Source organism: Pseudozobellia sp. WGM2 (assembly GCF_017810075.1).
Classification (GTDB): domain Bacteria; phylum Bacteroidota; class Bacteroidia; order Flavobacteriales; family Flavobacteriaceae; genus JADNYK01.
Map to the genome: position 1 here is coordinate 1 of NZ_JADNYK010000003.1, position 230,686 is coordinate 230,686.

The window sequence follows — 230,686 nt, forward strand, 5'->3', positions numbered from 1 at the left end:
ATAGGACAGTTTAAAATTCAGATTTTCTAACTTTAAATTTTAACTGTCACATGAAAAAAAGCAAGTTTACCGAGAGCCAGATCATCAAGGCACTGAAAGAGAACGAACAGGGCCGCAAGGTGGGTGATATATCCCGTGAGATGGGCATTGACGCCAGCACTTTTTATTATTGGAGGAAGAAGTACGGGGGGATGGAAGTGGCCCATATGAAGCGCTTGAAGGAACTCGAGGAGGAGAACCGCAAGCTCAAGCAGATGTACGCCGATGCCAGTCTTGACATCCGTATGCTCAAGGACGTACTGTCAAAAAAGTTCTAGGGCCTTCCGACAAGAAGCAGCGCGCCAAATATCTCCAAGAGGCCTATTCGGTATGTGTATCGCGTTCCTGTGGGGTACTGGACCTTGCCCGGTCGATGTGGTACTACCATAGTAAAAGGGACGACACCGAGGTGATCGACGCCCTTTCCAGGCTCGCCGAAGAGCTGCCGACAAGGGGATTCGAGGTGTATTACAAGCGTTTGCGTCGCGAAGGCCGCAACTGGAACAGGAAACGGGTGTTGAGGGTCTACAGGGCCATGAACCTAAAACTAAGGAGGAAGCACAAGAAGAGGCTCCCCGCAAGGGTCAAGAACCCATTGGAGGCACCGACCAATCTCAATGACACATGGAGCATGGATTTTATGGCCGATGTACTGTCCGATGGAAGGAAGATAAGGGTGTTCAATGTCATGGACGATTGCAACCGGGAGGCACTGGCCATGGACGTGGGACTTAACTATCCGGCGATAAAGGTGGTGGAGACCTTATCACAATTGGGGGAAGAAATAGGTCTGCCCAAGACCATAGCTGCGACAACGGTCCGGAGTTCATATCCAAGGCCCTATCGCAATGGTGCAAGGGCAAACGGGTGGAGCTGCAGTTCATCCAGCCCGGCAAGCCCATGCAGAACGGATATATGGAACGACTCAACAGGTTCTACAGGGAAGATGTGCTCGATGCCTATTGGTTCAACGACCTGCACCAAGTCAGGACGCTGACCCAAAAATGGATGGAGGATTACAATACAAGGCACCCCCATTCATCCATCGGGGATATGCCGCCCAGGGAATACAAGAACCGTTTCGGGGAAGAATTCTTCCCCGAAACGAACAACATTAATGATAATTTTATGAATTTAGCGATGTCCTAAAAAGGGTAAGGCTACATTTTTAGGGAAGGCTACATTTTTAGGGAAGGCTACAGGTCAAGGGTATTTTTCGAAGTTCTTTCTTTACTATTTCTAATACTAACTCTACGTATTTTGAGACAATCTTCTAACAAAGTTAAATCTGACAATTAAAAAACATCACGACTATGAGATTCTTATGCACCTTATTTTGTGCAACTACCTTAAGTTTTGTTAGCTACGGACAATCAATACTCGGACAATGGCAAACTTTTGATGATAAGACCAACAAAAAAAAGGCAGTTGTAGAAATCTACAAAATAAACAACCTCTATTTCGCCAAAATTGTTGATAGCTATGTAAGTGAAAAAAACGCTATTTGCGAATCTTGTAATGGAGAAAAAAAGGGTCAACCCATTATTGGTCTCGTAATTATTGAGAACCTAAAAAAAGATGATAGCGAATATAATGGTGGTACGATTTTAGACCCTGAAAATGGAAAAACCTATAACTGCTATTTAGAGTTGGTAGGTAATAACAAATTAAAAATACGAGGTTACCTTGGCGTTTCTCTTTTCGGCAGAACCCAGTATTGGACTAAAAAGCAATGAAAACGGATTAAAAAACTATGTTCACAATCATACCTAAAGAGTGGGTATAGGCCTATGGTTACCCGAAGCATCATTGCATAAAACGTAATCAAAAAGAAACTGAGCATCTATTTCTTTTCAGTAAGAAGAATTTGGATTAGGCTTTTTTTCATCTCCTGTTCTAATCTATAATGTCAATTCTATCCACTACTCATACGGTTTTCGTTGCTATTTTTTACAGTTTGTACCGCTCATATTTCCCAAAAAATATAGGAGCATTTACTCTGTGAACATCCGTAATCTCTTAAATATTCAAGTCATAAAAAATGCTGCACATTGGCAGCATTTTTTGGCATTCAAGTTGAGAATGTTCACTTGCGAACATCAATTCTTTCTATGTTGATTTCATCATCTGAACCCTTAGATTCATTCGTTTTATCTTCAAACTCTTGAAGTTGCTTTTTCACTTCTTCGGTAGTTCCTTTAAAGGTTTTCTCCTCAACCACTTTTTTACCGTTGATTACGGTGGTATAAGCGATGGTAGCCTCCGCTAAATCTTCTATATCAGCTGTCATTTCTACCTTGATCTCTTTCTTGACATCGGTATCGGCCATACCGGTAGCATTCATTGCAATACTTGGTGCGATGACCAAAGCTACTACCGACATTAACTTCAACAGAATATTCAAAGAAGGTCCAGAAGTATCTTTAAATGGATCGCCAACGGTATCACCTACCACTGCAGCTTTATGGGCATCGGAACCCTTACGCCCATCAGATTCAATCATTTTTTTGGCATTATCCCAAGCACCACCGGCGTTGGATTGAAAGATGGCCATCAGCACACCTGCAGAAGTAACACCGGCAAGCAAGCCACCTAACATTTCAGCACCTCCAATAAACCCTACAGCTACGGGAACGGCTATTGCCAAAAGACCCGGTAAAACCATTTCTTTTATCGAGGCCTTTGTTGAAATATCGACGCACTTATCGTATTCGGCATATCCATCCGCAGCATCAAATATCGCACGTTGATCCGCAGTGGCTTTCGACATATCTGAATCGACCGCCCTCATAACTTCTAGAGCTGCTTTTAATTGCGGAATATCTCTAAACTGTCGTCGTACCTCTTCGATCATTGCCATGGCCGCACGACCGACCGCGTTCATTGAAAGTGCAGAGAATACGAAGGGTAACATTGCACCAACAAGTAGACCGGCCATTACTGTAGGTTTAGAAACATCGATCGATGTTACGTTTGCCACTTTCATAAAGGCCGAGAACAATGCCAAGGCGGTTAGAGCCGCTGAAGCAATCGCAAAACCTTTACCGATAGCGGCAGTCGTATTACCTACAGCATCTAATTTATCGGTGCGTTCACGTACTTCAGGGTCTAATTCAGCCATTTCAGCTATACCACCGGCATTATCGGAAATAGGCCCATAAGCATCAACGGCCAACTGAATTCCCGTATTGGCCAACATACCCACTGCGGCTATGGCGATACCGTAGAGTCCGGCAAAATGGTGCGAAACCAAAATAGCGGCCGCAATAAATAGAATAGGAATCATAGTAGACATCATACCTACGCCCAAACCTGCAATAATATTTGTAGCAGCGCCTGTTTCTGACTGTTCAACAATAGAGTTTACAGGTTTGGTGCCTGTTCCCGTATAGTATTCGGTAATCTTACCAACCCCCAAACCGGCAACAAGTCCGGCCAAGGTGGCAAAGAAAATTCCATTTGCACCGGCAGGTAAGCCTTCAACGCTTTCAGGAATCAAGGCGTGAATAATAAACCAAGAGGCCACTACCATAAGACCGGCAGACCCAAATTCACCAATGTTCAATGCCGTTTGCGGATTTCCACCATCTTTTACTTTTACAAAAAAGGTTCCGATAATAGACATCAAAATACCGACCGCAGCCAATACCAACGGAAGATAAACAGCACCAAGACCTGCAAAATCAGGAGTGATTATAAATGCACCCAAAACCATTGTACCGATAATAGAACCTACATATGATTCGAACAAGTCAGCGCCCATACCGGCAACATCACCCACATTATCCCCAACATTATCGGCAATAGTGGCAGGGTTCAATGGGTGGTCCTCAGGAATTCCCGCTTCGACCTTACCCACCAAATCGGCGCCCACATCGGCGGCCTTCGTATAAATACCTCCCCCAACACGGGCGAAAAGTGCAATTGAAGACGCACCTAAAGAAAAGCCGGAAAGAACATTTAATACCAACCCTAAGTTATCGGCTCCGGGCCATATAGATTGATAAATTATAAAAAGTCCGCTAAGGCCTAAAACACCCAAACCAACAACGCCAAGACCCATTACGGCTCCACCAGCAAAGGCAACTTCAAGGGCTCTACCTAACGAAGTTTTTGCTGCTTGGGTGGTTCTTACATTCGCTTTGGTAGCTACCTTCATTCCGATAAAACCAGCTAAAGCAGAGCAAATGGCACCCACAATAAATGATACCGCCACCATGCCGTTCGAACCTTCTTCACTACTGCCCTTAAAGAATAGCAATACGGCTACAGCCACCACAAAAATGGATAAGATTTTATACTCGGCCTTTAGAAAAGACATAGCACCATCAGCAATGTTTTTGGCAATTCGCGCCATTTTATCATCACCTACTTCTTGCTTGCCTACCCAAGCATTTTTCCAAGCTACATAGAGCAAGGCCAGAACACCGAATGCCGGCAGAAACTTTACGATAAATTCCATTCTAACTGATTTAAGGTTTTTTTAACGGCACCTAATGTAGTAAAATAGAATTAAATAAAAAAAGCCCTATTATATCAATAATAAGGCTATATTTTAAGTCGATTGTTGACTATATCGTAAAAGTACGTTTCTTTTTCAGATCACTTTCTTCATACCGCTGAACACATTCATGATAAATTTTTACCGCTTCTTCGGCATTGCCCCATCCACCGGTATCAACTTTCTTCTCTTCCAAATCTTTGTATACTTGAAAGAAGTGTTCAATTTCTTTTAATCTATGCGGATTCAAATCACTAATATCATTGTTATTACTCCATATCGGATCCGACACCGGTACACAGATAATTTTTTCATCAGGACCTTTTTCATCGGTCATATGAAAGACACCAATAGGTTTAACCTCCATCACCACCATGGGATAAGTGGGCTCTGTACCCATAACCAAAACATCTAGAGGATCTTTATCAAGTGCCAAAGTTTCTGGAATGAAACCATAATCACCAGGGTACATCATTGAAGAAAAAAGCATTCGGTCAAAACGGATTTTGTGCAATGCAAAATCGTACTCGTATTTATTTCGGCTCCCTTTCGGAATTTCTATTAGAACATCAAAAGTTAAATTCGTCTTCTTTCCCATTTTTGTGGTTTTATATAAAGCGGCGAAGTTACGAAAAATGGTAGGTAGGATGTGTGCCCTATGTAAAAAAACAAGGCTTTTTACGCAACAAATCCAAGGCTTTTAAAATAAAAAGAGATTTATTAAATATACCTTAGAAATCAGGCGATAATGTCACTAAAACTGTAGAAATTCAAACGGAAATATTATGATTTTTATATAAAATCAAAAATCAAAACCAAAAGTACCTGTTATACTGAACGGCCGGGCATCGGGTGCGTCTAGATAATTACCTCTAAAATTAAAATCGATACGCAGCACCTTAAAGATATTACCGACACCAAACGAATATTCGTAGTAAATCTTATCTGATGGAGCCTGCAAAGGGGTATTGATCGAAGCAGGGGCACTTAAGGCAATATTTTCATCGGAAAGCTGCCCCCAAACCCCACGGAGACCGACTACCTCTCTTAAATTCAACTTTCTCAATAGCGGAATTCTCGAAAATAGCCTCCCGTTAAAATTATGCTGCAGATGCAGAGCCATGTAGGTATCGGTAACGAATTCATAAAAGTCGAGATTCGGAAAAGTACCGTAATTAGAAAAGAAGGTCTGATTACCGGGTATTACGTTCAATAGCCCCAGGGGAACCTCGCCAAAGGTCTTACCTATTTCCAAGGTACTGAAAAGCCTACCAAAACCACCTATTTGCCATGGTTGGCTATATGAAAACTGCAACTTGCTATAATCAAAATCACTATCTAATACCCCTTCGGTACCTTTTGTATAATTCAGCAGCAGGGTACTGTAATTATCATTGATCACCCTTCTTTCAACCCCATAACCGATGGTTCGCTTGCCTGGGGTATAAATCAACAAAGCATTAAAATCAAATTGCCGAATGGTCGACGCCAAGCCCGAAGGTTGTTCGAGGTCGATATAGTCTAGGCTAAACTCATCAGGTAATGCAGAACTCAAGGTACGAAAGGTCGCCCCTACCCCGACGCGCAGGTTGGTTACCGGCTCCATCTCAAAACCGAGCTTGCTAAGATTGATATTTGTCAGCCGATTGTTCGCACCTACTGTAACTAAAGAAGACGAAGCGATACTACGCCCCAAAACATCGTTGGTGGCAGTTAGGCTTACACCCAATTGTTCAATATCGCGCCGGTTACCTCCCGAAACGATAAGTCGCGATTTTTGATCGAGCAAAATCTTGCCCGAAGCACCATACTTCATTTTATGATCGGTAAAACCGTAGGCCGTATACCCTTCTAATCGCCACAGGTCATTTTCGCCAAAATAGGTACGGGCGCCTAATCGAACACGGGGGCCTTCAGCCTGATTGTACCCAAAGAGGTCATAGACCGAACCAATATCCATGTTCCACTTGTCAATTTCTACATAACCCGACCCCAATATACTGACCAGATTGTAATAAGATTTAAACTTGGGTACGGTCTTTAAAGTATCTAAAAGCTGATAAATTCCCTTTTCATCTTTATTTAGGTCTTCCAGCCTATTGTTCGTCCAAAAAGCGCTATCGCGATTCTGTACGATGGGATCATAAGGGTTGCTTTCCGTTTTGTAAAAATCTCTTTGTTTCTTTTCATCAAAGACATAATTGTCATAGACCGTGGTTCGTTTACCGTATACTCCACGAGATTTCTCTTTTTTACTAAAGCTGAAATCGCTCATCATATAATCGCGCTTTAGTAGAAAAACACTGTCATTGACGACTTCGAAATCTTGTTCAATGTAGATTTCTTTTACCCAGTTGATGTTCGCGCTTTTTGTGACTTCAAGATTAATATTCTTGATGGCGTAGGTAGTGTCGTTCACCCAAAAGTCTCCCTTAAAAGTCAATTCGTTTTTACGACGTGGGTAATAAACAATGTTGTAGCACCACTTATTGTCGACATAGGCACTATCGCGCAATGCATAATTGTAGGTATCGACACCGGTTCTAGAAAGCGGACTCGTAAAACTCTTATCAAAAAACTTCAAATAGTTGTCATAGATATCATAATCTTGATAAAGATCGGCCACAAAACTGATTATTGCCTGATTGTTGTCGAAGCCCGAATTTTTGTTACCAAGCACATCTTCTTTTTCTTCACCTAAAAGGTTATCACCGTAAATTTTTGAAAAGTTTTCATTTAAGAAAATAGGCAGATAGGTTTTTCCGGTGATACGTGAGGTGTCCAAATCTTGAAAAACAAATTCGAGACCTTTGAAAATTTTACGTTTCATCAAGGCACTGTCGATGGTATTCAAATCAAATTCGACCTTTTCGTATTTGTCGTAGGCGTATTGTTTGAATTTCCGTAGTCCGTTTTCCCTTTTTTTAGCCCAAATCTTCTTTAAAATTTCAACTGCCGGATTATTCTTTTTCGATTGTTTTCCGGCGAAGATGATTACTTCATTGAGCTGTTCAGAAGACTCCTTCAACTGCACCTTCATATCGTAATTCACCTTTACGTCCAAGGGTATTTCTAAATCTTCATATCCTATAAAAGAAATCACCAAGGTGTCGTGGGTCGTTTCTGATTCCATATAAAAACGCCCATTATCATTGGTGATGGTGCCTTCGTATGAATTTTTAAAAATAATATTGGCAAAGGCCACCGGATTATCAAATTCATCGGTAACGATACCGCTCACCTTGCTCTGCGCACAGACCATGTAAGCAAAAAGAAAAAGGAAGGGAAAGAGAAAGTTCTTCATTAAATATTGGTTCTCGCATTGGTGCAAGCAAATAGTATACCATAAAAAAAGCTTCGCCGACCCATGGTAGACGAAGCAAAAGTACTTTTACAATTCGGTATACCTTATTTATATAACACTTTCTTAACAGCGTTTATAACATCTTCGTGATTGGGCAACCATTCGGCCAACAATACCGGCGAATATGGTGCCGGTGTATCTGCCGTGTTTATTTTTTGAATAGGTGCGTCTAAATAATCGAATGCATTCGCTTGTACGTGAAAAGTAATCTCAGTGGCTACGTTACCGAAAGGCCAAGCTTCTTCAAGAATGACCAATCTGTTCGTTTTCTTAACCGATTTGAGTATTGCATCGTAATCCATTGGTTTTACGGTGCGTAAATCTATAATCTCGCAGCTAACACCCTCTTTTTCCAATTCATCGGCAGCCTTAACAGCTTCTTTTATAATTTTTCCGAAGGAGACAATGGTTACATCGCTACCCTCTCTACGAATATCGGCTACCCCCAATGGAATGGTGTATTCACCTTCTGGCACTTCACCCTTATCACCGTACATCTGTTCCGACTCCATAAAAATAACCGGGTCGTCATCACGAATTGCAGATTTCAACAGACCTTTGGCATCTGCCGGGTTAGAGGGCACTACGACTTTTAGCCCCGGGCAATTCGCATACCAGCTTTCAAAAGCTTGGGAGTGCGTCGCGGCCAATTGACCTGCAGATGCGGTCGGCCCACGAAAAACAATAGGGCACGGAAACTGACCACCGGACATCTGACGGATCTTCGCGGCATTATTAATAATCTGATCGATACCTACCAAAGCAAAGTTGAAGGTCATGAATTCAATGATCGGGCGGTTACCTGTCATAGTAGAACCCACACCGATACCTGCAAAACCGAGCTCAGCGATCGGAGTATCGATTACACGTTTTGCACCGAATTCATCGAGCATACCCTTAGAGGCCTTGTAAGCACCATTATATTCAGCCACTTCTTCTCCCATAAGGTAAACGGACTCGTCTCTTCTCATTTCTTCGGTCATGGCCTCAGCAATGGCTTGCCTAAATTGTAACGTCTTCATATGCTATGTGATGTGTCTTTTTATTAATTAGCTAAAATGGCAAGCAAAAATAGGAAAATATATATCAATTCATTTACCCTAGACCCCAAAAAAGAAACAAAAAAATACTATGCATGCATAGTATTTTAGTAAAAGAATACTTATCTTCGTAAGGTCAATTTAAAAGAGTAGTATAGATGAAAATATTAGTTTGTATAAGTAATGTTCCCGATACCACGTCAAAAATCAATTTTACCGACGGGGATACTAAATTTGACACCAATGGTGTGCAGTTCGTCATCAACCCTAACGATGAGTTCGGTCTTACCCGTGCCATGTGGTTCAAAGAGAAACAAGGTGCTACGGTGCACATTGCCACAGTTGGCGATGCATCGGTAGAACCTACGATGAGAAAAGCTCTGGCTATTGGCGCAGACGAGGGCATTCGTATCAACGCAGTACCTACCGACGGTTTCTTCGTAGCGGAACAATTGGCTAGTGTTGTTAAGGATGGTGCGTACGATTTAGTTATTGCCGGAAGAGAATCTATCGATTACAACGGTGGTATGGTGCCCGGTATTTTGGCCACCCTCACAGGCATGAACTTTATTAACACTTGTATCAATCTCGAAGTTGAAGGTGATACCGCTACTGCTATGCGTGAAATAGATGGGGGCAAAGAAAAAGTGCAGACCCAATTGCCATTGGTCATTGGCGGCCAAAAAGGATTGGTTGAAGAAAGCGACCTTAAAATACCGAACATGAGGGGCATCATGATGGCCCGTAAAAAAGCTCTGAATGTAGTGGAGCCCATTGGTGCGGTTAAAGCTACGGTCGACAATAAGTTCGAAAAACCTGCCCCGAAAGGCACCGTAAAACTTGTCGATTCTGCCGACGAATTGATAGCATTGCTTCACAATGAAGCCAAGGTTATCTAGAGTGATTTTTCGACTTTAACTCAATTTGAAAATTTAAATAATAAAAAATGTCAGTTCTCGTATATACAGAATCAGAAAACGGAAAGTTTAAAAAGAACGCTTTCGAAGTGGCCTCATATGCCAAAGCGGTTGCAGAGCAACTGGGCACCTCAGCGGTTGCCATTTCTTTCAATGCAGATGCCAATAATGATTTGGGCACTTACGGTATTTCAAAAGTATTGAACGTGACCAGCAATCAGTTACAAACTTTTAACGCCGAGGCGTATGCCAAAGCAATTGCAGAAGCTGCAAATAAAGAAGAAGCAAATGTTGTTATCGTCAGTTCTAGTGCGAACAGCAAATATTTGGCTCCTATCTTGGCTGGTAAGTTAAAGGCTGGCTATGCCCCTAACGTAGTAGAAGCACCTAGTAATACGACTCCATTTACTGTTAAGCGCACCGCTTTCAGTAATAAAGGGTTTGCCCATACAGAAATTACTACCGATAATAAAATCGTTGGGGTTTCTAATAATGCCTTCGGAATCGTCGAAAATAACGCAGATGTCGCAGTCGAAGATTTTAGTCCATCATTAGATGATACCGATTTTGCGGTAAAATCTGTCGAAGTCGATAAAGTGGCCGGTAAAGTAACCATTGCCGATGCGGAAATCGTAGTTTCTGGAGGTCGCGGACTTAAAGGACCTGAAAATTGGGGAATGATCGAAGAGCTGGCCGAAGTTTTAGGTGCGGCCACCGCTTGCTCGAAGCCTGTTTCCGATATGGGCTGGAGGCCACATGGCGAGCACGTAGGCCAGACAGGTAAGCCGGTAGCGGCCAATTTATACATTGCCGTTGGTATTTCAGGAGCCATTCAACACTTGGCAGGTGTTAGTGCCAGTAAAACGAAAGTGGTGATCAATAACGATGCCGAGGCACCGTTTTTCAAAGCGGCCGATTATGGTATTGTAGGAGATGCCTTTGAAGTAGTACCGCAGCTGGTCGAAAAATTAAAAGAATTTAAAGCCCAAAACGCTTAATTTTTGTTAATTTGCGCCCTCTAAAGGGCTGTTTAAATTTCGGGTATGCCCATATTTAAACAGCCTTTTTGTATTTTTAAAATTCTATGAGCTTAGTCAGGTTAAAAATAAAGGGAATTTCATACAGTCAAACGCAAAACGGTGCTTACGCCCTCATTTTGAATGAGGTAGACGGTGATCGCAAGTTGCCTATCGTCATCGGTGCATTCGAGGCACAGTCCATCGCCATTGCTTTGGAAAAGGAGATTAAACCCCCTCGCCCATTGACCCATGACCTTTTTAAAAATTTTTCCGACCGCTTCGACATCGTCATCAAGCAAGTGATTATTCACAAACTGGTAGACGGTGTTTTTTATTCCAGTATCATCTGTGAGCGTGACAAGATCGAAGAAATTATCGATGCGCGTACTAGTGATGCCATTGCATTGGCATTGCGTTTTGATGCCCCCATCTTCACCTACAAAACCATTTTGGACAAGGCAGGTATCTACCTGAAATTCTCATCTAAAGACACCGACAAAGAAGAAACCGACGAAAGTATCGTGGTCGATGAAATTCTTCAAGAAGGCGAAACCGTTGAGATTGAAACCGGTGCCACTGATGGTTATACCGAACTTACCGTAGACGAACTCAACAAAGAACTTGATAAGGCTGTAGCCAATGAAGACTATGAGAAGGCGGCCAAACTGCGTGACGAAATTTCGAAACGTAACTAATCAATACGAACCACTAAATACGCAGGCGACTATATGAATACCAAACTTTGGATCCTTCTGCTTGCCTTGTGTACCTTTTTCCCTTCTCTGGCCCAAGATTCTTTAGCTGTAGACATTGTAGACTCCGTTACGTATAACGATGTTCGAGAAAATACGGCAGATATAGTGCCCAATGGCGGATTTAGCATCAATAGTTTTTGGCGGGGCATGCTGGGCATGGCCGTGCTCATTCTTATTGCATTTCTATTCAGTTCAAATCGCAAGGCCATCAACTGGAAAACCGTAGGCATCGGGCTTTCATTACAACTATTGATTGCTGTCGGCGTATTAAAAGTTACATGGGTACAAATGGCATTCGAAGCTATTGGTGCCGTTTTCATCAGTATTTTAGGCTTTACCCGGGCGGGTAGTAAATTTCTCTTTGAAGGGCTTGTGGTCGACACCAATACCTTTGGTTATATTTTTGCCTTTCAGGTATTGCCGACCATTATTTTCTTCTCGGCACTGACCTCCCTTCTATTCTATTTGGGAGTGATTCAAAAGGTCGTTCGCGGATTGGCCTGGTTGCTTTCAAAGAGTTTGGGTATTTCGGGTCCGGAGAGTCTTTCGGTAGCCGGAAATATTTTCTTGGGTCAGACCGAAGCCCCATTGTTGATCAAGGCTTATTTGGAAAAAATGAACCGATCAGAAATTTTATTGGTGATGATTGGGGGGATGGCCACCGTTGCCGGTGCCGTACTTGCCGCATATATCGGATTTTTAGGGGGGGAGGATGAAGCTCTACAGCTCGTTTTTGCGAAACATTTATTGGCAGCTTCGGTTATGGCAGCACCCGGTGCCATTGTTATTTCAAAAATTCTGCATCCACAGACGGAAGTCGTAAACACCGACATCGAGGTTTCTACCGAAAAAATAGGTTCGAATATGCTCGACGCCATCGCCAACGGAACGACCGAGGGTCTTAAATTGGCCGTTAATGTAGGTGCAATGTTATTGGTATTTGTAGCACTTATTGCCATGATCAATGGTATTCTAGGCTATGCAGGAGATTTGACCAACTTCAACCAATGGATGGCCGAAAATACGGCCTATAGCGAATTCTCGCTCGAAGCTATTTTAGGTACTGTTTTTGCACCCCTAATGTGGTTGATCGGGGTTGCGAATGAAGACGTGATGTTGATGGGCCAATTGCTCGGAATAAAACTGGCCGCCAGTGAATTTGTCGGCTATATTCAATTGGCCGAGTTAAAAGATTTGACCCAAGGTGCCAATCTCTCTTACAATAAATCGGTAATCATGGCGACCTATATGTTGTGTGGTTTTGCCAACTTTGCTTCCATTGGCATTCAAATCGGTGGCATTGGCTCTTTGGCTCCCGGCCAACGCAAAACCCTTTCCGAATTCGGAATGAAAGCCGTATTGGGCGGTTCTATCGCTTCCCTTCTTTCCGCTACCATTGCCGGAATGATTTTGGGGTAATTAATTGAAAATCGGTAAATCTCAACTTTACGGTTTTAATATTGTAGCCCTTCTTTCCCTAAACCTTATTATTTCAGTACTGCATTCGTTCTTCATACATTACCTATAATTCTTAACAAGTACCTCCCTCCCTCTTAACCCAAAAAATACTTTTCTTTCAACAAAAAATCTTATTTTTAAAAGCTCCTCACTTCGGTCCGTTCCCCAAACGCCGATGAAGATTTAATTTAGAACTTGACGTAAACTTTAATTAAAAGACTATGGTAGACCCGTGGCAAAAGAGATGGGATGATAGATACAGTGCCCCAGAATATGCTTTCGGCCTTGAGCCCAATGTGTATTTCAAAGAACAATTAGAAAAACTCGAACCGGGCAAAATACTCTTTGCCGCAGAAGGCGAAGGGCGTAATGCGGTATTTGCCGCAAATTTGGGTTGGCAGGTATCTGCCTTTGACATTAGCGCCGAAGGAAGAAAAAAAGCGCTAAAACTTGCCGAGGAAAATGATGTAACCATTGAGTACCAAGTGGGCCAACTACCCCATTTAAAATACAGTGAAAATCAATTCGACGCCATTGCCTTGGTCTATGCCCATTTTCCGTCGGAAATCAAGTCGCAATACCATAAAATGTTAAGTAGCTATTTACGCAGTGGCGGAATCGTCATCTTCGAGGCGTTTGGCAAAAACCATTTAGCCTACAAAACCAAAAACCCAAGCGTTGGCGGACCAGGTAATCTTGAGAGTTTATTTTCTTTGGGAGAATTACGAACAGATTTTGCCGACTACGAGATTATCGAAGCCGAAGAAAAAGTGGTTGAACTTCAAGAAGGCTTGTACCATAATGGGGAAGGCTCAGTGATTCGTTTCGTGGCCCAGAAGAAGTAAAATATACTATCGAGACCACCGAAACCCATACCGTACCTGATATTGTCGAACCGATTCGGTTACAAGAATATGGTGTAGGTATTTTTAATGGCGCCATAACCAAGTCGGCCCTAAAAAAAGTACTGAAGAAAAAATACATCACGGTCAACGACGCTATCGCAACGACTGCAACCCTGATAAAGGGTGGTGAACGTATACAGTTATGCATACCGGAAAAGGTACGGTCTTCTAAAAAATTGGTATTCCCATTACAGGTATTATTCGAAGATGAACATTTGACAGCAATCCATAAGCCGGCGGGAATTTTGGTCAGTGGCAATAGTTTTAAAACCATCGCCCATGCCCTGCCTCAAAACCTACAGCCCAGTAATTTGCCCGATGCCACCATACCACAACCTGTACATCGGTTAGATTACGCCACCACAGGTATCTTGTTAATCGGAAAAACAAGTAGTAGTATTCGTGCCCTGAACCGCTTGTTCGAAGCAAAAGCGATTGAAAAGACCTATTTTGCGGTTACTATTGGAGAAATGCAGCATAATGGCCAAGTCACTTCCGATATTGACGGTAAACCATCGCATTCGAATTACACTGTTGTCGATTCTGTACCCTCCGAACGATTCGACCGACTTAACTTGGTGAAGTTAGACCCTAGAACAGGTAGAAGACATCAGCTGCGCAAACACCTTTCAACTATTGGCAACCCTATATTGGGCGATAAAACATACGGACAAGAAGATTTAATTTTAATGGGCAAAGGCCTATATCTTCATGCTTTTTCTATAAAGTTCACCCACCCTTTTACTCATAAAGAAGTGTATTTAAAAGATAAATTGCCAGAACGTTTTCAGAAGTTATTTGCCACCTCTAAGCTCTAAAAACATTGATCATACTATTGTCTTTCGCAGTCATACCGATAAATTATGCAATATCAACGAAACACATATAAGAGTGTCACAATCCTCCCTTTTCCTTTCTCTAAATCCACAGATAACAATTCCTTTTTTTCTTTTATTCGCAAATTAAATGGAGGTGCCAAGAGGTCTAGTCCGCTCTGCTTTTTAAGGCGTATTCCTTGTCCCGAAATAATATCTTTGTTAGGTAGAAAATCTCCAACCGGTAGATGTTCGGTAAGAATCAAATATTTATAATTGGGGAGTTTATCGACCACAAGCTGCACCTCTGCATTCGATAAATGTTGCAGTACTTGCCGAAGTAGCACACAATCGGCAATGGGCAATTCATCTGCAGCGATATCCAAGCATTGAAATTCTAAATTATCGGCCTTGAATTTTTCTTGGTTATATGCTATAAGTTCCGGTACAATATCCATGGCTACATAGCTTTGTGCATGCGTTACCAAATCTTTTCCCACATTAAAATCACCACAACCCAAATCACAAACTGAAATCCGTTCCTGAAAAGAATTTAAAAAAGTGGTTACCGCATCAATATAGGGTTGCACGAGTTCAGGTCGGTGTGAGCCCTCCCCAGAATAATAGGTATCAGGCTTTCCGCCCCAAAGATTTTTTTTATACACTTGCTCCATAGCCGCTTTGGTAGGCCATGGCTTCTTTATTCTTTTATTGGCCTTTTCATTCTCTTTCATAAGCTAAACCGTACAATCGCTACAGGTACCCGTCACCATACAATTAAGGCCACTGACCTGATAGCCTTCAGGGGGCGAAAAATCAACAGGTACCGGCAAACATTCGATGGTCTCACAACTCAAACAACGAAAATGAAAATGATGACCGGCCAATACCTTATCTTCACAATTGGTACAAATGGCAAAGTACTGCTTTCCGTTATCGGCAACTACCTTATGCAACACCCCATCTTCACAAAACCGGTTCAACACACGATATACCGTAGCCCGATTAATACCTGTCGTGATTTTCTTTTCAATGGCCTCTCTGCTCAGAGCCTTACCCGATTGGGACAAGACTTCTAATACCGCCTCCTTAGTCTGTGTGTTTCTACGCTCCATATTAATGCGATAGTTTCGCTATTTTATTGCGACTAGTTTGCAATAATAATATTTTTAATACATTTGTGCAAGTTCAACCTTCTAAGCCCAATCGTATGACAACACCCTATTGTTTTGATGTAATCATTGTCGGAGGAAGTTATTCCGGTCTTTCCGCTGCCATGGCCCTTGGCCGTTCTTTGCGCAAGGTACTGATAATCGACAGTGGACAGCCCTGTAATCGGCAGACGCCATATTCACATAACTTTATCACCCAAGATGGAGTACCACCTGCAGAAATAGCCGAAAAGGCCAAAGCACAAGTCTTGCAGTACGATAGCATACAATTTACCGAAGATCGGGTCGTAAGCGGTCACAATGTAGAAGATAATTTCTTCATTACCACCTCATCAGGTAAGGAGTACCAAGCTAAAAAGTTGATTTTTGCAACGGGAGTCAAGGACCTGATGCCGAATATCAAGGGCTTCGCTGAATGCTGGGGAATTTCGGTCATTCATTGCCCCTATTGCCACGGCTATGAATTCAAGCATAAAAAAACTGCTATTATGGCACCTAGTGAACATGGTTATCACTTGGCATCTTTAGTGCATAACCTAACAGACCACCTTACCCTGCTCACATCGGGAAAAAATGATTATAGTATCGAACAAGTGGAAGCTCTTGCACATAATAGCATACAAATTATCGAGATACCGGTCGATGAGATCCAACATAAAGATGGCCATATAGAACGAGTGATTTTTATAGATGGTAGTTCCATCAAACTTGATGCCCTGTATGCGGGTATACCCTTCAAGCAACATTGCGATGTGCCCATAACCCTCGGTTGTGAACTTGATGAAATGGGCTACTTGAACGTTGACCAATTTCAAAAAACAACGGTCAAAGGAATTTATGCCTGCGGAGATAGCACCACCAGGCTACGCTCTGTAGCTACCGCTGTGAATAGCGGACTCGTAGCCGGAGCCATGGTCAATAAAGAACTAGCAGAAGAACAATTTCCAATATCAGTTATATGATTGAGGTATTTATCACCGATATTAAAGATGAATGTGAAATCAAAAGCGTTTTGAAGTCACTTGGTATTCACTTTCCGAATTTGAAGGTAAGTTATGATTTGAACGAAACCAACATGCCCTTCCCTTGTGGTCACACCATTCTAAGAGTTAAATCGGCAACCATTTACCCTGAGAAAATCATTTCCTTAGTCCAAAAGAGTGGGTTTCAATGTGAGGTTTTAGAAGACAAAATTTGTATTAAATGAATTAAGTCATGGCCGAATTCTGGGAAGACAATTTTAAAGAGAAACAAGAAATGTGGGGTATGAAGCCCGCAAATTCTGCAATCCTAACAAAAGACCTGTTTCTAGCAAAAGGAATAAAAAACATACTGGTACCCGGTTTCGGGTATGGGAGAAATGCTCAAGTTTTTCAAGATAACGGTATCGAAGTTACGGGAATTGAAATCTCTCGAACGGCTATTGAGCTTTACCATAAGCATTTCGGAGATGCAATGACGGTACACCACGGTTCGGTCACCAACATGCCTGTTGAAACCGACAAATATGACGGCATTTATTGTTTTGCACTGATTCATTTGCTAAATCAAAAAGAACGGAAGAAACTGATTCGAGATTGTTATAATCAGTTGAAGAGCGGTGGCATTATGGTATTTACAGCAATTACCAAAGAAGCTAAGACTTATGGGAAAGGTTCGCCTCTTGGCAAAGATCGTTTTGAAATTTTTGATGGCCTACAGTTATTTTTTTATGACCAAGAATCCGTTAATGCCGAGTTTGACCAAGTCGGTCTTTACGAAGTGTTAGAAATTGAAGAAGACCAACCTATGTATTTAATAAAATGCCATAAGTAGTTATGCAAACGTAACAATTCTATAAAGAATTCGATATTGATACTGAACGCAATTGGCATATGATATTTGTACTTCTTGAAAAAGAAGAGAAACTATCTACTACAGAAATAGCCGATTCACTACAGATTAGCCACCCTGGGGTTATCAAACTGGTAAAGAAAATGAAGAAAAATGGGTACTTGCAATCTGAGCAAGACCCGAATGACGGTAGAAAACATCTTTTATGGTTATCTCAGAAAGCGATAGATAACTTACCCCAGCTTCACTACTATTGGAATATTGCCACCACAGCTTTAGAAGCAATGATGAACCATTAAACAGCGCTTTTAGAAGAACTTCGAGTGGTAGAACAACACTTGATAGATTCAGACTTTAAAAAAAGAATCGTACTAAAGTTGAACGAGAAAAAAGAGTGGGACTATGATGCTAAAAATATTATTGGATATCTCAGGATGGGCGGTATCGATAATGGTACTGGCCTCCTACTCCCTTACCTCATTTAAAACAAATGACTTTTCAAAAATTTTCAGCCACCTCAACCTAATAGGCAGCATGCTCATCGTTTTAAATTGTCTATATTACAATGCCATACCTTCATTTTTTACAAACATAGTTTTAACGTGTATTGCCCTTTTCTTTATTTACTGTAGAAGAAAGCACTTGGTAAAATCGTCTTTTGGCCTGGAAAAAAAATAAATACACCCCCCCAAATAAAAACGAAATTACATTATTTTCTTTCATCACCATTTTGAATTTCTACATCAATAAATGCAATGGAATGTCATAATATTCACCTTGCTTATGCTCACAATTCACTAATTTTGAGCCATTCATTTATTATAAACAAAAGTTGTAATACCGAGAGAAACACTGAAATACTGCTAATAGTTATTTAAAATTAACCAGATATGGAAGGAATACCATTAATTGAGAATGAGATTAAAAGCCTAAGGCAACAACTTACCGACCACCGTGTATATGGCCTCTTAAGTGAAATGGACGATGTTCGTCTGTTCATGCAAAAGCATGTCTACCCTGTTTGGGATTTTATGTCGCTTTTGAAAGCGCTTCAAAACCATTTGACCTGTACCAGTGTACCTTGGAAACCGGCAAATAATGCAAAAACAGCTCGCTTTATCAACGAAATCGTACATGGTGAAGAAACCGATGTGAATGAAAATGGTGTTCCGAAAAGTCATTTTGAAATGTATTTGGATGCTATGGAAGAGGTAAACGCCGACACTTCAAAGGTGTTGAACTTTGTTGATTCTCTTGGCGGTCTTGAAGATATCGAGGAAAAAATAAACACCTCTGACTTAAAGAAAGCGGAAAAAGATTTTCTGCTGTTCACATTTGAGACTATCAAAGAAAATAAAGTTCACAAAATAGCTTCCGCATTTACCTTTGGAAGGGAGGACCTGATTCCTGATATGTTCTTGGAAATTATTCAACAATCTTCTAAAGAACACAAAGAGAGCTTTCCGAAGCTTACCTATTACCTAGAGCGTCATATTGAATTGGATGGCGACGAACACGGCCCGTTATCATTAGAAATGATTAAAGAGCTATGTGGCACCAGTGAATTAAATTGGTTCGAAGCTTTGGATGCCGCTAAAAATGCGCTTAAGTTTAGAATTAGGCTCTGGGACGAAATCGCTACCGAAATCGAAGACAAAAAGAAAGAAGTACAAATGGCATAGACCATGAATAATAGCAATCTTTTCTGGGTATTTATTCTCGCGCTCTGGCCTTGGGCCTCGTGTTTTTCGCAACAAGAAACTATTGAGACCGTTAGAGGCCCAATAGAAGTTTCTGCACTCGGCTTTTCGTTGACCCACGAGCACGTGATGTCTAACTTTGGCAAACCTCAAGGTTCAACTTCAGTTTATGATGAAGAGTCACTGTTCAAACAGGTTCTACCCTATTTAAAGCGATTGAAGTCTTTAGGTGTCGATGCCATTTTTGATTGCACTACCGCTTATTTTGGTCGTCGAATTGACCTTCTTAAGAAAATTTCCGAACAAACCGATATCAATATTATAACCAATACCGGTTTTTACGGAGGTGCAAATGATAAATATATACCTCAACTGGCCTACAGGAAACAGGCTGCAGAAATTGCCGAGATATGGATCAATGAGTTTGAAAACGGAATCGAAGGCACATCTGTCAGGCCTGGCTTTATTAAGTTAGCTTTTGATAGTGGCACTCCTTCAGAAATCGACTTAAAGTTGTTTGAGGCGGGAGTACTTACACACCTAAAAACAGGACTTACCCTAGCCGTACATACCGGTGAAAATATCGAAGCCGCTAAGTCGGAAATGCATTTGTTAGAAAAAAATAATGTACACCCTAGTGCTTGGGTATGGGTACACGCCAATAAAGTCACAGAAGACAAACCGTTATTAGATGCCGCTAAAAAAGGAGTTTGGATATCTCTGGATGGTGTTAATGAAACCAATTATAAGAATTACGCCCAACGTATTCAAAATTTCAAGAAAAAACAGCTACTTAATCAACTGTTGCTTTCTCACGATGGTAACGGATTTCCTGCAGGTGGTACCATTCGAAGTTTTGATGCCATCGTAAAATTTCTGATTCCTGAACTTATAGCTCTTGGTTTCACTCCAAAAGAGATCGATTTGCTTACCAAAGAAAATCCGCAAAAGGCATTTCTCCCCTCCATTAAATTGATTCGAGATAAGAATTAGAACAACTCACGTTTAGTATTCACTAGTACTTGAAAATCATCGGTATGTCTTGGATTTCTAAAGCAATTTTGCCTAAACACTACCCAATTGAAGGGGCATTTCTCTTAGCCGCCTACCTGTTAACCTAAACACGGCGTTTGCTATCGCGGCACCTATCGGCCCCATAGGTGGCTCTCCCACTGCACCAGGTGCATCGGCACCCTCCAATAATATCACGTCTATTTCCTTTGGGGCATGTTTCATCAAGGCCATTTGGTAAGGGCCATAAATGGTTGGGGTAAGCTCCCCGTTTTCAACTTCCATTTTCTCAAATAAAGTTGCACTCATTCCCATAATAATAGCTCCCTCACATTGTGCTCGAACCTGATCGGGGTTGACCACTAAACCGGGATCCATAGCGCAGGTCACTTTGTGCAACCTGATGTTCTTTTTATCTATGGATACTTCCACCACATGTGCACAAGGTGTATTGGCATCTGTCGAAGCCGCAACACCCATAGCCCTACCTTCTACAATCTCATCGGAGTATTTCGCTTTATCCGCTGCCGTTCGAATAACAGAGGCCAAGCGCTTACCCCTTTCATCATCCTGTAGGTGCGCCAAGCGAAATTCCACAGGATTCTTTTTAGCCTTCACAGCTAATTCATCAATAAAACTTTCAATAGCGAAGGTATTCGCCAACAAACCTAGACTACGCCACCAACTGGTAGCAAACGGTAATTTTACCCGCCACGAAACAGCCCGAAAATTTGGTATTGCGCCGTATTGAACCATACCCCCGCGCCACGCGCCCAAATCAGCACCCAAAATAGGCTCAGCAATGCCCGGCACCATTGGCGAACCAAAAGCTACATCGCCACTTGACACATTATGCTCAATGGCTTCGATAAGTCCCTCTTTATTCAGTTTGGCTTTAAGCACATGATGAGTTGGCGGCCTAAACGTATCATTTTGAAATTCTTCCTTTCGGGTAAAAAAACATTTTACAGGTTTGCCAACAGCTTTTGAAAGTAGTGCTGCCTGAATTCCGTTAGGGGTATGTAATCGCCTACCAAAACCTCCCCCTAAAAAAGTAGGGATTATATTCACTTGATCCGCATCTAAGTCCAATCGTTCAGCAATCTCATCACGCGAAATCTTGACCACTTGGGTAGACATTATAATAGTAGCACTTTCCTCTTCAACATGGGCCAAGGCCCCATTCGGTTCAAGTTGTGCATGCGCCCCGATCGGGCTCCAATATACTGATACTATCTTAGTATCATCATTTTCAATCATAGACTTCGGATTACCTTCTTTTTGAATAACAAAAGGTTCTCCCTTACCTACTTCAATCATTGATTTGATATCAGAGGTCTGCCAATTTTTATCCGTTTGCCAATCGACTTCAATAGCGGCTTTCGCATTCTCGGCCTCAATGAATGAGCGAGCGACAACACCGACAAAATCTTTCTCTTTCACGACTTTGACCACTCCCGGCATTTTTTCGGCCTTTGAAATATCTGCATCTTTATATTTAGCCCCAATTTTTGAAGGCCGAACCACTGACCCGTAGAGCATTTCAGGCATTGACGCATCCATACCAAAAATAGGAGCACCGAATACCTTATCTTGCAAATCTACTCGGGCCACAGGCTTACCGATAAGCTTAAAATCTTTTATCGGCTTTAGCTCCGGCACATCAGGAATTTCCCATTCGGTCTCTCCTTCGGCCACTTCGGCATAGGTCATCGAATTACCACCGCCGGTAACAAACCCATCGGAAACCTCGAGACCATCAGTGTTGACCCCCCATTTCTCAGCGGCCTTTATTTTCAGCATTTCACGCATAGTCGCAGCCAACTCTCGTATAGGCACCCAAAGCGCCGATAAAGAAGTACTTCCTCCGGTTGCAAAGCCATCCATATTCCCGGAAACCGACTGCGCATGAACCACGCTAATCTGTTCCATAGATATTTCCAACTCTTCCGCCACCAGTTGTGCCAGCCCTGTAAACGTTCCCTGCCCCATTTCAACCTTTGGGCTGTGCAGTACGATCGTATTATTTTCTAAAATCTCAAACCACATAATCGGAGAAGAGGTGTCTCCCATGTATGGAGTGTCAGCCGTATTGATGGCACCGGCTATACCACGTCTGATAACGCCTCTAAACAAGTAAGTGCCCACCGCTAAGACTCCAACCGTGCCCAAACCTCCTCTGACCAAAAACTTACGCCTCGATATTTTCTTCTCTGCCATCTTAGCTACTTGTAGTTTCATTCGTTAAATTCTCACGAGTAAGTTCACCGGCCCGATGTATAGCCTTTCGCATGCGGTAGTAAGTAGCACAACGGCATACATTAATAATATTCTTATCAATCTCTTCATCTGAAGGATTTGGATTTTTAGACAATAAAGCGGCAGTAGCCATCATAAAACCGGGCTGACAATAGCCACATTGGGGCACCACATGTTCGACCCAAGCTTTTTGCACCGGATGCGGATTTTGCTCATTACCCAAACCTTCAATTGTCGTGATTTTCTTGTTCATTGCGAACTTAACCGCATACGAACAGGAGCGCACTGCCTCACCATCTACATGTAGGGTGCATGCACCGCAGGCCGCCTTACCACAGCCAAATTTTGTACCTTTTAAATTCAATATATCTCGAACCACCCACAGCAAGGGCATGTTCTCGTCAGCAATCTCAAGGGCGTGGTCAACACCATTTACTTGTAATAAAATTGTCATAGCTTTTTATTTCGATGGAATTACCGCGCCGTTTTCAAACCATATTTCAACAGCCTTTTTAAATTCTTCTTCAGAAACGGGTGGAAGTTCTCTAAGATTCCCATCAACACCTATACCAGGTTCCCAGGCCCACAGCACGAGCTCATCTTCGGTCATATGCTTCACCAACTCTTCGTTAGATTTACCTCCATTAGTTTCTGGATCCAATACTATTCTGGCAATTTCGGTGCGTGATAGCCCCTGCCAACCCATAGATTTCGGTGCTAAGGACCAATGTGGAGCCCCTGGGGCACCAGAGTAGTCGTTATTTTCTTCTTGATGGCAGGTTGCGCATTTCGTAGCTTGAAAACCCTTATCAGCTTTACCTCTAGCCATATCAAAATAATGGGGATGCCTGTCTTCCCCTTGCTTCGGCACATTATCATTAGGGTGACAGTTCATGCACCGTTGATGAGTGAGAACATCCATCATTTTATCGAAAGCCTCTTCAGTTTCAGTTTGTTGAACATTTGCATCGAGTACACTATATTCATCGACTTCGGGGGCACCAGAGATTAAAATAAGTATCACACCAATAACAAGAACGTGAATGAAAATTAATGCATAAGATTTCATAGGGGTAGCCTTAAAAAATTAGGTGGACCTTCTTAAGTTAAAACTTTTAGAAGAACCCACCTAATAAAATGTTCGAGCAATTGCCTACCAGAAAATATAGCTTACTATAACCGATTCTGAATTTATGAAAACTGCAAAATTCTTTCTCTCATTTTTTTGGCCGAACCGACCAGATTGACCAAAGCGGCCTTCGTTTCTGGCCAATCTCTTGTCTTAAGTCCGCAATCAGGATTCACCCAAAGATTTTCAACTGGAATCAACTCTGAGGCCCTTAACAACAATTTTTCCATTTCACTTTCAGAAGGCACTCGTGGCGAATGAATATCGTACACCCCGGGGCCAATTTCATTTGGGTATTTGAAATCAACAAAAGCTTGTAATAATTCCATTTTAGAACGTGAAGTTTCGATAGTGATTACATCGGCATCCATTTCTGCTATTTTCTGTAGTATATCATTAAATTCGGAATAGCACATGTGTGTATGAATCTGAGTATCATCAGCTACCGAGCTCGCTGAAATTCTGAAAGCACGTATGGCCCAATCCAGATATACTTCCCAATCCATTCTTCTTAAGGGTAAACCTTCCCTAATAGCGGGCTCATCGATTTGGATTACTTTTATGCCCGCTTCTTCCAGGTCGTTCACTTCATCTCTTATTGCCAAAGCTATCTGGTTACAAGTTACTGAACGGGGCTGGTCATTACGTACAAATGACCATTGCAGAATAGTCACTGGGCCGGTCAGCATACCTTTAACAGGTTTATCGGTCAGCGATTGCGCAATGGCCGACCATTTGACAGTCATGGGTTCGGGCCTGGCAACATCTCCAAATATTATTGGAGGTTTAACACAACGGGTTCCATAACTCTGTACCCATCCGAATTGGGTAAAAGCGAAACCGTTGAGGCGTTCACCGAAATACTCTACCATATCGTTTCTCTCAAACTCGCCGTGGACCAAAACATCAAGACCTACATCTTCTTGAAACTTGATAGCCTCTTTGGTCTCATTCAATAAAAATGCATCGTACTCTTCTTGAGATATCTCGTTATTTTTAAATTTTCTTCGAAAGATGCGTACTTCTTTAGTTTGCGGAAAAGATCCAATTGTAGTTGTGGGTAATATTGGAAGATTCAACGTCTTCCGATGTTCTTTTTGGCGTTTTATGAAAGGTGATTTTCTTTGACTATCGTTATCTGTCAAAGCACGAACACGTTGTTTTACATTTTGGTCATGTATGAGCTCAGAGTCTTGCTTGTTTTGCAGATCTCTTTTGTTTTGCTCAAGTATACTGTACAACCTATCATCAAAACTACCACTTGCCAAATCTCGTAATTGCACCACCTCCTGCAATTTTTGTACTGCAAAAGCAAGCCATCTCTCAATTTGCGGATTTAAACGATCACTTCCTATTTCCGACTCTAAATTAATAGGGCTATGAAGCAAAGAACACGATGTACCCACCCAAATTCTATCTTTAGAAAGTTTTTTCTTAGCCTTTTCAATTAGTCTTAAAGACCTTTTGAAATCATTCTTCCAAACATTTCTTCCATCAACAACACCCAAAGAGAGAATCTTGTTGCCATTGAACAACGGATGTGACAAAATATCATCTAACTGTAACTGACAACGTATTAGATCGAGATGCAAAACTTCGACCGGCAATTCAAGCGCAAGACTTAAATTCTCACCAAAACAATCAAAATAATTGGCTAAAATGATTTTCAGCCGAGATTTATTCTCGGCAAAATATCCATAAGTTTTTTTAACGGCTGCCTGCTGTTCTGAGGTTAGGTCAGTAGCCAAAATCGGCTCATCAATTTGTACGTACTCAACACCCTCCTCAGCAATAAGGTTAAATAATTCTTGGTAAATGGGCAATAAGAATGGCAGCAATTCTAACCTATTAAACCCATCGCCTTTTTTTTTGCCTAACAGTAAAAAGGTAATCGGCCCAATAAGTACGGGTTTGGCTTCAACACCTACGCTTTTGGCCTCTCTTATTTCTTGTAAGATTTTTTCCGCATTAAGATTAAATGATTGGTCTTTGATAAATTCTGGAACGATATAGTGATAATTGGTATCGAACCATTTGGTCATTTCCATTGCGGTGGCGTCTATATTTTCGTTTTGCAGTCCTCTGGCCATGGCAAAATATTGATCAAGCCCTTCGATACCGCTAAACCTTTCCGGAATGCAACCTAAGGTTATGCACATGTCAAGCATTTGATCATACAAAGAAAAATCGTTCGACGATATCAAATCAATTCCATAATCGGACTGTAACATCCAATTTTTCATTCGCAACTGCTTTGCTGTTTCAAGTAATTCTTCTGAAGAAATGCTTTTTTTCCAATAGTTCTCAATAGCCCTTTTCAACTCTCTTTTTTCCCCAATTCGAGGATAGCCCAATACAATAGATTTCATAATTTTTATTTTAAAAACTCTACCAAATGTATAAATAGCAGTTATTTAAACTATCATTGAAAAATAATAAAGAATATAAAACCATATTAGTATATTTAAATAGTTTAATTAACTACACAACAACATCTCACGCCTACTACAATAGATATATTTTCTATGATAGCACTTGACGAAATCGATCTTAAACTTTTAGATATACTTCAAAACAATGGTAAGCTTACCACCAAAGAGATAGCCGAACAGGTTCATTTATCTTCGACACCGGTCTATGAACGAATAAAACGGATGGAGAGAGAGGGGATTATCGATAAATATGTTGCTATATTGGAGGCTGAAAAAGTCGGTAAGTCTTTTATCGTATTCTGCCACGTCACCTTAAAACAACATACCAAAAAAATTGGAAACCAGTTCGTTCAAGATATTATTTCTTTAAGAGAAGTGACCGAATGCTATAATGTCTCCGGTGATTATGATTTTCTATTAAAAATAGTGGTAAGAGACATGAAACACTACCAGTCATTCGTCATCAATGATTTAGGGTCAATCAAAAATATCGGCAGTGTTCACAGTACTTTTGTAATGGGCGTCATCAAACATTCGTACGCAATACCTTTATAACAAAAAGTCTTATCTATTTTGGCAAGAATACCTCGGCCATCATGCATCGGGCACTTCCCCCACCGCAGGTTTCTATGGTTTCAAGATTACTATGTAAAATTTTACAGTCTTGTTCAATTTTATCGATTTGGTCTTTTGTCAAACTCCCATAAGCCGCCGAACTCATTATCAAAAAGCGTTTTTCGTTGGCACCTATCACCTGAAGCATATTACCCGCAAAATGATGCATTTGTTTTTCACTGATGGCAATAACCGCTTTACCATCTTGCTTCAGATGATTAAGTACATTTTTCTTCTCTTTTTTATCGTCGATCGCATCAAGACAAATAACCGCAAATGTTTCTGCGAGACACATCATAACATTGGTATGATAGATTGGTTTTCTTTTACCATCTACAGGTTGATTTGCCGAAAAAACTATAGGAGTAAATTCAAAATCTTCACAAAATTCAATAAACAATTCTTCGCTAGCGCGCTCGGATAAAGCACAATATGCCTTCTCACTAACGCGGTCTAAAATCATACTGCCCGTAGATTCAAGAAAAACTTCTTCTTCTTCCGCCGAAGTATAGTCTACAATATTTTCAATCTGAAATCCTTTTTCTTCAAGAATATCAAGAATATCTCCGCGTCGTTCGTTTCGCCTATTTTCAGCGAACATCGGGTACAAGGCTACCGTGCCATCCGCATGAAAGGAAATCCAGTTATTGGGGAATATAGAGTCGGGCGTATTCGGTTCTGGAGTATCATCTACCACGATAACATTTACACCATTATCTCGAAGTACTTTTACAAATGCATCGAACTCTTGTTGAGCCTTTTGGTTTATTGTTGCATTTTTTAAATCTAGGTCTTCTTGAAAATAGTTATTCACTGCCGTTTGCTCATTCATTCGAAAATTAACGGGGCGAATCATTAAAATAGTATCGGTAATCTGCATTAGTCTCTCAAAATTTAGATTGCAAAATTAGTGCTTTTCATATCGTAAAACCTTCTGGCGACAAAACTTATTCGTAGTTTAACCTAGCCAAATTAAAAATCTATGACAGGAGAAACCGACTTAACAAAACTAGTTCGCTCACTACATCCGCAACTTAACGAGGGCGAGTACATTTTCACTAAAATCGACGCCAATAAGCAAATACCAACTCAAGATATTATCGGTTTTTTTAGGGAACAGGAAGGTGTAACCCTCATATTAGAAAAAGAAAAAGCAGACGCGATGCATATAACTTACGGCTTTATCGCTTCATGGATAAGTTTACAAGTACATTCTTCTCTCGAAGCAGTAGGTCTTACAGCTGTTTTCGCTACAGAACTGGCCAAGCACGCTATCAGCTGCAACGTTGTGGCCGGTTTTCATCACGACCATATATTTGTCAGTCACAATTTAGGTGAAAAGGCCATAAAAATTTTAACCGAATTATCTGAAAATTATACAGGTGACTAATCTCTTACCAACGGTAAAGTACTACAGCGCAACAAGCCCTCTTGCTTAGCAATTTCGGAGTAGGGTATCTCTTCGACCGTAAACCCACATTCTCTTAACCAGGTATTCAATCGGCCGAAACCCTGTTCGGAAACAACGACTTCCGGTGAAATGGAAAATACATTGCTGAACATACGATACATTTCATCAGAAGTTATCTCAAAAATATTTTCCTGCCCAAAGAAATCAACCAACCAGTGGTACTCCTCCTCTACCAGAAAACCGTTTTTATGAAGTATAGCCTTTCCTTTACCGAGAGGTTGAAAACAACAATCGAGATGTAAGGCATTTTCAATGGCATTCGTCGATTTTCGTAATTCAAAAGATTTTACTTTTTTATCAGGAAATTGCTGAGAAATATATTCAACCGCAGCTTTATTTGTGCGAGCCGTAATTTGATTCGGGTAATCTTCGGCGGTATAAGTTCCCACAAAAATATAATCGTTCCAAGGCATTACGTCTCCACCCTCAACATGCACTTCAAAAGGCGGACGGAGAATATTATTTTCATCAATTTCTTCCAATACATGAAGTATGGCTTCCACCTCTTTCTCCCTATCCGGTAAAATGTTAGCTAATATCAACTTGTCTTTAATTACAAATGCAATATCGCGTGAAAAAATCTGGTTGCAGTTTTCAATCACTTCCGGCCGATAGACCTTAACGCCATATTTTTCAAAAATCTTGGCAAAGGCATCCATTTCTTTCACCATATCCTCTTCTTTTGGATAGGTGCCTGCCAAAATATGCTCTAAAGATTTAGGATCATAGGCTTCATCGGGTTTTGGAACCGGCCCATTGCTTTCGGCAGTACCTAGCACAACAGATTGTAAACGAGAAATTTCATCATTGACATTCAATCGAAGCATACTCTTAGGTTTTAAAGAACAAAGGTAGTATTTGGCGGAAAAAAAAGGTCCTTTCAAAAAATGAAAGGACCATTAAAATTTTGTTTGTGAAACTTATCGTTTATCAACCTCAACGAAAGATCTTTCCGGTTCACCGATATAAACCTGTCTCGGTCTACCTATCGGCTCACCTCTAAGTCTCATTTCCCTCCATTGCGCAATCCAACCCGGTAAGCGACCTAATGCGAACATTACGGTAAACATTTCCGTTGGTATGCCTAAGGCACGATAAATTATACCTGAATAAAAATCTACGTTCGGATAGAGTTTTCTGTCAACGAAATATTGATCTTCAAGAGCTTCTTTCTCAAGTCCTTTAGCGATATCTAAAATAGGGTCATCTATACCCAAATCTCCTAACACCTCATCTGCGGCCTTTTTAATTATCTTGGCACGTGGATCAAAGTTTTTATAAACTCTGTGACCAAAGCCCATGAGTCTAAACGGGTCTTGTTTATCTTTAGCCTTGGCCATATATTTTTTAGTGTCGCCTCCATCGGCCTCAATTGCTTCAAGCATTTCTAGCACCGCCTGATTGGCACCACCGTGCAAAGGCCCCCAAAGTGCCGATATACCAGCAGAAAGCGACGCAAAAAGACCGGCATGTGAAGAACCAACGATGCGAACGGTCGATGTTGAACAGTTTTGCTCGTGATCCCCATGAAGAATTAAAAGCTTATCTAAGGCATTGATTACAACATCATTTTTCTGATACGTTTGGTTCGGTTTCTTAAACATCATTTTATGTATGTTCTCAACATAACCAAGGCTATCATCACCATAATCTAGAGGAAGTCCCTTTTTCTTGCGAAGCGTCCAAGCTACAAGTACCGGGAATTTTGCTAAAATTCGAACAATGGCCTCGTACATATCTTTCTCTGAAGATACGTCTACGGTCGACGAATTAAAAGCGATCAAAGCACTTGTCAGCGAAGACAAAACCCCCATTGGATGAGCAGATTTCGGAAAACTATCCAAAATTTTCTTCATTTCTTCATCTACATGAGACTCCTCCTTAATATCCTTATGAAACTTTTCAAGTTCTTCTTTGTTCGGTAACTCTCCAAAAATCAAAAGATACGCCACTTCAAGAAAATCGGCCTTTTCCGCTAATTCTTCAATGGAGTAGCCTCGGTACCGTAAAATGCCCTTCTCACCATCTAAAAAAGTTATTGCACTCTCACATGAACCGGTGTTTTTATAACCAGGATCAATAGTTATCATTCCTCCGGTAACAGCACGTAAAGATTTGATATCTATAGCATGTTCGTTTTCAGAACCTGTTATTACAGGAAATTCATATTTCTGGCCGTTGTACTCTAAAGTAGCTTTATCTGACATTTGTAGTATTTACTTGATTTTAAGTGGGCGATAAAATTAAGAAAAAAGGGTAACCATTACAATTATAGATAGACCTTTCACCCTTTATTAACAACACTTTTTAGGTGTAAATTGTAAATATTACAACAAGTAGAGTTTTTTATAATATTCATCTAACGATTTTTCCCAAGTGAATCGCATTTTTTTAGCGTTGGACTTTATTTTTTTCCATTTCGCCTGGTCATGTTCCCACACGTTAAGAGCCTCATCGAATTTGTTGACCATATCATCTAATTTCGCATTAAATGTACTGCCATCAAAAGCAAAACCGGTTTTCATATGCTCGACCGTATCTTTTAAGCCACCCGTATGGTGTACTAGGCAAGGGTTGCCGTTTCTCATAGCCAACATCTGGCTTATACCGCAAGGTTCGAAAAGACTGGGCATAAAATAAAGGTCCGTTTCAAGATACATACTGTCTATCAAGTCTTCGGATTGACCGTTGGTAAAAATAAAGTTTTTATGCTTGTAACTCATCTCACGAAAGAGTTGCTCGTAATCAGGGTCTCCTGTACCCAATAGCATAAAAATTCCGTTTACTTCTTGAAGCCTATACAAGATTTTCTCAAAGGATTCAGGAGATCTCATGAAAAAATAGAATTTTTGCTCCGTTAGGCGAGCGACACTTGACACTATAAATCTTGGTCTATTATTGACAAACTCCATAATTTTCTCGCCTGTATGCGCCAAGAAATCAGCTTTGTATTTTTTCGATTCGTCTTGCAACCATCTGAACAAAGCTTTAACCGTGTTTCGATATAACAGCCCCTTCTCAGCCTGACGTACGTTCGTATAGTTGGAAGCATTGAGAATACCGAACAACCTTCCCTCATTTTCAGCATTACGAAGATCGTTTTCAAGACTTTCACCACCAACGAATTCAGGTCGTGCACTAGGCAACAACACATCTTCTTTGTAAGCCTGGGAAACCGTATGAACAGCATCTGCCAAACGAATACCCACCGCCATTAAATTTATACAGTCTTGATATCTCGGATCCTTTAAAGTTTCATGATCCAGCTGAATTTCAGGAAAATAATTGTGTACCGAGGCGTAGTTATCATAAAACGGTCGTATACCCTGAATTGCCAAATTGTGAATACTATACACATATCGCATTTTTTTCAATATAGTATACTCAGGATGATACGTTTTCAAAAACAACATAGCACTAGAATGCCAATCGTGCATATGAACAATATCTAAATCACCAAAAGCGCCCATTTTGACCGCCTCTGCAACCGCCGTATTGAATATGATAAATTTTATAAAATCATTAAAAAAGGGCTCGGTAGGATCGTCGTGATATATATGTGCAATACCCCCCTCTTTAATCTCAGGGTGATGAATTACATAATGAATGATATTTTCGAATTCTTTTTTTGGAGCTACGGCATAAAGTTCTGCAGTATAGTCAATACCACGCATTCTAAAATGCAAGTTGGTACGAAAGGTACCGTTCAGATGTAATCGGGAATAAGCTGGAACCACTACATGCACCTTATCGCCTCGCTTAGCAATTTCGCGGGGTACATCACGAACCACATCACCCATTCCCCCTGCCTTGCAATCGGCTATGGCATCATTTTCAGCAGCAACAAAAAGAAAATTATTCATCCAAATATTATGTTAACGATTACCCGAAAAAGGTAAGTAAACTTTATGATTAGACCAAAAAAAAGCCTTTCTCATCACCGAAATTTGAAGAGAAAGGCATTTTTTTTAGTAAAACAGCAAAAATCTACTTTATCTTAAAAGCTTTTTCTTTTGGATAGTAAGCCGTGTCACCCAACTCTTCCTCTATTCGAAGCAATTGGTTGTACTTAGCCATTCTGTCTGAACGAGAGGCAGAACCTGTCTTTATCTGACCTGTATTTAATGCAACTGCCAAATCTGCAATTGTATTATCTTCAGTCTCCCCTGAACGGTGACTCATAACTGAGGTATACCCCGCGTTTTTCGCCATGTTTACTGCAGCAATCGTTTCTGTAAGGGTTCCTATTTGGTTTACCTTGATCAAAATTGAATTTGCAATTCCGTTTTCAATACCTCTTGATAATCTTTCTACATTGGTAACAAAAAGGTCATCACCGACCAATTGTACTTTATCACCAACTTTATCGGTCAAGGCTTTCCAACCATCCCAGTCATTTTCATCCATTCCATCTTCGATAGAGATAATCGGGTACTTCGCACAAAGCTCTGCAAGGTATTCAGCTTGCTCTTCAGAAGATCTAACTACGCCTTTGTCACCTTCGAATTTTGTATAATCATACTTGCCATCTACGTAAAATTCTGCAGAAGCACAGTCTAAGGCAATCATAACATCATCACCTAAATCGTAACCTGCTTTGGCAACTGCTTTGGCAATTGTATCTAGGGCATCTTCAGTACCACCAGCCAAATTAGGTGCAAAACCACCTTCATCACCAACGGCAGTGCTCAAACCTCTATCGTGCAAGACTTTCTTCAAGTTGTGAAAAATCTCGGTTCCCATTTGCATCGCATGGGTAAAACTCTTCGCCTTTACCGGCATTACCATAAATTCTTGAAAAGCAATAGGTGCATCGGAATGAGAACCTCCATTGATGATATTCATCATAGGAACCGGTAAGGTGTTGGCGCTAACCCCACCAACATACCTATACAAAGGCAAACCTAATTCATTCGCTGCGGCTTTAGCCACTGCCAAAGAAACACCTAAAATTGCATTGGCCCCTAATTTAGATTTATTAGGCGTACCATCAAGGTCGATCATTACTTGGTCAATCAAATTCTGTTCAAAAACCGACATCCCTAGAATTTCTTCTGAAATAGATGTGTTTACGTTTTCTACGGCCTTACTTACACCTTTACCCATAAAGGCATCTCCTCCGTCACGTAATTCGACCGCTTCATGCTCACCTGTAGATGCCCCGGATGGAACGGCAGCACGGCCCATTATTCCATTTTCTGTTACTACATCGACTTCTACGGTAGGGTTGCCCCTAGAATCTAAAATCTGTCTTGCGTGTACGCTTAATATAATACTCATAAAATTTTTTTTAGTTGGAAAAAGTATTGTTTTTCAAGGTTAACAAATATACAAAACCATACCCGCACAAAGCCTAGTGCTGGCTGTAATTTTGCTCGAAAATAACAATCACTTAACCTTATACCGTTTGTGCTGATTTATTTTTAATAAGGTCAAAAAATTGATCAAAAAGGTAATCGGCATCATGTGGCCCAGGGCTAGCCTCTGGGTGATATTGAACAGAAAACACATCTTTATCGATCATACGAATACCGGCAACCGTTTTATCATTCAAATGCACATGAGTTATTTCAACATTTTTATTAGCCTCGGTCTCTTCTCGATTAATCGCAAAACCGTGATTCTGTGAAGTAATCTCACCTTTACCACTAATTAGGTTTAAAATTGGGTGATTAATTCCCCGATGACCATTATGCATTTTATAAGTTGAAATGCCGTTTGCCAACGCTATTATCTGATGACCAAGGCAAATACCGAAAACCGGTTTACCACTTGCAATCATACTCTTAGCAGCTTTAATTGCATCAACCAATGGCTCGGGATCTCCAGGACCGTTAGATATAAAATAAGCATCAGCACCCCAAGATTCCATTTCATCAAAAGTGGCGTTATATGGGAAGACCTTGACATAAGCACCCCTTTTTACCAAATTTCTAAGAATGTTCTTTTTAATTCCGATGTCTAAAGCAGCAATCTTGAAATTGGAAGTTTCACCACCAACAAAATAAGGTTTTTTAGTAGATACCTTTGATGAAAGCTCTAGACCCTCCATACTCGGAACTTCGGCCAACCGTCTTTTTAAATCTTCAATGTTATTAACATCAGTAGAAATCACAGCATTCATCGCCCCATTGTCGCGTATATAACTAACCAGAGCCCGAGTATCAACATCTGACACAGCGAACAATTGGTTATCATCTAGAAACTGTTGTAAACTTTTATCGGCAAGTTCTCTGGAATACTCATAACTGAAATTTCTACAGATCAATCCGGAAATTTTTACAGAATCCGATTCAACCTCTTCTTCATTGGTACCGTAATTTCCAATATGGGCATTGGTAGTCACCATTAATTGACCAAAGTATGATGGATCGGTAAAAATTTCTTGGTAACCGGTCATTCCCGTATTAAAACAGACCTCACCAAAAGCAGTACCTTCTTTATCACCTACAGCTTTACCGTAGAAAATGGTACCATCCGCTAATAATACTAGTGCCTTTCTTTTAGATCGATATTTCATATGTGTTCCTATTTCTTAATTTTCAAAATTAAACATAAAAAAAGGACAAACTATAAGGCTTATCCTTGGAAGAGTTCATTCTTTGGTTTTTATGGGAAAAAATTTAAATAGACTCATAGTAATTAAAAATTTTACTTAAATCTTTATCATCTTTTACCGACAAATGATTTTCTTTGATGTATTCGCTTACCCTGGTTGCCTTTTCGTCAAATAACTTAAGTATTCTCTTTCTTTTTAGCTTAAGCTCGTTAACCTTGCCTTCATCTAAAACAAAATACTTTTCTTGCAGTATATAACTATCTCGAGTTTGCTTCTTTTGGGTCATAGGGTTTACCATACCCTCTTTAATGACTTTGGTAAATCTTTTTAATAATTTAGTATTCTCAGCAGCTGCAATTACCTCGTAATAACTATTTCTCTCCAATTCTGGATCCAAATAACGTTCAAAAACCCTGTTATTGATTAGTACTTGCTCAATACCTGCAGGATTAAAATAGAAAATCGAATCGTTAGAAATTTTAGCTACTATTTGATCAAGCTTGGCATCGTAATTGACTTTCGAAAGTTTAAATTTCTTATTGTTCTTAGCAACAAGAATACTTTTTGTTTTCCAATCCTCAAAAAGAAATGGTGAGCCCATTACTTGGTAGACCGCATCACTATTACTAGTTTGAGACCAAATACCTGAGGTATAGGAAGAAATTTCAGTGAAATTGTTCACTCCATTGCCTGATGCTACTATTTGACCAGCTTGCGCGTAAGCAACTGCATTAAGCACAATTGAAAAATATAAAAATAATAAGAGTTTTGAGTTCATAATTTCAATATTCAAAAAAAGGATAAACTATACAGCTTATCCTTTTTATATTATAATGAGTTAAAACATATTATTCTTCAGAATCGTCTGTTACATTTTCAACATCAGCTTGAGCTTCCGCTGTTTCAGCTGGTGCTACTGGAGGGGTTTCGGTCTTAGCCTCATCCTCTTTTTTACCACCTCTTCTACTTCTTCGAGTAGATTTCTTCTTAGGCTTACCTGCGTTGTAGAGTTCATTAAAATCAACCAACTCAATCATAGCCATATCGGCATTATCACCCAATCGGTTACCTAACTTAATTATTCTAGTATAACCGCCAGGCCTATCAGCAACTTTCTCAGCTACTGCGCTGAATAATTCAGTTACAGCATATTTGTCACGTAAGTTTTTGAATACGATACGACGATTGTGCGTACCTTTTTCAGCAGTAACATTGTTCTCTGCTTTTGCCTTAGTAATCAACGGTTCTACAAATTGCTTAAGCGCTTTTGCCTTAGCTACAGTAGTATTGATTCTTTTGTGTTCAATCAAGGAGCAGGCCATGTTGGCCAACATAGCTTTTCTATGTGCTGTTTTTCTTCCTAAATGATTGACCTTTTTACCGTGTCTCATTTTTTATTTCTATTGTATTTCTCCAACTGAGGGCGTTTCCCTAACCTGTAAGAAATAGCGATTAATCTTTATCTAATTTGTATTTTGAAAGGTCCATTCCAAAACTAAGACCTTTATTGATGACCAACTCTTCCAATTCAGTCAATGATTTTTTACCGAAGTTTCTGAACTTCATCAAATCGTTCTTGTTGAAAGAAACCAAATCACCTAACGTATCTACCTCAGCGGCTTTCAAACAATTCAAAGCACGAACGGAAAGATCCATATCGACCAACTTTGTTTTCAAAAGCTGACGCATGTGCAAAGACTCTTCGTCATAAGTTTCTGTCTGAGCGATTTCATCTGCCTCTAGCGTTATACGCTCATCAGAGAACAACATGAAGTGATGTATCAAAACCTTAGCACCTTCGGTCAAAGCATCTTTAGGATGAATAGATCCGTCAGTCTCAATTTCGAAAACTAACTTTTCGTAATCGGTCTTTTGCTCAACACGAAAGTTTTCAATGCTGTACTTTACATTCTTAATAGGTGTAAAAATAGAATCGATAGCTATGCTGCCTAAAGCCGCATTAGATTTTTTATTCTCTTCAGCAGGAACATAGCCACGACCTTTATCGATAACTATTTCCATATTAATGCTAACCTTGGGATCCATGTTACAGATAACCAAATCAGGATTCAGTACTTGATATCCGGAAATAAATTTCTGAAAATCGCCAGCTGTCAATTGTTCTTTCCCACTGACTGAAATAGAAACCACTTCAGCCTCAGAATCATCAATTTGTTTTTTAAAGCGTACTTGCTTTAAGTTTAATATTATTTCGGTAACATCTTCAACAACACCCGAAATAACTGAAAACTCGTGCTCAACACCGTCAATTCTGACCGAAGTAATAGCGTGGCCCTCCAAAGAAGATAGCAATACTCTTCTTAGTGCGTTCCCAACAGTTAATCCATAACCGGGTTCCAAAGGACGGAATTCGAACTTTCCTTCGAAATCCGAAGAATCGATCATTATTACTTTATCGGGTTTCTGAAAATTAAATAATGCCATATGAATTAGTGTTCTATGTTATTTAGAGTAAAGCTCAACAATTAATTGTTCTTTGATATTCTCCGGAATCTGTAATCTTTCAGGCACGGAAACAAAAGTTCCTTCTTTCTTTTCAGAGTTCCAAGTCATCCACTCATAAACATTACTATTGGCATCAAGAGAATCTTTTACCACTTGAAGTGATTTAGATTTCTCACGAACACCTACAACGTCTCCTGCTTTCAAAGTGTATGAAGGTATGTTAACCAACTCGCCGTTAACAGTAATGTGTCTGTGCGAAACCAATTGTCTTGCACCTCGTCTAGAAGGAGCGATTCCCATGCGGTAAACTACATTGTCGAGTCGACATTCGCACAATTGTAACAATATTTCACCGGTAACACCTTCTTTTCTCTTGGCGTTGGCGAATATGTTTCTAAATTGCTTTTCTAAAATACCGTAGGTATATTTCGCTTTTTGTTTTTCCATCAACTGAACAGCATACTCCGATTTTTTTCCTCGGCGTCTGTTGTTACCATGTTGTCCTGGAGGGTAATTCTTTTTTTCGAAAGACTTATCGTCTCCGAAGATAGCTTCGCCAAACTTACGGGCGATTTTACTTTTTGGTCCTGTATATCTTGCCATTTTCTAATTATTTGGAAATGTGATTATGAATTAAGGCTTATCCTTCGATAATCGTAAACTACATTTCCTATGAAATATATAGTGAATAAAATTATACTCTTCTTCTTTTCGGAGGCCTACAACCGTTATGCGGCATTGGGGTAACATCAATAATTTCAGTTACCTCGATTCCAGAATTGTGAACGGCTCTTATAGCAGATTCTCTACCATTACCTGGCCCTTTTACATAGACCTTTACCTTTCTAAGACCTGCCTCATGTGCAGTTTTAGCACATTCTTCAGCTGCTACCTGTGCAGCATAGGGTGTGTTCTTTTTAGAACCTCTAAAACCCATTTTGCCTGCAGAAGACCAAGAGATGACATCTCCTTTTTTGTTCGTAAGGGAAATAATGATATTGTTGAAAGATGCAGTAACGTGAGCCTCACCCACTGAGTCAACGATAACTTTACGTTTCTTCGCCGCTTTTGCACCTGCCTTTGAAGTTGACTTTGCCATAATAACCTACTATTATTTAGTTGCCTTTTTCTTGTTGGCGACCGTTTTTCTTTTTCCTTTTCTAGTCCTAGAATTGTTCTTTGTACGTTGACCACGTAATGGAAGACCTGATCTATGACGAATTCCTCGGTAGCATCCAATATCCATCAAACGCTTGATGTTCAATTGGGTTTCTGATCGAAGCTCACCTTCAATAGTATAAGAAGATACCGCTTCCCTGATGCGACCAATTTCATCATCGTTCCAATCAGACACTTTAGTATCTTCACTAACATTGGCCTTCTCCAAAATCTCTTGGGACCTACTTCTCCCGATTCCGAAAATGTAGGTTAAGGCAATAACACCTCTCTTTTGTTTTGGTATATCTATACCTGCAATTCTTGCCATAATTATCCTTGTCTTTGTTTAAATCTAGGATTCTTTTTGTTGATTACGTACAACCTGCCCTTTCTGCGCACAATCTTGCAGTCGGCACTTCTTTTTTTAACTGATGCTCTTACTTTCATCTCGCTATCTTTCTCTACTATTAATATCTATAAGTAATTCTAGCTTTGGTAAGGTCGTAGGGACTCATTTCCAATTTAACCTTATCACCTGGAAGCAATTTGATGTAATGCATACGCATTTTACCTGAAATGTGCGCGGTAACTACGTGCCCATTCTCAAGTTCTACGCGGAACATTGCATTCGACAATGCTTCGATTATAGATCCATCTTGTTCTATTGCTGCTTGCTTAGCCATACTTATGCTACTTTTCTATTTTTACCGGTTTTCATCAAACCGTCATAATGTCTATTCAACAGATAAGCGTTTACCTGCTGTACCGTATCGATAGCCACACCTACCATAATCAATAGCGATGTACCACCATAAAACAAGGCCCAACCTGCTTGAATATCCATCAACTTTACAACGATTGCCGGCAATACCGCTAAAACGGCCAAAAATACAGAACCTGGCAATGTTATCAAAGACATTACCTTATCTAAAAAATCACCGGTTTCCTTTCCTGGTCGAATACCTGGTATAAAACCTCCACTTCTTTTTAAATCATCGGCCATTTTATTCGTCGGAACGGTAATCGCCGTGTAGAAATATGTGAATATAATAATCAATACTGCGAACAATATATTATAGGCCAATCCGAAGATATCTTGAAACTGAACTTCCATCCACTGCCCGGCTGCCGTATCATTAAATGTCTTACCGATCAAACTCGGAGCGAACATAATTGCCTGAGCAAAGATAATAGGCATAACACCAGATGCATTTAGTTTCAATGGAATATACTGACGTGACCCCATTACATTTTTCTCATATCCACCAGATGCCGTTCTTCTTGCATATTGTACCGGTATTTGACGCGTTGCCATAACTAGTAAAACACTTGCAAGAATTACCAAGAACCAAAGGATGACTTCGATCAACATAAACATTAAACCACCCGTGTTATTCGTCGTTCTTGAAATGAACTCTTGAACGAAAGACTGAGGCATCGTAGCGATAATTCCGATCATTATCAAAAGTGAGATACCATTACCAATACCCTTATCGGTAATTTTCTCTCCGAGCCACATGGCAAAAACACAGCCGGTAACCAAGATAACCACAGCTGGAATCATGAAATCAAGACCTTTACCTAATAAAAAGGCACTATCTTGAACACCGAAGGCTTCAAGCCCGTATAAATAGGCCGGCGCTTGAACTACACAAATTCCTATAGTCAACCAACGTGTAATCTGATTTTTTGTCTTTCTTCCACTCTCACCCTCTTTGTCTAGTTTTTGTAAATAAGGTATAGCAATACTCATCAATTGCACCACAATTGATGCAGATATGTACGGCATGATACCTAACGCAAAAACCGAAGCGTTAGCAAAAGCACCACCAGTAAAAGCATTTAAAAGACCGAAGATACCTTGATCGGTACCCGAAGCCAATGCTGCTAATTGTGTTGAATCGATACCCGGAAGAACGATTTGGCAACCAAAACGGTAAACCAACAATAACCCTAGAGTCACCAATATGCGGTTTCTCAGTTCTTCTATCTTCCAAATGTTGGATATGGTCTCGAAAAATTTCTTCATAGTAGGGTATGCTTATAAATTTATTGCTTCTCCACCAGCAGCTTCAATTGCCGCTTTGGCACTAGCCGTAAATTTATGCACGGATACTTTAAGGGAAGCCTTAAGTTCCCCACCGCCCAATATTTTAATTAAATCTTTTCTTTTAGCCAACCCGTTATCAACAAGTGTTTCAACCGTAATTGTGTCTTTAACAATTTTGTTGTCGACCAACTCTTGTAATTTATTCAAGTTCACTCCCTTGTACGCAACACGGTTTATGTTCGTAAAACCGAATTTGGGCACTCTACGCTGAAGTGGCATCTGACCACCTTCGAAACCAATTTTCTTAGAATATCCAGATCTAGACTTAGCTCCTTTGTGACCTCGAGTCGCTGTTCCGCCTTTTCCGGAACCTTGACCTCTACCCACTCTTTTTCCTGCTCTGTTTACTGAACCTTCTGCCGGTTTAAGATTGCTTAAATTCATTAGTATCTTGTATATTAAGCTTCCTGTGTGGAAACCAAATGTTTAACTTTATCTATCATACCAAGTATGTTGGCAGTGGCTTCATGCTTTACCACCTGACCGATTCTCTTTAAACCTAAAGCCTCTAAAGTTCGCTTTTGGTTCTTTGGTTTCTTGATACTGCTCTTTAGTTGTTTAACCTGTATTTTCTTAGCCATAATTTAACTCGCTTATCCTTTAAACACCTTTTCTAAAGAAACTCCTCTTTGTTTTGCTACAGTACCTGCATCCCTAAGTTGTAATAAAGCATCAAAAGTAGCTTTTACAACATTATGAGGGTTAGATGAACCTTGTGATTTAGAAAGTACATCTTGAACCCCTACAGATTCCAATACCGCACGAACGGCACCACCGGCAATTACCCCGGTACCATGAGATGCCGGTTGAATGTAAACCCTGGCACCACCATATTTACCTTTTTGTTCATGAGGCACAGTGCCCTTGTTCAAAGGAATACGGATAAGGTTTTTCTTAGCGTCTTCTATAGCCTTTGCAATTGCGGTTGCAACCTCTTTAGATTTACCTAAACCGCTACCCACGACACCATTCTCATCACCTACGACCACTATGGCAGAAAAGCCAAAAGCTCTACCACCTTTGGTCACTTTGGTAACTCGCTGTATACCTACCAATCTATCTTTTAAATCTAAACCTCCAGGTTTAACAGTTTCTACGTTCTTGTATTTCTGGTACATAGTATTATTTAAAAATTAAGTCCTGCTTCACGTGCGCCTTCGGCCAATGCCTTTACTCTACCGTGATAAAGATTACCTCCTCGATCGAAAGCAACCTTTTCAATACCGGCTTCTTTACATTTTTCGGCAACAGCTTTACCAACCGCAGTTGCTATTTCTGACTTAGTGCCTTCTTGCTTAGCAAAATTCTCGTCTCTAGACGATACCGACAAAAGTGTTTTTCCTTCAGTATCATCAATTACTTGTGCATAAATCGCACTATTACTTCTAAACACAGACAATCTTGGTCTCTCTGTTGTACCTGAAGAAACCTTTCTGATTCTTCTGCGTATTCTTTGTTTTCTTTCGCTCTTTGATAATGCCATGATATACTATTAAGCTGATTTACCTGCTTTTCTTCGCAATTGTTCACCCACAAACTTGATCCCTTTTCCTTTGTAAGGCTCAGGCTTACGGAAAGAACGTATTTTGGCAGCTATCTGACCTACCAATTGCTTGTCATAGGATGTTAACTTCACAATAGGGTTTTTACCTTTTTCAGAAGTAGTCTCAACCTTAACTTCAGGAGCAAGATCCAAAACTATATTATGTGAAAAACCTAAAGCCAAATCTAATTTCTGACCTTGATTGCTGGCACGATAACCTACACCTACCAACTCAAGTTCTTTTGTCCAACCTTTAGAAACACCTTCTATCATGTTTTCTACAAGGGAACGGTACAAACCATGCTTCGCTTTGTGCTCTTTTAAGTTAGAAGGTCTCGTAACCCAAACTTGGCCATCTTCTACCTTAACTTCGACAGCGGAATACTCCTGGGTCAACTCACCCAACTTGCCTTTAACGACAATATTGTTATCCTTTATCTCTACGGTCACTCCCTCGGGGATCGCTACCGGATTATTACCTATTCTTGACATTTCTTAATCCTTTATTCCTTATTAATATACGTAGCAAAGAACTTCACCACCTACATTTTCGTTCTTGGCCTGCTTACTTGTCATTACCCCATGAGAGGTAGATACAATAGCAATTCCTAAACCGTTCAAAACTCTTGGTAAGCTCTCAGAACCGGCGTACTTACGAAGACCAGGCTTACTTACTCTTTGAATTTTTCTAATAACCGGCTCTTTTGTAGCCCTATCATATTTCAAAGCGATTTTAATCATACCTTGAAATTTATCCTCTTCAAATTTATAACTCAAAATATATCCCTGATCGAACAATATTTTTGTTATCTCTCTTTTCACTTTAGAGGAGGGTATCTCTACCACTCTGTGTCCAGCTCTGCTGGCGTTTCTAACTCTCGTTAGATAATCTGCAATAGTATCTGTAACCATTCTTATATAATTTGGTAACGGTTTTCGTTATTCACGAACCTGAAACCAGTTAAACTCTTATATTACCAACTTGCCTTTTTAACCCCAGGAATCAAACCTTTATTGGCCATTTCTCGGAACATAACCCTTGAAATACCGAAAGTTCTCATGTAACCCTTAGGTCTACCTGTAAGTTTACAACGATTGTGCATACGAACAGGAGAGGCATTTCTTGGCAATTTCTGCAAAGCCTCGTAATCACCAGCTTCTTTCAAAGCTTTTCTTTTCTCGGCATATTTCTCTACTGTCTTTGCCCTTTTGCGCTCTCGGGCTTTCATTGATTCTTTAGCCATTCTAGTTCTTTTTAAATGGTAATCCTAATTCAGTTAAAAGCGACTTAGCTTCCTTATCGGTTTGTGCCGTGGTCACGAAGGTAATATCCATACCATTAATCCTGTTGATTTTATCGATATTGATTTCAGGAAAAATAATTTGCTCGGTTACCCCTAAGCTATAATTTCCTCTTCCATCAAAACCAGTAGCACGAATTCCTTGAAAATCACGTACACGTGGTAACGCCGATGTAATCAAGCGATCTAAGAATTCATACATTCTCTCACCACGCAATGTTACTTTGGCACCGATTGGCATACCTTTTCTCAATTTGAAGGCCGCGACATCTTTCTTAGACATTGTCGGCACAGCTCTTTGACCAGTAATATTCGAAAGCTCTTCTACAGCATGATCAATCAACTTCTTATCCGCCACAGCAGCTCCAATGCCTCTACTCACTACAATCTTTTGCAGTTTTGGCACCTCCATGATGTTCTTATAACCGAACTCATCTTTAAGAGCACTGATAACACGCTCTCTATATTCTTTCTTTAACCTTGAAACGTAAGCCATAACTATATTACTTCATTGGATTTCTTAGAAAACCGGACTTTCTTTCCGTCTCTCATTTCATAACCAACTCTAGTTACTTCATTCGACTTTGGGTCGATAAGCGCTAGATTTGAAATATGAAGAGGAGCTTCTTTCTTTACGATGCCACCTTGAGGGTTCTGCGCACTTGGCTTCTCATGTTTCGATACCATGTTAGCACCTTCAACGATCGCTTTGTTCTTTTCTCGATCTACAGTCATCACCTTACCCTCGGTACCTTTATGGTCACCAGCGATAATTCGAACCGTATCTCCTGTTTTTATCTTTAACTTATTCATGATCTACTATATTAAAGTACCTCAGGGGCTAATGAAACGATTTTCATAAACTGCTTGTCACGAAGCTCACGAGCAACAGGACCGAATACACGAGTACCTCTCATTTCACCGGTAGGGTTCAACAACACACATGCATTGTCATCGAAACGGATATAAGAACCATCTGGCCTTCTTACCTCTTTCTTAGTTCTTACCACTACTGCCGTTGATACAGCACCTTTTTTAATACCACCATTTGGTGTAGCCTCTTTAACGGTAACAACGATCTTATCGCCAATCGATGCATATCTACGCTTTGTACCACCTAAAACTCTAATGGTCAAAACCTCTTTAGCACCAGTATTGTCAGCTACCTTTAATCTTGATTCTTGCTGTAACATAATTATTTAGCTCTTTCTAAGATTTCTACTAATCTCCAACATTTGGTCTTGCTCAAAGGACGCGTCTCCATAATCTTCACGGTATCTCCTTCTTTACAATCGTTCTTCTCGTCGTGAGCAACGTATTTTTTCGTTTTTAAAACGAATTTTCCGTACATAGGGTGTTTTACTCTTTTAACCTCTGCAACAACGATAGACTTCTCCATCTTGTTACTGGTTACAACCCCTACTCTCTCTTTTCTTAAGTTTCTTTTTTCTTCCATAAAGCAGAACCAATTATTGGTTTTCCCTATTAGTTAATTCCGTTGCCAATCTAGCCACCGTTCTTCTAGCCGTTCTTATCTGAAGAGGATTTTCTAACGGTGTAACAAAATGTGCCATTTTAAGGTCTGCATGTTGTTTCTTATACTCGGCAAGCCTTTGCTTAAGCTCTTCGACAGATAATTCTTTAATTTCTTTATTCTTCATGATACACCTTAAATTGTTTCTTCAACATAATCACGGGCGACGATAAACTTAGTACGCACCGGTAATTTTTGAGCTGCAAGACGCAAGGCCTCTTTAGCAACATCCATAGGCACACCTGCGACTTCAAAGAGAACTCTACCAGGCTTAACAACGGCCACAAAATACTCGGGAGCACCTTTACCTTTACCCATACGAACCTCAAGAGGTTTCTTGGTGATAGGCTTATCCGGAAAAATCTTAATCCAAAGTTGCCCTTGTCTTTTCATATAACGGGTAGCTGCAATACGCGCTGCCTCTATCTGACGTGACGTTATAAATTTAGAATCCAAAGTCTTGATTCCGAACATACCGTTCGATAATTGAAAACCTCTGCCCGCAATACCTTTCATGCGGCCTTTCTGCATCTTTCGAAACTTGGTTCTTTTTGGCTGTAACATTGCTTACTCTTTTAAAATTACTTTCTACGACGTGGTCTTTTACCACCATCTCGTTTATCTCCTCCTTTACCAGACTGCCCTTTGGTCATACCAACCAACGGTGAAAGATCTCGTTTCCCATAAACTTCACCCTTCATAATCCATACTTTGATACCCAACTTGCCATAAGTCGTCTGCGCTTCTTGTAAAGCATAATCGATATCTGCACGGAACGTAGAAAGAGGAATTCTACCATCTTTATATGATTCTGAACGCGCCATTTCAGCACCGTTCAATCGTCCGGAAATCTGAACTTTAATACCTTCAGCATTCATTCTCATCGCCGCAGCGATAGCCATTTTAATAGCTCTTCTAAAAGAAATTCTACTTTCTATCTGACGAGCGATACTCGCAGCTACCAAATTTGCATCAAGCTCAGGTCTTTTAATTTCGTAAATATTGATCTGAACTTCCTTATTAGTGATTTTCTTAAGCTCCTCTTTAAGTTTATCGACCTCTTGACCGCCTTTACCGATAATAATACCAGGTCTTGCAGTAGTCACCGTAATGGTAATCAACTTTAAAGTACGTTCGATAATAACTCTTGACACACTCGCTTTTGCCAGACGTGCATGAATGTATTTACGAATTTTGTTATCTTCAGCTAGCTTATCACCATAATCGTTTCCACCATACCAGTTAGACTCCCAACCTCTGATGATTCCTAGACGATTTCCTATCGGATTTGTTTTCTGTCCCATTTCTAGCTTTGTGTATTATTGTTAGATCCCAAAACCAATGTCACATGGTTTGAACGCTTTCTAATTCTATGAGCTCTTCCCTGCGGAGCTGGTCGTAATCTCTTCAACATAGTACCACCATCAACTCGAATTTCACTAACGAAAAGAGAAGCCTCTTCAACACTTGCATCTTCATTCTTTGCCTGCCAGTTCGCTAGAGCTGAAAGCAATAACTTTTCCAACTTACGAGACGCCTCTTTCGGATTGAACCTAAGAATAGCCAAAGCCTTCTCAACCTCTACACCTCTAATCAAATCAGCAACCAATCTCATTTTTCTCGGTGAGGTTGGACAGTTGTTCAATTTGGCAAATGCCAACTGCTTCTTTTCAGCCTTAATTCTTTCGGCCATTTGTTTTTTTCGAACTCCCATAGCTTACTTCTTTCCTTTATTCTTAGCTCCCGCATGACCCCTAAAAGATCTCGTCGGAGAAAATTCGCCTAATTTGTGACCTACCATGTTTTCAGTGATAAAAACAGGAACAAATTGCCTCCCGTTATGAACTGCAATGGTAAGACCTACAAAATCAGGTGTAATCATTGATGCTCTCGACCACGTCTTAATCACACTCTTCTTGCCTGAAGATACATTTTGTTGGATTTTCTTCTCCAAACTATAGTGAACGTAAGGTCCTTTTTTTAATGAACGTGCCATTTGTTTCTACTTTTTATTTCTTTCTACGTTCTAAAATATATCTATTCGTCTTCTTGGTTCTAACACGGGTTCTGTAACCTTTTGCAGGTATACCGTTTCTAGATCTTGGGTGACCACCAGAAGCTCTACCTTCACCACCACCCATTGGGTGATCGACAGGGTTCATCGCTACCGGTCTTGTTCTAGGTCTTCTACCCAACCAACGACTTCTACCAGCCTTACCGGACACCAATAACTGGTGATCTGAATTTGAAACAGCTCCGATAGTCGCCATACATGTAGACAATATCAACCTTGTTTCACCAGAAGGCATTTTAACGGTCACAAACTTACCGTCTTTCGCCATTAACTGAGCAAAAGTACCTGCACTACGAGCCATAATAGCACCTTGACCAGGCCTCAACTCGATACAAGATATTATAGTACCTAAAGGAATATTGCTCAAAGGCAATGCATTTCCTATTTCAGGAGCAACAGAAGCACCAGCAGTAATTTCTTGACCTACTTGCAATCCGTTTTGCGCAATAACATATCTCTTTTCACCATCAGCATACTCAACCAATGCGATAAAGGCAGTTCTATTTGGATCGTACTGAATCGATTTTACGGTTGCAGCAACATCTTGCTTATCCCTTTTAAAATCGATAACACGATACCTTCTTTTATGACCTCCACCTCTATGGCGCATGGTCATTTTTCCTTGACTGTTTCTACCTCCTGACTTTTTTAACGGAGCGAGTAAACTCTTCTCCGGCTTATCAGTAGTAATCGCGTCAAATCCGTTTACTACTCTAAAACGCTGTCCTGGAGTGATAGGTTTTAATTTTCTAACTGACATTTCGTGTCTTTATAGATTACTGTAAAAATCGATGATGTCACCTTCAACGACATCGACAATCGCTTTCTTGACCGAATTGGTCTTACCATGCTGAATACCAGTTTTGGTATATCGCGTTTTCCTAGTCGGACCATAATTCATAGTCCTAACCTTTTTGACCCCAACTCCGTAAGTAGCTTCAACGGCATCCTTAATTTGAATCTTGTTCGCCTTAGGATCCACTATGAAACCATACCGGTTGTACAACTCGCTTTCAGCGGTCATTTTTTCGGTTATAATTGGTTTTATCAACACGCTCATGGCTTAATTTTTATTTAGATTCGACTCCAACCCTTCCAAAGCACCTTCCAACAACACAATACTATTTGCGTTCATTATTTTATAAGTGCTTATTTCTGAGGAAGTTACGACTTCTGAGCCCTTCAAATTTCGCGAAGACAAATATACGCTATTATTTGAATCACCCAAGACAATCAGAGACTTTTTATTTTCAATGCCTAAGGACTTCAAAATATCCTTAAATTCTTTAGTTTTCGGAGTATCAAAACTGAAGTCTTCAACTACGACAATGGCATTCTCTTTAGACTTTATACTTAAAGCAGATTTACGAGCCAATCGTTTCACATTTTTGTTCAGCTTCTGGCCATAATCTTTAGGTCTAGGACCAAAAATTCTACCACCACCTCTAAAAATAGGAGACTTAATGCTACCAGCACGTGCCGTACCAGTACCTTTTTGCTTCTTGATCTTACGTGTACTACCAGCAATCTCTGCACGCTCTTTTGCTTTGTGTGTACCTTGTCTCTGATGAGCCAAGTATTGCTTAACATCTAAATATACAGCATGCTCATTTGGCTCTACTGCGAAAACTGAATCAGAAAGGTCTGCCTTTCTACCCGTTTCTTTTCCTTTGATATCTAAAACTGCTACCTTCATTACTCCCACCTTTGTATAGTTACGTAAGAATTTTTATGACCTGGTACCGCACCTTTTACAACTAAAAGGTTTTGCTCCGGAACCACCTTAAGCACTCGAAGGTTTTGAACAGTAACACGTTCACCACCCATTCTACCTGCCATTTTCATACCCTTGAATACTCTTGCAGGGTAAGAAGCCGCACCAATAGAACCTGGAGCCCTTAATCTGTTGTGCTGACCGTGAGTCGCTTGACCCACACCACCAAAACCGTGACGTTTAACAACACCTTGAAAGCCTTTTCCTTTCGACGTTCCAACAACATCAACAAACTCTCCTTCGGTAAACATGTCTACACCGACCGTATCACCTAATTTGAACTCTCCCTCAAAACCTTTGAACTCAACGACTTTTTTCTTCGGAGAGGTACCTGCTTTCTTAAAATGACCTGTTTCAGCCTTGTTAGCACGTTTCTCTGCCTTGTCATCGAAACCAAGTTGAAGACCTGTATAACCATCAACTTCATCGGTTCTGACTTGGGTAACCACACATGGCCCCGCTTCGATAACGGTACACGGAACATTCTTTCCGTTCTCGTCAAAGATGCTGGTCATGCCTACTTTTTTTCCTATTAACCCAGACATAATTGATTTAAAATTTTGGAATTGAGATTATGATTTTCATAACCCACCATCCGTTTATATTAATTTAATTTACACTCTTAACTTTCAGACAAAAAAACAGGGTCAAAAATTATTCGACCCCGAATTAATTTTTTCTCCGTTTTTCCCTCGCACGCAGCTCAGGACATGTCAATTACCCTATCGGATAATTTATAATCAGTAATTAAACCTTGATCTCAACCTCAACACCACTCGGAAGCTCAAGCTTCATAAGCGCATCGATAGTTTTCGATGAAGAGCTATAAATATCCAGAAGTCTCTTATAAGAACTTAACTGAAATTGCTCTCTAGATTTTTTATTTACGTGCGGAGAGCGCAATACCGTAAATATCTTTTTATGGGTTGGTAAAGGAATAGGCCCAGTAACCACTGCTCCTGTCGTCTTCACCGTTTTTACGATTTTTTCAGCAGATTTATCTACCAAGTTATGATCGTAAGATTTTAGTTTTATCCTAATTTTTTGGCTCATTTTTCTAACAATTAAGCGGTTACACCTTTAGCTGCCTTAATAACTTCTTCTGCAATATTGGATGGAGTCTCAGCATAATGAGAGAATTCCATTGTTGACGTTGCCCTACCAGACGATAGAGTTCTCAATGAAGTAACATATCCAAACATTTCAGATAATGGCACAGTACCTTTTACAACCTTCGACCCAGCTCTATCACTCATATTAGAGATAGTACCTCTTCTTCGGTTCAAATCGCCTACGATATCACCCATATTTTCTTCAGGGGTAAGAACCTCGATCTTCATAATCGGCTCCATAAGTACCGCACCTGCAGCTTTAGCCGCAGCTTTGTAACCCAATTTCGCTGCCAATTCGAAAGATAATGAATCGGAATCCACCGCGTGAAAACTACCGTCCTTAAGAACGACCTTCATACTATCCATCTCGAAACCAGCCAAAGGACCATTCTTCATAGCATCTTTAAACCCTTTCTCAACAGCAGGAATAAACTCTTTAGGAACATTACCACCCTTGATTTGGTTTACAAACTCAAGACCTTCAGCTTCCTCATCTTCAACAGGACCCATAGTAAATACGATATCCGCAAATTTACCACGACCACCTGATTGTTTCTTATAAGTCTCTCTGTGATCAGCATCCCTAGTAAGAGATTCTTTATATTCAACCTGAGGCTGACCTTGGTTAACCTCAACTTTGAATTCACGTCTTAAACGGTCTACAATAATATCTAAGTGAAGTTCGCCCATACCAGAAATAATGGTCTGGCCAGAAGCCTCATCTGTTTTCACCTGAAAAGTAGGATCTTCTTCAGCCAACTTAGCCAAAGCCATACCTAACTTATCTACATCAGCCTTAGTTTTAGGCTCAACTGCAATACCGATTACAGGATCAGGAAAATCCATACTCTCCAAAATAATAGGAGCCTTCTCAGAAGACATGGTATCACCAGTCTTAATATCTTTAAAACCTACAGCTGCACCAATATCACCAGCTTCGATAAAATCGATAGCATTTTGTTTATTGGAGTGCATCTGGTAGATTCGAGAAATTCGTTCTTTTTTACCCGAACGGTTGTTCAATATGTAAGAACCAGCATCTAAACGGCCAGAATATGTTCTAAAGAAAGCCAATCGACCTACGAAAGGGTCAGTAGCAATTTTGAACGCCAATGCCGAAAATGGCTCCTTAACGTTAGGACTCCTAGTAATAGATTCACCAGTCTCAGGATCAGTACCTACTATATCATCTTTATCGATTGGCGAAGGCAAATACCTACAAACACAATCCAATAAAAACTGTACCCCTTTATTTTTAAAGGACGAACCACAAACCATAGGAATGATAGCCCTATCCATAACCGCAGCTCTTAAAGCCGCATGAACTTCTTCTTCGGTGATAGAATCTTCATCTTCGAAGAATTTCTCCATCAACTCCTCATCATATTCAGCAACAGCTTCAATTAAAGCAGCTCTATATTCTTTAACTTCAGCTTTCATTTCTTCAGGAATATCGACAACATCAAATGTTGAACCGAAATTCTCATCATGCCAAACAATAGCTCTGTTCTTAGCCAAATCAATGATGCCTCTAAAGTCAGCCTCATCACCAATAGGCAATACGATTGGAACTGCATTTGAACCCAACATTTCTTTAACCTGCTTACACACATTCAAGAAGTTGGCCCCTTGGCGGTCCATTTTGTTCACAAAACCAATACGTGGCACTTTATAATTATCAGCCAATCGCCAGTTCGTTTCCGACTGTGGCTCAACACCATCAACGGCACTAAACAAAAACACCAAACCATCTAACACACGTAAAGAACGGTTAACTTCTACCGTAAAATCAACGTGACCAGGGGTGTCAATAATATTAAAGTGATAATCTTTCGTATCAGGTAATGCCTGTGCATTTTCCATAGGAAACTTCCATGTACATGTAGTAGCCGCAGAAGTAATGGTTATACCACGTTCTTGCTCTTGCTCCATCCAGTCCATAGTCGCCGCACCGTCATGCACCTCCCCTATCTTATGGCTCACACCAGTATAAAAAAGGATTCTTTCGGTAGTCGTCGTCTTACCGGCATCAATATGCGCAGCAATACCTATATTTCTTGTATATTTTAAATCTCTTGCCATTTCTGATTAAAATCTAAAGTGGGAAAATGCTTTGTTCGCCTCTGCCATTTTATGAGTATCAACCCTCTTCTTAACCGCAGCACCCTCTTCTTTCGAAGCAGCCAAAACCTCGGCAGCTAATTTTTGAGCCATACCTTTTTCATTACGCTTTCTCGCAAAACTGATCAACCACTTCATAGCCGTTGAAATCTTGCGATCCGGACGAATTTGCATAGGAATTTGAAATGTAGCACCACCAACCCTTCTACTTCTTACCTCAACATGGGGCATTACATTGGAAAGAGCATCTTTCCATAATTCTAAAGCTGATTTCTCATCATCAGTCTTTTTTTCTTCTACGATATCCATTGCATCGTAAAAAACACTAAAGGCCACGGATTTTTTACCATCCCACATCATCATGTTCACAAAACGCGTTACCAATTGATCACCGAATCTAGGATCCGGCAAGAGCGGTCTCTTTTTTGCCTGTCTTTTTCTCATTTTGTTAATTTTCGGATGTCAATATCAGCTCAAAGAAGCCAATCGACCCTCCTTTTAAATCATTTACTTCTTAGGTCGTTTTGCACCGTATTTTGATCTTCGCTGAGTTCGACCCGCAACACCTGCGGTATCAAGAGCCCCTCTCACGATATGATATCTAACACCAGGCAAATCCTTAACCCTTCCGCCCCTTACTAATACTATCGAGTGCTCTTGGAGGTTGTGACCTTCTCCGGGTATATAAGCGTTAACCTCTTTACCGTTCGTCAATCTAACCCTAGCTACTTTTCGCATAGCTGAGTTAGGCTTCTTAGGCGTAGTGGTGTAAACACGCGTACAAACCCCTCTTCTCTGAGGACACGAATCCAAAGCCGCCGATTTACTCTTCTTAGTAATCGTGGACCTTCCTTTTCGTACTAACTGTGAAATTGTTGGCATACTATATTATATATGTAAAAATAACCCCTTGTTTAAGGGTCGGCAAATGTAAGACTATTTCGTAAAAATTCAAATTCTTAAACATTAATTTTCAAAGATTTATTTCAATAGCCAAAAAGAACAGCCGCCACACCGCTTTCATAACCCTATCTACACAACTCAATATCTACGAAACATAATTGATTATTGATTGCAAAAAACCAACCAACCAACGTAGAACCTTAAAAACTAAATGAATGAATCAATGAGACAAACGAGTATACTATATGACCTAGAAGACAACCTAACGAAACCAAAATATCAACAAATGCATTTTTATACACAAAACCACCAATATATAAGATAATACATTTAACTAAATCAAATATAACTTTGGTATATGTAGTATAAATCTTGTTAATTAATGGAGATAATGTTCATTACCTAATAATTGAAGATTCCAAAATAATTTAACACAATCGACTATTGATTTCTATAAAAAAGCTCATTTACTCCATGCTTTCGTAACAGTATAGCAATATTCTGTGTAATTATCACAAAAAAAGCAGCAAAAAGCTAGTATTCTAACATCCATATTGCTATGCACGCATAATTTATAGTTAAAAATAATTGCATTATTAACGTTAAATTAAGACTTTTGCCAACAGCTAATTCAAATAATTATAAAATGAGAGCAAAACACAAAGGATTGTTGACGCTGTTCTTGGCGTTATTCGTGCAGATTTCTTTTGCACAAAACAAAACCATTTCGGGTACGGTCTCTGATCAAGACGGTTTACCTTTACCCGGGGTAAACATAGTCGTTCAGGGAACTACCAATGGTACTCAAACCGATTTTGATGGAAATTATTCTATTCAAGCGGAACAGGGTGATGTATTACTTTTCACCTATATCGGTCAAAAAGAACAAAGACAAACAGTAGGTTCAAGTAATACTGTAAACGTTCAAATGACCGAAGACGCTGAAGCCCTTGAAGAAGTAGTAGTTACGGCTTTAGGCATTAAAAGGGAAGAAAAGTCGGTCGGTTATGCCGTTCAAAATGTGAAAGGCGACGATATAGCGCAAGCCAGAGAGTCTAACTTGGTCAATGCCTTGAGCGGAAAAGTCTCAGGTGTGCAAATCACCAATAGTAGTGGTGCGGCCGGTTCGTCTGCTAGAATCGTTTTACGTGGTGCCACTTCGATTACAGGTAACAATCAACCTTTATTTGTTGTTGATGGAATACCTATTGATAACAGTAATCAGGGAAACGCCGATGCTTTCGGTGGAATTGACCTACCGAATGGCGCGGCAGATATTAACCCTGACGACATAGCTTCGGTCTCTGTTCTTAAAGGACCTAACGCCGCGGCATTATATGGATTACGTGCTGCTAATGGTGTTATAGTAATCACAACTAAAAGAGGTTCTAAGAATTCCACTCTTGGAGTGAGCATAAGTAGCTCAGTTAGTTTTGAAAACCCATTATTACTTCCTTCTTTTCAAAACTCTTATGGCCAAGGTAATGTCTCAAACTTTTTTGAGTGGGTAGACGGTACATCAGGCAATGGTGGAGTTGATGAAAGCTGGGGTCCACCAACGGATGTAGGCCTAGAATTTGTTCAATGGAATTCTTATCAAGTAGGTGGCAGACCATTACCATGGGTTTCTCAGCCAGATAATATTAAAGATTTTTACAATACAGGTATAACCACTAATAATAACGTTTCACTTAGTGGTGGTGGTGAAAAATCATCGGTAAGATTATCTTTCGCTAATTTTGATCAAAAAGGTATGGTCCCCTTCACTGGGTTTGAGAGATACACTGTGAGTGGTAACGCTGACCACCAGTTTTCAGATTTCTTGAGTGCCGGTATAAATGCAAGATATATCAAATCTTATAGTGACAATGTAGTTCAACAAGGTTACACCAACGATAACCCTACTCAGCAAATCAATGGATTTTCAGGAAGAAACGTTGATTTTCAAGCGTTACGTGATTGGAGAAATTTACCACTATCCCCCGCAGGAACTGCTGCCGAAGGAACTCCTTTAAACTGGAATACAGTTTATCAAAACAACCCATATTGGCAATTGGAAACCAACACTAATGCGTTCAATAAAGATCGTATTATTGGAGGTGCCAATGTAACTTTGAACCTAACCCCCGAACTTTCTCTTACCGGTAAGACGGGTATTGATTCATGGTCTGCCGTAACCAACAGAAGAAGGGCTAAAGGTTCGAACAGTGCCCCAGAAGGTTCATTTAGCCTTGAAACGGAAAGAAGGTTTGAAATCAATACCGAAGCCCTGCTATCATATACTACTTCATTGAGCGAAGATTTTGACTTTTCATTGAATCTTGGTGCCAATACGTTGCAAAGAACTTATGATAGAATCTATCAAGAAGCAGAACAATTAGAGTTACCAGAAGTTTACAATATTTCAAATGTAAAATCGGGTACAACAGCAATCAATACTAACTACGAAAGCGAACAAAGAATTAATAGTGTTTTTGGTTTCGGCCAAATTGCTTTTAGAAACTACCTCTTTCTTGATTTTACCGCTAGAAATGATTGGGCAAGTATTCTTCCTGTAGAAAACAATTCATTTTTCTACCCATCAGCCACTTTAAGTGCAGCCCTTAGTGATATCTTTTCAATGAACAGAGATATCGTTTCTCTATTCAAATTAAGGGGTGGTTGGTCAAAAGTTGGTAGCACAGGTACATTAGACCCTTATCAATTGCAACCGGTTTATCAGTTTAGTGATACTCCGTTCGGCAGTACCTCATTAGCGTTTTTCCCTAACTTACTGAATAACCCTAACATAGGCCCTGAAACCACAACAGGTTATGAATTTGGTGTCGATTTACGTTTATTCAAAAATAGATTGAGATTTGATGCTACTTATTATGATTCTACTAGTGAAGACCTAATTGTACAGGTTGATGTGTCATCTGCCAGTGGTATTGGTCAAACACTTCAAAACATTGGTGAAATGAGAAACAAGGGGGTTGAAATACAATTGGGCGGTACTTTAGTAAGAACCGAAGACCTAACTGTAGATTTAGACCTTAATTTTGCTGCTAATGAAAACGAAGTTGTTTCCCTGGGTGACAACCTAGAAACTTTAAGATTGGGAGGACAATGGAATGTTGACACTGAAGCCCGTGTCGGCCAGCCATATGGTGTAATTTTCGGACCTGGTTTCGAAAGAAGCCCAAGCGGCGAGGTCGTTTATAGAAATGGTTTGCCTCAGATCGATCCTAATAGTAAAGTACTAGGTGATATTGCTCCTGATTGGACAGGTGGTGCAAATCTTTCCGTAAGCTATAAAAACTGGAACTTCAGTGGTCTCGTAGATGCTAAAATCGGTGGAGACATTTACTCAATCACAAATACTTGGGGTCGATACGGTGGTATACTTGAAGAAACCCTAGTTGGGCGTGAAACCGGTATAGTCGGAGATGGTGTTAAATTAGCAGACGACGGAACCTATGTTCCTAATGACGTAGTCGTCCCGGCCAAGCAGTTTAATCAAACCGCATTTAGTAATGCCATTGCAGAAAGCTCTGTTTTTGATGCTTCTTACGTAAAACTAAGACAACTTTCACTTGGCTACAGTATCCCAAGAAATCTATTTAAGAACACACCATTACAATCGTTCGTGATTTCGGTTGTTGGACGTAACTTGGCAATATTGCACAAGAATGCTCCGCATATCGATCCAGAAAGTGCATTTAGTGATTCAAACGGGAATCAGGGTCTAGAATCAGGCCAGATACCTTCAGCTAGAAGTGTAGGAGTCAACATTAACGTAAAATTCTAAGGACAGATGAAACAGAAAATTTATAAAAATTCCATTTTTATCGCGCTTGCGGCCTTTTTCGTGATAGGTTGCGACAATGATTTTGAGGAATTAAACCAAAACCCTAACGACCCAACTGCGGTTCCAGCTGAATTGCTTCTGGGAAGTACATTGTTCAACACTGCAAATACCGTATATAACGTGTTTGGCTCTTTAGATCAAGGAGCCGGGTGGGCACAACATATGGCTAAGGTTCAGTATAACGATGAAATGAGATATATTCCAAGAGAAGGTACAATTTCGGCTATCTGGGATAATTTCTATCGCATAACCACATCCGATTCACAAAAGATGTATGAATTGGGTGCAGATCAAGAAAACACCGCCATTCAAGGTGTTGCCAGAATTTTGCAAGCCTACGGTTTTCTTATGCTAACCGATATTTATGGTGATGTACCTTTCTCTGAAGCGCTTCAGGCCGAAGCAGGTAATACAACTCCGGTCTATGATACGCAAGAAGATGTATATACCGGTTCCATTGCCTATTTAGACGAAGCTATATCATTAATATCAGCTGGCGGATCGATTGATGCCAGTCAAGACCTATTATATGCCGGAGACGCGAATAAATGGATAAAATTTGCAACCTCTTTAAAGTTTAGAGCTTTAATGCGTATTTCTGGTAGCACAAACGTTGCTTCACAGCTTCAGGCAACAGTTAATAGCGGTAATCTATTTTCTTCCACTGATGAGGAAGCCAAATTTTCCTATTTAGAATCCGATCCAAATGCCAATCCAATTTTTGAAACAGTAGTTTTTGGCACAAGAGGGGAATACAAAATCAATGAAACATTAGTTGAATATATGGACGGGACCAACGGCATGGATGACCCTAGGTTACCCGTTTATGCTCAGGAAAATGAAGATGGTATCATAAGAGGTAAGCCTTCAGGTTTTAGAGACCTTCCAAGCCCAGACTACAACTACACTAATGTATCTGCCCTTGGAGAGAGATTCTTATCGCCTACTTTACCTGGTTATTTTCTTTCTTATACCGAGCTACAATTTTTATTGGCTGAAGCCGCTAGTAAAGGTTTTATATCAGGTGGGGATAGCGCCGCAGAGGCCTTTTATTTAGAAGGTATAAGTTCATCTATGACCGAAAACGGAGTAGCCGACTCTTTCGATGCTTATGTAGGTCAGTCCGCTGTCGCATATGATGCAGCGGGTGCTCTTAACAAAATTGCATTACAAAAGTGGATTGCCCTATACAGTCAAGGTATGGAAACTTGGATTGAATGGAGGAGAACAGATTTCCCTGTGCTGACTCCAGCAGCTGAAAATGATTTGGGATCAATTCCAATCAGATTTACCTATCCTAGAGATGAGCAGTCATTGAACAGAGTCAATTATGAAGCTGCGGTGTCTGGTCAGGGAGAAGATAGACTGACCACACCAGTAAGTTGGGATAACTAATCTTAAAAAAAATTACAATGAAAAGAATATATTATTTTACAATAGCTTTATCGGCTTTATTCATTTTGCAGTCATGCGATCAAGATTTGCCGGAAAACGAAGCGATAACTATAGCCTCTGAGGGAGGTGCTCTTTCTGTTGGGTCAAGTTTGGGTTACGTAGTAGGTAGCGAAGGCCCGACTACTTCTAGGGCAAGTTTTATTCAAGGAGATGTAAAAACTACCAAAGTAGAAGTTTATAAATCTTTTGAGTCTCCTACGGATACGACAAAAAGTGATGAAATTTTGTTCAGAACTTTTGATATTAGCGAACAGGGCGAAGGAGCTCAAGTCGTGATTGATCTACCTTTTGATTACCAAGATTTAGCAGAAGGCCTAACTTTAGATAAAGGTAGTTTACCTGATGAAGATAGTGGTTTAAATATTGGTGACTTCTGGACACTGCGCTATGTATCCACGACATCGAATGGGACAATAGTTGAAAATTCGGTAAGTACGAAAGTTTCTGTCAGCACTAGATTTGCAGGTAAATACGCTGTAAACACAGGTGTTTATTATCGTATCGGTGTTTTGAGAGATGATGTTGCCTTTCCTGATGAGATGACCATAGAATCAGTTGATGCTACTACGTATAGAATAGTTGATTATTTTGGTGCTTTCGAAGGAAATGAACTTTTTTTCCAAATCGATGCAGACGGTATAATTACCTATCCTGAAAACAAGCCGAACGGTGATGCTCAAGTAGGTAATGGAGAACCATTGATTACGTGTACTTCAAGTCCGAATAACATGACCAATGTACCTTGTGGCGCAAGTGAATCTAACTTTGTACAACAAGACGATGTTAACGGTGAAGACGTTTTATTTATGACTTTTGGTTACTTAACTGCTGGTTCAGGACCTAGGGAGTTTTATCAAGTACTCGAAAAGATTGTCGATTAACCATATATCCAAAATAAAAAAAGATGAAAAATAATTTAATAATACCTATGAGTTTTCTCTTCGGCCTTTTTTTGTTGGTCGGTTGTGAAAATCAAGATGACAACGTAGGGGCAAGTACATTAGTACCCTCTGCAGGTGCTAGTCTTTCAGTAGACATTCCTTTCGGCACCAATAACACTCTTGTCGAGCAGAATGCCAGTTACGATTTCACGGTAACTATCAGCGAACCACAAATTGTCGATGTTAAAATTTCAATAGCACAAACTGCAGGTAATGCAACTTCTGGTGATGACTTCACCATTCCTTCATCCATCATTATACCAGCTTTTGCGACCTCTGCAACAGGCAGCTTTGCAATTCTTGAAGATGAAATAGCTGAAGGTCCGGAAAGCGTTACTATAACTGTGGGTAATGAAAGAACCGCCAATGCAAACCTTAGCCCTGCTTCCTTTACATTTAATATTGGAAACCTGACCGCTGGAGAACTTGAAGTTGGGCTTTCTTGGGCTGCATCAGAAACGGTAACCGACAATGGTGGTACTGAAATTAGTGCAACAGATTTAGCTGATTTGGTTTTACAGATTCAAGATGCCTCCGGTGCGGTAATCCACGAGGCTGATGGAGCAGCTTTTGAAGCTTCTACTATTACCGCTGAGGATCCTGACGGAGAATATTTTATAGTAGCAAAATTCTTTGATGCAATGGACATACCTGCAGATTTAAATCTCTCTACTTCATTTGATCAAGTTGGTGTTCTTAACGCCGATTCTTATGATTTTGAAGCCGCGCTTAATACTCAGTTCGTTTGTGACAACAACTTTTACACTTTAAATAAAGTGACTAAAAGTGGAGACAGCTTTACTATTGAAAGTGTTGGCGAAGCGAGTAGTTACCCACAAGACATTACTGGTACTTATGAGGTGATAAGTAATGGTGAATCTACTGATGACGGACCTGAGAACAATCCATTGGTGGCATTTATGTCAACTGTTGAAATCACCGATAACGGTGATGGTACCTATACAACATCTGACGGTTGGGCTGGAGTTTATATTGAATGGTATTCTATTTATGGAAATACAGAACCAGAACCTCAAGTATTGGCCCTAGATATCTGTGAAGGCACGCTTTCTAGTTCTTGGACGGATATATTTGGCGGAACCCATGAACTTACAGGTACAGTCAATGCAGATGGTACGATTGCTGTAAGAATTGACAATTCTTTCGGAGATTTTGTAGATGCAATTTATACACCACAGTAAAGTAAAATAATACATATACTTGAAATAAAGAAACCACCCTTATAAGGGTGGTTTTTTAGTTATATTTACCCCATGCAAAAAACTACACAGGTATATGGCATTCGTGCCGTTATTGAGGCTATTAGCTCTAATGAACCCATTGACAAGGTCTTTATTCAAAAAGGGCTTAAAGGCGACCTGTCCAGGGAATTAGAAGGTTTACTTAGAAAGAATGGGATAAAAGCTTCGTATGTGCCAATTGAAAAACTAAATCATTTAACCAAAAATAACCATCAAGGTGTAGTTGCAAATATCTCCCCTATTACATTCTTCAACTTAGAAGAATTGGTCGAAACGGTTACTCAAAAGAAAGAAAGCCCATTATTTCTGTTACTCGACCAACTTTCCGATGTACGCAACTTTGGTGCTATTATACGAACTGCCGAATGCACTGGTGTTGATGGAATTATCATTCAAAAAAAGGGAGCAGCCCCTGTAACGGCTGACACGATTAAGACTTCGGCCGGTGCCGTTTTCAAAATACCTATTGCGAAGGTAGACCACATAAAAGATGCTGTATACTATTTACAAGCTAGTAATATTTCTGTGGTTGCCGCAACCGAAAAAACAGATGATTTCATTTATAATATTGATTTCAAAGTACCAACTGCCATTGTCATGGGTTCTGAAGATCGAGGTATATCACCTTCAACATTAAAAGCAGTCGACCATTTAGCCAAAATACCCTTGCTGGGTAAAATAGGCTCTTTAAATGTTTCCGTGGCCTGTGCGGTTTTTCTATACGAGGCGGTTAGACAGAGAACTTAATTGTGGCTTTACCTTTATAACGGATTAAAATTTTTCATCTTTTTCTTTATCTTTCCATTGATAAACGATTTTAATTTTTTCTCCTGTCACTTCTTCCTTTTGGTCTCCAATAAAATTGCCATCTTCATCAAACTGTCGTAAAAACTCATCGGCTTCCTCATTGTAATCTTCATGTTCCCAATCGTACTTTTTAACTGGCGGTACGGGACTTTTTATGGTGAACGCCAATAGCAATCCGGAAAGAAAGCCTCCCAAGTGCCCTTCCCAAGATATACCCTCTTCAATCGGAAAAATATACCATAACATGCTTCCGTAAATAAATACTATAATAAGTGATAGGGCCACTAGTCTGTAGTGCTTGGTTTTTATCCCTTTAAAAAAAATAAAACTGGCCAAGAGATAAATCACTCCACTAGCTCCTATATGAAAAGACGGGCGGCCCACCGCCCAAATGAAAAATCCGGATATTAAAACTCCCAGAATCAATACTCTCCAAGCAATCTTGCGATAAAAGTAAAACAGTGATGCCGTTAGAACTGCCAACGGAATGGTGTTATTATACAAATGTTCGACCGAACCATGAATAAACGGGCTGAAAACCACACCTCTTAATCCTGAAAGCTTTTGGGGATAGATTCCATATTCATTTAAGTTCATTTTGAATTGCAATTCCATCCAAAATACCGTCCATATCGCTAATATGGCCATTAAGGGAGCTACAACGACAGAATTCGTAAACTTAAAATAGTGGTTATCGACCATACTGTGAATCTAGCAATAAGTCAGCCATTCATCAAATTACTGAAAGATTGTCATTTCACCACTTAACGGCTTACTCTGCTATTGTAAAGAAGACCAACATTCTTATATATTCTTGAATTCTGAATTAACTTATTATACTTTTGCAAGATGAACGAACCTTTAGCAGAACGGATCAGGCCAAAAAGTCTCGATGAATACATAAGCCAAAATCATTTGGTCGGCGAGAAAGGTTCTTTGACTCAACAAATAAAAAAAGGCGTAATTCCTTCGTTGATATTTTGGGGACCACCTGGCACAGGAAAGACAACTTTGGCAAATATAATAGCCCGTGAAAGTGAAAGACCCTTCTATACTTTAAGTGCCATAAACAGTGGTGTGAAAGATATTAGGGAAGTAATCGACAAGGCGAAACAAAGTGGTGGACTGTTTACCGCTAAAAACCCCATTTTATTTATTGATGAAATACACCGTTTTAGTAAATCACAACAAGATTCATTGCTTGCGGCCGTAGAAAAAGGTTGGGTCACCTTGATCGGTGCTACTACGGAGAACCCAAGTTTTGAAGTTATTCCCGCTTTACTATCGCGATGTCAAGTCTATGTTTTGAATGCCTTCGGAAAAGAAGATCTCGAAAATCTTATCAAAAGAGCAATGAAGGAAGATTCAATTCTGAAAACCAAGAGTATAACCCTCAAAGAAACAGAGGCCTTACTTCGTTTATCAGGGGGCGATGGTAGAAAGTTATTGAATATTTTCGAATTGATTATCAATTCGGTCGAAGGCGATAAAATTATAATTACCGATGAACTGGTAATGGGTAGGGTTCAAAAAAACACCGTACTCTATGATAAAACCGGCGAGCAACATTACGACATCATTTCGGCCTTTATAAAATCGATACGCGGTAGCGACCCTAACGGGGCGGTATACTGGCTAGCACGAATGATAGAAGGTGGGGAAGATGTGAAGTTCATCGCCCGCAGATTACTTATTTCCGCTTCAGAAGATATTGGCCTTGCCAACCCTACTGCTTTGGTCATTGCCAACAATGCCTTTCAGGCAGTTACTACGATTGGTTATCCCGAAGCGAGAATTATTCTCAGCCAGTGTGCTATATATTTAGCAACTTCACCTAAGAGCAATGCCAGCTATTCAGCTATCAAAAAGGCGCAGCAAAAAGTTAGGGAGACGGGAGACCTTTCGGTACCGTTACCACTAAGAAATGCCCCTACCAAACTGATGAAAGACTTAGGCTATGGTAGTGAATACCAATACGCCCATGATTATGATAACAACTTTGTTGATATGGAGTTCCTTCCCGAAGAAATTTCCGGAACTTCATTCTATTCTCCGGGCAATAACTCTCGAGAGAATAGTATAAAAGAGTTTCTTAAAAATAGATGGAAAGGTAAATACGAGGCTTAGAATTTAATATCAAGTTCTTCGGTTACCAATTCCCCCTCTAAATAATATTCGAAATACCATTTTCCTTCGTTCATGAATACCGTGCCTGACCTATCATCACCTTGTGCCAAATAATAATCAGGCACAGAGGTTTTCTTTAATTTAAGCACTATTTGAGGAGTACTATCTACCAACTGATAACCATTCTCCAGCTCTTGGGCATATAACACGCCACTACTTGGTTTGGCATTAGAAATCTTAAGCTGATTTTTAGAAGAACTTTTAATATCTGAAGGCTTAGGGGTTTTATCTACATAGCTTTGCTGTTCACGAGTAGCCATCTGCTCAACCATTTCCCGTTTTTCTTCGCCCTTAGTAAAATCAGAATCTTTTGGGGAATGGTCTTTGAAACTTTGATTCTCGACAGTAGCCTGCTGTTCAACCATGCTTTTTGCATTTTTAGGCTTTTTCGCATCCTTAACATCATTGGCAAAACTTACGGTAATAGGTGCAGAATTTTCAGCCTTACCTGAATATACATAGTTCAAGGTTTGAACAGATTTAAATGCCTCTCTGATAGCTTCATTATACGAGTCTTTGAAATCTTTTTCCTTGCTTTTACCTTCTTGCGTAGCCAAAATCTCCTTCCCTTGGCAATCTTTCAACATCAAAGCAGTTTTGGTAGTAAACATCGAAGAGTCATCAACTAGACTTACCGTTAGACCCAAACAGCGATTGGCATTCAACTCCATTGGCAAATCGTCTTCATAAGCAGTTTCAAATCCTTTTTCAGTAAATAAATGTTTGACCAAAGTACTGGTTTGATACTGGTTTTGTTTTTTGAAACCATCAAACTTTTTGGGTACAATAATATACTTAAAGTCGTTAAGTTGTTTTTGAGCCATACTCGTAACACTTGCCATTAAAAATAGGGCTAGAAATAAATGCTTCACAATCAGTTCAATTTAACTATTTACAAAAGAAGAGATGAAAAAAGCGTGCCAAATATCGCCTTAAAAGAAATTCGGTTAGACAAACATCATCTTGCCCCCCAAGATATGATATTTAATCCTAATTGAAAAGAAGCATATTGACTGGCAGCTACGTTGCGGTAAGCCAAAAGATTGTCGGCCATAACGTAGAAATTCATTGGGCCGGCTTGAAGACTCATACCCAAACCAATGTTGGTATATGAAAATTTGTCTACCGTATAGGCCGCCTTCATGCTGAGAATATTACCAAAACGTCTTTGGTAAAAAGCACTCAATGCTGCCTGCGGCCCTCTCGGCCTGTTAATCACATAAAGCTGGGCACCTACACTGTTAACGTATTTTGCTCGATTGGCAGGAGACCGTACGGCATTGACTCCACAATCACAACTGGCTCTACCCTCTACAGGTTCACCAAAATTATAACGTAATGAAGCGTAAAGTTTAGTGGGTCGAAAAGACACATAACTATTTGTATTATCGTCAAACGGAACAAAATTCTCTACGTCATCTACCAAATCTTCCCAAAAATCGGTATTCGGGTCATCAAATGCATCTGGCAAAACTACCTCAACCCCTTCTATCGTGGCCGTACCATTTAGCGTAAAATTCTTTACATCATTGGTGTGATAAATAAACCCTAAGTCTAAAAGACTAGCGGTCAAAACCACCTGTTCATTGAGGTGATAGGTAAAACCAAGGTCAAAGCCTAATCCTAGATTACCACCGAATAAGGCGCGTTTTATAACAGTACCGGCCGTATTCTCTTCATCGAAAGAATCTTTTAGCGAGTTGAGACCCGATGTACGTAATTGCATATCGGCCTCTAGAGTGCTGACGAAAATATTACTTTCTCCAGGACGGGTAACAAAATACCCACGGTTTTTGGTAGAATTAAAGTCAAATATACTAGAGTAAATTTTAGCCCTACCTCCTACGGTCAAACCATCTCTTACCTGTTTGTTCATGCCAAAATGAAAAACGTTCACCAACTCGCCTCGTGTCTTCAAATGGCCCAAGTCAAAACGTTGGTTCAGTCTGTCGGCATTTCCCTCAAAGGCCAGCACCGCATAATCTTTAAACCAATACCCGATGGCATCACCCTCTAAGTACATTCCTCCGGTGAAAAAATGATCAGGATTTCGACCTCGAAACCCGAAGATCAAAAATTCAACTTGAAAAGTCCCGCTCAGCTCATCTCGTGGAGTCATTCCATTTATAGCGCGATCACGTATTTTATCATTGATGCGCTGCCCATCATTGGCAAAGATATCATTCACAGATATGCCACTGGAGCCTGCCTGAAATGAAATTCCAGAAAGTGCAGGAATACCCGTATACCATTGAAAATCTGCTTCTACACCGGGGTTGACCATTGCTGCCTGCGGAATTTCAACAAAATCGTAGAGCAATTGCTTATTTTGACCCTGCACAACAAAGCCGGCCCATAACAAGACAAGGAATAAAATTTTGTGAAGACTCATTTTATTCTGACTCGAAATTTAGCACTTGATTTGATAATTATTTTTGGATCGTCTTCAGTTGAAACGCTAACATTATCACCGCGATTAGTGGTGGTTACCCGAATACTTGAAGTATTTTTAATGATTTCTATACTGCGTCCAGAATCGCCATATGCAACAATAATTTGTTGTTCAGCGGTCGGTGTGGGCTGAATGGTAAAAGTATCTACAGGGCCCAGTACATTACCTTGCTCGTCAAGAAACTCAATAGTTATATCTAATTGCTTACTTGTCGTATTTTCAATTATATAGGTAACCGCCCCTTCTAAGACTCTTTCTGAAAAGGCGTCATAACTAAATGCATCGAAATTGAAATTTTGGGAAAAAACTACATTTGCAGGTGCTTGATTGATCATCGTTTCAGGTGCCTCTACATAAAGCATACTTGCTTCTATAGTAGGCGTTACCTCAATCTCGTCATATTGACCAAAATCTTGATCTTCAATACAAGATGATAATGTACCGATGATAACAACGCAAAATATAAAACACTTGGAAAGCAATCTCATTGTATAACCGATTTATAAAGTCACAGAGACTTTCTTGGCCATACCTATATAACTCTATAAAAATGATTTTATTTCAATTAAATCATGAATCATTTTGCAGTATTCGTGCTCTGGTTCTTGGTGGGCATTAAAGTGTAGCGCATGATAACCCGAAGACAGAGCGCCTTGTATATCTGCCTCTAAATTATCGCCGATCATTAAAGATTTATCGGCAGTAGTACCAGCCTTCTCCAGAGCTAATTCAAAAATAATAGGATTGGGTTTTTTGACACCTGCCATTTCAGAGTCGATAATTTGGTCAAAATAACCGTGTATGCCCGAATTTCTCAGCTTTTTGCCCTGAACTTCTTGAAAACCATTGGTGATAATATGAAGCTTATAAGAAGGACGAAGATACTCTAGCGTATTAATCGCATTCGGAAATAGATGATTGTAACCAGAAAGTTTCGAAATATAATCATCAGACATTTTATGGATAACCGCATCTGGCACCGGATAGTTCAAATCGTCAAAAACTGTTTTGAGGCGTTGATAACGAAGGTCTTCCTTGGTGATTTTCTCTTCTCGATACAACTTCCAAAAGGCAAGGTTGGCAGGCACATACACCTTTAAAAAATCATTCAGGTCAACGTTAATACTATGCTCAAAAAGAATTTTTTCAAAGGTCAGTGCTGAATTCTTCTCAAAATCCCATAAAGTATGATCTAAATCGAAAAATATATCGGTAACGGTATTCTTAAACATTAAAACGCTTTAAAATATTTAGGTACAACTCCTTCCAATCGACCTTATGTGATGTATCACCCAACAACTCATTTGAAAAGACGGTTAAAAAGTGTCCGTTCACATTTTTTATCTCTGTGTGCAGCGCACCCACTTTTTCCAAAATCTTTTCTTGTTCTTTCAAATTGACCAAAGCATAGTCATGAATCGCAAAGGGGTGAATTCTTATAGGTTGCTGAATTTCAAGATTGATATCATAAAAATAAAACGGTGTACAGCTGCCTGCCCGAAAACCAATTTCATGAGTGTAGCCCATTGTATAGTCATCAGTAAACTCAGCCTCTATCAAGTTTCTATACGTTTGCGGAATATGAATTCTATTATAGCGCATACGAGAGGCTTCAACCGACCTGTTGATGACTCCGGCAAGATTCTTACGTTCCTTTTTCAGCAACTCATTGTCTTCAAAAGAACTATACGATCCAGCTAAAGCTATTGTACTGTAATCTGAAATTGATTTTATGAGATGCCTGAATTTATTATGGTTGGGCGAAACATTCTTATCGTAGGTCGAATAGGTGGCGAACTGAAAAAAGAAAATACTTCTAATACTTAATTGCTTGTGCTGATCGACAAGAAAATCAAAATTATTGTACGGATCGTTTTCAGGGTAGAACCACACTTTGACACGTTCTGCTACCCGCCTGAATTTGAAACTGCCCAAATCATAGAACAAACCTGCTAAGCTTCTCACAAAACCTCGATGGGCATAACTATGGGAAGCAGTTACATCTATTAAAGAAGTAAACTGGTAGTCTCTGGTCTTGCGCTCTAATTCAGGAAATCGTTCTTGAAGTAGGCCTAAAAGTTTATAAGCCCACATATCGACTACGGGCAAATGAAGAAAACTATTCATGTAGGCCAAACTATCTTTTGGTGAAAACCTACCATGAATATCTTTCATGTGAGGCAAATATTCTTCATAACGACTCAACAGATAAAAGCTTGCCGAGAATATATCGAAAGGAACATTGCTTCGTTCATCGGCACTGAAGAAACAGGGCACCCCCTCCCAATTGCGAACCGTAATCTGTAAATCGTTGATGCCCTGCTCGAACAACAGGTCGTTACTTCGCACAAAAAACTCATTTTGAAGAGCCTGTTTGGTGTATGTGATCTTAGCCCCGGTATGCTTAATAAAATCTTCGACCTTGGTAGTAAAAGATATATCTATACCCAAAATTCGCGTAAACAAATGCCTCATCACATAGGTGAGGCGCGGTGTAATTTTATGGCTGTAGATTAATAACATCTAAAATTCTATCTTAAAAAGGTATTGAGAACGGCACTTTAGAGTATACCTTTATCAGCAAAACTATAATAATCATTTTGGGTTATGATCAAATGATCTAAAACTTTCACGTCTAGTGCTTCCGCACCGCGTTTTAGTTTCTGCGTAATTTTGCGGTCTTGCTCACTAGGTCTCAGAGTACCCGATGGGTGATTATGGGCAAGAATAATAGCTACCGACCCTAATTCCAAAGCTTGTTTCATAACAATTCGAACATCCACTAGGGTACCGGTAAGACCGCCCTTACTAAGTTGAGCCCTGTGTAATACCTTATTGGCATTGTTCAAATAAAGAATCCAAAATTCTTCATGCTCCAGTTCGCCAATAATCGGCTGCAGAAGCTCATAGGCGTCTTTACTACTTCCTATTTTAGCCACTTTCCTCGCCTCTTCTCCCCTTCTTCTACGTCCAATTTCGAGGGCTGCGGCAATCGTAACCGCTTTGGCCTCTCCTATCCCCTTAAATTGCATCAACTGTTTGATCGAAAGCTTCCCAAGCTCATTCAAGTTATTTTCTACGGATGCCAAGATGCGTTTAGACAATTCCACTGCACTTTCATTTCTGCTACCAGAGCCGATTAGAATAGCAATCAACTCTGCATCCGAAAGTACAGACCTTCCTTTTTGTACTAGTTTTTCTCGGGGCTTATCGTCGTCTGACCAATGCTTAATAGAGAATGAGGTTTGCTTTTCCTGCATTTGATAAAGATAATGAACAAAAATTTTAACGTTTTTGATTGCCGAATAACGAATGAACACAATCAACCAAAATAAAGTGGCCTTTAAAAAACGTGAAAACAATCTACATCAAAATCATAAGAAATGATAGAGATCCGTATGAAAAAACTCTAGCTGATAAAAGACATTAAATTTCAATCTTAGATTTTACCTCCTTTAAATCTAGCCCTCCATAATTACCGGAACTCATAAGAAGTAAAATGGAGTTACTATACTCTTGATCAAAAATATACTTATGAAAAGCATCGGCCTTCGTAAAAATTCGAAGGTCTTCTCTTTTGAATGCTTCCGATATCTGCTCGGGTGAAACCGGCGCCAATTTCTTTATGGCTACCGATTCGGGCAAATAGAAAACTACCGCTTCATCAGCGGCATCTAGAGCATTTTGGTATTCTTTTAGAAATTCGGGGTTAAAACTACTGTAAGTGTGAAGTTCAAGACAAGCTATCAACTTTCGATTGGGGTACTGTTCTTTAACTGCCCTAGTGGTAGCCGACACCTTGCTTGGGGAATGGGCAAAGTCTTTATAAGCAACACTTGACTTACCCTCTGCGATTTTCTCCAATCGTTTTGAAGCCCCTTTAAAAGTGGCAATTGCCTCATAAAAATCATCTTCATCGACGCCCATATTTTGGCAAATCCATTTGGCACCCGCTAAATTACTTAAGTTGTGCTTTCCAAAGACCTCAATAGGCATAGGGCCTTCCGAGGTTTCCAATAAGGTCTGACCATCTTCTACACTATATTCGGGTGTGGTATACGGTAATTTTCGAATTGCATTTTCCGACGCCTCGACGACCTTCTTCACCTCAACATCTTCATCATTATAAGTGATGCTTCCACCCTTTACGATGCTATCGACGAAAATTTGAAACTGCTCAACATAGTTCTCGAATGTAGGAAATACATTAATGTGATCCCAAGCGATTCCGCTCAACAAGGCAATATTAGGTCGGTATAGATGAAATTTGGGTCTTCTGTCTATAGGTGAAGATAAATATTCATCACCCTCGAGCACTATAAAATCATTTTCTTCGGTAAGGTGAACCATTCGTTCAAATCCGTCAAGTTGTGCCCCGACCATATAATCGACTTGAATATCATGATAGTTCAGCACATGTAAGATCATTGAAGTAATCGAAGTCTTTCCATGACTTCCTCCAATAACTACCCTTGTTTTGTGTTTAGATTGTTCGTAGAGAAATTCAGGGTATGAATAAATTGTTAACCCTAACTCTTGGGCTCTTAATAACTCTGGGTTATCAGGTTTGGCATGCATTCCCAAAATTACCGCATCGAGACCTTCGTGAATTTTCTCAGGAAACCATCCGAAGCTATCTGGCAACAACCCCTTTTCGGCCAAACGGCTTTTTGAGGGTTCAAAAATCACGTCATCACTTCCAGAAATGAAATAACCTTTATGTTCTAAAGCTAGGGCCAAATTGTGCATGGCACTTCCGCCGATAGCTATGAAATGAATTTGCATGTAGTATGTATTTCCGACAAATATAGAGATAGATAATCGGAAAAACGGACCAAATTAAGGGTTGATGTTTAGAAAAAGGGTTGGTTTTCTATCTTAAAAAATCGATGAAATGCACGGTCTTTAAGTTTGCTGTCTACTCATTTCGTAAGATTCACCCTTCAAAACTCTTCATTGACAACATTTATTCGTGCTTAGCCATAGGCCAAATTACATTTGTTTTATCGAGTCTGGGGCAATCGGACTATAAATAACCAAGCATGACATACCCGAATCTCATGAGCCATTGCTTTAAATGGCTTTTCTTTCTCATCATATTTCTTCTATCTAATCAAGCTTTTTCGCAATGCGCGGGGTCAAACGGCATGGTTACTATTTGTAATAAAGATGCGGATGACACGAACAAGACCTTTGACCTATTTGCACAATTGAACGGCACCCCTCTACCTGGTGGTGTGTGGTCTACCAATGATCCGGCCAATTTTTTTGCCTTAGATCGCGATACGGGAATTGTCAACCTCTGGGAAGTAAAAAATTCTGGCCTACATGAATTCACTTATACCAATAATAACTGCGGTGATTCGGCCACCGTAACCGTTAGTCTGGGCGGTTACCCTGGTGAAGACAATATAGATGGTACGGCCGATGCCTGCGGAGATGACCCATCGGTTAACCTTCATGCCTATATTGGAGATGAGACGGAAGGAAAATTTCAAGATTTTAATGGTATCTGGGATGCAGTTACCCCCTCTGCGGCACCTTACCTCGAAAACAATTTCTTTAATGCTCAGGAAGCGGGTACCGGAGTTTACGAATTTACCCATACCGTACCGGCTGTAGGCACCTGTGCGAGTCGGCAAGTACGCTTAATATTAGAAGTACAACGTCCCGCAAATTCAGGAATCGGTACAAGCCTTACCGTTTGTACCACCGACGACCTTTCAGGCTTAACTAATTTTGATTTAGATAGTTTACTTGAAGATGAAGACGAAAACGGAACATGGTCTGAAGGAGCTTCTACAAATCAATTAGATGACCTGACCGACCATACTATCGATATTCAGGCTATAAGAGACAATAATATTTCAGGAACTTTCTCATTTACTTATACAGTTTACCCCTCACATGCGGTCTGTACCATTCATCGTACTTCGGTCGACATCATTATTCTACCGACGTTGCGAGGAACCATGCAAGCTGATAATTTCTGTGCAGGCCCCACCAACTACACTATTGAGATTACCGATTATGACAACACCTTGATTCATATGGGTACTTATGAAGGCAGCTATACGCTTACATCGACAAGCGGAATCAGTGGAGGCACCACATCTATCAGCTTGAACAATGATAGAACGGGTTCATTTACCATAGATGCAAGTAATGTGGTCTTGAATGAAGATACCACCTTGGAAATCACCTCTATGGGTGAAGGGGTCTGCCCCAATATTCAAGTGCCTCCTGTTTCATTCATTGTTACCGACCCAAATGCATCCGTTTCCGACACTTGTCTTAACTTAGAAATTCCAGTTTCGCTGAACAATATCTTCGATGCATCATTAAACCAAGCAAACGGCAACTATGATGTAAATTATACATTGACAGCACCTGATGGCGACGAAACCACATTCTTAGCAAGTTCAGTGGCTTTTAGTTCGGGCACTGCATCTTTTAACATACCTAGTGATCAAGCTACCGAGAGTGGAGCTTATGATATCAGCTTCGTTGTCGACAGTGGCTTTGAACTTGGGTGTGAAATAACAACGAGTTTTAGTATTATACCTCCCCCTGAATCTATTGACCTCAATCTGGTAGTGAACAATTCGTGCAATGCCACCCAAATAGATGTTTTGGTCAACGCCCCTAGTTTAGCTGATGGCGATTACGACATTACCTACGATGTTATTAGCCAAAGTTCAGGGCAGGTGGTTTTAGAAAACACCATCAATTTCAGTGGTGGAACTGCATCTTATGACCTTGACGTAGCCTCACTAGACCCTGGCAACTATACAGTAAGCGTAAGAAGCTCACAAGACGACACAACCCTCTGTAGAACTATATTTGATTTTGAGGAAAGTGAAAACTTTGCCATCGAGGGCGTTCCCGCACTTCCGGTAGCAGAAACAAATCAGACTTTTTGTCTAAGTCTGTTTAGTGAAAACGAACCAAGTCTTGCCGATATCAATGTAACCGCCAATGGTGAAATACTTTTCTATGCTACTGCTACGGATATGGATATTCTTTCTATGGATACCATACTTGTCGATGGAGAAGACTATTTTATTTCCAATACCGACCCCAATAACAATTGTGAAGGTTCAGATAGAATACAGGTAACGGTAACCCTTTCAGACCCGGAAGCACCAACAGCCCTAAACACCAACCCTACGTTCTGTGCATCTGAAGAACCGAATGTTCAGAGTTTAGATACCCATGTCAATGCAAACGGAAATAATATCATTTGGTTCGATACCGCTACCGGTGGAAGTCCGTTAGACCCAACAACTTTAATAGTTGACAATGTCAGCTATTTTGCGGCCTCTGAAGGTACCGACCAATGTTCTAGCTCTGAAAGAATAGAAATAACACCTACGGTTTATGGACTGGAACCAGCATCGTTGGAATTTTCAAATTTGGCACTTTGCGGACTGGACAACCCCACCATTTATGACCTACGGCAAGTAGAAAGCAACAACCCTTTCGAGGTTTTATGGTACGACACCCCTGAAGAAGGAACTCCGTTAAACGAAGAAACTTTACTGCAAACCCAGACAACCTACTATGCGGTAAGTTTTAATCCAAATACAGGTTGTATGAATACGGAGCGCATGGCGGTTACCGTCGATTTGACAAACTGTGACCCTGAAGATTACGGATTTTTTATACCTGATGGATTTTCACCCAATGGCGACGGTAGAAACGATACTTTCTTCGTGCCTAACATTGAAATCATATTTCCGGAATATACCCTAGAAATTCTGAACAGATATGGCGCTACTTTATTCAAAGGCAATCAATCTAAACCTGCTTGGAACGGTTCCGATGGTGGGCAAGTGGCTCCCAATGGCGTTTATTTCTATGTAATAAACTATAACAAAGACGGCCACGAACCAATTCAAGGTCGACTATACCTCAACCGTTAACCCACCAACTAACGTATAAAACGAAAAAGTGAAGCATCTCTACATCATCATATGGATACTGTTATTCGGGCAGTCAATGCTGTTAGCGCAACAAGACCCGCAGTATACGCAGTACATGTACAACATGAGCGTAATCAACCCCGCCTATACTACTAACGACGTTGGTAGGCTGAATTTTGGCGCACTCTATCGCTCTCAATGGAAAAATACGGTCGGCGCCCCAGAAACCTTAACGTTCTACGCCCATGCCCCTATGAGCCCGTCCATTGAAATGGGGCTATCACTTGTTTCTGATAAAATAGGTGATGGAGCATTGAAAGAAAATAACATCTATGCTGATTTCGCTTATATCTTGAAGTTAGATGAAAAAAGCAATATTTCTCTGGGACTCAAAGGAGGATTCACCACGTTTGAAACCAATTTCAACGGTTTCGTGCTACCAGAATTTCAAGATGACGAGGCTTTCAACGAAAATCTGAACAACACTTTTCCAAATATTGGTGTGGGCGCATTTTACCATCGAAACCATTTTTACGCCGGCATATCGGCCCCAAACCTACTCACCTCTAAGCATTTAGAGAACAGAGACGGTATCAATCGAATTGGTTCTGAGAAAATACATTTTTTTCTAACCACAGGCTATGTGTACGAGCTCAATCAAGACATTAAACTAAAGCCCTCACTTCTAGCAAAAATAGTAGAAGGGGCACCCTTGACCGTCGACCTTTCTATGAACGCTCTTTTCTATAACCGAATCGAGGGTGGACTTTCTTATCGTCTCGAAGATTCGGTTAGCGCAATGTTCAATATTGCTGTTTTACCAGCACTAAGAATAGGGTATGCGTATGATTACACCCTATCAAACTTGAGCGACTACAGTGCCGGTTCACATGAAATATTCGTGCTCTTCGACCTTGACCTACTTGGTTTGGGTAAAGGCTATGATAAATCCCCAAGATTTTATTAATATGAAAAAACTATTGTTCATACTATTCGCTTTGGGGTCAATTGCTTCGATAAAAGCACAAGACGACCTAGAACGTGCAGACTTATATTTTAGTAGGGCCTATTATAGCGATGCTATTCCGTTATACGAAGAATTGCTGCCCAGAAACAAGAGCTCAAAGCTTCTTAAAAATTTAGCTGATAGTTATTACCACACCTTTAACATGAAAGCAGCTGCTCGATGGTATGCATACTTAGTCTCGAACTACGGTGAAAACATTGACGAGAACTTTTATTTTAAGCTCAATCAATCTTTAAAGGCTATCGGTGAATATGAAAAGGCAGACCAGGTTTTAATCGATTATTATACCGATCAAGACCTTTCCGACAGAACCGAGCAAGTTAAAGCAGGCAGTACTTACCTTGAAAATATAAAAGCTATCGGCGAGCGGTTCGATATTGAAAATTTAGCACTAAATACAAGTACCTCAGAATTTGGTGCAGCTATCGTCGATTCCGTATTAGTCTACAGTGCTTCAAAAAAAGAAGCTAAGGCGTTAGGTAAATTGTACCGTTGGAACAATCAAAACTATCTTGATTTTTATACCCATCCGAAAGAAAAACTTCAAGCAGGTGACTCGTTGAGTACGTCGTTTTCAAAAAACATCAATACCAACTTGCACGAAGGTACTTTTGCCATCACTAAAGACCGAAGCACCATTTATTTCACCAGAAATAGTAAAAAGAAAACTGACGATAAAATCAGCAATCTTAAACTTTATAAAGCAGAATGGATAGATAAAGAGTGGCAAAACATTACGGAATTACCCTTTAATGGTCACAACTTTTCTACTGAGCACCCCGTATTGAGCCCTGATGAAACAAAACTCTATTTTGCCTCGGACAGAGCAGGTGGCTATGGAGGATTCGACCTCTACTACGTTTCCATTCAAAAAGATGGATTTTTCAGCAGCCCGGTAAACTTAGGCGCTAAAATCAATACCGACAAAAAAGAACAGTTTCCATTTATTGATGGAGACGGTAATCTTTATTTCTCATCGAACGGGCATCCTGGGTTTGGGCTACTAGATATCTTTATTTCTAGAAATGATAAAGGAGATTTCTCAAAACCTGATAACCTCGGCTTACCGATGAACAGTGGATATGATGATTTTTCGGTCTCAATGGAAAAAAATGGCAAAGCAGGTTTCTTCGCCTCGAATCGCCCTGGAGGAAAAGGTAGTGATGATATTTATTCTTTCACGGAAACTAGACCCCTGATCATTGAAGATTGCCTACAATATATTGCCGGTACGATAACCGACAAGACGACTAGAAAGCCACTTATAGGCGCGAGCGTTGAAATGGTACAACTTGAAGGAGCAACTATAGAAAAGCTCTTCACAGGTCAAGATGGTTCATTCAAATTTAGGGTAGATTGTAATTCTTCATACCGAGTTACGGCACAAAAAGAGGGATATGAAAATGGTCTAAAAACTGTTATAACCGATGGTGTTCGTAAGGCAACCAAAAATGCTTCCCTAGAGCTTCTATCCCAAAAAGTGATAGAAGAACAGAAAGCCCTAGCGCTACAAAAAGAGCGTAAAGCGGCTGAAGAAAAAGCCATCGCCTTAGCCCAGCGTAAAAAAGCACAAGAAGTAAAGGCAGAGCAAGAGCGTATCAAAAAAGAAAAGGAAAGCATTAAAAAGCAGGCTCTAGCCCAAGAACAAAAGAAGAAAAAGCGCCAAAAAGAGATTGAAGAAGTAATTGCTAAAGAAGATGCAATTATTAAAAAAGAGAACCGTACAATAGTTGAAATAGGTGAAATTCATTTTGATTACAGTCTATGGTACGTACGCAGAGAAGCTAGACAACGTCTAGATAAGTTAGTCGAAATCATGAAGAACAACCCCGGTATGGTCATCGAAATCGGCACACATACCGATATTAGGGGCAATAGCGCCTACAACAAAGAGCTATCTCAAAAAAGAGCTGATGCGGCCAAAGAATATTTGGTTAAAAACGGTATTAATAAGAGTAATGTAATTGCCAAAGGGTATGGCGAATCGCAGCCTATTGTGAAATGTGAAACAGTTGACAGCTGTTCTGAAGAAGATCATGAGTGGAACCGTCGTTGTGAGCTTGTGGTCGTAAAGTGGGAATAGTAAGTAGCATAGTGGTTTTTTCAAGGCCCTGAAGGTTTAAAACCTTCAGGGCTTTTTCTTTTGTAATCTATTCACTTATCTTAGTTCTACAAAATAAATTGAAATGCATTTGAACCTCTCTACCATACCTTCTAAAGAACTGATTCCCGGCTATCACGCGAAAATGGTTCATGGCGACAAAATGTCAATTGCCTATTGGACGGTCAAAAAAGGTGCTGAAGTGCCCGAGCATTCGCACATGCACGAACAGGTCATGCAAGTTTTAGAGGGCAGTTTTGAATTTACTTTAGATGGAGAGACGAAAACCTATCTACCAAACGATATTGTAGTAATTCCCAGTTATTCAGTACATAGCGGAAAAGCTTTGACCGATTGTAGATTGATGGATATATTTAGTCCTGTGCGCGAAGAGTACTTATAGCATTAATACCTAATTCGACGTCGATATGAATATTTCTTTAGAGAATAAAAAAGCCTTAGTCGGCGGAAGTAGTGGTGGAATCGGAAAAGCGATAGCACAACAGCTCGCAGAAAGCGGGGCTAGCGTAACCTTGATGTCACGCAATGATAATAAACTTCGCCAAATCGTTTCCGATTTACCGACCGAGCAAGGTCAAGAGCATCAATATTTAGTAGTTGATTTTTCTGATTTTGAAGGATATAAGTCTCTCATCTCTAAATTCTTCGAAAGCAATTCCGTAGACATTCTCGTAAATAATACGCAGGGGCCATCAGCAGGAAATGCGCTGGAAAAGCAAACAGCCGATTATCAAGAAGCCTTCGAGTTGCTCTTTAAAACAGTGGTCTTCACCACTGAACTTGCGCTTAAGAACATGAGAGAAAACAGGTGGGGAAGAATCATAAACGTAGCCTCGGTCTCGGTAAAAGAACCGTTATCTTATCTAGCGCTATCGAACACGATACGCGCGGCGGTAGTCACTTGGGCCAAATCTTTATCTACAGATGTAGGTCAAGACAAAATTACCGTGAACAGCGTACTCACGGGTTATTTTGATACCGAACGTATTGAACAATTGAATACCAAAAAGGCGGAACAACTGGGAATTGAAAAAAGCGAAGTAAGAGCTGATATGGAGTCAAAAGTGCCGGTAAAGAGAATCGGAGATCCCAAAGAATATGGATACCTAGTTGCTTTTCTAGCCTCAGATAATGCCGCATATATTACCGGGACACAAATACCGATAGATGGTGGACTATTAAAAAGTCTGTAAGCCTAAGACGCTAGAATCAGTAGGGCGATAAGAAGAAACAGCAGTACAAAAGTTGACTTTAATGAAGAAGACCAAGTGCTTAAAAAGTGATTGTCCATTTTACGGGGGTTAAAATTCTATTCAAAAGTAAGTGCTTACCAAGGGTGTCAAGTGTTTAAAAAACTCTATTCTTGACTCTTTCGACCTTCGATACAATTTCGCCTGCCGTACTCCAAACTAGATATTCCCTAACCAAATCGCCACGTTTACTCATTTTATATTTTGATTGGCATCGATTTTGAGCAGTTTTATCCCGTAATTTTATTCTTATGAAGCAACTATCACTGATATTAACCCTATTTCTTTTCTCACAGATGGCCATAGCACAAAACAACAGTTCTTACGAAACTCTCTGGAAGAATGTGCAAAAGCTAGAAAGTCAAGCCTTAACGCAATCTGCACTCGAGGCGGTAAAAGTCATTTCTGAAAAGGCCATTAAAGAGGATAATTCAAATCAAATAGTCAAAACCTTACTCTACCGTTCGAAGTATGCAATGGTACTTGAAGAAGAGTCTCAACTTGGTATAATAAATAGTTTTAAAAGTGAAATAGAAAAGGTACCATCTCCTACAAAAAATATACTTGAAAGTTATTTAGCAAACCTTTACTGGCAATATTTTCAGCAAAACCGCTACCGCTTTTATAACCGAACGGAGACCCAGAACAAGGTAGACTCCACCGATTTCAGAACGTGGGACCTATCTACTCTGTTCAAAGAAATCGATACGCAGTTCAATGCTTCCCTTTTAAATAAAGAAGCGCTTCAAGGTTTAGATATTATGGAATTTGATTACATCTTAAATAATCAGAATAACTCAGAAGATTATCGCCCCACCCTATTTGACCTGTTGGCCCATACAGCACTTGATTTCTACAAGAGTAGTGAAAACAACGTAACCCGACCAGCGGACAAGTTTGAAATAGACCGTCAACAAATACTTTGCGAAGCCTATGAATTTACGCAAATAGACTTACTAAGTAAAGATGAGACTTCATTGCAGCTCAAGGCCCTAGAGACCTATCAAGAACTTTTGCAATTCCATTTTCCCGACCCTGAGCTAAAAGCATTGGTTTATGTCGACCTTGAAAGATTACGTTTTATTCATCAACATGCGGTATTCGAAAATAAAAACGACATATATCTTGAAGTACTCAAGAACTCTGCAGAAAACCTAAAACAGCATGAATTATCGGGTCAATATCTGCATGAAATTGCCCAGCAGTACCACAATCAGGGAAATACATATGCTCAGACTCAGAACGAAAACTCTCGATGGAAACAGCAAGAAGCCCTTGCTATTTGTGACGAGGTAATTTCTAAATTTCCTGAAAGTAGTGCAGCCGAGAAATGCAAGGCACTAAAATCAAGAATCCTGGCAAAAAGCGTGCAAATCGTCACGGAAAAATTTATCCCAATAGATAAACCTGCCCGTCTATTGGTAAAATATAAAAACATTGAAGGTCTACAACTCGCCGCCTACAAAATCTCCCGAACAGAAATTAAAGAACTGAACAAGCTCTATGAAGAAAAAAAGCAATTAGCTTTCATTAAAAAGCTTGAGGTTCAAAAGAGGTGGCAAGCCAATCTGAAAAATGAAGATGACCATCAACAACATGGCATGGAAGTTCTCTTTCCGCCTATGCCAAACGGACAGTATTTAATTTTAGTTAACCCTAAAGATGATACTTCATCATTCGCCTTTAGTCCGGTACAAGTCACCGACTTGGCTTTAATAGAAACCAAAATCAACAACTCTAGTTCTAGGTTTCAAGTTATAAATAGAAATAATGGCGAACCCATCAAAAAAGCAAAATTAGAGGTCTCCTACCTTGAAAACTATAACAAACCTCGTAAAAAGGAAAATTTCGTTTCCGATGATATGGGTGCCATACATATAAATCTGTCCGATGAAAATTGGAGCAATGTCTCCATAACTGTATCACACAATTCTGAAAAGGCTATTTTTGGCGAATACTATATTAATAAGCAGCAAGAACCTTCTGAAAACCTCAAAAGTTACTCTTGTTTTTTATTCTCCGATCGAAGTATTTACCGCCCTGGGCAGCCTCTTTATTTTAAGGGTATTGCGATTGAGAATAGAAAAAAAGGCGCTTCGATTCTTAGCGAAGCCATTGTTACTGTAGATTTAATCGATGTTAACGGACAAACGGTAAGCAGCAGTAAATTTAAAACCAATGAATACGGATCTTTCTCTGGAGAATTCATTATTCCAAATTCTGGGCTGACCGGAAACTTTTCATTGGAGGCGCACAGTGACGACATTTTATTGAACGGCTATGCTTCTATTTCTGTCGAAGAATATAAAAGACCGAAATTCGAAACAGCATTCGAACCCGTTACCGAGACTTACAAAGTTAACGATACCGTCATGATAAAAGGAAAAGCGAATGCCTTTGCCGGTAGCAAAATAACCGATGCTAAAGTAACATACAGGGTCAAGCGTTCTGTTTATTTTCCAAGATGGTACTATTGGTCGCGCCCTTACTCTAACATATCTCCCCAAGAAATTGCTTACGGAGAAACGTTAACGGATAGTAATGGTGAATATGAGATTAAATTTGAGGCCATACCTGATAATAGTCTTTCAAAGGAAAACCTGCCTACATTTCAATATGTAGTTTCAGCGGATGTCACCGACATTAATGGAGAAACCAGAAGCACCTCGACAATAGTAACGGTAGGTTATCACACTTTAAATGCCACAATACAGATACCAGAGTACCTAGACAAAGAAAATGACGATCATCAATTAACTGTATCGACCCAGAACCTTAATGGCCAGTCTGTACCTGCTCAAGGCACTATTAAAATCTATAAGTTGGTCGCACCCGATTATGTGCTTCGCCCAAGACCGTGGTCGGCCCCGGATTACAACAACTGGAAGAAAGAGGAATTTAAAACTCTTTTTCCTCACGATGCCTTTACGAATGAGCATAACACCAAGAATTGGGAAAAAGGAAAGATGGTGTGGGAAACTCAATTCCATACAGACCAATCAGAAAAGATTGAGCTCGAAAACCTTAAAAAATGGTCCTCGGGCAAATACCTCATTGAACTAGAGACCAAAGATAAATTCGGCCAAGTAGTAAAAGATGTTACCCAAACTACTGTAGTAAGTAAAAGAGATAAAAAATTGGCCGACAATCAATTATTTGATATCAAAACCGATAAGGAAACCTATACCATCGGAGATAAAGTCGATGTAACACTATCATCAAATGCCCAAGATTTGAACATCTCTGTATTCATTGAAAAACATGGCGTAATCGTTGACTCCTATTTGATTTCATTAAGTGATAATTCAAAGTCTTTCTCGGTTCCGGTAAACGAAGATGATTTGGGCGGCTTTGCTATCAATTACAGTTTTTCCGCATTTAATTCATTTGAATCGGGTTCACTCCAGATATCGGTACCATATCCTTCTACGGACCTCGAAATTGAGACCAACACCTTTCGGGACAAAATTCACCCAGGCATCGATGAAACCTGGTCGTTTAAAATAAAAGGACCAGAAGGAGAAAAAGTTTCAGCTGAATTATTGGCCAGTATGTACGATACTTCGTTAGACGCCTTTCGCCCTAATTCATGGAACTTTAACCCTTTAGGCAGGTCTACCTATTATTCCCGAAACTATAGTAACGCAAACACAAGCTATGGCACCAGCAATTTTAGAGCGTACGTAAAAAATGACCTCTATAGTTTCACACAGCAACGGTATGATTCATTCCAATGGTTTGGGTTCTATCTCGGCCAAAATATCAGTCGTTTCCGCACCGGCAACGCTATGAAAAAGTCGGCACCCATGGCTTCGGCAGTAATGGAAATCGAGTCATCAGATGCCAGTTTGGATGAAGTTGTAACCGGTGGCTATGAGGAACAAAATGGAGAAAATGAAGTTAACACTGCACCTCAACAACAACTAGGGCAAGAAACCAAGTTTGAAGATGTACCTATTCGTAAAAATCTTCAAGAAACGGCTTTTTTCTTACCCCAACTCAACACCGACAGCGAAGGTAATGTTTCGTTCAGTTTCAGCAGTCCCGAAGCAATGACCGAATGGAAACTACAGCTTTTGGCACATACCAAAAACCTAGAGAGCAAGATAACGAGTCTTCGTACGGTTACTCAGAAAGAATTGATGGTAATACCTAACACGCCCAGGTTTTTGCGAGAAGGTGATGAAATTACAATTAGCAGTAAAATTGCAAATCTGACGAATGAAAATCTTTCCGGCAATGCTAGGATCGAGCTTGTTGATGCAGTATCTAACAAAGAAATTACTTCTAAATTAATAAATCTTTCATCCGAAGAACAGATACAATCTTTTAAGTTCGATTCTTTAGGCAACACCCAAGTTGTATGGAGATTGAAAATACCTAAAGGCTTACAGGCGGTTCAATATAAAATTATTGCCAAAGCGGGTGATTTTAGTGATGGCGAACAGAATTTATTACCGGTTCTGACCAATCGTATGCTTGTTACCGAAACCCTACCTATGTGGGTCAAGGGCAATGAGACTAAAAAGTTTGTGCTTCAAAAATTAAGAAATAACACATCGACGAGTTTACAACATCACAAACTAAGTTTAGAGATTACATCTAACCCGGCCTGGTACGCCGTACAGGCACTACCCTATTTGATGGAATACCCCTTCGAATGCAACGAACAGATATTTGCACGCTACTATGCCAACAGCTTGGCGACTTATATCGCCAATTCAAATAAAAGAATACAAGAGGTTTTCAATCAGTGGGCCAGTTCAGAAACGCTCATTAGCAATTTGGAAAAGAACGAAGAACTAAAGTCATTATTGATTCAAGAAACCCCCTGGTTGAGAGACGCACAGTCGGAAACAGAACAAAAAAAACGCATAGGACTGTTGTTCAATCTCAATAAAATGAAAAATGAGCAGGCCGCTTCATTGAATAAATTAAAGAATAACCAAAAAACATCAGGAGCCTGGGCCTGGTTTAGTGGAGGGCCCGATAACCGAACTATAACTCAGCATATAGTTACAGGAATCGGCCATCTTAAAAAACTGAATGTATTATCTGAAATTGAAGAAATAAAATCGATGCTCGAAATGTCTATAGGTTATTCAGATTCAGCGTTTGTTGAAGAATATCAACAGATGAAAAAACACGCCAAAAATTTAAATGATGATCATTTAAGCCAAACGCAAATTCACTATCTATACATGCGCAGCTTTTTTGACGAAATTCCGCTCTCGGAAAAAGTGCTTGAGATTAAGAATTATTATCAGAAACAGGCTAAAAAATACTGGACTAAAAAAAATCTTTCTGCCAAGGGAATGCTAGCCCTGACTCTATATAGAAACAATGATTCAGATACTGCCCAAAAAATTCTGAGAAGTCTGAAAGAAAATAGTATCACCTCTGATGAATTAGGCATGTACTGGAAGGAAAACACGACTTCATGGCATTGGTACCAAGCACCAATTGAGACTCAAGCCTTGATGATTGAAGCCTTTGAAGAAGTTCAGAATGATATTGAAATCGCAGACCAACTGAAAATATGGCTGCTAAAAAATAAACAGACCAATCAATGGAGCACCACGAAAGCTACCACCGAAGCCGTCTATGCCCTACTCTTACAAGGTTCAGATTGGCTTTCGGTAAACGATGCCGTAAATGTATCTATTGGAGGCCAAAAAATTTCACCTGAAAAATTAGAAGCGGTTCAAGTTGAAGCAGGTACTGGCTACTTTAAAACTTCTTGGAGCGGTTCAGAAATAGCTTCAGATATGGCAGAAGTACAAATGAGTAAAACTACCGATGGAATCGCTTGGGGGGCTCTATATTGGCAGTATTTTGAAGATTTAGACAAAATAACTTCCGCCGAAACGCCCTTAAAATTAAGAAAAGACATATTCTTAAAAAGGAATACCGAGACCGGTGAAAAACTATTTAAAATAGATACCCAAACCGAATTAAAAGTAGGAGACCTTGTCAGGGTACGAATTGAATTAAGAGCTGATCGTGATATGGAGTTTGTTCAAATGAAAGATATGCGGGCAGCAGGCTCCGAACCCATAAATGTAATTTCCGCCTATAAATGGCAAGATGGTCTAGGGTATTATGAAAGTACCAAAGATGCGAGCACCAATTTCTTTTTCGATTATCTACCTAAAGGGGTATTTGTATTTGAATATGACGTTCGGGTCAATAACTCAGGTAACTTCAGTAACGGAATCACCACGATACAAAGTATGTATGCTCCTGAATTCTCTAGTCATTCAGAAGGTACTCGGGTGTCTGTAAAAAATATGGATTAGTTGCTATTTTAACATTCCGATTCTCAACTTATGATATCGATGGGCCTACGAACAATTGATACACAAAAGCTCCAAAGAGATAACCGCATCCAATACCAACGATGATAATGAGAATAAGAATATGATTGGCCTTGTTCTGCTCGACATTAATAAGTGCTACGGGCACTTCATCTTTATGAATCTCATAGGTATTCATACTACCTACTTTTGACTGGTGACGTCTTACAATACGAAACTTATTCTTATTTAATATAAAAACATGCTGCACCCCGTTCATTGACTTTTTCTCCGATATTTTAGCACCGTTCACTAGCACTTTTTCCTTTCCGAGAAAAGTCTTGACTATCTCAATCTTATGGTTTTCAACATAGTAAAGGGCAAGCCTAGGCATTTCAAAATTCTATTTAGAGCGCATGGTCGGGAACGATAAAATAAGGATATATAAAGGTTTCAAACCTTAACCGGTCTGCCGGGGTCTTCTTAAATATACCATTCAATTATGAATCGCTTTATTAAAAAGAATACCTAAAAATATAGAATTTGATGTGTTGTAAATGTGAAAAATATCAACAGCTGAAGTATTCTCACTCCAACTGTCGTTTAATATTGAATCATTATAAGATTTAACTTACTTGATTTGTTTTCTAGGAGGGTATTTGGAAAAGACCTTGGCTGTTATTTCCTTAATTCGAGCTTCCCTTTTTTCGGGAGTCAGATTTTCTTTGAATGAACTTTCACTGACCGCATTCCAGAACAGTTCGTCCTTTTTACTATCGACCAGATCAAAACGAATCTCTCGTTGTTGATCGGGTTGCCCTACCGGTATTCCTATAGAAAGTCCCCCACCGATAGAACGGCCTGTTCCACCAACTCCCACACCAACGGTATTGCTTTGGGCCTGTCTAAAAAAACGGGTCTTAATATTGATATAGAAATCAGGGTCTTCGGAAAAACGAATTCCCTTCACTTGAAGTTCTGCATCGATTGCATCGAACAACCTATTTTCATCTAACTGGCTCAGGCCCGTCTCCATATCAGGATAATAGTTGTACGTACTATAATTCGAAAAATCGGTCTCTTTATCATAGTCGTAATACACCTGAACGGTTTTGCAAGATGATATCAGGGCAACGAGTAATAAAAGAATCAATTTTCGCATATCATGTATTTTGCATCAACTAACTACTCGACCACTTTTTCATTGTTCAACATAGCCCAAAGTCTGTCTTTAAGCTCGGTTATGTTTTGCTGGGCAACTGAGGATATGAATAGATAGGGAACATTCCCTAATTCCTTATCAAGCTCTACCCTTATCTCGGCCTTTAATTCATCATCTAACATGTCACTTTTAGAGATGGCTATAAGACGTTCTTTATCCAATAATTCAGGATTATACCTTCGTAGTTCATCTAAAAGTATATGATACTCTTTTCCGATGTCTTTACTATCTGCAGGTATCAAAAATAACAAGGTCGCATTTCGCTCAATGTGCCTTAGAAAATAATGACCTAATCCCTTACCCTCGGCAGCGCCTTCAATAATACCGGGTATATCGGCCATCACAAAACTTTGATAATCTCGATGCTCAACTATACCCAAATTGGGTTTAAGCGTCGTAAATTCATAATCGGCAATTTTAGGTTTAGCGGAAGTAATTACCGAAAGCAATGTAGATTTTCCGGCATTAGGAAAACCCACAAGCCCCACATCTGCCAAGACTTTCAATTCAAATATAACATCGATTTCTTGGCCTGGTATACCTGGCTGGGCATATCTTGGGGTCTGGTTGGTACTGCTCTTAAAGTGCCAATTGCCACGACCGCCCATACCACCTTCGACAAGAATTTTTTCTTCACCATGTTCGGTGATTTCAAAAAGAACCTCTTGCGTTTCTGCATGTTTCACCACAGTGCCTAGCGGTACATCTAAATATACATCGTCACCATCGGCGCCAGTACTTCGTTGCTTACTGCCGTGCCCACCATGACCGGCCCTAAAATGTTTTTTGAATTTAAAGTTTACGAGTGTCCATAAATTTTCATTCCCGCGCATAATAACATGACCACCTCGACCGCCATCACCCCCATCTGGCCCACCTTTAGTTATGTATTTTTCGCGATGTAAATGCACCGAACCCTTACCACCATTACCTGATTGGGCATAAATCTTCACATAATCTACAAAATTGCCTTCGGTCATCTTACTGTTTAAAAATTAGGATTCTACGAGCTACAAAAGTACGCAATTCGTTTGACCCTTTTTAAAAAGGGACGTTTAGGTATCTAAGAATATTATGCGGAGTTTCTTAAAGACTAATCTTTCAACTGAAAGTCTATGGTATTGACCACTCTTACTATTTTAATTTGGGGCGTGTTCTGATCTCGGTCACTTATGGAGAAAAGCCCTTGTCTGGCAACCCGTATCTCGCCCACACTTGCCTGCGAATCACGGGCGAATTTTTCCGCTACCTCACGTGCATTCTTAGTGGCCTCTTCGACCATTTCGGGCTTGATATCGTTCAAACCGGTAAAAATATACTCAATGGGCCTCCAAGTGTTTTTAGAACCTAACAATACTCCATCAGAAATAAGTTCGGTCGATTCGGCCAACGCTTTTTGCAATCGAGAAATATCTGAAGTACGCACCGTAATCTCAGAATTGGCCAAATACCGATATTGACTCTGCTGAGCATTGTTATTATAAATATTGGCCCTGGCATCGGTAACGTTTATAGTACCGCGGGTAAGTTCATCGTCGGTAAAACCTTGCTCCTTAAAAAAACGTGAAACTTGTAGGTTCTGCTCTTCGATATCTTTTCGCAAGGTTACCAAATCATTTCCCGTCAACGATATGGTCATAGGCCAAACGGCCAAATCGGCATTCACCTCACGTTCTGAAAGCCCCTTTACCTGAACGTAGCGGTCGTATTGCTTGCCTATACGGTGCATGTTACCCACAAAGTAACCTGCAATGATAATTGCAATCGCTATGACTACAGTTTTAAGCCAGTCCAGATTTTTCATTTTTAAATGAATTATAACTCTTCGATTACCTTACCTAGGCGATGGGTAACCTCATCGATTTCCCCAATACCGTTGACACTATGAAACTTGCCCTGTTCTTCGTAATAGTCTTTAAGGGGGGCCGTTTTCTCATTGTATTCATCAAATCGATTACGGATCTTATCTTCGTCTTGGTCATCACTTCTACCACTAACTTTACCCCGTTCAAGCAATCTCTGTATCAAGATTTCGTCTTTTGCTTCAAGAGCGATAGTGGCATCCACTTTCATATCTTTTCCCGCTAAAAACTTATCTAAAGCATTTGCTTGTGCAGCAGTTCGTGGAAAGCCGTCAAAAATAAATCCACTTGCATCGGGGTTCTTATCGACCGCATCCTCCAACATTTTGATGGTAACCTCATCGGGTACCAAATCACCCTTATCGATATAAGATTTGGCCAATTTGCCCAAATCGGTATCATTTTTCATGTTGTACCGAAAAAGGTCTCCGGTAGAGATGTGTTTTAAATTGTATTTTTCCTTTAAAAATTCTGCCTGGGTACCTTTACCGGCACCCGGTTTCCCGAACAGTACGAGATTGATCATATGTTTTTGGTTTAGTTGGTAAACTTGTTTGAGGTTACGGCCAAGTTCTTTATAATCGAGACCATAGCCCACTATAAATTTATCCGGTATTTCAATTCCCCAATAGTCAATGGCATACTCCCCGTTATACACATCCGATTTGTAAAAAAGGCTAGCAATCTTAAACTCCTTGACGTTGGCGTTCGAAAAAAGATGAACCAATTCTTTAAGGGTTCTTCCCGTATCGATAATATCCTCTAAAATCACCACACTTCTACCTTCTATATCTTCAGAAACATCTAAAAGAGTTTCAACAATACCTGTGGAGGTCAAGCCTTGATACGAACTTAGTTTTACGAAAGACACCTCACAATCGTAAGGGTAATGCTTCAGAAAATCGGAAACGAACATAAAGGCTCCATTGAGAACACCCACAAATATGGGTACCTCATCTTTGTAATCGGCAGCAACTTTTTCAGCCACGTTCTTTACCGCAGCCTCTATTTGCGCTTCGCTCAAAAATGCTTTAAAGTGTTTGTCGTGCAGTTTTATCAATGCCAAAACTTTTGGGAATTGCCAAATATAGCATTTTGATTTCTCTTTTTTAACACCCTGACCTCGGTTTTGGGAATTCGATGTATTTTTGTGCCAACAAGCGATGAACATGGCAGTAAAAAACAATAAAAATTATTTTTCTTCTAGCTTCAACCTCGGCATTCTTGGGGGTGGTCAATTAGGGAAGATGTTACTCTACGAAACACGAAAATTTGATATCAAAACCAAGGTGCTCGATGCTTCGAACGAAGCGCCTTGCAAAATTGCCTGTAACGAATTTGTACAAGGTAGTTTGATGGATTATGATACCGTAGTTAATTTCGGCAAAGATGTAGATGTACTTACCATTGAAATCGAGAACGTAAACCTTGATGCCCTTGAGAAATTAGAGGAGGAAGGTAAAACGGTCTACCCACCGACCAAAGCTCTTCGTATTATACAGAACAAGGCAAAGCAAAAATTGTTTTATGTAGATAACGGTATACCTACCGCAGAATTTAGCAGATTTGCCTACAAAAGCGAAATCGAGGACAGTATCGAAAATGGTGGAATAAAATTTCCTTTTATCTGGAAAGCCGCTCAATTTGGCTATGATGGTCAAGGGGTCAAGGTCGTACGAAAGTTAGAAGACTTAGATACCTTACCTTCTGGGGAATGTATCGCCGAAGAAATGATCGATTTCAAAAACGAACTTGCGATTATCGTATGCCGCAGTGCCAACGGTGAAGTGAAAACGTATCCGGTCGTAGAAATGGAGTTTCATCCCGAAGCCAATCAGGTCGAATATGTTATTTGCCCTGCCCGTATCAATGAGGATGTTGCACGCAAAGCTCAAGAAGTAGCATTACAGGTTTCAGAGAAAATAGAACATGTAGGCTTATTGGCGGTCGAACTTTTTCAGACACAAAACGATAAGATTTTGGTAAACGAAGTAGCTCCAAGGCCCCATAATAGTGGCCATTACAGCATTGAAGCGAGTTACACCAACCAATTCGAGCAGCACATTCGAGCAATTCTTAACTTACCTTTAGGAAACACAAAAAGCAAGGTTGCCGGTATAATGGTAAATTTGGTCGGTGCAGAGAACCACACGGGTGATGTGCACTATGATAATATGGAAGAAATTCTTGGTCTTGAGGGCGTGACCCCACATATTTATGGTAAAAAACAAACAAGACCATTTAGAAAAATGGGGCATGTGACCATTGTGAACCAAGACATTGCAAAAGCACGCGAAATAGCACAACAGGTAAAAGAAACTATTAAAGTGATTAGTAAATAATTATGAGTAAAGTAGCCGTAGTAATGGGCAGCACCAGTGATCTGCCCGTAATGCAAGACGCAATAGATATTTTAAAAAGCTTTGAAATCGAAGTGGATGTAGATATCGTTTCCGCCCATCGTACTCCTGAAAAATTATACGACTTCAGTAAAAGTGCACACAAAAACGGTTATTCCGTAATTATAGCCGGTGCGGGTGGCGCAGCTCATCTACCGGGCATGGTAGCATCAATGTCTCCGCTACCGGTAATCGGGGTACCCGTAAAAAGCAGTAATTCTATTGATGGATGGGACTCTGTGCTATCTATTCTTCAAATGCCAGGTGGTGTGCCTGTAGCTACCGTGGCTCTCAACGGCGCAAAGAATGCAGGTATTCTTGCAGCACAGATTATCGGAAGCAACGATATTACGGTTCTCGAAAAAATCATCTCTTACAAAGAGAGTCTTAAAACTAAGGTAATCGAAGGAGCCAAAAGCTTGAAAGCATAAACTTCTAATGTAATGAACACCCCAGCATTTATAGGATTTGTAATCGGTATTATCGGAATCGCCTTTCTTCTATATTTGAGAAAAAATGTTTCGAATACCTATTGGAGGTGCCTCTGGCGAAGCGGAATTTTATTTTTCTCGATGTATGTGCTCATATTAATCGTAATGGCGGTTAAAGCCCAATATTTAAGTTTTAAATTAGAAGCTTTTGACCTTAACCATAACGGACTAATAGATATTAATGAATACACCGCCGAGTATAGAAGTTTAAGAGATCGGTTACTTAAAGACCCGGATAGAAACAACGCCTTTTTAAATGGGGCGCTGTTATCTTTCGTAATGGCGGCAATAGCATTCGCAATAGATTTATTCACCACGTACTTTCAGTCAAAGACCGATCGTATAAAAATATAATATGACAAATCCATTACTGACATCATTCGATACAGCTCCATTCAGCAAAATTAAGAACGAGCATTTTAAACCGGCCTTTATGCAGGCTATGAAAGATGCCCGACATGAAATCGACGCGATTACTGATAATGAAGAAACGCCCACGTTTGCGAACACCATCGAAGCCTTAGAGTTTTCGGGTCAGCAATTGGATCGAATTTCGAGTATTTTTTTTAATTTAAATTCAGCGGAGACCAACGAAGAGATACAAAAAATAGCGCAAGAGATTTCACCTCTGCTATCGGAGTTCAGTAATGACATCACCTTAAACGAACAATTGTTCAAGAGAATCAAAAATGTTTATGAACAAAGAGAGGCTCTGAATCTGACTATCGAACAGACAACCCTTCTTGAAAAAAAATACAAGAGTTTTAGCAGAAATGGCGCTAATTTACCTGAAGAAAAGAAAAAACGTTTAAGGCAAATTGACGCAGAACTCTCAAAATTGAAGTTGAAATTCGGTGAAAATGTATTGGCCGAAACCAACAGATATGAGCTGCACCTTACTGATGAAAACGATTTAAAGGGTTTACCGGAAGGCGAAAAGGAGGCTGCGGCGCAATTGGCCCGATCTAAAGACAAAGACGGTTGGCTAGTAACCCTAGATTACCCGAGTTACATACCTTTTATGAAGTATGCCGATAACCGTAAACTACGTCAAGAACTTGCATTGGCCTTTGGCAGCAAAGGTTTTCATGGTGATGAACTCGACAATAGAGAAACGGTATTGAAAATTGTCAACCTACGCTTTGAAAGGGCTAATTTACTAGGGTACAAAACGCATGCAGACTTTGTACTTGAAGAAAGAATGGCCGAAACGCCGCAAAAGGTTCACCTCTTTTTGAACGAACTATTAGAGAAGGCCAAACCTGCTGCTGAAAAAGAATTTACACAGCTAGAAGATTTTGCTAAAGAAATTGACGACATTGACCGGTTACAGAAATGGGACGGCAGCTATTACTCAGAAAAACTCAAGCAAAAACTGTTCAACTTAGACGATGAGAAACTAAAACCTTATTTCAAATTAGAGAACGTAATAAAGGGTGTTTTTCAAGTTGCCGAAAAGTTGTTCGGTCTTCAGTTTGTTGAAGTCGATAATATCGACAAATACCACGATGAAGTCAAAACCTTCGAAGTTTATGATCAACATAAAAACTTCATCTCACTTTTCTATGCCGATTTTCACCCGAGAAAGGGTAAACGTGGTGGTGCTTGGATGACTTCGTATAAGTCACAATATGTGAAGTCGGGTGAGAACATCCGTCCGCATATTTCCAACGTCTGTAATTTTACGAGGTCTACACCGAGTAGACCCTCTTTATTGACCTTTAATGAGGTGACTACACTATTTCATGAATTCGGTCACGGGCTTCACGGTATGTTGGCCGACACCACCTACCCGAGCCTTTCGGGAACTTCGGTGTATTGGGATTTTGTTGAACTGCCCAGCCAGATTATGGAAAATTGGTGCTACGAGAAAGAAGCATTGGAGCTTTTTGCACATCACTACGATACGGGCGAACTAATTCCGATGGAGTATGTTGAAAAAATTAAAGAGTCGGCCACCTTTCAAGAAGGCATGCAAACCTTACGTCAACTTAGTTTTGGGCTGCTAGACATGTCTTGGCACGGTATCGACCCTTCTGCTATCGACGATGTGAAGCAGCACGAACAAAAAGCATTTGAAAATACTTCTTTGTACCCTGAAACGCCCGAAACCTGTATGAGCACAGCCTTTTCACATATATTTCAAGGGGGCTATTCCTCTGGGTATTACAGCTACAAATGGGCAGAGGTCTTAGACGCCGACGCCTTTGCATATTTCAAACAAAATGGCATCTTCAACAAAGACATTGCCACAAAGTTCAAAGACCATGTATTATCTAAAGGCGGCACCGAAAACCCAATGGAACTCTACAAAAGATTTAGAGGGGCCGAACCTAGGGTCGAGGCACTATTAGAAAGGGCGGGGCTTCTAGAACTTAAAAGCTAAACATTTGCCTTATAAGAGGGCCTAGGCAATTTTTATTTTTGTTTGTAGTTATTTACTCACAATTTTTTTAAATTCGTTCTAATCTATAGCTGTAACCAGTTTCCCCATGGCTAAGCTCAATATGCCCTCTTAGAAGAATGGATACTAGTAATTTTAAGGAAAAAGATTTATTAGAACTACTTAGTACCGTTGTAGGGATTTCGAAAATTGGCGTATACAAAATTGATGTAAAGTCGAACGAAGTATATTGGAACGACGTTCTAAGACAAATTCTTGAAGTACCCGATGATTTTCAACCAGATATAGAAAACTCCTTCCATTTTGTTGAAAACGATTTTATTCGTCAAAAAATATACAATATCTATGAAAAGATATGCAAAACAGCTAAACCTTACGAACTAGATTATGAAGCAGTTACTGCGAAAGGTAAAAAGGTTTTTGTCTGGTCTTTTTGCAAACCCATTGTTGAGAACGGCGAAGTAACATCTATTATTGGCGGGTTAATTGATATCACCCATCGCAAGAAAACCGAGAACGACCTTCATCAGTTCAAAGAAAAATGGGATTTGGCCGAGGGTATGATAAAAATCGGTTATTGGCAATGGAATGTGGTTCAAAATCAGTTTATCTGTTCAGATAATTTAAGAAGCATCTACCAAATCGATATAGGCATCCCTATCGATTTTGAGCTCATTTTAAGTATTGTTCACCCTGATGATCAAGAGATGATGTCATCAAAAACAAAGCACTTTCTTAAAACTAAATCATTTGAAAAATTCACCTATAGAATTAAACCTCAAGACGGAAAACTAAAATTTTTACAAGCTAACGGAATAGTCAGATGCAATGAACAGGGTGAAGTTATTGAAATAGTAGGTACCACTCAGGATATTACAGAAACCATAAGCAGAGAACAAGAGTTAAAGCAAAAAAATGCCTTTTTAAATTTTGCCGGAGAACTTTCTAATTTAGGATATTGGACAATCAATCTTGAAGATGATAAGATTGAGTGGTCTGATACGATGTATAGACTTTACGATATAGAAGAAGGTACTAAACTATCATACGAAAACTTTCTAGATATTATAATTTCTGAAGATAGGCAATTGGTAATCGACAAGGCCAAAGAGACCTTCAAAACTGGAAAGAAGCAGCAATTTACCCACCGTTCGGTACATCAAGATGGAAGCATTCACCACTTAAGAGCGATTGCCGAGGCCGTAGTCGATCAAGAAGGTCGTACCATAAAGTTAATGGGTTCTACACAAGATATCACCAATGATATTCTTAGTGCAAATGATCTTGAGCAAAAAAACGAACAACTTTCTTTTGCAGAGCAGCTCGCCAATTTTGGTTTCTTTCAATGGAATGTGGTTACTGGTGAAGCATCTTGGTCAGACAATACTTATCGAGTATATGGTGTTGATCTTGGTGAAGAAGTCAACTTTCAAAAGTTCATTGAGCAAGTACATGAAGATGACGTCGAAGCTGTAAAGTCACAATTAGACGACATTGTTAAGTCAGGAACTTTTACCAAAATCGTTCATCGCACCGTACCAATTGAAGGCACGGTAAAGACCGTAGAAATTTTAGGAAAAGTGCTTAAAGATAATGAAGGCCATACTCTTGAGTTAAAGGGGTCGATTAATGACATTACCGTAAAAGCGGCCAAAGAGAAAGAACTAATCGACAAGAATCAGCAATTAAACACTGCTGAAAAAATGGCAAAAATCGGTAACTGGAAATGGAAACTCAAGACCAATGAACTCATTTGGTCAGACCATCTCTATGAAATGTATGGTCATGATAAGAATGAGGCTTTATCTTTTAAAAAATATCTAAGTTATGTTCATAAAGAGGATAGGCCCCGAATTAGATTGAAAATTGAACAGGCAATTGAGAATAAAGCTTTTAACGAAATTGTATATCGTGCTCAACTTAAAGATGGCAGTATCAAAACAATTAAATCCATAGGATCGGTATTGACCGATAAAGAAGGTCAAACAGTAGAAATGCTTGGCACCTGTCAAGATATTTCAGATCAAGTGGCCAAAGAGCAAGAGCTCATCCAAAAAAATCAAATGATGACATTTGCCGAAGAACTTTCGGGCATCGGGTATTGGAAATGGGATATCACTTTGGATACTATGGAGTATTCAGATAACCTGCTGCGCATATTAGATTTTGAACCTGAGACCTCATTAACCTTCCCCCTTTATCAAACACGCGTACACCCAAAAGATAGTGCAATCGTAAAGTCAAAGCTATATGATTTTCTCAAGAAAAAACAGTTCGATAAATTCGAACATAGAATATTGAGGCGAGATGGTACCGTACGAACGCTTGAGATTTTGGGCGAAGTACTGTTAGATGATTCGGGAACAGTAACGGCCTTGATGGGCTCAACAAAAGACATTACCGAAAACATTCGACAACAGCAAGATATCTTACAGCAGAACCAGTTGCTTAATTTGGCCGAAGAACTAAGCGGCATCGGCCACTGGAAATGGAGTCAACTTCGTGAAAACTTTGAGCTTTCAGATAACTTTTATCGCATATTAGACCTAGAATTAGGCAAAGAGTTGACTTATGATGGTTTTATGCAGTGTGTTCACCCAGAGGATCGAGAATCGATAACGAAAACGATATATAACATACTTCAAACCAAAAAATTCAAAAAATTCAGCCATCGAATTATCAGAAAAGATGGTACGATAAAAATTTTAGAAGTTGTCGGCGACCTAATTACCGATAAAAATGATATGGTAGAGATTGTTGGCTCGGCGCAAGATGTAACCGACAGGCGCATGGCCGAGACGAAGTTTCGTGGACTCTTAGAATCGGCACCAGACGCCATGGTTATTACTGATCGCACCGGCAATATACAAATCATTAACAAGCAGACCGAAATCTTGCTAGGTTATGGCTCAGATGAGCTAATTGGCAAACATATCACCACAATTTATCCCAAAAATTTCTGGGGGCTTTATGATATGTACGCCAAAGAGTTTCTAAAAAACACTTCTAAAGTAACTAAAATTCAAAACCAAGAGCTTTATGTTTTCACGAAGAATGGTGAAAAAGTACCGATAATATTAAGTTTCGGACCTGTTGAAACTTCTGAGGGCATACTAATATCGATCGCAATAAAAGATATAACCCAAAGAAAAAATGCAGAAGACCGTATATTGGAAACGAACAAAAAGCTTCGTGAAAATTCAAGAAAGCTAAAAATTCAGAACAAACAACTTTCAGACTTCAATCACATTACCTCCCATAACCTTCGGGCCCCCGTAAGCAACCTTGACGCACTTCTAGATTTATATCATAAAGAAAATGATAATGATAAAAAAGCTCTTCTGTTTCAGAAATTTGAAAAAGTAATTGAGCATTTATCCTCTACTTTAGATACGCTAGTCGAAACTTTAAGAATTAAGAGCGAAACGGCAAAAAATAAAAAAAGCATTCCATTTGAAGATATACTTGAGAAAACGAAGGAAATTTTAGCTGCAGAAATTTTAAATACTGGTTCGACCATCATATCTGATTTCGGCCAAGCCCCAGAAATCGTTTATAATAATGTCTATTTAGAAAGTATTTTTCTAAATTTAATAAGTAACGCCATCAAATATAGAGCTAAAGACAGGTCGCCCGTTATAAATATAAAAACATGGCAAGAAGAGGGCAAGACCAACCTTAGGGTGCGTGACAATGGTCTTGGTATTGACTTAAAGCGATACGGTAAAAAAATGTTCGGCTTGAACAAAGTGTTTCACCGGCACCCACAGGCGAAAGGGGTCGGGCTGTTTTTGACCAAGGCTCAAATTGAAGCCATGGGCGGCTCTATTTCTGTCGAAAGTGAAGTAAATAGGGGCACTACATTTAATATTGTTTTAGATTAAAATTGCTATATGAAAGAAAATGTGAATATCTGCATTATAGATGACGATGATATCTACCAATTTACCATGACGGCTGCTCTAAACAACCTAAAAAAAATTGATAAGATCACGACTTTTTTAGATGGTGCCCAGGCTTTAGATTTTATAACAGACAACCTGAAGAACAAAGAAGAACTGCCAGATGTGGTTTTTCTTGATATAAATATGCCCATTATGGATGGCTTTCAATTTATGGAAGAATATGTAAAAATAAAGCCTAATGTAGACAAGGAAATTTCTATCTATATGGTTTCGTCTTCCGTAGACCCTAAGGATATTGCCCGATGCCGAAAAATAGAGGGGATATCTGACTATATTGTAAAACCGATTAAAGAGCACAAATTAAAAGCGTTGATTTCAAGTTCGGAAAACGGTGAAAATCTGTAATTTGAATAAAATAATCAACTGACTAAAAAAGTTATTTACGTCTTTAATAAGAAGAGGTTGCGTGGGGCATCCTCTTTTTTATTTATAGCCATGATAGTAATAATTGACTCCTATAAAATCTCATTTGGCATGAAATGAGTTAATTTTAATCATTCTACACCACCTTAAAAATCAAATAATTAACATATATTTGTAGTTCAATACTCACAATTAATTGGTTCTTCACGCCCTTGGCTTTATAAATTTCTTTTATGTTCAACAGATTCAAACCTTTTGGAAAAGATAAAAGGGGCAAAAAAGCGCATAAAGTTCCACGAAATCTAATCGAAAAGACCAATAAAATTGCAAAGATTGGCATCTACGAGTTTAACAGCAATACAGGAGAGACTTATTGGAATGCCGTATTAAAAGAGATTTTAGAAGTTTCAGATGATTACAAACCCTCATTTGATTCAGTTCTTGGTTTTTGTAAAGATGATCAAACCCGCACACAACTTTCTCGATTAAATGCAAATGCCATTGAAACAGGAGAAACCTTCGAGTTCGAATATTCTGTAATAAGCGCTAAAGGCAACCTGAGACATATTTGGGCATTCAATCAACCCGAGTTCAACGATGATGATAGCTATAGGCTGTATGGTACATTAATCGATATCACAGAACTTAAAAAAAATGAGCAAGCCCTAATACGCAACAAGCATCAATGGAATTTTGTCGAACAAATGGCCATGATCGGCTACTGGTCGTGGGATGTGGTTATCGATGATTTCAAATGGTCTGATAACGTTTATCGCATCTATGATTTTGAAATTGGCATACCGATGAACTTTGAACGTTTTCTCAGTAAAGTACACCCAGAAGACCGAGAAATGGTCACAGGCTACGCCGAAGAGTTTAAGCGAACGAAGGTGTTTCGCAAATTCAACCATCGATCTCTACATGAAGACGGCAGCGTTCATACTATTGAAATAATGGGGCAAATTATCACATCTTCTACCGGCGAAGTGGTAGAAATGGTAGGCACGACCCAAGATATAACTGAGCGAAATCAATATGAAAAAGAAGTATTAAAAAACATCCAGCTCTTGAATTTCACTACCCAAATGACTAAAGTAGGTTACTGGGAGTGGGATTCCGTATCTGATGCAAATACATGGTCAGATACCCTCTATCAGATTTGTGAACGTGAAAAGGGTGATAAATTAACCCATGAGACTTATCTCGAGTATACGCACCCTGATGATAGAGACTTTGTAATAGACCAAATCAAAAAGGCTCTTTTAGCAAAGAAGTTACCGGTATTTGAACATCGCCTTGTGGTACCGAGTGGCAACATCAAAATAATTCAAGTAACGGGTCAGGTCAATTGCAATGAAGAAGGTGAGGTAATCGGTTTGCTCGGCACCTGCCAAGACGTTACTGAGATCAATAAATCACAAGATGAATTAATCGAGAAAAACAGATTACTGAATATTGCGGAAGAAATGGCGATGTTGGGATACTGGACATGGAACCCCCATAAGGATGAATTTCGTTGGTCAGACAATTTATATCGAATTTTTGGTTTTGAAACGGGTATAGAAATGAGCCTTAAATTGCTTTCTACCCGTGTTCACCCCGATGACCAAGAAAAAATTAAGAACATAACCCTTGAATTTCTTGATACAAAGGTTTTTCGCAAATTCACCTACCGTATTATACGTGAAAATGAAATTCGAACTCTAGAGGTTACTGGTGATATAATTAAGAACAAAGACAACCAAGAACTTGAGATTTTCGGTACCACACAAGATATTACGGATAGAATCAAGAACGAATTAGAAATTTTAGATAAGAACAAGTTTCTCAATATGGCAGAACAAATGGCCATGAGCGGCCATTGGCGCTGGAAGCCTAATACGGACGAATTTGAATGGTCTGATAACATGTACCGTATCAACGATTTTGAGCTAGGCACAAAAATGAGTATGGAACTTTTTACAACACGATTTCACCCAGACGACATAGAGCCTGTAAAGATTTTTGGCGCCAAGACTATAGAAACCAATACTTTTAATGATTTCACCCATCGTATCATTCGCACCAATGGCGAGGTTAGAACGCTAAAAGTTATTGGCGAGATCTTAAATGGTGAAAATGATGACGAAGTTGAATTTGTAGGTGTAACACGGGATATCACCGAACAAATAGCCTCTGAAAAACGACTCTTAGAATCGAACATACGTCTTGATAAAGCTGCGAAAATATTAACCGCCAAAAATAGAAAGCTGGCCGAGTTCAACCAGATAACGTCACACAATTTAAGGGCACCGGTAAGCAACTTAAACACATTGCTTCATCTATACAAAGACGAAGCAATGGAGAATAACAAAGAGATTCTCTTTGAAAAGTTCGACAAGGTTATCGGTCATTTGACCCTGACCCTAAATACATTAATAGAATCTTTGAATACCGAAAAGCTAAGTTTTGAAGATTTAGAAAGTCTTTCATTTGAAGATATATTAGTGAAAACGGAAGAAATGTTATCTGCTCAGATCATGAACTCAGGGGCCGTAATCAAATCAGATTTTTCATCGGCGAAAAAAATAACTTATAATAGAATTTACCTTGAAAGTATATTTCTTAATTTAGTCGGTAATGCCATTAAATATAGTTCTCCAGAACGGGCCCCAATGATTGAAGTTCGCTCGAGTGTAGAAGATGACAATAGAATCAAACTTGAATTTAAAGATAATGGTCTCGGTATCGATTTAAAAAAGCACGGCCATAAACTGTTCGGCTTGAACAAGGTATTTCATCGGCACCCAGAGGCCAAGGGCATCGGTCTATTTTTGACCAAAGCGCAAATAGAGGCCATGGGGGGTTCTATATATGCCGAAAGCGAAGTAGATGTTGGAACAACATTTTTTATAAATTTTAGCTAACTCAAATGAACGAAAATCTTAACGTCTGTATAGTTGATGATGATGACATCTATCAATTTACCATGACACTCACTCTAGAGTCTTTTAAAGACATTGATAAAATCATAGTTTTTAATGACGGTGCCGAAGCCTTGGATTTTATGTTGAGCAACCTCAACAATGAAGAAGAACTGCCAGACGTTATCTTTTTAGATATTGATATGCCCATCATGGATGGGTTTCAATTCATGGAAGAATACGTCAAGATCAAGCCGAAAGTTGGTAAGAAAATCATCATTTATATGGTATCTTCATCTGTAGATCCATCCGATATTCGAAGGGCTAAAAACATAAGTGCCATTTCAGATTATATAGTAAAGCCTATTGAAGAAGGGCAGTTGAAGTCTATACTTGCCGAATTGAGAGATAATGGTAAAATTTAGATGAACGCATATCGCTTACCTATAGTTGATCTTCAAAGCTAAAGGTTAAGATAAAGGTAAGATTGGCTGATTTGCTTTTCCTTTAAGGCCATATTCACGAACTTCGTGAAAAAGCATATACATGGTTATATTTGTTGATATGGATGAGGTAATGGCAGACACCTACGGAGCCCATATAGAAATTTACAATAAAGAATTTAAAGAATGTCTAACGCTCGAAACCTGTATGGGTCACGAAGTTTGGCATACCGTACCGAAAGACAGACAATTGAGTGTAAAGAACCACGCTCGAAACAAAGGTTTTTTTAGAGGTTTAAAACCTATTGCCGATAGCAAGGCAGTTTTAAGAGAGTTGAGCTTAAGCCACGAAGTTTATATTGCCTCTGCGGCGATGCAGTTTCCTAATTCTCTAGAAGAGAAATCAGAATGGCTCGATGAGCATTTTCCCTTTATACCTTGGCAGCAAAGAATTTTGTGTGGGCACAAGCATATTTTAAAAGGTGATGTTCTAATTGATGACCGCAGTTATAATCTTGAAAGTTTCGAAGGTAGGTCTCTTATGTTCACCTCACCGCACAATGTAAATATTTCTGGCTTCGAACGCGCAGATAATTGGCAAGAAATTGCAGAGAAACTACTTTAATCCTTTTTTCTTAGAAACGTAAGCGTCGTACCCACCTTTGAGGTCGATTACTCTTTCGAACCCGAGAGAATCAAGAAATTTTGCCGCCTTTGCACTGCGCCCCCCTTTTTTGCAATACACATAAACAGGCTTGTTCTTGTTTAAATCTTTGGCCGTTTCTAGAAATTCGTTGCCCAACCAGTCGATATTAATCGATTGCTCGATATGACCTTTGTTGTATTCTTGAGGTGTTCTCACATCTAGCAATATGCCTGTTTCGACATCTTCGAATGTGAGTTCTGTTATAGACTTCGAATCGGTTTCGTCACACCCGAACAAAATTGACGCAAACAACAATACTAAAATAATCTTTCTCATATGAGCAGAGATTTTACCAATAGCATTCAACTCTACGGTAGTTTTACAAATTTACTAGAGCTAAGTATTGATTACAACTAACATTCAACAAACTTAGACTTTCGCTAGACAACCTGTCTAAAATTTAAATAAAAAAGAGATGCACCTCTAGTAATCTATCATCTCTTTAATATTAAAAAAATAAGTGGCTAAAATAAATCGGCAGAACTAATTCGGTCAGTGGGTATAATCATCTTTGACAAATAAGTAGTGATCATACTACCATCCCTTATCATTTCTTCGCCCTTAAAAATGGTCTCACCTAATTCATTCTTAATCTCGACCCTTATTTTTTGTGCTTCTTTGCTAATAATGAAGTATGATTCATCGTTTTGATATGAATACCCTTTAACGTACACTGTACCTTTTTCGAAAACACCATCTTTGAATATCGCCCTACTCGTCTCTTTACCTTCTTCATTAAATCGAACGACCTCACCATCTACCAAACCAGTATCGCTCACCGAATACAATAATCTTTTTTTATTGGTTTCACCGTGATAGAAAACAGTTTCTTTTTCATAGCCATTTTCGAACGAAGTTATGATTTTACCCAGTTTATCAGATTTGACTCGCTTAGTCAAATGTCCGTTTTTATAGGTCTCCCTTTCAGCCGGTCTGCCTGAAATCGACTCTCTAATCAATGTACCCTCAATAGGTCTGCCATTTTCATAGCTAAGGGTAGAAATTATATTTCCATCCCCATCAAAATAAGTGCTTAGACCATTTAATTTGTCATTTTTGTAATTTGCAGTTCGCGTTAAGCCTCCCTGATAATCATAATAGTTGAAAAGCCCTTCTGCACTATCGTTTACGTATTGACCCTCTTCAAGTATATTTTTTGCGTCGTAGCCCAATTTTGAGTACGAGCCATTTCGTTGCCCGTTCTTTATCTCGTATAAACTACGTTGTGAACGGTCATACAAGGCACCCTCCCATGGTTTTTGATTTTTAAAGGTTAGCTTCGCCAGTTGTTTCCCATAAATATCGTAGAAAGTTGCGCAGCAGTCAATATCAAAATCTTCTATTAGAACTGCATTGACTTCTCCTCCCCTTCTATTAGGACCATAGGTATACTCCTTTGATTTTATTTCATGTCCGTTTTTCCTAATCTTCATCAATCGCAAAGCATCAGATTCAGAAAAGAATTCATACATAGCGCCTTCCTTTTTTACATAATCGTACTCCCCCAGACTACTACCATCTTTATCGAAAAATTTACCATATGATTTATCGTAGCCCAAATAATCTATTTCACTTTGCTTATTTCCGTTACTATAAAACAAAATTTCTTTTTCCTTTTTAAAACCATCTTCGCCAAATATTTCAATACGTTTAAACGTGGAATGCCCCCCTTTAGCTATCATTCTTTTTCTGAAAGTAATACGTTTATGCATTAGGCCCTTTTGATATGTTTCTATTGAAGTGATATCATGATCATAATTAACAGTGAACCTTTCTCCCTCAAATGGTTTCGGATAGTTATCATCTGAAGTGTATGTCAACTTGCCCAAAATGTTTCCTTCTTTGTCATAAAAAGTTTCAACACCCCTATCGTTTTCACTAAACCGAATTCTGGTATCATGATAGTAAACCACTGTTGAAATCACTTTTCCATCTTTATAGGTAGCCTGACGATCGTCAATTATTTCGGTGCCGGCCACTGGCAAGTAGCCTTCATAGGTTACACGGGCAATTTCTTCACCATTTTTATTGAAGTTGATCTGTGCTTTTTTAAGACCAGACTCATATTCTGTCTTGGTCTTTACCGATTGATCTTTATAACGTAATTCTTCAGATACGACTTGACCATTTTTATATGCAGTAAGCCCTTTTATCAATTCGTTATCAGGTTCATTATAACTCCCGAAGAAAAAATATTGTGTTCCGTCTATGGGTTTCAGATAGCCACCTTCAACCTTAAATTCAACAGTACCCAACTTTTTGCCATTGGTCGAAAAAAATGTTTTTTCAAGATCTGGTTCGTTAAATTTTTCACGTATTTGACCGTTGCGATAATAAAAGTCTTTATTAAATACATACCCTTTATTTGTATAGTATCTAATTTCACGAACTTGCATCGGGTTTCTGTAATAATCGACTTCGGTGCCTTTTACAACACCCTCTCTAGTAATTTGTCGTTTACCAATATACTTACCGTTCTGCCCATAGTATTTTGTAAAATAAGTATCCTTTTTAAAATCGGTCGACCTGTAAGTCTCATAGCGAAGGCCCTCGATATCATCACGATGCATTACTTCTACAATGGTGTCTCCTTTTTTCTTAGTGTATAAATACATGCCACCGCCGCAACTTATATTTTTTTCACCGCTCACATAACGATTGTTCTTGAATTTGGCATTCAATTTCTTATCATCAAGAACAGAAATAAACTCGCCATTCAAACTGCCATGGGTATAGTTACCTTGCTGAAGAATACTGCCATCTTCATTATACCACGTTACCTGCCCTTCCCAAATTTCTTTGGTCTCGCTTTTCGAGAAGCCGTTCATCTGTAATTTGCCAGATATAAAATAGTCTCGCAAATGAAAAAGCTCTCCCTTTTTCTCAATGGGAAGCCGGTAGTAGGCCGCACTATCTTTAACCGTCAATTGCCAGTTAGCATCGAAATATTGGGTTACTTGTGCGCTTGACCCAAATACACAGAGAAAGAAAAAAAGAAAAACAAATAAAAATTTATTGAACATATTATATGCCTTTATTGTTATGAAGAACGAAGTTACAATAGGTGAATTGTGTTCTTATCACTGAATTCAGTGAAATGCATCGAACTGCATCGGCATTATTGCAGTCTTATAGCTTTAAGGGTAACCATGTTCCTATTCTTTACCTTTTCGTGAAATTTCTGTGATATGTATTTACTTATTTTGAAAGAGGCTCATTGTACATTTATAAAAAATAGATGTCATTTTATTAAAAGCAAAGGTTTAATCTTAACTAAGAGGTATGGCAGCAATCAAGTATCAAGGCAGTGAAGAACAAAATATGCACGTTGTTAAATCAAATTCTCGTAATTTTGATCAGGATCAAACAACAATGGCAGAAAACCGTTTACAACCCCATACTTGGGTAGATGCATATGCCGACTATCTGTTCAATTATGCGATAGCACGAATTAGTGATGCCGAAATGGCCAAAGATTTGGTTCAAGAAACCTTTTTGGCAGGTTTAAAATCTGCGAAAAATTATAAAGGTGATGCTGCTGAACGCACATGGTTGATCGCCATACTCAAACGTAAGGTTATCGACCATTACCGCAAAATCAACTCAAAAAAAGGAAAGGCAGAAGTGCGGGTCAACTACAGTGCACAGACCGATGCGGAAGGTGATTGGTTAGAAGAACAAGTATCAGATCCCTTCAGTAACTTTGAACACAGTGAACTAGAGAACGAAGAATTAGGTATGGCGATCCAGTCTTGTATTGGCAAATTACCTAAAAAGCAAGCTCAAGTTTTTACCATGAAAACGGTACAAGGTATTAGTACCGAAGATATTTGTAATGAACTTGATATCAATCCGTCTAATTTGTGGGTAATGATTCACAGGGCGAGAACATCTCTTATGGGATGCTTGAACCAGAATTGGTTTTAGGTGATAACGATAATTGACTCAGGTAATTATAAGTATTCTGTTCTAGTGACGAGATGAGCAATATAATCAGGCCTACGACAACGAACATACTAAACGGAATAAAGAATAGAACTATGATGATATCTTGCGAAAAAGCCGCTATCATTTGTAATAAAACACAATATCGAGAGGCTACCTTCTTCGAAAAGATGAAGCTCAAATTTCATTTGCTCGTATGCCGCACTTGTTCTAAATTCAGTAAAAAGAACACACATTTCACTTCACTATGTAATCAAGCCAATCTACAAAGCTTATCGAATAAAGATAAAGAACTAATGAAAGACAAACTTAAAACTAGAGAGCCATAATACCTTGAGCCGATAAATGAAACCCCCACAGCACAATCGGTATTGATTCTACCCAAAATGAAGAAAAATAACGCTTTTGTTTACGCCTTGTAAAAAACATCAAGAAACCGAGAGCTAAGAAGAGTATACCGGCAACCACTAATTCACCCGTTGTTACCGAGTCTTTTAAGAGTACCAAGAAATAAAGTGGCATGTTGATGAGTGCCCCGATAATTTTAGTCTGACCCACACCATATCTTTGCGGTAATGTTTGTAGTTCAATATCGTCATATACCAAATCTCGAATTTCAAACGGTATAATTAAAATAAACACGAACAAAAACCGCCTGAAAGCTTCGACTCCTGTATCCCACCAGGCCACCTCACCCGCATCAAGTGCCGGAAGCACTACAGTAGTACCTGACCACACCAAGGCCACAACGAACATCTTGATACCGCCCCAACTTCTGAGTTTTCGTGAATGGGGCAATACCGGTAAAGTATAGATAAAAGTCAAAATAGAAAGAAAAACTAGGGCAAACCAAATTTTTCGAGGAAGAAAATAAGCATGATACATTGCAAAACCGAAAGCAATGAAACTCGCACCTTGAATATTTTTATGGTATCTATTGGCTACTAGAATATACTTTTTGGCCTCGACACCATATTTCATAAAGTTATAGCAAACGATAGTGCCAAAAAACAAGAACCAAGCAAGATGTTGGTCTATCGTTATTTTAAGAAGGATGCCGGTTACATTGACCAATGCAAATACCGAAAATGCCACATGAATGCTAGCATCGATATAAAAGTCGAAAACACGCTGTAACCACTTCATTAAACAAATGTAACTAAAGTGTTTATAAGGTTTATTTATGGTTAAAAACTTTCTTGCCGTTAATCGACAAATGGCACAATTTATCTCAATTTATGCCTAATTTTGCACATCTTTTTATTTGAATCTTTATGAAGACAGATGTATTTGCATTACGCCATATCGGTATTAAAGGTGAAAATCTTGAACAAATGCTCGAAACCGTGGGCACCGAAAGCTTAGAGCAGTTGATTTATGAGACTTTGCCAAACGACATTCGTTTAAAGAAGCCTTTGCAATTAGATGAGCCGATGAGTGAGCATAAGTTCTTGGCACACATTCAAGAATTATCTGAAAAAAATCAACTCTTTAGAACGTATATCGGTCTGGGCTATCATGATACTCTGACGCCTTCAGTAATAAAAAGAAATATTTTAGAAAACCCTGGCTGGTATACCGCATACACTCCTTATCAAGCAGAAATTGCCCAAGGTAGACTTGAGGCCCTATTAAATTTTCAGACCGTTATCAGTGACCTAACGGGTATGGAGCTTGCCAATGCTTCCTTATTAGATGAAAGTACGGCCGCGGCAGAGGCGATGACTATGCTCTTCGAAGTTCGAAGTCGAGATCAAAAGAAAAATAAGGTTACTAAGTTTTTCGTATCTGAAGATATTTTACCACAAACGCTATCCCTATTAAAGACGAGAGCAACGCCCATCGGTATTGAATTGGTTATCGGCAATCATGCTGATTTTGACTTTAGCGATGAGTTTTATGGGGCCATTTTACAATATCCTGGAAAATATGGGGAAGTTTATGACTATGGCGAATTTGTTTCTAAAGCTAAAGCCTCGGATATTAAGGTTGCCGTTGCTGCCGATATACTGAGTTTGGTTCTTTTAACTCCTCCAGGTGAATTAGGTGTAGATGTAGTTGTAGGTACGACACAACGCTTCGGAATTCCGTTGGGGTATGGTGGGCCGCACGCAGCCTACTTTGCTACGAAAGAGGCCTATAAAAGAAATATACCCGGTCGTATTATTGGGGTTACCAAAGATTTAGATGGTAAACCCGCCCTTAGAATGGCGTTACAGACCCGCGAACAACATATAAAAAGAGATAGGGCTACCTCTAACATTTGCACAGCTCAGGTTCTTTTGGCCGTAATGGCAGGTATGTATGCCGTGTACCATGGCCCAAAGGGATTAGAGTATATTGCTAAAAAAGTTCATAATACAGCGGCGACATTATCAAGCGCTTTAGAAGAATTAGGTCTGGTACAGACCAATAGCGCATACTTTGATACTATCTGCATTAAAGCAGATTCTTCGATTATAAGACCTATTGCCGAAAAACATGCAGTGAACTTCTTGTACATTGATGAAAAAACCATATCAATCGCGGTAAATGAGGCCACTTCTTTAAAAGATATACGTCAGATTATTACTGTTTTCGCTGAAGCCCTAAATCAAGAAGAAATTGAATTATCAAGCCTTCTAGAAGCATCGATTCTACCTCATAATCTTCAGCGGTCTTCAAGTTATCTAGAAAATAAAGTATTCAATTCGTACCATTCAGAAACAGAATTGATGCGCTACATCAAAAGGTTAGAGCGCAAAGACCTCTCTTTGAACCATTCTATGATTTCTTTGGGTAGTTGCACCATGAAATTGAATGCAGCTTCAGAAATGCTGCCTTTAAGCATGCCACGTTGGGGAAATATTCATCCTTTTGTACCTGTTGAGCAAGCGGAAGGGTATCAAATCATTTTGAAAGAACTGGAAAAAGATCTTTCAACAATTACTGGTTTTGCGGCTACTTCACTTCAACCGAATTCTGGCGCTCAAGGCGAATATGCAGGTCTAATGGCCATTCGTGCCTATCATGAGTCTATCGGTGAAGGTCATAGAAACATTTGTTTGATACCAGCCTCCGCCCATGGCACCAATCCGGCATCCGCAGTAATGGCAGGCATGAAAGTGGTTGTTACGAAAACCGATCAGAAGGGCAATATCGATGTCGACGATCTAGAAGAAAAAGTAGTTAAGTACAGCGAAAATCTTGCGGCGCTTATGGTGACCTACCCTTCTACGCACGGAGTGTTCGAATCATCGATAAAACATATCACTCAACTGATTCACGACCATGGCGGACAAGTTTATATGGATGGTGCCAACATGAATGCTCAAGTAGGTTTGACCAATCCGGCGACCATAGGAGCCGATGTATGTCACCTAAATCTTCACAAGACCTTCGCCATACCTCACGGTGGTGGCGGACCAGGTGTTGGTCCCATTTGTGTAGCCGAACAATTGGTTCCTTTTTTACCGGGCAACCCTGTAATCAAAACTGGTGGCAGTAAAGCCATAACTGCCATTTCCGGGGCACCTTGGGGCAGTTCTCTAGTCTGTCTGATTTCTTATGGTTATATTAAAATGCTTGGGGAGAAAGGTTTAAGACACTCTACCGAAGTGGCCATACTGAACGCCAACTATATCAAAAATCGACTAAGTGGAAGATTCGATGTACTTTATACCGGTGAACAAGGTCGAGCAGCGCATGAAATGATTATCGATTGCAGACCTTTTAAAAAGAATGGTGTAGAAGTTACAGATATCGCAAAACGTCTTATCGATTATGGTTTTCATGCCCCAACGGTTTCCTTTCCGGTAGCGGGTACTATCATGATAGAACCTACGGAAAGCGAGAGTCTGGCCGAATTAGACAGATTCTGTGATGCCTTGCTTTCCATTCGCGAAGAAATCGATTTGGTTTCAGCGGAGAATCCAAATAATGTATTGCGGAATGCGCCACACACTTTAGAAATGATTACAAGCGATAGTTGGGAGCTTCCCTACTCAAGACAAAAAGCAGCTTATCCCCTAGCGTATTTACAAGAAAATAAATTTTGGCCGTCGGTTCGAAGAGTAGATGATGCCTATGGAGACCGTAATTTAATGTGTACTTGCGCGCCCATAGAAACATATATAGAAGCATAGAAACCTTTATTTTAAAGGGCATACAAGCCTTTCCTTTTCTGAGGAAAGGCTTTTTTAATGAAATATATCTATTCTAAATACCTGTTGAGCATCGTATTAATTATTATGCATGCATAATATTGGACTTGATTTAGATTACCTTCTAAAAATAAGTTAAACTACGATCATGTCCATAGCCATTACCGGTACCGGAAGCTACATTCCATCAACAGTCATTACCAATCGAGATTTTGAACAACATCATTTTCTCAATTCCGACGGTTCACCCTTCGCTCATAGCAACGAAGTAATCATCAATAAATTCAAGGCCATTACCGGTATTAAAGAGCGGCGATATGCGCATAGCAAACTCAACACCTCAGACTTAGCTTTTTTAGCTGCGGAAAAGGCAATTTCAGATGCCAACATCGATAAAGAAACCATCGATTATATAATTTTTGCCCATAATTTTGGTGATGTTGCGCATGGTCAGAACCAAAGTGATACACTACCTAGTTTGGCAACTAGAGTAAAACATCACCTTAGAATTCAAAACCCAACTTGTGTGGCTTATGATATTTTGTTCGGCTGCCCGGGGTGGATTCAAGGTGTTATACAGGCCGAAGCATTTATCAAAGCGGGTATTGCGAAAACCTGCCTTGTTATCGGCGGCGAAACTTTATCTAGAATAGTCGACCCTAGTGACCGAGACAGTATGATCTACGCCGACGGGGCGGGCGCGACCATTGTACAGAATATTGATAATGAAGGTGAGCTGCTGTCGCATGCCACTGCCACGCACACCTATGAAGAAGCGTACTACTTATTTTTTGGCAAATCGTACAATGAAAAAAAAGATGATACCAAATACATCAAAATGTACGGCAGAAAAATTTATGAATTTGCCGTAACGCATGTGCCTTCGGCAATGAAAGATTGTCTAACAAAAAGCGGTGTCGATATAGAAGAAGTCAAAAAAATATTTATTCATCAAGCGAATGAAAAAATGGATGAGGCCATCATCGCTAGATTCTATGCATTATACGATAAAGAGCCTCCTAAAGGTATTATGCCGATGAATATAGGTGAACTTGGCAACAGCTCAGTCGCCACGATACCTACACTTTTTGATATGGTTCGAAAAGGAAAAGTAGAAAACCAACAAATTCAAAAGGGAGATGTTATTATATTTGCCAGCGTCGGCGCTGGTATGAACGTAAACGCCATTGTCTACAAAGTTTAACTTCTAAGGTGATTAGGCCAAACGTTTCGGGCTTAACGCCTGAAACATTTGAAAACTAAAATGTACGAAAACACCTATCCGAATAAACGCTTTCAACATACGCTATCATTTCTTAGAAAACACATAACAAAAGAGGAAGATATTTTAGATTTGGGGGTTACCAATCCATTTTCAAAAATAATGGATCAAGAGGGCTATCGAGTAGAAAATACGAAAGGTGAAGACCTGGATCTAGATTTCTCTACCGTACAAAACTCAAATGCTGATGTTGTGACTGCATTTGAAATATTCGAACATTTGCTAGCTCCCTTTAATGTTCTTAGAGAGTTGAAGTCAAACAAATTGGTAGCGAGTATTCCCTTAAAATTATGGTTTTCCCCTGCCTATCAAAGTAAGACCGACCCCTGGGACCGTCATTATCATGAATTCGAAGATTGGCAGTTCGATTGGCTATTAGAAAAGGCCGGATGGGAAATAAAGGACTTCGAGAAATGGACCAACCCTGTTAAAAAAATAGGCATTCGACCTTTACTGCGAAGCTTTACACCTCGGTACTATATTGTATATGCCGAGCGGAAATAATATTTAAATTGGCCAACAATGCCCATGAGATACTATATTGTTGTACCTGCACATAACGAAGAAGAGTTTCTTGCCGACACGTTAAATTCGGTTTTGAGACAGACTTTACAGCCTACAAGAGTAATACTAGTCAATGACAACTCTACCGACAGAACCGATAGTGTCATGAATCAATTCTTGGGCTTGAGTCCCATTTTCACTAAATTGAATACGAATTCTTCCGATGAACATATGCCCGGAAGCAAGGTGGTAAATGCTTTCAAAAAGGGATTGGAATTGCTTGACGAGAATTTTGATTTTTTGGTCAAGTTGGATGCCGACCTCATTTTACCCGACAACTACTTCGAAAAAATAGCGTATATCTTTAGAGGGCAGCCCAATGTTGGCATCGCCGGAGGTTTTGTATATGAACAGGATAGTGAAGGCCTTTGGAAACTAAACCACCCCATGGACAAAAACCATGTTCGCGGGGCATTTAAAGCCTACTCCAGACGATGTTTTAAAGATATTGGAGGTTTAAAAAGTGCCATGGGTTGGGACACGGTAGATGAACTACTGGCAGCTTATCATGATTATGATACTTATACAGATGACAACCTTAAAGTAAAACACCTACGACCTACCGGAAATGCATATAACCAAAAAGCGAAACTTTTGCAGGGCAAAGCCATGTATACCATGCGATATGGGTTAGTGATAACCCTGATTGCTTCTTTAAAAATGGCTTTCAAACAAGGTAAACCTCAAGCCCTAATTGATAATATGTACGGATTTTTTGAAGCAAAAAAATATAAAACATCTTTCTTGGTAACCACCGAAGAAGGCAAATTTATCAGAAATTTACGGTGGCGAAATATAAAGAACAAACTACTTTGAGCTTATCAATTATATCAAACAAAAAATGCCCGCTTGTTAGCGGGCATTTTTTGTTTATAATGGTTGAGCACTTATTAAATACCTAACTCTTTCTTTACATCTATCAATAGGTCTTTGCCCTTTGCTACGATTAGACCACTACCTTGTTGAGCATCGATTACATAATCGAACCCTTGGGCCGCAGCCACCTTCTCGATAGCTGCCTTGGCCTTATCTGAAATCGGTGAGAATAGCTCTTGTTGTTTCTTTTGCAACTCTCTTTGTGCAGCCTGCTGTGCTTCGCCAATGTTCTTTTGAACACCTTGTAATTCAGCAGCTCTTTTTTCGTTTTCTTCTTTAGATTTTGAAGTAGCTTCGTTCTCATACTGCGTATACTTATTTCTAAGTTCCGTCATAGAACTTTCGATATCCGCGTTGTACGTTTCTGATAGTTTCTTCAATTCAGCCTCAGCAGCCTTCATCTCCGGCATTGCGCTCAACAACTGGGTAACATCAATATGGGCTACTTTGCTCTGAGCGTTAACGAACCCGGTAAATGCTACAAACAATACAATAGCTGCGGCGATTTTCTTTACGTTTTTCATGATACTGATTCTAGTTAAATATTTGAATGTTAATATATGGTTATTTTACTTTATTCAGACAAACATACTTAACCATTTAGTAAGTTTACCCTTCTGTATTATTACTTTCCTCGTTTTGCTCTCGCTCCTCTAACTTGGCTTTTCTCTTAGCCTCACGCTCTTCTAACAATTTTTTTCTTCTGGCCTCATAGGCTTTCTTGCGCTCTTCCCTTAATTTCAACTGCTCCGCTCTCTTCTCATCTGCAGTTTTCGTTCTGGCCTCTTCAGCCTGCTGAGCCCTTTCTTGTCGTTCTTTAAGCGCTTCACTTACTTCTTCTTCGACCGGCGCATCTTCAAAATCTTCCAGCTTGCTTCTTGCCTCTTTTTGCTTCGGTTTGCTTACCCTTCTAGTTCGTGCGATACCCCTCAATACTAAGTCGCTGATATCGTGCCGATTTTCGGAGTACAACATTACAACATCCGCAGATTTATCAAAAATAAAATCATACTTTTTATTGGCACCTATTTTTTGAACTTCGTTAAAAACTTGATCCTGTATCGGCTGAATCAATTGTCTTTTTTGCAAAACCAAGTCACCTTGCGGTCCAAATCGATTTTGTTGGTACTCTACAGTTTCTTTTTCAAGAATCTGAATCTCTTCTTCACGTTCGGCAATCAGCTCGTCGGTCAAAAGAACGCGTTCTGCCATAAGGTCTTTTTTCATCTGCTCGACCTCGGCCTGTTTTTGTTCGACCTCGACTTTCCATTTACCCACTTTGTTGGCCAATTGTTCGTTGGCCTCTCGATATTCCTCTACATTTTCTAAGATATACTCCATATCAACGTAGGCAATTCTTACCCCTCTTTGGGCATAGGTATAAGCGGCACATAGTGCAAACGCCAATACTAAAAGAACGTTCGATTTAGTTTTCATTTCTTTAATCGTTTTATCCAATAGAAAATATCGTGCCAAAATTACTAAAACTTTTAAAATGAAGCTTTTAGCGTTGCCACGATTCTTTTGTTAAAACTGCTGGCCGATAATGAAGTGTGTTTGCCATCCACTTGGTCCGTTGCCGATTGAGCTCGGTAAGAGGTCTTCATCGAACCCATAACCGAAATCAATACCCAATAAACCAAATGCTGGCATAAAAATACGTAGCCCCACTCCAGCCGATCGTTTTATTTGAAACGGATTAAATTCCTGAAAATTGTTGAAAGCATTACCTCCTTCTAAAAAAGCAAGGCCATAAATGGAAGCTGAAGGTTTTAAAGTCAATGGATATCTAAGTTCCAATGAAAATTTATTGTAGACCAAACCACCGCTATTGTTATTCTGCGCCAGTGGGTCGAAAGGTGTTATAGATTGATTCTCGTAACCACGAAGCTGAACGATATCTCGGCCATCCAAAGTAAAATTACCTAGACCATCACCTCCAACAAAGAAACGCTCAAAAGGGGTATCACCAACATCATTGTTGTAATTACCCAAGAAACCAAATTCGGTGTTTGTACGAAGTACCAATTTGTCGACCAAGGTCGTATACCAATCTCCCTTAAATTTAACTTTGTAGTATTCTAACCATCTGAAACGCTCTTGGTCTATTTCTTCTAATTCATTGGTTTGGCTTTGATTCAAACCACCTTGTTCAATTCTAGCTTCCTGCAATTCAGTACTTCTGTCACGTAAAGATTCAAAATCCTTATTTCCGAAGAGAGAATATGGTGGTGTAAACTTAGCAGTAATTTCGAAGTTAGATCCTCCCCTAGGGAATATTCGACCACCAGAAATTGCATTTCTTGTTATACCCAAAGTATAAGCTATAGAATTCGCCTTACCATTACCAAAATTAAATAGGCCAATATTGTAATCGTTGAACTCATACAACTGATAACTTAACGCATGGGATATCGTAAAGTAATCATCGGGCCATTGAACACGTTTCGCTAAACCAGCAGTAAGGCCTGTAATGGCAAAGCCCTGGTCTTTATTCACCTCTATTCTATTACTGGTAGAGTTGTTATAATCGACTCCAAATTGTTGGGTTCTCGAAAGGTTCAAACTGAAACGAACCGGTTTTTTTCCGCCGAACCAAGGTTCTGCAAAGTTCAAGCTATATACCCTAAAAGTTCTACTTGCCTGCACGCGCATGGCAAAGGTTTGCCCGTCACCCATAGGCACTGGCTTATAGGCCTCGCCATTAAGAATATCTTTAATAGAAAAGTTATTGAAAGAAAGACCTAAAGTACCAATAAAGCCACCGCCACCATAGCCTCCTTGCAATTCAATCTGGCTGGCACCAGACTCTACCAAGTTCCATTTTACATCAACTGTACCCTCATTTGGGTTGGCATTTTGAATGTCAGGACTAATCTGCTCAGCATCAAAATAACCCAGTTGTTGAAGCTCTTGAATGGTTCTAATAATATCGCTCTTATTATACTTATTACCAGGTCTTGTTCTTAGTTCACGATAAATAACATGATCATTGGTACGGTCGTTGCCCACCACTTCAACATGGTTCAAGAATGTTTCTTTACCCTCTATTATTCGTATTTCGAAATTGATAGTATCGTTCTGTGCAGAAATTTCAACAGGGTTTATAGTAGAAAAAAGATACCCATTGTTTTGATAGAGATTCGTTAAATCTTCAGCATCCGGTTTTGAATTATCAGCGATACGCTTACGCAAAAGAACTCCATTATACGTGTCACCTTTTTTAATACCTAGAACAGAAGCCAATTGACGGTCTGTGTAAACGCTATTCCCTACAAAATCGACCTCACCGAAGTAATACTTATTACCTTCTTCTAGATCAAACTTTATATTAATATTGTTTTCGTCTACTTTAATAATAGAATCTGAAATGATTCGGGCATCGCGATAACCGTTTTCAGCATATTTATCGATTAAAAGCGATAAATCATTTTCATAATCTTCTTCAATGAACTTAGATTTTTTCCAAAAACGCCAAAATCTCTTTTCTTTTGTCTTTTTCATGGCATTTCGCAGCTTTCTATCGGAAAGTTGTTCGTTACCTTCAAAAATCATCTTTTTAATCTTGACCTTATCTCCCTTATCGATATTGATAATCATTTTTTGGGCGTTGGTCTGAGAAGTATCGTTTGCAACAGCAATAGAAGCCTTGGCATTAAGATAACCCTGCTTCTTATATTTATTCTCAAGATAGTTTTTGGTGTTCGCAATAAGGCTTTCGGTAATTTTCTTACCTTTTTTAAGGTCAGTATCCTTAATTATATCATCTACCTTTCTTGGTTTGATACCATTGACCTTAACATCTGAAAGGGTTGGCCTTTCGGTTATGTGAAGTTCTAGAAAAACCTTGTCATCTTGTATATCGACCAAGTCGAAACGAATATCTCTAAAGAGTTCAAGACCCCATAGCTTTTTGATAATCTCGCTAAGTTCGTCACCAGGTACCGTAATCGGTTGCCCCACCCTTAGCCCTGTATAAGTCTTTACAGTCTGTTCGTTATAACTTTGCAGGCCGGTAACCTCAAGCCCCCCTAAAATATACTTTTTACCATCGTCAAAAGATAACTCTTGAGCGAAATTAAATGTTGTTATAAAAAGTAAAAGGAGTGTGATTAAAGGTTCACGAGATATGAACCTTTTCATATCTTTATTCAATGAGTTGTTCGCTGGTCTTTCCAAATCTTCGTTCTCTGTTCTGATAACTTTTAATGGCTTCTGCCAAATGCTCTCTGCTAAAATCGGGCCAATATACGTCAACAAAATATAATTCCGCATATGCTATTTGCCAAAGCAAAAAATTGCTGATTCGATGCTCTCCGCTGGTACGGATCAGCAAGTCTACATCAGGCAAATCATGCGTGTAAAGATGAGTATTAATAATGGTTTCGTCAATGTTTTCAATTGAAATTATATTATTTTTAACTTTGGAGCTTATCTCTTTTACAGCATTTTTTAACTCTTCGCGAGCTCCGTAGCTAAGGGCCAAGGTAAGGGTCATTCCTGTATTTGCCCTTGTCTTTTCCATAACTTCGTTCAACTCTTTAAAGGCTCTTTTCGGTAATGAAGCGATATCGCCTATGGTATTTAAGCGAATGTCATTATTCATAAAAGTCTTTAACTCCTTTTTCAATGAAGAAACCAATAACCTCATTAAAGTGTCGACTTCGATTTTAGGCCTTTTCCAGTTTTCGGTAGAAAAGGTATATAAGGTAAGATATTTGATTCCTATTTTTGCACAGCTTTCGACCGTTTCTCTAACCGTACGCACCCCATTTTCATGGCCAAACACCCTACGCTTCCCCTTTTGCTTGGCCCAACGGCCGTTACCATCCATAATAATGGCAAGATGAATAGGTAAATTCTGCTTATCTATCTCGTCGAGAACATCCATAATAATTCTATAAAAACAAAACTGAAGAAAAGAACGCCTTTACTCTTTGAACTTATTCAAAACAATCCATACAAGGCTTTCTACCAAAGGTGTAAGTTAAGGTTAATCCTGAAAAAACGTACCAATCATCGCTAAAAATATTACCGAAATGTAGGTCGCCAAGTTGTTGGCTAACATTAAGTTTAGTCGGGTTGCTACCATCTAGATTATCGGTGAATGTATAGCGCGCACCTATCTCAGCGCCTAAAATCAAAAACTGGTTCAATCTATATTTTGCCCCTAAAATCATAGGTATGGCAAAGGAACCATCTTTTTGTGAAACACTCAACATTTCGCCTCCATCAAAATAATCATAGTCGTACCTGAAGTAAGTTAGGCCAGTATATAAATAAGGGGTAAAAGCCGGGCCGAGTCTATGAAGGTTATATTCTACAAAATTAAATTCAAGACCTGCAGAAGCTTCAAGTATGGAATTATTGGCCACATAACCGCGCTGTTGCCTTGAGGGATCGCTAGATTTCGTATCATCGGCAGTGAATTTACCGTAGATAACACTTGCACGCCAAGCATAGCGCTTGGCCTTGTTCCATTTAAATAACCCCCCAAAAGCAATATCGGAAGGCAGAACATATGTAGTGCGCCCTACATCTCCAATATTATTGGCTCCACCCGCAAACAACCCTACTTCATAAGTCTGTGCGCTTAACTGCCCTATTGAACAGAACAGTAAGACGATAATGAATCGCTTCATAAATAAAATTAGTTTGCGAATATAACAATTGCAGACAACTGTTATATTGAACCCTTTGAACTTTTACATATAAAAAGTTCTACCAAGTTCATTAATGCTCTCACAAGATAAACAGCATTTGCAGTATTTTATTGCCTGTCTATTTATCAATTACGGCGATCTTCGCCCCAAAGCAATTTGTTACGTAAGGTTTTTAGAAAACTCTCTGAAGCGAACTCAATCATTTTTACGGTAAAGCCTGCCTTTCTCACCAAAATTTCTTTGCCATTTTCTACGGAGGCTATTCTAGAATCAAGTGAAATAAGATGATTTTCTTCTCTACCGGAAACCCTAAGTCGAATTTCAGTATCATCGGAAATCACCAAAGGTCTAGCATTTAGATTATGTGGAGCAATAGGGGTCAACACTAACGATTTTGCGGTCGGCTCTATAACAGGGCCACCACAACTTAAAGAATAACCCGTTGACCCGGTAGGTGTCGATATGATGAGGCCGTCTGCCCAATAAGAAGTCAGGTACTCTTTATTAAGATAAGTCTCAACGGTAATCATCGAGGTGGTATCTTTTCTACTTATCGTAATTTCGTTCAGTGCAAAGTTCAATTCGGTCAACTCTGGAATACTCGATTCTGCGCTCACCTCTACCAGACTTCGCTCTACAATAGAATAATTGCCTTCTACAAACTGCTGAACGACGTTCTGAACTTCTTCTTTATTAAATGTAGATAAAAAACCAAGGCGCCCTGTATTTACACCGACCATTGGCACACCAGAATCTTTAACGAAAGTAGTGGCTCTTAAAATAGTTCCATCTCCACCAAAACTGACCAATATATCAAACGAAGCATCAAGACCTGAATGCTGATTGAAAGTAGCATATTCTTGAGCTATGGTGTTTTCGGTAAAGAATGAATAAAACTCTTCTTCGATTGCAACCTCTGCCTCATGCTTATGAAGTTCGTTCAACAGCCGCGAAACATATTCACAAGTATCTTCTTGATACATTTGACTATAAATGGCAACTTTCATACACTATTTTCATCTTTGATAGTCAGGAGAAAATCCTCCAACTACAACAAAAATAACTAAAGCGAATCTGTAAATAGAAGTTTTACAAAGTAATTACCACAAAAAACTTAGACATTAAGATACTTGTCTAAATAGTCTGACCGTTCTTTTAAATCTTGCAAGAATTGATCATCGCTATTTCCGAAAATAACATTGTAATTATACCTTCGGAAGGTTTGAAGAATATCATTTAAATCAGATGAAGAAACCTTTATGGTTATCTGAATAACATCGTTTCTTGAATCCGTTATAAACGCTCCGATCAATTTAGTGTTATTACTTTCTACGATTTGGGCAATTTCACTAAAGGAGTAATCTTTTATGCCCTTTGCTACCACAATTATGCCACCAGGCTCGGTGAAAAACGGAGTATCTATAAAAACACCCACAATGTCAGTAAGATCGTAATACCCCTCTACCCTACCGTGATCATCGATAACCGGAACTATGTTCGCCTCGTTTCTCGCAAATGCCTCCAATACATCTAACCAACCGGTCTCTTTTCTTACGAAAAACGTATCTAACTCGTATCGGTATTGATCGACTTGCTCAGAAACATCGAAATTCTCTATGTCATCTTCAGCAAGTAGACCTAAGAAAACATCATTTTCTACCACCGCCACATGAGAAAAAGTATTCTCTTTAAAAAAATCGATAACTGGGGAAAGAGAATCTTCAACTTCAAAAGCAGGAATATTCGTCAATATGTGTGATTGGATCTGCATAGCTCTATCTATTAAACGCAAAATACTAATTTAAAGTCTCAAAAGGTATGCCTAATTCGTATTTTTGTGCCGAACGGCAAAAACCATCGGTAAATGACAAAACTCAGTGTCAACATCAATAAAATCGCAACCCTAAGAAATGCACGTGGCGGCAATATGCCCGATTTACTAAAGGCCGCAAAGGATATTGAATCTTTTGGTGGTCAAGGAATCACTATTCATCCTCGACCCGATGAGCGACACATCAAGTACCAAGATGCGCGAGATTTAAAAAAAATCGTTACTACAGAATTGAACATAGAGGGCAACCCGGTCTCTCAATTTATTGATTTGGTCTTAGAAGTAAAACCGGCGCAAGTTACTTTAGTTCCCGATGCGGTCGATGCCATCACCTCCAATGCTGGTTGGGACACCGTAGAACACAAAAATTTCTTAAAAGATATCATATCAACCTTTAAAAACGAAGGTATTCGCACTTCTATTTTTGTCGACCCAACGGTGAAAATGGTCGAAGGCGCTGCCGAAACCGGAACCGATAGAATCGAACTTTACACAGAAAGTTATGCGGTAGCCTACGGTCAAAACAAACATCAGGAAGCTGTCGCCCCCTTTACCGAAGCTGCTATTGCGGCACATGCATTGGGCCTAGGTATAAATGCAGGGCATGACCTGAGTCTTGATAACACAAAATATTTCAAAGAAAATGTACCAAACCTTCTAGAAGTTTCAATTGGGCATGCGCTCATATGCGAATCACTCTATCTAGGCCTGGACAATGTAGTAAACATGTATCTAAATCGATTAAAATGAGCGAGACACTCCATTCGAAAATAATTGGCGAAGGGCAACCTCTATTAATTTTACATGGTTTTCTTGGGATGTTGGACAATTGGAAAACTTTGGGCGGTCAATATGCCGAAAAAGGCTTTGAGGTTCATCTAATCGATCAACGAAATCATGGCAAAAGTTTTTGGTCTTCCGATTTTAATTATGATTTACTCTCCAGCGACCTAAAAGATTACATGCGAGAACACCACATTTCAAAAGCCTCCATTATTGGCCACTCTATGGGGGGTAAAACAGCAATGCAATTCGCCTGCACATATCCTGAATCAGTAGACAAACTCATCATTGCCGATATCGCCCCTAAATTTTACCCACCTCATCATCAACCCATAATTGACGGATTGAACAAGTTGGAAATCGAAAACATTTCTTCGCGAGGTGAAGCCGAAAACCAACTTTTTGAGTATATTTCAGATTTCGGTACCCGTCAATTTTTGCTTAAAAGCCTTTATTGGGTTGAAAAAGGAAAGCTTGGGTTTCGGTTCAACCTAGAAGTGCTGAGCCAAAAAATGGAAGAAGTGGGCGAAAATATAGGTTCTACGGAGACTTATGTCGGCCCCACCCTATTTTTACGGGGCGACCGTTCTGAATATATTATGGAAAGCGATATGCCCGATATTAAAAAACATTTTCCTGCAGCACAGACGGAAACTATCAGTAATTCTGGGCATTGGCTGCATGCCGAAAATCCCAAAGAGTTTTTCGAAAAATCGATAGTATTTCTTGTCGACTAATTAGAGACTTTAAAATATATCTTACTTTTAGAAGTATCACAAACTCGCAGATTATAATTTTAAATCATTAATTATGAAACTCATACTAAGAATTCTTCTGAGCGCCCTAGCCGTCGTTATTTTATCGAAAGTGCTTCCGAACGTATCAGTCGACAGTTATATTACGGCTATTATTGTGGCTGTCGTACTTAGCCTTTTGAATTTTATCGTCAAGCCTATTCTGGTTATTCTCACTCTACCGGTCACCATTTTAACCTTGGGGCTTTTTCTTCTCATTATTAATGCAATTATTATTTTATTGGCCGACAACCTCATCGATGGTTTTGCCGTTGACGGCATTTGGTGGGCACTTTTATTCAGTCTCTTATTATCTCTCTTACAATCAATACTTTTCTCGGTTTTAAAAGAGGATTGAACATCTTAGCGACAGATTGAATTTCAATAACTTAAAAAACTTGGTAGGCTTCATTAATTATAGTATTTTTGCATCCCATTTTCCGGAAACAAAAAGAAGATTTAGATGAACATCACAAAAGAACAGATCGACGATTTGAACGCCGTCGTAAAAGTAGCCATCACTAAAGAAGATTATCAAGATAAAGTAGATGGTATATTAAAAGATTACCGCAAGTCTGCGAACATCCCTGGTTTTAGAAAAGGCAATGTGCCCATGGGCTTGATAAAAAAGCAATACGGTAAAGCCGTTTTGGTAGATGAGGTGAACAAATTGCTACAAGACAATTTGAACAAATACCTTACGGAAGAAAAATTAGATGTTCTAGGCAACCCCCTTCCGAAACAACAAGATAATTTCGATTGGGACAAAGAAGAACTTAACTTCGAATTCGAACTAGGTCTAGCTCCTGATTTTGAAGTACCCCTTAAGACTAAGAAACCCCTCACTCAATATAAAATTGTTGCCGACAAGAAAATGGTCGATGAACAGGTTGAGCGTATTCTAAAACAATACGGCAAGTTGGTCAGTAAAGATGAAGTGGGCAAAGATTACGAGGTTACCGGAACCTTCAAGAACGAAGAGGAAGAAATCGACAACAAATCGACCCTTGAACTAGACAAAGTAAAGAGCAAAAAAGCTCTTGATGCCCTAAAAGGCAAAAAAGTCGGTGATTCAGTAACCTTAAAGACAAAAGGACTTTTCAAAGAAGATTACCTTCTTTCTAGTGTTTTAGGTATTTCTCAAGAAAAGGCAGATGGTATTGACATCGAGGTTACTTTCACCATCGAAGAGATAAACGAGCGTGAATTGGCCGCTTTGGACCAAGAATTGTTCGATAAACTTTTCGGGAAAGATGAGGTCAAGTCAGAAAAAGAACTTAAAGAACGTATCAAAGAAGATTCTGAAAAGCAGTTTGAGCAGCAGGCAGATCAAAAACTGCTTAACGACATCACTGAATACTTCATCGAAAACACAAAATTTGAATTGCCTACTGATTTTTTGACCAAATGGATTCAGATGACAGGTGAAGAGCCTCTTTCTGAAGAGCAAGCCAACGAAGAGTACGAAAAATCGGAAAAAGGACTTCGTTATCAATTGATCGAAGGAAAAATCATCAAGGATAACGACCTCAATATCGAATTCGACGAATTAAAAGAATTTGCCAAAGGCTTCATTAAGTCTCAAATGGCACAGTTTGGTCAATTGAATCCGCAAGAAGAGGAATTGGACAATATCGCCGCAAGGGTGTTGGGCAACCAAGATGAAGTGAAGCGTTTGTCTGAACAATTAATGAGCCAAAAACTGCTTACGCTTTACAAAGAAAAAGTAAATCTAAAGGAAAAGGAGATTACTTACGAAGACTTTGTGAAGGAGGTCTACGGTTAATTTTCCGGAAAATAATAAGTATCTTTACAGTGCCGGAAATTGATTTTCGGCACTTTTTTTTATCTTTTACCTTCGGGTATTTAAACATTGAACGAAAACATGGATTACTCTAAAGAATTCAAGAAATACGCTATAAAAGACCAAGGTATTAGCAGTACTTATTACGACACTATTTTAAGTAGTATGTATCCAGTAGGCTTAACACCGAATATTATCGAAGAAAGACAAATGAACGCTGTCGCAATGGATGTCTTTTCTCGATTGATGATGGACCGAATCATCTTTTTAGGAACCGGCATCAATGATCAGGTAGCAAATATTGTTCAAGCACAGTTGCTGTTCTTGGCCAGTACCGATTCTGCTAAAGACATTCAAATATATATCAACTCCCCTGGTGGCAGTGTATATGCTGGTCTTGGTATCTACGATACCATGCAATTTATCGCTCCTGATGTTGCTACGATTTGTACTGGTATGGCAGCTTCAATGGGCGCAGTCTTACTATGTGCAGGTGCCAAAGATAAGAGAAGTGGACTGCCACATTCTCGGGTCATGATCCACCAACCTATGGGCGGGGCGCAAGGTCAAGCGAGTGATATTGAAATAACAGCTCGCGAGATTCTCAAGCTCAAGCAAGAGCTTTATGAAATAATCGCTAAGCACTCTGGCCAAGCCATCGACAAAGTTAATGATGACAGTGATCGTGATTACTGGATGAAAGCCGAAGAAGCCAAGGCCTATGGCATGATCGATGAGATTTTAGTAAGGGGCAAAGAGTAATTTCGACCAAACATCGAATAACAAAGGTTTTCACCTGAAAGAGAAAACCAAATCGAAAAGAAATTCGTTTCTTTTTGAATGAAAGCACACATATATGGCAAAGGAAAATTTAGAATGTTCGTTTTGTGGAAGAAAGAAACCTGAAACCAATTTATTGATTGCAGGTTTAGATGCGCATATCTGTGATCGTTGTATCGAACAGGCTCATGGCATAGTTGCGGAAGAATCTAGACAGACCAAGACCAACGATCTTTCATCAGAACTTACGCTCAAGAAACCACTTGATATAAAAGATTTTTTGGATACTTACATAATTGGGCAAGAACGAACCAAGAAAGTAATGTCGGTCGCGGTCTACAATCACTATAAAAGACTTCTACAGCCCAAATCTAAAGAAGACGATATAGAAATTCAGAAAAGTAATATTATAATGGTCGGTCAAACAGGCACGGGTAAAACCCTCATGGCCAAAACCATTGCAAGAATGCTCAACGTACCCTTGGCTATCGTAGATGCCACGGTATTAACTGAAGCAGGTTATGTAGGTGAAGATGTAGAAAGTATCTTAACACGTCTATTACAGGCTGCAGATTACAACCTCGAGAAAGCGGAACGCGGTATCGTTTTTATTGATGAAATAGATAAGATTGCCCGTAAGAGCGACAACCCATCGATTACTAGAGATGTGTCTGGCGAGGGTGTTCAACAAGGGTTGTTGAAATTGCTCGAGGGTACCGTAGTAAATGTTCCGCCAAAAGGAGGTAGAAAACATCCCGATCAAAAGTTCATTGAAGTAAATACGGAAAACATATTGTTTATCGCTGGTGGAGCTTTTGACGGCATTGAGCGAGCAATTACCAAACGCTTGAATATGCAGGCTATTGGTTATAGTGCCGCTAAAACAGATGACGGTCTTGATCAAGAGAACATACTTCAGTATATTATTCCGAAGGATTTAAAAGAATTCGGACTCATACCGGAAATAATCGGGCGACTTCCTGTTCTGACGCATATGAACCCTCTTGATGCCAAAACGTTGAGAGCCATTCTAACGGAACCAAAGAACGCCATCATAAAACAGTATGAGAAACTCTTCGGAATGGATGATATCACATTCACTATTACCGATCAAGCTTTAGACTATATTGTTGAAAAGGCTATTGAATACAAATTGGGTGCGAGAGGTTTACGTTCGCTATGCGAGGCAATCTTCACCGATGCAATGTTCGAGATGCCAAGCAACGGTGATACCGAATTTAAGGTGACCAAACCGTATGCCGAAGACAAATTATCTCGAGAAACGATCAAGAAGTTAAAGGCAGTTTCCTAAAACAGGGACACCTTGTTTACGTAAAATTTACGAATAGAAAACTAAAAAAGAAAAAGCGGTTTAATTAAACCGCTTTTTCTTTTTTAGTTTTCTTTACTTTCTGTGTAACCTTATCGAGAAGATCTAAGCACACTTTCTGAATAATTTTATCATCGGTGTACATATTATGACCAAAGCCTGAAATCAATTCCGGTTTAATAGCTAATTTTTCATACCAACTGGCCTTAGGCCTATACATATCATTATCACCGAAGATAACATCGATAGGGCAATCAGGTTTTGCTTCTTCTGACCTTATACGTGTTGAAGAAACCGTGTACAACGACTTCATGGGCAAACCTTGAACACCTGCTTTCCAAGCAATGGCACCTCCCATACTAAAGCACAAATAATGAGCGGGCTGTTTTTCTTTAAGAAGTAAATGAGCTACCGCAGTATCAATTCCACCATTCACAAACGCATTGTGAATGTTCTCTTCAGAATTCACGGTAAGCTTTAAATTGGCCAATTGTTGACTATCGTAAAAAGTAATGTCGAAATATTGTTGAAGATAGCCTAAGTACGATGTTATCCAAAGGGCTTTTTTTGCACCCCACATATCGGATACTATTACAAGTCTTTCAGCCATAATTTTATAGTTTAAGGTAGTCGAAGTTAATGTTTAGCAATTCAATTTCATTATTAAACGACAAATCTCACTATTTAATTGTTCATCTGAAGTAATTCTTCGATATAGTCCCTTTTATTCGATAATCTTGGAATCTTGTGCTGCCCCCCCAATTTATCCTTAGCTTTTAGCCAGTCATAAAAAAGGTTTTGTCTTGCAACATGAACTTTTGGTCTGTTCAGGGTAATATTGTTATAACGCTTGGCCTCATAATCTGAATTAAGCGATTTTAGAGCATTATCTAAAAATTCAGTAAAATAATCAAGGTCTTCAGGCGGAGTTCTGAATTCAATAATCCACTCATGTGCACCCTTTTCCTTACCCTCCATAAATACTGGGCCTGCGGTATAATCTTTAATTTCACTACCGGTTTTCTTGCATACACTCTTTAAAGCCTCCTCGGCATTTTCAATGATCAACTCTTCACCAAATACGTTAATATGGTGTTTGGTACGACCGGTAACCTTGATCCGATAAGGGTCTGTTGAAGTAAACCTAATGGTGTCACCAATTTTATACCGCCAAAGTCCTGCATTGGTCGTAATGACTATGGCATAATTCACCCCTACCCTAACCTCCCAAAGAGGCATAGCTTGCTGGTGTTCGGTGCCATATGCATCCATCGGAATAAACTCATAAAAAATACCATAATCCAACATCAATAAAAGGTCGTCGGCACCATTGCGGTCTTGAATCGCAAAAAAACCTTCCGAAGCATTATAAATTTCATAATACTTAAAACTCTTTCTTGGAAACAATTTTTTGTATTGGTCTTTATATGGGTTGAAGCTAACCCCACCATGAAAGTATACTTCTAAATTTTCCCAAACCTGAAATAGGTTTTCCTTACCAGTTTCCTCGATTACATTATTGAGCAATACCAACATCCATGAAGGTACACCGGCCAAACTTGTAACATTTTCGTGTCTACTCTCTTCAATAATTGCCTTCAGCTTACTTTCCCATTCGCTCATCAAAGAGACTTTGCTGCTAGGGGTACTGCTAAATTCTGCCCAAAGTGGCATATTGTCGATTAGTATAGCCGAGAGATCGCCAAAAAAGGAACCATTATCTTGGTACAATTCTTTACTCCCTCCGAGACGTAGACTTTTACCGGTAAACAATTGAGAATTTTCATTATTGTTTAAATACAGGCAGAGTAAATCTTTACCTGACTTATAATGACAATCTTCAAGAGCCTCTGAACTTACCGGTATAAATTTACTTTTTGCGTTAGTGGTGCCACTGCTCTTGGCGAACCATTTGATAGAGGTTGGCCAAAAAAGATTTTGCTCCCCTCTTCTCGTACGTTCGATAACCGGTTCTATTTCTTCATAACTAACAATGGGTACACGTTCTCGAAAGATTTTGTAATTTTCTATAGATTCGAAATCATATTTTTGACCGATTTCAGTGTCTTCAGCAAAATCAAGTAACTGTTGCAATAACTCTTCTTGAACCTCTTCTGGGTATTTTAGAAAAAGTTCGATTTGATGAAAGCGCTTTTTGAGCAACCAAGAAGCAATAGAATTAAAGAGCGGAATCGCCATTTTTGGGTATATTTAACCCGCTAAAAATAGCTTTAATACTTATCATTTTCAAATCAAAAATCTTTTATGCAATACGAAGGGGTATTACGAAAAATGCAAACTGAGATTGGCAATCCTATTCAATATTATATGGTTTTTGAGAATGATTTCTTGAATGTCAATCAAGTATTGGATAAAGACCTTCAGATCAGTTTTATAAAGTTTCAGTGCCTCAATTGCGGACAAGACCGACCCATTTACCGGCAAGGCTTTTGCAAAAACTGCTTTTTCGAAATTCCTTCGGCAGGTGATTGGATTATGCGACCTGAGCTCAGCACCGCACATTTAGACAAAGAAGATCGTGATTTAGAATATGAGAAAAAGGTTCAGTTACAACCTCATATTGTTTATCTGGCGAACTCGAGCAATATAAAGGTTGGGGTAACCAGAAAAGGTCAAGTACCCACGCGGTGGATCGACCAGGGTGCTCATGAAGCTATTGAAATTGTAGAGGTTCCGAATCGCTATTTAGCAGGTATTACCGAGGTCGCATTAAAAAAGCATGTAGGTGATAAGACGAATTGGCGCAAAATGCTCACGAACGATGTGCAAGATGAAAATTTGGTCACTTGGCGTAATAAGCTCAAGGCTTATATACCTAAAGAAGCTGAAGAATATTTTATTGCATCAAATACAGAAACCAATCTTGACTTTCCTGTATTGCAGTATCCAGCAAAAGTCAAAAGTCTAAATTTAAGTAAGACCCCCACCTATTCTGGAAAGTTAAAGGGCATCAAAGGACAATATTTTATTTTTGAAGACAACACAGTTTTCAACGTTCGGGGCAATGAAGGGATTTATGTATCCTTGAACATAGAGTAATCAACAGCTTTACGTGTTTACCTTCTCAAGCGATACGGGCAAAAAGAGAGCGTATCGAATTAAGGTAAATTTAGAGCAGCTATTATCTTGCCGATCAATGATTTTAACCCAAAAACTACTGCAATGAACAACGTTATAAAACTAGCAAACAGGCCTGAAGGAAAACCTCAACTGAACGATTTTAAATTTAGTGAAGAAGAACGGCCAGAACCGAAAGAAGGTGAAATTCTTCTTGAAGCAAAATACATATCTGTCGACCCTTACCTAAGAGGGCGTATGAGAGATGTAGAATCTTATATAGCCCCTTTTGAATTGAACGAACCTATGGAGTCTACAGTGGTTGCAGAGGTTATAGAATCAAACAATACAAATTTTGATAAAGGTGAATTTGTTTTCGGAATGCTTAAATGGAAGGAGCTTCAAACCTCGACCGGTAACGGATTGAACAAAGTAGATCCTGAACAAGCACCGCTTTCGGCTTATTTGGGTATTTTAGGATTGACGGGGCTCACAGCTTATATAAGTCTGGATAAAATCGCCAACCTCAAATCGGGAGAAACTTTATTAGTATCAGGCGCATCTGGAGCAGTGGGTAGTACGGTTGGTCAGATAGGAAAAATTAAAGGGTGTCGTGTAGTAGGTATTGCAGGTAGCGATGAAAAATTAAGTTTGATGAAAGACAAATTCGGATTTGACGAGGGCATCAACTATAAGAGTACCGAGAACATGCAAGAAGCAGTAGCTAAAGCCTGCCCTGATGGTGTAGATGTTTATTATGATAATGTGGGAGGAGAAATACTTGACGCGGCCCTAAATAACATTAATAAAAACGGAAGGGTAATCAACTGTGGCGCCATCTCTTTGTATAATGAAAAGGAAACTCCGCAAGGCCCTCGCCACGAAGGTATCTTAGTAAAGAAAACAGTGCTTATGCAAGGCTTTCTCGTAAGGGACCACGCAAAGGAATTCGGCCCTGCAATTCAGCAATTGGCACAATGGCTTCAAGAAGGTAAAATTACCTATGAAGAAACGGTTGTAGAAGGCTTTAAGAATATTCCACAAGCATTTTTAGACCTGTTCGAAGGGAAGAACAAGGGCAAAATGGTTGTTAAAATATAGCTTATCGATATATGGGCGATAATGATGCACAAAAGAGTAGATGGCCGCTAATAATTTCAATAGTATTACTTGCATCGCTTGTGCTCTCTTATTTTTTGATTCCATCTGTGGAAAACTTTTTTAACGACGCTTGGTCTGTTTTAACGAGCGGCGAACAAGAAAAAACCAAGAATTGGGTTAAACAGTTCGGGGCATGGGGGCCAATAGTACTCATCGTGGCAATGATTGCACAAATGTTTTTGATCATTGTACCGACTATTATGCTGATGGTAGTTTCGATAGTCGCTTATGGGCCTGTTTGGGGCAGTTTCATAGTACTTGCTTCTGTGTTTTGTGCATCTAGTGTTGGGTATATAATCGGTAAATTTTTAGGTCAAGGTCGTGTTGAAAAGATTATCGGCCGTAAAACAGAAAAGAAAGTAGAAGGTTTTCTTGATGATTATGGTTTTTGGGCCGTGATTATAACCCGTCTTAACCCTTTCCTATCGAACGATGCCATCAGTTTCGTTGGTGGTATTTTAAACATGGGCTACTGGAAATTTATCGGGGCTACCTTGGTCGGGATAACTCCCCTTACACTATTCATCGCTATTCTAGGGAAAAGCACCGACAACCTCAAAACCGGATTACTTTGGGGTTCCCTTATCAGTCTAGCCATTTTTCTTGGTTATATCTGGTGGGACAAAAAGCGAAAGCAAAAATAACTTCCTACTGAAGCTTCCCTACAATTTTTAAGCTTTTGTTTACTCGTAAGGTCATTTTTTGCCAAATCTGATATTGTACTCCTCTATTTTAAGAAATAGCTAAAAGACATTGAGTACGGTACTATTTAGAGATATATGCAATAACTTCAAGGTGCAAAATCATCTATCATGCAAAAACGCACCTTCATCAAAAGACTGGGACAATTAGCTCTGGCATCACCATTTACACCTCACTTGAGCTATAGTCAATCTAGATTGACTATAAATGGCAAACAACCATATATTGAAACGGATGATTTTTGGCTGAAGATTAGAGCTGATTACGATATAAAGCCTGATTACATAAACCTTGAAAGCGGTTATTACAATATAATTCCAATACCTACCAGACAAAAGCTCGAAGAACATATTAAAATGGTAAACTTTGAAGGCACTTACTACATGCGTACAGTACAATGGGACAACAAAAAAGCTGCAGCTGCCCGATTAGCGAAATTGGTGAATTGTTCCCCAGAAGAACTAATCATTACAAGAAATGCCACAGAATCTTTAGATATGGTGATTACCGGCTACCCTTGGCAAGAGGGTGACGAAGCCATTATGGCAGAACAAGATTATGGCTCTATGTTAGACCAGTTCAAATTGGCCGCTAGAAGATATCACATCGTCAATAAAGTGGTATCAGTACCCAATCACCCCGAATCAGACGAGGAGATTGTTCAACTTTACGAAAACCAAATTACCCCAAAGACCAAACTTCTTTTCATAAGTCATATGATTAATATCACGGGTCATATCCTACCAATTAAAAAAATATGTGAGATGGCCCACCGGTATGGTGTTGAAGTTCTTGTAGATGGTGCCCACTGTATAGGTCATTTTGATGTTAATATTGAAGAACTTGACTGTGATTATTATGGCACCAGCCTTCACAAGTGGCTTGCGACCCCACTAGGAGCAGGATTTCTATATGTATCTAAGAAAAAGATTCCGAAAATCTGGCCATTGCTAGCCGAACATCGCAGAGAACCCTACGATATCGCTCGGCTGAACCATACCGGAACGCATCCGGTATATACAGATTTAACCATTAATGATGCTATCGACTATCATGAAAAAATTGGTGTCGAACGTAAAGAAAATCGATTACGCTTCCTTCAACACTATTGGACCGATACCGTTCGCAATATTAGCGGTGTAATCGTAAACACGCCAATCGATAAAACAAGAAGTTGTGGTATTGCCAACGTAGGCATGGCACACTTAGAACCGCAAGAATTGGCAGATACTCTCATGAACGAATTTAAAATTTTTACTGTTGCCATTGATGGGGCCAACGTACACGGTTGTCGAGTGAGCCCTAATGTCTTTACCACGACCGAAGAACTTGACGAATTTATAAAAGCCTTGAAAACAATTGCCGCCAGGGCTTAATTGCCCGAGTCGTCATCACTAGACTTCTTCTTGCCGCCCAACAGACCTCCAAGAATATTCTTGGCTTTCTCTTTTACGACATCTTGATCTTTTTTAGGAGCAACGCTATCGGCGTTGGTTTGAGTCGTATCTTTTTGTTTTCCACCTAAAAGTCCACCAATAACATTTTTCACATTTTCTTTAGTAGCATCGGTTTTCGTCGAATCGGATGCATCTTTATTCTTGTTCAGTACATCACCGATTAAATCTTTGGCCTTGTCCTTACCCTTATTTATAAGTTTCTGTTTTTGAATCTCTATCAACTGACTGGTCAGCGATTTTATACCTGCGGTCAAATCTGTAGTCACATTAGGGCTGGTATAATTGCCCCCAATGTTCGCTGCGACCGGTATGGTGAGATTCTCAAGACTGTTATCATCAATTTGCGCAATCAATTTGTTCACCTCTGCACCCAAATATTTGGCAGGCACTTGCATTGTAGCCTTATAATTCAATTTCTTATCAAAAGTATGGTTACCGTCTACATTGATGGCTATGTCTTTATAGTTGAGTGTAAAAGGCTTCACACTTACCAAACCATTCTCAAAAGACAATTTGGTTTTCAGGTCGTCTAAATTCAATTTTTGCAAATCTATAAAGTCTAATTTTCCATCTAAAGCGGAAAGTAGAGGGGCTTCCTCGGCATTAATTTCGCGAGTCATTACATTCGCCAATATATCACCGCTTAACGTTAGCAAATCAGGTAATAGATTATCGGTTAAATTTCCTGAAAGGGCAATGTCGGAATCTAGTTTTCCTTTCAAGATGTTAGCGATGGGCGCAATTGACTTAAACAGATCAAGTGACTGAAAGGTTTCTCCGATTTCAAGCTTATCCATATCAAGCTTCATGGCGAAAGTAGGAGTTTCATTTTTAGTGGAAACCTCACCATTAAATGCCATTTTTCCATCGAATATAGATGATGTCATATTTGACAGGGTGGCCTTTTCATCTTTTATGCGAAGGGTACCCTTTACATCTTTTAGAGTAAGGTTGTCGTATAAAACAGTATTGGCAGATACATTAATAGTTGCATCTAAGAAAGACGGAATCTTGATTTTTTCTTCCGTAGTCGATGTGGTAGCACTCTCTTTTTCCTTTGCAGAATTGTTGGTCTTAACTTCCGCTTCTTCTACCATAAAATCACTTAGAGCGAAGGTGTTAGAATACAAATCAAAATTACCCTCTACCTCTTCATCGTTGAACATAAAGCCTAAAAGGTTATTTATAGTACCCTTGGCATTGAAATCGGTTTGACCTGTGGTTCCGCTCAGTTCGTTTAAGCTTACTGTTTTTGGATTAAAGGTCAAACTCGTAGTTTTCAACTTCACCGGATTCGGAATTTCCTCTGAACTATACTCAAAATCGGTAACACTTAATTTACCATTAGTTGTGGTATTGGTATATTGCTCCTTTTCGATGGATGCCATATCAAACGATGTACTTACATCTGCTATCAACAGACCTTTTAAATCTAAATCGGCCGGCACAGGATATGCTTTTTCAATATTCGCCAGATTCATTTTACCGTCTATGTGGGCATTGACCTTTGTATTACCCATTAATTCGGTAATTTTTGCATTCATATTGAACTTGTCTTCATCGATCATAAAAGACAGCCGATCTATGTTTATCTGAGTATCTTCAACGATACCCGATGTATTGTTGATTTCCGTATCTATAAATACATTTCTTACTGATTTTGGCAAGTCGGGGTATTTGAAGGAAGCATTCTCTGAGTTTATTTTAATATTGAATTTCGGAATATGCTCTTCGTCTACAATACCGTTAAATTTACCTTCGACCACAAAATTTCCTGTGGTTTTTACGTCTTCAATATTTTTAGAATAGGTTTCAGGTATTACCGCTAAGAAATTCTTGAAATCGGAAGAAGGGGTTTTAAAGCTTATATCAATTTCTTGATTGGTTTCATTCACTTTGATGAATCCGTCAAAAACCAAAGGAAGCTGGTTTACAAAAGCCGCGTTTTTCAAAAAAGAATATTTGTTCTCATTCAAGTCGATACCTATAAGCGCATCAAGTTTAATCTTGTTTTTATTCAGGTAGTTGGTACTATCCATCTCAAAAGAAACCATGGCATCGGTCTGGGTCTGCAGTTCTGATTTCGATAGAGAAAGGTCACCGGCACCTCTATGTTGCATATCGATAATCTCAAGTCGCATACCGGTCGAACGGTCGTCATAGATTATTCTTGCATTGGTAATTTCATAAGATTCCAGGTCAAAACTAAAGCCGTCTGTCGCATCACTGGTCGTAGTTGTCTCTGTAGCCGATGCATCTTCTTTGGCAATATCAAAGCTGGCATTCTCTTCTTCGTCAATAGTCATGTTCAATAAAGCACCATCAACAATAAGACTTTTGATCGCTATTGGCTCTCCTGCCCCTTTAAACAGTTCACCCAGACCCATCTTCAGCGCCAGCTTATCTGAAGCGAACAAAGTATCACCTTCAAAAGGCGCTTTGTTCACCAAAGAAACTTTTTTCAAACTAACCTCAGCATTTGGAAAACTTGCGATAAGACTTAAATCCGCCTCGGCAAAATCAAGGGTTCCGTTTACATTGTTGTTCACATTATTTTTGATAATGTCACCAATCTTGGCCTCTAAAAAAAAGGGGGCCGCAATCAATATGCCGACGATGAGCAAAACAACAATTCCTATAATCTTGAGTATTCTCTTTTTCATATCAATAACAGATTCGAATTTCAATAAATCCCTTTAGTAAGAAAGGGCAACATATTGAAATTTCGTTTTACTAATTGCCTCTTTTCTAGAGTTTCTTGGTCGTATCGATACAACTCTAAAATCTAGGCGATATTATACATCGAGCTCAATTTCTTGGCCAATGTCTAATTTGAACCGTTTTCTTAATAGATATACGAAGAAATAGAGAAAAGGAGTGTCTATAAATGCTATAAAAATCTTAAAAATAAATCCGCTTACCACGAGTCCGAAAAACAAATCCCAAGGCAGCACCTTAAAAATACAGAGCAACCCCACTACGGTAAAGGTATCTATGAACTGTGATAGAAATGTCGAAAAATTATTACGTACCCATAGATACTTGCCATGGGTCAGCCTTTTCCAAAAATGATAAATAGCAATATCGATGTACTGGGCGAAAAGATAGGCTATCATCGAAGCAAGTACCGCAATTGGCGATAATGCGAAAACCTTGGTGAAGATTTCATCGTTCACCGGTGATGATTCGATGGCCGGAGCCATTTCGGCCAATAAAATGATGCCCATGGAAAAGAAAGAAGCAAAAATACCCGCTGTTACAATCTGATTTGCCTTTTGTCTACCATATATCTCTGAAATCAAATCGGTAATCAAAAAAGTAATCGGGTAAGGCAATATTCCCACGCTTATTTCAAAGAGCGAAACACCATATATGGTAAACTCTCCGAACGGATTCCAATAAAAAAACTTTTGAAAAATAAGGTTTGAAACCACTAAAGACGTAATGAACAAGGCACCCAGGTATAAGTAGATTTTGTAAGCAAGCCGCTTATCATTTATTGTCATAGGCCTTTTTCTGTATCAATATCTATGAAATGAACAATTAAACCGATGAACGGTCGTTATTGCAAAACAACAAAAATAACCTAAAAATTACCAAGCATGAAAAAAACAATAATTACCGGGGGATTGCTCTTACTAGCAATAAGCGGTATTAAGGCCCAATCTTACATTGGATATCTTTCAGATAATTACAGTGGGGTACATGGCGTTATAAGCAACCCTGCAAATATTGTAGACTCACGGTTCAAGACCGATTTCAACATTGCGGGAGCAAGCGCTTTTTTCGGAAATGATTATTACGGAGTAAAATTGGGAGATGTTCTTGATGCGGACTTCGATTTTGACGAAAACGGAAATAAATCTGCAAAGAACGAGAACAATCTATTGGGTAATGCCGATGTTCTCGGGCCTTCGTTTATGTTCAACATAAACCCGACCAATTCTATCGCCTTGTTTTCGAGAGGTAGAATAGGATATGGCATTAATAAAATAAATGGTCAAACCTATGAGAGCGTTGCCAACGGTTTTGATGAAAGTGAAGATTTTTTGGTGAACGAAGATGATTTTTATTTAACCGCCAATGCTTGGGCAGAAATCGGTCTTTCTTATGCCACGGTATTAGTGAACAAAGACCAACACTTTTTAAAAGGCGGGCTTTCATTAAAATACCTACAAGGCCTCGGTAATGCCTATGCCAGCGGTAGCGATGTAAATGTTGCCTACGATGCAGATGGCTCTGATCTTGGTGGCGGTAACACTACAGGCAGTATTGCATCTCAAGGTGAGGTTAGTTATGGCCATAGTCAAAACATCAGCGAAGATTTTGATGATTTTGAACTTGAAATCGTAGATGGAGCCACAGGTTTTGGTGCCGACCTCGGCTTTATTTACGAATGGAGACCCGATTACGCATCTTACAACTCAGCCAACGGTAAAACCTTTAAGCACCTGAATAAATACAAGTTAAAAGTTGGACTTTCTCTGACCGACATCGGTAGTATAAACTATAAGAATGGCACTGAAAATATTTATAATATCACAGGTACTGTCAATGAAGATGATTTTGAGAACCAAGAAACGATTGAAGAACTTCTTGAAAACCTCTATACCCAAACAGGTTCTGGTGCCTCTTCAAAATGGATGCTGCCCACAGCCCTACATTTAAATGTAGACTATAATTTAAGTAAAAGATTTTATCTGAACCTTAACGGAGACCTTTCCTTAAGTTCTGCAACCAAAACAAATGTAAGCCGAATGGCCAATACGGTATCGCTTACCCCTCGTTTTGAAAGCAAATGGTTCAGTTTTTATATGCCCGTAGGCATAGTGCAGGGCTCAGGTGCCCAATGGGGAGCCGGTTTAAGAGCAGGTCCGTTATATATCGGTTCAGGTTCGGTACTTTCATTATTGGTTAGCGATAACTCAAAAGCCGCCGATATCTATGCCGGTTTGAAAATACCGGTTTATCAGGGAAAACCTAAAGATAAAGATGGAGACGGAATCGTAAACAAAGAAGATGCATGCCCAGAAACTTTCGGACCGATTGAAAACAATGGATGCCCATGGCCCGATACCGATGGGGATACTGTTTTAGATAATGAGGACCAATGTCCAGAAGAAGCCGGGGAGGTTTCGAACAACGGTTGCCCTTGGATAGATTCTGATGGCGACGAGGTTTTAGACAAAGATGATAACTGCCCAGAAGAAGCAGGGCCTATCGAAAACAATGGTTGCCCTTGGCCTGACACCGACGGTGATGGAATACTTGACAAAGACGATGAATGCATAGATAAAGTAGGTACGGTCGCCAATAAAGGTTGCCCAGAGGTTACCGAAGAAGTGCAGAAGTCATTGAACGAATATGCAAAGACCATTTTGTTCAATTCCGGGAAGGCCACAATTAAAGTGGAATCTACAGAGGCCCTAATAGATATCATGGAGATTTTAAATGAATACCCCGATGCCAAATTCACTGTTGAAGGGCATACCGATAGCATTGGTAGTGCAACGACCAATCAAAAATTATCGGAAGCCAGAGCACTTTCGGTAAAAGATTTCTTAGTTGAAAAAGGTGTTGACGCCTTTAGACTTTCAGCTGTTGGTTACGGTGAGACCAAACCTATCGCTACTAACATGTACAAAGATGGCAGAGCGAAGAACAGGCGTGTAGAGATTAATTTGGTCAAGTAAGATTTATTATAAAGTGTAAGATGCAAACGTCCCGAAATATCGGGGCGTTTTTTATATAAATCAAAGTTTGTTACTATTTAATATCTAAAACAAAAGGCATTCTCGCTTGCACTCCTTTTTGATCCATAGCGCGTTTTACTTCCTTTAAGATAGTATGGGCCTCTACCCCGATTTCATCTTCAATAAGATTATTTTTGATTTTGGCACTAGCTCCACCCAAATCCTCCATAAATCGCTCCAATCCTGATTTGTATTTCGGGAATTTTTTAATACCATATTCTTCAAGCTCTGCCATTTTTGCCGCTTCTTCAATAGCATCCTCTAAATTGCCCAATTCATCGACCAAGCCTAAACGCTGAGCATCTACCCCACTCCACACCCTGCCTTGGGCCAGACTATCGGCCTGAGCCATTGAAATGTTTCGCCCCTGCGAAACTCGCTGTAAAAATGTATCGTAAGTACTTTCTATACCTTCTTGAACCACCGTTCGAAAGCCATCGTTCATGGGTTCGTACAAAGAGTATTCTACCGAATTCTTATTGGTACCGACCTGTTCGGCATTAACACCTATATCTTCAGCAAGCTCCGCCATATTGGGCACCATACCGAAAACCCCAATAGAACCGGTCACCGTGGTCGGTTCTGCAAAAATTTTATCGGCTCCAACAGCGATGTAATAACCACCGGAAGCGGCCACATTGCCCATAGACACCACCACTGGTTTCACTTCTTTGGTCAACTCTACTTCGCGCCAAATAATATCAGAGGTCAATGCACTGCCCCCAGGCGAATTCACCCTTAAGACAATAGCCTTTACATCGTCATCTTCCCTTGCTTTGATGATCGCTTCGTTTATGATACCTTGCCCTATAACATCTGGGCCACCTTCACCATATAGTATTTCTCCTTGGGCAAACACTACAGCGACTTTGCCCTCGCCTTTCTTGATTTTCTTTTTATTGGAACGAATAACATAGTCTTCTAGCTGAACTATATGCAAATCTTTGTCGTCTTCAAGATTAAGAGCTCTTCTCAACTTTTGTTCATACTCGTCAAAGAAAATGACATCATCAATTAAACCTGAAGCCAAGGCATACTCCGGAGATCGGCCACCTAGGGTGTCGGCAATTATATTTAGATTTTCTGCGCTGATGTCTCTACCTCTTGAAATATCATCGACCATCGAATTCCACAAAGAACCGATCAGTTCTTTTATTTGAGAACGATTGGCTTCACTCATTTCATTGGCTATAAAAGGTTCTACGGCACTTTTGTATTTACCATGGCGAATAACTTCCATCTTCACTCCCGTTTTCTCCTGTAAATCTTTAAAGAAAAGCACTTCCGAAGAAAGTCCTCTAAAATCAAGCGCCCCAACAGGGTTCAAGAAAACCGAATCGGCCACACTGGCGAGGTAATAATCTTTCTGTATGTAGAAATCGCCATAGGTGTAGATAAACTTACCGCTCTCTTTAAAATCTTCGAGTGCCCTGCGAATAGTTTGAGTTTGTGCCAAACCGGCAATGATAAAATTATTATTGATGCTGATTCCTTTAATATCCTTATCATCCTTAGCTACTAAAATCGCATGAAGAATTTCATCAAGTCCCTGATTTTGCTCAAATAGACCACCGGCAAACGGGTCAAGCGAATTATCACCCACATAATCGCTGATCGGTTGTTTTAATTGAAGTTCAAGAACCGAATTATTTTTTATTGAAACGGTGTCTTCCGCATTGCCCACTATGCTAGCGAAAATAATAAACATCATAAAAATTAAGCCAAAGGCTATAATACAGCCCAAAATCGCTGCAAGTAGGTTTCTTAAAAACTTCATATGCTAAAAATCTGTTGTCAATTTAATTGGACGTATCAATAGATCAAATGTTACATCAAGTACAACGCGGCTACCCCTAGTTCAACAAAATTCACGTGTCAAGTGGTAAGCACGACTTGATTCGGGCCAAAGATAATGAACTGTGCCGTTTATTTTTGCTCAATTAACCGAGTTCACATATACGCCATCGGGGTATCTAGACCCCAATACGAAAGATAGTCACAATTCGAACCCTGAAATTATTGCGATATCGGCATTTGGTGAATAACTATTAATAAGACTTAGATGAACTTACCCACTTCTTTTTGTTATTTTGTCTTACAATTATGGCCGATCAGAAATTAGCATATTTATCGCTTGGGAGTAACTTGGGAGACACTCTGAACAACCTACAGACCGCAGTGTTTGAAATTCAGAAGACTGCCGGAGATATTCAGCGCATATCACCTATCTATCAAAGTAGTGCTTGGGGTTTTGAGTCAGATGATTTTTTGAACATTTGCCTTTCGGTGAATACTATCTTACCGCCCCAAAAATTGCTCGACACGCTCTTGTCTATTGAAAACAAGCTTGGCCGAATTCGTTTTAAAGAGGATGGCTACCAAGCCCGCAGTATCGATATCGATATTTTATATTATGAGAGGGAAACCTTTATTTCAGATACACTGGTCATACCCCACCCCGAAATGTGTTATCGGAAATTTGTCTTGAAGCCATTGGCCGATATTGCACCTCAGTTTTACCACCCGATAGTAAATAAAGACACGAGAAACCTGATTCAGGAGTGCAGGGACAAGGGGAAACTTGAAAAAACGACTTTCAGACTTTATAAAGACAGAACAGAACTTTTCGCAAATACCAACTTTATTGCCATAGAAGGAAATATCGGCGCAGGCAAGACAACCTTAGCCAATAAAATTTCTGAAGATTTCAACGGAAAATTAGTTTTAGAACGGTTCGCCGACAACCCCTTTTTACCTAAATTCTATGAAGAACAGTCTCGATATGCCTTTCCGCTAGAAATGTCATTTTTGGCCGACCGCTATCAGCAATTTACCGATGACACCTCTCAGTACGATCTCTTTAAAAGTTTTATGGTAAGCGATTATGACATTTACAAGTCGCTGATTTTTGCACGTATTACGTTGCAGCAAGATGAATTCGAGCTTTATCGAAAGTTGTTTCATTTAATGTACAAAGAGGTAAGAAAGCCAAAGATATATGTGTACCTCTACCAGTCTACCGATAGACTTATTCAAAACATTAAGAAGAGAGGCCGCGAATACGAACAAAGTATTGATGTGGGGTATCTGGAACAAATCAATAAGGGCTATTTTGACTTTATTAAAAGTTACCCAGAGCAGAACAATTTAGTCATCGATTTAGAAGATCTCGACTTTGTGAACAATAATAAGGACTATGAAACCATCGTCGATAAAATATTGAAATTCGCGGTACACCTGCCGGCGGTAAAAGCTTAGGTCTTAAGGGTTCAGCTTTGACCAAAAATCCCAAATTACTATCCCGACACTGACCGAGATATTTAAAGAATGTTTTGTACCGTATTGAGGTATTTCAATCACCCCGTCACTTTGACTGACCACTTCTTGAGAAACACCTTTTACTTCATTACCGAAAATCAAAGCATATTTTTTTGAACTACTCGCTTCAAAAGAATTTAAAAGCTGGGCATTCTCGGCTTGTTCAATGGCCAGCACATCATATCCCTCGGTCTTTAATTCGTTGATGAGATCAATGGTTTTCTCTTTGTACTCCCATGCAACACTTTCCGTAGCGCCAAGTGCTGTTTTGCGAATGTCTTTGTGCGGTGGGGTAGCGGTAATTCCGCATAAGAAAATCTTCTCTATCAGAAAGGCATCCGCAGTTCTAAAAACTGACCCGATGTTATTAAGGCTTCGAATGTTATCTAAAACTATGACCAAGGGTGTTTTGGTAGCCTGTTTAAATTCCTCTACATCTAACCTTTCAAGCTCTTCGTTCTTTAGTTTTCTCATTTATCTTGTTTCCTGCATTCTTTTGGTTGTCGGTTCTTATAAAAGTTATTCCTAAATATCAACAAATGTGGAGTTTCGCTAACAAAATCGATACATTCGTTCTTTTAATTCTACGGGCAAAAATAGGTTAAATTAATCGCTTAAGGCAACTATGAGAAAAGCAAAAAAGGTCACCCCTTTAATGAAACAATACAACAGCATCAAGACTAAATATCCTGATGCGCTGTTACTTTTTCGCGTGGGAGATTTTTATGAGACATTCGGGGAAGATGCCGTAAAAGCCTCAAAAATTCTGGGCATTATACTTACCCATAGAAACAATGGGGGTGACCGTACCGAATTGGCCGGTTTTCCGCACCATTCGCTAAACACCTACTTACCGAAGTTGGTCAAAGCAGGGCAGCGAGTTGCCATTTGCGACCAGTTAGAAGACCCGAAAATGACCAAGACCATCGTTAAACGTGGGGTAACCGAACTGGTGACGCCTGGGGTGGCCATGAACGATGACATCTTAAATGCCAAGGCCAACAACTTTTTATGTGCCGTTCATTTTGGAAGAAAATTATTGGGTGTTTCCTTTGTCGACATTTCTACCGGAGAGTTTTTAACTTCTGAAGGTACCGAAGAGCAAATCGACAAGCTATTACAGAACTTCTCCCCCAATGAGGTTTTGGTGCCTAAAACGCATAAAAAAGAATTTGCCGAACTTTTTGGCAACCAGTTTCACACTTTTCATATGGAAGATTGGGTGTTTCAAGAAGATTACGCCCTAGAAACCCTCACTAATCATTTTAAGACCAATACCTTGAAAGGTTTTGGTGTCGACCATCTCAATCACGGTGTAATCGCATCGGGCGTAGTATTACATTACCTATCGGAAACCCAGCACAGGCAACTTCAACATATAAGTACGTTAAAACGTATTGCCGAAGAAGAATATATCTGGATGGACCGTTTTACAATTCGAAATTTAGAATTGTACCATTCTCCACATCAAAATGCGGTTACCCTTTTGGATATTTTAGACAAGACCATTTCACCTATGGGAGGCAGAATGCTAAAGCGTTGGCTGGCCCTCCCATTAAAAAAAATTGAAAAAGTAAAACGTCGGCACCAAGTTGTTTCCCATTTACTGGAAGAGGAAAGCGTATTGCTCAAACTACAACAGGCCATTAAACAAATGGGAGATCTAGAGCGCTTGATCTCTAAGGTGGCCACCGGAAAAATCAACCCCAAAGAAGTTGTGCAGCTAAAAAATTCATTAGAGGCCATCGTTCCCATTAAGCAGTTGACCGCAAAAAGTTCTTCTGAAGCCCTGCAACTCATTTCAGACCAGTTGCATACCTGTGATATGCTACGCGAACGCATAAAAGAAATGTTAGACGAAGAGGCACCCGTAAACATGTTGAAAGGCAAGACCATTGCCGATGGCTATTCTCAAGAACTTGACGAACTGAGAGAGCTAGCTTTCTCGGGCAAAGATTATTTAGATAAGATGTTGCAAAGGGAGTGTGAACGCACGGGCATCACCTCGCTAAAAATAGCATCGAACAACGTCTTCGGATACTATATAGAAGTAAGAAATACGCACAAGGATAAAGTTCCGCCAGAATGGACACGCAAGCAGACCTTGGTCAATGCCGAGCGCTACATCAACGAAGAATTAAAAGAATACGAAGCGAAAATTTTAGGTGCAGAAGAACGTATTCAAAGTTTGGAACAACAATTATTCTCTCAATTGGTTGTCTGGATGCAGGAATATATTAATCCCGTTCAGAATAACGCCCAACAGATAGCGCAACTCGACTGTCTATGTGGTTTTGCGCAATTGGCCAAGGAAAACAACTATGTGCGACCCCTTGTCGATGAGTCTACCGATATTGAAATTACCAATGGTAGACACCCTGTTATTGAAAAGCAGCTGCCTTTGGGGGAAGAGTATATAGCCAATAATGTGCTGCTCAATCGAGAAGACCAGCAGATTATCATGATTACAGGCCCTAATATGAGTGGTAAGTCGGCCATTCTCCGACAAACGGCCTTAATCGTACTTATGGCGCAAATGGGATCGTTCGTACCTGCAGAAGCCGCTAAAATCGGTTACGTAGACAAAATATTTACACGTGTGGGCGCCAGTGATAATATTTCTATGGGCGAATCTACATTTATGGTAGAAATGAACGAAACGGCATCTATTTTGAACAACCTCAGCGAACGTAGTTTGGTTCTACTCGATGAAATTGGCCGTGGCACCAGTACTTACGATGGTATTTCTATTGCATGGGCCATTAGCGAATACTTGCACGAGCATCCGGCGCGCGCAAAGACTTTATTTGCCACCCATTATCACGAAATCAATGAGATGGCCAATACCTTCGAGCGTATTAAAAATTACAATGTTTCGGTGAAAGAACTTAAAGACAATGTATTGTTTCTTCGAAAATTAACCCCGGGGGGCAGTGAACACAGCTTTGGTATCCATGTTGCCAAAATGGCCGGCATGCCCCAACAGGTAATTCACAAGGCGAACAAAATTTTAAAGAAATTAGAGAAATCGCATAGCAGCGATGAACTAACCGATAAGCTTCAATCTGCCCAAGATGAGATGCAGCTCAGCTTCTTTAACCTAGACGACCCGCTTTTGGAACAGATTAAAGAAGAAATTGTGCATTTAGACATCAACACCCTCACACCGGTCGAAGCCTTGATGAAATTGAACGAAATAAAGCGAATGCTTTCCAAGAAGCAAAAAGCGACCTCTTAAAATCATCAATTTCAATACTTAAGGTTGCCTACTTAAGTTTTAAGCAAATTTTTCTTTGCAATTTATAGAATTGTATTAAATTTGCCTCCGCTAACAAACCAAGTTAGTTTGTTCTTTTAAATGCGAAAATAGCTCAGCTGGTAGAGCGCCACCTTGCCAAGGTGGAGGTCGCGGGTTCGAATCCCGTTTTTCGCTCAAAACTAACGCCGCTTGCCGGCGTTTTTTTATGGTATGCGTTACCAATGCAGGCTCGAGTGGTGGAATTGGTAGACACGTTGGACTTAAAATCCAATGGCCATTATGGCCGTATGGGTTCAAGTCCCATCTCGAGTACAAAAAAACCCTCTTAATCATTAGATTTTGAGGGTTTTTTATTGATATCAATTTATGGTTACCCCAACGGCTTCTGTCCCGGTTTTAAGGGAATACAGCCCGTAAATCCTCCTGGAACGGGATTATAGATCCTGGCCTTGGTCGAACCTATTTCCGAACTAAAATATCCAGACAACGTCAAACTTCTGAAAAGGCTATAAAAATGCTTGTCGGAGGGCAATCCTGCCGCCTTTTGTTGTCCATAGGCAAAAGCCTCGTTATGGTAGTTTCGCAGCAAGAAGATTTTCCTTTCCTTTTCCAAATTGATAAAATCGTTTTTGAACAATTCAAAAGCATCGGCATCCAGCTTATTGATACCCGTTAGCAAAAGAGCCCGGTCATCATCCTTAAGCATATCGGTATACATCATAAAAATATAATCACCTGTGTTTGCCGCTTTTGCACCCGGAACATCTTGGGTAGCCGGTAAAATGGTTTCGGCAACTTCATTAAGTAACGGTATATCTTTCTCGGTGATATTTCCGCGTACCACGGGAGGTGTTGGCTCACAACCCGAAACCAATAAAGCGGGGGCCGTAGTTACCGTGCCCACGGCCAACGAACCTGATAATCTCAAAAAATCTTTTCTTTTCATTTCTTACAGGTTTTGTTTGTTCAGTTCTTTCACGGCGTGGTTAACTGCCCTGGCCGTTAATGCCATATATGTCAATGACGGATTCTGACAGGCGCTTGAAGTCATACACGCGCCATCGGTTACATAAAGATTAGGTGTACCCCAAACTTGATTGTGCTTATTGAGAATCGAGGTTTTAGAATCACGGCCCATCCTGGCCGTTCCCATTTCATGAATATTGAGTCCGAAATTTCGTCTTTCGCCCATATCCCTCACATTTTTAAAACCTAGGGTATCGAGCATTTCCATGGCGGCAACGACCATATCTTTTTGCATGTTGAGTTCATTGGCTTTGTACTCCGCATCAATTTGCAGTAAAGGCACACCCCAAGCGTCCTTTTTATCCTTGCTCAAGGTGACCTTGTTTTCTTTGTAAGGAAGGCATTCACCCATGCCCAGCATGTTCCATTTCCATGGCCCCACCTGCGTTAGATTGTTCATAAGGTCATTACCCATTAAAAAATGTTGTTCGGGCGTACCAGCCGTTCTGAATCCACCACAGGAGTAGGCAAACCCCCTTAAATATTCGTGGCGCTTATCATCTCTAAAGTTCCTGAATCGAGGCAAATAGGTACTCGTAGGTCTTTTTCCTTCATAATATTTGTCCTCAAAACCTTCCCAATCGCCTTGAACTCGGGCATTATAATTGTGGTCCATCAAGTTTTGTCCCAACACCCCACTATCATTGCCCAAACCTTCTGGGTATCGGTCCGAAACAGAATTCATTAAAATCAAGGTTGAATTTAAGGTAGCCGCATTTAAGAAGATAATCTTTGCGTGATACTCACTGAATTCTTTCGTGTTGGCATCTACCACCCGAACCCCTGTTGCTTTACTGGTCACCGGGTCAATTAAAATGGAATGCACCACGGAATGGGTCTTCATCTCTAAATTGCCTGTTTCACGAGCAGCCGGCAAAGTGGCGGAATTGCTGCTAAAATACCCCCCTAGCGGACAACCGCGTTTACACAAATTTCGATGTTGGCAGGGGCCCCTACCCTTTTTTCCTTCGGTTAAGTTGGCTGTGCGCGAAATGACCAAATCTCGATCGGGAAACTTCTTTTTAAGTTCCCCTTTAAAATGGGTCTCAAGGCAATTCATTTCCATAGGTGGCAAAAACTCGCCGTCCGGTATTTGCTCTAATCCGTCTCTATTTCCGCTGATTCCCGCAAATTTTTCTACATAGCTGTACCAAGGCTCTAAATCTTTATAACGAATGGGCCAGTCTACCGCTATTCCTTCCTTGGCATTTGCTTCAAAATCAAGATCGCTCCATCGCTGGGTATGCCGTGCCCACATCAGCGACTTACCGCCTACTTGATACCCTTTGATCCAATCGAACGGTTTTTCCTGCTCATAGGGGTGCTCATCATCTTTGACGAACAAATCTTCGGTAGCTTCCCGAAAGGCATAGCACCTACTTACAATGGGGTTCTCTTCTTTCGTTTTTCTAGGGATTTTGTTTCTATGCGGAAAATCCCATATCGGTGTATTGGCCGTTTTATAGTCCGTAACATGTTCCACCATTCTGCCTCGCTCCAGTACCAAAGTCTTTAGACCTTTTTCAGTGAGTTCTTTGGCAGCCCAGCCACCACTGATTCCCGAGCCAATAACAATGGCATCGTAGGTATTGGCTTTTTTATCCGCTCCGTTAATATTCATATACTTTCTGATTTACTCCAAAATGGAATTCAACTTTTCTCCTAATCGGTTCCCCAATTCAATTTGCCCCGGTGTATTGTAATGCAGGTTATCTTCCCGTTTTGAAATACCTTCAAGACTCACCATTTGAACATTCGGCAAAGCCGTGGTCATCTTTGATTGTGCCGCCATTACCGCTAAAGCGGCAGGGTATCTTTCTGCTGGTGGATTTACCTGCCCGATGATGACCGGAACATTCAGGTTGCCCCCATCTTCTCTAAAACTTTGTATCAAACTTTTAAAACCTTCAAAATACTCTTCACCTGCCTGGGGAAAACGGGCATCGGTCTCGCCTTGAATCCAAAGAAATGCAGCTGGATGAAGTGTTTTACTATCTAGTTGTTTAGGGAGATATTTCAATAAACTGTCATATAGACTCCCAAATTTAGGGTGCCCCATTTCAGCTACCTTTGCAGAATCTTGTTCGGGCAACCAATCGTACAAAGAAGAACCTCCAACGGCATATTTATATAGTACAAAATCTTGCTCCGGATATTTTCGCGTTAACTGTTGCATAATACCCTGTTCCGGACCAAAAGAATGTGCTCCCGGCCGCTTTAATCCAGAACTAAAACCCTGATTGATGTAGGTTATGTTCGGATAGGAAGATGGCAAATCGGTATTGGCTCTATTACCGCCCCCTACCATGTTGCTTTGGCCTGCCAAAACAATCAGTTTTGCTTTTTGATGAAGATTGTTACTATCTGCAATCTCTTCTTTTATATTATTTTTTTTAGCTTCTTTACAAGCCGTAAAAGACAACAAACAACCGATTGCCAACAAAACAAGCCAGCAACTTTTATTTCTCAACTTCATTAATCGTTATTATTTTTCTTCATTACTATTCTCTTTAAAAAAGCCGGATAGGTCTCACCTTCCACCGTTCCTTCGCCCAAGACATCCATACCAAAGGTGATGGAGTCGCCGAAGCAAATTACCTTTCCATTCAATTCTATTTGTTGCTTGTCAAGCGAGACAGCAATTGTTTCCGCAATCAGTTGATACCCTTCTGCCGTGGGGTGCACCCCATCTCGTTTGCCAGAATTCTTTTGGTTCATAAGAAAAACATCCTCATTATGAATAGGTATATTCTTGTTTTGAAATTCTTTAAAAACGTCGACCATATAAACTCCCTCCTTCTTACTGAGCTTTTCCATATAAATCTGCACAGCATATAGCTTTTTCATGGGTTTATCTTTGAAGTTAGCTTCCCCATGTCTTTCAAAAAGATAAATCGGGTCTACCGTCGGCGGACTGATCAAAATAACAGTAGCCCCTTGCTCTTGCAATTTGTTCACAATAGTTTTTAAATTCTCTTCATAATCATTGTAGGAAACAAATTTGTTAGAATTCAACATATCATTGGTGCCGACCATGAGCAACACCCAATCTGGGCCTAAATCAATCACTTCAGGTAAGCGATCCAATAAATCTTGTGTATTATTGCCGGAAATACCAGCATTGAAAAATTCTAAATGTTGTGCGTTCATAGCGCTAGAAAAAAGGAGTGAGAACGTAACTAATAAGAACAAAGGCAACTTCATACTTTGGTCATGCTATTTGCACCTTACCCTTAGAGACATACCAACCGAAAAGCCCCATCACCGAAAGAGTTATTAGAGCTCCGCCCCAATAGGCATACGTACTGTTTAATGAAAAACCCTCTGGAGCTATTAAAATATAGGTCGTGCAGACCATCGTCATAAAAATTGCCGGCACAAGGGATACGATGTATAATTTTTTATGAAAAATCAGATAGGCCGTAATCGTCCAAAGTACCACTGCCGCCAGGGTTTGATTGCTCCACGCGAAATACCTCCAAATAATACCGAAATTAACCTGCGTCAGGGCAAAGGCAATGACAAAAAGAGGAAGGCTTATATAAAAACGTTTCAGGTACTTCTTTTGGTCTAACTTTAGTATATCGGCCAAAATCAATCGACATGACCGAAAAGCAGTATCACCTGAAGTAATAGGCGCCGCGATAATGCCCAAAACTGCAAGCACACCACCCACGGGCCCCAACATACTTAGGGTAATCTCGTTGGCGGCCCAGGCAGCATTATCGTTATTTGCCATCATGGTAGAATTGAGCGCAGCCACATCACCAAAACACACCATTGCCGCTGCCGCCCAAATCAGGGCTACAACACCTTCGGTAATCATGGTTCCCGTAAAAATAACCCTGCCGTTGCTTTCATTTCTCATACAACGTGCCATTAAAGGGGATTGAGTCGCATGAAAACCGGAAATGGCACCACAGGCAATAGTTACAAAGAGCACAGGAAATATGGGGGTTTCACTTGGATTGGAGGTCATATTCCGTAAATTACCCAGAGTAAGTTCGGGAATAACATAATCGCCTGTCAACAGCACTACAAATAAGCCCAAGGCCATAATTAACATCGCCAACCCAAATATAGGATACAATTTGCCTATCAGTTTATCTATTGGTAACAAGGTCGATAAAAAATAGTACACTAAAATCAGCAATACCCAAAAGGATACCCCCAAGCTTTGCTCGGTCAAGCCTTCGATTATTTTAGCGGGACCAACGAGAAATACCGTACCCACGAAGATGAGCAGCACAATGGTGAAAACTCGCATTAATTGTTTCACTCTAGGCCCTAAATAGATACCCACCACCTCGCTTATGCTAAGTCCGTTATGTCTTACCGAAAGCATACCTGAAAAATAATCGTGGGTCGCCCCGGCAAAGATGCTACCCAATACAATCCACAAAAAAGCGGATGGCCCGAACATCGCTCCGGCAATGGCCCCAAATATGGGCCCCAAACCTGCAATGTTCAAGAATTGAATCATAAAAACCTTCCAAGTCGGCAACGGGGTATAGTCTACATCGTCCCTTAATTTATAAGCAGGGGTTTCCTGATTTTTATCGATACCCAATACTTTTTCCAAGAAGACACCGTAGGTTAAATATCCTATCACCAAAACAACTATGGAAAGTAAAAATGAAATCATATACTTCTTGTACTATTTTTCCTTTTTCTCGGGAGTCGCTAAACGTTGCCCCTCTTTCAATAATTCGGTCTCTAAATCAGAATACGCTACCTCTTGCACCGCCTTTTTCTGATCAATGGAGAGCCCGGCCAATGCAGCAGCACTCTGACCCAAAATCATGAATACCGGTTCCATACGAATAGAGCCAAATGCAATATGAGAGCTTGATACAGCTACCGGAACAATTAAATTAGTTACTTCTTGCTTTTTGGGCAAGATGGTACCCAAAGCAATTTTATACGGTTCTTCGGCGTGTACCCCAATATCACCCTCGTTTTGAACATAACCCTCAGGCGTAATGTAACGTTGAGTGTTATGGGAGTCCATAGTATAAGAACCCATTCCGATAGAATTGGGCACTTCGCGCTTTCCTAAGATATCGTTTTCTGTCATTACATACTCCCCGATCATTCTTCTTGCCTCTCGAACATAGATTTGGTGCGGCCAGTTTCCATTATCCTTAAATTCATCTTTGGCCAAGCCCCACTGCTTGAATTCATTTTGCACCTTTTCCGGAATTCGTGAATCCGTAGCTACAAAATACATCAATCCTTTTTGGTAGTTCTCGTGGTCTTTGATTATTTCAGCACGTCTTTCATAACTTGCCTCTGGATAGTCGTAGTTCATTCCGATATAATCCGTACTAAAAGGTCCGTGATTGTTGGTATCGGTTTTTAGGTTTGGTATAGGGTCGAACTTGTTGAAAGTCTGATCCCAACCCGCTTCGTACACACGAGCCAATAGCTCGTAATTTTCTGGATTATAGCCCTCAGGCTTTTCAAAGGGCACTCGGTTCTCTTCCTCTTTGGTCAAGCACATACGAAAATTGTATGCCTGAACTCTTTTATCAGCTTCCCATCTTTTTCCAGGATACTCGGTAGAAACCCCTGGCACTACCCCACTGGTACTATCGCCAGGAATTTTATATGGACTGATGTTCATTTCACCAAAATGGTGCTGATGGTGCAAAACCCCGACTTGAACTCCGTTCCACTCTTCGTCATAGGTATCGCCAGCTTCTCGACCAACCGTATAGGTTACGTCAGCGGCAGCCATAAGATCACCCTCGTAAGTGGCGTCAATAAACACCTTTGCTTCAAACTTTTTGCCCGATAGCGTTTCTATAGATGTAATCTTACCATCTGTCAAGGCTACCCCGTTAGACCTATCCAATAATTCTTCTCGAAATACGATAATCTCGTTTTCTGAAATAAAATCTTCAAATACCTGCTCGGCCACGTGCGGTTCAAAGATCCACATGGTTCTATTCGCGCCATCAATGGCAGGCGTACCTTGACCTTCGTTGCCGTATTCTTCCTTTTTCTGCCACCTCCACGTGGCATCTTTTTGGTAATACTGATATATTTTTTGGTAAAACTCACGGGCAAGTCCGCCAATTACTTCTTTATTACCCGTATCGGTATAACCCAATCCTGAAGAAGAAAGCCCTCCCAAATGTTTGTCGGGTGAAACCAGAATAACCGATTTTCCCATTTTCTTGGCTTGAACAGCCGTAGTCACCGCAGCGGAAGTACCCCCATAAACGATAACATCTGCCGTATGCAGATTCTCATCAACAACGGCTTTCTCCTCTTTACAGGCTATCAAAAGAAACCCTGTCAGCATGAGACAGGCAAGTATTTTGGTATGTTTAAATATTTTCATGGTATATTATTTTCACCCAAAAAGAGGGTGCTAGTTAGTTAAAGGTACTGTTCTAATTCGTCATGTAATTCGGCTACTCTTTCCGGATGTTTTTTCGCTACATTCGACAACTCTTGAGGATCTTCCCTTAAATTATAAAGTTCATAGAAATAACCGTTGATCGCCTCATCAGATGTGTCTCGCAATACAATAAGTTTCCAATCACCTTTTCGATAACCAAATACATTATTACCCGATTGAATAACTACGGATTCTCTACCTCCTTTTTCTCCTTTCAATGCTGCGAAATGGTTCTCACCATCCATTTTCATCCCTTCAGGAAAATCGAATTGCAACATTGAACCGAGACTAGGCAAAATATCATTCAATGCAAAAATTGCCTCGCTCTTAACGCCTTCTGGAAAATGCCCAGGCCATCTGGCGATGAAAGGGGTTCTTACGCCACCTTCCCAGCCTGTTCTTTTCCATCCCCTTAATTCTCCATTAGGAAAATGTTTATCGGCAGCATTTGTGGTATGTGGATAGCTATCACCGATGGTATCTTTATAATGACCGGGAACCCTGTTATTGTCATCCGAAGCCTTCATTTTGTTATCAGTTTCCCGAAATACCGAGCCGTTGTCACTGGCAAATAGAACGATGGTATTCTCTTTTAACCCTTTTTCCTCCAGCTCATTTAAAAGTTTACCGATGTAATGGTCCAATTCATGTACATAATCGCCGTATGTACCGGCCTCTGTTTTTCCTAAAAATGGTGCGCTTACAGTTAATGGAACATGTGGCACGTAAGGCGCATAGTACAGAAAAAATGGCTCCTTTTCTTTCTTGGCGTTCTCTGAGATAAAATCGAGCGACCTATTGGTGATTTCACTTAGAAAACCATCCATAGGAATGGGCTTTAACTTATCAGAACCAGGGGCTTCTTCCACTGTGTAATAATCATGTTCTAAATAAGCGGCGACCCTATTATTTTCGAAAACCCAACATTCACTGGCACAACTAAAGCCATACCATTGGTCAAAACCATGGTCTGTAGGGCCATCGGTAACCGGTTTAGAAAAATCGAGATTGGCCCCATTATTTACAGCATAGAATTTTCCATAGCCCATTGGTTTTTCACCGTCCAGAGTTGGAAAGGTAGTTCCTAAATGCCATTTTCCAAATCCGCCCGTTCGGTAACCGGATTGTTGGAACATTTCTGCCAAGGTCACCATATCAGCATCGATCATAGAGGGTTCGTAATTACGCATTACCCCATGTTTGTTCCAGCTTCGCCAAGGGTAAACCCCTGTCATTAATGCAAATCTAGATGGCGAACAAACCGATACGGGACAATAGGCGTTCTCTAGCATCATTCCTTCTTTGGCCAATTGGTCTAAATTGGGAGTAGGTATTTTAGAATCGGGATTATATGCCCCAATATCGCCATACCCCAAATCATCGGCCAGAATTATCAGCACGTTTGGTTTTGTAGGTAGCACCTCTTCTTGCTTCTTGCAGGCTATAAACAAGAGAAAGGAAAAAGCTAATGGTAAGATTTTAGATTTTGGTAGTTGGAATTTTATCATTCTAAGTTTTCAGATAATTGAACTAATATCGATTTGTAAAATGAACCAGGCCGCCAACAAACGACCTGGTACAAAAACTAACATCAACTAACAATTTTCACAATTAATACCCAGGGTTCTGATCACCAGGACCCATGGCCGGATTATTGTTTATTTCGTCAACCGGTAATGGTAACAGTAGTGAAACATCGCTCCAGGTTTTTCCGGTGGCTTCTACGAATTCTTGTGCCCTACCCGTTCTTAAAAGGTCGTTCCAACGTTTCATCTCCAAATTCATTTCGTAAACCCTTTCGTTCAACACCGTATTTTTAAAATCAGTAGCTGACATACCAATGGGGTAGTCTTCTGCCGAAGCGGCATTTAACGGCAACCCATATCCTCTTCTACGAACGATATTCAATCTTTCGGTGGCAAGGGGAGTCGGTGCACCATTGGCCTCAGCTGTAGCTTCGGCATAAATAAGGTACATTTCCGGAAGTCTATAAAAAGGTATGTTATTTCGACTCTGTGGCCCACTGGCGGCACCCGGATCTCTATATTTATGGAATAGCAACGGAGAATCTTCAGGTAACGGTTGCAGCACTCCATCTTCATCGAGGTACTCCGTATATAAACTGAACTGTCTTCTCAAATCATTAGTGTCCCAAGATCCTAATATGGAATTCTCTACCGGCAACCAAGCGTGAAAACCACCTATGGAAAAACCGGTATTTGCTCTATGTATAAACCTGGGCACATCCATACCATTGGTCTCTGAATAGTGGGCAGAAAAAATATCCTCTGAATGGGTTACCACTTCAGGCCCGTATATGTTTAGAAAATCGTCTGCCACCTCTACCTCTACCAATGCATACGGGCCGTTTACAATTATGTCATCGGCCGTATCTGCTGCCAATTGCCAATTTTCGGTATCTAAATACGCATCGGCAAGTGCGGCTTTGGCCGTCCAAGAAGTTGCACGACCTGCGTCGGCATCGGCAAAACTATCTGCCAAATCAGGGATGACGGCATTCAGTTCACTAATGATAAATTCCCACGTATCTTGAGTCGTAGCTCTGGGAGCAGGTATTTGATCTAAGCTAACAAATTCCTCTGTTCTCAAAGGTACTCCACCCCAATATTTCACCAAGTTCATATAAAAGAAGGCTCTTAAAAAACGGGCTTCGGCCACGTATTGGTCACGAAGATCCTCTTTCATATCTTCAATTTGGGCCACATTAGAAATCACTGAATTCGCTCGGTTAATGCCTAGGTAAATATCATTGTAGGCTGCGAAAACACGCTCTTGACTCGTATTGTCTAAAGGTCCGTCATAAATACTAAATCCAGCTTGACTACCACGCCCATTAGAATATTCAGCTCTATTCTCAAGGGTCGCCATAAAATAGGTCACTGGAAAGTACCGCTCACCCCCAGAACGAAATGTGCCATAAACAGCGGCTAAAGCCGAGAATGCATCCGTTTCATTTTTATAAAAATTCTCTTTGACCAAAAGACTTTCGGGCTCTTCAACCAATGCTTCTTCACATGCCGTGAAAAACAGACCGAAGATAAGGCCGCTCATTACTATTATATTGTTTTTCATCTCATTAAATTATTAAGTAAAAATCAAAGCTTCAGGTTCATACCAAGTGTAATCGTTCTCGAACTTGGGTATGAGGTCTGTGCAATACCAATTCTTAAATCTCCCGTACCCCCTCTAGTATTCACATCTGGGTCTAGACCCGGGAAATCGGTAACCGTGAAAACATTTTGAGCACTTAAATAAACCTGTAAGCCGGCCAATGCGGGCTTTATACTTTGTACAGGAATGTTATATGCAAGTTTCACATTCTTTAAACGCAGGTAAGAAGCATCTTTAACGAACCTGTCAGAAGTTCTCAATTGTGCCCTGTTCTCACTAGGTGCAGGATAAGCCGCATCAGTGTTTTGGGGTGTCCAATAATCATTATAAACATCAACAATTTGATTGCCCCCTGTACTGAACGAGTTGGCTATATATCCGCCGGTTGCCCAAAAAAGCTCATTCCCTTCAGAACCTTCGAAGAAAAGATTCAAGCTCAACGACTTATAGTTAAGCGTCGTATTCAAAGCGTAGATAAAGTCTGGATACGGCTCACCAAGCACGGTTTGGTCTTCGTTGGTCACCTCACCATCATTGTTCAAATCTTTATACTGAATTACACCTTGGTCATCATAACTATCTTCAAGAAAGCCATAAAAAATACCTAAGGGCTCTCCCTCACGTGCAATGTTCACGGGAGAGTTAAAAGGTATGTCCAAAGAACCTCCGAAAATATCTTCGCCAATGGTAATTACTTCATTTTTATTGAAGGATAACTGTCCATTAATATCCCATGTAAAATCTTCTTTCCCGATGGTCACACCAGCACTGAACTCCATACCCGAGTTCTCAATTTCACCTAGGTTTGTCACCAATGAAGTAAAACCCGTAGATCCAGGAAGCGGTATAATCGCTAAGAGATCCTTCGTATTTTTCTTGTAATAGTCAATTGTAAAACGATACTTGCCATTTAAGAAAGAGGCATCGATACCGGTGCCCAATTGCGCCGTTGTTTCCCATTTCAAATCGGGATTAGGAGCCGATACGTTCGCAAAACCTACAACATCGGAGTTACCGAAAGTGGTTCTAGCTTCTCCTAAAGTATTCAATGATTGATATGGATTGATGGCCGTACTACCGGTTTCCCCATACCCAACACGAAGTTTAAGGTCTGAAAGTGCTTCCCAGTTCGACAAAAACTCTTCGTTGCTCAACCTCCAGGCAAATGACCCAGATGAGAAAACACCCCACTTATTGTTTTCGCCAAAACGAGAAGATCCATCGGCCCTTACACTGGCAGTGAATAGGTATTTGTTATTTAAACTATAATTGACCCTTCCTAACCAAGAAAACAATTTCCAGTCACTTACGTCACTTGAATTCGGCAATGTACTCTCTGCCGTACCCAAAGCGTTATCCTCTAAAATATCGGTAGAAAAACCGGTCGCACTAGACCCATTCGTTTTCCCTCTAAACGTCTGTACCGTAAAACCGGCAACAGCAGATAACTTATCGTCTTCACCTACAGTCGTATCGTAAGACAAGGTGTTTTCGTTCAAATAAGAAATACCCCTAAACATATCGAAACTAGCGGAACCTTGAGGGGTTCTTTTCACTAAAAGAGACGGAGAATAAAAATTACGCTCTCTAAACTCTTGTTCGGTACCCCCGAGAACTTTCAATTTCAATCGGTTGGCAAGTTCAAACTCTACCGCAATATTCCCTAAAATTTTTGAAGTCAACGCTTGGTCCTTCACCTCGGTATATAGTAATGGATTACTTATAGAAACCGGACTAAAATCATAGAAGTCGATTTCGTTATAATTTCCTTCGGCATCAAAAGGTGAAACGGTCGGTGGCGCCTGAAGTGACGCAGACCAAATATTATTGCCTGAGTTTCCGTTGTTCACATTTGCCCTATCGATTTTAGACCTGGTCAGTACGGTATTTGCGCTTAAACGGATCCAATCATTGACCTGATTATCTAAAGACAAGCGTATTGAACCTCTTCGCTGACCTGTGTTCAAAATGATACCCTCTTGCTCAAAAATATTGGCTGAAGCCGAATAGGATGAGTTTTCGCTACCTCCGGAGAATGTCAACGTATGACTTTGAATTGGTGCAGACCTGAAAATTTCGTCTTGCCAATCAGTCTCTACATTGGGCAAATTGTTTAAATCAAAAGGTTCTGACAAACCTTCGTTAACCGCAGCAACATTCGCTAATTCGGCAAACTGACGTGAATTAAGCAGGTCGTAGGTGTTTATGACGTTCTGAATGCCATAATAGCTTTGTAAATCGACTACACCACGCTGCCCTTTCTTACCTTTTTTGGTCGTAATCATTACCACCCCATTGGCACCTCGAGATCCATAAATTGCAGTTGCCGAGGCATCTTTTAAAATATCGATGGTTTCAATATCGGACGGGTTTAAAAATTCAATACCTCCTGTAATAGGAAAACCATCTACTACATAAAGTGGATTGTTATCACCTAAATAGGAGTTACCGCCCCTAATTTGAATTTGAACCGAAGAACCTGGCTGACCAGAATTTTGGGTCACACGAACCCCAGCAGACCTACCTTTTAGAGCTTGCTGTACATCTGTAGTTGGCAGGGCAGTAATTTCTTCGGCGTCTACCGTAGAAACAGAGCCCGTGAGGTCACTTCTATTTACTGAACCGTAACCTACAACGACAACTTCTTCGAGACCTTGAGCGCTTTCTTTTAAGGTAACATTGATTTCGGTAGAATCACCCACCAATACCTCTTGTGTTTCAAAACCCAGGTAACTAAAGACCAAAACAGCTTCTCTACCGTTAGTACTTATCGCATAGTTACCGTCAAAATCAGATATCTGACCATTCGAAGTGCTCTTTTCGACAATATTGACCCCTGCCAAGGGCAAGCCTTGCGAATCGACTACTGTACCGGTTACCTGTACCTCTTGAGGGGGCGAAAGATTGCCCGTATCAGAAAACTTATCGACCTTACTTGGTAAGAGCAATATTTTTTTTCGATAGATTTCATATTCAATATTAGAATTTTGCCCGAACAATTCGTTCAAAACCCTCTTTATTTCCCCATTGCGTACACGTAAGCTTAAAACCCTTTCGGTATTGACAGTTTCAATATTGAAAATAAACTTGAAGTCTGTGCTGGCTTCAATTTCATCAATTACCCTTAATAAGGTTACATTCTCCAAATCAAGTGTAATTTTGTTTTGGGAATAAGTGGTCTTGGCATGCATCGCAATTGACACCGTAATGAGTAATAGCGATAGTTTCATCTTAATTTTGAATTTGCAAAATCTAGGTTCTGCGGAATTCAACCGTTTTTTCATAATTTTGAGTATCTAGAGTGGTTATTATTAATAATCGCCTGTAATCGGGGGATGGTACGAACATCCTCCGATTTTTTTTAGTTTTCGGCGGCAGCAATCAATTTCTTGGTGCCATCATTATGAAGCTTTATTTCATACGCTAATCGTTTTTTAAAATGGTTATATGGTCGTTATCGACCTCGAAATGAATATTGTGAATTCTACTAAAGTATTCTAATACTTGACTGATAGATTCGTGCTGTATATCTATTGTAGCATTAAACTTCTCGTTTTCTAAATACCCATCGGGGTTCGATATAGTAACATTGTAATGCCTTTCTAGTTTTTGCATCATGTTTCTAAAGGGAGCATTGCGAAAAACAATATACCCATTGACCCAAGAAGTATATAGATCGGTAGGCACCTCTACCGTTTCTATTCTAGAAGTTGCTTTATTAAAAGTACCTTTAAAGCCAGGGCTAAGAATTATTTTCTCCGTTTTATCGGAAACATTCGCAACCAATTGTACAGACCCCGAAACCAAAACGACTTCGGTAGTAGTATCTTCCTCATAATTTGCCACATTGAATGTCGTGCCCAACACCTGAACATCTAAACTATCAAGGCCGACCACAAATGGATGTTCCGCATCATGACTGACCTTGAAGAAGGCCTCACCAGATAGTCTTACCTTACGCTTTTTACCTTTCACGAACTGCTCGGGAAAAGTCATTCGACTACCTGCGTTCATGGTGACTTCGGTACTATCGGAAAGTGCTATGGTTATATTTTTACCGTAGGGCACCGAAATGGTATTATACTTTACAGTTTCGCTTACCTCAGCTGAATTGAAAGTAATTTTATTCCCCGTTTGGTTTGCTATTAGCCTTCCGTCTTTGCTTTTTATCGCTGATGTTCCTGTTTCAGAAATCTCTTCTACCGATCCATCGTAACGCTCTAAAGTGATAGCATTCTCCTTAGACTCGATTTTGGTTTCAACTGTTTGATCGGCATTATTGAACATGTATATACCAATTGCCAGAAAACATACCAAAATTGCTGCATAACGAAGACCTTGATACATATTTCTTCTAAGAGTGAGTTTTTTGTCTCTCCTTATTTCCCTTAGCAACTCTTTTTTTGTTTCTTCTAAGTTGGGTCGATTCATTTTATATAAAACAACAAAATGCGTTTTTAAATAATTCTTTATAAAACTCTTGTAATTATCATCTTCGAAATACCTATTGAGTTCATCTAAATCTTCACCCTTGGCAGAATTACCTAAAAATTTGGCCAGTAAGGTCTCAAGGGGACTTGATTTCATAGAAAAAATAGATTGTCTTTATAATTAATACGATTGAATTTTACGATACACCTACTTATTCTCTATATTTTTTTATATTCAACCAATAATCAGGTTTAAAAATTAGTATATCATCAATATGGAAAGCTACGATAACAATGAGGTATTGATAAACGATTTAAGCAGAGGTAAAGAAAGTGCCTATATCTATTTACTTGAAAAATATCATGGTAAACTTTTCGCTTACACCCTTACTCTAATTGACGACCGTACCGTTGCCCAAGATATTGTACAAAATACGTTCATTAAAACGTGGCGCTTTCGAAAGAAACTAAAATCGGGCTATTCGATTCAAAGCTTTCTTTACAAAATGGCTTATCATGAGTTTGTTGACGAATACAGACAGGGGAAAAAATTGCTACCTCTTGAAGATAAATATTACAAATATATGTTCGAGGTTATTGAAGAGACCAATGAATATAAGCTAGAAAAGTTTCTTAGTTTACTCTCGAAGGAGGTCGAAAAACTACCTCCCAAATGCCGGGAAATTTTCACCCTTAGCAAACAAGAAGGGCTTACCAATAAAGAAATATCAGAACACCTTTCAATTTCTATACGTACGGTAGAAGCCCAAATAAGAAAGGCATACAATAAGTTACGCGACAGTCTCGGAGACCAATATGAAACCGTTTTCTTTTTTCTTTACGGAAGAAAATTGACACCTTAGCCCCTAGTCACCGTTCAAACGAATAAATCCTCCATCAATGGGGAAATCTGTTCCGGTAATAAAAGAAGCTTCATCTGAACAAAGATATAATGCCAAATCTGCTACTTCTTGCGGTTTACCCATACGGCCTATAGGCTGCGTTCTGGAAAGTTCTTCAAATTTTTCATCTGAATTGTCAGGAAAGTTGTTTTTTAAATATCCGTCTACAAAAGGTGTATGTATACGGGCCGGCGATATACTGTTACAGCGAATACCATAACTTAAATAATCTTTTGCCACCGAATACATCATCGTTAGAGATGCACCTTTAGACATCGAATAGGCAAATCGGTCATTTATGCCCACCGTAGCAGCAATAGAAGCCATATTTATAATGACTCCGCCCTTTTCTTTCATGTAAGGAATAACAGAATGAATACAGTTGTAAACACCTTTAACATTCACATGGTAAACTCGGTCAAAATCTTCTTCCGCAGTTTTCTCTACATTACCAATATGGGCAATGCCTGCATTATTTATCAAAATATCAATTGCTTCTTTTCCTCCTATGGCAGTAACACAATTTCTGACATCAGCTTGGGAGGCCACATTACAACTATGCGACAACGCCTTACCTCCCATGGCTTCTATTTCTTTGACCACCTCATCGGCAACCTCTGTCTTGAGTTCGAAAATATGTACCGTGGCACCATGTGATGCAAGCGTCATTGAAATGGCGCGACCTATACCGCTTCCACCTCCGGTTACAATCGCAGTTTTATTCTTTAAATCAAATTTCATTCTTCTTTATTATCTACTATGGTATCGTTTGCAACAAAAAATGCTTCAGTTTCGGGGTCGATACCGTTATCAATCAACATATTAGGCCTTTCTTTATTAAATTCTTTCAATGCAGAATCAGAAATGCCCGTACCCCAAAGGTAAAGTCTTTTTAAATTTTTAAGCTTCTTCAGTGCCAAAAGACTCTTATCGTTTATTGAGGTTTCATATATTTTAAGAAGTCTTAAGTGCTCTAGAGGTATCAATTTCTCAATATCTTCATCACCAACAGGTGTTTTATCCAGTTCTAACCATTCTAGGTTGGTGCAGAGACTCACCATATCAATTTCTAAAGATCCTATGGGCAGGCCACTCAAGTCGAGCTCTACAATATTTTTTGCAACTCTCTTTAAATTCGTTATCGGTTTACTATCGTATTCAGGCGCTAAATACACATCAACACTCAATGCATCGGTATTACTGGCCACACGATTAATAGACAAATAATCAGACGACAGATTCTGCAAAGTACTATCTGCTATTTTCGGGAAATTAGCCCATTTTCCCGAAGGGTCAGGTTCCCTTAAAGATCTGACAAGGCCGATTAAAGGTTCAGGTTCTTTAAGACCGGATAATCGAACAGTATCGGAAGCACCCAATGCAATCCATCGTTCTAGAATCTCTATTTCAACATCGGTCAAAGGTGTCTTGCCCTCTGGCGGCATGTGCTCTTCATCTTCAATAGGCAAATGAAGTCGTTTGATCAGTTCACTTTCTTCTAAATTTTCGGGAATTACAGTGTTTCCGTTTTCTCCTCCCTTTAAAATATTAGCAAGATCGGTCAATAACAATTCTCCTTTTTGTTTGTTCGGATTGTGGCATGAAACACATTTTTCATCCAATATTCGAGTAACTACGTCACCATAAATCAATGGGTTCTCAGGTAGTTCTTTCTGTTTTTTTTCGATAGGAAGGGCTAAAAAATCTTCCCCATGGGTGACCATGCCCCCATAGTGCCCTGTAAAACCAATGAGGACGAGAAGTACGCCTTGCAGAGTCTTGGACAATATCATTTTCTCTTCCCTTATTTTGCTCAATGCATACCAAATAGCAGCTACGAGGGCCACCCCGGCCCCAAGCCATTGATGCCATAGAAGCAAATCACCCTTTACTAGACTTTCCTTCCCCAGAAAAAATCCTGAAATGGCAGTAATAAGAGCCGACAGCACTGCGGTAAAAAGCAATAATCGAGGCACCTCTCGACCTGTAAGACCCAAAAATATGGCAAGTAATAATAAAACTATTGGAAAATGTAAAACTAACGGATGCCACCGACCAAGCCATGATACAAATCGAGGTAGTTCTATATAAGACTCAAAAACGAGACAGAATATGAGAAATACCGAAAGCCCTAAAATAATATAATCGACCCAACGACTTTTTAAGAAGTGCGTCATTTATCTATGCTAAGAGGTCTTTTACAACATTACCGGCTACATCGGTCAAACGAAAACGTCGGCCTTGATATTTGTAAGTCAGTTGCTCATGATCAAGACCTAAAGCATGCATTAAAGTCGCATGAAAATCGTTAATATGAACGGGGTTTTCGACCACATTGTAACCGAATTCATCAGTCTGACCGTAATTAAGACCTGGTTTTATACCGCCGCCAGCCATCCAAATACTGAAGGCCCGAGGGTGGTGGTCACGCCCATAATTGGCTTCATCGAATTTACCTTGGCAATAATTGCTACGGCCAAACTCACCGCCCCACACTACCAATGTATCTTCTAGCATGCCACGTTGTTTCAGATCCATGACCAAAGCGGCAGAGGCTTGATCAACATCTTTCGCCTGGCCGGCCATTTCATCAGGTAGGTTACCATGTTGATCCCAACCTTGATGGTACAATTGTATAAACCGGACTCCATTTTCGGCCAACCTTCTTGCCTGTAATGCATTAGCGGCATAAGTACCCGGCACTTGACAATCTTCGCCGTATAGTTTCACTATAGATTCAGGTTCTTTTGAAACATCCATGACATCAGGAACCGACATTTGCATGCGGTACGCCATTTCATATTGGGCTATTCGCGACTCTATCTCATCATCACCCGTCTCAACATGATGTAATTTATTTAACTCGGAAACCTCGTTAAGTAGATGTCGTTTGTCCGATCGAGATATGCCATCAGGATCGTTCAAGTATAAGACCGGATCCTTACCTGACCGGAGCAATACCCCTTGGTGTTTTGAGTCTAAAAACCCGCTGGACCATAATTTGGAATAGAGCCCTTGACTATTGCCTTTTCCCCTTGAGGTCAAAACCACAAAAGATGGAAGGTTCTTATTCTCGCTACCTAGACCATAACTCATCCAAGAACCCATACTTGGCCTACCGGAAATTTGACTGCCCGTTTGAAAAAACGTAATCGCGGGGTCATGATTGATGGCCTCGGTATGCATACTTCTTACCACGGTTATATCATCCGCTATTTTGGCAATATGCGGAAAGTAATCGCTGATCCAAGTACCGCTTTGGCCATGTTGGCTAAACCCTACCGCAGGGGGCATTAAAGGAAATTTGTCCTGATTGGCGGTCATACCGGTCAAACGTTGGCCGTTTCGTATAGATTCAGGTAAATCTTCTCCCATTCGTTTACGCAATGTAGGTTTGTAATCGAAAGTCTCTAATTGTGAAGGTGCACCTGCCTGAAATAAATAAATTACCCTCTTGGCCTTGGGAGCGAAATGGGGTATGCCCAAAGGCATACCAGCTTGGCCCTTCTCATTGCCCTTGAACAAATCAGGTATCAACAATGACCCCAAAGCTAACGAACCGATCCCCACGCTCAATTGCGAAAAGAAATGACGTCTGTTGACCTTTAAGGGATTTTCCTTTTTGTTCTCGTTTTCTTTCATGGTATCATTCTTTGGTAATAGTTTCGTCTAAATTGTAAATTACCTGAGCCGTCAACATTAGGGCTGCTGTTTTGCTAGGGTCTGTTTTCAGTTGTTCATAGTTGCCCACAGCTACTAACTTCTCCGCTTCGACAACATCATTCTGGTATATAGTTAGTGCATCATGATAGTAATCGGTAAGGGTAAGAAACTCTTCTTTACTAGGTGTTCTTACTAAAATACGGCGAAACACCTCGGTCACATAATCTTTATTATCGGGTTTATCGGTAATCATTCGTTGCGCCATAACCCGTGCGGCCTCTAATATTTGCACATCATTCTGTAGCACCAAGGCCTGTAATGGTGTGTTGGTTTTTTGCCTTCGCACTTCAGAGAAATCACGGTTCGGTGCATCAAAAATGGTCATTGACGGCGGCGGCAGGGTACGTTTCCAAAAGGTGTACAACGAGCGACGATAAAGGTCTTCACCTTCATCAGGTATATATTTTGTCAGCACTCCACGATTGCCGCCTGCATTGGTTTCTTCCCATAGACCTTCGGGTTGATAAGGTCTTACGCTCGGGCCTCCGATCTCTTTGTTTAAAAGTCCGCTAGTCGCAAGAACATAATCTCTGATCATCTCGCCACTCATTCGAAAACGTGGAGCTCTAGCTAGCCATTTATTCTCTGGGTCCGCTTTTTTAAGTTTTGGTAGCAACTCAGATTTTTGCTGGTAGGTGGCCGAAAGCATAATTTTTTTCAACAAGTACTTGATATCCCATTGGTGCTCCATAAAATCGACAGCAAGCCAATCAAGTAATTCCGGATGGGTAGGCAGGCTACCTTGAACTCCAAAATCTTCCGAAGTCTCTACCAAGCCCGTACCGAACAACATACCCCAGATTCGATTCACGAATACGCGTGCCGTCAACGGGTTATTCGTATCGGTCAACCAATTGGCTAGACCTAACCTGTTTTTCGGCAACTCTTCAGAGAATGCAAAAATAGTTTCAGGTGTACTAGGCATTACCGAATCGGTAGGCTGATCATACTCTCCCCTGTTCAATATAAAAGTCGTTTTGGGTGCGGAATCGTTCATCACCATTACGTTCAATTCAGGAATTCTTTTCATGTTGATAAAAGAAAGCACACCTTCTGTCTCTTCTGCAGATATTGTTATAAATGGCGGGTCAGCAAAGAATTTTTGATTCTTTGCCTGAACGGCGTCCATTTGAAGACCTTTCTCATCAACATGGTTAAAAAAGGCGAACATTTCAAAATAGTTCTTTTGTGAAATTGCATCATATTTGTGATCATGGCATCTGGCACATTCCAACGTTAGGCCTAGAATACCTTTACCCAGGGTATTGGTTCTATCTAACACATAATTTGTTCGATACTCTTCTTGTATTACCCCGCCCTCTTGAGTTATCGGATGGTTTCTATTAAATGCCGTAGCCAATATCTGTTCTTTAGTAGCATTCGGTAAAAGGTCGCCTGCCAGTTGCCATTTTAAAAAATCATCATAGGGCAGGTTCTCATTAAATGCATGAATAACCCAATCGCGCCAAGGCCACATCGTTCGATAACTATCGTCTTGATAGCCGTGTGAATCGGCATAACGGGCAACATCGAGCCAAGATTGGGTCATGCGCTCACCATATGCAGGGGAGGCCAAAAATTCATCAATAATCTTTGAGATTTTATCTTCGGAGGTGTCTTTTAATAAAGCTTGTACATTTTCGGTATCAGGTGGCAGACCCGTAAGATCCAAACTAATTCTACGTATCAAAGTTTCATCTGTTGCCCTACCGGACGGCTGAAGGTTTTGTTCCTCTAATTTCTCTAAGATGAAACCATCTATTTCATTTTGGCCCCATTCTGAAATTTCGTTTTCTGGTACTTCGGATTTTTCAGGTGTAATATAAGCCCAGTGCTTTTCGAACTTAGCACCTTGTTCAATCCATTTTTTTATAAGTTTTTTTTCGTACGGATTCAAGGATAGCTTTGAATCGGGAGGAGGCATCATTTCACCAGCTTCATCGGAAACTATAACCTGATAAGCCTTACTTTCACGTATATTTTTAGATACCAGCGCATATTCACCCGGACTTTCCGGAAGCTCAGAAAAGGCAATATTCTCAACATCTAGACGAAGACCCGCTTTTCTTTTATTTGCATCAGGGCCATGGCAAGTGTAACAATTATCTGAAAGTATGGGCTTAATATGAAAGTTATAGTCAACGGTCTCAGGCAATTTCATTGAAGCATATTCATCTTTTCCTTTTTCAAAGAACCCCTTCTTATAAGCGTAAAGCGTACCTATCAAAATAGCTAAAACTACAATTATGGCAACTTTATATTTCATCTTGAGGGTTTTGGTCTTAAACTATTAAATTTAGTCATTTTCGAGCGATGCAGACAACCACTATTTTTGCATTATTAATGCGTAATTTTGCCTTTCTCCATCCATTCACACTAAATATTATGGATAATCTTAAGATTTGGCAAAAAAATTATGAATCGTTAAGACAGCTCAGTGCCAACGAAGCCATGAGTCCGCCACCGATTTCAATAGCCGATTCATCTAAATCGAATGTTGGTGTGTGAAGACCTGATACTATTCCTTTTTCTTCATTTCCTACGCCTAACATGTAAAAACAAGCTGGATTATTTTGAGAATAATATGCAAAATCTTCCGCTGCCATCCATTGGTCAATTTCCATCATATTTTCTTCACCCATATAAACCTTTGCCGCGGCTCTAAGATTTTCTGTTAGGTTCTTATCATTTACCAAATGCGGGTATCCGTGATTGATCCTGAGCTCACAACTTCCCCCCATCGCCTCCGCCATGCCTTCTACCAAGGCTTTTAGTTTTTGGAGTGCATCTTTTCTCCATGACTCATCAAAAGTTCTAAATGTGCCTTCAATATAAACCTCGTCGGGCAAAACATTAATCGCCCCATCTGCAATTACTTTACCGAAAGATAAAACCGACGGTATTTTCGGAGAAGACATACGACTGACCAGCTGTTGTGCCGCCACAATGATATGTGAGGCTATTAAGACCGGATCAACTGCTTTTTCGGGCATGGCCGCATGACCTCCTTTCCCCCTTACGGTCAAAAAAAGTTCATCCATACTGGCCATGAATTTACCAGGTAGAAAACCAACTTTTCCTACTGGCATATCTGGCCTAACGTGTTGACCGATATGAATAATACCCTCTATATTTTTATAGGCTTCCTCTTTCATAACAAGGGTAGCTCCACCGGGCATCAACTCTTCACCGGGCTGAAATAAAAAGTAAATTTTACCAACAAACGTTTCTTCAAGCTCTTTTATAATTTTTACACACAAAAGCAATGAAGCGACATGCGCATCATGACCACAAGCATGCATAACTCCTTTATTTTTTGAAGAATAGGAGACTTGGTTCTTTTCATTTATCGGCAAGGCATCTATATCGGCCCTAAGAAGAACGGCCTTACCTTCACCCATACCCGTAACACTAGCTAAAAGCCCCGTTTGTGCTACTGGTTTCACATCGTTAATGCCGATTTTTTTTAGTTGTTGCCTAATGTAGTTCGATGTATTCTGCTCTTGAAATGAAAGTTCAGGATGTGCATGAAGATATCTACGTACTTCAACGAATTGCTGAAAATGCGCTTTAGCCAAAAGCTTTATTCGATTCTCCAATTTCATTGAGACCGTTATTCCGAAAATTGTAAATCAAACTTCACAGTCACCTCATCGCCTACAATGATCTGCCCGAACATGGCTGTTGGCGGTTCAATTCCGTAATTTTTCAAAGTGATTTTATGTTCCCCAGAAATTTGCATGCTCCCTTCTGAACTTTGAATATCCACAGGTATTTCGACCTTTTTACCTTTACCTGCAATGGTCAAATTACCGATCAAAGTAGATTTATCTTTCACCTCCTCAAGATTAAATACAATTTTTGGATGACTCTCCATCTTTAGAGCGGCATGCATCTTACTATCCATAGTAGGGCCGCGCTCACTTTTTATATTTTCTACATCTACATTAAAATCAATTTTCTTTGGAAGGTCATCAGCTAATATCAATTGACCCTCTAAAACGTTTGCGTTAACCGTCCAATCATGAACAGTAGAAGTACCATCAATAGTTAAAGAGCTTTTTTCAGAAAGATTGTAGCTTTCTTGAGCCATCACTAGGTGACCCAAACCAACTAAGAATAATAATGTGAAAGTGTATTTCATTTTTCTGCTTATTTATTTTGATTATTATAATACGATATCGCCAGGTTTTGGTATGCGATAATTACCATCGGGCAAGGGGGCATTTGGCATATTCATATTCCAATCCATATCTACTGGAACGATGCTATGATTAGAGGCTCTGGCCTTTTCCAGCTCAATAATCTCACCCGATTCTATTGCCATGCGGCCCATAATTGTAGTCAAGGTACTTTCAGCCCCGTACTTAGTGTTGTTCACATAGGGTTTAGTGCCCATTATCGCACCTATAAATACATCTTGCTCTATTTGTGAAGAAGAGGGATCATCTTTATCGCGATGACGCCAGAAATTATTTCCTGATAAATCAAAAAGCTGGAACCTTTCATCAGCCCTACCCTTTGAACCTTGTACATTAAAACCGATGCGATGGCTACAATTGTCCATCTGACGGCATTGCACATGTAATTTTGTACCGTCTTTATATTCAAATTCAACATAATGATGGTCGAAAATTTCGCCATGATTCGGGCCCTTCAATTGGGCGCGCCCGCCCATTCCACTAACCTTTATAGGGTAATCTTGTTTGATCCAATTAATTACATCGATTTGATGAATGGCTTGCCCTGCAAGTTGTCCGCCCCAGAGCCAGTTGAAATAATGCCAATTACTTATCTGATATTCAAGTTCTGTCTGACCTTCTTTTCTCGGATAAACAGTTGCCTTACCCAAATTATAATAAACATCGGTTGAAAGTAAATCTCCAAGTTCACCCTCATGAATTTTTTCAACCATTTTATTAAGGGCAATTTCATATCTGGATTGAAGGCCTACAACCACGTTCAAATTCTTTTGATGGGCTTTTTCACCTACTTCAATAACTTTTCGATACCCCGGTGCATCTACGGCCAAAGGCTTTTCAAGAAAAACGTGTTTTCCCGAATTGACGGCATATTCAAAATGCTCAGGGCGAAAACCGGGCGGTGTTGCCAAAATTACCGCATCACATTCATCAATGACATTTTTGTATGCCTCTAAACCCAAAAATTGCCTTTCTTTTGATACCGTAATTTGATTGGGGAAATCTTTGGAAATTCTATTAAAACTATTATCCAGTTCGTGCTGAAAAACATCGCCCATAGCTACTAACACCACTGATTCAGATGCAGTCAAAGCCTGAAAAACAGCACCCGTACCTCGACCCCCACAGCCCACGACCCCAAGTTTTATTTTTTCTTGGCCGAAAACATTTGCGCTTGAAAATATTGGCAAATGACTAAATACCATACCTGCAGCTGCGGTCTTGACCGAATTTTTGACAAATGTTCTACGTGTAGTCGTGTTTTGTTCTTTCATTTGTAGCTCGGAAATTTATTCGGCTATCATTGTAGTAGTTTAATGGCAAGCATTATATTAAAACTAGATTCTAAAGTCTTCAAAAATCTATTCATCTAGAACGGTCTGCCAAAACTTTTTCTGTTCTTCCGGTGAAGGCTGTTCTTTAGGGCTTACCAAACGCATTCCAACATAATTGGAGTCGGTAAACCACCAAAAACTTTTTGGAATTTGTGGATCTCTTTTTTGAAGTTTTAAACTAGAGGCCGTTCTTGCTGCAGAACGTAACTTATCGGCGTCATCATCCCAAGAACCACCACGATACGACCTAGGGTGTATAACCGTCGGCGTTACCCAAGGGTTCTTATTATCGGTTTTGGCGTATGAATCCTCTCGGTATTCGTCCAACGTCCATTCCGCCGCATTTCCATGCATATCGTAAAGCCCCCAAGGGTTTGGCTTCTTAGTGCCCACCTCAGCATACTTATTACCAGAATTCTTATAGAATACCGCATACTCATCGATTACGGAAACGTTATCACCGAAGCTATAAGCAGTTTCCGTTCCAGCCCGAGCGGCATATTCCCACTCGGCCTCGGTAGGGAGACGGTAAAATTTTCCGGTAATCGTACTCAGCCATTTACAAAAAACCAATGCGGAATAAGCGGACATACTAACTGCGGGAAAACCGTCTTTACCCATTCCGTAAGAAGGATCCTCATAAGGGGGGCTTGGTCTGGTAATGGCGTCAATTTTCATGACACGGTCATCATCCAATTTAACAAAAAGCTCTTTGTTCTGTTTAAAGAATAATTCGAACAAATCCCAGGTGACTTCGTATTTTCCCATATAAAACGGGTCGATTTCCACTTCTTTTTGGGGCCCTTCATCGGCCTTGCGGTTCACTTCTGATTCTGGACTACCCATTTTAAAATGACCGCCAGGTATTGACACCATATCAAAACTCACCTCAGTGGCCGGTATGGTTTCAGTGTATATCTTTGATGTAGTAGCCTCGGAGGTTGTCGCCTTTTGTTCCTGAACTACTTTCTCAGCATTCTCTGGTTCAGGTTCAGTATCGACAATTGCTTTTTTTGACGTACAGGAATGCAATACGGTTGCTATTAGCACCGCGCTAAATAATAGTTTCTTCATTAAGTTAGTATAATTGTTTTGGTTTTGTTAAAAATAAAGGTTTTTATTAACCAAGAAAGCAAACCATCATTTTAATTACAAAACATATTGTTTTCACCTCTTTAAAAGGAAAAATTCTCACCTTAAGACAAAGTTTTCTGACACGCCTTCATTTATAAAATAAAGTATATTTGAAAGTTCTTAATCAAAACTAGAAAATGAGAAATTCTATAATTTTGTTTGCACTATTCATAATTACCGGTGCATTATTCGCTCAGAAATCTAATACGAAAGAACTGGAAGAATTCACCGAAGTGAAAGCTTATGACCGAATCATTGTGACCTTAGTCAAAGGCGAAACAAACAAATTGGTCATTACAGGAGACGACAAAGATGAAGTAAATATATCGAACAAAGATGGCCTTCTCAAAATCAAAATGGAATTTGATAATTTTCTGGATGGAGATGAAGCCCTGGCTGCTCTTTACTATACAGAAGACCTTACATTAATTGACGCTAATGAAAATGCCAAAATTAAGTCGGACGAAACTTTTGCCACCGATGAGCGCGTTGAAATTAAAACTCAGGAAGGTGGAGTAATCGAACTCAACGTTGAGCTTAGCGACCTCTATACCAAATCTGTTTCAGGAGGTGAAATTACCCTTACAGGAAGTGCCAAAACTCAAGAGGCCATGGTCAATACAGGTGGCAAAATCTATAACAAGCAACTGAATACAGAAGAAACTACGGTAGTGGTAAGTGCTGGTGGACGTGCCGATGTAAAAGCTAGCGACAAGGTTAAAGCCAAAGTAAGGGCCGGTGGTTCTATCTACATTTATGGCAACCCGAAAAATGTAGATCAAGACAAGGTTTTTGGTGGTAAAATAAAAGTAGTAGACTAATTCTATTGTTCGATGTCGCGAGCTTCAAAAGCTACAAGCTCATTATCTTGAAATTGAGGTGTTATTTCAATAGGGTTACAGCAGACTTCGCAATCTTCAACATAAGTCTGTCTAGCAACCGAAGGATCCATCAACATTGAAATTTCTTCCCAACAATATGGACATTGAAAAAAATGTTCGTACATATTCGCCTATTCAATCAAAATTAGACCCCTTACAATCTAGACAATTTAAAGCTGTACCAATTTTTCCTTTTTTGAAGAATCATATATTGCATTGATAACAGCAACGGCCTTTCTTGCCTCATCTGCACCAACCATTGGAGAACGGTCTTCTTGTATAGCCATCAACATATCGGCAAGAACGGTTTTATGGTTTTGATGCCCAATAGCGGTCGGATCTGCTGCACCGGACCCATCCCCATCTTTTGAAGTTATATTAGGCGCAGTGGTATCAGGAACATTCCATTCTACTATTTTACCGGCTTCCATAAGAACACTACCCTTTTCGCCATAAATTTCTAGCCGCTCCGGATAACCTGGATACAGGGCTGTACCTGCGGTAATATTACCGATCGCACCGCCGTTGAAATTCAATATGGCACTGCCTACATCCTCTCCTTCAATTCTATGTACCCTAGTCTGTACCTTGCCATACACCGAACCTACCTCACCCATTAAATTGATCAATAGGTCAATGGTATGAATGCCCTGGTTCATAAAAGCTGCACCGCCGTCGTACTGCAACGTACCCCGCCAATCGCTACCCGAATAATATTCTTCTGATCTATACCAATTGATATGGGCATTGCCCATTAGCAATTTTCCTAATTTACCATCTTTAACAGCAGTTTCTAAAAGCACATAGTCGGCACTACATCTATTCTGTAGTACACACCCCAGTTTGACCCCATTTTCATTACAGACTTTTATAACTTCATCAACCTTATCGGTAGTAACTTCTAGAGGTTTTTCACTTAAAATGTGCTTACCTGCCTGAGCGGCGGCTTTAATGGCTTCGCCATGTCTACCGCTTTCATTGCAAATACAGACCAAATCAAGATTATTCTGAGCCAAAAACTCATCAACATTACTAAAAACCGGTACACCGAATTGCTTTTCCGCCGACTTAACCCTATCTGAAGATTTAGTATACAGTGCGACTAAATTAGCTTCTTCGAGTTCGGAAATACATTTAATATAATTATTAACGATTGAGCCCGTTCCGATAATTCCTATTCCGATAGGTGAAGACATAGTTTTATGTTTTAATTTATGACTATACTACAAAGAAAATCTGGCTCTGGCAAAAAGAGGTTTTACTTCTAAAGCTCAATATTCAATAATTGCCCTGTAAGCTGTAACAATTGTAATTCAGCCAGTTTGGCATCGTACTTCGCCAAGTTTTTATTCGTCTGGGCATTTAGAAGATTGATTTGCGCCTGACGGAATTCAATCGAGGTGATACGCCCTAATTGAAATTGTTCTTTTGAACGTTCAAAATTATTTTTGTTAGTGATAACGTTCTGCTCTTGAATCTGGTAAATACTCAATCGATTTTCATAAATATCCAACGCATTCTGAATATCGCGTTCTACCTGTAATCGTATTTGTTCAAGTTGCAACTCTTGGTTTTCATAGGCAATCTTTGAGTTCTTGACTCTCACCGTGGTACCCCCACCATCAAAAAGATTCCAAGTCAAACTCGCTCCAAGTCCAAAATTCCAAGTTTCATTATTTGTTCCAGGAAAAAAGGCGGAGGCTGCACTTTGGTTAAGGTTCCAACCATAAGTACCCGTGAGCCCGACCGTCGGTAAATACCCCGACCTGTTCACCTTAATATCATATTCATTAATGGTAAGGTTTCTTTCTGATTGAAGCACTGCAACATTATTAAGTTCGGCTTGTGCCACCAGTTCTTCCAAGCGTAATTTTGGAATAAAGGATATCAAGGTATCAACTTCAAAAGTTCTGTTCAAATCTTGATTAAGTACTACGTTCAAATCTCTTTTGGTATTACCAAGCTGCTGTAATGTATTCAACAGATTTATACTGTCATTGGTGACATCGACCTGTGCATTTAGAATATCAAGTTTGGTATTTTGGCCATATTCAAAAGCATATTCGGCCCTGGTAATTCGCTGCATTGAAATTTCAAGTGCCTGTTGCAGCACATTTTTATTCTCCGTTAGCCTTGCTACCTCGAAATAGACACTGAATAACTGAAGCAGGGTGTTTTCAATGGTTTCCCTTGCCTGCAATTCACTTAATTGATATTGCTCTTTAAGTTGTTTATAGGTATAAAAGCGACCGAGACCATCGAACAAGGTATAATTTACATTTAAGGCGGAATTATACCGTTGGGCCTCTGCCTTATATAAATCTTGATCCGCCCTAGCGCTGCCGTCTTCATTTAATTGACCGGGAAATTCAATTGTTGCATCATCGCGGTTATAATTTGCACCAGCCGTGGCAGCAACTGTTGGCAAATATCCTGAATTTAAAACACCTTGATTATTATCGGCTATTTCAACTTGATTTCGGGCAACCCTAATATCAAAATTGTTTTTTAATGCCAATTCAATAGCTTCATTTTTGGAAAGTACCTGCTCTTGTGCAAAAGCTCCGGTAAAAAATGCCATACCAATATACAAGGCACCTATTTTAAATATCTTCATACTTGACTATTCTTGCTTACCCTCCAATTGTTTTGACGGCAAATCTATATCGTTGTGCTTTCCATTTAAACTATGTATAGACCCCGACTGCATTTTATACTCCTCTTCTTGCTCTATTATGGCCCTCTCTACTTCTTCTTTGGTTACCGATCCGCCTTTAATCAACCACTTTTTACCCACTTTGGCCCTGTTGCTAAATGAAAGAAATAATGGCAGTAATAATAAGGTAAGTATTGTGGCGAAACCTATACCATAAGCAATTGAAATCGCCATAGGTTTTAAGAACTGTGCCTGTCTACTCTTTTCAAGAAGAAGCGGTGCCAAACCAGCGATAGTTGTAACCGATGTTAAGAAAATAGCACGAAAACGTGAACGACCGGCATCGAAAATGGCATCATCGAATTTCATACCACTTCTAAGGTTAGTGTTGAACTTGCTAATCAGAACAAGCCCATCATTTACCATAATTCCTATTAAAGCAATAATGCCCAACATAGAGAGCATATTTACAGGAAAGCCGTGAATCCAATGGCCCCATGCCACAGCGGTAAGGCTGAAAGGCACCATTAAAATCAATAATAGTGGCTGGCTAAAACTTCTAAAAGTAAAGGCGATAGTGATATAAATCAGCATTAATACCGAAAGGCCTACTACGCGGAGGGAGTCGGTCATTTTATTGGCCTCTCTATTCTGCCCTTCGTATGAAGCCCCAACCGTAGGGTATTTAGAGTGTATTTCAGGCATTATATTCGTTCGAATATCTGACATGATATCGGTGGCCGTAGTGGTTTTCTCATCTTTCAAATCAGCTGTAACCTGAATTTCACGTTGACCTTCGAGGTGATTTATGGCCACATCGCCACGTTCTATCGTGTAGTTGGCAATTTCGTTCAATGGCACCTTGCCCCCGCTTGGGGTAGAAATACGCATTTGATCTAAATCGGTTATCGAAGACCGATTCGATCTATCATAGCGAACCCAAACCCTTATCTCATCTTGTCCTCTTTGAAAACGTTGTGCCTGTGTACCGAAAAAACCTGCGCGGACCTGATTCATTACCGTTCGTAAATCCAATCCCAATAAATAGGCATTTTCTTTAAGCTCTAACCTGATTTCTTTGATACCGGCTGGATCATTATCGGCAACATCCTTCAAAAGTGAATTGTTGAGCATTGCCGATTTTAATTCCATTTTTGCCGCCTTTAATTCTTCTATATTATTTCCTAAAAGGGAAACCGAAACGGGACTGCCGCCAAAATTACCGCCAGACCCATAAATCAAACTTTCTACGCCGACTACTGGGCCAACTAGCTCTTGCAGTCGATTTGTGACCATGTCAGCAACGATTTCATCTGGTCGTTCTTCGCCTGGCAAAAGGTTAATTTCTAAACTCGCCGTAGAAGAACCCGGCCCGAGATTTCTAATCGTATTCTCGAAAAGCTCCTTACCGGTACCCTTAAGATATTTTTCGGTAAGCTCTTGATTAACTATTTTAGACTTTTCTTCTATAAGGCTTATAATGGAATCAGTAACCTTTTCATGCGTTCCATTGGGCATTAACAACTCAACTGCTATTCTATCACTTGCAATTCTCGGAAAGAAAGAAGTCCGCACAATTCCGCCACCCATTGATCCTATCGTTAAAATCAACGCCATTAAGAAGAAAGCGAAAGTCAATATTTTATTTTTCAGACCGAAACGTAATGCCGGAGTATAGATGTTATCACGCATCCAAACCATAAAACGGTCACCTATCTCATTGATCATGCGTAATTTGGCAAATGCCCTACCTATTTTCGATTTTGGCTTCTTAGCCATAGGTGCCAAGGCTTTCGAATGGGCCAAGTGAGCGGGTAATATTATAAGTGCCTCTACCAGAGAAACCACTAACGTAAGAATTACGATTACCGATACCTCACTAAAAAACTCCCCTATTCTTCCATCAAGAAATAAAAAAATCGAAAAGGCAAGGATGGTGGTTATAATGGCGGAAACAATTGGAGGAATCACCTCCATAGTACCATCAATGGCCGCTTGCACGGGAGATTTTCCTTTTTCGTAATGTTGGTATATATTTTCGGCTATCACTATTCCATCATCGACCAGAATACCAATAACGATAATCATTCCGAAGAGAGATAAAACATTAATGGTCACATTAAAATATTGAGCAAAAATGAACATCCCTAAAAAGGAAATCGGAAGTCCGAAAGCTACCCAAAACGCCAAACGAGTGTTGAGAAAAAGAGAAAGGAAAATGAGCACTAAGATCATACCCACAATCGCATTCTCGGTAAGTAGCTCAGTACGTTGATTCAACGTCTTTGAACGATCACTGACAACGCTCAATGCTATGTTGTTATGTTTAGCGTTAAAGTCTTCTATATACTCCTTTACATTTTCAGCGGATGAAATAAGATCTTCGGTATTGGTACTCGTAATGGTAGTACTAACAGATAATTCTCCGTTGAAGTAAGCTGCATTAGGTGATTCGGCAAACCGGTCTCGAATAATAGCAACATCTTTTAAGCGTACGGTTTGACCAGAGGCATCGGCCCTTATTATTAGATTTGAAAGCTCTTGACCATAATAAGAACGATTGTTAGCCCTAATCAAGTACTCTTCGGTGTCGGTCTTGATATTACCACCGGTCACTAGAATATTAGCATTGGCCACGGCCTGAGCTACTTCATTGAAAGAAATATTGTAGGCCAAAAGATTGTTCTCATTAACCGCTATTTCAATTTCTTCCTCGGGAAAACCGCTCATTTCTATTTGAGAAATACCATCAATGGTTCGAAGTTCATTCTCTACCTGCCTACCGATTTGTTTCAGTACTGCAAGCGGAATATTTTCACCACTTATGGCAAAATTGATAGTTTCTCGAACCGCATCTAGTTTAGAGACGACCAAGGGCTCCATACCTGTTGGAAAAGAAGGCACCCTATCTACTGCATTCTTGACCTCGAGAAGCATAAAATCAATATCTCTGCCTTTTTCGATTTCAACATTGATGAGACCACTATTTTCTCGTGAAGTAGAAGTTACCCGGTCGACACCTTCAAGACCTTTGAGATTATCCTCTATTTTAAGAACAATACCTTCTTCTACCTCTTGGGGTGAAGCCCCAGGGTATGTAATATTTATGGTAATATTCTTAGAATCCGATAAGGGAAAATAAGAGGAGTTCAACCCTAGCATACCCACAACACCAAAGATAAAAAAGGCGATAATAAAGACATCTACCGCCACATGGTACTTAATGAAATAAGAGATAATATTTTTCATAGGCAGATATTAAAGGTTACTCTGTTCTTCGAAAACCTTAACCAACATACCCACATAGGCGCCAACTACCGGTTTAGATACTATCATAGTACCGTCGGGCACTTCTTTAATAACTACTTTTTTATCAGAAAAGTAAATAGGGTTAACATCTATCTGATCTAGTATAGAGTCTCTAACCACAAAAATTTTATCATTTTCCAGCAGTAGCCCCCTATCGACTTCAATAGCATTATCTTCACCTTTGGCATTTAGATTAGCCTCTAGGTACATGCCCTCCCTCAAATTATCGTTTTTCACTTCAATAAAGGCCTTTATTGTCTGTGACGCCTGATCAACACTCGCGTTTATTCTAGACACTACCCCCTCATAAGTGTCCGTACGTTCAAGGTTTACCAATTCAACTTTTTCGCCTACTTTAAGTAAATCGCTAAATGTCTTACGGATAGAGACCTCAAGTTCATATACCCCCGTATCGATAAACTCGCCCAGTTTTTGGCCCGACCGAACCAAAGTACCTTCGGTCACCAATGCTTCTGTCAAAACTCCATTGAACGGTGCCGCCATTCTATACTTGGCCAAGCGTTGCTCAAGATTTTTAATATTATAGTAATCGGTGAGTATACCGCGCCCAGATATAAAGAATTTTTCTTTTTCCGTTGTCATCTCTGGCAACTGAGGTATAGTTTTATCTACATTGAAACTACTTAAATACTCTTGCCATTTGGGATAAATTTCCGGGTAGTCTAATCTTAAATCCGGCATAATGGAAGTAATCAAATTATAGAGACTACTCTTTGCCGATTGCACACTAGCGGTATACTCGGCTGCGTCTATATTGATAATTGTTTCACCGGAACGGTAACGCTGACCTGTTTTAAAGAGTTTAGACCCTCTTCTAAAAACGCCCTGTACCTCGGAGTACAACTCTACACGTTGCTTGGCAATAAGGTTGCCATTGGCTGGCACCTTAATGGGTACGGTGCCATTCTGAACCGTATCTACGAAAACCGTTTTAACAATTTTTTCGGGGCGGGGTTTAGGGGTAGTCTTACTATCGATGATTGCCTTCGCGGCAAAAAAGGAAAAAACAATTAATAGAACTCCAATTACGGAAAGGACTACTTTACGTGTATTCATAAATTTAGAGCTAGTTGGTGGTTTGACTACAAAACTATCCAATAGTTTCAGCCGTTATAGTTAAATGTATCTTAAAGTAATCAAAAGTCTAAGAAGCTAAAAAGGGATGCAAAATTGCATCCCTTTCCTATATCTAAATTACGGTAATCTATTACTTATCGATACTTTCTTCATCTTCAAATTTCGTATCTGCCATTCTGGTCTTACTGAAATTAGGATCTTTGAAATCGAGCTTTATATCGTCTCTATCATAATCGAAAACCAAAAATTCATGCGAAGAACGCATGCGCTCCAAGTTTTTCACAGACTCGAACTTATTGTTCTGAATTTGAAAAACTTCTAAACTTGCCAATTGGTCAAACTCAGAAGGCACCTCACCACCTAATTGATTATTTGCCAAAACCAATTCTTTAAGCTTAGTCAACTGACCTATTTCTGCTGGTATAGCACCTTCTAAAGTATTTTCGAAAAGACCAAGACTTTCAAGCGATGAAAGGCTTCCTAACGATTTCGGTATATCACCCTTCAAACTATTGCTTGAAAGATTAAGCACTCTTAAATTTTTAATTTTTCCTATGCTTTCAGGAATAGCTCCTGTTAAGAAATTGTTGAAAGCCGTAAATTCTTCCAGACTTTTCATATCACCCATGGCGATAGGCAATTCACCTTTAAAGCGATTCATTTCAAGCTTTAACGTTCTTAATCTGACCAAATTCACCATTTCTTCAGGAAGTTCACCTGTAAGGGAGTTGAATGCCAAGTTAAGTAACGTTAAGCTTTTAAGTTTTCCGATACTACCAGGTATTGTACCGCTCAAATTATTTTTGAAAAGATTAATTTCAGTAACATGGTTGTTTATCACTTTTATACCATGCCATTTTGAAACATCGGAATTCAAGTTCCATTGATTGGTCCATTTCTCACCGTTGGTAGCTTGATAAAACTCGATCAAAGCTTCTTTCTCTGCAGCAGGTACCTCGGCTATTATTATATTAACAGAAAAGGTAAAAAGAACTAAATATGCAAATACTGATTTCATACAAGGTTATTTTCTTTATAATGGTTGGTCACTAAGAAACACCCTACAAAATACGTTTATGTATGGTCAAAAACCAAAAATTATCGGTCAACTGCCCTATTATGTTGTGAAAGCCAGCAATTTTGTTGTGAGCCAATTCAACGACTGCCTTTTTGAACTGGTCAAGCCCCTATTCTTTCAAGCTGAAGAGTGATGTCTTCCCAGCTTTCCATCAAACCTTCTAGATCTTTCTTCTTGGTTTGATAACCCTCAAAGAAATTGGGTTTGGCAATAGTAGCATCATAATCCATTAGAAGTTCATGATCGATATCCGCTATTTGTTTTTCAAGTTGGGATATCTTACTCTCTACCGAACTCAGTTTATTTCTAAGCGATTTAACCTTTTTCTGGTCTTTAAAACTATTGTTTTTTGGCTTTGCAGTACTTTCTTTTACTTTTTCCGATTTCTTTTCTATCACCCTAAAATCATCAGCTTTACGTTGTTCAAGATAAAAATCGATATCACCGAGATATTCCCTTATTTTATGGTCTTTAAATTCATAGACCTTGTTGGTAAGCCCCTGCAAGAAGTCTCTATCATGGGATACCACGATCAATGTACCACTGAAATTCTTTAACGCTTGTTTCAATACGTTTTTCGATTGAATATCAAGGTGGTTCGTAGGCTCATCCATCACCAAAACATTGAAGGGCTGCAGCAGCATTTTTGCTAAGGCCAGACGGTTTCTTTCTCCACCTGAAAGTACTTTTACATACTTGTCTACCTCATCACCACGAAACAAAAATGAACCTAGAACATCTCTGACCGTGCTTCGATTTTTTTCGTTAGCTGCATCTATCATGGTATCAAGAATGGTCTTATTGCCATCGAGATATTCGGCTTGATTTTGGGCAAAATAACCTATTTGCACATTATGCCCCAGCTTCATTTTACCTTCATAGTCAAGGTCGCCAACCATAATTTTTGCCAAAGTTGACTTTCCTTGTCCGTTTTGACCAACAAAGGCCGTTTTACTGTCTCGCTCTAATAAAAGGTTAATATCGCTCAACACCTCTTTCTCACCGTAGTTCTTTGAAAGACCTTCAATTTCGGCGACCACTTTTCCGGGAGTGACCGAAACTGGAAAGCGAAGATTCATTACGGCATTATCATCTTGGTCGACCTCGATTCGCTCCATCTTGTCCAATTTCTTGATCAAAGATTGCGCCATAGAAGCCTTACTGCTCTTTGCCCTAAACTTTTCAATAAGTCTCTCTGCTTGTTGAATCTCGCGTTCTTGGTTCTTTTGGGCGTTTAATTGCTGTTCTTTGATTTCACCCCTCAGCTTCAAGAATTCGGTATACGGTTTATTGTAGTCATAAATACGACCTAACGAGATTTCAATAGTTCGATTGGTAACGTTATCCAAAAACATTTTATCGTGAGAGACGATGACCACGGCACCAGCGTAATTATTCAAAAACTGCTCTAACCAAATTATAGACTCAATATCTAAGTGGTTGGTAGGCTCATCGAGCAGAAGAACATCATTACTTTGCAATAGCAATTTAGCCAGTTCAATTCGCATACGCCAGCCACCTGAAAAGGTTTCGGTCTTCTTGTCAAAATCTTCTCTCTTAAAACCAAGACCTAAAAGTATTTTTTCAGTATCGCCCTGATAATTATAACCACCCAATATTTCATATCGATGGGTCAAATCGCTCAAATCTATGATAAGCTGATTGTAGCCTTCGCTTTCATAATCGGTACGTTCTGCCAATTGATGATTGACCTCATCAAGTTGTAGTTCCATTTTTTTAATCTCTTCAAAGGCTTGATAAGCCTCTTCCAAGACCGAACGGCCTTCCTCAAAATCGATATCTTGTCGAAGAAAGCCGATTCTGATATTTTTCTCCATGGCAATCGTTCCAGAATCCGGGGCGAAGTCTTTTGACAGTAGCTTAAGCAAGGTAGATTTTCCGGCACCGTTCTTTCCTATCAGCCCGACTCGGTCCCCTCCGTTCAATCGAAAAGAAATTTCTTCAAATAAATATTCACCGCCAAAAGAAACGGAAAGGTTATGGATGTTCAACATGTGAGCTGGTTTCGAATTTTGTATTCTGTCTTTGTGTTTCGTAATTTAACCTAATAACCGCACTGACAAAAACGTTTAGATCGTAATAAATGTTACCGATAAAAATCGCAGTATTGCTTACCTTTATTAAAAGTTTTGCAAATGTTAAAAAAAGGAAACAAACTATACAGCATTTTAACAGGAAGTTGCCCTAGATGCAACAAAGAAAGCATGTATGTTGACCAAAACCCCTATAGTATCGGTCACCTTTTTAAAATGAACGAACGTTGTTCACACTGCGGACTGAAATACAAAATGGAACCTTCTTTTTTCTACGGGGCCATGTATGTAAGTTACGCAGTAGGAATTGCTTTTGCGGTTGCCGCATTTGTTACGGCCTTTCTTATTTTTAAAGCTTCCTTAATCAGTACATTTATTGCCATCGTGGTGACTATGGTCGTATTCATGCCAGTTATCATCAGACTTTCTAGAAACATTTGGATCAACTTCTTTGTAAAATATGATGAAAGTGCTGCTGACGCCTCTGTTTAAACATTTATTTCTTAAACCGATTTATATCCAGGTCTGCATCTAATGGTCTATCATCTTCGATATAGCTCAATAACTGGCCCGATGCATATGGTGCAATTAGCACGCCCCTTGACCCAAAACCATTAAGCACATATAAGTTTTTATGTTCAGGATGTTGACCCACCAATGGCCTTCTATCACTTACAGTGGGTCTTACCCCAGCTAACTGATTTATTATTTCGTAATCGCATTTCACAAACGATTCCCATTTTTTCGCCAACTGAGATCTTGTTTTTTCTGTAGGTTCGTTGGTTTTATCTTTCCACTCATAATTGGCCCCTACCTTATATATATCATTACCTAGGGGAATTGCAAAAACCGATGACTTAAGCGCGAAATTAATTTTCAGTTCGGGGGCGCTGATAAGTAAATACTCCCCCTTATTACCTTTCATAGGCAAGTGGTTGAAATAGGGGTTGTTCATCATTCCGTAGCCTTCCGCAAAAACAATCTTTTTTGCCTTTAAATTGTTGTATTGAAGAAAACCTTCTTTGATCGCAAGCAGATTATAATCAAAACTTTCAGATATCAACGAGTCTTTTTTGAGCATATGCTCTTTATAACTTTCAACCAATTTTTTAGTATCGATTCGCCCTGTATACAGTACCTCGCCATAACCTAAAGGAGCATCTACACTAATATTTTTATTTGGATGAATCTGCGGAGAAAGAAATCTTTTGAGTTTTGGTTTGTCAGTAGATTCAAACCATAAATTTTGTTCTTCGATTGAATTAAAACGTCGGTATACCGGAACCGGATAATCTAACTGCACTCCCAATCTCACCTCTAAAGCTTGGTAAAATTCTTTTGCCAATTGCAATTGCTCGTCAGCTTTCCACGCTAAAGTAAATCGTTTTAAAATAACGGGATTATACAACCCGCCCGCAACTATTGAAGAGGTCTGTGAAGCATCACTAATTACCTTAAACGCTTTGTTTTTTTCCTCAAGTCGCTCACAAAAAGAAATACCGGCCAAGCCCAACCCTATCACTAAATAATCTAACATGCCACCAAAGGTAGCCAATGCAAATTTTAATTGATCCTAATTTCTTGCAACAAAAAAAAAGCGCCTCGAAAATTCGAGGCGCTCATTATATTGAATTGGAATATTCTTAAGGCTTAATAAGCCCACATGTCTTGCTCACGGTCACGAATGACCTCTTGTATTCTATTGGCTTCCAATAACTGGAAAAGTGCATTATCAGGAATGTAATCATTGACCTTACGATCACCATGAACATTGTCTTCCCTATAGATCACACCATTAAATCTTCTAGCGTTCAACAACATATCAAAAGAGATAGGCTGCGCTGAATTTCTTTGATTGAAAACTTTGGCCTCGTGCAAAATGTTTCTTGCGTCAGGGTACCAAACCCAGAAAAGTTCAACTTTAGCATCTGCTGGATCCATAGACTCATCATCGATGAAGTTCACATCGGGAGCAACAGGTGCAATACCTAAAAGACGGTATTTTAATTCACCTTGACGCTTATCGAAATACCACATACCTTTTATACGATATTCTTCAATATCGGCAGCCGTAATATCTCGTCTCATGATATACTCAGGAGAAACTTCTTCACCGGCATTAATTTGTTCGTAACCGTAATCGGTCGTATCAACTTTTTGCAACGTAGCCTCAAGATCGCCAAATTTACGCTTATCGGTAAAATAAGAATCGGCATAAACATCTTTTAGCTCGCCATTTTTAATATTTTTTAAAAGTACATCGTATAACGATCTTCTGTCGTTACCTATATCGATGGTGTCCGTTGGATAATACAGGGGAAAATTAACCCTTTCGTCAAGGTCAATAACTTCCCATACTGTCTTAGACCATAAGATATCGCGATCATCAACGTATCCGTACTCCAAAGGGGCATCATTATCCAAAGCCTTTTGTGCTTCGGTCTTCATTCCTATTTCCTCAGGCTTTTTAGCGTTCAAGATGTTCGCTTGAGCCATCATGGAAACTGGCAACAAAGTCACTGCTCCGATTAGTAAAACATTTTTCCAATTCATGTTTATCAATTTTAAATTACCGGGCAATCTTATCGATTACCCGGTTTTTAACTTAATTATTAGTTTGTAATCTCCACAACTACCGGAGATACTTTCTTCAACTTGTAACTTTTGTTATTTGTAATGTAAGCTTCGATATCGAATACTTGAACCACATCACCTCTCTTAGCTCTTTTTAAAGCTGTCTTGGCCATGCCGTTCAACTTATTACCACTAACACTTACGGTAGGCTGACCAGGTACTTTAAATTTGAAACCGCTAACAGCAAGGTTCAAATCAAAATCAAAGTCTTCTAACATCGCACCTACAGTAGCTATAGCCATGTTGTTACGTGGCATTTTAACCGTACCATCTTGCTTACTAACAGTACCTGAAGGTCTAGGTATGTCTTTAATTCTGAATTCAGACTTAGAAGAAACCGACTGACCATCTGGCAATTTACCAGAAGCAACGATAGTTACCGTTCTTCCTGTTCCTGGGTTCATAACATACTTACTACCACTTACGGACTTAAGACCAGGAGCAGAAGCGTTCACTTTGTTGTTAGGTATACCAGGTATAGAGATAGACATTGGGTTAGCAACACCTCTATAAACAACATTCATCTTATCAGCAGCGATCAAAGCAGCATTTGGCTTGCTTATTGTAGCGAAAGAGTTGCTTACAGGCACCTCAATCTCTTCACCATCTTGTTGAAAGTATAATTTACCTTTAACTTCATGGTCACCAGGTGCACCAGCACCGATCAACAATTTAACGCCACCTTCTTCAAGTTTGTAATCAGAACCTTCTGAAAGCTTACGGCCATCTAAGGTCAATTCAGCACGAACCGGCTTAGAACTGTTATCTGTTTTACTGATAATGATTTTACCATCGTATTTCTCTCCACTATAGTAAGCAGACTTACTACCGAACAAAGAAGTTTGAAAGTTCTTCAAAGAAACTTGATCACTCAACTCACCTTCAAGCATTGCCTTCAAAGCAGACTCTTCGGTAGCCTTAATATCGGCTTGTAGCGCAGTCAATTTGGCCAAAGAAGCCACTTGAGGGAAACCTTCGTAGTGGTAGTTGATCCAATCTTGCTTAGAACCGTCACGCTTCGTAACTTCGTTAGTTTCAAACCTAGCCTCTACGGAAGATTTAATACCCTTAGGAACCATTGATGAAACTTTATCACGATAATTGTGAATTCGGCTTAAGAACTCTTCTCCACCTTCTGAAAGGCCATCTCCTTGGAAGAATTTTTGATCAAGGTAATCAGACTTATCCATTACCACATAATCTTTTGGGTCTTCGACCCCTTCCATCATCTCAGTTTTAAGACCATCCAAATAATCGTAAAAATCTTTGGACATCGCCTTTATTTTCTGAGCGTTTTCGTATAACTCTTTATACTTAGCAGCATCTTCAGAAGCTTTCGTTTCTAAATTTGCCAAGTAGGCTTCGTTACTCTCTATTGTTTTGGCGTTAGAAGCTTCTAGCTTTTCGTTCATAATACCGAAAGCTGAAAGTACTTCTTTACTCATGTTCAACGCCAACATTGCGATGAAAACCAAGTACATTAGGTTAATCATCTTCTGACGTGGTGTTTGTTTTCCTCCTGCCATGTTTTCTAATTAGATTTTATTAATTAATGATTTGGGGATACTAATATCTAATTAGTTTCTTGTCATTGCGGTCAACATACCACCGTATACTCCATTCAAAGAAGAAAGGTTAGTTGCTAAAGATTCCATCTGATCTTTAAGGGCAGAAGCATTTTGTACTACTTCTTCGTTTACTGTTGCTTGCTTGCTTGCGCTTTCTAATTGAACTTTATAAAGACTGTTTAAAGACTCCATCTGAGCGGCAGCTTGTACCATTTCGTCAGAGTATTTTCTAGTAGACTCCATTGCATCAACTGTCGGGGCGATGCCTTTTGCAGCACCTTCGAAGTTACGAATGCTAGATCCAAGACTCTCCATCAAGTTGGCATCAACACCAGCTTCTTTCAATAGGTTGTCTAACTTAGCCGATAATGAAGCTTCAGCTTCTTTTATCTCAACAGCTTCGTTTGATTTTCTACCTTGAGATTCAGCTCCGGCCAATTCTGGGTATACCAAAGACCAATCGTACTCATCGTCTACAGGTTCAAATGCACTAATAGCAAAAATAAGTGCTTCAGTAATCAGACCGATAGCGAGTAGGACACCACCGTTAAGGGGGCCAAGCTCCCAGTGTAAGATTTTAAATAACGCACCAATGATTACTACCGATGCTCCAAGGCCATAGGCCATGTTAAAGAGTTTCTTTGTTGATTTTGACTGTGCCATAATTTAAGATTTAATTTGAAATTTAATGTTAAAAATAAAGATTTGGTTTACTATTTGAAATTTTGTTCTTCATCACTCAAAATACTGCAATTCAGAACGGTGTATTTGAACTTTAATTATGTACGGTACCCAATTCCGCATTGGTTTTTATAATGGGCAAAATTTAATTATTGTGTTGAATCTTCTTCACCCATGTAATCTTGAACGGTTCTAAAACCGATATAACTACGGGCCGAATCAGCATATTCATAATCTCTTGTGCTCACTTGTAGGAAATAAGCAACATCTTTCCAAGAACCGCCGCGAATTACTTTTCTAGCGTTGGCGCCATCACCTCCGTTAGGGTTCATCGTTGAAACGAATTCGTAAGAGTTCGGGTCGTAGGTAGAATTGGTCCACTCTGATACATTACCCGCCATATTGTACAGGTTAAAGTCGTTAGGCTCATAAGATTTCGCTTCAACAGTATATAATGCTGCATCGGCTGCATAATCGCCCCTTTGCGGCTTGAAGTTGGCCATAAAGCAACCTGTGTCACTTATAACATAAGGACCACCCCAAGGGTAAGTTCCTCCTTCGATACCACCTCTGGCAGCATACTCCCACTCCGCTTCGGTAGGTAACCTGAACTGGTTTACAAACTGCTTACCTTTACTTTTCTGATCATCGTTCTTGAACTTAGTTCTCCAATTACAAAAGGCTCTTGCCTGTGCCCAAGAAACACCCACTACAGGGTAATCGCTATACGCATCGTGCCAGAAATAATCGTTATGCATTGGCTCGTTATAAGAATATTCGAAATCACGGATCCAAACTGTAGTATCAGGATAAATCTCTAACTCTTCTTGACGGATAAAGTCTTTTCTACTACCCTTTCTTGAACGAGCGGCAGCTTCGATATCCATCCAGCTATACTTATATTTCAATTTTGTTACATCGACTGTACGTTGGCCATTATAAGATTCCTCCTCTGGAATATAAAGCGAATCCATAACTTCGGTATAGTATTCATCTGGGTAATCTGAAATATCCCAAATAAGATCTTGGTCTTTATTGAGACCTCTACCCTCAAAACCAGTTTCGCCCATACCGGCATAATTATCCAGCATGTACTTATCGTATGCAGAAAGTCTAGTCGTATCGGCATCTTTAAATGCGTATTCACCAATACCTCCATCTTCTGGCCCTAGACCCAATTCATCTGCCAAAACGGCTAATCGCGTTCTTGTGATGGAATCTTGCACCCATTCTACGAACTGGCGATACTCGCTATTCGTAATCTCGGTATCATCCATATAGAACGATCTGACCGTTACGGTCTTTGTTGGCGCGTTAAGAATTTTAGCTTGGTCTTCTTCAGATTTACCCATGATATAAGAACCTCTTGGAATGAGCTCCATCCCATAAGGTTTCTCAGGATACCACTTTTTTCCTTGGGCCCCGACTAGCTCTCCCTTTGTTTTTGATCCGCAACTGCTGAGCAAAAAAACAAACGCTATAGATGATAACAATAGCTTTTTCATACTTTAGGTTAAATTTCGATTCTGGTTATAAACTGCAAATACTATGATTTAATTCTACACTCTAAAACTGTGATTTATTTAAATTATTGTATGGACGGCAATTATACTTTAATTTTTTTCGCATCCTCAATATTATCTATTCATGACTGCTAAAGCCCTAGTACAAAAGCCTTTTATATAGCAATGATTTTAGTTGAACCCTTTTTTATAGGCCTTTAACCATCTTTCTGGAATGTTCTGGTCGCATGCCTGTAAATAGTCAGTTTTTGTGCATGGTAATAACGCCACTGTATCGGTTTTAGTGTGCGGGGCCAAAACCGAAGGCACCTCTACCCACCACCTATCGGTAAGATGACTTTTATGAAAAACCAACTGCTCACTGTCACAGGGCACATTATACTTTGTAAAGTTCTCAGGTTCTTCTAATGGCGATTCGGTAATTCTAAAATTGAAACCTTCAATAAAATACCATATAATCTGAGCGATCAACTGACTAGATTGTACGGCGTTTTCCATTTCGTATATGCCGAACAGACAGACCTTATCACTAAAACCGGCATATCGCGCAATAGCACAAATCTCTCTACCCGTAAAACCGTTCGGTGAAAAATTATCGAGCAAACCGATTTCACTTGCTCTTACGGCACGCATATCCATACTGACCATATGGGCATTTCTTAAAACCGGTTCTGCCAAAGAAATATCGGAACCCAGCTCACCCAATCGGTAAGCATCGAAGAAAAGCCGCTCCATCAAATCCATTTCTTCTTGAGCATTAAAATAGCTCTGGTACCCAATATTCGAGAAGTTATATAAATTGTTCGGCTGGTCGGTAATGATTTTACTCATGTAAGAATGGGAAGAAATCAGCTCATCATCCATACCAAAATCGAAACGACTATCCACAGCCACCAAGTTGACCAGATTTTTTATACCATCGAATGCCCGGTATGCGGGATAGGTAATATCTTGGGTAGCACCAATTATTATAGGTACTACACCTTGCTTCAAAAGAGCCGTCAAGGTATTTTTAACCACAAAATAGGTGTCTTCGACCGTAGCGCCCTCTTCGATATCGCCTATATCGGCCAAACGAAAGCTCCAATTGCCCAGCAACAGTTTATAAAGCTGAATGCGTATGGCAGAGACATCAATTTTTTCAGGCTTTTTTTCAAAGGCATTTCTAGACTCCTTTACACCCAAGAAAGCTATTTTTACAGCACTCATTTCAGGCAAGCCATCGCGTTTAGAGTGAACTTTTATATGCTTGCCCATTGCCTGTTGGGGCAAAAGCTCACAATGAGCCAGCACTTTATCATCAACAGGCACTAAAAAATCCAATTCCATTTAGTTCTAAAAATTATATCGTTAATGGGCCTCGGCCCTTAAGCTACCAAAGATAATAACCGCTATCGAAGTAGCGGACGACATTTGACTTTAATCAAAAATAATAATCGAACTTATAACTTTAAACAAAAACACCCCGACCAAATGATCGGGGCGCTGTCTATTCAAATGTCGTCTTAATTGATTCTACTCCATTATTTCTTCTTGGCCCTAGGCTTCGCTTTTTTCTTAGGTGCTTTCTTTTCGAGCAGTGTCTTAGCTTCTTCTAGAGACATTTTAGAGGCATCAACAGTTTTCGCCAACTCTACCTTAGTTTTGCCTTTGATAATATTGTGCCTTCCCCATCGGGCTTTTTCAATACGTACGCCTTCCTCTTCCCAATTCTGCACAACCTTATCGATTTCTTTCTGCTTCTTCGCCTCTATAAGTTCAATAAGATCCGCTTCGGAAAGATTATCAAAATCGTACTTCTTGTTCACATTTATGAACATGCCGTCCCATTTGATAAACGGACCAAAACGACCCGTACCTTTGGTTACATCTTTATTTTCATAAGAATAAATAGGTGCGTCTGCCTTCTGTTTTTCCTTTATCAGCTCAACAGCGCGCTCAAAATCGACATCAAATGCGCTCTCACCTTTTTCTAAGGAAACAAATTTCTTTCCGAAACGTACATATGGTCCAAATCGCCCCACATTGGCCTCTACTTCTTCACCTTCATAAACTCCCAATTTTCGCGGTAGTTTAAAAAGCTCCATTGCTTCATCGTAGGTAATAGTATTTAGAGATTGATCCGGTAAAAGGCTAGCGAATTTCGGTTTTTCTTCATCATCGACCGTGCCTATCTGAACCATCGGCCCAAAACGGCCCAACCGAACAGAAACCTGTCGACCCGAAGAAGGATCCTCACCCAGTACTCGCTCACCACTTGCCCGGTCTGCATTTTCTTGTACGTCTAGAACCGTTGGGTGAAAATCTTTATAAAAAGCTTTCATCACTTTTTGCCAATCTTCAGCACCTTCGGCAATTTCATCGAAATCTTCTTCGACCTTTGCCGTGAAGTTATAATCTAAAATATTAGCAAAATGACTTACCAAGAAGTCATTCACAATCATACCTATATCGGTAGGAACTAATTTGCCCTTGTCGGAACCCACCATTTCAGATAGCCCCTTCTCTTTAACGGCCCCTGCCTCTAATAGCAATTGAACATATTTACGCTCAGTACCTTCAACGGTACCTTTCTCGACATAACCTCTATTTTGAATAGTGGAAATAGTTGGTGCGTATGTGGATGGTCGACCAATACCCAACTCTTCTAACTTCTTGACCAGCGATGCTTCGGTAAAACGGTATGGTGGCCTTGAAAAACGCTCGGTAGCAGTTATATAATTATTATTTAATGATTCACCTACTTTCATAGCCGGAAGCATGCCTTCCTGCTCTTCGGCAATATCTTCTTCATCGACACTTTCCATATAAACCTTAAGAAAACCATCGAACTTGATGACCTCACCATTTGCGGTAAATAAATCGGAATGGGTCGTAGCCGCAATCTTGACGTTGGTCCGCTCTAACTGCGCATCACTCATTTGAGATGCAATCGTACGTTTCCAGATGAGTTCGTACAACTTCATTTGATCACGCTCTAAAGAAGGTGATTGATTTGTTATATCGGTGGGGCGAATAGCTTCATGAGCCTCTTGAGCGCCCTTCGACTTTCCTTTAAAATTACGTACCGAACTATACTTTTCACCATAGTTGTCGATAATGGCATCTTTAGCGGCATTGATGGCCTCGCTAGAAAGATTCACACTATCGGTTCTCATATAAGTAATTAAACCTGCTTCGTATAGCCTTTGCGCTACTTGCATTGTTCTCGAAACGGAGAAATAAAGCTTACGGGAAGCTTCTTGTTGAAGGGTCGATGTGGTAAACGGAGCCGCAGGTGATTTCTTTGCCGGCTTTTTATCTAAACTGCCTACCGAAAAATCTGCCCCGATATTACTTTTCAAAAATGCCTCGGCCTCTTCTTTAGAAGCAAAGGTTTTATTCAGCTTGGCCCCAAAAACGCTACCCTCTAAAGTTTTGAATTCAGCGGCTATTCGAAACGAAGCCTCTGCGGTAAACGCTTCAATATCCCGTTCTCTTTCGACTATAAGACGTACTGCCACTGACTGTACCCTACCGGCAGAAAGTCCTGGTTTTATTTTTTTCCATAGAACAGGTGATAGCTCATAACCGACCAAACGATCTAAAACTCTTCGGGCCTGCTGCGCATTAACTAAGTCATAGTTGATTTCCCTGGGGTTCTCAATAGCCTTCTGAATCGCACTTTTGGTAATTGAGTTGAAAACGATTCTTCTAGTTTTACTTTTATCGAGACTCAAAGTTTCTGCCAAGTGCCATGAAATTGCCTCTCCTTCTCGATCCTCATCACTAGCAAGCCAAATAGTTTCCGCTTTTTTTGCAAGATCACGCAACTTTTTCACCAAGGCCTTTTTATCGCTATCGACGATGTATTTAGGTTCAAAGTCGTTGTCAACATCTACCCCCAGCTCTTTGGAAGGCAGGTCGGCAATGTGTCCGAAACTGGACTCTACCTTAAAATCCTTTCCTAAAAATTTCTCGATGGTCTTCGCCTTAGCGGGAGACTCTACTATTACTAGATTCTTGGCCATTAATGGTTTTTTGATGCAACAAAAGTAATTGAATTTTTTAATTTGCCCCTACATCATATAAGGTAGGAACAAAAAACGCCCCGACAAAACGGGGCGTTACTTACTTTTATTTTATCCATTCAATTTAAATCAAAAGTGCTTATCAAACGAATATCACTTTCTAAATACTCATATTGATACAAAATTTTATCCCCAATCATTAGAAGTGAATTTGGCAAAGGGATTACATCATAAGTAACAATATCTTCAAAATGGTTTAACAACGTCAGGTTATCTACATCACTTTTATCATAGACCTTGAGGCCAGAAGCCCCATCACATATAAAAAGATGATCACCTTTAAAACCGAGACCATATGGGCCATCTAATGGATAGAATTTCCTTAGCTCTGGGCTCGCCAAATTTGACACATCTACAATGTAAAGTCCGCTTTCGGTACCACCACAAGAATTTTCACCTCTTAACGTTACAAAAGCGGTATCACCATCGACCACAACCGGGTCGCAAGCAGTACCGTGCGTAAACTCACCCACAAAAGAGGGTTTGCTCGGTGTACTTATATCATATATATACATACCTTGGGGCCCACCTAAAAATAATATCTCACCCTGATTATAAATAGTCTCTATAGCACCTTCGGTATAAACATCTTCGAGTGTTTTTGGGGCATCTAAGTCAGATATATCAAAAATGCTGATACTAGACCATTCTACCGCATACAGATAATCGCCCACAATCTTAAACCTTGCCAACGAACCACCCTGCCCTACTGAACCATCGCTCACCGGAGCATCAGAGCTAAAAGCCTCCTCTGCCAAATATAAATCTTCGTTATAACCGAATCGACTTTCGAATTCTTCATCAGAGAGCCTTTCCGTCTTTACTTCCCAACCTATAATAGCCTGATTGCTCGAATTAAAATCACCATAATCGATATAATCAGCCTCAGGCCAATCAACATCAAAACCTACCGTACACCAAAATTCTTGGTAAATCGCATTTTCAATTCGCTTCGCAGTAGGAATATTATTTACATCGGAAATATCAAAAATTACTAAATCTCCATAGCTATCTGCATACAACCTATCGTCTTTAATCGAAATATCATTATTGCCCTCAAGTTTGATAAAAGCTACGTTCTGTGGTACCTCAGGGTTACTATTATCTAAAATATGGATACCCAAATTTACATCGTTCACAAAGACATAATCTTTATAGGCGTATATCTTACCCGATTCTCTAATTGGCACAGGCTCGCTTATCGCAACCGCCTCTTCCTTGAATTGCTGTAAATTTGATGTCAAAGGCGTCGCAATCAAATATTCTTGTTTTCCGGCATCATCATCTTCCGAACAAGAAAACAGCGTAATTGCCATGGCCACGAACAATAACAGAGAAATCTTTTTCATGATTTTAATTGGTTTGTTTATTTTAAAGATACGATCACTTTAAAAAAGTTGCGTCAAAAACATCTTAGTAACAATCACTTAACACTAGTCCTATTTATTTTTCATCGCATCTTTGTAAATAAAATACACTGGTATTTTACTCAACATGGCAGTAAATAATATACCAACAAAGCATAAAATTATACCTAACTCGGCCACCAAACCCATAACTATAATGAGCCCGAAGATGGTCAACCAGTTTTTATTTCCGAGCTGAAAACTGGCCTTTGTAATTTCAGTGGCGCTCAAATTTTCATTAAATGAGTAAAAGGCCGACATTAATGAAATAGGAACGATAAAATAGAAAATTCCAATCCCGCAAAGCGCTACACCCAATAGTGACAGACCTAAAACAATTAAACCCAACATGAGACTTTTTTTCCATCTCCCTGCTTTAAAAAAATAAAAATAGTCGTCAGGTTCAGTACTGTTCGAATCTTTCAGCATGCATATGCGCAAGAAGGCAGAGTTGAGCGCGACGGACACCGTCATAACACCCGCTATGAAAAGTGGCACCAAAACCACCATGGCACGTGTGAGTGCAGGACTCATCTCTTCATTACCTATCATTTCAGGATCAGATATACCTGCGGCTAGCATAGGGCCGTAAACCAAAAAATAAAATGGTAGAATTAATACAAAGGTTAGCATTAAGGTCAAAAAACCCTGTAGCCATACTTTCTTAAAGAGTTCAATAGAGCGGCTAAAGATGCTTCCGAAGTCAAGAGGTTTACTTTCTTTTATACATTTGGCGGTCTGTTCAAAATTCATGGCGGTCAATTTCATCTAAAATTAAGAAGAATACAGTAAACCCCGACCTAAAGCGATGTGCTTAGCACTATTTTAAAATAGTATTAAAATTCACTGTCAATTTGTCATAAAACTGTATAAAGCCCTATATTTGCTGCCTCTATTTTTTACAGGGAAAAGGAGTCTATGGAAAAAACAATTGACGAATCAGCTCAGGGCTCTGCCCTAACATTGCAAGAGAAAAAAACAAATGGCCGAAAGCTTTATATTGAAAGCTACGGGTGCCAGATGAATTTTTCCGACAGCGAAATAGTTGCTTCTATACTATCAAATGAAGGTTTTAACACCACTCAAGAACTAAAGGAAGCTGACCTAGTTCTAGTCAACACTTGCTCAATTCGTGAAAAAGCGGAATTGACCGTAAGAAAACGTCTTGAGAAATTCAATGCCATTAAAAAAGATAGACCGCACATGAAAGTGGGGGTTTTGGGCTGTATGGCCGAACGGTTGAAGCATAAATTTCTTGAAGAAGAAAAAATAGTCGACATGGTCGTTGGCCCCGATGCCTACAAAGACCTACCCAATCTGATTCAAGAAATCGACGAGGGAAGAAATGCAGTGAACGTTATTCTGTCGAAAGACGAAACCTATGGCGATGTCGCACCGGTTCGGCTGAACACAAATGGTGTTACCGCCTTTGTGTCGATAACCCGTGGTTGCGATAACATGTGTACTTTCTGCGTGGTACCTTTTACCCGGGGACGTGAACGAAGCCGTGATCCGCAATCGATTATTGATGAAGTAAATGACCTGTGGAAAAAAGGTTTTAAAGAAATAACCCTGCTGGGCCAGAACGTCGACAGTTACCTTTGGTATGGCGGAGGATTAAAAAAAGATTACGATAAGGCATCGGAAATGGAAAAAGCCATGGCGGTCGATTTTTCACAATTGCTCGAAAAAGTAGCCTTGACACAACCGCGTATGAGAATTCGGTTTTCCACCTCAAATCCGCAAGACATGACTTTAGATGTCATTCACACCATGGCCAAATATGAAAACATCTGTAATTACATACATCTTCCTGTTCAGAGCGGTAGCAACCGCATTCTTAAAGAGATGAACCGATTGCATACCCGAGAAGAATATTTCGAGCTTATAGATAACATTAGAACAATTATTCCCGATTGCGCCATATCGCAAGATATGATTACCGGCTTTCCGACAGAAACGGAGAAAGACCATCAAGACACCCTCTCTTTAATGGAGTATGTTAAGTACGACTACGGTTTTATGTTCGCCTATTCCGAAAGACCGGGTACGCTTGCTGAAAGAAAATTAGACGACGATATTCCCGAAGCAATTAAAAAGAGAAGGTTAGCAGAAATTATTGAGTTGCAACGCCAGCACTGTCAAGAACGTACCGAACAACACCTAAACAAAGTTCAAGAAGTTCTTATCGAAGGAACTTCTAAAAAATCGGACGAACATTGGATGGGAAGAAATTCACAGAATACCGTAGCTGTATTTCCAAAGGAAAATTATAAAGTGGGTGACTTTGTTATGGTTCGAATGAATAGTTGTACCTCGGCAACATTGAAGGGTGAAGCCGTTGGATATTCTAAAAATAGTCTTTAGTGAAAAGTTTCGTTCCCGTTTACGAAAACACATTAATCAAAAAACAATGCCCATAATTTATGGGTTCTAAGATACTATGGAAAGTGTACAGGCCATAAAACAACGTTTCGAACTCATCGGAAACGACCCTAAACTAAATCGGGCCATCGAAAAGGCTTTACAGGTTGCCCCTACCGATATTTCGGTATTGGTCACTGGTGAAAGTGGTGTGGGTAAAGAAGCTATTCCGAAAATTATTCATTCGCTTTCGCACCGAAAACACGCTAAATATATTGCAGTTAACTGTGGTGCCATACCCGAGGGCACTATCGACAGTGAACTTTTTGGGCATGAAAAAGGTGCATTTACAGGAGCTACCCAAACCCGTAGCGGTTATTTTGAGGTTGCCGATGGCGGCACAATTTTTCTTGATGAAGTTGGTGAGTTACCGTTAACCACCCAAGTTCGTTTACTTCGAGTGCTAGAAAATGGTGAGTTCTTAAAAGTAGGGTCTTCACAAGTACAAAAAACCAATGTTCGTATTGTCGCTGCGACCAATGTAAATATGTTCGAGGCCATAAAACGAGAAAAATTTCGTGAGGATCTTTACTACAGGTTGAGCACGGTAGAATTAAATATTCCGCCATTACGCGAACGGCAAGGCGATATTCATTTACTTTTCAGAAAATTTGCTTCCGATTTCGGGCAGAAATATAAAATGCCGACCATTCGACTTGAAGACGATGCCGTAGAGCTGCTTCTCAAATATCGTTGGCCGGGCAACATCCGACAGTTAAGAAATATTGCCGAACAAGTTTCGGTGCTCGAAGAGAGCCGTTCTATTTCTTGGTCAACATTGAACGGGTACCTGCCCAATGCCAATAGTACGAATCTACCCGCCGTGGTAGGCCAGAAAAAATCGGAAGGCGACTTTAGCAATGAAAGAGAGATTCTTTACAAGGTTTTGTTCGATATGAAGGGTGACCTTAACGACTTAAAAAAGCTTACCCTTGAATTGATGAAAAACAATGACGGTGAGAAAGTTCAAGAGGAGAACGAAGGTCTTATTCGAAAAATCTATGGAGACGATGACGATATTCAAGAGGAAGAACGTTCAGCCTTAGAGGTGCTTCATTTGCCAGAACCTCAATTAGAACAGAGTTCAAGCAGAGCACAGATTGAGGACAAATACCATTTTGCAGAAGAAATAGAGGAAGAAGAAACCCTATCTTTACAAGAAAAGGAAGTAGAGCTAATCAGAAAATCTTTAGAACGAAATCGGGGGAAACGAAAAGCCGCAGCTGCTGAACTCGGTATTTCTGAACGAACCCTCTATCGCAAGATCAAGCAATACGATCTTTAATTATAGAAAACAAAAGAATTGAAAATATTTAGAAGCATTTTAATCTTACCCTTATTGGCATTTTGCCTTCAAGGCTGCGGAGTTTATAATTTTACGGGAGGCAATGTAGGTACTGCAACTACTTTTGCGGTTCCGCGATTTCAAAACTATGCCACACAAAGCCCTGGGTCTACTTTTGAACCGGGCTTAGAACGTGATTTCACCTTAGCGCTTCAAGACCGTATTCTCAATCAGACCAGTCTTGATTTGGTGACTTCAAACGGAGACCTTCTTTACGAGGGAGAAATTGTAGAATATCGAATCTCGCCCATGAGTGCTACCGCCCAGCAGACAGCAGCCCAAAACCGATTGTCAATGGCCGTAAAAGTTAGATTTTATAACAAAACAAAGGAAGACGCCGATTTTGAACAACGCTTCTCCTTCTTTTATGATTATCCCGACAATGTTCAACTTTCAGCGGTTAAAGATGAAGCCCTAGAGGTCATTTTCGAACGTATAACACAAGATATTTTTAACGCCTCTTTGGCAGATTGGTAGCGAAACTAGAAGATTGCACCCCTTTATGAATGTAAAAGATTTTACATACTTACTTCAAAATCCTGAAAAGGTCGTTACTCCGGTTCACACCAAACAGCTTGGGGATGTTCTTGAAGAGTACCCATATTTTCAAGCGGCTCGGGCATTACATCTTAAAGGGTTAAAAAACCTTAATAGCTTTAAATACAATAATGCGCTGAAATTAACGGCAGCCTATACTACCGACCGAGATGTACTTTTCGATTTTATCACATCGGCCGATTTTTTGCAAAATGCCATTGCCGACAGCATTTCGGGTAAGACGAATACCTTGGCCGAAACAGAAATAATTTCAGAAGAGGTAATAGTTGAGCCCCAGCAAAGCGACACTCAAGAAAATGAGAAAGAAACCAGGCTTCCCCTTTCTAAAAAAGAAGCAGATACAATTCTAGATCCTCAGCTATTCAAATCAAAAGACCCAAAAATTGATGAAGAAATAGCAGCTTCTAAAGCGAGGGCAGAGAAAGAACTTGAAATGGGGCAACCCCTTCCTTTTACCAAAAAAGAAAAATATTCATTTGGGGAGTGGCTTCAGCTTACCTCCTTTGCCCCTACAGGTGATAAAATTGAACCGAAAGAAGAACCGAAATCTATTAATTTTCCGTTAGAAGAAGATGTTCTTAAAAAGAAAAAGTTCGACCTTATCGACAAATTTATTGCCGATAAACCGAAAATAAGTCCACATAAAGAAGCTCCAAAGGTGAGCATTTCAGACTCGGTCAAAATTGACAAAAAAGAGCTGATGACAGAGACTTTGGCAAAGGTTTATTTGGAGCAAAAAAAGTACAAAAAAGCCATTCAAGCCTATAAAATTTTAAGTTTGAAATATCCGGAAAAAAGTGGTTTCTTTGCAGACCGAATTAAAGCGGTTGAAAGAATTCAATTAGATAACAAGTAAGGAAGTTATGAGCACGTTTACCATTTTTTTAATCCTTATAATAATCGTCTGTTTTTTGTTGGTTTTGGTCATTATGGTCCAAAATCCTAAAGGCGGCGGATTATCATCTTCTTTTGGAGGTGGCGGCAGCCAAGTAGTTGGCGGCGTAAAAAAGACAGGGGATTTTCTCGATAAAAGTACATGGACTTTGGCCATACTATTGGTCGTTTTGATTTTAGCATCGAACGTGGCTTTGAAAGGCAACTTTGGAACCAATGATTCGAAATTGCTTAATGGAGATGATATTGAAACGGTAGTACCTGAAACGGTACCCGAATCACTACCTGAAGAAACACCAGCTCCAGCGGCAAATCCGTCAGACAGTTTGTAATTACTGCACAAAACATAACAAAAATGCCAGCTTAATGACAAGCTGGCATTTTTGTTTTAACAATGTGTCAGTTTTTAGTGCATGGCATAATTTCTGCCAAGTAGCATATTAGATTAATATTATTTCGAACTAAAAACTAAAAATATGGCAAAAGTGAACATTAAACCATTGGCCGATCGAGTACTTATCGAGCCTATGGCCGCTGAGACAAAAACTGCGTCCGGCATCTACATTCCAGACACTGCAAAAGAAAAACCTCAACAAGGTAAAGTTGTGGCTGTTGGACCTGGAACCAAAGACGAAAAAGTTACCGTAAAAGTTGGTGACACCGTTCTTTATGGAAAGTATGCTGGCACAGAACTTAAGCTTGAAGGCGTAGACTATCTTATGATGCGCGAAAGCGATGTTTTAGCAATAATTTAAGCTAACACCATTCTACAAAAAACAAAATCCGAATTCCAAATAAATTGAATACCTCTTAACCGGTAAGCGTATTTAATGTTTGGGGTTTTTAAATTTTAAAAACAACATTTAATTATGGCAAAAGATATAAAATTTGATATCGAAGCACGTGACGGCCTCAGAAGAGGTGTCGATGCGTTGGCAAATGCAGTTAAAGTAACCTTAGGGCCTAAGGGTAGAAACGTAATCATCAGTAAGTCTTTCGGTGCTCCACAAGTAACTAAAGATGGTGTTACCGTAGCAAAAGAAATTGAATTAGCAGACGCCCTTGAGAACATGGGAGCGCAAATGGTAAAAGAAGTTGCTTCTAAAACCAATGATCTTGCCGGTGACGGTACAACTACCGCTACCGTTCTTGCTCAGGCTATCGTTAAAGAGGGCTTGAAAAACGTTGCTGCCGGTGCAAACCCAATGGACCTAAAAAGAGGTATTGACAAAGCTGTAGAGGCGATTGTCGAAAACTTGGCCAAACAGTCTAAAAAAGTTGGTGATTCTTCTGAAAAAATCAAACAGGTTGCTTCTATTTCTGCCAATAACGATGAAACTATCGGCGAATTGATTTCAGAAGCATTCGGTAAAGTTGGTAAAGAAGGTGTTATTACTGTTGAAGAGGCTAAAGGAACGGATACGTATGTTGACGTTGTTGAAGGTATGCAGTTCGACAGAGGTTACCTTTCCCCTTACTTCGTGACCGATTCTGAAAAAATGACCGCTGATCTTGAGAACCCATACATTTTATTGTTCGACAAGAAAATTTCGGCAATGAAAGACTTACTTCCTGTATTGGAGCCAGTTGCTCAATCAGGTAAGCCTTTATTGATTATCGCCGAAGATGTAGATGGTGAAGCCTTGGCTACTTTAGTAGTAAACAAATTAAGAGGTTCACTTAAGATCGCAGCTGTTAAAGCTCCAGGTTTTGGTGATAGAAGAAAGGCAATGTTAGAAGACATCGCGATTCTTACCGGTGGTACTGTTATTTCTGAAGAAAGAGGTTTCTCTTTAGACAATACGACTATCGACATGTTGGGTACTTGTGAAAAAGTAACTATCGATAAAGACAACACAACTGTTGTAAACGGCGGTGGTGTTCAGAAAGACATCAAATCACGTGTTAATCAGATCAAATCTCAAATCGAGACTACAACTTCTGATTACGACAAAGAAAAGCTTCAAGAGCGTTTGGCCAAGTTGGCCGGTGGTGTTGCCGTACTTTATGTAGGTGCCGCTTCTGAAGTAGAGATGAAAGAGAAAAAAGACCGTGTTGACGATGCATTACACGCAACAAGAGCTGCCGTTGAAGAAGGTATTGTTGCCGGTGGTGGCGTTGCATTGGTTCGTGCCAAAACTGTATTGAGCAAAGTTGAGGTCGAGAACGCCGATGAAGAAACAGGTCTACAGATTGTTGCCCGTGCCATTGAGTCTCCTCTACGAACTATCGTAGAAAATGCAGGTGGTGAAGGCTCTGTAGTTGTTGCCAAGATACTTGATGGTAAGGCTGACTATGGATACGATGCCAAATCTGAGAAATATGTCGAAATGATGAAGGCTGGTATCATCGATCCTAAGAAAGTAACACGTGTGGCCCTTGAAAACGCCGCATCGGTTGCCGGTATGATCTTGACTACCGAGTGTGCATTAACTGACATTAAAGAAGATGCTCCTGCTGGACCTCCAATGGGTGGCGGCGGAATGCCAGGAATGATGTAATCGTTCTTCTGAGCAGTAAACTTAAAAAGCGGTTCTAGATTAAATCTAGAACCGCTTTTTTATTTATTATAAATCAGATTTTAATATTGAATATATCCCCCTCCCTGCCGCCCCCCCCTTCAAAGTGGGAGTATCAATTGTCCCCTTTAGGGGACAGTAAAAACCGAAACGGTTTTTACAGGGGTGTTTCGTCATTGCTTTCTACTCATTATAATTATTCCTGTCTTTACTTTTTACTACTGTTGGCACGAGCACGGATGCTCTCGCCAGCGGGGGGAGCAATAAGCTTAAGAAGCGTTTCTAGATTGAATCTAGAAACGCTTTTTTTTCAATAAGTCATATTCAATGATGACCACTGTCATCAGAATTATCTTCACGGTATCTGCAGCACGGGTGAACACTATTATAGGCATCCTCGGTCGCCTTTAATTCTTTGGTATCATGGCCGACCTCTACAAGTGCCTTTTTTATAATCATAGGATTAGTCTTTCTTTCATCGACAATCAACGACAATTGATGCGATGGAATATCCCACATGGCATATTTCACCCCTTTTACACCCAATGCCGCTTTTTCAATTCGGGTTTTACACATGTCGCACTTGCCGTCGACATCAATAGTTAATTTCTTGTTCTTGTCTTGCGCATAGCTTATTGTACTTAGCAAGGCAAGGCTTAAGGCAAATACTATTTTTCTCATATTGATTAATTTTTAGTTTTTATATTTTAAATCTAAATCCTGCATAGAACATTCTTCCCATAATTGGGGCGTACACAATAGTGGTATCAAAATACGGACCAAAAGGGCCATCACCCCCCAATACCGGACTATCTTGAGTGACTTCGCTTAAATTTTCACCTCCAACATATATCTCAAAAGAATCGGAAAATACTTTGGTTACCTGTGCGTTCATGTGATTATAGGGAGAAGAGTACGCATCTAAACGATAATTCATCGGATTGCTCGATGTGCTGGGCAATCGCTTTTCACCAAAACTGTGCAGGGTATAATCGAAACGCCAATGCGCTCCATTTTCCTTTACTTTAGTTTCATACCCAATATTGGCAAAAAAACGGTGCTGGGCCTGTAACGGCTTTTGAAGCGTACCGCTATTGTAGTCAGTCTTTACATCATAATATTTGTATGCGGTTCGAATTTCGGTACGCGGTAAAATTCTATGGTTAAGTTCTAATTGAAAACTACTTCCGTAGCTATCACCGTCTAAATTGTAAAATGAAACTTCTTGGGGATTTTCCCAATCGACTACGACTTGATTCTTAAAATCCGTTCGATAAAAATCAAAAGCTACTTCCCCAGGGCGCCCTAGAAAAGTAAAACCTTGAAGAAAACTTACCCCATAGTTCCATGCATCTTCAGGTTCCAGTCCGTAAACACTTCCTCCATCATCTAAAATTCGTATCTCCCTTGAAGAAGCAAAAAGCTGCTGGTTCTCTGCAAAAATGTTCGCAGCTCTTTTCCCCCTACCCAAAGAGCCTTTTAAGCTAGCTCGCTCCCAAGGGGTGTAGCGTATATGAAATCTTGGTGTTACAAAAGTTCCTAACCTGTTATGATTATCTATTCGCAACCCTGCGGTAAGACTTATTTTTTCCAAGTTGTCATAACCATATTCAAAAAAGGCACCGACCGACCTATCATTTCGAGAATAATCAGCTGTCGTCACCATTTCGTCATAACCATCGTAAGCGAAGGTCAGACCTGTTTTAAATTTGTTCTGTGTATCGCCAATAATGGAGTTGAACAATAAATTTCCATAAAGACTTTCATGGTCAATATTGTACTCCCGAAAGCCAAAATAAGAATCTTGAATATGTTTGCTGTACGACATCTGAAAACCCATACTTTGAAAGGGGAGCTCAGGAAAAACATAACCTAATTTTAAAGATGTATCAAAACGTCGCGTATCAATTTCACTACCCCAAGCATTTCTAGTGAACTTATCCGTCGATGGATCAAAGTCTACCTGCCCCACTTGCTTTTCATCATTTAGAAATCGCACATTAAAAAAACTTACCCATCCGTTTTCGGGATCTTGATACTGCCATCGGTTCATCACATTTATCTGATCCGCCAAAGGCGCATCTAGATACCCATCTTCATTATCATCTTCTTTCTGAGTTCGCTTGTTACCATGAACATACAGACCGGTACTCCATTTATCGGTCAACTTCTTATTAAAATGTGTGTTTATTTCGTATCTACCATTTTCATTGGCATACCCGTTTACGAAAACCGCATTATCGGTCAATGGCTTGACCAACTCGGTATTTATTTGACCTGAGATACTCTCATAACCATTCACCACACTACCTGCCCCTTTAGTGATTTGTATGCTTTCGATCCAAGTACCAGGGGTAAATGTTAGACCATAAGCTTGTGAAGCTCCGCGTACCATAGGAATGTTCTCTTGGGTAATCAACAAATACGGACTTGTCAATCCCAGCATTTGAATTTGCTTGGTGCCGGTCAACGCATCGGAAAAATTTACATCTATGGAGGGATTGGTCTCAAAGCTTTCCGCTAGATTGCAACAAGCGGCCTTGAGCAGCTCTGCACTATTGACGGTAATCACATTTTGAGAGCTAAAATATGCCTTTTGAAGTGGTTCTTTCTTCTGTTCGACCACAACCTCTTCCAATTCATTGGAAGCTTTTAAGGAATGATTTACGATTTTCGGTTCAGTTACGGTAAGCGTATCCGACTCGAAGCCCACATAACTGATGATCAATCGATCATATTCCTTTTTATAGGGAATATCAAACTCCCCATTTTGGTCTGTGACCGTACCGGTTTGAGAATTCATCCAATACACGCTCGCCCCAGACAATGCCAAGCCATTTCCAGATGCCACGGCCTCGGTTATCTTACCCTTTACTTTTTCTTGAGAAAAGGAGAGTAAAGGCAATAGACTTGTTATAATTACTATTATATATTTATTCATTTACTTATTCTATATTTTAATTAATCAAGTTTTGCGGTTCTTAACCGCAACGCATTAGCAATTACCGACACTGAACTGAAGCTCATAGCCAGAGCTGCCAACATAGGTGATAATAGCACCCCAAAAAATGGGAAAATCACGCCTGCTGCTATGGGTACCCCAATCGTGTTATAAATCAAGGCAAAAAACAAGTTTTGTTTAATGTTCTTCATGGTTTTTACACTCAGCCCATGAGCTTTGACTATACCGTGCAAATCACCTTTCACTAAAGTAATCGCCGCACTTTCAATTGCCACATCGGTACCGGTTCCCATAGCAATACCCACATCGCTTTTCGCAAGCGCCGGAGCATCGTTGATTCCGTCTCCGGCCATGGCAACTTTTTTACCCCCATTCTGTAGTCGCTCTACTTCATTGAGTTTATCTTGAGGCAACATCTCGGCTTTGAACGTATTTAAGTTCATTTCTTGGGCTACAGCCTTGGCCGTACCAGAATTATCACCTGTGAGCATTATTACTTCAATACCCTGTTCTTGAAGTTTTTGAATGGCCTGCTTACTGGTTTCCTTAATTTTATCAGTTATTATTACCGACCCGATCGCTATACCCTCGATCGCCAAATAGGAAACAGTTTTACCCTTCTCCTGTTCTTTGGAAACGATTTTACCCAATTTCTCTGAAACCTCGATCTTTTCATTCTGTAACAGCTTCAGGTTTCCTACGAGCACCCTTTTTTCATTTACCAAGCCTTTCACTCCTTTTCCACTTACAGAATCAAAATCGGTGGTTTTCAGAAGTTGAATATTCCTTTCCTTGGCATAACTGACCGTAGCATCTGCAAGAGGATGTTCACTTAACTGATTAAGACTGGCGATGTACTGAATTATATCATTTTCGTCAAAAGTATCGGACACCCCGACAATCTTTTCTACCGATGGTTTTCCTTCTGTAATTGTTCCTGTCTTGTCAATAATCAACACATCGACCTTATCCATCTTCTCCAAGGCCTCGGCATTTTTAATAAGCACTCCGTTTTGGGCGCCCTTGCCCACACCGACCATCACTGACATTGGTGTTGCCAAACCTAAGGCGCAAGGGCAAGCGATAATCAAAACTGCTATAGCATTAACCAAGGCATAGACATAGGCCGGCTCAGGACCAAAAATGGCCCACACCACGAAAGTGATTAGAGAAATAAGTATTACAGTCGGAACGAAATAAGCGGAAATTTTATCTGCCAGCTTCTGAATGGGAGCCTGACTTCGACTGGCCGTATTCACCATTTCTATGATTTGCGAAAGCAAAGTGTCGGAGCCTACCGTTACGGCCTTCATCACGAAAGACCGTTTACCGTTGATAGTTCCGGAACTGACAGAATCTCCAACTGCTTTACTAACAGGAAGGGGCTCTCCAGTAATCATCGATTCATCTATGGTACTTTCTCCTTCAACAATTTCGCCATCCACAGGAATTTTATCTCCTGGTTTTACCCGAAGCAAATCTCCAATTTCGATTTTATCGATTGTTATAGATTCTTCTTTATCGCCTACTAAGCGAATCGCCTTATTCGGAGCAAGTTTCAATAACTCCTTTACTGCCGAATTTGTCTTACTATGGGCACGCGCTTCCAAAACCTGCCCCATTAGTACCAAGGTCAAGATTACGGTTGCGGCTTCAAAATAAACATGAACCGTACCCGAATCGGTCTTAAACTGTGGCGGAAAAAAATCTGGAAAAAGCATTCCGAAAAAACTAAAAAGCCAAGCAACACCAGCACCGATACCAATCAGAGTGAACATGTTAAGATTCCATGTTATAATAGACCGATAAGCACGTTCAAAGAAGACCCAAGTCGCATAGAAGACTACGGGAAGTGAAAGACCAAACTGAATCCAATTCCAATAACCGACCGGCAACAAATTGTTCAAAGGGTTCTCATTGAGCATTTCAGACATCGCAATCATGAAAATTGGCGCCGTAAAAAACAAGGCTATCCAAAACTTTTTCAGTAGTCCTTTATACGTTTTCTCTTCGGCAGATACATCAGCCTTGGCCGGCACAAGGTCCATACCACAAACGGGGCAATCGCCCGGTTCTGCATATGTTTTATCTCCCTCACAATGCATGGGACAATAAAAAAAACCGATACCCTTGAACTCCTTATTGGTTTTTTTTGCTTCAGGTTGACGGTTCGTCTTTTCTGTATGAATGGAATAACGCCCTCCATCTTTCTTCAATGCTTCTTGAAGCTTTTTTAGAGCAACCTTATTTTCCATCTCAAGAACCGCTTCCGCTTTCTCTAAATTCACCTCCACACTACTTACACCCTTTATCTGGGCCAAAGTATGCTCTACATGGCTTCTACAACCATTACAGGTCATACCATGTATATGATAGGTATATTGCATATAGTTTAATTTTTATGGGAATAATATTGAAATCTGGTCTGTGTTGAAAACTCGAAACCTCAAAAATCAGGAAGAGCGACTACACAGAACACGTAAAGCCCTTCATCTCATAGAGATGAACGACACAATAGGAAAGCTTGTAAAATCAAATTAGAAAAACATCGTCGAGCAGTTGAATATCTCGCACGATTAGGGGTGGACTATAATGTTCGTATGGGATTCTCTGTGCAGTATGCGGCTCGAACAGACCGAAATAAGAGTAAACGTAGGCAATAGCAAACTGCAACTGACCTATGTCAAAATCGTTATGAGCACTGGCGACATCATCTTGACCTTCTAAAAGAATGACCTCACTATCACAGCACGACTTTTTTTCTATAACGGTTTCCTGTTCTGCCCCAGAAGTCATATCCATACCACAATCTTGAGCATCAACGAAAAAAGAGACATCCATCAAACGACCCATGCAATAGTGCTTTTCGACTTTCCAAGAAGTAGTCGAAAGCAACAATAGCAGTGCCATCAAACATGAAAATATACGATGTAGCTTTTCTTTCATTAATACAAAAGTAGTGAATGATACTTTGATTTTGAATACAATAAGACATCTTTAACTCAAGACCGACCTATTTTAACTCAAGAAACGTCAAAATTGAAAAATAAATTAAAATCACGATAACTTATATAATTTAATAAGAGGTTTGGAGTTATATACTATTACAATAGTATAATTTAATCACAACTATTAACTATAAATCTTATTTTGATTATGAAAAAAAGACTACTAACAAAAATCACTTCAGGAGTGGTTATTTTCACATTAGCACTTTTCATTAGCAGTTGCAGCAATGACGAAGGCAATGTATTCGACACTCCGAACGACCCAGAACAAGATAACCCCGATGATGAACCTGAGGAGGAAGAGGAAGTGGCTACCCTAATTTTTAATGAAGGAGACCCTAGCAATGACATAGTAGTGGCAGAAGCCAGTGGAGAAGTTGGTACAGAAGTAGAGGGCCGCGTAATTTTCACTTCTACCGACCTTACCCAAAGAAGAATGTATATTACTCAAAATGTTGGAGGCAGTGGCGACATGCCCTTTAACAACTTCGACCTAGATAGCGACGACCTTCAGAAAGCTACAAAGGCTGACGGTTCAATAGACTTAGACGGAGCTACTAAAAAAGAAATAGATTTTACTTTTAGTCTTCCTGTACCCGATATCGATAATGGAGAAATTGTGTATAGCTTTTGGACTACCACGGGTAAGGGTGATTTTAGAGACCCTACAAAAAGATTGGCTTTAGGCGTAGGTACGATTACAGTAACTGTTGGTAACGGAAATAATCCAGATGCAGAGGTACGTAGCTTTACCGATATTCAGTTGTTCGCACCAGCCGAGGATGGTACAACAGAAACATTCTTATCCTTCCTTAATGGTACTGTTTACAAAATTGTTGATGGTGATGTTGATGACCCTGAACAAGGTGCCGCCTTCCGTGCTTTTTGGGATTTCGGATACTATTATACCAATGACGAAAAAGCTTCTTTCGCTTCAACGGCGTTTTATAAAACTGCTTTTCCCTTCGATGTAGAAGGCTTTGAAGCAGAAGAAGGCGTAGAAGACGAAGAGCTCAATGAGATGTTCTTTGAGCTTTCAGCTATCACTAAAACTGAATTTGATGCCATCACGCTTTCTGAAGATTTAGACGGTATTGAACAAGATGAGTTTCAAAAAGTAACCAGCATGAATGTTGGTGATGTTATTGAGTTTGTTGACAACTATGGCAAAAAAGGTTTAATTAAAATAACGGAAATTGAGCCTGGCTTTAATAACAACGACTATATTATGTTCGACGTAAAGATCCAGCCTTAACCTCAACTCAAAATACTTTATAAAAAGGGATGCCACGCGGCATCCCTTTTTTGCTTTTTAGATTGTAAGGTTTTAGCAAAAGCACGAACTACAGTATGATTATATTTGTAAAAAAGATTGTCATGCTGACCGAACTTCGCCCAAAAGCATTAGAAATATTACGCTCTCAAAAATCAATTGAAGAAAAACAACAAGAACTTTGCAGTTTCTTGCAAGCAAAGGTTGACCACTATGATTGGGTGGGTTTTTATTTTAAGAATGGAGATAAAGAGGAACTCAAACTTGGTCCTTACGCCGGGGAGCCCACAGACCATACCATTATACCGTTCGGCAAAGGAATTTGCGGCCAGGTTGCCGTTTCAAACCAAAACTTTGTAGTTCCTGATGTTGCAGCGCAAGACAATTATATAGCATGTAGCATAACCGTCAAGGCTGAAATTGTGGTGCCTTTATTTGTTAATGGGGAGAACGTGGGGCAGATCGATATAGATTCAAACACCCCAGATCCGTTTACACAAGAAGATGAGCGCTTTTTAGAGTTTATAAATAGTGAAGTGGCCAAGTTGATTGAATTGAAATACTGAACAAGCGGTTCTATTTCACTCCTAAAACCGCCCTCAATTCTGCCTAAGACCAGTAATAATTAAACTTTTTCCGATTTATATATTAAAAGTAGTCCAAAGGGTTTAAAACTTCTCTGTAATTGTTGATAACCTCGTCGGATTTTTGTCTTTAAAGATTTACTTTTGCGTGTCATAAATCCGTTAACCACACGCAAACAACATGAGCACTAAAAAAGCTACTTCCGCCTTAATTTCCGTATTTCATAAAGATGGTCTCGAACCCATCGTTAGAAAGTTCGATGAACTTGGTATCACTATCTATTCTACCGGAGGAACCGAAAAATTCATAAAAGAACTTGGCATTGAGGTAGTGCCCGTTGAAGATGTAACGAGCTATCCATCAATATTGGGCGGTCGGGTAAAAACTTTGCACCCCAAGGTTTTTGGCGGTATTTTAAACCGTCAAGACAATGAGAACGATGTTAATCAACTAAAGGAGTTCGACATTCCCCAACTCGATATTGTTATCGTAGACCTATACCCTTTTGAAAAAACCGTTGCCAGTGGTGCTTCGGAACAAGATATTATCGAAAAAATCGATATCGGAGGTATTTCATTGATTCGTGCAGCTGCAAAAAATTATAAAGATGTTCTTTGCGTTTCTTCTATGGAAGACTACAGTGATTTTCTTGAAGTAATATCAAAAGACAATGGAAATACGACTCTAGAAGACCGAAAGCAATTTGCTGCAAAGGCCTTTAATGTTTCTTCTCACTACGATTCGGCAATATTCAACTATTTTAATCAAGATGAAAAGCCTGTTCTGAAAATTAGTGAAACTAATGGAAAAGAGCTTCGTTACGGAGAAAACCCACATCAGAAAGGGTATTTCTATGGTGATTTCGAAGCAATGTTCGACAAACTTCACGGCAAAGAACTTTCGTACAATAATTTATTGGATGTTGATGCCGCGGTCAACCTGATGACCGAATTTAAGGGCGACGCCCCTACCTTTGCCATTCTTAAACACAACAACGCCTGTGGTCTTGCCCAAAGAGACACTATTCACCAAGCTTATGTTGATGCCTTGGCAGGTGATCCGGTTTCCGCTTTTGGTGGCATATTGATCAGTAATGTTGAAATTGACAAGGCAACAGCTGAAGAAATACATCAATTGTTCTGTGAAGTAGTTATAGCGCCAAGTTATTCCTCAGATGCCCTTGAAATTTTAAAGGGTAAAAAGAATCGCATTATTTTAGTACAAAACGATATTGAATTGCCGAACAAACAGGTAAGAACCTGTCTCAATGGCCTGCTCGTTCAAGAGAAAGATAATAGAACCGACAGCATCGAAGATTTGCAATATGCTACCGAAAAGCAGCCTACCCAAAGCGAACTTGACGACCTTATTTTCGCATCGAAACTTTGTAAACACACAAAATCGAACACCATCGTACTAGCAAAAAACAAGCAGTTGTGTGCCAGTGGCACCGGACAGACTTCTCGTGTAGACGCTCTAAATCAAGCGATTCACAAGGCAAATCACTTTAATTTTGATTTAAATGGAGCCGTTATGGCGAGCGATGCTTTCTTCCCATTTCCAGATTGTGTAGAAATTTCGCATAAAAACGGTATTTCTAGCGTTATACAGCCGGGCGGGTCTATTAAAGACCAATTAAGCATCGATTATTGTAATGAGAATAATGTGTCAATGGTGATGACGGGAACCCGTCATTTCAAGCACTAATTTTACTACATTTGTCGATGAACAGCATACCCCAATCAAGCTAGTAACGTAACCAAAGAAAATTACAAATGGGATTTTTTGATTTCTTGACTGAGGAAATCGCTATCGACCTAGGTACTGCGAACACCCTCATCATTCATATGGACAAGGTCGTTGTCGACAGTCCGTCTATTGTTGCCCGGGATCGCATTTCCGGTAAAATTATCGCCGTTGGTAAAGAAGCCAACATGATGCAGGGCAAAACCCACGAAAATATCAAAACGATTAGACCTTTAAAAGATGGTGTAATCGCAGATTTCGATGCATCGGAGAAGATGATCAACATGTTCATCAAAAATATTCCGGCCTTAAAGAAAAAATGGTTCCCTCCTGCTTTACGAATGGTAATCTGTATTCCATCAGGTATTACCGAAGTGGAAATGCGTGCTGTTAAAGAATCTGCAGAGCGTGTAAATGGTAAAGAAGTCTATCTAATTCATGAACCCATGGCGGCCGCCATTGGTATCGGACTCGACATCATGCAGCCAAAAGGTAATATGATCGTCGATATAGGTGGTGGTACTACCGAGATTGCGGTTATCGCTTTGGGAGGTATCGTTTGCGACAAATCGGTGAAAATTGCAGGTGATGTATTCACCAACGATATTATTTATTACATGCGCACACAGCACAACCTTTATGTAGGTGAAGCTACAGCTGAAAATATCAAAATAGAAATAGGTTCGGCCACCGAAGACTTACAGACACCACCGGACGAAAAGTCGGTTCAAGGTCGTGACTTGCTCACAGGTAAGCCGAAGCAGGTACAGATTTCATATCGTGAAATCGCCAAGGCTTTGGATAAATCGATTCTTCGTGTGGAAGATGCGGTCATGGAAACTCTTTCTCAAACCCCACCAGAATTAGCTGCCGATATTTACAACACAGGTATTTATCTAGCAGGTGGTGGTTCTATGCTACGTGGTTTGGACAGGAGGTTGTCTCAGAAAACGGACCTGCCGGTGTACATTGCGGAAGATCCCTTACGTGCGGTTGTTCGAGGTACGGGTATCGCTTTAAAAAACCTTGAACGCTACAAAAGCATTCTTATTAAATAAACCTAAACGAATTCGGGGCGATTTCGAGGTTTATTATCTTTTCTATTCGGAATGGCTTCGCAGGTTTCATAAAAATCTAAGTGAATGCAGCAGATCATCAATTTTATCATTCGATATAAGAACTTTCTTCTTTATATCTTCTTGATGATCATATCTTTGGGTTTCACCATACAGTCCCATTCATATCATCAATCCCGTTTTTTCAATTCTTCAAATTGGATAACTGGAAATATTTTGGACACTTCCAATGATGTCTCAACCTATTTTGGTCTCGATCAAGAGAACCAAAAACTCATTGATGAAAATAAAAGGCTGCGAAACCTCCTTTTTAATAATAACCTTGGAGATTCTATAACCTTAGATTCCGTACAAAGAACTTATACCATTACCACCGGCAAGGTTATAAAGAATAGTTTTGCCCACCCTCGCAATTATATTACCATTGACCAAGGGGAACGTGATAGCGTAAAACCCGACATGGGTGTAATTACCAGTAAAGGAATTCTAGGCATCGTAGAAAACACTTCAAAAAACTTTGCCACGGTTCAGAGTATTCTCAATGAAAAATCGAACATCAACGCCAAAATTAAAAATACAGACCATTTCGGTTCTTTAATTTGGGATATGAAAAGATTCGACGTAGTGCAATTGGTAGATATTCCACGATTGGTACCGTTAACCATAGGAGACACTATAGTTACGGGCGGCATGAGCAGTATTTTCCCAGAAGGCATACCGATAGGCACCATTCGCAAGTTTGACCTGAATACCTCTAAGAGTTTTTATAGTATCGACATTACCTTATTCAACGATATGACCAATATTAAAAATGTTTATATCGTGAATAACGCATTTCGTGAAGAGATACTAGAACTACAAAACGAGACCCAGACCGATGATAAGTAACTACTATTTCTTAAATGTAATCAGGTTTACCTTGCTTGTGCTGGTACAGGTTCTCATTTTCAATAGACTGAATTTTTTCGGGTTTATCAATCCCATGGTCTATATTCTTTTTCTTTACTGGTACCCGATCAAAGAAAATCGGGCTGCCTTTATTGGCTTAGGCTTTCTTTTGGGTCTTGCCATCGATTTCTTTTCCGACACCATGGCCATTCATGCGGCCTCTACCATTACTATTGCCTATATAAGGCCGGCCATTATGCGATTTGTTTTTGGCGTTAACTTCGAATTTCAAAGTTTTAAACTAAGTAACACCACTCAAGTACAACAAATTACGTTTTTAACGTTATTGATAATAGTACATCATCTTGTATTCTTTATGCTGGAAATTTTCAGTTTGGCCAATTTCCTCTTAGTTTTGAAGAAAGTTCTGGCCACAGGGGCGGCTACACTTATACTTTGTCTACTTTTCGGATCACTTTTCAGCGTACGGAAAGATTAATATTTTTAGCTATTCTTAGGGAATAGTCAACCTAAAGCAAATTTCATCATAGATGAAAAAGATTCTGTTATCGTCTATCATCATCATCATAGGTATCACCTTTTTGGGGAGGCTGTCTTATTTGCAACTATTCAGTTTTTCACCTGACCAGGTATTAGATGACCCAGCTATAAAACGTGTTTATGATTATCCTGAACGCGGGTATATTTATGATAGAAACGGTGAATTGCTCGTTGGTAACGATCCTGCATACGATGTAATGGTCATACCTCGCGAGGTTCGCGCAATAGATACCCTTGAGTTTTGTGGTTTGCTGGGTATAGACAAAGAGAAATTCAAAAAAGAACTTAGAAAGGCTCGTGTGTACTCCCCAAGATTACCCTCGGTTTTTGTACCTCAACTCTCTAAAGAAGATTACGCCAAGCTTCAGGAAAAGATGCGACATTATCGTGGCTTCTACATACAAAAGCGATCCCTTAGATATTATGACACCAATAGTGCCGCCAGTGTGCTCGGGTATATTAGTGAAGTTAACGAAGGTGATTTAGCCAAAAACCCATATTACGTGCAAGGTGAGCTTACCGGTCGTACAGGGGTCGAAAAGCAGTACGAAGATATTCTACGGGGCCGTAAAGGAGTTCAATATATTCAGAAAGATCGCTTCAACAGAGATATCGGTAAATATAAAGGAGGAGTATTAGATACTTTGCCCGAACAGGGGCTAGAGATCAATATAACCATAGACAAAGCCATTCAAGAGTATGGTGAGAAATTAATGCAGGGCAAACGTGGTGGTATCGTTGCTATAGAACCTTCTACTGGCGAAATACTTGCCATGATTTCTGGGCCTACCTACGACCCTGCCCTCTTGGTCGGTAGAGAACGCTCGCGTAATTATAGCGAATTGTACTATGATTCCATTGCCAAACCTTTGTACAACCGCGCTATTTTAGCAGAGGGCTCGCCCGGTTCGCCGTTCAAAACACTTAACGCCTTAGTGGCTCTACAAGAAGGGGTAATTACCCCAAATACCACCGTACAATGTTATAATGGTTTCTACGTAGGGCGAAAGAAAAGAGGTTGCCACTGTGGTGGGGGTCTAAGAAAACTCAACGACGGAATCTACAATTCGTGCAATGCCTATTTCGCAGCTACTTTTAGAAAAATCTACGAGAAATTCGAAACCACCGATGAAGGAATGGATGTTTGGGAAGAACATATGAAAAGTTTTGGTCTCGGCCAATATCTTGGTTATGACCTACCGACCGGAAGAAAGGGTAGAATACCAAGTAAAGAATATTATGATAAATGGTATGGTGACAATAGATGGGCACCATCCTATATTATTTCAAACTCTATAGGCCAGGGTGAAGTTGCGGTCACTCCTATTCAGCTGGCAAATATGACCGCGGCCATCGCGAATAGAGGACATTATTTCACACCTCATATATTAAAAAAAGTAGATGGCAAAGACATAAGCATACCTGATTTCGTAGAGCCAAAACACACTACTATAGACAAACGGCATTTTGAGCCTATAGTTCAAGGTATGGCCGACGTATACGAGAAAGGTACGGCTAAATGGATACAGATACCTGATGTAAAAATAGCCGGTAAGACCGGTACTGTTGAAAATTTTACCAAAATTGATAGTGTTCGGGTTCAACTCACCGACCATTCTGTATTTGTGGCCTTTGCCCCGGTCGAAAATCCTAAAATTGCTTTGGCCGTCTATATCGAAAATGGTTATTTCGGTGGGCGCTACGCAGGTCATATTGCATCGTTATTGATTGAAAAATATGTTAAGGGAGAGATAACCAGAACCGATCTTGAAAAACGTATGCTAGAAAGAACTTTAGAATATGAATATGCTAAACCTTTTACTGGTAAAGAATTTAAAATTAACGAATACGACTGGAGCCAGCATGCACGTAAACCTGAAAAACAATCGAGTTTAGAATAAATATATATGTCGGGTAAAAGTGTTCTTAAAAGGGTTGATTGGCTAGCCGTTCTTTTCTATCTTCTTCTAGTCGCCATCGGGTGGCTGAATATATATTCGAGTACGTTTTCAGAATCTGATTCTTCTATTTTCGACTTTGGAACACTACATGGTAAACAGCTATTTTTCATTGGGGCCAGTTTAGCTTCAATTGTCATACTACTTGCGCTTGAAGCCAATTTCTATGAGCGATTTTCCAGTTTGTTGTATCTCATTAGTATGGTATTGCTCTTGGGGCTATTTGTATTCGGTAAAACGATTGCCGGTGCCACCTCATGGTACAATCTTGGCTTTTTCAACCTACAACCATCAGAACTCGCAAAAGTAGCCACGGCTCTTGCCCTCGCCAAATACTTAAGTGATATTCAGACTGATATCAAAAGACGAAAAGATCAACTTTACGCTTTCAGTATTATTTTGATTCCGGCAATATTGATTATACCTCAACCCGATCCAGGTAGTGCCTTAGTATTCTTTTCTTTATCATTTGTGATCTTTAGGGAAGGACTTCCTTTATACTATCTCGGCATAGCCCTAATGGCCATTTTAATTTTTATAACAACATTAATGTTCGGTACTATTTGGATAGTAATCTTTATAGCCTTAATGATTATTCTGTTCTTTTTATTAAAGAAAAAAAAGTTCAGGGTTCCGGTATTACCTCTAACGGCAGGGGTAATTGTTGCAATTCTCTTTTCGCTATCGGTAGATTTCGTTTTCAACAATGTGTTCGAGCAAAGACATAGAGACCGATTCAGCCTATGGTTGCGACTTGAAAAAGACCCCAATAAGTTAGAACAGATTAGAAAAACAATTGGTTACAATACGTACCAGTCTGAAAAAGCCATAGAATCAGGAGGTTTTTTCGGAAAGGGTTTTCTGGAGGGTACACGCACCAAGGGGGATTTCGTGCCCGAACAACATACTGACTACATTTTCAGCACCGTTGGTGAAGAATGGGGCTTTATTGGCACATCAACTGTTGTTATTCTCTTTACACTTTTATTGCTTCGGTTGGTCTTTCTTGCCGAAAGGCAAAAAACTGATTTTAGTCGCATGTATGGTTATGGAGTAGTGTCGATACTGCTTATACACTATTTTATAAATATAGGCATGGTCATTGGCGTGCTACCGACCATTGGCATACCATTGCCCTTCTTTAGCTATGGGGGTTCGGGCTTGTTGTTTTTTACCGCTCTTCTGTTCGTATTCTTAAAACTAGACGCCAATCGGCTTAAAGAAGGTATTTAAACTATTGAAACCTCCAACCTGTAACATCTACAGTTGATTCTAAATCGGCTTCAATCTTATCGGAAAGCTTTTCAAAGAAGTCTATCCCCGTTCTTTGCTCGATTTCATCTACCGTTACCGCAAATTCACGAAGTGGATTTGTACTTTCTTTCCCCAGAAATAAAAACCCGAGCATTTTGGTCGAATTGCCTTCTTGTCTAGCCAAAATCTTATAATAATAATGGGGCACATCTACATCTTCTTCTCCTATTTCTTCAAGTCCGTTCTCTAAAACTCCGCCGGTAACTACAAAAATCTCCCCATATTGTTTGGCCCATTGGCGCACTTGCATTTCAAGTCGGTTCCAGATTCCAGCATTGAACGCTCTGTCTTGTGGGCTTATATTACTCGTATAAAATGTTTCATTATAGGCTTGCTCAGAAAATTTACGGTCACCGGCCGGGCAAAGATGACCTCTATCGTACCCGGAACCTTTGTAATTGCGCCAATCGGCAGATTTAGTCTTTACCTTAGGGTCTTCAATGAAATATGGACGCTTTCGTTGATCATTTGTCAAATGTTCACGCTTTAAAGTATACGCGACCCATTCGGCTTGCTCATAAGGCTCGTTATACGAGAGTGCAAAATGACTATGGTTGATCACAGCACCCGTAGTTGAGCTAGGTAAAAAGTCAAAAGCAATTTCAGTAACCAACCCTTTCTGAGATTCATCGGAATAGGTGGCTGGGGTATAGAAATTATCAAAGACCCAAAAACCTACTATACAACAAATCAAAATTATAGTATATACGGTTTTTCTTTTCATACATTTCAAAAGTAAAATAATCTCAGATCTTAAATCAGTTTTAACAGGATATTTGAACAGGAATGGATGGCTAAACTATTTATTCAACATTGTAAGTTCACCCTTTGTTCTACGACAAAACTAAGGAGGAAATAAGCTCTCATTTTAAGTTTATAGGATAGTTTAATTCTACGACCTTTTCTATCTTGTTTCCACTTTAAAAAAGAAGATTCTATATATGTTAACTTGGAAAGACATTATTAATTTTAGCGTAAAAGGAAACCCAGAGCCCGATAAAAGAGTTGAAAAAACTGAGGCGGAATGGCGTGAAGTTTTGACACCTGAACAGTTTTATATTACTAGACAAAAGGGTACTGAACCCGCACATACCGGGGCCTTATGTAGTGCCCATGAAGCAGGAAAGTATAACTGCATTTGTTGCGACACACCCCTATTCGATTCAACTATCAAATTCGAATCGGGTACAGGCTGGCCCAGTTTCACCCAACCTATCGAAGAAAATGCCATCAAATATGAGCGAGATACTACCTTTGGCATGGTACGAGTTGAGGTAATGTGCAATACTTGTGACGCTCATTTAGGCCATGTTTTCCCAGACGGACCAGAACCAAGTGGCCTTCGGTACTGTGTAAATTCAGATTCATTGCAACTACAAAAAGAAAAATTAAGTCATGAACAATAATAGTTTGGAAATCGCCACACTTGGTGGCGGATGTTTTTGGTGCGTTGAGGCTCTACTTCAACAAATCAGAGGGGTAGATAAAGTAATATCGGGTTACAGTGGTGGAAACGCTCCCGGAAAGCCAACATATAAGGAAGTTTGCTCAGGGCTCACAGGACATGCGGAAGTCGTTCAAGTCAGTTTCGACCCTAGCGAAATTTCGTACAAAGACCTATTGACCATTTTTATGACCAGTCACGACCCAACTACATTAAATCAACAAGGTGGTGATATCGGAACCCAATACCGTTCTGTAATTTATTTTCATAACGCAACTCAAAAAGAAACGGCAGAAGAAGTTATCAAAGAACTGGCACCTTATTTCGACAACCCAATTGTTACCGAAATAAGTGCTGCTGAAACTTTTCACGAGGCTGAAGCGTACCACCAAGACTATTATCGAAATAACACTACCCAGGGGTACTGTAATGCCGTAATTACACCCAAACTGGCAAAGCTACGCAAAGCCCACTCAAACAAGTTGAAAAGCGTTTCTACATAGTATACATGAGTAAGCTTCGTGAAAGAATTCAGAAGTTACCCATCGGATATTCAGTGGTATTTTTTAAATCTAAGAAATATGGGGTTTCACGTAGTGACTTCAATAATGGACGAAGTGTAAAGCTGTTCGCCGAAGAACTAGGCGACAATGATTTTATTAGTTTGAACTACTACATTACCGACCAAGCGGATTGTCTAAAACCCTGTGAAATGCCAAAACAGAAAGTGATCGATTTTTTAAACGGGTACCAATTTGCATAATTTTCTATGGATAAGATAGCCATGGGCGGCGGATGTCATTGGTGTACCGAAGCTGTATTTCAAGAACTCAACGGAGTACAAAAAGTTGAGCAAGGTTTTGTAGCTTCAAACGAGAAAACATCATCATTTTCAGAAGCAGTGATTGTTCATTTTGATAATAACGTTATATCCTTATCCGACTTAATAAAAATTCATTTGTACACCCACCGTAGCACTTCGAACCATAGTATGCGAGATAAGTACCGCTCGGCAATTTACACCTTTACTTTCGAACAACACCGAGAGGCCGAAAATGCGCTAAAGCAATTGCAATCTGAATTTCAGTTACCCCTAGTCACTAAGGTTTTACCTTTCTCACAATTTAAGCCCAGCGCTGAGCACTTTAGAAATTACTATTCGAAAAATCCGGAGAAACCATTTTGCAAAAGGTACATAGACCCCAAACTAGAACTGTTGCAAAAACGTTTTTCCAAGAAATTGGCAGATAAAAAATCTTTAAGCTAGAAAAATTAAAAAGCCCCGAACTTTCATTCGGGGCTTCTCTATCTACAAAATATTATTTATCCCTTTACGGCAAGTTTGCCATGCTTGATATTATTTGTTTTTAGATCTTGAAGCACATTCACCGCTTCTTCAACATAAACATCTTTAGCCAAATTTTTATGCCATCTGTCACGCTTCTCTCTTAAGACAGAGTCTTTCGTGAATAATTCTTCTTCATACTTTAAAGATTCAAACGATAATTTCGAATCGTACTCAGCAATTGTCTTGAAATAATCAGATTTCAGCTTATGCTTTTGTTCTTCCTTACGGTATGCCTCATAATTCAACGAAATTTCGGTTTCATCTTGCTCTGACTTTAACCATTTGGCATTTTCTTCAATCAATTTTATCTGGGCATTATTCGCCATTCTCTTAGAGCTGTTCGAAACTGTCTGCTCATAATCGATATAACCATCCCAAGGTTTATAATCTGCAGGCGATATTTTATCCCATCCTAACGGATTCGATTGATCTCGTTCACCCAAATCGATATAGCTGTATTTATCTGGAACGACCACATCACTTTTAACCCCTTCCAGTTGAGTTGAACCCCCGTTTATTCTATAGAATTTCTGGGTAGTCAATTTTATAGCGCCAAGTTCACCATGCTCATTACTGCGCACAATATTATCCAAAGGAATTACATTCTGAACGGTACCCTTACCGAATGTCTGCTTACTACCAATAACAATGGCCCTTTTATAATCTTGCATTGCAGCAGCCAAAATTTCAGATGCCGATGCTGAAAGTTCATTGACCAAAATCACCAACGGGCCATCCCATTGAATACGCTCATCCTTATCATCATACACATCTTTGCCTTTGCCCGAAGAACGTACTTGAACGATAGGCCCATCTTTAATGAAGAGACCGGCCATCTCTACTACGGTTTTCAAAGATCCGCCACCATTATCACGTAAATCAAGAATTAAGCCCTCGACACCTTCCTGTTTCAAACGGTCAACTTCTTTAGCCACATCGGTCGCCGCATTACGTTCTGTATAATCATCAAAATCTACATAAAACTTTGGTAAATCGATCAACCCATATTTTTTATCATCTTTGATAATATTAGCTGATTTGGCAAAAGATTCTTCTAGTTCGACTACATCACGAGTTAGGGCTACAGTTTCCATCGAACCATCGATTTTTCGAACGGTAAGATTCACTTTGGTGCCTTTTGGACCTTTAATCAACTCAATGGCATCGTCTAAACGCATACCCACTATATTAATGGGCTCTTCCCCTTCCTGGCCAACTTTTAAAATAAGATCTCCAACTTCTAATTGACCATCTCGCCATACCGGACCGCCAGAAATTATATCATCTATCTTAGCTCCCTCAGGTTTTTTCTGCAAGCGAGCTCCGATACCCTCAAACTTGCCCGACATGCTCATATCGAACCTCTCTTTGTCTTTAGGAGCAAAATAAAAAGTATGGGGGTCAAACTCATCGACTATAGTATTGATGTATTGAACAAACCAATCTTTACGCTCCAAATCGTCAACGAAATCGAAGAACTCGTCCAGGGTTTTTTTTGTCGATGCTCTAGAAGAGACCTCTGCTTCATCGGCAGTCATTGGTTTATCTTCTGCTTTGCCGCTATCTTCATCATTAAACTCTCCGGCCTTTTGAATTTGGCGCATTTTCGAGTCATAAGTTCCTAAAGTTGCATACTTAAGTTGCAACCTCCACCGCTCTTTCAGGTTTTCCCTATCTGCTGCGAACGACATTTTCTCGTAATCAATATTGATATTCTCGTTAGCACCATAATCGAAAGGAGTTTCCAAAACCTCTTTGTAAATTACCTTGGCCTCTCCCATGCGTTTGATCAAACGCTCATAAACCAAATTAAAAAACGAGATATCGGTACTTTTTATTTGATCGTCAAGTTGAAATTTATACTGCTCGAACTCTTTAATATCCTCATCAAGAAAATAACGTTTTGTGGGATCGATTACATCGATAAAATCATTGAAGACATTGACCGAAAAATCATCGTTGATATCTTTTGGCTCATAATGCCCCTTTTGTAAAACGTAAGTAATAAGATCTAGAAGTAATTTATCTTTATCATCATTTTCGAAAGACTTATTCGTAAAGCCACATGAAGCAACAGAAATAAGCATCACCCCGAGTATATAGGCTAAATTTCGTTTCATATAAATTTAAATTTCGAAGTTTAAAGGGCCGTTCGAAATAGCGATCAGAACCCCCTTAATTAAAAGTATGAATTCCCTAAGATACAGAAAAAACCATGCCACCTTTGAAGAGGGGCATTAATATTTTGTTAAACGAACTTAGGCCGATATGTTTTCTAAAACGTATTTTTATGCCATAAAGTATCTGATATGAAAAAACCTTTGATCCTGGTTACGAATGATGATGGAATTACCGCTCCGGGGCTTCGAGCACTTATAGGGTACATGAAAAAAATAGGGGATGTCGTGGTTGTGGCGCCTGACAGTCCGCAATCAGGTAAAGGCCATGCAATTACTATTGACAACACCTTATTTTCAGCGAAGTTGGTTATCGATAAAGAAGAGGGCACTCCACTTGAGTATAGTTGTAGCGGTACACCCGCCGATTGTGTAAAACTGGCCTTGCAAGAACTTCTTGACCGTCGCCCTGATATTTGTGTTAGCGGTATTAATCACGGGTCGAATTCCTCCATCAACGTAATTTACTCTGGTACCATGAGTGCAGCAATAGAAGCAGGTATCGAAGGTATACCTGCCATTGGTTTTTCTCTGTGCGATTACGCTTGGGACGCTGATTTTGAAGCAGCCGATGACGCCATTACCTCTATTGTTCAGAAAGCACTCGAATATGGCATACCCAAAGGGGTGGTACTCAACGTGAATATACCTAAAGCGGATAAAGAACAATTAAAAGGAATTAAAGTCTGCCGTCAAGCTCGGGCCAATTGGAAAGAGCAATTCGACAAACGTAAAAGTCCGTCTGGGCGTGATTACTACTGGCTGTCAGGTGAATTCGAGCTCTTGGACCAAGGTGAGGACACCGATGAATGGGCATTGTCAAATAATTATATTTCTGTGGTACCCACCCAATTTGACCTTACCGCCCATCATGCCATTCAAGGCCTCAACGAATGGGGGTTTACAAAGAAATCTTAGATTAAAATGAAATACGATTTCAATGAACAATAAGAAAGAATTAATAATTGGCTTCCTAGTAGGGCTTATCGCCAATGCGATAGGCACTTTACTCTATATACTTTTGTTTTCCGATTTAGGCATTGTAGAAACTTTCGAAGCGGCCGTAGCACAAGAACACGTGGGCAGTCTTTTAGCTCTAGGCGCTATTTTGAACTTATTGGCCTTTTTCGCATTTTTAAGATTACGCCGCGACCAGAGGGCCAAAGGGGTTTTAATTGCTACCATCTTAACCGCCATGGTCATTCTATACTATAAAGTTTTTTAACAGCTTATAAACCCAGCACATGAAATACTACATTATTGCGGGCGAAGCATCGGGAGACCTTCATGGTTCGAACCTGATCAAAGCTTTACAGGTAAAAGATAGAAATGCAGATATTCGATGTTGGGGCGGTGATTTGATGCAACAGGCTGGTGGGGTTTTAGTACGCCACTACAAAGAAATGGCCTTTATGGGCTTTTTAGAAGTGCTACTCAATCTTGGTAAAATATCGAACGCCATAAAATTCTGTAAAACAGATATTGAAGAGTTCAAACCCGATGTTATCATATTCATCGATTACTCGGGCTTTAACCTGCGAATAGCAAAATGGGCCAAACAAAAGGGCTACAAAACCAATTACTACATTTCTCCACAAATATGGGCTTCTAGAGAAGGAAGAATAAAGGATATCAAACGGGATATCGATGCCATGTATATCATATTACCTTTTGAGAAAGATTTTTACGAAAAGAAACATAAATACCCTGTTGAATTTGTCGGACATCCACTACTAGATGCCATTGGAGAACGGAAACCAGTAGATAGCAATAATTTCAGGAATGAGTTTCAATTAGACGCCACAAAACCCATTATAGCACTTTTACCCGGAAGCCGAAAGCAAGAAGTTCAAAAAATGCTGTCGGTAATGCTATCGGTCGTGAAAGATTTCTCCGAACATCAATTTGTAATCGCCGGCGCACCTAGCCTTGATGAAGATTTCTATCTACCTTATTTGAAGAACCCGCAGGTTAGCTTTGTTATTAACAGAACCTACGATCTTTTAAGTATCTCTCATGCAGCGTTGGTGACCAGCGGCACAGCTACTTTAGAAACCGCCATTTTTAAAGTACCGCAAGTGGTTTGCTATAAAGCCAACTGGCTATCATATCAGATTGCCAAGCGTATAATTACTTTAGAATTCATCTCTTTGGTCAATCTTATTATGAAAAAAGAAGTAGTCAAAGAATTGATACAAGACGATTTGAATACCAAAAACCTCAAATCTGAGCTGCTCAAAATTTTAGATGGCCCTAATAGACACGCACAATTAGAAGCCTATTCGAAACTCGAAAAACTATTGGGCGGTAGGGGTGCCAGTGAGAACGCAGCTTCACGTATTGTAGAAAATGCTTAATTTTGGTATCCGGGTGAAGTGTTCATTACTTGGATCTATGCGCAAAATCATTTACATTCTACTTATTCTATCGCTCGCAAACTGTGGGGTTTCAAAAAAGAAAACTACCTACAGTAAAACGAGAAAGGTAAGTGTTGCACCCAACAAGAACCAAAACCTTTCAAAAGAAACTCCCGTTCCCAAGCGTGCTTTCTCCCGTAAAATGGGCAAGGCCGACGAAATTATTGAGACTGCACTTCAATTCTCAGGCGTTCGCTATAAGTACGGGGGTACTACTAAAAAGGGAATGGATTGTTCAGGCCTCCTTTATGTCGCCTTTGGAGAAAACGATGTGAAACTGCCCCGTACCTCGTACCACATGGCCGAAGAAGGCAAACGCATTGGCATAAATAATGTTGAAAAAGGTGACCTTTTATTTTTTAGGACAAGTAGGCGAGCCAAGCGTATAAACCATGTCGGCATGGTGGTCGCAGTCGAGAATAATGAAGTCAAATTTGTACATGCTTCCTCTTCAAGGGGTGTAATCGTCTCTTCCTTGCGTGAAGGGTATTGGAACAGTGCTTTTGTAAAGGCCACACGCGTACTCTAATATGAGACTCTTACGTTTTATTCCCATAAAATTAACTTTGATACTGGTTTTGGGAATTGTACTGGGCAAGTATCTTGATTTCGGATTGACCATTCCCGCTATTGCCTCATTATCTTTATTTTTATTATTAGGGATTCTCTACTTCAAAAATAACCGAACACCTTTATTGGGATATTGTGTTGTTTTACTCACCATGTCAATTGGTGTTCTAGCGGTTTCGTCAACTCGACCGGAAAACATCTCCAATCATTATTCAAATCAAACATTTTCAGAAAATCAGGTTTGGCATTTGAAAATCAGGGAAGTTCTTAAACCGACCCAATTTTCAAACCGCTATATAGGTATGGTACAATCCGTCGAGGAAAAAGGTCGATCAGGGAAAATTCTGGTGAGTACGCCCCGCGATTCAATCCAAAATTCATACAAGGTCGATGACGAACTTATTTTCTACGGAGCTTCCAATAAAATTCAATCTCCACTTAATCCACATCAATTCGATTACAGTGAATACATGCAAAACCTTGGTGTTGTTCGTCAAGTTCAAGTTGAGTCAAACAAAGTTTTTGTTAAACAGAACCCCTCCAGAACGTTATATGGCTTTGCTTCTCAAGCCAGAGAGCACATCATAACTAAATTAAGACAGGCTAATTTCGGAGAAGAAGAATTGAGCATAATTCAAGCCCTTTTATTAGGGCAACGAAGTGATATTTCAGAAGCCACTTACGACAACTACAAGAATGCGGGCGCAGTTCATATATTGGCCGTATCAGGCTTACATATAGGTATTCTACTAATTATGCTTCAGTTTGTTTTAAAACCTTTGGAGCGCCTACCCAAGGGTAAAACCATAAAATTAATCACCGTAGTACTTTTACTCTGGGGCTTTGCACTCTTGGCTGGCTTCTCGGCGTCGATTGTCAGGGCGGTCACCATGTTTTCATTTGTGGCCTACGCCTTATATCTAAACAGACCCAGTAACACTTTCAACATTCTTGCTTTATCAATGTTCTTCATTCTCTTAATAATTGATCCCAACCTTTTATTTCAGGTCGGTTTTCAAATGAGTTATGCAGCGGTATTGGCCATTGTATGGGTTTACCCTCTGCTGCAAAGGTTATGGTACCCAAAAAATAAAATTATCCGATATTTCTGGCAGTTGCTTTCGGTGAGTATTGCTGCTCAACTTGGGGTTCTACCTATAAGCCTTTTCTACTTTCATCAATTTCCCGGGTTGTTCTTTATTTCCAATCTACTTGTAATTCCTGGATTGGGCTTTGTCTTAGGAACAGGCATTCTGGTCATCATCTTGGCCGTTCTCAACCGGTTGCCCGATTTCTTTGTTTCCTTTTATGATACAATTATTGGCTGGCTCAATGATTTAATAGGCTGGGTCGCTCAACAAGAAGCTTTTATATTTAAGAATATTTCATTCGATGGAGTTCAACTGCTACTCAGTTACGTAATTATCATAGGTTTCATTGTATTTCTTACTAAGCCCAATTTTAGAAAATTAGGCTTAGTAGGCCTTGGTATTATTAGCTTTCAGCTATGGATGATTTTTTCCGAATATGAAACCTCTCAAAAAGAGACCTTGCTTCTGGCCCATCAAACAAAAAATTCAATACTCATACACCAAGAAGGAAGCACTTTAAAAATCATATCCAATGATAGTACTCGATTGAATAGAATTGTGACAGAATATAGGGTCGCTGAACGTGTGGACAGTCTAAACCACATCCCTCTTCAAAATAGTTATAAATGGATTGACAAAGATTTGTTCTTGATTGATAGCATGGCGGTTTATCCAAGAGAACAAAAGAAAATAGATTATTTGATACTAACTCAATCCCCAAAAATTAATTTGAACCGTTTGATTGATTCCGTTCAACCCAATATCATTATTGCCGACGGCAGTAATTATCGAAGTTATGTAAACCGTTGGAGAAAGACTTGCACCCAAAGAAAACTCCCTTTTCATTATACGGGCGAAAAGGGAGCCTATTATTTTGAGTAGCCTATTAATGAACCCTACCCATTAAACGCTTGATCAAAGGAGACGCCAAGAGCACAATAATACCGGCGCCTAGAGCATATTTGGCAATAAGTTCAAAACCATCTGTGTAAACCGTAAGAGTTTCAAAGCCACCGACATTCTTATCGGTGCTCTCTATGGCCAACTGTTTACCGATAAAACCTACTACCTGAAAAGCAAAGGCAGACGATAAAAACCACACCCCCATCATAAATGCTACAATTCGCTTGGGAGATAGATCGGTAATTTTAGAAAGTCCCACCGGTGACATAAACAACTCGCCAATCGAAAGCAAAAAGTACATCAGCAATAAATAGGAAAAAGGCACCAATCCGCTATCATTGGCGCTACCTGCACTTAGTGCCAACGCATAAAAACTGATACCTGCGAACACCAAACCTAAACCGAATTTGTAGGGTGTACGGGGGTTCAGATTCTTCTTGCTTAGGTAAGTCCACATAAGTGAAATGGGTATAGCCAGTATAATAATGAACATTGAGTTCAAAGAATTGGTTTGAGCTGCAGACATTAAAGTCAACTCAACATTACGTGCGGCGAAAAGGGTAATTACACTACCCGACAATTCATGAAAACCCCAAAATATTGTCATAAAGAACGTAATCAAAACCGCCACAAAAAGCTTCTTACGTTCATCTAAAGTAGCCTTGAACATGATGTAACCCAAGTAAGCCAGTATGGAAATACCTATAAGCTTGAAGATTACGTTAACTATATTTTGATCCTCAAAAAATGTACCCTCAGCACCCAAGGCCTTATAAGCCGATAGCAAAAAAGCAATAACAGGAGCGGCAATCACAGCTAATACAGGAACCAGAATTCCTTGTTTGATGCCCATAACCTTCTTCTCTAAAACCTCATCGTTCGGCGGTAGGCCCCTATCCCCAAAAACATTCTTTTTTATTCCGCTCCAGAAGAAAATTAGGCCTGTAAGCATACCAATACCTGCGAGTCCGAAGCCATAATGCCACCCATACTCAAACGCTAACCAACCACATAGTAGCGGCGCGACCCAGCCACCGATATTAATACCCATATAGAATATAGTAAAACCGGAATCTTTCTTTGAGTCACCGGGAGGATATAAAGTGCCCACAAAAGTCGAAATATTAGGTTTAAAAAACCCATTACCGACTATAATCAAAGACAAGGCAAGATAAAAGGCCATATCATTTTCAATGGCCAAGACAAAATGACCGATCGACATGAGAATACCTCCTAAAAAAATAGAGTTACGCATTCCTAAAATGGTATCTGAGATTCTACCACCGATTACCGTTGAGGCATAAACCAGAGAACCATAAGATGCATAAACGGCAGCAGTGGCAAAATCACGTTCAGCAAGGGCAGCAAAAATAACGTCTACCATATAGAGCGTTAACAATGCCCGCATACCATAAAAGCTAAAACGCTCCCACAACTCAGCAAAGAACAGATAAAACAGGCCTTTTGGGTGGCCGAACATCTGCTGTTGTTCCATAAATTCGCTTTTAGTCTCCATAAATCAATGAGTTTGGTTTAGGTGTCGCACGGCTCTAGTAGCTGTTTTGCGTACACAGAATTTAATTAAAAATAGCTTGAGTGTGAATTTAACCCTTAATTTGCTGCCTGTTCATTTCTGACTGCCCTCCCTCAGGTTTTGATTCCTCAACCTTTCGGTCTCGCAAATTCTCGTGCATGAAATTGGTCATTTTATTGAAAAGGTGTACTCTAGTGTTACCTCCGTAAATACCATGGTTTTTATCGGGATATATCGCCCAATCAAATTGCTTGTTTGCCTGTATAAGGGCTTCAGCCATTCTCATAGAATGCTGAACGTGTACATTATCATCTCCAGAACCATGTATCAATAAATAATCGCCCTGTAAAAGTTCAGGGTAGTTCAAAGGAGAATTCTCATCGTATCCACCAGGGTTTTCCTGTGGGGTACGCATAAACCGTTCAGTGTAGATGGTATCGTAAAAACGCCAAGAAGTAACCGGTGCAACGGCAATCGCCATTTCAAAAACCTCATTTCCTTTCAGCAAACTGTTGGTCGCCATATGCCCGCCGAAACTCCATCCCCAGATACCCGTTCTATTTTCATCGATATATGGCAAATCACTAAGTTTTTTTGCCGCGGCTATCTGGTCTTTGGTTTCGTACTTTACTAAATTCAAATACGTTGATTTTTTAAAATCAGCACCTTTGAAACCTGTTCCTCGCCCATCAACACATGCAATTACATACCCTTCCGCAGCCAATTGTTGATGCCAATAATCGCGGTAGCCTAACCACTGATTCACTACACTTTGCGACCCTGGCCCACTGTATTGGTACATCAGTAAAGGGTATTTCTTTTTAGGGTCAAAATCTTTAGGTTTAATGGTGTACATGTTCAATTCGTTGCCATTAATCTGAATGGTAGAAAACTCTTTGGCACTCAGCTCATACCCTTTCAGCTTGTCCAATAGCTTTTCATTGTTCTTGATTTCCTTGATTTTTTTACCGGATACAGCTTTATGTAAAGTATAAATCGGGGGTGTGGTTGCACTGGAATAGGTATGAATGAAATAGGTGAAATCAGCACTAAAGTCGGCGGAATTATATCCTTCGTCAGCGGCGAGGGCCATTTTGTTACCCCCATCACTCTCTACACTGTAAACACCTCGATTTATAGAACCATTTTCTGTAGACTGATAATAAATTCTATCTTCATTTTGGTCATAACCGTAATATTTGGTCACTTCCCAAGGGCCTTTAGTGATCTGATTCATCAAATTACCCTCTTGATTATAAAGATAGATATGGTTGTACCCATCTTTCTCGCTTGGCCAAATAAAACTATCATCCGCTAGAAAGGTTAAATCATCATTGGTATCGACATAAGCATCATCCGTTTCTTCTAAAAGAATAGAAACTTTATTATCTTTTGCATTTACAGAATGAAGTGTTAGATGATTTTGATGGCGATTCATGGTCTGAACACTTAAAAAGTTGGGGTCGTTCATCCACTTTATTCTCGGAATGTAATAAGGTTTACCTAAGTCAACTTGAGAAATATTATTTAATCTTACATCTAGCATGTGAAGCGTAACCAGCGCATTATCTTCCCCTGCTTTCGGATATTTAAATGTCTCTTGAGTAGGGTACAATTCAGAGCCGTACACATCCATAGAAAACTGTGGCACATTGGTCTCATCAAAACGAAGAAACGCAATTTTATTTCCGGTGGCATTCCATGCAAATGCGCGAACGAAAGCGAACTCCTCTTCGTAGACCCAGTCGGTGATTCCGTTGATAATCTTATTTTTCTCGCCATCAGTGGTCACTTGATCAGTTTCCTTTGACTTTATGTCAAAAATAAAAAGGTTGTTATCTGTAACATAGGCCACTTTTGTTCCGTCAGGGGACAAAGACGGTTCTTGAATTTTCACATCGGCTACTTTGGTCACCTCTTTAGTCTTTACATCATAGACATAGTAATGTGCTAGCGTAGAATGCCGATATATCGATTCTACATCGGTTGCCAATAGTATTTTCGATTCGTCGGCACTGAACTGATAATCAGAAAATCTCTGAACCGTCTCTAAATCTGACGAATTCACAATGGTTTCCACCTTTTTCAAGGTAGTATAATCATATTTATCTACCGAACTCAGACCAGTGTTTCTGTCTATATGGAGAACTGTATACTGCTTACCGTTTTTCATCGAACGCAAGGCATCCATCCCCTCTGTTCTGAATTCGCTTTTATAGACCGCTTCAACGGTAATCTGTTTTTCTTGGGCCAGTAAAATGTTTGAAAAAGCAAGTAGAAAAAATAGGGAGGGAAGGAACTTTTGCATAGCTTGTTATAAAAGATAATAAATCGCCCAAGTTTAGTGATAATTTTACAAAAAATTAAACTTTAATCTATAAAAGAAGCCTATGCAGGGCTATTTTGGGGCCCGTGAGCGTATTAGACCTAATCGTTATCTTTACCCCCTATAATTTTACTTTATGATTAAGCCAGTAGAGGGATTCTCAAAACTGACCAAAGAACAAAAAATAGATTGGCTTACGACCAACTATACGAAAGACCCAAAAGCCGCCAAAGCGCTTCTTCAACGTTACTGGAACGACGATACCAAAGTACAGAAACTTCATGATGAGTTCATCGAGAACACCGTGACTAATTTCTATTTACCCTTTGGTGTCGCCCCCAATTTCTTGATAAACGACAAACTTTATGCCATACCTATGGTTATTGAAGAGAGTTCAGTTGTGGCAGCTGCCAGCAAAGCCGCAAAATTTTGGTTGAATAAGGGAGGGTTCAAGACCACAGTCATTGGTACCGAAAAAATCGGCCAAGTACATTTTATGTACCATGGCGACCCAACCAAACTGAAAAGTTTTTTTAACTCAGTAAAACCGAAGTTACTTGAAAAAGCCGCC

General features: G+C 39.8%; 203 protein-coding genes, 2 tRNA genes and 1 pseudogene (1 of these 206 cut by a window edge). 86 read left to right on the forward strand and 120 right to left on the reverse strand.

The genetic code is table 11. The annotated features are described in order from the left end of the window. Positions 1–50 precede the first annotated feature (50 nt). A pseudogene (locus IV512_RS06980) lies at positions 51–1,188 on the forward strand (IS3 family transposase). 164 nt (positions 1,189–1,352) lie between these two features. Continuing rightward, positions 1,353–1,775, forward strand: coding sequence for a DUF2147 domain-containing protein (locus tag IV512_RS06985; protein ID WP_209401920.1), 423 nt, complete (start codon positions 1,353–1,355; stop codon positions 1,773–1,775). A 350-nt stretch (positions 1,776–2,125) separates the two neighbouring features. On the opposite strand, the gene IV512_RS06990 is transcribed toward IV512_RS06985, so the two are convergent. From IV512_RS06990 to IV512_RS07005, 4 genes are all read right to left on the reverse strand, one after another. After that, the gene (locus IV512_RS06990) at positions 2,126–4,501 is read right to left on the reverse strand and encodes a sodium-translocating pyrophosphatase (protein WP_209401922.1); all 2,376 of its coding nucleotides are present in this window, start codon (positions 4,499–4,501) and stop codon (positions 2,126–2,128) included. A gap of 109 nt (positions 4,502–4,610) precedes the next feature. After that, positions 4,611–5,138 carry an inorganic diphosphatase gene (locus tag IV512_RS06995; RefSeq protein ID WP_209401924.1) on the reverse strand — a complete coding sequence of 176 codons (528 nt, stop codon included), beginning with the start codon at positions 5,136–5,138 and terminating at the stop codon, positions 4,611–4,613. Between the two features lie 204 nt (positions 5,139–5,342). Then, a complete protein-coding gene (locus IV512_RS07000) occupies positions 5,343–7,844 on the reverse strand; it encodes a DUF5686 family protein (RefSeq protein ID WP_209401926.1) in 2,502 nt (833 codons plus the stop codon). Between the two features lie 104 nt (positions 7,845–7,948). Further along, positions 7,949–8,926, reverse strand: coding sequence for a pyruvate dehydrogenase complex E1 component subunit beta (locus tag IV512_RS07005; RefSeq protein ID WP_209401928.1), 978 nt, complete (start codon positions 8,924–8,926; stop codon positions 7,949–7,951). 176 nt (positions 8,927–9,102) lie between these two features. On the opposite strand from IV512_RS07005, the gene IV512_RS07010 reads away from it, so the two are divergent. The 6 genes from IV512_RS07010 (at position 9,103) to IV512_RS07035 (ending at position 14,816) form a co-directional block, all read left to right on the forward strand. Further along, on the forward strand, positions 9,103–9,843 hold the full coding sequence (locus IV512_RS07010) for an electron transfer flavoprotein subunit beta/FixA family protein (protein ID WP_209401930.1): 741 nt from the start codon (positions 9,103–9,105) through the stop codon (positions 9,841–9,843). A 47-nt stretch (positions 9,844–9,890) separates the two neighbouring features. Then, the gene (locus IV512_RS07015; protein WP_209401932.1) at positions 9,891–10,859 is read left to right on the forward strand and encodes an electron transfer flavoprotein subunit alpha/FixB family protein; all 969 of its coding nucleotides are present in this window, start codon (positions 9,891–9,893) and stop codon (positions 10,857–10,859) included. Between the two features lie 86 nt (positions 10,860–10,945). Continuing rightward, on the forward strand, positions 10,946–11,575 hold the full coding sequence (locus tag IV512_RS07020; RefSeq protein WP_100871065.1) for a bifunctional nuclease family protein: 630 nt from the start codon (positions 10,946–10,948) through the stop codon (positions 11,573–11,575). Between the two features lie 33 nt (positions 11,576–11,608). Continuing rightward, entirely contained in the window at positions 11,609–13,054 is a 1,446-nt protein-coding gene (locus IV512_RS07025) for a NupC/NupG family nucleoside CNT transporter (RefSeq protein WP_209401934.1), read from the forward strand. A 260-nt stretch (positions 13,055–13,314) separates the two neighbouring features. Next, positions 13,315–13,938, forward strand: coding sequence for a bifunctional 2-polyprenyl-6-hydroxyphenol methylase/3-demethylubiquinol 3-O-methyltransferase UbiG (locus IV512_RS07030; RefSeq protein WP_100871063.1), 624 nt, complete (start codon positions 13,315–13,317; stop codon positions 13,936–13,938). 275 nt (positions 13,939–14,213) lie between these two features. Beyond that, complete coding sequence (locus IV512_RS07035) at positions 14,214–14,816, forward strand: RluA family pseudouridine synthase (protein ID WP_371743271.1); 603 nt, start codon at positions 14,214–14,216, stop codon at positions 14,814–14,816. 53 nt (positions 14,817–14,869) lie between these two features. On the opposite strand, the gene IV512_RS07040 is transcribed toward IV512_RS07035, so the two are convergent. Both IV512_RS07040 and IV512_RS07045 read right to left on the reverse strand, forming a co-directional pair. Further along, positions 14,870–15,547 (reverse strand): class I SAM-dependent methyltransferase, encoded by a 678-nt coding sequence (locus IV512_RS07040; RefSeq protein WP_209401936.1) that lies wholly within the window; start codon positions 15,545–15,547, stop codon positions 14,870–14,872. Positions 15,548–15,550: 3 nt separating this feature from the next. Next, positions 15,551–15,928 carry a Fur family transcriptional regulator gene (locus tag IV512_RS07045; RefSeq protein WP_209401938.1) on the reverse strand — a complete coding sequence of 126 codons (378 nt, stop codon included), beginning with the start codon at positions 15,926–15,928 and terminating at the stop codon, positions 15,551–15,553. A gap of 95 nt (positions 15,929–16,023) precedes the next feature. On the opposite strand from IV512_RS07045, the gene IV512_RS07050 reads away from it, so the two are divergent. The 7 genes from IV512_RS07050 to IV512_RS07080 all read left to right on the forward strand — a co-directional run bounded on the left by IV512_RS07050 (position 16,024) and on the right by IV512_RS07080 (position 20,511). After that, positions 16,024–16,947 (forward strand): NAD(P)/FAD-dependent oxidoreductase, encoded by a 924-nt coding sequence (locus IV512_RS07050; RefSeq protein WP_209401940.1) that lies wholly within the window; start codon positions 16,024–16,026, stop codon positions 16,945–16,947. Beyond that, positions 16,944–17,192, forward strand: coding sequence for a hypothetical protein (locus IV512_RS07055; RefSeq protein WP_209401942.1), 249 nt, complete (start codon positions 16,944–16,946; stop codon positions 17,190–17,192). The genes IV512_RS07050 and IV512_RS07055 overlap by 4 nt, the downstream gene beginning before the upstream one ends. 8 nt (positions 17,193–17,200) lie before the next feature. Further along, positions 17,201–17,800, forward strand: a complete 600-nt coding sequence (locus tag IV512_RS07060) for a bifunctional 2-polyprenyl-6-hydroxyphenol methylase/3-demethylubiquinol 3-O-methyltransferase UbiG (protein ID WP_209401944.1) — start codon at positions 17,201–17,203, stop codon at positions 17,798–17,800. A gap of 59 nt (positions 17,801–17,859) precedes the next feature. Further along, positions 17,860–18,117 (forward strand): MarR family transcriptional regulator, encoded by a 258-nt coding sequence (locus IV512_RS07065; RefSeq protein ID WP_209401946.1) that lies wholly within the window; start codon positions 17,860–17,862, stop codon positions 18,115–18,117. Between the two features lie 24 nt (positions 18,118–18,141). Continuing rightward, positions 18,142–18,303 carry a hypothetical protein gene (locus IV512_RS07070; RefSeq protein WP_209401948.1) on the forward strand — a complete coding sequence of 54 codons (162 nt, stop codon included), beginning with the start codon at positions 18,142–18,144 and terminating at the stop codon, positions 18,301–18,303. A 405-nt stretch (positions 18,304–18,708) separates the two neighbouring features. Continuing rightward, complete coding sequence (locus tag IV512_RS07075; RefSeq protein ID WP_209401950.1) at positions 18,709–19,500, forward strand: DUF3050 domain-containing protein; 792 nt, start codon at positions 18,709–18,711, stop codon at positions 19,498–19,500. A 3-nt stretch (positions 19,501–19,503) separates the two neighbouring features. Further along, a complete protein-coding gene (locus tag IV512_RS07080; protein WP_209401952.1) occupies positions 19,504–20,511 on the forward strand; it encodes a hypothetical protein in 1,008 nt (335 codons plus the stop codon). A 72-nt stretch (positions 20,512–20,583) separates the two neighbouring features. Here IV512_RS07080 and IV512_RS07085 read toward each other — a convergent pair whose 3' ends face one another. The 4 genes from IV512_RS07085 to metE form a co-directional block, all read right to left on the reverse strand. Further along, complete coding sequence (locus tag IV512_RS07085; RefSeq protein ID WP_245224697.1) at positions 20,584–22,770, reverse strand: molybdopterin cofactor-binding domain-containing protein; 2,187 nt, start codon at positions 22,768–22,770, stop codon at positions 20,584–20,586. Continuing rightward, positions 22,751–23,242 (reverse strand): (2Fe-2S)-binding protein, encoded by a 492-nt coding sequence (locus IV512_RS07090; RefSeq protein WP_209401954.1) that lies wholly within the window; start codon positions 23,240–23,242, stop codon positions 22,751–22,753. The genes IV512_RS07085 and IV512_RS07090 overlap by 20 nt, the downstream gene beginning before the upstream one ends. A 6-nt stretch (positions 23,243–23,248) precedes the next feature. Next, positions 23,249–23,857: a hypothetical protein gene (locus IV512_RS07095; RefSeq protein WP_209401956.1), complete on the reverse strand. Its 609-nt coding sequence runs from the start codon at positions 23,855–23,857 to the stop codon at positions 23,249–23,251. Between the two features lie 122 nt (positions 23,858–23,979). Next, a complete protein-coding gene (metE, locus tag IV512_RS07100; protein ID WP_209401958.1) occupies positions 23,980–26,286 on the reverse strand; it encodes a 5-methyltetrahydropteroyltriglutamate--homocysteine S-methyltransferase in 2,307 nt (768 codons plus the stop codon). A 156-nt stretch (positions 26,287–26,442) separates the two neighbouring features. Here metE and IV512_RS07105 point away from each other — a divergent pair, with 156 nt between their 5' ends. After that, positions 26,443–26,904 carry an Lrp/AsnC family transcriptional regulator gene (locus IV512_RS07105; protein ID WP_209401960.1) on the forward strand — a complete coding sequence of 154 codons (462 nt, stop codon included), beginning with the start codon at positions 26,443–26,445 and terminating at the stop codon, positions 26,902–26,904. Between the two features lie 13 nt (positions 26,905–26,917). On the opposite strand, the gene ctlX is transcribed toward IV512_RS07105, so the two are convergent. Beyond that, on the reverse strand, positions 26,918–27,844 hold the full coding sequence (gene ctlX, locus IV512_RS07110) for a citrulline utilization hydrolase CtlX (protein WP_209401962.1): 927 nt from the start codon (positions 27,842–27,844) through the stop codon (positions 26,918–26,920). Positions 27,845–27,946: 102 nt separating this feature from the next. Here ctlX and IV512_RS07115 point away from each other — a divergent pair, with 102 nt between their 5' ends. Beyond that, on the forward strand, positions 27,947–28,354 hold the full coding sequence (locus tag IV512_RS07115; protein WP_209401964.1) for an ACT domain-containing protein: 408 nt from the start codon (positions 27,947–27,949) through the stop codon (positions 28,352–28,354). On the opposite strand, the gene IV512_RS07120 is transcribed toward IV512_RS07115, so the two are convergent. The 38 genes from IV512_RS07120 to rpsL all read right to left on the reverse strand — a co-directional run bounded on the left by IV512_RS07120 (position 28,351) and on the right by rpsL (position 53,069). Further along, complete coding sequence (locus IV512_RS07120; protein WP_209401965.1) at positions 28,351–29,262, reverse strand: dimethylarginine dimethylaminohydrolase family protein; 912 nt, start codon at positions 29,260–29,262, stop codon at positions 28,351–28,353. The genes IV512_RS07115 and IV512_RS07120 overlap by 4 nt on opposite strands. 93 nt (positions 29,263–29,355) lie before the next feature. Beyond that, on the reverse strand, positions 29,356–30,642 hold the full coding sequence (locus IV512_RS07125; protein WP_209401967.1) for a citrate synthase: 1,287 nt from the start codon (positions 30,640–30,642) through the stop codon (positions 29,356–29,358). A gap of 120 nt (positions 30,643–30,762) precedes the next feature. After that, a complete protein-coding gene (locus tag IV512_RS07130; protein ID WP_209401969.1) occupies positions 30,763–32,298 on the reverse strand; it encodes a glycogen synthase in 1,536 nt (511 codons plus the stop codon). 124 nt (positions 32,299–32,422) lie between these two features. After that, positions 32,423–33,715 carry a phosphopyruvate hydratase gene (gene eno, locus IV512_RS07135; protein ID WP_209401971.1) on the reverse strand — a complete coding sequence of 431 codons (1,293 nt, stop codon included), beginning with the start codon at positions 33,713–33,715 and terminating at the stop codon, positions 32,423–32,425. 118 nt (positions 33,716–33,833) lie between these two features. Continuing rightward, entirely contained in the window at positions 33,834–34,955 is a 1,122-nt protein-coding gene (gene carA, locus IV512_RS07140) for a glutamine-hydrolyzing carbamoyl-phosphate synthase small subunit (protein WP_209401973.1), read from the reverse strand. 103 nt (positions 34,956–35,058) lie between these two features. Then, positions 35,059–35,772, reverse strand: a complete 714-nt coding sequence (locus tag IV512_RS07145; protein ID WP_209401975.1) for a hypothetical protein — start codon at positions 35,770–35,772, stop codon at positions 35,059–35,061. Between the two features lie 70 nt (positions 35,773–35,842). After that, entirely contained in the window at positions 35,843–36,385 is a 543-nt protein-coding gene (gene rplQ, locus IV512_RS07150; RefSeq protein WP_209401976.1) for a 50S ribosomal protein L17, read from the reverse strand. 61 nt (positions 36,386–36,446) lie between these two features. After that, a complete protein-coding gene (locus IV512_RS07155) occupies positions 36,447–37,439 on the reverse strand; it encodes a DNA-directed RNA polymerase subunit alpha (protein ID WP_100871030.1) in 993 nt (330 codons plus the stop codon). An 18-nt stretch (positions 37,440–37,457) separates the two neighbouring features. Further along, on the reverse strand, positions 37,458–38,063 hold the full coding sequence (rpsD, locus tag IV512_RS07160; protein ID WP_209401978.1) for a 30S ribosomal protein S4: 606 nt from the start codon (positions 38,061–38,063) through the stop codon (positions 37,458–37,460). Between the two features lie 91 nt (positions 38,064–38,154). Beyond that, positions 38,155–38,559 (reverse strand): 30S ribosomal protein S11, encoded by a 405-nt coding sequence (rpsK, locus tag IV512_RS07165; RefSeq protein WP_072995021.1) that lies wholly within the window; start codon positions 38,557–38,559, stop codon positions 38,155–38,157. A 12-nt stretch (positions 38,560–38,571) separates the two neighbouring features. Further along, positions 38,572–38,946, reverse strand: a complete 375-nt coding sequence (rpsM, locus tag IV512_RS07170) for a 30S ribosomal protein S13 (protein ID WP_100871028.1) — start codon at positions 38,944–38,946, stop codon at positions 38,572–38,574. 2 nt (positions 38,947–38,948) lie between these two features. Beyond that, positions 38,949–39,065, reverse strand: a complete 117-nt coding sequence (gene ykgO, locus IV512_RS07175; RefSeq protein WP_013305171.1) for a type B 50S ribosomal protein L36 — start codon at positions 39,063–39,065, stop codon at positions 38,949–38,951. A 20-nt stretch (positions 39,066–39,085) separates the two neighbouring features. Further along, a complete protein-coding gene (gene infA / locus IV512_RS07180; protein WP_013305172.1) occupies positions 39,086–39,301 on the reverse strand; it encodes a translation initiation factor IF-1 in 216 nt (71 codons plus the stop codon). 2 nt (positions 39,302–39,303) lie between these two features. After that, on the reverse strand, positions 39,304–40,647 hold the full coding sequence (gene secY, locus IV512_RS07185; RefSeq protein WP_209401980.1) for a preprotein translocase subunit SecY: 1,344 nt from the start codon (positions 40,645–40,647) through the stop codon (positions 39,304–39,306). A 12-nt stretch (positions 40,648–40,659) separates the two neighbouring features. Further along, positions 40,660–41,112: a 50S ribosomal protein L15 gene (gene rplO, locus IV512_RS07190; protein ID WP_209401982.1), complete on the reverse strand. Its 453-nt coding sequence runs from the start codon at positions 41,110–41,112 to the stop codon at positions 40,660–40,662. Between the two features lie 14 nt (positions 41,113–41,126). Then, positions 41,127–41,309: a 50S ribosomal protein L30 gene (gene rpmD / locus IV512_RS07195; RefSeq protein WP_209401984.1), complete on the reverse strand. Its 183-nt coding sequence runs from the start codon at positions 41,307–41,309 to the stop codon at positions 41,127–41,129. Positions 41,310–41,321: 12 nt separating this feature from the next. Continuing rightward, positions 41,322–41,846 carry a 30S ribosomal protein S5 gene (gene rpsE, locus IV512_RS07200; RefSeq protein WP_100871024.1) on the reverse strand — a complete coding sequence of 175 codons (525 nt, stop codon included), beginning with the start codon at positions 41,844–41,846 and terminating at the stop codon, positions 41,322–41,324. A gap of 8 nt (positions 41,847–41,854) precedes the next feature. After that, positions 41,855–42,211, reverse strand: coding sequence for a 50S ribosomal protein L18 (gene rplR, locus IV512_RS07205; protein WP_100871023.1), 357 nt, complete (start codon positions 42,209–42,211; stop codon positions 41,855–41,857). Between the two features lie 9 nt (positions 42,212–42,220). Beyond that, entirely contained in the window at positions 42,221–42,763 is a 543-nt protein-coding gene (gene rplF, locus IV512_RS07210) for a 50S ribosomal protein L6 (RefSeq protein ID WP_209401986.1), read from the reverse strand. A 21-nt stretch (positions 42,764–42,784) separates the two neighbouring features. Further along, positions 42,785–43,183, reverse strand: a complete 399-nt coding sequence (gene rpsH / locus IV512_RS07215) for a 30S ribosomal protein S8 (RefSeq protein WP_100871021.1) — start codon at positions 43,181–43,183, stop codon at positions 42,785–42,787. 62 nt (positions 43,184–43,245) lie between these two features. Further along, positions 43,246–43,515 carry a 30S ribosomal protein S14 gene (rpsN, locus tag IV512_RS07220; protein ID WP_100871020.1) on the reverse strand — a complete coding sequence of 90 codons (270 nt, stop codon included), beginning with the start codon at positions 43,513–43,515 and terminating at the stop codon, positions 43,246–43,248. A gap of 1 nt (position 43,516) precedes the next feature. Beyond that, positions 43,517–44,068, reverse strand: coding sequence for a 50S ribosomal protein L5 (gene rplE, locus IV512_RS07225; RefSeq protein ID WP_100871019.1), 552 nt, complete (start codon positions 44,066–44,068; stop codon positions 43,517–43,519). 2 nt (positions 44,069–44,070) lie between these two features. Next, entirely contained in the window at positions 44,071–44,385 is a 315-nt protein-coding gene (gene rplX, locus IV512_RS07230) for a 50S ribosomal protein L24 (RefSeq protein WP_209401988.1), read from the reverse strand. Positions 44,386–44,396: 11 nt separating this feature from the next. Then, positions 44,397–44,765: a 50S ribosomal protein L14 gene (gene rplN, locus IV512_RS07235; RefSeq protein WP_013993867.1), complete on the reverse strand. Its 369-nt coding sequence runs from the start codon at positions 44,763–44,765 to the stop codon at positions 44,397–44,399. A gap of 2 nt (positions 44,766–44,767) precedes the next feature. Continuing rightward, on the reverse strand, positions 44,768–45,028 hold the full coding sequence (gene rpsQ, locus IV512_RS07240) for a 30S ribosomal protein S17 (protein WP_091866920.1): 261 nt from the start codon (positions 45,026–45,028) through the stop codon (positions 44,768–44,770). A gap of 13 nt (positions 45,029–45,041) precedes the next feature. Beyond that, positions 45,042–45,233, reverse strand: coding sequence for a 50S ribosomal protein L29 (gene rpmC, locus IV512_RS07245; RefSeq protein ID WP_100871017.1), 192 nt, complete (start codon positions 45,231–45,233; stop codon positions 45,042–45,044). Between the two features lie 8 nt (positions 45,234–45,241). Continuing rightward, a complete protein-coding gene (gene rplP / locus IV512_RS07250; RefSeq protein WP_209401990.1) occupies positions 45,242–45,670 on the reverse strand; it encodes a 50S ribosomal protein L16 in 429 nt (142 codons plus the stop codon). Between the two features lie 17 nt (positions 45,671–45,687). Beyond that, on the reverse strand, positions 45,688–46,410 hold the full coding sequence (gene rpsC, locus IV512_RS07255) for a 30S ribosomal protein S3 (protein WP_100871015.1): 723 nt from the start codon (positions 46,408–46,410) through the stop codon (positions 45,688–45,690). Positions 46,411–46,412: 2 nt separating this feature from the next. Further along, positions 46,413–46,820, reverse strand: coding sequence for a 50S ribosomal protein L22 (gene rplV, locus IV512_RS07260; RefSeq protein ID WP_100871014.1), 408 nt, complete (start codon positions 46,818–46,820; stop codon positions 46,413–46,415). 3 nt (positions 46,821–46,823) lie between these two features. Then, the gene (gene rpsS, locus IV512_RS07265) at positions 46,824–47,102 is read right to left on the reverse strand and encodes a 30S ribosomal protein S19 (protein ID WP_072995004.1); all 279 of its coding nucleotides are present in this window, start codon (positions 47,100–47,102) and stop codon (positions 46,824–46,826) included. Between the two features lie 13 nt (positions 47,103–47,115). Further along, the gene (gene rplB, locus IV512_RS07270) at positions 47,116–47,940 is read right to left on the reverse strand and encodes a 50S ribosomal protein L2 (protein WP_209401992.1); all 825 of its coding nucleotides are present in this window, start codon (positions 47,938–47,940) and stop codon (positions 47,116–47,118) included. 9 nt (positions 47,941–47,949) lie between these two features. Beyond that, a complete protein-coding gene (gene rplW, locus IV512_RS07275; protein WP_100871012.1) occupies positions 47,950–48,240 on the reverse strand; it encodes a 50S ribosomal protein L23 in 291 nt (96 codons plus the stop codon). A gap of 3 nt (positions 48,241–48,243) precedes the next feature. Beyond that, entirely contained in the window at positions 48,244–48,876 is a 633-nt protein-coding gene (gene rplD / locus IV512_RS07280; protein ID WP_209401994.1) for a 50S ribosomal protein L4, read from the reverse strand. Next, complete coding sequence (gene rplC, locus IV512_RS07285) at positions 48,876–49,499, reverse strand: 50S ribosomal protein L3 (RefSeq protein WP_209401996.1); 624 nt, start codon at positions 49,497–49,499, stop codon at positions 48,876–48,878. The genes rplD and rplC overlap by 1 nt, the downstream gene beginning before the upstream one ends. 202 nt (positions 49,500–49,701) lie before the next feature. Continuing rightward, positions 49,702–50,007, reverse strand: coding sequence for a 30S ribosomal protein S10 (gene rpsJ, locus IV512_RS07290; RefSeq protein WP_007094989.1), 306 nt, complete (start codon positions 50,005–50,007; stop codon positions 49,702–49,704). Positions 50,008–50,018: 11 nt separating this feature from the next. Continuing rightward, positions 50,019–52,148, reverse strand: a complete 2,130-nt coding sequence (fusA, locus tag IV512_RS07295; protein ID WP_209401998.1) for an elongation factor G — start codon at positions 52,146–52,148, stop codon at positions 50,019–50,021. Positions 52,149–52,154: 6 nt separating this feature from the next. Further along, positions 52,155–52,631: a 30S ribosomal protein S7 gene (gene rpsG, locus IV512_RS07300; protein WP_100871008.1), complete on the reverse strand. Its 477-nt coding sequence runs from the start codon at positions 52,629–52,631 to the stop codon at positions 52,155–52,157. 63 nt (positions 52,632–52,694) lie between these two features. Continuing rightward, positions 52,695–53,069: a 30S ribosomal protein S12 gene (gene rpsL / locus IV512_RS07305; protein WP_010519393.1), complete on the reverse strand. Its 375-nt coding sequence runs from the start codon at positions 53,067–53,069 to the stop codon at positions 52,695–52,697. Positions 53,070–53,736: 667 nt separating this feature from the next. Here rpsL and IV512_RS07310 point away from each other — a divergent pair. The 5 genes from IV512_RS07310 to rlmB all read left to right on the forward strand — a co-directional run bounded on the left by IV512_RS07310 (position 53,737) and on the right by rlmB (position 61,345). After that, a complete protein-coding gene (locus IV512_RS07310) occupies positions 53,737–56,880 on the forward strand; it encodes a SusC/RagA family TonB-linked outer membrane protein (RefSeq protein WP_209402000.1) in 3,144 nt (1,047 codons plus the stop codon). A gap of 6 nt (positions 56,881–56,886) precedes the next feature. Continuing rightward, a complete protein-coding gene (locus IV512_RS07315) occupies positions 56,887–58,335 on the forward strand; it encodes a SusD/RagB family nutrient-binding outer membrane lipoprotein (protein WP_209402002.1) in 1,449 nt (482 codons plus the stop codon). A gap of 17 nt (positions 58,336–58,352) precedes the next feature. Beyond that, complete coding sequence (locus tag IV512_RS07320) at positions 58,353–59,276, forward strand: hypothetical protein (RefSeq protein ID WP_209402004.1); 924 nt, start codon at positions 58,353–58,355, stop codon at positions 59,274–59,276. Positions 59,277–59,299: 23 nt separating this feature from the next. Next, positions 59,300–60,538: a hypothetical protein gene (locus IV512_RS07325; RefSeq protein ID WP_209402006.1), complete on the forward strand. Its 1,239-nt coding sequence runs from the start codon at positions 59,300–59,302 to the stop codon at positions 60,536–60,538. A 72-nt stretch (positions 60,539–60,610) separates the two neighbouring features. Next, on the forward strand, positions 60,611–61,345 hold the full coding sequence (gene rlmB / locus IV512_RS07330; protein ID WP_209402008.1) for a 23S rRNA (guanosine(2251)-2'-O)-methyltransferase RlmB: 735 nt from the start codon (positions 60,611–60,613) through the stop codon (positions 61,343–61,345). Between the two features lie 24 nt (positions 61,346–61,369). Here the strand turns inward: rlmB and IV512_RS07335 are convergent, their stop codons facing one another. Continuing rightward, positions 61,370–62,107: a rhomboid family intramembrane serine protease gene (locus IV512_RS07335; protein WP_209402010.1), complete on the reverse strand. Its 738-nt coding sequence runs from the start codon at positions 62,105–62,107 to the stop codon at positions 61,370–61,372. 147 nt (positions 62,108–62,254) lie between these two features. On the opposite strand from IV512_RS07335, the gene IV512_RS07340 reads away from it, so the two are divergent. Beyond that, the gene (locus tag IV512_RS07340) at positions 62,255–63,532 is read left to right on the forward strand and encodes a replication-associated recombination protein A (RefSeq protein WP_209402012.1); all 1,278 of its coding nucleotides are present in this window, start codon (positions 62,255–62,257) and stop codon (positions 63,530–63,532) included. On the opposite strand, the gene IV512_RS07345 is transcribed toward IV512_RS07340, so the two are convergent. The 7 genes from IV512_RS07345 to murC all read right to left on the reverse strand — a co-directional run bounded on the left by IV512_RS07345 (position 63,529) and on the right by murC (position 70,829). Continuing rightward, positions 63,529–64,464 carry a hypothetical protein gene (locus IV512_RS07345; RefSeq protein ID WP_209402014.1) on the reverse strand — a complete coding sequence of 312 codons (936 nt, stop codon included), beginning with the start codon at positions 64,462–64,464 and terminating at the stop codon, positions 63,529–63,531. The genes IV512_RS07340 and IV512_RS07345 overlap by 4 nt on opposite strands. Positions 64,465–64,550: 86 nt before the next feature. Then, on the reverse strand, positions 64,551–65,984 hold the full coding sequence (locus IV512_RS07350) for a DUF5723 family protein (RefSeq protein ID WP_209402016.1): 1,434 nt from the start codon (positions 65,982–65,984) through the stop codon (positions 64,551–64,553). Next, positions 65,981–66,532, reverse strand: coding sequence for a hypothetical protein (locus tag IV512_RS07355; RefSeq protein WP_209402018.1), 552 nt, complete (start codon positions 66,530–66,532; stop codon positions 65,981–65,983). Before IV512_RS07355 ends, IV512_RS07350 begins: the two co-directional genes overlap by 4 nt. Before the next feature lie 54 nt (positions 66,533–66,586). Then, the gene (locus IV512_RS07360) at positions 66,587–67,276 is read right to left on the reverse strand and encodes a YjjG family noncanonical pyrimidine nucleotidase (RefSeq protein WP_209402020.1); all 690 of its coding nucleotides are present in this window, start codon (positions 67,274–67,276) and stop codon (positions 66,587–66,589) included. Beyond that, positions 67,269–68,567: a polysaccharide deacetylase family protein gene (locus IV512_RS07365; protein WP_209402022.1), complete on the reverse strand. Its 1,299-nt coding sequence runs from the start codon at positions 68,565–68,567 to the stop codon at positions 67,269–67,271. The genes IV512_RS07360 and IV512_RS07365 overlap by 8 nt, the downstream gene beginning before the upstream one ends. Positions 68,568–68,605: 38 nt before the next feature. Further along, positions 68,606–69,304: a DNA repair protein RadC gene (gene radC, locus IV512_RS07370; protein WP_209402025.1), complete on the reverse strand. Its 699-nt coding sequence runs from the start codon at positions 69,302–69,304 to the stop codon at positions 68,606–68,608. A 166-nt stretch (positions 69,305–69,470) separates the two neighbouring features. Further along, positions 69,471–70,829 carry a UDP-N-acetylmuramate--L-alanine ligase gene (murC, locus tag IV512_RS07375; protein ID WP_209402027.1) on the reverse strand — a complete coding sequence of 453 codons (1,359 nt, stop codon included), beginning with the start codon at positions 70,827–70,829 and terminating at the stop codon, positions 69,471–69,473. 362 nt (positions 70,830–71,191) lie between these two features. Between murC and IV512_RS07380 the strand changes: the two genes are divergently transcribed. From IV512_RS07380 to IV512_RS07405, 6 genes are all read left to right on the forward strand, one after another. Then, positions 71,192–73,969 carry a gliding motility-associated C-terminal domain-containing protein gene (locus IV512_RS07380; RefSeq protein ID WP_209402029.1) on the forward strand — a complete coding sequence of 926 codons (2,778 nt, stop codon included), beginning with the start codon at positions 71,192–71,194 and terminating at the stop codon, positions 73,967–73,969. A gap of 28 nt (positions 73,970–73,997) precedes the next feature. Continuing rightward, positions 73,998–74,936: a type IX secretion system membrane protein PorP/SprF gene (locus tag IV512_RS07385; RefSeq protein ID WP_371743273.1), complete on the forward strand. Its 939-nt coding sequence runs from the start codon at positions 73,998–74,000 to the stop codon at positions 74,934–74,936. Between the two features lies 1 nt (position 74,937). After that, positions 74,938–77,079, forward strand: a complete 2,142-nt coding sequence (locus IV512_RS07390; protein WP_209402031.1) for an OmpA family protein — start codon at positions 74,938–74,940, stop codon at positions 77,077–77,079. A gap of 103 nt (positions 77,080–77,182) precedes the next feature. Continuing rightward, positions 77,183–77,500: a cupin domain-containing protein gene (locus IV512_RS07395; RefSeq protein WP_209402033.1), complete on the forward strand. Its 318-nt coding sequence runs from the start codon at positions 77,183–77,185 to the stop codon at positions 77,498–77,500. A gap of 25 nt (positions 77,501–77,525) precedes the next feature. Beyond that, positions 77,526–78,311, forward strand: coding sequence for an SDR family oxidoreductase (locus IV512_RS07400; RefSeq protein ID WP_209402035.1), 786 nt, complete (start codon positions 77,526–77,528; stop codon positions 78,309–78,311). Between the two features lie 308 nt (positions 78,312–78,619). Continuing rightward, positions 78,620–84,667, forward strand: coding sequence for an alpha-2-macroglobulin (locus tag IV512_RS07405; protein WP_209402037.1), 6,048 nt, complete (start codon positions 78,620–78,622; stop codon positions 84,665–84,667). 28 nt (positions 84,668–84,695) lie between these two features. Here the strand turns inward: IV512_RS07405 and IV512_RS07410 are convergent, their stop codons facing one another. The 5 genes from IV512_RS07410 to IV512_RS07430 form a co-directional block, all read right to left on the reverse strand. Then, complete coding sequence (locus IV512_RS07410) at positions 84,696–85,058, reverse strand: hypothetical protein (RefSeq protein WP_209402039.1); 363 nt, start codon at positions 85,056–85,058, stop codon at positions 84,696–84,698. Between the two features lie 237 nt (positions 85,059–85,295). Then, positions 85,296–85,826 carry a DUF4136 domain-containing protein gene (locus IV512_RS07415; protein ID WP_209402041.1) on the reverse strand — a complete coding sequence of 177 codons (531 nt, stop codon included), beginning with the start codon at positions 85,824–85,826 and terminating at the stop codon, positions 85,296–85,298. Positions 85,827–85,849: 23 nt separating this feature from the next. Continuing rightward, positions 85,850–86,866 carry a GTPase ObgE gene (gene obgE / locus IV512_RS07420; RefSeq protein ID WP_209402043.1) on the reverse strand — a complete coding sequence of 339 codons (1,017 nt, stop codon included), beginning with the start codon at positions 86,864–86,866 and terminating at the stop codon, positions 85,850–85,852. Between the two features lie 113 nt (positions 86,867–86,979). After that, positions 86,980–87,690 carry an SIMPL domain-containing protein gene (locus IV512_RS07425; protein ID WP_209402045.1) on the reverse strand — a complete coding sequence of 237 codons (711 nt, stop codon included), beginning with the start codon at positions 87,688–87,690 and terminating at the stop codon, positions 86,980–86,982. Positions 87,691–87,701: 11 nt separating this feature from the next. After that, a complete protein-coding gene (locus tag IV512_RS07430; protein ID WP_209402047.1) occupies positions 87,702–88,808 on the reverse strand; it encodes an adenylate kinase in 1,107 nt (368 codons plus the stop codon). A 109-nt stretch (positions 88,809–88,917) separates the two neighbouring features. Between IV512_RS07430 and IV512_RS07435 the strand changes: the two genes are divergently transcribed. The 9 genes from IV512_RS07435 (at position 88,918) to IV512_RS07475 (ending at position 101,341) form a co-directional block, all read left to right on the forward strand. Next, positions 88,918–90,090, forward strand: a complete 1,173-nt coding sequence (locus tag IV512_RS07435; RefSeq protein ID WP_209402048.1) for a 5-(carboxyamino)imidazole ribonucleotide synthase — start codon at positions 88,918–88,920, stop codon at positions 90,088–90,090. A gap of 2 nt (positions 90,091–90,092) precedes the next feature. After that, complete coding sequence (purE, locus tag IV512_RS07440; RefSeq protein WP_209402050.1) at positions 90,093–90,578, forward strand: 5-(carboxyamino)imidazole ribonucleotide mutase; 486 nt, start codon at positions 90,093–90,095, stop codon at positions 90,576–90,578. Between the two features lie 12 nt (positions 90,579–90,590). Beyond that, a complete protein-coding gene (locus IV512_RS07445; protein WP_209402051.1) occupies positions 90,591–90,992 on the forward strand; it encodes a hypothetical protein in 402 nt (133 codons plus the stop codon). A gap of 1 nt (position 90,993) precedes the next feature. Continuing rightward, a complete protein-coding gene (locus IV512_RS07450) occupies positions 90,994–93,024 on the forward strand; it encodes a M3 family metallopeptidase (protein ID WP_209402052.1) in 2,031 nt (676 codons plus the stop codon). 137 nt (positions 93,025–93,161) lie between these two features. Next, entirely contained in the window at positions 93,162–96,926 is a 3,765-nt protein-coding gene (locus tag IV512_RS07455) for a PAS domain-containing protein (protein WP_209402053.1), read from the forward strand. 9 nt (positions 96,927–96,935) lie between these two features. Next, positions 96,936–97,352 carry a response regulator gene (locus IV512_RS07460; protein ID WP_209402054.1) on the forward strand — a complete coding sequence of 139 codons (417 nt, stop codon included), beginning with the start codon at positions 96,936–96,938 and terminating at the stop codon, positions 97,350–97,352. Between the two features lie 251 nt (positions 97,353–97,603). After that, a complete protein-coding gene (locus IV512_RS07465) occupies positions 97,604–100,276 on the forward strand; it encodes a PAS domain-containing sensor histidine kinase (RefSeq protein WP_209402055.1) in 2,673 nt (890 codons plus the stop codon). 5 nt (positions 100,277–100,281) lie between these two features. Next, positions 100,282–100,698: a response regulator gene (locus tag IV512_RS07470; RefSeq protein ID WP_209402056.1), complete on the forward strand. Its 417-nt coding sequence runs from the start codon at positions 100,282–100,284 to the stop codon at positions 100,696–100,698. 121 nt (positions 100,699–100,819) lie between these two features. Then, positions 100,820–101,341, forward strand: coding sequence for a 5'(3')-deoxyribonucleotidase (locus IV512_RS07475; RefSeq protein WP_209402058.1), 522 nt, complete (start codon positions 100,820–100,822; stop codon positions 101,339–101,341). Here the strand turns inward: IV512_RS07475 and IV512_RS07480 are convergent. Together IV512_RS07480 and IV512_RS07485 are read right to left on the reverse strand one after the other, a co-directional pair. Beyond that, entirely contained in the window at positions 101,333–101,698 is a 366-nt protein-coding gene (locus IV512_RS07480) for a rhodanese-like domain-containing protein (RefSeq protein WP_209402060.1), read from the reverse strand. The two genes, IV512_RS07475 and IV512_RS07480, sit on opposite strands and share 9 nt — an antisense overlap. Positions 101,699–101,886: 188 nt before the next feature. Then, complete coding sequence (locus tag IV512_RS07485; protein ID WP_209402062.1) at positions 101,887–104,445, reverse strand: toxin-antitoxin system YwqK family antitoxin; 2,559 nt, start codon at positions 104,443–104,445, stop codon at positions 101,887–101,889. A gap of 349 nt (positions 104,446–104,794) precedes the next feature. Between IV512_RS07485 and IV512_RS07490 the strand changes: the two genes are divergently transcribed. After that, a complete protein-coding gene (locus tag IV512_RS07490) occupies positions 104,795–105,349 on the forward strand; it encodes a sigma-70 family RNA polymerase sigma factor (RefSeq protein WP_100872334.1) in 555 nt (184 codons plus the stop codon). A 333-nt stretch (positions 105,350–105,682) separates the two neighbouring features. Here the strand turns inward: IV512_RS07490 and IV512_RS07495 are convergent, their stop codons facing one another. Then, positions 105,683–106,513, reverse strand: a complete 831-nt coding sequence (locus tag IV512_RS07495; RefSeq protein WP_209402064.1) for a hypothetical protein — start codon at positions 106,511–106,513, stop codon at positions 105,683–105,685. Between the two features lie 128 nt (positions 106,514–106,641). On the opposite strand from IV512_RS07495, the gene gcvP reads away from it, so the two are divergent. From gcvP to IV512_RS07515, 4 genes are all read left to right on the forward strand, one after another. Continuing rightward, the gene (gcvP, locus tag IV512_RS07500; protein ID WP_209402066.1) at positions 106,642–109,491 is read left to right on the forward strand and encodes an aminomethyl-transferring glycine dehydrogenase; all 2,850 of its coding nucleotides are present in this window, start codon (positions 106,642–106,644) and stop codon (positions 109,489–109,491) included. 166 nt (positions 109,492–109,657) lie between these two features. Beyond that, complete coding sequence (locus IV512_RS07505; protein WP_209402068.1) at positions 109,658–110,713, forward strand: 3-oxoacyl-ACP synthase III family protein; 1,056 nt, start codon at positions 109,658–109,660, stop codon at positions 110,711–110,713. A gap of 60 nt (positions 110,714–110,773) precedes the next feature. Next, on the forward strand, positions 110,774–111,295 hold the full coding sequence (locus tag IV512_RS07510) for a methyltransferase (protein WP_209402860.1): 522 nt from the start codon (positions 110,774–110,776) through the stop codon (positions 111,293–111,295). A gap of 24 nt (positions 111,296–111,319) precedes the next feature. Continuing rightward, entirely contained in the window at positions 111,320–112,171 is an 852-nt protein-coding gene (locus tag IV512_RS07515) for a glycosyltransferase family A protein (protein WP_209402069.1), read from the forward strand. Positions 112,172–112,245: 74 nt separating this feature from the next. Here the strand turns inward: IV512_RS07515 and IV512_RS07520 are convergent, their stop codons facing one another. From IV512_RS07520 to IV512_RS07550, 7 genes are all read right to left on the reverse strand, one after another. Beyond that, positions 112,246–112,755, reverse strand: a complete 510-nt coding sequence (locus IV512_RS07520; protein ID WP_100870969.1) for an OmpH family outer membrane protein — start codon at positions 112,753–112,755, stop codon at positions 112,246–112,248. A gap of 85 nt (positions 112,756–112,840) precedes the next feature. Then, entirely contained in the window at positions 112,841–113,668 is an 828-nt protein-coding gene (locus IV512_RS07525; RefSeq protein ID WP_209402070.1) for an OmpH family outer membrane protein, read from the reverse strand. 90 nt (positions 113,669–113,758) lie between these two features. After that, positions 113,759–116,374 carry an outer membrane protein assembly factor gene (locus IV512_RS07530; RefSeq protein WP_209402862.1) on the reverse strand — a complete coding sequence of 872 codons (2,616 nt, stop codon included), beginning with the start codon at positions 116,372–116,374 and terminating at the stop codon, positions 113,759–113,761. 4 nt (positions 116,375–116,378) lie between these two features. Beyond that, positions 116,379–117,122, reverse strand: a complete 744-nt coding sequence (locus IV512_RS07535; protein WP_209402071.1) for an isoprenyl transferase — start codon at positions 117,120–117,122, stop codon at positions 116,379–116,381. Between the two features lie 52 nt (positions 117,123–117,174). After that, positions 117,175–117,873 (reverse strand): DUF6089 family protein, encoded by a 699-nt coding sequence (locus IV512_RS07540; RefSeq protein WP_209402072.1) that lies wholly within the window; start codon positions 117,871–117,873, stop codon positions 117,175–117,177. Positions 117,874–118,019: 146 nt separating this feature from the next. Next, positions 118,020–118,901 (reverse strand): NAD kinase, encoded by an 882-nt coding sequence (locus IV512_RS07545; protein ID WP_209402073.1) that lies wholly within the window; start codon positions 118,899–118,901, stop codon positions 118,020–118,022. Positions 118,902–119,008: 107 nt separating this feature from the next. Further along, positions 119,009–119,665 carry a CBS domain-containing protein gene (locus IV512_RS07550; protein ID WP_100870964.1) on the reverse strand — a complete coding sequence of 219 codons (657 nt, stop codon included), beginning with the start codon at positions 119,663–119,665 and terminating at the stop codon, positions 119,009–119,011. Positions 119,666–119,758: 93 nt separating this feature from the next. Here IV512_RS07550 and IV512_RS07555 point away from each other — a divergent pair, with 93 nt between their 5' ends. The 6 genes from IV512_RS07555 to clpX all read left to right on the forward strand — a co-directional run bounded on the left by IV512_RS07555 (position 119,759) and on the right by clpX (position 125,198). After that, entirely contained in the window at positions 119,759–120,475 is a 717-nt protein-coding gene (locus IV512_RS07555; protein WP_209402074.1) for a pyridoxine 5'-phosphate synthase, read from the forward strand. After that, positions 120,472–121,245 (forward strand): alpha/beta fold hydrolase, encoded by a 774-nt coding sequence (locus IV512_RS07560; protein WP_209402075.1) that lies wholly within the window; start codon positions 120,472–120,474, stop codon positions 121,243–121,245. Before IV512_RS07555 ends, IV512_RS07560 begins: the two co-directional genes overlap by 4 nt. Before the next feature lie 73 nt (positions 121,246–121,318). Beyond that, positions 121,319–121,660, forward strand: coding sequence for a phage holin family protein (locus tag IV512_RS07565; protein WP_100870961.1), 342 nt, complete (start codon positions 121,319–121,321; stop codon positions 121,658–121,660). Positions 121,661–121,765: 105 nt separating this feature from the next. Continuing rightward, positions 121,766–123,088, forward strand: a complete 1,323-nt coding sequence (tig, locus tag IV512_RS07570; protein WP_209402077.1) for a trigger factor — start codon at positions 121,766–121,768, stop codon at positions 123,086–123,088. Between the two features lie 99 nt (positions 123,089–123,187). Beyond that, positions 123,188–123,868 carry an ATP-dependent Clp endopeptidase proteolytic subunit ClpP gene (gene clpP, locus IV512_RS07575; protein WP_209402079.1) on the forward strand — a complete coding sequence of 227 codons (681 nt, stop codon included), beginning with the start codon at positions 123,188–123,190 and terminating at the stop codon, positions 123,866–123,868. A gap of 94 nt (positions 123,869–123,962) precedes the next feature. After that, complete coding sequence (gene clpX / locus IV512_RS07580; RefSeq protein WP_209402081.1) at positions 123,963–125,198, forward strand: ATP-dependent Clp protease ATP-binding subunit ClpX; 1,236 nt, start codon at positions 123,963–123,965, stop codon at positions 125,196–125,198. A gap of 64 nt (positions 125,199–125,262) precedes the next feature. On the opposite strand, the gene IV512_RS07585 is transcribed toward clpX, so the two are convergent. Continuing rightward, a complete protein-coding gene (locus IV512_RS07585; protein WP_209402083.1) occupies positions 125,263–125,826 on the reverse strand; it encodes a hypothetical protein in 564 nt (187 codons plus the stop codon). Between the two features lie 74 nt (positions 125,827–125,900). Then, the gene (locus tag IV512_RS07590) at positions 125,901–127,415 is read right to left on the reverse strand and encodes a GH3 auxin-responsive promoter family protein (RefSeq protein WP_209402085.1); all 1,515 of its coding nucleotides are present in this window, start codon (positions 127,413–127,415) and stop codon (positions 125,901–125,903) included. Positions 127,416–127,481: 66 nt separating this feature from the next. Between IV512_RS07590 and IV512_RS07595 the strand changes: the two genes are divergently transcribed. From IV512_RS07595 to IV512_RS07610, 4 genes are all read left to right on the forward strand, one after another. Continuing rightward, positions 127,482–128,276, forward strand: coding sequence for a DUF2797 domain-containing protein (locus IV512_RS07595; protein ID WP_209402086.1), 795 nt, complete (start codon positions 127,482–127,484; stop codon positions 128,274–128,276). A 123-nt stretch (positions 128,277–128,399) separates the two neighbouring features. Next, entirely contained in the window at positions 128,400–129,395 is a 996-nt protein-coding gene (locus IV512_RS07600; protein WP_209402088.1) for an NADP-dependent oxidoreductase, read from the forward strand. A gap of 11 nt (positions 129,396–129,406) precedes the next feature. Next, entirely contained in the window at positions 129,407–130,099 is a 693-nt protein-coding gene (locus IV512_RS07605) for a TVP38/TMEM64 family protein (protein ID WP_209402090.1), read from the forward strand. A gap of 168 nt (positions 130,100–130,267) precedes the next feature. Next, on the forward strand, positions 130,268–131,533 hold the full coding sequence (locus IV512_RS07610; RefSeq protein ID WP_209402092.1) for an aminotransferase class V-fold PLP-dependent enzyme: 1,266 nt from the start codon (positions 130,268–130,270) through the stop codon (positions 131,531–131,533). Here IV512_RS07610 and IV512_RS07615 read toward each other — a convergent pair. Then, on the reverse strand, positions 131,530–134,277 hold the full coding sequence (locus tag IV512_RS07615) for an AsmA family protein (protein ID WP_209402095.1): 2,748 nt from the start codon (positions 134,275–134,277) through the stop codon (positions 131,530–131,532). The two genes, IV512_RS07610 and IV512_RS07615, sit on opposite strands and share 4 nt — an antisense overlap. Before the next feature lie 132 nt (positions 134,278–134,409). After that, positions 134,410–135,120 (reverse strand): queuosine precursor transporter, encoded by a 711-nt coding sequence (locus IV512_RS07620; protein ID WP_209402097.1) that lies wholly within the window; start codon positions 135,118–135,120, stop codon positions 134,410–134,412. 96 nt (positions 135,121–135,216) lie between these two features. Here IV512_RS07620 and IV512_RS07625 point away from each other — a divergent pair, with 96 nt between their 5' ends. Then, positions 135,217–137,307 carry an OmpA family protein gene (locus IV512_RS07625; protein WP_209402099.1) on the forward strand — a complete coding sequence of 697 codons (2,091 nt, stop codon included), beginning with the start codon at positions 135,217–135,219 and terminating at the stop codon, positions 137,305–137,307. Positions 137,308–137,380: 73 nt separating this feature from the next. On the opposite strand, the gene sppA is transcribed toward IV512_RS07625, so the two are convergent. Continuing rightward, entirely contained in the window at positions 137,381–139,144 is a 1,764-nt protein-coding gene (sppA, locus tag IV512_RS07630) for a signal peptide peptidase SppA (protein WP_209402101.1), read from the reverse strand. A gap of 326 nt (positions 139,145–139,470) precedes the next feature. Between sppA and folK the strand changes: the two genes are divergently transcribed. Further along, positions 139,471–140,625: a 2-amino-4-hydroxy-6-hydroxymethyldihydropteridine diphosphokinase gene (folK, locus tag IV512_RS07635; RefSeq protein WP_209402103.1), complete on the forward strand. Its 1,155-nt coding sequence runs from the start codon at positions 139,471–139,473 to the stop codon at positions 140,623–140,625. Between the two features lie 3 nt (positions 140,626–140,628). On the opposite strand, the gene IV512_RS07640 is transcribed toward folK, so the two are convergent. Beyond that, positions 140,629–141,159, reverse strand: coding sequence for an RNA methyltransferase (locus IV512_RS07640; RefSeq protein WP_209402104.1), 531 nt, complete (start codon positions 141,157–141,159; stop codon positions 140,629–140,631). A 151-nt stretch (positions 141,160–141,310) separates the two neighbouring features. Here IV512_RS07640 and mutS point away from each other — a divergent pair, with 151 nt between their 5' ends. The 3 genes from mutS to IV512_RS07655 all read left to right on the forward strand — a co-directional run bounded on the left by mutS (position 141,311) and on the right by IV512_RS07655 (position 144,256). After that, positions 141,311–143,923: a DNA mismatch repair protein MutS gene (gene mutS, locus IV512_RS07645; protein ID WP_209402107.1), complete on the forward strand. Its 2,613-nt coding sequence runs from the start codon at positions 141,311–141,313 to the stop codon at positions 143,921–143,923. Between the two features lie 122 nt (positions 143,924–144,045). Next, positions 144,046–144,118: transfer RNA gene (locus tag IV512_RS07650), tRNA-Gly, on the forward strand. Positions 144,119–144,171: 53 nt separating this feature from the next. Beyond that, positions 144,172–144,256: transfer RNA gene (locus tag IV512_RS07655), tRNA-Leu, on the forward strand. Positions 144,257–144,314: 58 nt separating this feature from the next. Here the strand turns inward: IV512_RS07655 and IV512_RS07660 are convergent. From IV512_RS07660 to IV512_RS07705, 10 genes are all read right to left on the reverse strand, one after another. Further along, the gene (locus IV512_RS07660) at positions 144,315–144,890 is read right to left on the reverse strand and encodes a gluconate 2-dehydrogenase subunit 3 family protein (RefSeq protein WP_209402108.1); all 576 of its coding nucleotides are present in this window, start codon (positions 144,888–144,890) and stop codon (positions 144,315–144,317) included. A 3-nt stretch (positions 144,891–144,893) separates the two neighbouring features. Beyond that, positions 144,894–146,591: a GMC oxidoreductase gene (locus IV512_RS07665; RefSeq protein ID WP_209402109.1), complete on the reverse strand. Its 1,698-nt coding sequence runs from the start codon at positions 146,589–146,591 to the stop codon at positions 144,894–144,896. 12 nt (positions 146,592–146,603) lie between these two features. Further along, the gene (locus tag IV512_RS07670) at positions 146,604–147,446 is read right to left on the reverse strand and encodes a sialate O-acetylesterase (RefSeq protein ID WP_209402110.1); all 843 of its coding nucleotides are present in this window, start codon (positions 147,444–147,446) and stop codon (positions 146,604–146,606) included. After that, on the reverse strand, positions 147,446–148,120 hold the full coding sequence (locus IV512_RS07675) for a GDSL-type esterase/lipase family protein (protein WP_209402111.1): 675 nt from the start codon (positions 148,118–148,120) through the stop codon (positions 147,446–147,448). Before IV512_RS07675 ends, IV512_RS07670 begins: the two co-directional genes overlap by 1 nt. Positions 148,121–148,181: 61 nt before the next feature. Further along, entirely contained in the window at positions 148,182–149,615 is a 1,434-nt protein-coding gene (locus tag IV512_RS07680; RefSeq protein WP_209402112.1) for a carbon starvation protein A, read from the reverse strand. A 12-nt stretch (positions 149,616–149,627) separates the two neighbouring features. Next, on the reverse strand, positions 149,628–151,319 hold the full coding sequence (locus IV512_RS07685) for an FAD-dependent oxidoreductase (protein ID WP_209402113.1): 1,692 nt from the start codon (positions 151,317–151,319) through the stop codon (positions 149,628–149,630). A gap of 38 nt (positions 151,320–151,357) precedes the next feature. Beyond that, positions 151,358–152,887: an arylsulfatase gene (locus tag IV512_RS07690; RefSeq protein WP_209402114.1), complete on the reverse strand. Its 1,530-nt coding sequence runs from the start codon at positions 152,885–152,887 to the stop codon at positions 151,358–151,360. 103 nt (positions 152,888–152,990) lie between these two features. Then, a complete protein-coding gene (locus IV512_RS07695; RefSeq protein WP_209402116.1) occupies positions 152,991–154,472 on the reverse strand; it encodes a RagB/SusD family nutrient uptake outer membrane protein in 1,482 nt (493 codons plus the stop codon). Positions 154,473–154,495: 23 nt separating this feature from the next. Then, on the reverse strand, positions 154,496–157,741 hold the full coding sequence (locus IV512_RS07700) for a TonB-dependent receptor (protein WP_209402118.1): 3,246 nt from the start codon (positions 157,739–157,741) through the stop codon (positions 154,496–154,498). Between the two features lie 193 nt (positions 157,742–157,934). Continuing rightward, complete coding sequence (locus IV512_RS07705; RefSeq protein WP_209402120.1) at positions 157,935–159,098, reverse strand: FecR family protein; 1,164 nt, start codon at positions 159,096–159,098, stop codon at positions 157,935–157,937. A 118-nt stretch (positions 159,099–159,216) separates the two neighbouring features. Here IV512_RS07705 and IV512_RS07710 point away from each other — a divergent pair, with 118 nt between their 5' ends. Next, positions 159,217–159,804, forward strand: a complete 588-nt coding sequence (locus IV512_RS07710) for an RNA polymerase sigma factor (RefSeq protein ID WP_209402122.1) — start codon at positions 159,217–159,219, stop codon at positions 159,802–159,804. A gap of 3 nt (positions 159,805–159,807) precedes the next feature. Here the strand turns inward: IV512_RS07710 and IV512_RS07715 are convergent, their stop codons facing one another. From IV512_RS07715 to IV512_RS07750, 8 genes are all read right to left on the reverse strand, one after another. Next, positions 159,808–160,584, reverse strand: coding sequence for an SDR family NAD(P)-dependent oxidoreductase (locus IV512_RS07715; RefSeq protein ID WP_209402124.1), 777 nt, complete (start codon positions 160,582–160,584; stop codon positions 159,808–159,810). Next, complete coding sequence (locus IV512_RS07720; protein WP_209402126.1) at positions 160,581–162,020, reverse strand: c-type cytochrome domain-containing protein; 1,440 nt, start codon at positions 162,018–162,020, stop codon at positions 160,581–160,583. The genes IV512_RS07715 and IV512_RS07720 overlap by 4 nt, the downstream gene beginning before the upstream one ends. A 4-nt stretch (positions 162,021–162,024) precedes the next feature. After that, positions 162,025–163,485: a DUF1501 domain-containing protein gene (locus tag IV512_RS07725; RefSeq protein ID WP_100870926.1), complete on the reverse strand. Its 1,461-nt coding sequence runs from the start codon at positions 163,483–163,485 to the stop codon at positions 162,025–162,027. Between the two features lie 4 nt (positions 163,486–163,489). Next, positions 163,490–165,832 (reverse strand): PSD1 and planctomycete cytochrome C domain-containing protein, encoded by a 2,343-nt coding sequence (locus IV512_RS07730; protein WP_209402128.1) that lies wholly within the window; start codon positions 165,830–165,832, stop codon positions 163,490–163,492. Between the two features lie 148 nt (positions 165,833–165,980). Beyond that, the gene (locus IV512_RS07735; protein ID WP_209402129.1) at positions 165,981–167,171 is read right to left on the reverse strand and encodes a M20 family metallopeptidase; all 1,191 of its coding nucleotides are present in this window, start codon (positions 167,169–167,171) and stop codon (positions 165,981–165,983) included. 8 nt (positions 167,172–167,179) lie between these two features. After that, complete coding sequence (locus IV512_RS07740) at positions 167,180–167,710, reverse strand: YceI family protein (RefSeq protein ID WP_209402131.1); 531 nt, start codon at positions 167,708–167,710, stop codon at positions 167,180–167,182. A gap of 24 nt (positions 167,711–167,734) precedes the next feature. Continuing rightward, positions 167,735–169,042 (reverse strand): Gfo/Idh/MocA family protein, encoded by a 1,308-nt coding sequence (locus IV512_RS07745; RefSeq protein ID WP_209402133.1) that lies wholly within the window; start codon positions 169,040–169,042, stop codon positions 167,735–167,737. A gap of 87 nt (positions 169,043–169,129) precedes the next feature. Then, the gene (locus IV512_RS07750; protein WP_209402135.1) at positions 169,130–170,176 is read right to left on the reverse strand and encodes an SUMF1/EgtB/PvdO family nonheme iron enzyme; all 1,047 of its coding nucleotides are present in this window, start codon (positions 170,174–170,176) and stop codon (positions 169,130–169,132) included. 197 nt (positions 170,177–170,373) lie between these two features. Between IV512_RS07750 and IV512_RS07755 the strand changes: the two genes are divergently transcribed. After that, positions 170,374–171,057: a head GIN domain-containing protein gene (locus tag IV512_RS07755; protein WP_209402137.1), complete on the forward strand. Its 684-nt coding sequence runs from the start codon at positions 170,374–170,376 to the stop codon at positions 171,055–171,057. Between the two features lie 2 nt (positions 171,058–171,059). On the opposite strand, the gene IV512_RS07760 is transcribed toward IV512_RS07755, so the two are convergent. From IV512_RS07760 to IV512_RS07790, 7 genes are all read right to left on the reverse strand, one after another. Next, positions 171,060–171,242 (reverse strand): CPXCG motif-containing cysteine-rich protein, encoded by a 183-nt coding sequence (locus IV512_RS07760; protein ID WP_209402139.1) that lies wholly within the window; start codon positions 171,240–171,242, stop codon positions 171,060–171,062. A gap of 45 nt (positions 171,243–171,287) precedes the next feature. Beyond that, on the reverse strand, positions 171,288–172,313 hold the full coding sequence (locus tag IV512_RS07765; RefSeq protein WP_209402141.1) for a Gfo/Idh/MocA family protein: 1,026 nt from the start codon (positions 172,311–172,313) through the stop codon (positions 171,288–171,290). Between the two features lie 68 nt (positions 172,314–172,381). Beyond that, the gene (locus IV512_RS07770; protein ID WP_209402143.1) at positions 172,382–173,734 is read right to left on the reverse strand and encodes a TolC family protein; all 1,353 of its coding nucleotides are present in this window, start codon (positions 173,732–173,734) and stop codon (positions 172,382–172,384) included. Positions 173,735–173,740: 6 nt separating this feature from the next. After that, positions 173,741–177,022, reverse strand: a complete 3,282-nt coding sequence (locus IV512_RS07775; RefSeq protein ID WP_209402145.1) for an efflux RND transporter permease subunit — start codon at positions 177,020–177,022, stop codon at positions 173,741–173,743. 9 nt (positions 177,023–177,031) lie between these two features. Then, complete coding sequence (locus IV512_RS07780; protein ID WP_209402161.1) at positions 177,032–178,159, reverse strand: efflux RND transporter periplasmic adaptor subunit; 1,128 nt, start codon at positions 178,157–178,159, stop codon at positions 177,032–177,034. Positions 178,160–178,310: 151 nt separating this feature from the next. After that, complete coding sequence (locus IV512_RS07785; RefSeq protein ID WP_209402163.1) at positions 178,311–179,198, reverse strand: hypothetical protein; 888 nt, start codon at positions 179,196–179,198, stop codon at positions 178,311–178,313. Positions 179,199–179,359: 161 nt separating this feature from the next. Further along, complete coding sequence (locus IV512_RS07790; RefSeq protein ID WP_209402165.1) at positions 179,360–181,273, reverse strand: ABC-F family ATP-binding cassette domain-containing protein; 1,914 nt, start codon at positions 181,271–181,273, stop codon at positions 179,360–179,362. 141 nt (positions 181,274–181,414) lie between these two features. Here IV512_RS07790 and IV512_RS07795 point away from each other — a divergent pair, with 141 nt between their 5' ends. Further along, on the forward strand, positions 181,415–181,804 hold the full coding sequence (locus IV512_RS07795) for a DUF983 domain-containing protein (RefSeq protein WP_209402167.1): 390 nt from the start codon (positions 181,415–181,417) through the stop codon (positions 181,802–181,804). 4 nt (positions 181,805–181,808) lie between these two features. On the opposite strand, the gene IV512_RS07800 is transcribed toward IV512_RS07795, so the two are convergent. From IV512_RS07800 to IV512_RS07840, 9 genes are all read right to left on the reverse strand, one after another. Next, complete coding sequence (locus tag IV512_RS07800; RefSeq protein WP_209402169.1) at positions 181,809–182,849, reverse strand: FAD-binding oxidoreductase; 1,041 nt, start codon at positions 182,847–182,849, stop codon at positions 181,809–181,811. A 113-nt stretch (positions 182,850–182,962) separates the two neighbouring features. Further along, a complete protein-coding gene (gene gldN, locus IV512_RS07805; RefSeq protein WP_100870911.1) occupies positions 182,963–183,865 on the reverse strand; it encodes a gliding motility protein GldN in 903 nt (300 codons plus the stop codon). A 59-nt stretch (positions 183,866–183,924) separates the two neighbouring features. Continuing rightward, a complete protein-coding gene (gldM, locus tag IV512_RS07810; RefSeq protein WP_209402171.1) occupies positions 183,925–185,472 on the reverse strand; it encodes a gliding motility protein GldM in 1,548 nt (515 codons plus the stop codon). A 51-nt stretch (positions 185,473–185,523) separates the two neighbouring features. Continuing rightward, complete coding sequence (gene gldL, locus IV512_RS07815) at positions 185,524–186,177, reverse strand: gliding motility protein GldL (RefSeq protein ID WP_209402173.1); 654 nt, start codon at positions 186,175–186,177, stop codon at positions 185,524–185,526. Positions 186,178–186,344: 167 nt separating this feature from the next. Further along, positions 186,345–187,700 (reverse strand): gliding motility lipoprotein GldK, encoded by a 1,356-nt coding sequence (gene gldK, locus IV512_RS07820; RefSeq protein WP_209402175.1) that lies wholly within the window; start codon positions 187,698–187,700, stop codon positions 186,345–186,347. A gap of 189 nt (positions 187,701–187,889) precedes the next feature. Next, positions 187,890–189,047, reverse strand: coding sequence for a formimidoylglutamase (locus tag IV512_RS07825; RefSeq protein ID WP_209402177.1), 1,158 nt, complete (start codon positions 189,045–189,047; stop codon positions 187,890–187,892). Between the two features lie 194 nt (positions 189,048–189,241). Continuing rightward, on the reverse strand, positions 189,242–191,728 hold the full coding sequence (gene topA, locus IV512_RS07830; protein WP_209402178.1) for a type I DNA topoisomerase: 2,487 nt from the start codon (positions 191,726–191,728) through the stop codon (positions 189,242–189,244). Positions 191,729–191,847: 119 nt separating this feature from the next. Continuing rightward, positions 191,848–193,137: an LVIVD repeat-containing protein gene (locus IV512_RS07835; protein ID WP_209402180.1), complete on the reverse strand. Its 1,290-nt coding sequence runs from the start codon at positions 193,135–193,137 to the stop codon at positions 191,848–191,850. A 90-nt stretch (positions 193,138–193,227) separates the two neighbouring features. Further along, the gene (locus IV512_RS07840) at positions 193,228–193,947 is read right to left on the reverse strand and encodes a hypothetical protein (protein WP_209402182.1); all 720 of its coding nucleotides are present in this window, start codon (positions 193,945–193,947) and stop codon (positions 193,228–193,230) included. 165 nt (positions 193,948–194,112) lie between these two features. Here IV512_RS07840 and miaB point away from each other — a divergent pair, with 165 nt between their 5' ends. From miaB to groL, 7 genes are all read left to right on the forward strand, one after another. Beyond that, the gene (miaB, locus tag IV512_RS07845) at positions 194,113–195,561 is read left to right on the forward strand and encodes a tRNA (N6-isopentenyl adenosine(37)-C2)-methylthiotransferase MiaB (RefSeq protein WP_209402184.1); all 1,449 of its coding nucleotides are present in this window, start codon (positions 194,113–194,115) and stop codon (positions 195,559–195,561) included. Between the two features lie 76 nt (positions 195,562–195,637). Next, positions 195,638–196,903, forward strand: coding sequence for a sigma-54-dependent Fis family transcriptional regulator (locus tag IV512_RS07850; protein ID WP_209402186.1), 1,266 nt, complete (start codon positions 195,638–195,640; stop codon positions 196,901–196,903). An 18-nt stretch (positions 196,904–196,921) separates the two neighbouring features. After that, positions 196,922–197,440 (forward strand): LptE family protein, encoded by a 519-nt coding sequence (locus IV512_RS07855; protein WP_209402188.1) that lies wholly within the window; start codon positions 196,922–196,924, stop codon positions 197,438–197,440. A 25-nt stretch (positions 197,441–197,465) separates the two neighbouring features. Beyond that, the gene (locus tag IV512_RS07860) at positions 197,466–198,377 is read left to right on the forward strand and encodes a hypothetical protein (protein ID WP_209402189.1); all 912 of its coding nucleotides are present in this window, start codon (positions 197,466–197,468) and stop codon (positions 198,375–198,377) included. A 7-nt stretch (positions 198,378–198,384) separates the two neighbouring features. After that, entirely contained in the window at positions 198,385–198,747 is a 363-nt protein-coding gene (gene secG / locus IV512_RS07865; protein WP_209402191.1) for a preprotein translocase subunit SecG, read from the forward strand. A 144-nt stretch (positions 198,748–198,891) separates the two neighbouring features. After that, positions 198,892–199,170, forward strand: a complete 279-nt coding sequence (gene groES / locus IV512_RS07870; protein WP_072989409.1) for a co-chaperone GroES — start codon at positions 198,892–198,894, stop codon at positions 199,168–199,170. 114 nt (positions 199,171–199,284) lie between these two features. After that, positions 199,285–200,916 carry a chaperonin GroEL gene (gene groL, locus IV512_RS07875; RefSeq protein ID WP_209402193.1) on the forward strand — a complete coding sequence of 544 codons (1,632 nt, stop codon included), beginning with the start codon at positions 199,285–199,287 and terminating at the stop codon, positions 200,914–200,916. Between the two features lie 342 nt (positions 200,917–201,258). Here groL and IV512_RS07880 read toward each other — a convergent pair whose 3' ends face one another. From IV512_RS07880 to IV512_RS07895, 4 genes are all read right to left on the reverse strand, one after another. Further along, positions 201,259–201,615, reverse strand: coding sequence for a heavy-metal-associated domain-containing protein (locus IV512_RS07880; protein ID WP_209402195.1), 357 nt, complete (start codon positions 201,613–201,615; stop codon positions 201,259–201,261). A gap of 19 nt (positions 201,616–201,634) precedes the next feature. After that, positions 201,635–203,875 (reverse strand): TonB-dependent receptor, encoded by a 2,241-nt coding sequence (locus IV512_RS07885; RefSeq protein ID WP_209402197.1) that lies wholly within the window; start codon positions 203,873–203,875, stop codon positions 201,635–201,637. A gap of 20 nt (positions 203,876–203,895) precedes the next feature. Beyond that, positions 203,896–206,283: a heavy metal translocating P-type ATPase gene (locus IV512_RS07890; RefSeq protein ID WP_209402199.1), complete on the reverse strand. Its 2,388-nt coding sequence runs from the start codon at positions 206,281–206,283 to the stop codon at positions 203,896–203,898. Between the two features lie 145 nt (positions 206,284–206,428). Then, positions 206,429–206,842 (reverse strand): hypothetical protein, encoded by a 414-nt coding sequence (locus IV512_RS07895; RefSeq protein WP_209402201.1) that lies wholly within the window; start codon positions 206,840–206,842, stop codon positions 206,429–206,431. A 210-nt stretch (positions 206,843–207,052) separates the two neighbouring features. On the opposite strand from IV512_RS07895, the gene IV512_RS07900 reads away from it, so the two are divergent. The 8 genes from IV512_RS07900 (at position 207,053) to rodA (ending at position 216,224) form a co-directional block, all read left to right on the forward strand. Continuing rightward, positions 207,053–208,159: a hypothetical protein gene (locus IV512_RS07900; RefSeq protein ID WP_209402203.1), complete on the forward strand. Its 1,107-nt coding sequence runs from the start codon at positions 207,053–207,055 to the stop codon at positions 208,157–208,159. A 95-nt stretch (positions 208,160–208,254) separates the two neighbouring features. Further along, a complete protein-coding gene (locus tag IV512_RS07905) occupies positions 208,255–208,743 on the forward strand; it encodes a GAF domain-containing protein (RefSeq protein ID WP_245224698.1) in 489 nt (162 codons plus the stop codon). Positions 208,744–208,942: 199 nt separating this feature from the next. Beyond that, positions 208,943–210,469 (forward strand): bifunctional phosphoribosylaminoimidazolecarboxamide formyltransferase/IMP cyclohydrolase, encoded by a 1,527-nt coding sequence (gene purH, locus IV512_RS07910; RefSeq protein WP_209402205.1) that lies wholly within the window; start codon positions 208,943–208,945, stop codon positions 210,467–210,469. 68 nt (positions 210,470–210,537) lie between these two features. Then, a complete protein-coding gene (locus IV512_RS07915) occupies positions 210,538–211,566 on the forward strand; it encodes a rod shape-determining protein (RefSeq protein ID WP_013992538.1) in 1,029 nt (342 codons plus the stop codon). A gap of 84 nt (positions 211,567–211,650) precedes the next feature. Further along, positions 211,651–212,472 carry a rod shape-determining protein MreC gene (gene mreC, locus IV512_RS07920; protein ID WP_209402207.1) on the forward strand — a complete coding sequence of 274 codons (822 nt, stop codon included), beginning with the start codon at positions 211,651–211,653 and terminating at the stop codon, positions 212,470–212,472. Next, positions 212,462–212,971 carry a rod shape-determining protein MreD gene (locus IV512_RS07925; protein WP_209402209.1) on the forward strand — a complete coding sequence of 170 codons (510 nt, stop codon included), beginning with the start codon at positions 212,462–212,464 and terminating at the stop codon, positions 212,969–212,971. The genes mreC and IV512_RS07925 overlap by 11 nt, the downstream gene beginning before the upstream one ends. A gap of 52 nt (positions 212,972–213,023) precedes the next feature. Next, positions 213,024–214,934: a penicillin-binding protein 2 gene (mrdA, locus tag IV512_RS07930; RefSeq protein ID WP_209402211.1), complete on the forward strand. Its 1,911-nt coding sequence runs from the start codon at positions 213,024–213,026 to the stop codon at positions 214,932–214,934. A gap of 6 nt (positions 214,935–214,940) precedes the next feature. Next, the gene (gene rodA, locus IV512_RS07935; protein ID WP_209402213.1) at positions 214,941–216,224 is read left to right on the forward strand and encodes a rod shape-determining protein RodA; all 1,284 of its coding nucleotides are present in this window, start codon (positions 214,941–214,943) and stop codon (positions 216,222–216,224) included. Between the two features lies 1 nt (position 216,225). Here the strand turns inward: rodA and IV512_RS07940 are convergent, their stop codons facing one another. Then, on the reverse strand, positions 216,226–217,029 hold the full coding sequence (locus tag IV512_RS07940) for a DNA/RNA non-specific endonuclease (RefSeq protein WP_209402215.1): 804 nt from the start codon (positions 217,027–217,029) through the stop codon (positions 216,226–216,228). A 217-nt stretch (positions 217,030–217,246) separates the two neighbouring features. Between IV512_RS07940 and msrB the strand changes: the two genes are divergently transcribed. Genes msrB through IV512_RS07960 form a run of 4 tightly spaced genes read left to right on the forward strand, consistent with a single transcriptional unit; the run spans position 217,247 to position 219,016 of the window. After that, on the forward strand, positions 217,247–217,711 hold the full coding sequence (msrB, locus tag IV512_RS07945; protein WP_209402217.1) for a peptide-methionine (R)-S-oxide reductase MsrB: 465 nt from the start codon (positions 217,247–217,249) through the stop codon (positions 217,709–217,711). Next, positions 217,701–218,252, forward strand: a complete 552-nt coding sequence (msrA, locus tag IV512_RS07950) for a peptide-methionine (S)-S-oxide reductase MsrA (protein WP_209402219.1) — start codon at positions 217,701–217,703, stop codon at positions 218,250–218,252. The genes msrB and msrA overlap by 11 nt, the downstream gene beginning before the upstream one ends. Positions 218,253–218,257: 5 nt before the next feature. After that, positions 218,258–218,512 carry a peptide methionine sulfoxide reductase gene (locus IV512_RS07955; RefSeq protein WP_209402221.1) on the forward strand — a complete coding sequence of 85 codons (255 nt, stop codon included), beginning with the start codon at positions 218,258–218,260 and terminating at the stop codon, positions 218,510–218,512. Between the two features lie 6 nt (positions 218,513–218,518). Then, complete coding sequence (locus IV512_RS07960; protein WP_209402223.1) at positions 218,519–219,016, forward strand: peptide-methionine (S)-S-oxide reductase; 498 nt, start codon at positions 218,519–218,521, stop codon at positions 219,014–219,016. A 56-nt stretch (positions 219,017–219,072) separates the two neighbouring features. Here the strand turns inward: IV512_RS07960 and IV512_RS07965 are convergent, their stop codons facing one another. Next, the gene (locus tag IV512_RS07965) at positions 219,073–221,217 is read right to left on the reverse strand and encodes a carboxy terminal-processing peptidase (protein WP_209402224.1); all 2,145 of its coding nucleotides are present in this window, start codon (positions 221,215–221,217) and stop codon (positions 219,073–219,075) included. A gap of 189 nt (positions 221,218–221,406) precedes the next feature. Between IV512_RS07965 and surE the strand changes: the two genes are divergently transcribed. From surE to IV512_RS07990, 5 genes are read left to right on the forward strand one after another with little or no spacing between them, the layout of a single operon-like run. Further along, the gene (surE, locus tag IV512_RS07970) at positions 221,407–222,192 is read left to right on the forward strand and encodes a 5'/3'-nucleotidase SurE (RefSeq protein WP_209402225.1); all 786 of its coding nucleotides are present in this window, start codon (positions 221,407–221,409) and stop codon (positions 222,190–222,192) included. Positions 222,193–222,214: 22 nt separating this feature from the next. Then, positions 222,215–222,499 carry a hypothetical protein gene (locus tag IV512_RS07975; RefSeq protein WP_100870879.1) on the forward strand — a complete coding sequence of 95 codons (285 nt, stop codon included), beginning with the start codon at positions 222,215–222,217 and terminating at the stop codon, positions 222,497–222,499. 19 nt (positions 222,500–222,518) lie between these two features. Beyond that, the gene (gene lpxB, locus IV512_RS07980; RefSeq protein ID WP_209402227.1) at positions 222,519–223,631 is read left to right on the forward strand and encodes a lipid-A-disaccharide synthase; all 1,113 of its coding nucleotides are present in this window, start codon (positions 222,519–222,521) and stop codon (positions 223,629–223,631) included. Between the two features lie 37 nt (positions 223,632–223,668). Continuing rightward, positions 223,669–224,220 (forward strand): C40 family peptidase, encoded by a 552-nt coding sequence (locus IV512_RS07985; protein ID WP_209402229.1) that lies wholly within the window; start codon positions 223,669–223,671, stop codon positions 224,218–224,220. 1 nt (position 224,221) lies between these two features. Continuing rightward, entirely contained in the window at positions 224,222–226,234 is a 2,013-nt protein-coding gene (locus IV512_RS07990) for a ComEC/Rec2 family competence protein (protein ID WP_209402231.1), read from the forward strand. A gap of 4 nt (positions 226,235–226,238) precedes the next feature. On the opposite strand, the gene IV512_RS07995 is transcribed toward IV512_RS07990, so the two are convergent. Next, a complete protein-coding gene (locus tag IV512_RS07995) occupies positions 226,239–227,771 on the reverse strand; it encodes a peptide MFS transporter (protein ID WP_209402233.1) in 1,533 nt (510 codons plus the stop codon). A gap of 88 nt (positions 227,772–227,859) precedes the next feature. Further along, on the reverse strand, positions 227,860–230,097 hold the full coding sequence (locus tag IV512_RS08000) for a S9 family peptidase (protein ID WP_209402235.1): 2,238 nt from the start codon (positions 230,095–230,097) through the stop codon (positions 227,860–227,862). Between the two features lie 154 nt (positions 230,098–230,251). On the opposite strand from IV512_RS08000, the gene IV512_RS08005 reads away from it, so the two are divergent. Continuing rightward, positions 230,252–230,686, forward strand: the start of a protein-coding gene (locus IV512_RS08005; protein ID WP_209402236.1) for a hydroxymethylglutaryl-CoA reductase, degradative. 882 nt of this gene lie beyond the right edge of the window; 435 of the gene's 1,317 nt are visible here — the first part of the coding sequence; it begins with the start codon at positions 230,252–230,254; the stop codon falls past the right edge of the window.

What these genes read in the sequence shown, in the direction of transcription:
- surE (WP_209402225.1), top strand. Translation starts at nt 221,407, where the DNA reads ATGAAAAAACCTTTGATCCTGGTTACGAATGATGATGGAATTACCGCT.
- fusA (WP_209401998.1), bottom strand. Translation starts at nt 52,148, where the DNA reads ATGGCAAGAGATTTAAAATATACAAGAAATATAGGTATTGCTGCGCAT.
- gldK (WP_209402175.1), bottom strand. Translation starts at nt 187,700, where the DNA reads ATGAAAAAGCTATTGTTATCATCTATAGCGTTTGTTTTTTTGCTCAGC.
- IV512_RS07380 (WP_209402029.1), top strand. Translation starts at nt 71,192, where the DNA reads ATGGTTACTATTTGTAATAAAGATGCGGATGACACGAACAAGACCTTT.
- IV512_RS07005 (WP_209401928.1), bottom strand. Translation starts at nt 8,926, where the DNA reads ATGAAGACGTTACAATTTAGGCAAGCCATTGCTGAGGCCATGACCGAA.
- IV512_RS06985 (WP_209401920.1), top strand. Translation starts at nt 1,353, where the DNA reads ATGAGATTCTTATGCACCTTATTTTGTGCAACTACCTTAAGTTTTGTT.
- rpsH (WP_100871021.1), bottom strand. Translation starts at nt 43,183, where the DNA reads ATGGTTACAGATACTATTGCAGATTATCTAACGAGAGTTAGAAACGCC.
- IV512_RS07585 (WP_209402083.1), bottom strand. Translation starts at nt 125,826, where the DNA reads ATGGCTGAAAGACTTGTAATAGTATCCGATATGTGGGGTGCAAAAAAA.
- IV512_RS07960 (WP_209402223.1), top strand. Translation starts at nt 218,519, where the DNA reads ATGGATAAGATAGCCATGGGCGGCGGATGTCATTGGTGTACCGAAGCT.
- rpsN (WP_100871020.1), bottom strand. Translation starts at nt 43,515, where the DNA reads ATGGCTAAAGAATCAATGAAAGCCCGAGAGCGCAAAAGGGCAAAGACA.
- rplX (WP_209401988.1), bottom strand. Translation starts at nt 44,385, where the DNA reads ATGAATAAGTTAAAGATAAAAACAGGAGATACGGTTCGAATTATCGCT.
- IV512_RS07520 (WP_100870969.1), bottom strand. Translation starts at nt 112,755, where the DNA reads ATGAAAAACGTAAAGAAAATCGCCGCAGCTATTGTATTGTTTGTAGCA.
- IV512_RS07350 (WP_209402016.1), bottom strand. Translation starts at nt 65,984, where the DNA reads ATGAGTCTTCACAAAATTTTATTCCTTGTCTTGTTATGGGCCGGCTTT.
- secG (WP_209402191.1), top strand. Translation starts at nt 198,385, where the DNA reads ATGAGCACGTTTACCATTTTTTTAATCCTTATAATAATCGTCTGTTTT.
- IV512_RS07400 (WP_209402035.1), top strand. Translation starts at nt 77,526, where the DNA reads ATGAATATTTCTTTAGAGAATAAAAAAGCCTTAGTCGGCGGAAGTAGT.
- IV512_RS07640 (WP_209402104.1), bottom strand. Translation starts at nt 141,159, where the DNA reads ATGAGAAAACTAAAGAACGAAGAGCTTGAAAGGTTAGATGTAGAGGAA.
- IV512_RS07335 (WP_209402010.1), bottom strand. Translation starts at nt 62,107, where the DNA reads ATGGTCGATAACCACTATTTTAAGTTTACGAATTCTGTCGTTGTAGCT.
- IV512_RS07000 (WP_209401926.1), bottom strand. Translation starts at nt 7,844, where the DNA reads ATGAAGAACTTTCTCTTTCCCTTCCTTTTTCTTTTTGCTTACATGGTC.
- IV512_RS07720 (WP_209402126.1), bottom strand. Translation starts at nt 162,020, where the DNA reads ATGACGCACTTCTTAAAAAGTCGTTGGGTCGATTATATTATTTTAGGG.
- IV512_RS07340 (WP_209402012.1), top strand. Translation starts at nt 62,255, where the DNA reads ATGAACGAACCTTTAGCAGAACGGATCAGGCCAAAAAGTCTCGATGAA.
- lpxB (WP_209402227.1), top strand. Translation starts at nt 222,519, where the DNA reads ATGAAATACTACATTATTGCGGGCGAAGCATCGGGAGACCTTCATGGT.
- IV512_RS07395 (WP_209402033.1), top strand. Translation starts at nt 77,183, where the DNA reads ATGCATTTGAACCTCTCTACCATACCTTCTAAAGAACTGATTCCCGGC.
- ctlX (WP_209401962.1), bottom strand. Translation starts at nt 27,844, where the DNA reads ATGCAGATTACCGATACTATTTTAATGATTCGCCCCGTTAATTTTCGA.
- gldL (WP_209402173.1), bottom strand. Translation starts at nt 186,177, where the DNA reads ATGGCACAGTCAAAATCAACAAAGAAACTCTTTAACATGGCCTATGGC.
- IV512_RS07045 (WP_209401938.1), bottom strand. Translation starts at nt 15,928, where the DNA reads ATGGAGCGTAGAAACACACAGACTAAGGAGGCGGTATTAGAAGTCTTG.
- IV512_RS07055 (WP_209401942.1), top strand. Translation starts at nt 16,944, where the DNA reads ATGATTGAGGTATTTATCACCGATATTAAAGATGAATGTGAAATCAAA.
- IV512_RS07990 (WP_209402231.1), top strand. Translation starts at nt 224,222, where the DNA reads ATGAGACTCTTACGTTTTATTCCCATAAAATTAACTTTGATACTGGTT.
- IV512_RS07880 (WP_209402195.1), bottom strand. Translation starts at nt 201,615, where the DNA reads ATGAGAAAAATAGTATTTGCCTTAAGCCTTGCCTTGCTAAGTACAATA.
- rpsG (WP_100871008.1), bottom strand. Translation starts at nt 52,631, where the DNA reads ATGAGAAAAAGACAGGCAAAAAAGAGACCGCTCTTGCCGGATCCTAGA.
- IV512_RS07390 (WP_209402031.1), top strand. Translation starts at nt 74,938, where the DNA reads ATGAAAAAACTATTGTTCATACTATTCGCTTTGGGGTCAATTGCTTCG.
- rplW (WP_100871012.1), bottom strand. Translation starts at nt 48,240, where the DNA reads ATGAGCGTGTTGATAAAACCAATTATAACCGAAAAAATGACCGCTGAA.
- IV512_RS07565 (WP_100870961.1), top strand. Translation starts at nt 121,319, where the DNA reads ATGAAACTCATACTAAGAATTCTTCTGAGCGCCCTAGCCGTCGTTATT.
- IV512_RS07490 (WP_100872334.1), top strand. Translation starts at nt 104,795, where the DNA reads ATGGCAGAAAACCGTTTACAACCCCATACTTGGGTAGATGCATATGCC.
- IV512_RS07940 (WP_209402215.1), bottom strand. Translation starts at nt 217,029, where the DNA reads ATGAAAAGAAAAACCGTATATACTATAATTTTGATTTGTTGTATAGTA.
- IV512_RS07145 (WP_209401975.1), bottom strand. Translation starts at nt 35,772, where the DNA reads ATGAACTCAAAACTCTTATTATTTTTATATTTTTCAATTGTGCTTAAT.
- mreC (WP_209402207.1), top strand. Translation starts at nt 211,651, where the DNA reads ATGCAGCAGATCATCAATTTTATCATTCGATATAAGAACTTTCTTCTT.
- topA (WP_209402178.1), bottom strand. Translation starts at nt 191,728, where the DNA reads ATGGCCAAGAATCTAGTAATAGTAGAGTCTCCCGCTAAGGCGAAGACC.
- IV512_RS07450 (WP_209402052.1), top strand. Translation starts at nt 90,994, where the DNA reads ATGACAAATCCATTACTGACATCATTCGATACAGCTCCATTCAGCAAA.
- IV512_RS07075 (WP_209401950.1), top strand. Translation starts at nt 18,709, where the DNA reads ATGGAAGGAATACCATTAATTGAGAATGAGATTAAAAGCCTAAGGCAA.
- rpsC (WP_100871015.1), bottom strand. Translation starts at nt 46,410, where the DNA reads ATGGGACAGAAAACAAATCCGATAGGAAATCGTCTAGGAATCATCAGA.
- IV512_RS07470 (WP_209402056.1), top strand. Translation starts at nt 100,282, where the DNA reads ATGAACGAAAATCTTAACGTCTGTATAGTTGATGATGATGACATCTAT.
- IV512_RS07925 (WP_209402209.1), top strand. Translation starts at nt 212,462, where the DNA reads ATGATAAGTAACTACTATTTCTTAAATGTAATCAGGTTTACCTTGCTT.
- rplE (WP_100871019.1), bottom strand. Translation starts at nt 44,068, where the DNA reads ATGGCTTACGTTTCAAGGTTAAAGAAAGAATATAGAGAGCGTGTTATC.
- IV512_RS07620 (WP_209402097.1), bottom strand. Translation starts at nt 135,120, where the DNA reads ATGACAATAAATGATAAGCGGCTTGCTTACAAAATCTACTTATACCTG.
- IV512_RS07955 (WP_209402221.1), top strand. Translation starts at nt 218,258, where the DNA reads ATGAGTAAGCTTCGTGAAAGAATTCAGAAGTTACCCATCGGATATTCA.
- IV512_RS07155 (WP_100871030.1), bottom strand. Translation starts at nt 37,439, where the DNA reads ATGGCATTATTTAATTTTCAGAAACCCGATAAAGTAATAATGATCGAT.
- IV512_RS07545 (WP_209402073.1), bottom strand. Translation starts at nt 118,901, where the DNA reads ATGAAAGTTGCCATTTATAGTCAAATGTATCAAGAAGATACTTGTGAA.
- IV512_RS07680 (WP_209402112.1), bottom strand. Translation starts at nt 149,615, where the DNA reads ATGATTTCATTTTTACTTTCCATAGTTGTTTTGGTGATAGGATATTTA.
- IV512_RS07595 (WP_209402086.1), top strand. Translation starts at nt 127,482, where the DNA reads ATGCAATACGAAGGGGTATTACGAAAAATGCAAACTGAGATTGGCAAT.
- IV512_RS07670 (WP_209402110.1), bottom strand. Translation starts at nt 147,446, where the DNA reads ATGAAGTTGAGAAATAAAAGTTGCTGGCTTGTTTTGTTGGCAATCGGT.
- IV512_RS07315 (WP_209402002.1), top strand. Translation starts at nt 56,887, where the DNA reads ATGAAACAGAAAATTTATAAAAATTCCATTTTTATCGCGCTTGCGGCC.
- IV512_RS07965 (WP_209402224.1), bottom strand. Translation starts at nt 221,217, where the DNA reads ATGAAACGAAATTTAGCCTATATACTCGGGGTGATGCTTATTTCTGTT.
- IV512_RS07555 (WP_209402074.1), top strand. Translation starts at nt 119,759, where the DNA reads ATGACAAAACTCAGTGTCAACATCAATAAAATCGCAACCCTAAGAAAT.
- IV512_RS07895 (WP_209402201.1), bottom strand. Translation starts at nt 206,842, where the DNA reads ATGAAAGAAAAGCTACATCGTATATTTTCATGTTTGATGGCACTGCTA.
- IV512_RS07495 (WP_209402064.1), bottom strand. Translation starts at nt 106,513, where the DNA reads ATGAAGTGGTTACAGCGTGTTTTCGACTTTTATATCGATGCTAGCATT.
- IV512_RS07355 (WP_209402018.1), bottom strand. Translation starts at nt 66,532, where the DNA reads ATGAGATTGCTTTCCAAGTGTTTTATATTTTGCGTTGTTATCATCGGT.
- IV512_RS07455 (WP_209402053.1), top strand. Translation starts at nt 93,162, where the DNA reads ATGGATACTAGTAATTTTAAGGAAAAAGATTTATTAGAACTACTTAGT.
- mrdA (WP_209402211.1), top strand. Translation starts at nt 213,024, where the DNA reads ATGAAAAAGATTCTGTTATCGTCTATCATCATCATCATAGGTATCACC.
- IV512_RS07745 (WP_209402133.1), bottom strand. Translation starts at nt 169,042, where the DNA reads ATGAAAGAACAAAACACGACTACACGTAGAACATTTGTCAAAAATTCG.
- IV512_RS07010 (WP_209401930.1), top strand. Translation starts at nt 9,103, where the DNA reads ATGAAAATATTAGTTTGTATAAGTAATGTTCCCGATACCACGTCAAAA.
- IV512_RS07510 (WP_209402860.1), top strand. Translation starts at nt 110,774, where the DNA reads ATGTACGAAAACACCTATCCGAATAAACGCTTTCAACATACGCTATCA.
- rplV (WP_100871014.1), bottom strand. Translation starts at nt 46,820, where the DNA reads ATGGGAGTTCGAAAAAAACAAATGGCCGAAAGAATTAAGGCTGAAAAG.
- rplR (WP_100871023.1), bottom strand. Translation starts at nt 42,211, where the DNA reads ATGGCATTATCAAAGAGCGAAAGAAAACAAAGAATACGCAGAAGAATC.
- IV512_RS07885 (WP_209402197.1), bottom strand. Translation starts at nt 203,875, where the DNA reads ATGAATAAATATATAATAGTAATTATAACAAGTCTATTGCCTTTACTC.
- IV512_RS07505 (WP_209402068.1), top strand. Translation starts at nt 109,658, where the DNA reads ATGTCCATAGCCATTACCGGTACCGGAAGCTACATTCCATCAACAGTC.
- IV512_RS07740 (WP_209402131.1), bottom strand. Translation starts at nt 167,710, where the DNA reads ATGAAATACACTTTCACATTATTATTCTTAGTTGGTTTGGGTCACCTA.
- IV512_RS07540 (WP_209402072.1), bottom strand. Translation starts at nt 117,873, where the DNA reads ATGAAGCGATTCATTATCGTCTTACTGTTCTGTTCAATAGGGCAGTTA.
- IV512_RS07105 (WP_209401960.1), top strand. Translation starts at nt 26,443, where the DNA reads ATGATAGCACTTGACGAAATCGATCTTAAACTTTTAGATATACTTCAA.
- IV512_RS07725 (WP_100870926.1), bottom strand. Translation starts at nt 163,485, where the DNA reads ATGAAAGAAAACGAGAACAAAAAGGAAAATCCCTTAAAGGTCAACAGA.
- IV512_RS07825 (WP_209402177.1), bottom strand. Translation starts at nt 189,047, where the DNA reads ATGGAATTGGATTTTTTAGTGCCTGTTGATGATAAAGTGCTGGCTCAT.
- IV512_RS07800 (WP_209402169.1), bottom strand. Translation starts at nt 182,849, where the DNA reads ATGTTAGATTATTTAGTGATAGGGTTGGGCTTGGCCGGTATTTCTTTT.
- radC (WP_209402025.1), bottom strand. Translation starts at nt 69,304, where the DNA reads ATGCAGGAAAAGCAAACCTCATTCTCTATTAAGCATTGGTCAGACGAC.
- mutS (WP_209402107.1), top strand. Translation starts at nt 141,311, where the DNA reads ATGAGAAAAGCAAAAAAGGTCACCCCTTTAATGAAACAATACAACAGC.
- gcvP (WP_209402066.1), top strand. Translation starts at nt 106,642, where the DNA reads ATGAAGACAGATGTATTTGCATTACGCCATATCGGTATTAAAGGTGAA.
- IV512_RS07995 (WP_209402233.1), bottom strand. Translation starts at nt 227,771, where the DNA reads ATGGAGACTAAAAGCGAATTTATGGAACAACAGCAGATGTTCGGCCAC.
- groES (WP_072989409.1), top strand. Translation starts at nt 198,892, where the DNA reads ATGGCAAAAGTGAACATTAAACCATTGGCCGATCGAGTACTTATCGAG.
- IV512_RS07860 (WP_209402189.1), top strand. Translation starts at nt 197,466, where the DNA reads ATGAATGTAAAAGATTTTACATACTTACTTCAAAATCCTGAAAAGGTC.
- IV512_RS07590 (WP_209402085.1), bottom strand. Translation starts at nt 127,415, where the DNA reads ATGGCGATTCCGCTCTTTAATTCTATTGCTTCTTGGTTGCTCAAAAAG.
- IV512_RS07115 (WP_209401964.1), top strand. Translation starts at nt 27,947, where the DNA reads ATGACAGGAGAAACCGACTTAACAAAACTAGTTCGCTCACTACATCCG.
- IV512_RS07405 (WP_209402037.1), top strand. Translation starts at nt 78,620, where the DNA reads ATGAAGCAACTATCACTGATATTAACCCTATTTCTTTTCTCACAGATG.
- IV512_RS07850 (WP_209402186.1), top strand. Translation starts at nt 195,638, where the DNA reads ATGGAAAGTGTACAGGCCATAAAACAACGTTTCGAACTCATCGGAAAC.
- IV512_RS07365 (WP_209402022.1), bottom strand. Translation starts at nt 68,567, where the DNA reads ATGTTATTAATCTACAGCCATAAAATTACACCGCGCCTCACCTATGTG.
- IV512_RS07705 (WP_209402120.1), bottom strand. Translation starts at nt 159,098, where the DNA reads ATGAAATCAAGTCCCCTTGAGACCTTACTGGCCAAATTTTTAGGTAAT.
- IV512_RS08000 (WP_209402235.1), bottom strand. Translation starts at nt 230,097, where the DNA reads ATGCAAAAGTTCCTTCCCTCCCTATTTTTTCTACTTGCTTTTTCAAAC.
- IV512_RS07730 (WP_209402128.1), bottom strand. Translation starts at nt 165,832, where the DNA reads ATGAAATATAAAGTTGCCATAATTGTAGTTTTAGCTATTTTGATAGGT.
- IV512_RS07080 (WP_209401952.1), top strand. Translation starts at nt 19,504, where the DNA reads ATGAATAATAGCAATCTTTTCTGGGTATTTATTCTCGCGCTCTGGCCT.
- IV512_RS07735 (WP_209402129.1), bottom strand. Translation starts at nt 167,171, where the DNA reads ATGAAATTGGAGAATCGAATAAAGCTTTTGGCTAAAGCGCATTTTCAG.
- IV512_RS07460 (WP_209402054.1), top strand. Translation starts at nt 96,936, where the DNA reads ATGAAAGAAAATGTGAATATCTGCATTATAGATGACGATGATATCTAC.
- rpsQ (WP_091866920.1), bottom strand. Translation starts at nt 45,028, where the DNA reads ATGGAAGAAAAAAGAAACTTAAGAAAAGAGAGAGTAGGGGTTGTAACC.
- IV512_RS07710 (WP_209402122.1), top strand. Translation starts at nt 159,217, where the DNA reads ATGGAAAGCTACGATAACAATGAGGTATTGATAAACGATTTAAGCAGA.
- rpsK (WP_072995021.1), bottom strand. Translation starts at nt 38,559, where the DNA reads ATGGCAAAGTCAACTTCAAAGGCAGGTGCAAAAGCGGCGAAGAAACGT.
- IV512_RS07050 (WP_209401940.1), top strand. Translation starts at nt 16,024, where the DNA reads ATGACAACACCCTATTGTTTTGATGTAATCATTGTCGGAGGAAGTTAT.
- clpP (WP_209402079.1), top strand. Translation starts at nt 123,188, where the DNA reads ATGGATTACTCTAAAGAATTCAAGAAATACGCTATAAAAGACCAAGGT.
- rlmB (WP_209402008.1), top strand. Translation starts at nt 60,611, where the DNA reads ATGCAAAAAACTACACAGGTATATGGCATTCGTGCCGTTATTGAGGCT.
- IV512_RS07060 (WP_209401944.1), top strand. Translation starts at nt 17,201, where the DNA reads ATGGCCGAATTCTGGGAAGACAATTTTAAAGAGAAACAAGAAATGTGG.
- clpX (WP_209402081.1), top strand. Translation starts at nt 123,963, where the DNA reads ATGGCAAAGGAAAATTTAGAATGTTCGTTTTGTGGAAGAAAGAAACCT.
- IV512_RS07310 (WP_209402000.1), top strand. Translation starts at nt 53,737, where the DNA reads ATGAGAGCAAAACACAAAGGATTGTTGACGCTGTTCTTGGCGTTATTC.
- rplP (WP_209401990.1), bottom strand. Translation starts at nt 45,670, where the DNA reads ATGTTACAGCCAAAAAGAACCAAGTTTCGAAAGATGCAGAAAGGCCGC.
- IV512_RS07530 (WP_209402862.1), bottom strand. Translation starts at nt 116,374, where the DNA reads ATGAAAAGGTTCATATCTCGTGAACCTTTAATCACACTCCTTTTACTT.
- ykgO (WP_013305171.1), bottom strand. Translation starts at nt 39,065, where the DNA reads ATGAAAGTAAGAGCATCAGTTAAAAAAAGAAGTGCCGACTGCAAGATT.
- rpsJ (WP_007094989.1), bottom strand. Translation starts at nt 50,007, where the DNA reads ATGAGCCAAAAAATTAGGATAAAACTAAAATCTTACGATCATAACTTG.
- rplQ (WP_209401976.1), bottom strand. Translation starts at nt 36,385, where the DNA reads ATGAGACACGGTAAAAAGGTCAATCATTTAGGAAGAAAAACAGCACAT.
- IV512_RS07625 (WP_209402099.1), top strand. Translation starts at nt 135,217, where the DNA reads ATGAAAAAAACAATAATTACCGGGGGATTGCTCTTACTAGCAATAAGC.
- rplO (WP_209401982.1), bottom strand. Translation starts at nt 41,112, where the DNA reads ATGAATTTAAGCAATCTTAAACCGGCAGAAGGTTCAGTAAACAGAGCA.
- IV512_RS07760 (WP_209402139.1), bottom strand. Translation starts at nt 171,242, where the DNA reads ATGTACGAACATTTTTTTCAATGTCCATATTGTTGGGAAGAAATTTCA.
- IV512_RS07410 (WP_209402039.1), bottom strand. Translation starts at nt 85,058, where the DNA reads ATGCCTAGGCTTGCCCTTTACTATGTTGAAAACCATAAGATTGAGATA.
- IV512_RS07750 (WP_209402135.1), bottom strand. Translation starts at nt 170,176, where the DNA reads ATGAAGAAACTATTATTTAGCGCGGTGCTAATAGCAACCGTATTGCAT.
- IV512_RS07485 (WP_209402062.1), bottom strand. Translation starts at nt 104,445, where the DNA reads ATGTTCAATAAATTTTTATTTGTTTTTCTTTTTTTCTTTCTCTGTGTA.
- IV512_RS07765 (WP_209402141.1), bottom strand. Translation starts at nt 172,313, where the DNA reads ATGTCTTCACCTATCGGAATAGGAATTATCGGAACGGGCTCAATCGTT.
- IV512_RS07685 (WP_209402113.1), bottom strand. Translation starts at nt 151,319, where the DNA reads ATGAAAATATTTAAACATACCAAAATACTTGCCTGTCTCATGCTGACA.
- IV512_RS07915 (WP_013992538.1), top strand. Translation starts at nt 210,538, where the DNA reads ATGGGATTTTTTGATTTCTTGACTGAGGAAATCGCTATCGACCTAGGT.
- IV512_RS07020 (WP_100871065.1), top strand. Translation starts at nt 10,946, where the DNA reads ATGAGCTTAGTCAGGTTAAAAATAAAGGGAATTTCATACAGTCAAACG.
- groL (WP_209402193.1), top strand. Translation starts at nt 199,285, where the DNA reads ATGGCAAAAGATATAAAATTTGATATCGAAGCACGTGACGGCCTCAGA.
- IV512_RS07130 (WP_209401969.1), bottom strand. Translation starts at nt 32,298, where the DNA reads ATGAATAATTTTCTTTTTGTTGCTGCTGAAAATGATGCCATAGCCGAT.
- rpsM (WP_100871028.1), bottom strand. Translation starts at nt 38,946, where the DNA reads ATGGCAAGAATTGCAGGTATAGATATACCAAAACAAAAGAGAGGTGTT.
- IV512_RS07790 (WP_209402165.1), bottom strand. Translation starts at nt 181,273, where the DNA reads ATGTTGAACATCCATAACCTTTCCGTTTCTTTTGGCGGTGAATATTTA.
- IV512_RS07900 (WP_209402203.1), top strand. Translation starts at nt 207,053, where the DNA reads ATGAAAAAAAGACTACTAACAAAAATCACTTCAGGAGTGGTTATTTTC.
- IV512_RS07515 (WP_209402069.1), top strand. Translation starts at nt 111,320, where the DNA reads ATGAGATACTATATTGTTGTACCTGCACATAACGAAGAAGAGTTTCTT.
- folK (WP_209402103.1), top strand. Translation starts at nt 139,471, where the DNA reads ATGGCCGATCAGAAATTAGCATATTTATCGCTTGGGAGTAACTTGGGA.
- IV512_RS07465 (WP_209402055.1), top strand. Translation starts at nt 97,604, where the DNA reads ATGTTCAACAGATTCAAACCTTTTGGAAAAGATAAAAGGGGCAAAAAA.
- IV512_RS06995 (WP_209401924.1), bottom strand. Translation starts at nt 5,138, where the DNA reads ATGGGAAAGAAGACGAATTTAACTTTTGATGTTCTAATAGAAATTCCG.
- IV512_RS07475 (WP_209402058.1), top strand. Translation starts at nt 100,820, where the DNA reads ATGGTTATATTTGTTGATATGGATGAGGTAATGGCAGACACCTACGGA.
- IV512_RS07605 (WP_209402090.1), top strand. Translation starts at nt 129,407, where the DNA reads ATGGGCGATAATGATGCACAAAAGAGTAGATGGCCGCTAATAATTTCA.
- IV512_RS07835 (WP_209402180.1), bottom strand. Translation starts at nt 193,137, where the DNA reads ATGAAAAAGATTTCTCTGTTATTGTTCGTGGCCATGGCAATTACGCTG.
- IV512_RS07480 (WP_209402060.1), bottom strand. Translation starts at nt 101,698, where the DNA reads ATGAGAAAGATTATTTTAGTATTGTTGTTTGCGTCAATTTTGTTCGGG.
- IV512_RS07040 (WP_209401936.1), bottom strand. Translation starts at nt 15,547, where the DNA reads ATGAAAGAGAATGAAAAGGCCAATAAAAGAATAAAGAAGCCATGGCCT.
- IV512_RS07795 (WP_209402167.1), top strand. Translation starts at nt 181,415, where the DNA reads ATGTTAAAAAAAGGAAACAAACTATACAGCATTTTAACAGGAAGTTGC.
- IV512_RS07700 (WP_209402118.1), bottom strand. Translation starts at nt 157,741, where the DNA reads ATGAAACTATCGCTATTACTCATTACGGTGTCAATTGCGATGCATGCC.
- rplD (WP_209401994.1), bottom strand. Translation starts at nt 48,876, where the DNA reads ATGAAGGTAGCAGTTTTAGATATCAAAGGAAAAGAAACGGGTAGAAAG.
- IV512_RS07695 (WP_209402116.1), bottom strand. Translation starts at nt 154,472, where the DNA reads ATGAAAAACAATATAATAGTAATGAGCGGCCTTATCTTCGGTCTGTTT.
- IV512_RS07360 (WP_209402020.1), bottom strand. Translation starts at nt 67,276, where the DNA reads ATGTTTAAGAATACCGTTACCGATATATTTTTCGATTTAGATCATACT.
- IV512_RS07600 (WP_209402088.1), top strand. Translation starts at nt 128,400, where the DNA reads ATGAACAACGTTATAAAACTAGCAAACAGGCCTGAAGGAAAACCTCAA.
- IV512_RS07775 (WP_209402145.1), bottom strand. Translation starts at nt 177,022, where the DNA reads ATGAAAAATATTATCTCTTATTTCATTAAGTACCATGTGGCGGTAGAT.
- IV512_RS07690 (WP_209402114.1), bottom strand. Translation starts at nt 152,887, where the DNA reads ATGATAAAATTCCAACTACCAAAATCTAAAATCTTACCATTAGCTTTT.
- sppA (WP_209402101.1), bottom strand. Translation starts at nt 139,144, where the DNA reads ATGAAGTTTTTAAGAAACCTACTTGCAGCGATTTTGGGCTGTATTATA.
- IV512_RS07675 (WP_209402111.1), bottom strand. Translation starts at nt 148,120, where the DNA reads ATGAACGCACAACATTTAGAATTTTTCAATGCTGGTATTTCCGGCAAT.
- IV512_RS07320 (WP_209402004.1), top strand. Translation starts at nt 58,353, where the DNA reads ATGAAAAGAATATATTATTTTACAATAGCTTTATCGGCTTTATTCATT.
- metE (WP_209401958.1), bottom strand. Translation starts at nt 26,286, where the DNA reads ATGAAATCTATTGTATTGGGCTATCCTCGAATTGGGGAAAAAAGAGAG.
- IV512_RS07660 (WP_209402108.1), bottom strand. Translation starts at nt 144,890, where the DNA reads ATGAAAAGAAAAGATTTTTTGAGATTATCAGGTTCGTTGGCCGTGGGC.
- IV512_RS07095 (WP_209401956.1), bottom strand. Translation starts at nt 23,857, where the DNA reads ATGAAATCTTATGCATTAATTTTCATTCACGTTCTTGTTATTGGTGTG.
- IV512_RS07610 (WP_209402092.1), top strand. Translation starts at nt 130,268, where the DNA reads ATGCAAAAACGCACCTTCATCAAAAGACTGGGACAATTAGCTCTGGCA.
- IV512_RS07550 (WP_100870964.1), bottom strand. Translation starts at nt 119,665, where the DNA reads ATGCAGATCCAATCACACATATTGACGAATATTCCTGCTTTTGAAGTT.
- rpsS (WP_072995004.1), bottom strand. Translation starts at nt 47,102, where the DNA reads ATGGCACGTTCATTAAAAAAAGGACCTTACGTTCACTATAGTTTGGAG.
- IV512_RS07780 (WP_209402161.1), bottom strand. Translation starts at nt 178,159, where the DNA reads ATGAATACACGTAAAGTAGTCCTTTCCGTAATTGGAGTTCTATTAATT.
- IV512_RS07065 (WP_209401946.1), top strand. Translation starts at nt 17,860, where the DNA reads ATGATATTTGTACTTCTTGAAAAAGAAGAGAAACTATCTACTACAGAA.
- IV512_RS07525 (WP_209402070.1), bottom strand. Translation starts at nt 113,668, where the DNA reads ATGAAAACTAAATCGAACGTTCTTTTAGTATTGGCGTTTGCACTATGT.
- IV512_RS07015 (WP_209401932.1), top strand. Translation starts at nt 9,891, where the DNA reads ATGTCAGTTCTCGTATATACAGAATCAGAAAACGGAAAGTTTAAAAAG.
- IV512_RS07445 (WP_209402051.1), top strand. Translation starts at nt 90,591, where the DNA reads ATGAACACCCCAGCATTTATAGGATTTGTAATCGGTATTATCGGAATC.
- rpsE (WP_100871024.1), bottom strand. Translation starts at nt 41,846, where the DNA reads ATGTACCAGAAATACAAGAACGTAGAAACTGTTAAACCTGGAGGTTTA.
- obgE (WP_209402043.1), bottom strand. Translation starts at nt 86,866, where the DNA reads ATGACCGAAGGCAATTTTGTAGATTATGTGAAGATTTATGCCCAATCA.
- IV512_RS07840 (WP_209402182.1), bottom strand. Translation starts at nt 193,947, where the DNA reads ATGAATTTTGAACAGACCGCCAAATGTATAAAAGAAAGTAAACCTCTT.
- IV512_RS07560 (WP_209402075.1), top strand. Translation starts at nt 120,472, where the DNA reads ATGAGCGAGACACTCCATTCGAAAATAATTGGCGAAGGGCAACCTCTA.
- IV512_RS07770 (WP_209402143.1), bottom strand. Translation starts at nt 173,734, where the DNA reads ATGAAGATATTTAAAATAGGTGCCTTGTATATTGGTATGGCATTTTTT.
- murC (WP_209402027.1), bottom strand. Translation starts at nt 70,829, where the DNA reads ATGCAAATTCATTTCATAGCTATCGGCGGAAGTGCCATGCACAATTTG.
- IV512_RS07025 (WP_209401934.1), top strand. Translation starts at nt 11,609, where the DNA reads ATGAATACCAAACTTTGGATCCTTCTGCTTGCCTTGTGTACCTTTTTC.
- rpsD (WP_209401978.1), bottom strand. Translation starts at nt 38,063, where the DNA reads ATGGCAAGATATACAGGACCAAAAAGTAAAATCGCCCGTAAGTTTGGC.
- IV512_RS07665 (WP_209402109.1), bottom strand. Translation starts at nt 146,591, where the DNA reads ATGAATATTAACGGAGCGGATAAAAAAGCCAATACCTACGATGCCATT.
- infA (WP_013305172.1), bottom strand. Translation starts at nt 39,301, where the DNA reads ATGGCTAAGCAAGCAGCAATAGAACAAGATGGATCTATAATCGAAGCA.
- IV512_RS07325 (WP_209402006.1), top strand. Translation starts at nt 59,300, where the DNA reads ATGAAAAATAATTTAATAATACCTATGAGTTTTCTCTTCGGCCTTTTT.
- rpmD (WP_209401984.1), bottom strand. Translation starts at nt 41,309, where the DNA reads ATGGCTAAGAAAATACAGGTTAAACAACTAAAGAGCAGTATCAAGAAA.
- msrA (WP_209402219.1), top strand. Translation starts at nt 217,701, where the DNA reads ATGAACAATAATAGTTTGGAAATCGCCACACTTGGTGGCGGATGTTTT.
- IV512_RS07975 (WP_100870879.1), top strand. Translation starts at nt 222,215, where the DNA reads ATGAACAATAAGAAAGAATTAATAATTGGCTTCCTAGTAGGGCTTATC.
- IV512_RS07905 (WP_245224698.1), top strand. Translation starts at nt 208,255, where the DNA reads ATGATTATATTTGTAAAAAAGATTGTCATGCTGACCGAACTTCGCCCA.
- IV512_RS07985 (WP_209402229.1), top strand. Translation starts at nt 223,669, where the DNA reads ATGCGCAAAATCATTTACATTCTACTTATTCTATCGCTCGCAAACTGT.
- gldN (WP_100870911.1), bottom strand. Translation starts at nt 183,865, where the DNA reads ATGAATTGGAAAAATGTTTTACTAATCGGAGCAGTGACTTTGTTGCCA.
- carA (WP_209401973.1), bottom strand. Translation starts at nt 34,955, where the DNA reads ATGAAATATCGATCTAAAAGAAAGGCACTAGTATTATTAGCGGATGGT.
- IV512_RS07125 (WP_209401967.1), bottom strand. Translation starts at nt 30,642, where the DNA reads ATGTCAGATAAAGCTACTTTAGAGTACAACGGCCAGAAATATGAATTT.
- IV512_RS07030 (WP_100871063.1), top strand. Translation starts at nt 13,315, where the DNA reads ATGGTAGACCCGTGGCAAAAGAGATGGGATGATAGATACAGTGCCCCA.
- purH (WP_209402205.1), top strand. Translation starts at nt 208,943, where the DNA reads ATGAGCACTAAAAAAGCTACTTCCGCCTTAATTTCCGTATTTCATAAA.
- IV512_RS07415 (WP_209402041.1), bottom strand. Translation starts at nt 85,826, where the DNA reads ATGCGAAAATTGATTCTTTTATTACTCGTTGCCCTGATATCATCTTGC.
- IV512_RS07785 (WP_209402163.1), bottom strand. Translation starts at nt 179,198, where the DNA reads ATGAAATCAGTATTTGCATATTTAGTTCTTTTTACCTTTTCTGTTAAT.
- IV512_RS07085 (WP_245224697.1), bottom strand. Translation starts at nt 22,770, where the DNA reads ATGAAACTACAAGTAGCTAAGATGGCAGAGAAGAAAATATCGAGGCGT.
- rplB (WP_209401992.1), bottom strand. Translation starts at nt 47,940, where the DNA reads ATGTCAGTTAGAAAATTAAAACCTATCACTCCAGGACAGCGTTTTAGA.
- IV512_RS07890 (WP_209402199.1), bottom strand. Translation starts at nt 206,283, where the DNA reads ATGCAATATACCTATCATATACATGGTATGACCTGTAATGGTTGTAGA.
- IV512_RS07715 (WP_209402124.1), bottom strand. Translation starts at nt 160,584, where the DNA reads ATGAAATTTGATTTAAAGAATAAAACTGCGATTGTAACCGGAGGTGGA.
- rpmC (WP_100871017.1), bottom strand. Translation starts at nt 45,233, where the DNA reads ATGAAGAATAAAGAAATTAAAGAATTATCTGTCGAAGAGCTTAAGCAA.
- miaB (WP_209402184.1), top strand. Translation starts at nt 194,113, where the DNA reads ATGGAAAAAACAATTGACGAATCAGCTCAGGGCTCTGCCCTAACATTG.
- IV512_RS07615 (WP_209402095.1), bottom strand. Translation starts at nt 134,277, where the DNA reads ATGAAAAAGAGAATACTCAAGATTATAGGAATTGTTGTTTTGCTCATC.
- rplF (WP_209401986.1), bottom strand. Translation starts at nt 42,763, where the DNA reads ATGTCAAGAATAGGTAATAATCCGGTAGCGATCCCCGAGGGAGTGACC.
- purE (WP_209402050.1), top strand. Translation starts at nt 90,093, where the DNA reads ATGAGTAAAGTAGCCGTAGTAATGGGCAGCACCAGTGATCTGCCCGTA.
- gldM (WP_209402171.1), bottom strand. Translation starts at nt 185,472, where the DNA reads ATGGCAGGAGGAAAACAAACACCACGTCAGAAGATGATTAACCTAATG.
- rpsL (WP_010519393.1), bottom strand. Translation starts at nt 53,069, where the DNA reads ATGCCAACAATTTCACAGTTAGTACGAAAAGGAAGGTCCACGATTACT.
- rplC (WP_209401996.1), bottom strand. Translation starts at nt 49,499, where the DNA reads ATGTCTGGGTTAATAGGAAAAAAAGTAGGCATGACCAGCATCTTTGAC.
- secY (WP_209401980.1), bottom strand. Translation starts at nt 40,647, where the DNA reads ATGAAGAAATTTTTCGAGACCATATCCAACATTTGGAAGATAGAAGAA.
- IV512_RS07120 (WP_209401965.1), bottom strand. Translation starts at nt 29,262, where the DNA reads ATGCTTCGATTGAATGTCAATGATGAAATTTCTCGTTTACAATCTGTT.
- rplN (WP_013993867.1), bottom strand. Translation starts at nt 44,765, where the DNA reads ATGTTACAGCAAGAATCAAGATTAAAGGTAGCTGACAATACTGGTGCT.
- IV512_RS07755 (WP_209402137.1), top strand. Translation starts at nt 170,374, where the DNA reads ATGAGAAATTCTATAATTTTGTTTGCACTATTCATAATTACCGGTGCA.
- eno (WP_209401971.1), bottom strand. Translation starts at nt 33,715, where the DNA reads ATGAGTATTATATTAAGCGTACACGCAAGACAGATTTTAGATTCTAGG.
- rodA (WP_209402213.1), top strand. Translation starts at nt 214,941, where the DNA reads ATGTCGGGTAAAAGTGTTCTTAAAAGGGTTGATTGGCTAGCCGTTCTT.
- msrB (WP_209402217.1), top strand. Translation starts at nt 217,247, where the DNA reads ATGTTAACTTGGAAAGACATTATTAATTTTAGCGTAAAAGGAAACCCA.
- tig (WP_209402077.1), top strand. Translation starts at nt 121,766, where the DNA reads ATGAACATCACAAAAGAACAGATCGACGATTTGAACGCCGTCGTAAAA.
- IV512_RS07090 (WP_209401954.1), bottom strand. Translation starts at nt 23,242, where the DNA reads ATGACAATTTTATTACAAGTAAATGGTGTTGACCACGCCCTTGAGATT.
- IV512_RS07435 (WP_209402048.1), top strand. Translation starts at nt 88,918, where the DNA reads ATGGCAGTAAAAAACAATAAAAATTATTTTTCTTCTAGCTTCAACCTC.
- IV512_RS07425 (WP_209402045.1), bottom strand. Translation starts at nt 87,690, where the DNA reads ATGAAAAATCTGGACTGGCTTAAAACTGTAGTCATAGCGATTGCAATT.
- IV512_RS06990 (WP_209401922.1), bottom strand. Translation starts at nt 4,501, where the DNA reads ATGGAATTTATCGTAAAGTTTCTGCCGGCATTCGGTGTTCTGGCCTTG.
- IV512_RS07535 (WP_209402071.1), bottom strand. Translation starts at nt 117,122, where the DNA reads ATGGATGTTCTCGACGAGATAGATAAGCAGAATTTACCTATTCATCTT.